This window comes from Lysobacter sp. HA18, from assembly GCF_054057595.1.
This window is the reverse complement of sequence record NZ_JBSRZL010000001.1, coordinates 470,172-689,219: the sequence shown is the minus strand read 5'-3', so window position 1 is coordinate 689,219 and position 219,048 is coordinate 470,172. Positions and strand designations below refer to the sequence as shown.

General features: G+C 66.8%; 234 protein-coding genes, 1 tRNA gene and 4 pseudogenes (2 of these 239 running past the window's edge). 127 read left to right on the top strand and 112 right to left on the bottom strand.

What is annotated here, in order from left to right:
* The 3 genes from ACVWWW_RS03435 to ACVWWW_RS03425 all read left to right on the top strand — a co-directional run.
* A protein-coding gene (locus tag ACVWWW_RS03435) for a PAS domain-containing protein (RefSeq protein ID WP_027083873.1) crosses the window boundary here: on the top strand, positions 1-273 show its 3' end. Its footprint begins 342 nt before the window's first position; 273 of the gene's 615 nt are visible here — the last part of the coding sequence; its start codon lies beyond the left edge, outside the window; the stop codon is at positions 271-273.
* A 195-nt stretch (positions 274-468) separates the two neighbouring features.
* A complete protein-coding gene (locus tag ACVWWW_RS03430) occupies positions 469-2,583 on the top strand; it encodes a sensor domain-containing diguanylate cyclase (RefSeq protein ID WP_027083874.1) in 2,115 nt (704 codons plus the stop codon).
* Between the two features lie 106 nt (positions 2,584-2,689).
* Positions 2,690-3,739 carry a GAF domain-containing protein gene (locus ACVWWW_RS03425; protein WP_027083875.1) on the top strand — a complete coding sequence of 350 codons (1,050 nt, stop codon included), beginning with the start codon at positions 2,690-2,692 and terminating at the stop codon, positions 3,737-3,739.
* 75 nt (positions 3,740-3,814) lie between these two features.
* Here ACVWWW_RS03425 and ACVWWW_RS03420 read toward each other — a convergent pair whose 3' ends face one another.
* Entirely contained in the window at positions 3,815-4,021 is a 207-nt protein-coding gene (locus ACVWWW_RS03420; protein WP_027083876.1) for a cold-shock protein, read from the bottom strand.
* 188 nt (positions 4,022-4,209) lie between these two features.
* Positions 4,210-4,641 carry a hypothetical protein gene (locus ACVWWW_RS03415; protein ID WP_027083877.1) on the bottom strand — a complete coding sequence of 144 codons (432 nt, stop codon included), beginning with the start codon at positions 4,639-4,641 and terminating at the stop codon, positions 4,210-4,212.
* Between the two features lie 98 nt (positions 4,642-4,739).
* Between ACVWWW_RS03415 and ACVWWW_RS03410 the strand changes: the two genes are divergently transcribed.
* From ACVWWW_RS03410 to ACVWWW_RS03400, 3 genes are all read left to right on the top strand, one after another.
* The gene (locus ACVWWW_RS03410; RefSeq protein WP_027083878.1) at positions 4,740-5,006 is read left to right on the top strand and encodes a DUF3297 family protein; all 267 of its coding nucleotides are present in this window, start codon (positions 4,740-4,742) and stop codon (positions 5,004-5,006) included.
* A gap of 111 nt (positions 5,007-5,117) precedes the next feature.
* On the top strand, positions 5,118-6,377 hold the full coding sequence (locus ACVWWW_RS03405) for a PilT/PilU family type 4a pilus ATPase (protein WP_036143206.1): 1,260 nt from the start codon (positions 5,118-5,120) through the stop codon (positions 6,375-6,377).
* Between the two features lie 43 nt (positions 6,378-6,420).
* Positions 6,421-7,218 carry an MOSC N-terminal beta barrel domain-containing protein gene (locus tag ACVWWW_RS03400; protein WP_027083879.1) on the top strand — a complete coding sequence of 266 codons (798 nt, stop codon included), beginning with the start codon at positions 6,421-6,423 and terminating at the stop codon, positions 7,216-7,218.
* A gap of 6 nt (positions 7,219-7,224) precedes the next feature.
* Here the strand turns inward: ACVWWW_RS03400 and ACVWWW_RS03395 are convergent, their stop codons facing one another.
* The 3 genes from ACVWWW_RS03395 to ACVWWW_RS03385 all read right to left on the bottom strand — a co-directional run bounded on the left by ACVWWW_RS03395 (position 7,225) and on the right by ACVWWW_RS03385 (position 10,675).
* A complete protein-coding gene (locus ACVWWW_RS03395; RefSeq protein ID WP_027083880.1) occupies positions 7,225-8,205 on the bottom strand; it encodes an NAD(P)H-quinone oxidoreductase in 981 nt (326 codons plus the stop codon).
* Between the two features lie 60 nt (positions 8,206-8,265).
* Complete coding sequence (locus ACVWWW_RS03390; protein WP_051235542.1) at positions 8,266-9,876, bottom strand: diguanylate cyclase domain-containing protein; 1,611 nt, start codon at positions 9,874-9,876, stop codon at positions 8,266-8,268.
* Positions 9,877-10,078: 202 nt separating this feature from the next.
* The gene (locus tag ACVWWW_RS03385) at positions 10,079-10,675 is read right to left on the bottom strand and encodes a YdeI/OmpD-associated family protein (RefSeq protein WP_027083881.1); all 597 of its coding nucleotides are present in this window, start codon (positions 10,673-10,675) and stop codon (positions 10,079-10,081) included.
* 207 nt (positions 10,676-10,882) lie between these two features.
* On the opposite strand from ACVWWW_RS03385, the gene ACVWWW_RS03380 reads away from it, so the two are divergent.
* On the top strand, positions 10,883-11,152 hold the full coding sequence (locus ACVWWW_RS03380) for a KGG domain-containing protein (protein WP_027083882.1): 270 nt from the start codon (positions 10,883-10,885) through the stop codon (positions 11,150-11,152).
* Between the two features lie 109 nt (positions 11,153-11,261).
* Here ACVWWW_RS03380 and ACVWWW_RS03375 read toward each other — a convergent pair whose 3' ends face one another.
* The gene (locus ACVWWW_RS03375; protein WP_027083883.1) at positions 11,262-12,152 is read right to left on the bottom strand and encodes an HAD family acid phosphatase; all 891 of its coding nucleotides are present in this window, start codon (positions 12,150-12,152) and stop codon (positions 11,262-11,264) included.
* Positions 12,153-12,267: 115 nt separating this feature from the next.
* Between ACVWWW_RS03375 and ACVWWW_RS03370 the strand changes: the two genes are divergently transcribed.
* The 4 genes from ACVWWW_RS03370 to ACVWWW_RS03355 are packed head-to-tail and all read left to right on the top strand — an operon-like array spanning position 12,268 to position 14,632.
* Positions 12,268-12,723 (top strand): hypothetical protein, encoded by a 456-nt coding sequence (locus ACVWWW_RS03370; protein ID WP_155914437.1) that lies wholly within the window; start codon positions 12,268-12,270, stop codon positions 12,721-12,723.
* Positions 12,724-12,726: 3 nt separating this feature from the next.
* Positions 12,727-13,962, top strand: a complete 1,236-nt coding sequence (locus tag ACVWWW_RS03365; RefSeq protein WP_027083885.1) for a divalent metal cation transporter — start codon at positions 12,727-12,729, stop codon at positions 13,960-13,962.
* Positions 13,959-14,339 (top strand): hypothetical protein, encoded by a 381-nt coding sequence (locus ACVWWW_RS03360; RefSeq protein ID WP_027083886.1) that lies wholly within the window; start codon positions 13,959-13,961, stop codon positions 14,337-14,339. The genes ACVWWW_RS03365 and ACVWWW_RS03360 overlap by 4 nt, the downstream gene beginning before the upstream one ends.
* The gene (locus tag ACVWWW_RS03355) at positions 14,336-14,632 is read left to right on the top strand and encodes a hypothetical protein (RefSeq protein WP_027083887.1); all 297 of its coding nucleotides are present in this window, start codon (positions 14,336-14,338) and stop codon (positions 14,630-14,632) included. Before ACVWWW_RS03360 ends, ACVWWW_RS03355 begins: the two co-directional genes overlap by 4 nt.
* A 35-nt stretch (positions 14,633-14,667) precedes the next feature.
* Here ACVWWW_RS03355 and ACVWWW_RS03350 read toward each other — a convergent pair whose 3' ends face one another.
* Positions 14,668-15,951 (bottom strand): L,D-transpeptidase family protein, encoded by a 1,284-nt coding sequence (locus ACVWWW_RS03350; RefSeq protein WP_196804419.1) that lies wholly within the window; start codon positions 15,949-15,951, stop codon positions 14,668-14,670.
* 153 nt (positions 15,952-16,104) lie between these two features.
* Between ACVWWW_RS03350 and ACVWWW_RS03345 the strand changes: the two genes are divergently transcribed.
* From ACVWWW_RS03345 to ACVWWW_RS03335, 3 genes are read left to right on the top strand one after another with little or no spacing between them, the layout of a single operon-like run.
* Complete coding sequence (locus tag ACVWWW_RS03345) at positions 16,105-17,034, top strand: GAF domain-containing protein (RefSeq protein ID WP_027083888.1); 930 nt, start codon at positions 16,105-16,107, stop codon at positions 17,032-17,034.
* A gap of 58 nt (positions 17,035-17,092) precedes the next feature.
* Positions 17,093-17,500 (top strand): hypothetical protein, encoded by a 408-nt coding sequence (locus ACVWWW_RS03340; RefSeq protein ID WP_027083889.1) that lies wholly within the window; start codon positions 17,093-17,095, stop codon positions 17,498-17,500.
* A complete protein-coding gene (locus ACVWWW_RS03335; protein ID WP_027083890.1) occupies positions 17,497-17,931 on the top strand; it encodes a VOC family protein in 435 nt (144 codons plus the stop codon). The genes ACVWWW_RS03340 and ACVWWW_RS03335 overlap by 4 nt, the downstream gene beginning before the upstream one ends.
* A gap of 37 nt (positions 17,932-17,968) precedes the next feature.
* On the opposite strand, the gene ACVWWW_RS03330 is transcribed toward ACVWWW_RS03335, so the two are convergent.
* The gene (locus tag ACVWWW_RS03330; RefSeq protein ID WP_036143417.1) at positions 17,969-18,835 is read right to left on the bottom strand and encodes a formate/nitrite transporter family protein; all 867 of its coding nucleotides are present in this window, start codon (positions 18,833-18,835) and stop codon (positions 17,969-17,971) included.
* 112 nt (positions 18,836-18,947) lie between these two features.
* On the opposite strand from ACVWWW_RS03330, the gene ACVWWW_RS03325 reads away from it, so the two are divergent.
* Complete coding sequence (locus ACVWWW_RS03325; RefSeq protein WP_155914438.1) at positions 18,948-19,292, top strand: hypothetical protein; 345 nt, start codon at positions 18,948-18,950, stop codon at positions 19,290-19,292.
* Between the two features lie 36 nt (positions 19,293-19,328).
* On the opposite strand, the gene ACVWWW_RS03320 is transcribed toward ACVWWW_RS03325, so the two are convergent.
* Positions 19,329-21,251 carry a M61 family metallopeptidase gene (locus ACVWWW_RS03320; RefSeq protein WP_036143210.1) on the bottom strand — a complete coding sequence of 641 codons (1,923 nt, stop codon included), beginning with the start codon at positions 21,249-21,251 and terminating at the stop codon, positions 19,329-19,331.
* Positions 21,252-21,422: 171 nt separating this feature from the next.
* Here ACVWWW_RS03320 and ACVWWW_RS03315 point away from each other — a divergent pair, with 171 nt between their 5' ends.
* The 4 genes from ACVWWW_RS03315 (at position 21,423) to ACVWWW_RS03300 (ending at position 24,879) form a co-directional block, all read left to right on the top strand.
* Positions 21,423-21,848, top strand: a complete 426-nt coding sequence (locus ACVWWW_RS03315) for a hypothetical protein (RefSeq protein ID WP_027083892.1) — start codon at positions 21,423-21,425, stop codon at positions 21,846-21,848.
* Positions 21,849-21,922: 74 nt separating this feature from the next.
* Positions 21,923-24,037, top strand: a complete 2,115-nt coding sequence (locus tag ACVWWW_RS03310; protein WP_027083893.1) for a M13 family metallopeptidase — start codon at positions 21,923-21,925, stop codon at positions 24,035-24,037.
* A 178-nt stretch (positions 24,038-24,215) separates the two neighbouring features.
* Complete coding sequence (locus tag ACVWWW_RS03305; RefSeq protein WP_027083894.1) at positions 24,216-24,512, top strand: hypothetical protein; 297 nt, start codon at positions 24,216-24,218, stop codon at positions 24,510-24,512.
* 16 nt (positions 24,513-24,528) lie between these two features.
* Complete coding sequence (locus ACVWWW_RS03300; RefSeq protein ID WP_155914439.1) at positions 24,529-24,879, top strand: hypothetical protein; 351 nt, start codon at positions 24,529-24,531, stop codon at positions 24,877-24,879.
* Here ACVWWW_RS03300 and ACVWWW_RS03295 read toward each other — a convergent pair whose 3' ends face one another.
* The 3 genes from ACVWWW_RS03295 to ACVWWW_RS03285 all read right to left on the bottom strand — a co-directional run bounded on the left by ACVWWW_RS03295 (position 24,880) and on the right by ACVWWW_RS03285 (position 28,515).
* Positions 24,880-26,505 (bottom strand): ATP-binding response regulator, encoded by a 1,626-nt coding sequence (locus tag ACVWWW_RS03295; RefSeq protein WP_081672289.1) that lies wholly within the window; start codon positions 26,503-26,505, stop codon positions 24,880-24,882. It lies immediately after the preceding gene.
* A complete protein-coding gene (locus tag ACVWWW_RS03290) occupies positions 26,505-27,992 on the bottom strand; it encodes an ATPase domain-containing protein (protein ID WP_036143212.1) in 1,488 nt (495 codons plus the stop codon). The genes ACVWWW_RS03295 and ACVWWW_RS03290 overlap by 1 nt, the downstream gene beginning before the upstream one ends.
* Positions 27,993-28,113: 121 nt before the next feature.
* A complete protein-coding gene (locus tag ACVWWW_RS03285) occupies positions 28,114-28,515 on the bottom strand; it encodes an ExbD/TolR family protein (RefSeq protein WP_027083897.1) in 402 nt (133 codons plus the stop codon).
* A gap of 128 nt (positions 28,516-28,643) precedes the next feature.
* Between ACVWWW_RS03285 and ACVWWW_RS03280 the strand changes: the two genes are divergently transcribed.
* The 5 genes from ACVWWW_RS03280 to ACVWWW_RS03260 all read left to right on the top strand — a co-directional run bounded on the left by ACVWWW_RS03280 (position 28,644) and on the right by ACVWWW_RS03260 (position 32,650).
* Positions 28,644-30,236, top strand: a complete 1,593-nt coding sequence (locus ACVWWW_RS03280) for a tetratricopeptide repeat-containing sulfotransferase family protein (RefSeq protein ID WP_051235550.1) — start codon at positions 28,644-28,646, stop codon at positions 30,234-30,236.
* Positions 30,233-30,628, top strand: a complete 396-nt coding sequence (locus ACVWWW_RS03275; protein ID WP_036143214.1) for a GFA family protein — start codon at positions 30,233-30,235, stop codon at positions 30,626-30,628. The genes ACVWWW_RS03280 and ACVWWW_RS03275 overlap by 4 nt, the downstream gene beginning before the upstream one ends.
* 105 nt (positions 30,629-30,733) lie before the next feature.
* Positions 30,734-31,120 carry a response regulator gene (locus tag ACVWWW_RS03270; protein ID WP_027083898.1) on the top strand — a complete coding sequence of 129 codons (387 nt, stop codon included), beginning with the start codon at positions 30,734-30,736 and terminating at the stop codon, positions 31,118-31,120.
* A gap of 102 nt (positions 31,121-31,222) precedes the next feature.
* Positions 31,223-31,870 (top strand): glutathione S-transferase family protein, encoded by a 648-nt coding sequence (locus ACVWWW_RS03265; protein WP_027083899.1) that lies wholly within the window; start codon positions 31,223-31,225, stop codon positions 31,868-31,870.
* Between the two features lie 36 nt (positions 31,871-31,906).
* Complete coding sequence (locus ACVWWW_RS03260; RefSeq protein WP_051235651.1) at positions 31,907-32,650, top strand: helix-turn-helix transcriptional regulator; 744 nt, start codon at positions 31,907-31,909, stop codon at positions 32,648-32,650.
* Here ACVWWW_RS03260 and ACVWWW_RS03255 read toward each other — a convergent pair whose 3' ends face one another.
* A complete protein-coding gene (locus tag ACVWWW_RS03255) occupies positions 32,651-32,929 on the bottom strand; it encodes a type II toxin-antitoxin system HicB family antitoxin (protein ID WP_027083900.1) in 279 nt (92 codons plus the stop codon).
* A gap of 128 nt (positions 32,930-33,057) precedes the next feature.
* On the opposite strand from ACVWWW_RS03255, the gene ACVWWW_RS03250 reads away from it, so the two are divergent.
* The 6 genes from ACVWWW_RS03250 to ACVWWW_RS03225 all read left to right on the top strand — a co-directional run bounded on the left by ACVWWW_RS03250 (position 33,058) and on the right by ACVWWW_RS03225 (position 37,971).
* On the top strand, positions 33,058-34,365 hold the full coding sequence (locus tag ACVWWW_RS03250) for a PQQ-dependent sugar dehydrogenase (RefSeq protein WP_027083901.1): 1,308 nt from the start codon (positions 33,058-33,060) through the stop codon (positions 34,363-34,365).
* A gap of 215 nt (positions 34,366-34,580) precedes the next feature.
* Positions 34,581-34,886, top strand: coding sequence for a hypothetical protein (locus ACVWWW_RS03245; protein ID WP_027083902.1), 306 nt, complete (start codon positions 34,581-34,583; stop codon positions 34,884-34,886).
* Between the two features lie 16 nt (positions 34,887-34,902).
* Positions 34,903-35,439 carry a GNAT family N-acetyltransferase gene (locus ACVWWW_RS03240; protein WP_027083903.1) on the top strand — a complete coding sequence of 179 codons (537 nt, stop codon included), beginning with the start codon at positions 34,903-34,905 and terminating at the stop codon, positions 35,437-35,439.
* Between the two features lie 135 nt (positions 35,440-35,574).
* Positions 35,575-36,828 (top strand): histidine kinase, encoded by a 1,254-nt coding sequence (locus ACVWWW_RS03235; RefSeq protein WP_027083904.1) that lies wholly within the window; start codon positions 35,575-35,577, stop codon positions 36,826-36,828.
* Positions 36,821-37,600 (top strand): LytR/AlgR family response regulator transcription factor, encoded by a 780-nt coding sequence (locus tag ACVWWW_RS03230; protein ID WP_027083905.1) that lies wholly within the window; start codon positions 36,821-36,823, stop codon positions 37,598-37,600. The genes ACVWWW_RS03235 and ACVWWW_RS03230 overlap by 8 nt, the downstream gene beginning before the upstream one ends.
* 14 nt (positions 37,601-37,614) lie before the next feature.
* Positions 37,615-37,971, top strand: a complete 357-nt coding sequence (locus ACVWWW_RS03225; RefSeq protein ID WP_051235551.1) for a hypothetical protein — start codon at positions 37,615-37,617, stop codon at positions 37,969-37,971.
* A gap of 71 nt (positions 37,972-38,042) precedes the next feature.
* On the opposite strand, the gene ACVWWW_RS03220 is transcribed toward ACVWWW_RS03225, so the two are convergent.
* Positions 38,043-38,438 (bottom strand): RcnB family protein, encoded by a 396-nt coding sequence (locus ACVWWW_RS03220; protein ID WP_027083906.1) that lies wholly within the window; start codon positions 38,436-38,438, stop codon positions 38,043-38,045.
* 208 nt (positions 38,439-38,646) lie between these two features.
* On the opposite strand from ACVWWW_RS03220, the gene ACVWWW_RS03215 reads away from it, so the two are divergent.
* Entirely contained in the window at positions 38,647-38,895 is a 249-nt protein-coding gene (locus ACVWWW_RS03215) for a hypothetical protein (RefSeq protein WP_027083907.1), read from the top strand.
* Positions 38,896-38,916: 21 nt separating this feature from the next.
* On the opposite strand, the gene ACVWWW_RS03210 is transcribed toward ACVWWW_RS03215, so the two are convergent.
* Both ACVWWW_RS03210 and ACVWWW_RS03205 read right to left on the bottom strand, forming a co-directional pair.
* Positions 38,917-40,257: an amidohydrolase family protein gene (locus ACVWWW_RS03210; protein ID WP_027083908.1), complete on the bottom strand. Its 1,341-nt coding sequence runs from the start codon at positions 40,255-40,257 to the stop codon at positions 38,917-38,919.
* 66 nt (positions 40,258-40,323) lie between these two features.
* On the bottom strand, positions 40,324-41,598 hold the full coding sequence (locus tag ACVWWW_RS03205; protein ID WP_027083909.1) for a hypothetical protein: 1,275 nt from the start codon (positions 41,596-41,598) through the stop codon (positions 40,324-40,326).
* Between the two features lie 112 nt (positions 41,599-41,710).
* Between ACVWWW_RS03205 and ACVWWW_RS03200 the strand changes: the two genes are divergently transcribed.
* The 3 genes from ACVWWW_RS03200 to ACVWWW_RS03190 are packed head-to-tail and all read left to right on the top strand — an operon-like array spanning position 41,711 to position 44,966.
* A complete protein-coding gene (locus tag ACVWWW_RS03200; protein ID WP_456954489.1) occupies positions 41,711-42,508 on the top strand; it encodes a lytic transglycosylase domain-containing protein in 798 nt (265 codons plus the stop codon).
* Positions 42,509-42,550: 42 nt separating this feature from the next.
* Positions 42,551-43,063 carry a hypothetical protein gene (locus ACVWWW_RS03195; protein ID WP_051235553.1) on the top strand — a complete coding sequence of 171 codons (513 nt, stop codon included), beginning with the start codon at positions 42,551-42,553 and terminating at the stop codon, positions 43,061-43,063.
* A 40-nt stretch (positions 43,064-43,103) separates the two neighbouring features.
* On the top strand, positions 43,104-44,966 hold the full coding sequence (locus tag ACVWWW_RS03190) for an ABC transporter ATP-binding protein (protein WP_027083910.1): 1,863 nt from the start codon (positions 43,104-43,106) through the stop codon (positions 44,964-44,966).
* Here the strand turns inward: ACVWWW_RS03190 and ACVWWW_RS03185 are convergent.
* Positions 44,957-45,550, bottom strand: a complete 594-nt coding sequence (locus ACVWWW_RS03185) for a hypothetical protein (RefSeq protein WP_027083911.1) — start codon at positions 45,548-45,550, stop codon at positions 44,957-44,959. The two genes, ACVWWW_RS03190 and ACVWWW_RS03185, sit on opposite strands and share 10 nt — an antisense overlap.
* A gap of 298 nt (positions 45,551-45,848) precedes the next feature.
* On the opposite strand from ACVWWW_RS03185, the gene ACVWWW_RS03180 reads away from it, so the two are divergent.
* Both ACVWWW_RS03180 and ACVWWW_RS03175 read left to right on the top strand, forming a co-directional pair.
* The gene (locus ACVWWW_RS03180; RefSeq protein ID WP_051235656.1) at positions 45,849-46,355 is read left to right on the top strand and encodes a fasciclin domain-containing protein; all 507 of its coding nucleotides are present in this window, start codon (positions 45,849-45,851) and stop codon (positions 46,353-46,355) included.
* Positions 46,356-46,491: 136 nt separating this feature from the next.
* Positions 46,492-47,019: a VOC family protein gene (locus tag ACVWWW_RS03175; RefSeq protein WP_456998634.1), complete on the top strand. Its 528-nt coding sequence runs from the start codon at positions 46,492-46,494 to the stop codon at positions 47,017-47,019.
* Here ACVWWW_RS03175 and ACVWWW_RS03170 read toward each other — a convergent pair.
* Complete coding sequence (locus tag ACVWWW_RS03170; protein WP_155914440.1) at positions 47,016-48,371, bottom strand: hypothetical protein; 1,356 nt, start codon at positions 48,369-48,371, stop codon at positions 47,016-47,018. The genes ACVWWW_RS03175 and ACVWWW_RS03170 overlap by 4 nt on opposite strands.
* A gap of 229 nt (positions 48,372-48,600) precedes the next feature.
* Here ACVWWW_RS03170 and acnD point away from each other — a divergent pair, with 229 nt between their 5' ends.
* From acnD to prpF, 4 genes are read left to right on the top strand one after another with little or no spacing between them, the layout of a single operon-like run.
* Entirely contained in the window at positions 48,601-51,216 is a 2,616-nt protein-coding gene (gene acnD, locus ACVWWW_RS03165) for a Fe/S-dependent 2-methylisocitrate dehydratase AcnD (RefSeq protein ID WP_027083915.1), read from the top strand.
* A 3-nt stretch (positions 51,217-51,219) separates the two neighbouring features.
* Positions 51,220-51,759, top strand: coding sequence for a 2'-5' RNA ligase family protein (locus ACVWWW_RS03160; RefSeq protein WP_027083916.1), 540 nt, complete (start codon positions 51,220-51,222; stop codon positions 51,757-51,759).
* A gap of 27 nt (positions 51,760-51,786) precedes the next feature.
* Positions 51,787-52,245, top strand: a complete 459-nt coding sequence (locus ACVWWW_RS03155) for an SRPBCC family protein (RefSeq protein WP_027083917.1) — start codon at positions 51,787-51,789, stop codon at positions 52,243-52,245.
* Positions 52,246-52,276: 31 nt separating this feature from the next.
* Complete coding sequence (gene prpF, locus ACVWWW_RS03150) at positions 52,277-53,470, top strand: 2-methylaconitate cis-trans isomerase PrpF (RefSeq protein WP_027083918.1); 1,194 nt, start codon at positions 52,277-52,279, stop codon at positions 53,468-53,470.
* A 15-nt stretch (positions 53,471-53,485) separates the two neighbouring features.
* On the opposite strand, the gene ACVWWW_RS03145 is transcribed toward prpF, so the two are convergent.
* Together ACVWWW_RS03145 and ACVWWW_RS03140 are read right to left on the bottom strand one after the other, a co-directional pair.
* Positions 53,486-53,836, bottom strand: coding sequence for a J domain-containing protein (locus tag ACVWWW_RS03145; RefSeq protein WP_051235555.1), 351 nt, complete (start codon positions 53,834-53,836; stop codon positions 53,486-53,488).
* Between the two features lie 120 nt (positions 53,837-53,956).
* Positions 53,957-55,069, bottom strand: a complete 1,113-nt coding sequence (locus tag ACVWWW_RS03140) for an alpha/beta fold hydrolase (protein WP_027083919.1) — start codon at positions 55,067-55,069, stop codon at positions 53,957-53,959.
* Positions 55,070-55,208: 139 nt separating this feature from the next.
* Here ACVWWW_RS03140 and ACVWWW_RS03135 point away from each other — a divergent pair, with 139 nt between their 5' ends.
* Complete coding sequence (locus ACVWWW_RS03135) at positions 55,209-55,802, top strand: ACP phosphodiesterase (RefSeq protein ID WP_027083920.1); 594 nt, start codon at positions 55,209-55,211, stop codon at positions 55,800-55,802.
* 143 nt (positions 55,803-55,945) lie between these two features.
* Here ACVWWW_RS03135 and ACVWWW_RS03130 read toward each other — a convergent pair whose 3' ends face one another.
* A complete protein-coding gene (locus tag ACVWWW_RS03130) occupies positions 55,946-56,176 on the bottom strand; it encodes a hypothetical protein (RefSeq protein WP_027083921.1) in 231 nt (76 codons plus the stop codon).
* Between the two features lie 200 nt (positions 56,177-56,376).
* Here ACVWWW_RS03130 and ACVWWW_RS03125 point away from each other — a divergent pair, with 200 nt between their 5' ends.
* Positions 56,377-57,306 (top strand): DUF72 domain-containing protein, encoded by a 930-nt coding sequence (locus ACVWWW_RS03125; RefSeq protein WP_036143230.1) that lies wholly within the window; start codon positions 56,377-56,379, stop codon positions 57,304-57,306.
* 263 nt (positions 57,307-57,569) lie between these two features.
* Positions 57,570-58,718 (top strand): amidohydrolase family protein, encoded by a 1,149-nt coding sequence (locus ACVWWW_RS03120; protein WP_196804421.1) that lies wholly within the window; start codon positions 57,570-57,572, stop codon positions 58,716-58,718.
* Between the two features lie 103 nt (positions 58,719-58,821).
* Here the strand turns inward: ACVWWW_RS03120 and ACVWWW_RS03115 are convergent, their stop codons facing one another.
* Positions 58,822-59,637: a helix-turn-helix domain-containing protein gene (locus tag ACVWWW_RS03115; protein WP_456998633.1), complete on the bottom strand. Its 816-nt coding sequence runs from the start codon at positions 59,635-59,637 to the stop codon at positions 58,822-58,824.
* Between the two features lie 212 nt (positions 59,638-59,849).
* Between ACVWWW_RS03115 and ACVWWW_RS03110 the strand changes: the two genes are divergently transcribed.
* A complete protein-coding gene (locus ACVWWW_RS03110) occupies positions 59,850-60,416 on the top strand; it encodes a DUF1579 family protein (RefSeq protein WP_196804422.1) in 567 nt (188 codons plus the stop codon).
* A 27-nt stretch (positions 60,417-60,443) separates the two neighbouring features.
* On the opposite strand, the gene ACVWWW_RS03105 is transcribed toward ACVWWW_RS03110, so the two are convergent.
* Positions 60,444-61,001, bottom strand: coding sequence for a YaeQ family protein (locus ACVWWW_RS03105; protein ID WP_027083925.1), 558 nt, complete (start codon positions 60,999-61,001; stop codon positions 60,444-60,446).
* A 191-nt stretch (positions 61,002-61,192) separates the two neighbouring features.
* Between ACVWWW_RS03105 and ACVWWW_RS03100 the strand changes: the two genes are divergently transcribed.
* Positions 61,193-62,887 (top strand): hypothetical protein, encoded by a 1,695-nt coding sequence (locus tag ACVWWW_RS03100; RefSeq protein ID WP_155914441.1) that lies wholly within the window; start codon positions 61,193-61,195, stop codon positions 62,885-62,887.
* A 252-nt stretch (positions 62,888-63,139) separates the two neighbouring features.
* Here ACVWWW_RS03100 and ACVWWW_RS03095 read toward each other — a convergent pair whose 3' ends face one another.
* The 3 genes from ACVWWW_RS03095 to ACVWWW_RS03085 form a co-directional block, all read right to left on the bottom strand.
* Positions 63,140-63,682 (bottom strand): DUF2058 domain-containing protein, encoded by a 543-nt coding sequence (locus ACVWWW_RS03095; protein WP_027083927.1) that lies wholly within the window; start codon positions 63,680-63,682, stop codon positions 63,140-63,142.
* A gap of 91 nt (positions 63,683-63,773) precedes the next feature.
* Entirely contained in the window at positions 63,774-64,445 is a 672-nt protein-coding gene (locus tag ACVWWW_RS03090; protein ID WP_027083928.1) for a DsbA family oxidoreductase, read from the bottom strand.
* A gap of 149 nt (positions 64,446-64,594) precedes the next feature.
* Positions 64,595-64,885 carry a hypothetical protein gene (locus ACVWWW_RS03085; protein ID WP_027083929.1) on the bottom strand — a complete coding sequence of 97 codons (291 nt, stop codon included), beginning with the start codon at positions 64,883-64,885 and terminating at the stop codon, positions 64,595-64,597.
* Positions 64,886-65,054: 169 nt separating this feature from the next.
* On the opposite strand from ACVWWW_RS03085, the gene ACVWWW_RS03080 reads away from it, so the two are divergent.
* The gene (locus ACVWWW_RS03080; protein WP_196804423.1) at positions 65,055-66,299 is read left to right on the top strand and encodes a family 1 glycosylhydrolase; all 1,245 of its coding nucleotides are present in this window, start codon (positions 65,055-65,057) and stop codon (positions 66,297-66,299) included.
* 21 nt (positions 66,300-66,320) lie between these two features.
* On the opposite strand, the gene ACVWWW_RS03075 is transcribed toward ACVWWW_RS03080, so the two are convergent.
* The 6 genes and pseudogenes from ACVWWW_RS03075 to ACVWWW_RS03050 form a co-directional block, all read right to left on the bottom strand.
* Positions 66,321-66,695: a GGDEF domain-containing protein gene (locus tag ACVWWW_RS03075; RefSeq protein ID WP_456998739.1), complete on the bottom strand. Its 375-nt coding sequence runs from the start codon at positions 66,693-66,695 to the stop codon at positions 66,321-66,323.
* A 43-nt stretch (positions 66,696-66,738) separates the two neighbouring features.
* Positions 66,739-68,010, bottom strand: a pseudogene (locus tag ACVWWW_RS03070) (diguanylate cyclase); the annotation flags it as partial.
* Positions 68,011-68,262: 252 nt separating this feature from the next.
* Complete coding sequence (locus tag ACVWWW_RS03065) at positions 68,263-68,532, bottom strand: hypothetical protein (protein ID WP_456998632.1); 270 nt, start codon at positions 68,530-68,532, stop codon at positions 68,263-68,265.
* 122 nt (positions 68,533-68,654) lie between these two features.
* Positions 68,655-69,353: an MAPEG family protein gene (locus tag ACVWWW_RS03060; protein WP_456998631.1), complete on the bottom strand. Its 699-nt coding sequence runs from the start codon at positions 69,351-69,353 to the stop codon at positions 68,655-68,657.
* A 117-nt stretch (positions 69,354-69,470) separates the two neighbouring features.
* On the bottom strand, positions 69,471-69,866 hold the full coding sequence (locus tag ACVWWW_RS03055) for a GFA family protein (RefSeq protein WP_027083933.1): 396 nt from the start codon (positions 69,864-69,866) through the stop codon (positions 69,471-69,473).
* Complete coding sequence (locus tag ACVWWW_RS03050) at positions 69,863-70,648, bottom strand: PhzF family phenazine biosynthesis protein (RefSeq protein WP_027083934.1); 786 nt, start codon at positions 70,646-70,648, stop codon at positions 69,863-69,865. Before ACVWWW_RS03050 ends, ACVWWW_RS03055 begins: the two co-directional genes overlap by 4 nt.
* A gap of 199 nt (positions 70,649-70,847) precedes the next feature.
* Here ACVWWW_RS03050 and ACVWWW_RS03045 point away from each other — a divergent pair, with 199 nt between their 5' ends.
* Together ACVWWW_RS03045 and ACVWWW_RS03040 are read left to right on the top strand one after the other, a co-directional pair.
* Positions 70,848-71,579: a hypothetical protein gene (locus tag ACVWWW_RS03045; RefSeq protein ID WP_027083935.1), complete on the top strand. Its 732-nt coding sequence runs from the start codon at positions 70,848-70,850 to the stop codon at positions 71,577-71,579.
* A 428-nt stretch (positions 71,580-72,007) separates the two neighbouring features.
* Positions 72,008-73,921, top strand: a complete 1,914-nt coding sequence (locus ACVWWW_RS03040; protein ID WP_051235559.1) for a M14 family zinc carboxypeptidase — start codon at positions 72,008-72,010, stop codon at positions 73,919-73,921.
* Between the two features lie 274 nt (positions 73,922-74,195).
* Here the strand turns inward: ACVWWW_RS03040 and ACVWWW_RS03035 are convergent, their stop codons facing one another.
* On the bottom strand, positions 74,196-75,530 hold the full coding sequence (locus ACVWWW_RS03035; RefSeq protein ID WP_051235561.1) for a peptidoglycan-binding domain-containing protein: 1,335 nt from the start codon (positions 75,528-75,530) through the stop codon (positions 74,196-74,198).
* Positions 75,531-75,551: 21 nt separating this feature from the next.
* The gene (locus ACVWWW_RS03030; RefSeq protein WP_081672296.1) at positions 75,552-76,061 is read right to left on the bottom strand and encodes a lysozyme inhibitor LprI family protein; all 510 of its coding nucleotides are present in this window, start codon (positions 76,059-76,061) and stop codon (positions 75,552-75,554) included.
* Between the two features lie 382 nt (positions 76,062-76,443).
* Between ACVWWW_RS03030 and ACVWWW_RS03025 the strand changes: the two genes are divergently transcribed.
* Positions 76,444-76,896, top strand: coding sequence for a hypothetical protein (locus ACVWWW_RS03025; protein WP_155914443.1), 453 nt, complete (start codon positions 76,444-76,446; stop codon positions 76,894-76,896).
* A 109-nt stretch (positions 76,897-77,005) separates the two neighbouring features.
* On the opposite strand, the gene ACVWWW_RS03020 is transcribed toward ACVWWW_RS03025, so the two are convergent.
* The 9 genes and pseudogenes from ACVWWW_RS03020 to aceE form a co-directional block, all read right to left on the bottom strand.
* Positions 77,006-77,998 (bottom strand): LLM class flavin-dependent oxidoreductase, encoded by a 993-nt coding sequence (locus tag ACVWWW_RS03020; RefSeq protein WP_027083938.1) that lies wholly within the window; start codon positions 77,996-77,998, stop codon positions 77,006-77,008.
* 199 nt (positions 77,999-78,197) lie between these two features.
* Entirely contained in the window at positions 78,198-78,992 is a 795-nt protein-coding gene (locus ACVWWW_RS03015) for an ankyrin repeat domain-containing protein (RefSeq protein WP_196804425.1), read from the bottom strand.
* A 245-nt stretch (positions 78,993-79,237) separates the two neighbouring features.
* Positions 79,238-82,024, bottom strand: coding sequence for a hypothetical protein (locus ACVWWW_RS03010; RefSeq protein WP_027083940.1), 2,787 nt, complete (start codon positions 82,022-82,024; stop codon positions 79,238-79,240).
* A complete protein-coding gene (locus ACVWWW_RS03005; RefSeq protein WP_456998630.1) occupies positions 82,017-82,199 on the bottom strand; it encodes a hypothetical protein in 183 nt (60 codons plus the stop codon). The genes ACVWWW_RS03010 and ACVWWW_RS03005 overlap by 8 nt, the downstream gene beginning before the upstream one ends.
* A gap of 10 nt (positions 82,200-82,209) precedes the next feature.
* Positions 82,210-82,932, bottom strand: coding sequence for an SIR2 family protein (locus tag ACVWWW_RS03000; protein WP_456998629.1), 723 nt, complete (start codon positions 82,930-82,932; stop codon positions 82,210-82,212).
* A gap of 135 nt (positions 82,933-83,067) precedes the next feature.
* A pseudogene (locus ACVWWW_RS02995) lies at positions 83,068-83,307 on the bottom strand (hypothetical protein); the annotation flags it as partial.
* 18 nt (positions 83,308-83,325) lie between these two features.
* Positions 83,326-84,675: an XVIPCD domain-containing protein gene (locus ACVWWW_RS02990; protein WP_051235566.1), complete on the bottom strand. Its 1,350-nt coding sequence runs from the start codon at positions 84,673-84,675 to the stop codon at positions 83,326-83,328.
* Complete coding sequence (locus ACVWWW_RS02985; protein WP_036143241.1) at positions 84,675-85,148, bottom strand: hypothetical protein; 474 nt, start codon at positions 85,146-85,148, stop codon at positions 84,675-84,677. The genes ACVWWW_RS02990 and ACVWWW_RS02985 overlap by 1 nt, the downstream gene beginning before the upstream one ends.
* A gap of 94 nt (positions 85,149-85,242) precedes the next feature.
* Positions 85,243-87,912 (bottom strand): pyruvate dehydrogenase (acetyl-transferring), homodimeric type, encoded by a 2,670-nt coding sequence (aceE, locus tag ACVWWW_RS02980; protein ID WP_081672348.1) that lies wholly within the window; start codon positions 87,910-87,912, stop codon positions 85,243-85,245.
* A 284-nt stretch (positions 87,913-88,196) separates the two neighbouring features.
* Here aceE and ACVWWW_RS02975 point away from each other — a divergent pair, with 284 nt between their 5' ends.
* The 3 genes from ACVWWW_RS02975 to ACVWWW_RS02965 all read left to right on the top strand — a co-directional run bounded on the left by ACVWWW_RS02975 (position 88,197) and on the right by ACVWWW_RS02965 (position 91,373).
* Positions 88,197-88,583: a BlaI/MecI/CopY family transcriptional regulator gene (locus ACVWWW_RS02975; protein WP_027083945.1), complete on the top strand. Its 387-nt coding sequence runs from the start codon at positions 88,197-88,199 to the stop codon at positions 88,581-88,583.
* On the top strand, positions 88,583-90,193 hold the full coding sequence (locus tag ACVWWW_RS02970) for a M56 family metallopeptidase (protein WP_027083946.1): 1,611 nt from the start codon (positions 88,583-88,585) through the stop codon (positions 90,191-90,193). Before ACVWWW_RS02975 ends, ACVWWW_RS02970 begins: the two co-directional genes overlap by 1 nt.
* An 82-nt stretch (positions 90,194-90,275) precedes the next feature.
* Complete coding sequence (locus ACVWWW_RS02965; protein WP_036143245.1) at positions 90,276-91,373, top strand: S41 family peptidase; 1,098 nt, start codon at positions 90,276-90,278, stop codon at positions 91,371-91,373.
* Between the two features lie 76 nt (positions 91,374-91,449).
* Here ACVWWW_RS02965 and ACVWWW_RS02960 read toward each other — a convergent pair whose 3' ends face one another.
* The 4 genes from ACVWWW_RS02960 to rsgA form a co-directional block, all read right to left on the bottom strand.
* On the bottom strand, positions 91,450-92,487 hold the full coding sequence (locus ACVWWW_RS02960; RefSeq protein ID WP_027083948.1) for a glycosyltransferase: 1,038 nt from the start codon (positions 92,485-92,487) through the stop codon (positions 91,450-91,452).
* 3 nt (positions 92,488-92,490) lie between these two features.
* A complete protein-coding gene (locus ACVWWW_RS02955; protein WP_036143248.1) occupies positions 92,491-94,788 on the bottom strand; it encodes an NADP-dependent malic enzyme in 2,298 nt (765 codons plus the stop codon).
* Positions 94,789-94,872: 84 nt separating this feature from the next.
* The gene (locus ACVWWW_RS02950) at positions 94,873-96,129 is read right to left on the bottom strand and encodes a flavohemoglobin expression-modulating QEGLA motif protein (RefSeq protein ID WP_456998628.1); all 1,257 of its coding nucleotides are present in this window, start codon (positions 96,127-96,129) and stop codon (positions 94,873-94,875) included.
* Between the two features lie 18 nt (positions 96,130-96,147).
* A complete protein-coding gene (gene rsgA, locus ACVWWW_RS02945) occupies positions 96,148-97,293 on the bottom strand; it encodes a ribosome small subunit-dependent GTPase A (RefSeq protein ID WP_081672298.1) in 1,146 nt (381 codons plus the stop codon).
* 96 nt (positions 97,294-97,389) lie between these two features.
* On the opposite strand from rsgA, the gene ACVWWW_RS02940 reads away from it, so the two are divergent.
* The 3 genes from ACVWWW_RS02940 to ACVWWW_RS02930 are packed head-to-tail and all read left to right on the top strand — an operon-like array spanning position 97,390 to position 99,941.
* Positions 97,390-98,634 carry an aminotransferase class I/II-fold pyridoxal phosphate-dependent enzyme gene (locus ACVWWW_RS02940; protein WP_027083952.1) on the top strand — a complete coding sequence of 415 codons (1,245 nt, stop codon included), beginning with the start codon at positions 97,390-97,392 and terminating at the stop codon, positions 98,632-98,634.
* A complete protein-coding gene (locus ACVWWW_RS02935) occupies positions 98,635-99,246 on the top strand; it encodes an SGNH/GDSL hydrolase family protein (RefSeq protein ID WP_027083953.1) in 612 nt (203 codons plus the stop codon).
* On the top strand, positions 99,243-99,941 hold the full coding sequence (locus tag ACVWWW_RS02930; protein WP_051235568.1) for a methyltransferase domain-containing protein: 699 nt from the start codon (positions 99,243-99,245) through the stop codon (positions 99,939-99,941). The genes ACVWWW_RS02935 and ACVWWW_RS02930 overlap by 4 nt, the downstream gene beginning before the upstream one ends.
* 12 nt (positions 99,942-99,953) lie before the next feature.
* Here the strand turns inward: ACVWWW_RS02930 and ACVWWW_RS02925 are convergent, their stop codons facing one another.
* Positions 99,954-100,748, bottom strand: coding sequence for a polysaccharide deacetylase family protein (locus ACVWWW_RS02925; protein ID WP_456998627.1), 795 nt, complete (start codon positions 100,746-100,748; stop codon positions 99,954-99,956).
* Positions 100,749-100,897: 149 nt separating this feature from the next.
* A complete protein-coding gene (locus ACVWWW_RS02920) occupies positions 100,898-103,975 on the bottom strand; it encodes a TonB-dependent receptor domain-containing protein (protein ID WP_027083955.1) in 3,078 nt (1,025 codons plus the stop codon).
* A 172-nt stretch (positions 103,976-104,147) separates the two neighbouring features.
* Here ACVWWW_RS02920 and grxD point away from each other — a divergent pair, with 172 nt between their 5' ends.
* Positions 104,148-105,074, top strand: a complete 927-nt coding sequence (gene grxD, locus ACVWWW_RS02915; RefSeq protein ID WP_027083956.1) for a Grx4 family monothiol glutaredoxin — start codon at positions 104,148-104,150, stop codon at positions 105,072-105,074.
* A gap of 60 nt (positions 105,075-105,134) precedes the next feature.
* Here the strand turns inward: grxD and ACVWWW_RS02910 are convergent, their stop codons facing one another.
* From ACVWWW_RS02910 to ACVWWW_RS02900, 3 genes are all read right to left on the bottom strand, one after another.
* A complete protein-coding gene (locus ACVWWW_RS02910) occupies positions 105,135-105,674 on the bottom strand; it encodes a DUF924 family protein (protein ID WP_027083957.1) in 540 nt (179 codons plus the stop codon).
* Positions 105,675-105,678: 4 nt separating this feature from the next.
* Positions 105,679-106,236: a lysozyme inhibitor LprI family protein gene (locus tag ACVWWW_RS02905; RefSeq protein ID WP_027083958.1), complete on the bottom strand. Its 558-nt coding sequence runs from the start codon at positions 106,234-106,236 to the stop codon at positions 105,679-105,681.
* An 85-nt stretch (positions 106,237-106,321) separates the two neighbouring features.
* Positions 106,322-107,098, bottom strand: a complete 777-nt coding sequence (locus ACVWWW_RS02900; RefSeq protein ID WP_027083959.1) for an AMP nucleosidase — start codon at positions 107,096-107,098, stop codon at positions 106,322-106,324.
* 166 nt (positions 107,099-107,264) lie between these two features.
* Here ACVWWW_RS02900 and ACVWWW_RS02895 point away from each other — a divergent pair, with 166 nt between their 5' ends.
* From ACVWWW_RS02895 to ACVWWW_RS02860, 8 genes are all read left to right on the top strand, one after another.
* Positions 107,265-108,689, top strand: coding sequence for an amidohydrolase (locus ACVWWW_RS02895; protein WP_027083960.1), 1,425 nt, complete (start codon positions 107,265-107,267; stop codon positions 108,687-108,689).
* Complete coding sequence (locus ACVWWW_RS02890) at positions 108,686-109,981, top strand: amidohydrolase family protein (protein ID WP_027083961.1); 1,296 nt, start codon at positions 108,686-108,688, stop codon at positions 109,979-109,981. The genes ACVWWW_RS02895 and ACVWWW_RS02890 overlap by 4 nt, the downstream gene beginning before the upstream one ends.
* Positions 109,982-110,118: 137 nt before the next feature.
* Positions 110,119-110,520 (top strand): DUF1761 domain-containing protein, encoded by a 402-nt coding sequence (locus ACVWWW_RS02885; protein ID WP_027083962.1) that lies wholly within the window; start codon positions 110,119-110,121, stop codon positions 110,518-110,520.
* Positions 110,511-111,170 carry a hypothetical protein gene (locus ACVWWW_RS02880; protein WP_036143255.1) on the top strand — a complete coding sequence of 220 codons (660 nt, stop codon included), beginning with the start codon at positions 110,511-110,513 and terminating at the stop codon, positions 111,168-111,170. Before ACVWWW_RS02885 ends, ACVWWW_RS02880 begins: the two co-directional genes overlap by 10 nt.
* Before the next feature lie 92 nt (positions 111,171-111,262).
* Positions 111,263-112,207 (top strand): DegV family protein, encoded by a 945-nt coding sequence (locus ACVWWW_RS02875; RefSeq protein ID WP_027083963.1) that lies wholly within the window; start codon positions 111,263-111,265, stop codon positions 112,205-112,207.
* Positions 112,208-112,299: 92 nt separating this feature from the next.
* Positions 112,300-115,698 (top strand): amidohydrolase family protein, encoded by a 3,399-nt coding sequence (locus ACVWWW_RS02870; protein WP_081672302.1) that lies wholly within the window; start codon positions 112,300-112,302, stop codon positions 115,696-115,698.
* 128 nt (positions 115,699-115,826) lie between these two features.
* Positions 115,827-116,171 (top strand): hypothetical protein, encoded by a 345-nt coding sequence (locus tag ACVWWW_RS02865; protein WP_027083965.1) that lies wholly within the window; start codon positions 115,827-115,829, stop codon positions 116,169-116,171.
* An 8-nt stretch (positions 116,172-116,179) separates the two neighbouring features.
* Positions 116,180-116,866 carry a diphthine--ammonia ligase family protein gene (locus tag ACVWWW_RS02860; RefSeq protein WP_155914446.1) on the top strand — a complete coding sequence of 229 codons (687 nt, stop codon included), beginning with the start codon at positions 116,180-116,182 and terminating at the stop codon, positions 116,864-116,866.
* A 3-nt stretch (positions 116,867-116,869) separates the two neighbouring features.
* On the opposite strand, the gene pyrC is transcribed toward ACVWWW_RS02860, so the two are convergent.
* The 6 genes from pyrC to ACVWWW_RS02830 form a co-directional block, all read right to left on the bottom strand.
* A complete protein-coding gene (gene pyrC / locus ACVWWW_RS02855; protein WP_027083967.1) occupies positions 116,870-117,907 on the bottom strand; it encodes a dihydroorotase in 1,038 nt (345 codons plus the stop codon).
* Complete coding sequence (locus tag ACVWWW_RS02850) at positions 117,904-118,905, bottom strand: L-threonylcarbamoyladenylate synthase (protein ID WP_027083968.1); 1,002 nt, start codon at positions 118,903-118,905, stop codon at positions 117,904-117,906. Before ACVWWW_RS02850 ends, pyrC begins: the two co-directional genes overlap by 4 nt.
* On the bottom strand, positions 118,902-119,588 hold the full coding sequence (gene bioD / locus ACVWWW_RS02845) for a dethiobiotin synthase (RefSeq protein WP_081672304.1): 687 nt from the start codon (positions 119,586-119,588) through the stop codon (positions 118,902-118,904). The genes ACVWWW_RS02850 and bioD overlap by 4 nt, the downstream gene beginning before the upstream one ends.
* A gap of 64 nt (positions 119,589-119,652) precedes the next feature.
* A complete protein-coding gene (locus ACVWWW_RS02840) occupies positions 119,653-121,716 on the bottom strand; it encodes a TonB-dependent receptor plug domain-containing protein (RefSeq protein ID WP_027083969.1) in 2,064 nt (687 codons plus the stop codon).
* A gap of 89 nt (positions 121,717-121,805) precedes the next feature.
* Entirely contained in the window at positions 121,806-122,132 is a 327-nt protein-coding gene (locus ACVWWW_RS02835) for a hypothetical protein (protein ID WP_027083970.1), read from the bottom strand.
* Entirely contained in the window at positions 122,129-123,412 is a 1,284-nt protein-coding gene (locus tag ACVWWW_RS02830; RefSeq protein WP_027083971.1) for a tryptophan--tRNA ligase, read from the bottom strand. The genes ACVWWW_RS02835 and ACVWWW_RS02830 overlap by 4 nt, the downstream gene beginning before the upstream one ends.
* 145 nt (positions 123,413-123,557) lie before the next feature.
* Between ACVWWW_RS02830 and ACVWWW_RS02825 the strand changes: the two genes are divergently transcribed.
* Positions 123,558-124,328: a hypothetical protein gene (locus ACVWWW_RS02825; protein WP_051235570.1), complete on the top strand. Its 771-nt coding sequence runs from the start codon at positions 123,558-123,560 to the stop codon at positions 124,326-124,328.
* Between the two features lie 83 nt (positions 124,329-124,411).
* Here the strand turns inward: ACVWWW_RS02825 and ACVWWW_RS02820 are convergent, their stop codons facing one another.
* The 8 genes from ACVWWW_RS02820 to birA form a co-directional block, all read right to left on the bottom strand.
* Positions 124,412-124,564, bottom strand: coding sequence for an entericidin A/B family lipoprotein (locus ACVWWW_RS02820; RefSeq protein WP_027083973.1), 153 nt, complete (start codon positions 124,562-124,564; stop codon positions 124,412-124,414).
* Positions 124,565-124,709: 145 nt separating this feature from the next.
* Entirely contained in the window at positions 124,710-125,633 is a 924-nt protein-coding gene (gene rocF / locus ACVWWW_RS02815; RefSeq protein ID WP_027083974.1) for an arginase, read from the bottom strand.
* 93 nt (positions 125,634-125,726) lie between these two features.
* Positions 125,727-125,978 carry a hypothetical protein gene (locus ACVWWW_RS02810; protein WP_027083975.1) on the bottom strand — a complete coding sequence of 84 codons (252 nt, stop codon included), beginning with the start codon at positions 125,976-125,978 and terminating at the stop codon, positions 125,727-125,729.
* A gap of 13 nt (positions 125,979-125,991) precedes the next feature.
* Positions 125,992-129,303, bottom strand: coding sequence for an EAL domain-containing protein (locus tag ACVWWW_RS02805; RefSeq protein WP_051235572.1), 3,312 nt, complete (start codon positions 129,301-129,303; stop codon positions 125,992-125,994).
* Between the two features lie 107 nt (positions 129,304-129,410).
* Positions 129,411-129,486 (bottom strand) — tRNA-Thr (locus tag ACVWWW_RS02800).
* Positions 129,477-130,148, bottom strand: coding sequence for a hypothetical protein (locus tag ACVWWW_RS02795; protein WP_027083976.1), 672 nt, complete (start codon positions 130,146-130,148; stop codon positions 129,477-129,479). Before ACVWWW_RS02795 ends, ACVWWW_RS02800 begins: the two co-directional genes overlap by 10 nt.
* Positions 130,149-130,203: 55 nt before the next feature.
* Positions 130,204-130,929, bottom strand: a complete 726-nt coding sequence (locus ACVWWW_RS02790) for a type III pantothenate kinase (RefSeq protein ID WP_027083977.1) — start codon at positions 130,927-130,929, stop codon at positions 130,204-130,206.
* Positions 130,926-131,903, bottom strand: a complete 978-nt coding sequence (gene birA, locus ACVWWW_RS02785; protein WP_027083978.1) for a bifunctional biotin--[acetyl-CoA-carboxylase] ligase/biotin operon repressor BirA — start codon at positions 131,901-131,903, stop codon at positions 130,926-130,928. The genes ACVWWW_RS02790 and birA overlap by 4 nt, the downstream gene beginning before the upstream one ends.
* 145 nt (positions 131,904-132,048) lie before the next feature.
* Here birA and ACVWWW_RS02780 point away from each other — a divergent pair, with 145 nt between their 5' ends.
* A complete protein-coding gene (locus tag ACVWWW_RS02780) occupies positions 132,049-132,306 on the top strand; it encodes a hypothetical protein (RefSeq protein ID WP_036143265.1) in 258 nt (85 codons plus the stop codon).
* Between the two features lie 3 nt (positions 132,307-132,309).
* Positions 132,310-133,071 carry a M90 family metallopeptidase gene (locus ACVWWW_RS02775; protein ID WP_456998626.1) on the top strand — a complete coding sequence of 254 codons (762 nt, stop codon included), beginning with the start codon at positions 132,310-132,312 and terminating at the stop codon, positions 133,069-133,071.
* A gap of 3 nt (positions 133,072-133,074) precedes the next feature.
* Here the strand turns inward: ACVWWW_RS02775 and ACVWWW_RS02770 are convergent, their stop codons facing one another.
* From ACVWWW_RS02770 to ACVWWW_RS02750, 5 genes are read right to left on the bottom strand one after another with little or no spacing between them, the layout of a single operon-like run.
* A complete protein-coding gene (locus ACVWWW_RS02770; protein ID WP_036143267.1) occupies positions 133,075-134,208 on the bottom strand; it encodes an AI-2E family transporter in 1,134 nt (377 codons plus the stop codon).
* A 3-nt stretch (positions 134,209-134,211) separates the two neighbouring features.
* Positions 134,212-134,577: a hypothetical protein gene (locus tag ACVWWW_RS02765; RefSeq protein WP_051235574.1), complete on the bottom strand. Its 366-nt coding sequence runs from the start codon at positions 134,575-134,577 to the stop codon at positions 134,212-134,214.
* 11 nt (positions 134,578-134,588) lie between these two features.
* Positions 134,589-135,173, bottom strand: a complete 585-nt coding sequence (locus ACVWWW_RS02760) for a hypothetical protein (protein ID WP_051235575.1) — start codon at positions 135,171-135,173, stop codon at positions 134,589-134,591.
* An 8-nt stretch (positions 135,174-135,181) separates the two neighbouring features.
* Positions 135,182-135,577, bottom strand: coding sequence for a hypothetical protein (locus ACVWWW_RS02755; RefSeq protein WP_051235578.1), 396 nt, complete (start codon positions 135,575-135,577; stop codon positions 135,182-135,184).
* A 37-nt stretch (positions 135,578-135,614) separates the two neighbouring features.
* Complete coding sequence (locus tag ACVWWW_RS02750; RefSeq protein WP_036143485.1) at positions 135,615-137,036, bottom strand: trypsin-like peptidase domain-containing protein; 1,422 nt, start codon at positions 137,034-137,036, stop codon at positions 135,615-135,617.
* A 454-nt stretch (positions 137,037-137,490) separates the two neighbouring features.
* Between ACVWWW_RS02750 and ACVWWW_RS02745 the strand changes: the two are divergent.
* The 4 genes and pseudogenes from ACVWWW_RS02745 (at position 137,491) to ACVWWW_RS02730 (ending at position 142,489) form a co-directional block, all read left to right on the top strand.
* Positions 137,491-139,655: pseudogene (locus ACVWWW_RS02745) on the top strand (adenosylcobalamin-dependent ribonucleoside-diphosphate reductase).
* Between the two features lie 216 nt (positions 139,656-139,871).
* Positions 139,872-140,759 carry a hypothetical protein gene (locus ACVWWW_RS02740; protein ID WP_155914447.1) on the top strand — a complete coding sequence of 296 codons (888 nt, stop codon included), beginning with the start codon at positions 139,872-139,874 and terminating at the stop codon, positions 140,757-140,759.
* A gap of 114 nt (positions 140,760-140,873) precedes the next feature.
* A complete protein-coding gene (locus tag ACVWWW_RS02735) occupies positions 140,874-141,599 on the top strand; it encodes a TSCPD domain-containing protein (RefSeq protein WP_027083984.1) in 726 nt (241 codons plus the stop codon).
* Positions 141,600-141,751: 152 nt separating this feature from the next.
* Positions 141,752-142,489, top strand: a complete 738-nt coding sequence (locus tag ACVWWW_RS02730) for an FRG domain-containing protein (protein WP_456998625.1) — start codon at positions 141,752-141,754, stop codon at positions 142,487-142,489.
* Between the two features lie 353 nt (positions 142,490-142,842).
* On the opposite strand, the gene ACVWWW_RS02725 is transcribed toward ACVWWW_RS02730, so the two are convergent.
* Positions 142,843-143,064: a hypothetical protein gene (locus ACVWWW_RS02725; protein ID WP_456998761.1), complete on the bottom strand. Its 222-nt coding sequence runs from the start codon at positions 143,062-143,064 to the stop codon at positions 142,843-142,845.
* Here ACVWWW_RS02725 and ACVWWW_RS02720 point away from each other — a divergent pair.
* A complete protein-coding gene (locus tag ACVWWW_RS02720) occupies positions 143,011-143,382 on the top strand; it encodes an REP-associated tyrosine transposase (protein ID WP_051235585.1) in 372 nt (123 codons plus the stop codon). The genes ACVWWW_RS02725 and ACVWWW_RS02720 overlap by 54 nt on opposite strands.
* Positions 143,383-143,443: 61 nt before the next feature.
* On the opposite strand, the gene ACVWWW_RS02715 is transcribed toward ACVWWW_RS02720, so the two are convergent.
* On the bottom strand, positions 143,444-144,052 hold the full coding sequence (locus ACVWWW_RS02715) for a hypothetical protein (RefSeq protein ID WP_027083985.1): 609 nt from the start codon (positions 144,050-144,052) through the stop codon (positions 143,444-143,446).
* 523 nt (positions 144,053-144,575) lie between these two features.
* On the opposite strand from ACVWWW_RS02715, the gene ACVWWW_RS02710 reads away from it, so the two are divergent.
* Positions 144,576-144,929 carry an FKBP-type peptidyl-prolyl cis-trans isomerase gene (locus ACVWWW_RS02710; protein ID WP_027083986.1) on the top strand — a complete coding sequence of 118 codons (354 nt, stop codon included), beginning with the start codon at positions 144,576-144,578 and terminating at the stop codon, positions 144,927-144,929.
* A gap of 389 nt (positions 144,930-145,318) precedes the next feature.
* Here the strand turns inward: ACVWWW_RS02710 and ACVWWW_RS02705 are convergent, their stop codons facing one another.
* Positions 145,319-145,774, bottom strand: coding sequence for an RDD family protein (locus ACVWWW_RS02705; protein ID WP_051235587.1), 456 nt, complete (start codon positions 145,772-145,774; stop codon positions 145,319-145,321).
* Between the two features lie 60 nt (positions 145,775-145,834).
* On the opposite strand from ACVWWW_RS02705, the gene ACVWWW_RS02700 reads away from it, so the two are divergent.
* The 4 genes from ACVWWW_RS02700 to ACVWWW_RS02685 all read left to right on the top strand — a co-directional run bounded on the left by ACVWWW_RS02700 (position 145,835) and on the right by ACVWWW_RS02685 (position 148,812).
* Positions 145,835-146,608 carry a hypothetical protein gene (locus ACVWWW_RS02700; RefSeq protein WP_155914448.1) on the top strand — a complete coding sequence of 258 codons (774 nt, stop codon included), beginning with the start codon at positions 145,835-145,837 and terminating at the stop codon, positions 146,606-146,608.
* Positions 146,609-146,907: 299 nt separating this feature from the next.
* Entirely contained in the window at positions 146,908-147,249 is a 342-nt protein-coding gene (locus tag ACVWWW_RS02695) for a YciI family protein (RefSeq protein WP_027083987.1), read from the top strand.
* Between the two features lie 117 nt (positions 147,250-147,366).
* Positions 147,367-147,897: an RDD family protein gene (locus ACVWWW_RS02690; RefSeq protein WP_051235591.1), complete on the top strand. Its 531-nt coding sequence runs from the start codon at positions 147,367-147,369 to the stop codon at positions 147,895-147,897.
* Positions 147,898-147,963: 66 nt separating this feature from the next.
* On the top strand, positions 147,964-148,812 hold the full coding sequence (locus ACVWWW_RS02685; protein WP_155914449.1) for a hypothetical protein: 849 nt from the start codon (positions 147,964-147,966) through the stop codon (positions 148,810-148,812).
* A 279-nt stretch (positions 148,813-149,091) separates the two neighbouring features.
* On the opposite strand, the gene ACVWWW_RS02680 is transcribed toward ACVWWW_RS02685, so the two are convergent.
* On the bottom strand, positions 149,092-149,364 hold the full coding sequence (locus ACVWWW_RS02680) for a hypothetical protein (RefSeq protein WP_027083989.1): 273 nt from the start codon (positions 149,362-149,364) through the stop codon (positions 149,092-149,094).
* Between the two features lie 204 nt (positions 149,365-149,568).
* On the opposite strand from ACVWWW_RS02680, the gene ACVWWW_RS02675 reads away from it, so the two are divergent.
* From ACVWWW_RS02675 to ACVWWW_RS02650, 6 genes are all read left to right on the top strand, one after another.
* Positions 149,569-150,411, top strand: coding sequence for an N-acyl homoserine lactonase family protein (locus ACVWWW_RS02675; protein ID WP_196804429.1), 843 nt, complete (start codon positions 149,569-149,571; stop codon positions 150,409-150,411).
* 52 nt (positions 150,412-150,463) lie between these two features.
* Complete coding sequence (locus tag ACVWWW_RS02670; RefSeq protein ID WP_027083991.1) at positions 150,464-150,658, top strand: CPXCG motif-containing cysteine-rich protein; 195 nt, start codon at positions 150,464-150,466, stop codon at positions 150,656-150,658.
* A gap of 321 nt (positions 150,659-150,979) precedes the next feature.
* Entirely contained in the window at positions 150,980-151,762 is a 783-nt protein-coding gene (gene ppk2, locus ACVWWW_RS02665; protein WP_027083992.1) for a polyphosphate kinase 2, read from the top strand.
* A gap of 105 nt (positions 151,763-151,867) precedes the next feature.
* On the top strand, positions 151,868-152,338 hold the full coding sequence (locus ACVWWW_RS02660; RefSeq protein WP_027083993.1) for a DUF1456 family protein: 471 nt from the start codon (positions 151,868-151,870) through the stop codon (positions 152,336-152,338).
* A gap of 49 nt (positions 152,339-152,387) precedes the next feature.
* Positions 152,388-152,699 (top strand): hypothetical protein, encoded by a 312-nt coding sequence (locus tag ACVWWW_RS02655; RefSeq protein ID WP_027083994.1) that lies wholly within the window; start codon positions 152,388-152,390, stop codon positions 152,697-152,699.
* Between the two features lie 107 nt (positions 152,700-152,806).
* Positions 152,807-153,217: a hypothetical protein gene (locus ACVWWW_RS02650; RefSeq protein ID WP_027083995.1), complete on the top strand. Its 411-nt coding sequence runs from the start codon at positions 152,807-152,809 to the stop codon at positions 153,215-153,217.
* A gap of 79 nt (positions 153,218-153,296) precedes the next feature.
* On the opposite strand, the pseudogene ACVWWW_RS02645 reads toward ACVWWW_RS02650, so the two are convergent.
* Positions 153,297-153,434, bottom strand: a pseudogene (locus tag ACVWWW_RS02645) (DJ-1/PfpI family protein); the annotation flags it as partial.
* 284 nt (positions 153,435-153,718) lie between these two features.
* On the opposite strand from ACVWWW_RS02645, the gene ACVWWW_RS02640 reads away from it, so the two are divergent.
* Complete coding sequence (locus ACVWWW_RS02640) at positions 153,719-154,111, top strand: hypothetical protein (protein WP_155914450.1); 393 nt, start codon at positions 153,719-153,721, stop codon at positions 154,109-154,111.
* Between the two features lie 134 nt (positions 154,112-154,245).
* A complete protein-coding gene (locus tag ACVWWW_RS02635; RefSeq protein WP_155914451.1) occupies positions 154,246-155,163 on the top strand; it encodes a hypothetical protein in 918 nt (305 codons plus the stop codon).
* A gap of 130 nt (positions 155,164-155,293) precedes the next feature.
* On the opposite strand, the gene ACVWWW_RS02630 is transcribed toward ACVWWW_RS02635, so the two are convergent.
* Positions 155,294-155,824 (bottom strand): type 1 glutamine amidotransferase domain-containing protein, encoded by a 531-nt coding sequence (locus ACVWWW_RS02630; protein ID WP_027083998.1) that lies wholly within the window; start codon positions 155,822-155,824, stop codon positions 155,294-155,296.
* 197 nt (positions 155,825-156,021) lie between these two features.
* Here ACVWWW_RS02630 and ACVWWW_RS02625 point away from each other — a divergent pair, with 197 nt between their 5' ends.
* Positions 156,022-156,813 carry an SDR family NAD(P)-dependent oxidoreductase gene (locus ACVWWW_RS02625; RefSeq protein ID WP_027083999.1) on the top strand — a complete coding sequence of 264 codons (792 nt, stop codon included), beginning with the start codon at positions 156,022-156,024 and terminating at the stop codon, positions 156,811-156,813.
* A gap of 6 nt (positions 156,814-156,819) precedes the next feature.
* On the opposite strand, the gene ACVWWW_RS02620 is transcribed toward ACVWWW_RS02625, so the two are convergent.
* Both ACVWWW_RS02620 and ACVWWW_RS02615 read right to left on the bottom strand, forming a co-directional pair.
* Entirely contained in the window at positions 156,820-158,157 is a 1,338-nt protein-coding gene (locus ACVWWW_RS02620; protein WP_036143499.1) for a dicarboxylate/amino acid:cation symporter, read from the bottom strand.
* Positions 158,158-158,693: 536 nt separating this feature from the next.
* On the bottom strand, positions 158,694-159,056 hold the full coding sequence (locus ACVWWW_RS02615) for a DUF1428 domain-containing protein (RefSeq protein WP_027084001.1): 363 nt from the start codon (positions 159,054-159,056) through the stop codon (positions 158,694-158,696).
* A gap of 428 nt (positions 159,057-159,484) precedes the next feature.
* Here ACVWWW_RS02615 and ACVWWW_RS02610 point away from each other — a divergent pair, with 428 nt between their 5' ends.
* The 6 genes from ACVWWW_RS02610 (at position 159,485) to ACVWWW_RS02585 (ending at position 163,614) form a co-directional block, all read left to right on the top strand.
* Positions 159,485-160,069, top strand: coding sequence for a hypothetical protein (locus tag ACVWWW_RS02610; RefSeq protein ID WP_027084002.1), 585 nt, complete (start codon positions 159,485-159,487; stop codon positions 160,067-160,069).
* 125 nt (positions 160,070-160,194) lie between these two features.
* Positions 160,195-160,635 carry a DMT family transporter gene (locus tag ACVWWW_RS02605; protein WP_456998738.1) on the top strand — a complete coding sequence of 147 codons (441 nt, stop codon included), beginning with the start codon at positions 160,195-160,197 and terminating at the stop codon, positions 160,633-160,635.
* A gap of 64 nt (positions 160,636-160,699) precedes the next feature.
* Positions 160,700-160,921 (top strand): hypothetical protein, encoded by a 222-nt coding sequence (locus ACVWWW_RS02600; RefSeq protein ID WP_027084004.1) that lies wholly within the window; start codon positions 160,700-160,702, stop codon positions 160,919-160,921.
* 73 nt (positions 160,922-160,994) lie between these two features.
* Positions 160,995-162,146 carry a serine hydrolase domain-containing protein gene (locus tag ACVWWW_RS02595; RefSeq protein WP_051235596.1) on the top strand — a complete coding sequence of 384 codons (1,152 nt, stop codon included), beginning with the start codon at positions 160,995-160,997 and terminating at the stop codon, positions 162,144-162,146.
* Positions 162,147-162,359: 213 nt separating this feature from the next.
* On the top strand, positions 162,360-162,938 hold the full coding sequence (locus ACVWWW_RS02590) for a histone H1-like repetitive region-containing protein (protein ID WP_027084005.1): 579 nt from the start codon (positions 162,360-162,362) through the stop codon (positions 162,936-162,938).
* Between the two features lie 133 nt (positions 162,939-163,071).
* Positions 163,072-163,614 (top strand): DUF6630 family protein, encoded by a 543-nt coding sequence (locus tag ACVWWW_RS02585; protein ID WP_027084006.1) that lies wholly within the window; start codon positions 163,072-163,074, stop codon positions 163,612-163,614.
* Between the two features lie 111 nt (positions 163,615-163,725).
* On the opposite strand, the gene ACVWWW_RS02580 is transcribed toward ACVWWW_RS02585, so the two are convergent.
* The 3 genes from ACVWWW_RS02580 to ACVWWW_RS02570 form a co-directional block, all read right to left on the bottom strand.
* Positions 163,726-163,884 (bottom strand): hypothetical protein, encoded by a 159-nt coding sequence (locus ACVWWW_RS02580; protein ID WP_196804430.1) that lies wholly within the window; start codon positions 163,882-163,884, stop codon positions 163,726-163,728.
* Positions 163,885-163,946: 62 nt separating this feature from the next.
* Entirely contained in the window at positions 163,947-164,150 is a 204-nt protein-coding gene (locus ACVWWW_RS02575; protein ID WP_027084007.1) for a hypothetical protein, read from the bottom strand.
* Positions 164,147-164,473 (bottom strand): YkgJ family cysteine cluster protein, encoded by a 327-nt coding sequence (locus ACVWWW_RS02570; RefSeq protein ID WP_027084008.1) that lies wholly within the window; start codon positions 164,471-164,473, stop codon positions 164,147-164,149. Before ACVWWW_RS02570 ends, ACVWWW_RS02575 begins: the two co-directional genes overlap by 4 nt.
* A 398-nt stretch (positions 164,474-164,871) precedes the next feature.
* Between ACVWWW_RS02570 and ACVWWW_RS02565 the strand changes: the two genes are divergently transcribed.
* Positions 164,872-165,414: a hypothetical protein gene (locus tag ACVWWW_RS02565; RefSeq protein ID WP_027084009.1), complete on the top strand. Its 543-nt coding sequence runs from the start codon at positions 164,872-164,874 to the stop codon at positions 165,412-165,414.
* Positions 165,415-165,422: 8 nt separating this feature from the next.
* On the opposite strand, the gene ACVWWW_RS02560 is transcribed toward ACVWWW_RS02565, so the two are convergent.
* On the bottom strand, positions 165,423-167,033 hold the full coding sequence (locus tag ACVWWW_RS02560) for an MFS transporter (protein WP_027084010.1): 1,611 nt from the start codon (positions 167,031-167,033) through the stop codon (positions 165,423-165,425).
* Between the two features lie 184 nt (positions 167,034-167,217).
* Between ACVWWW_RS02560 and ACVWWW_RS02555 the strand changes: the two genes are divergently transcribed.
* Complete coding sequence (locus ACVWWW_RS02555) at positions 167,218-168,063, top strand: hypothetical protein (protein ID WP_155914452.1); 846 nt, start codon at positions 167,218-167,220, stop codon at positions 168,061-168,063.
* Between the two features lie 73 nt (positions 168,064-168,136).
* Here the strand turns inward: ACVWWW_RS02555 and ACVWWW_RS02550 are convergent, their stop codons facing one another.
* From ACVWWW_RS02550 to ACVWWW_RS02540, 3 genes are all read right to left on the bottom strand, one after another.
* Complete coding sequence (locus ACVWWW_RS02550; protein WP_027084012.1) at positions 168,137-168,562, bottom strand: hypothetical protein; 426 nt, start codon at positions 168,560-168,562, stop codon at positions 168,137-168,139.
* Positions 168,563-168,608: 46 nt separating this feature from the next.
* Positions 168,609-168,860, bottom strand: a complete 252-nt coding sequence (locus tag ACVWWW_RS02545; protein WP_155914453.1) for a hypothetical protein — start codon at positions 168,858-168,860, stop codon at positions 168,609-168,611.
* 74 nt (positions 168,861-168,934) lie between these two features.
* On the bottom strand, positions 168,935-169,615 hold the full coding sequence (locus tag ACVWWW_RS02540) for an ion channel (protein WP_036143272.1): 681 nt from the start codon (positions 169,613-169,615) through the stop codon (positions 168,935-168,937).
* 121 nt (positions 169,616-169,736) lie between these two features.
* Here ACVWWW_RS02540 and ACVWWW_RS02535 point away from each other — a divergent pair, with 121 nt between their 5' ends.
* Positions 169,737-170,369 (top strand): CPBP family intramembrane glutamic endopeptidase, encoded by a 633-nt coding sequence (locus tag ACVWWW_RS02535; protein WP_027084015.1) that lies wholly within the window; start codon positions 169,737-169,739, stop codon positions 170,367-170,369.
* 4 nt (positions 170,370-170,373) lie between these two features.
* Here the strand turns inward: ACVWWW_RS02535 and ACVWWW_RS02530 are convergent, their stop codons facing one another.
* The 6 genes from ACVWWW_RS02530 to ACVWWW_RS02505 form a co-directional block, all read right to left on the bottom strand.
* A complete protein-coding gene (locus ACVWWW_RS02530) occupies positions 170,374-170,823 on the bottom strand; it encodes a response regulator (protein ID WP_155914455.1) in 450 nt (149 codons plus the stop codon).
* Positions 170,820-171,929 carry an L-dopachrome tautomerase-related protein gene (locus tag ACVWWW_RS02525; protein ID WP_081672314.1) on the bottom strand — a complete coding sequence of 370 codons (1,110 nt, stop codon included), beginning with the start codon at positions 171,927-171,929 and terminating at the stop codon, positions 170,820-170,822. Before ACVWWW_RS02525 ends, ACVWWW_RS02530 begins: the two co-directional genes overlap by 4 nt.
* A gap of 75 nt (positions 171,930-172,004) precedes the next feature.
* Positions 172,005-173,201, bottom strand: coding sequence for a GGDEF domain-containing protein (locus tag ACVWWW_RS02520; RefSeq protein WP_036143275.1), 1,197 nt, complete (start codon positions 173,199-173,201; stop codon positions 172,005-172,007).
* A gap of 168 nt (positions 173,202-173,369) precedes the next feature.
* Positions 173,370-173,897 (bottom strand): hypothetical protein, encoded by a 528-nt coding sequence (locus tag ACVWWW_RS02515; protein WP_155914456.1) that lies wholly within the window; start codon positions 173,895-173,897, stop codon positions 173,370-173,372.
* Between the two features lie 145 nt (positions 173,898-174,042).
* The gene (locus ACVWWW_RS02510) at positions 174,043-174,498 is read right to left on the bottom strand and encodes a LysM peptidoglycan-binding domain-containing protein (RefSeq protein ID WP_456998624.1); all 456 of its coding nucleotides are present in this window, start codon (positions 174,496-174,498) and stop codon (positions 174,043-174,045) included.
* Positions 174,499-174,659: 161 nt separating this feature from the next.
* Entirely contained in the window at positions 174,660-174,863 is a 204-nt protein-coding gene (locus tag ACVWWW_RS02505) for a hypothetical protein (protein ID WP_027084018.1), read from the bottom strand.
* Positions 174,864-175,060: 197 nt separating this feature from the next.
* Between ACVWWW_RS02505 and ACVWWW_RS02500 the strand changes: the two genes are divergently transcribed.
* On the top strand, positions 175,061-176,032 hold the full coding sequence (locus tag ACVWWW_RS02500; protein WP_027084019.1) for a cation diffusion facilitator family transporter: 972 nt from the start codon (positions 175,061-175,063) through the stop codon (positions 176,030-176,032).
* 30 nt (positions 176,033-176,062) lie between these two features.
* On the top strand, positions 176,063-176,506 hold the full coding sequence (locus tag ACVWWW_RS02495; RefSeq protein ID WP_027084020.1) for an EamA family transporter: 444 nt from the start codon (positions 176,063-176,065) through the stop codon (positions 176,504-176,506).
* Here ACVWWW_RS02495 and ACVWWW_RS02490 read toward each other — a convergent pair whose 3' ends face one another.
* Together ACVWWW_RS02490 and ACVWWW_RS02485 are read right to left on the bottom strand one after the other, a co-directional pair.
* Positions 176,507-178,141: an isovaleryl-CoA dehydrogenase gene (locus ACVWWW_RS02490; protein ID WP_027084021.1), complete on the bottom strand. Its 1,635-nt coding sequence runs from the start codon at positions 178,139-178,141 to the stop codon at positions 176,507-176,509.
* 56 nt (positions 178,142-178,197) lie between these two features.
* Positions 178,198-178,356 carry a hypothetical protein gene (locus ACVWWW_RS02485; protein ID WP_155914457.1) on the bottom strand — a complete coding sequence of 53 codons (159 nt, stop codon included), beginning with the start codon at positions 178,354-178,356 and terminating at the stop codon, positions 178,198-178,200.
* Positions 178,357-178,460: 104 nt separating this feature from the next.
* Between ACVWWW_RS02485 and ACVWWW_RS02480 the strand changes: the two genes are divergently transcribed.
* From ACVWWW_RS02480 to ACVWWW_RS02450, 7 genes are all read left to right on the top strand, one after another.
* Positions 178,461-178,691, top strand: a complete 231-nt coding sequence (locus ACVWWW_RS02480) for a hypothetical protein (RefSeq protein ID WP_027084022.1) — start codon at positions 178,461-178,463, stop codon at positions 178,689-178,691.
* Positions 178,688-179,152, top strand: a complete 465-nt coding sequence (locus tag ACVWWW_RS02475; RefSeq protein WP_027084023.1) for a DUF2243 domain-containing protein — start codon at positions 178,688-178,690, stop codon at positions 179,150-179,152. Before ACVWWW_RS02480 ends, ACVWWW_RS02475 begins: the two co-directional genes overlap by 4 nt.
* Before the next feature lie 69 nt (positions 179,153-179,221).
* A complete protein-coding gene (locus ACVWWW_RS02470) occupies positions 179,222-180,727 on the top strand; it encodes an MFS transporter (protein WP_081672317.1) in 1,506 nt (501 codons plus the stop codon).
* 111 nt (positions 180,728-180,838) lie between these two features.
* Positions 180,839-181,063: a hypothetical protein gene (locus ACVWWW_RS02465; RefSeq protein ID WP_027084024.1), complete on the top strand. Its 225-nt coding sequence runs from the start codon at positions 180,839-180,841 to the stop codon at positions 181,061-181,063.
* 62 nt (positions 181,064-181,125) lie between these two features.
* Entirely contained in the window at positions 181,126-181,512 is a 387-nt protein-coding gene (locus ACVWWW_RS02460; RefSeq protein WP_027084025.1) for a DUF488 family protein, N3 subclade, read from the top strand.
* 69 nt (positions 181,513-181,581) lie between these two features.
* Positions 181,582-182,832 (top strand): threonine synthase, encoded by a 1,251-nt coding sequence (locus ACVWWW_RS02455; RefSeq protein WP_027084026.1) that lies wholly within the window; start codon positions 181,582-181,584, stop codon positions 182,830-182,832.
* A 17-nt stretch (positions 182,833-182,849) separates the two neighbouring features.
* The gene (locus ACVWWW_RS02450) at positions 182,850-183,311 is read left to right on the top strand and encodes a hypothetical protein (protein WP_155914458.1); all 462 of its coding nucleotides are present in this window, start codon (positions 182,850-182,852) and stop codon (positions 183,309-183,311) included.
* Between the two features lie 3 nt (positions 183,312-183,314).
* Here ACVWWW_RS02450 and ACVWWW_RS02445 read toward each other — a convergent pair whose 3' ends face one another.
* The 5 genes from ACVWWW_RS02445 to ACVWWW_RS02425 form a co-directional block, all read right to left on the bottom strand.
* Complete coding sequence (locus tag ACVWWW_RS02445; protein ID WP_027084028.1) at positions 183,315-183,641, bottom strand: hypothetical protein; 327 nt, start codon at positions 183,639-183,641, stop codon at positions 183,315-183,317.
* 83 nt (positions 183,642-183,724) lie between these two features.
* On the bottom strand, positions 183,725-184,036 hold the full coding sequence (locus tag ACVWWW_RS02440) for a glycine zipper 2TM domain-containing protein (protein ID WP_051235605.1): 312 nt from the start codon (positions 184,034-184,036) through the stop codon (positions 183,725-183,727).
* A gap of 186 nt (positions 184,037-184,222) precedes the next feature.
* Positions 184,223-184,540: a thioredoxin family protein gene (locus tag ACVWWW_RS02435; protein ID WP_027084029.1), complete on the bottom strand. Its 318-nt coding sequence runs from the start codon at positions 184,538-184,540 to the stop codon at positions 184,223-184,225.
* 4 nt (positions 184,541-184,544) lie between these two features.
* Positions 184,545-184,733, bottom strand: a complete 189-nt coding sequence (locus tag ACVWWW_RS02430; protein ID WP_027084030.1) for a hypothetical protein — start codon at positions 184,731-184,733, stop codon at positions 184,545-184,547.
* A 10-nt stretch (positions 184,734-184,743) separates the two neighbouring features.
* Positions 184,744-184,953 (bottom strand): hypothetical protein, encoded by a 210-nt coding sequence (locus tag ACVWWW_RS02425; protein WP_027084031.1) that lies wholly within the window; start codon positions 184,951-184,953, stop codon positions 184,744-184,746.
* Positions 184,954-185,162: 209 nt separating this feature from the next.
* Here ACVWWW_RS02425 and ACVWWW_RS02420 point away from each other — a divergent pair, with 209 nt between their 5' ends.
* Positions 185,163-185,630: a hypothetical protein gene (locus ACVWWW_RS02420; protein WP_027084032.1), complete on the top strand. Its 468-nt coding sequence runs from the start codon at positions 185,163-185,165 to the stop codon at positions 185,628-185,630.
* Here the strand turns inward: ACVWWW_RS02420 and ACVWWW_RS02415 are convergent.
* The 3 genes from ACVWWW_RS02415 to ACVWWW_RS02405 all read right to left on the bottom strand — a co-directional run bounded on the left by ACVWWW_RS02415 (position 185,573) and on the right by ACVWWW_RS02405 (position 189,870).
* A complete protein-coding gene (locus ACVWWW_RS02415) occupies positions 185,573-188,482 on the bottom strand; it encodes an EAL domain-containing protein (RefSeq protein ID WP_051235608.1) in 2,910 nt (969 codons plus the stop codon). The genes ACVWWW_RS02420 and ACVWWW_RS02415 overlap by 58 nt on opposite strands.
* A gap of 134 nt (positions 188,483-188,616) precedes the next feature.
* Positions 188,617-189,222 carry a DNA-3-methyladenine glycosylase gene (locus tag ACVWWW_RS02410; RefSeq protein ID WP_051235664.1) on the bottom strand — a complete coding sequence of 202 codons (606 nt, stop codon included), beginning with the start codon at positions 189,220-189,222 and terminating at the stop codon, positions 188,617-188,619.
* Positions 189,223-189,369: 147 nt separating this feature from the next.
* Positions 189,370-189,870: a hypothetical protein gene (locus tag ACVWWW_RS02405; protein ID WP_027084033.1), complete on the bottom strand. Its 501-nt coding sequence runs from the start codon at positions 189,868-189,870 to the stop codon at positions 189,370-189,372.
* Between the two features lie 101 nt (positions 189,871-189,971).
* Between ACVWWW_RS02405 and ACVWWW_RS02400 the strand changes: the two genes are divergently transcribed.
* The 3 genes from ACVWWW_RS02400 (at position 189,972) to ACVWWW_RS02390 (ending at position 191,951) form a co-directional block, all read left to right on the top strand.
* Positions 189,972-190,697 carry an HAD family hydrolase gene (locus ACVWWW_RS02400; RefSeq protein WP_027084034.1) on the top strand — a complete coding sequence of 242 codons (726 nt, stop codon included), beginning with the start codon at positions 189,972-189,974 and terminating at the stop codon, positions 190,695-190,697.
* A gap of 103 nt (positions 190,698-190,800) precedes the next feature.
* Positions 190,801-191,268 (top strand): hypothetical protein, encoded by a 468-nt coding sequence (locus ACVWWW_RS02395; RefSeq protein WP_027084035.1) that lies wholly within the window; start codon positions 190,801-190,803, stop codon positions 191,266-191,268.
* Positions 191,269-191,387: 119 nt separating this feature from the next.
* A complete protein-coding gene (locus ACVWWW_RS02390) occupies positions 191,388-191,951 on the top strand; it encodes a hypothetical protein (protein ID WP_155914459.1) in 564 nt (187 codons plus the stop codon).
* A gap of 181 nt (positions 191,952-192,132) precedes the next feature.
* Here ACVWWW_RS02390 and rpsU read toward each other — a convergent pair whose 3' ends face one another.
* Positions 192,133-192,348 (bottom strand): 30S ribosomal protein S21, encoded by a 216-nt coding sequence (rpsU, locus tag ACVWWW_RS02385; protein WP_027084036.1) that lies wholly within the window; start codon positions 192,346-192,348, stop codon positions 192,133-192,135.
* A 153-nt stretch (positions 192,349-192,501) separates the two neighbouring features.
* Between rpsU and tsaD the strand changes: the two genes are divergently transcribed.
* Genes tsaD through folK form a run of 3 tightly spaced genes read left to right on the top strand, consistent with a single transcriptional unit; the run spans position 192,502 to position 194,453 of the window.
* Entirely contained in the window at positions 192,502-193,557 is a 1,056-nt protein-coding gene (tsaD, locus tag ACVWWW_RS02380; RefSeq protein WP_027084037.1) for a tRNA (adenosine(37)-N6)-threonylcarbamoyltransferase complex transferase subunit TsaD, read from the top strand.
* A gap of 54 nt (positions 193,558-193,611) precedes the next feature.
* Entirely contained in the window at positions 193,612-193,968 is a 357-nt protein-coding gene (folB, locus tag ACVWWW_RS02375) for a dihydroneopterin aldolase (protein WP_027084038.1), read from the top strand.
* Complete coding sequence (gene folK / locus ACVWWW_RS02370; RefSeq protein ID WP_027084039.1) at positions 193,965-194,453, top strand: 2-amino-4-hydroxy-6-hydroxymethyldihydropteridine diphosphokinase; 489 nt, start codon at positions 193,965-193,967, stop codon at positions 194,451-194,453. Before folB ends, folK begins: the two co-directional genes overlap by 4 nt.
* A 6-nt stretch (positions 194,454-194,459) precedes the next feature.
* Here the strand turns inward: folK and ACVWWW_RS02365 are convergent, their stop codons facing one another.
* Both ACVWWW_RS02365 and ACVWWW_RS02360 read right to left on the bottom strand, forming a co-directional pair.
* Positions 194,460-194,861 carry a hypothetical protein gene (locus ACVWWW_RS02365; RefSeq protein WP_027084040.1) on the bottom strand — a complete coding sequence of 134 codons (402 nt, stop codon included), beginning with the start codon at positions 194,859-194,861 and terminating at the stop codon, positions 194,460-194,462.
* A 60-nt stretch (positions 194,862-194,921) separates the two neighbouring features.
* Entirely contained in the window at positions 194,922-195,671 is a 750-nt protein-coding gene (locus ACVWWW_RS02360; protein ID WP_027084041.1) for a pteridine reductase, read from the bottom strand.
* Positions 195,672-195,725: 54 nt separating this feature from the next.
* Here ACVWWW_RS02360 and ACVWWW_RS02355 point away from each other — a divergent pair, with 54 nt between their 5' ends.
* The 11 genes from ACVWWW_RS02355 to ACVWWW_RS02305 all read left to right on the top strand — a co-directional run bounded on the left by ACVWWW_RS02355 (position 195,726) and on the right by ACVWWW_RS02305 (position 207,774).
* Positions 195,726-196,946, top strand: coding sequence for an SAM-dependent methyltransferase (locus ACVWWW_RS02355; RefSeq protein WP_027084042.1), 1,221 nt, complete (start codon positions 195,726-195,728; stop codon positions 196,944-196,946).
* Positions 196,943-197,302 (top strand): VanZ family protein, encoded by a 360-nt coding sequence (locus ACVWWW_RS02350; RefSeq protein WP_051235611.1) that lies wholly within the window; start codon positions 196,943-196,945, stop codon positions 197,300-197,302. The genes ACVWWW_RS02355 and ACVWWW_RS02350 overlap by 4 nt, the downstream gene beginning before the upstream one ends.
* Positions 197,303-197,353: 51 nt before the next feature.
* Complete coding sequence (gene mltB / locus ACVWWW_RS02345; RefSeq protein WP_051235613.1) at positions 197,354-198,487, top strand: lytic murein transglycosylase B; 1,134 nt, start codon at positions 197,354-197,356, stop codon at positions 198,485-198,487.
* Positions 198,484-199,767 (top strand): septal ring lytic transglycosylase RlpA family protein, encoded by a 1,284-nt coding sequence (locus ACVWWW_RS02340; RefSeq protein ID WP_027084043.1) that lies wholly within the window; start codon positions 198,484-198,486, stop codon positions 199,765-199,767. The genes mltB and ACVWWW_RS02340 overlap by 4 nt, the downstream gene beginning before the upstream one ends.
* Positions 199,768-199,861: 94 nt before the next feature.
* Positions 199,862-201,073 carry a D-alanyl-D-alanine carboxypeptidase family protein gene (locus tag ACVWWW_RS02335; RefSeq protein ID WP_036143288.1) on the top strand — a complete coding sequence of 404 codons (1,212 nt, stop codon included), beginning with the start codon at positions 199,862-199,864 and terminating at the stop codon, positions 201,071-201,073.
* A 157-nt stretch (positions 201,074-201,230) separates the two neighbouring features.
* Positions 201,231-202,166: a CsgG/HfaB family protein gene (locus ACVWWW_RS02330; protein WP_027084045.1), complete on the top strand. Its 936-nt coding sequence runs from the start codon at positions 201,231-201,233 to the stop codon at positions 202,164-202,166.
* Positions 202,167-202,254: 88 nt separating this feature from the next.
* A complete protein-coding gene (locus ACVWWW_RS02325; protein ID WP_027084046.1) occupies positions 202,255-202,533 on the top strand; it encodes a DUF493 family protein in 279 nt (92 codons plus the stop codon).
* 11 nt (positions 202,534-202,544) lie between these two features.
* On the top strand, positions 202,545-203,225 hold the full coding sequence (gene lipB, locus ACVWWW_RS02320; protein ID WP_027084047.1) for a lipoyl(octanoyl) transferase LipB: 681 nt from the start codon (positions 202,545-202,547) through the stop codon (positions 203,223-203,225).
* Positions 203,226-203,403: 178 nt separating this feature from the next.
* Positions 203,404-204,414, top strand: a complete 1,011-nt coding sequence (gene lipA, locus ACVWWW_RS02315; protein WP_027084048.1) for a lipoyl synthase — start codon at positions 203,404-203,406, stop codon at positions 204,412-204,414.
* 299 nt (positions 204,415-204,713) lie between these two features.
* Positions 204,714-206,891 (top strand): carboxy terminal-processing peptidase, encoded by a 2,178-nt coding sequence (locus ACVWWW_RS02310; RefSeq protein ID WP_027084049.1) that lies wholly within the window; start codon positions 204,714-204,716, stop codon positions 206,889-206,891.
* Positions 206,892-206,955: 64 nt separating this feature from the next.
* Complete coding sequence (locus ACVWWW_RS02305; RefSeq protein ID WP_051235615.1) at positions 206,956-207,774, top strand: methylated-DNA--[protein]-cysteine S-methyltransferase; 819 nt, start codon at positions 206,956-206,958, stop codon at positions 207,772-207,774.
* Positions 207,775-207,780: 6 nt separating this feature from the next.
* On the opposite strand, the gene ACVWWW_RS02300 is transcribed toward ACVWWW_RS02305, so the two are convergent.
* Positions 207,781-208,086, bottom strand: a complete 306-nt coding sequence (locus ACVWWW_RS02300; protein ID WP_027084050.1) for a hypothetical protein — start codon at positions 208,084-208,086, stop codon at positions 207,781-207,783.
* 267 nt (positions 208,087-208,353) lie between these two features.
* Between ACVWWW_RS02300 and ACVWWW_RS02295 the strand changes: the two genes are divergently transcribed.
* Both ACVWWW_RS02295 and yedA read left to right on the top strand, forming a co-directional pair.
* Entirely contained in the window at positions 208,354-209,658 is a 1,305-nt protein-coding gene (locus ACVWWW_RS02295; protein ID WP_027084051.1) for a tyrosine/phenylalanine carboxypeptidase domain-containing protein, read from the top strand.
* A gap of 107 nt (positions 209,659-209,765) precedes the next feature.
* Positions 209,766-210,674, top strand: a complete 909-nt coding sequence (gene yedA, locus ACVWWW_RS02290) for a drug/metabolite exporter YedA (protein ID WP_051235616.1) — start codon at positions 209,766-209,768, stop codon at positions 210,672-210,674.
* A 29-nt stretch (positions 210,675-210,703) separates the two neighbouring features.
* On the opposite strand, the gene ACVWWW_RS02285 is transcribed toward yedA, so the two are convergent.
* The 6 genes from ACVWWW_RS02285 to ACVWWW_RS02260 form a co-directional block, all read right to left on the bottom strand.
* On the bottom strand, positions 210,704-211,669 hold the full coding sequence (locus tag ACVWWW_RS02285; RefSeq protein WP_027084053.1) for a hypothetical protein: 966 nt from the start codon (positions 211,667-211,669) through the stop codon (positions 210,704-210,706).
* A 49-nt stretch (positions 211,670-211,718) separates the two neighbouring features.
* Entirely contained in the window at positions 211,719-213,050 is a 1,332-nt protein-coding gene (locus tag ACVWWW_RS02280; RefSeq protein ID WP_036143293.1) for an ABC transporter permease, read from the bottom strand.
* Between the two features lie 13 nt (positions 213,051-213,063).
* Complete coding sequence (locus tag ACVWWW_RS02275) at positions 213,064-214,224, bottom strand: ABC transporter permease (protein ID WP_027084055.1); 1,161 nt, start codon at positions 214,222-214,224, stop codon at positions 213,064-213,066.
* A 73-nt stretch (positions 214,225-214,297) separates the two neighbouring features.
* Positions 214,298-214,990 carry an ABC transporter ATP-binding protein gene (locus tag ACVWWW_RS02270; protein WP_027084056.1) on the bottom strand — a complete coding sequence of 231 codons (693 nt, stop codon included), beginning with the start codon at positions 214,988-214,990 and terminating at the stop codon, positions 214,298-214,300.
* A 35-nt stretch (positions 214,991-215,025) separates the two neighbouring features.
* On the bottom strand, positions 215,026-215,583 hold the full coding sequence (locus ACVWWW_RS02265) for a DUF7010 family protein (protein ID WP_027084057.1): 558 nt from the start codon (positions 215,581-215,583) through the stop codon (positions 215,026-215,028).
* A 30-nt stretch (positions 215,584-215,613) separates the two neighbouring features.
* Positions 215,614-216,876: an efflux RND transporter periplasmic adaptor subunit gene (locus tag ACVWWW_RS02260; protein WP_027084058.1), complete on the bottom strand. Its 1,263-nt coding sequence runs from the start codon at positions 216,874-216,876 to the stop codon at positions 215,614-215,616.
* A gap of 199 nt (positions 216,877-217,075) precedes the next feature.
* Here ACVWWW_RS02260 and ACVWWW_RS02255 point away from each other — a divergent pair, with 199 nt between their 5' ends.
* The 3 genes in view from ACVWWW_RS02255 to ACVWWW_RS02245 are tightly spaced (at most 44 nt apart) and all read left to right on the top strand, a layout consistent with a single transcriptional unit that may run on beyond the window.
* The gene (locus tag ACVWWW_RS02255) at positions 217,076-217,978 is read left to right on the top strand and encodes an ABC transporter ATP-binding protein (RefSeq protein WP_027084059.1); all 903 of its coding nucleotides are present in this window, start codon (positions 217,076-217,078) and stop codon (positions 217,976-217,978) included.
* Positions 217,975-218,739 (top strand): ABC transporter permease, encoded by a 765-nt coding sequence (locus ACVWWW_RS02250; RefSeq protein WP_027084060.1) that lies wholly within the window; start codon positions 217,975-217,977, stop codon positions 218,737-218,739. Before ACVWWW_RS02255 ends, ACVWWW_RS02250 begins: the two co-directional genes overlap by 4 nt.
* Positions 218,740-218,783: 44 nt before the next feature.
* Positions 218,784-219,048, top strand: the 5' end (the start) of a protein-coding gene (locus ACVWWW_RS02245) for a sensor histidine kinase (protein ID WP_051235618.1). 875 nt of this gene lie beyond the right edge of the window; the window shows 265 of its 1,140 coding nt (coding positions 1-265); the start codon lies at positions 218,784-218,786; the stop codon falls past the right edge of the window.

The following is a 219,048-nucleotide window of genomic DNA, read 5'->3' as shown; positions in this document are numbered from 1 at the left end:
GCGAGCCCGCTGATCGACGACCACGGTGACGTGACCGGCGGGCTCGACCTGCTGGTCGACGTCACCGAGCAGCACCGCGTCGCGCAGGCCGAGCGTCAGCGCGTGCGTGCGCAGGGCGAGCAGCTCGTCGCGCTGGCCTGCGAAATCCGCGCCAGCCTGACCCCGTTGCGTCGCCCCGATCGCGAGGTCGCGGCGCCTGCGTTCGACGACCAGCTGCGCCACATCACCCGCCTGGTCGACCGCGTGCTCAACCTCGAGGTCGACGCCGACTAAGGCGACGCGCTTGATTCTCCACCCGGTGCGGCCCACCCTTGGCGCCGCCCGGGCCGCCCGCCCGGAGATCCACTCCGGCCGACCCATGCGAACGACACCCCATCGCGGCGTCCGTGTCCTGCCTCGCGCCCGCGTCGCGCGCGGATCAGGCGCAACTGCGACGCCCGCACGTGTTGCCGCGCACCAATTCGCGCCATGAACAGCACCACCCTCGACCGTTCGCTCGATGCTGCCCTCGAGGGCACATTCGCCGACGCGCCGTTCGGCATCGGCTGCGTCGACACGGCCGCTCAGTGGCTGCATGCCAACACCGCGCTGCGCGCCATCCTCGGCGGCGACACGTTGCCGTCGCTGCGCCAGCTGGCCGGGGCGATGCATGCCACGGCGCTCGACGACCTGCTCGCCGGCCGTCGTGCACGGCTGCGGCTCGAACCAGAGCACGCCGCATCGCAGCCGGTGCTCGACGTTCTGCGCATGCTTGATGCGGACGGCCGCGTTGCCGGTTTCATCGTCCATGCCGAAGACCTGTCCGCGCAGCGCCGTGCCGCCGCCGAGCGCGATGCCTTCTTCGCGCTGACGCCCGACCTGCTCGCCTTCGTCGACGCACGCGATCGGCTCGTCGAAGTGAATCCCGCATGGGAAACCACGCTCGGCTGGCCGGCGCGCGAACTCGTCGGCCATCGCGTCGACGAATTCGTGCACGAGGACGATCGCGACCGCGTGCTCGCGCAGTTCGCCGACGTGCGCGGGGGCTTGGCCGATACGACGTTCCGCGGCCGCCTGCGTTCGCGTTACGGCGGTTATCGCTGGATCGAATGGCAGGTGCGCGAGTTCGACGTCGCGCGTCTTTACTGCACCGCGCGCGACGTCACCGACCAGGTGCGCGCACGCGATTCGCTGCTTCGCCATCGCGACGAACTCGAACGCCGCATCACGCAGCGCACGCACGAACTCGATCGCGCGCTGGCCCGCCTGCAGCTGCATGCGGACAACTCCCCGTTGGCGACCGTCGAATGGGATCGCCACCTGCGCGTCTCCCACTGGTCGCATCGCGCACGCGAAATGTTCGGTTGGCGCGAGGACGAGATCGTCGGCCGCGAACCGTCCACCGCACCGATGCTGCATCCCGATGACGTTGCGGTCGTCGACGCCGCGATGCAGCGCCTCGCCACGCGCGAAGCCTCGCGCAGCGTGCACACCGTGCGCATGGTCGCGCGCGACGGCCGCACGCGCGTCTGCGAATGGTTCGACTCGGCGCTGTTCGACGCGAGCGGACGCGTCACGTCGATCCTTTCGCTGGTGCAGGACGTCACCGAACGCGAAGCCGCGGCGACGGCATTGGCCGACAGCGAGGAACGGTTCCGCCTCGCGTTCGAGCAGACCGCGGTCGGCATGGCGCACGTCGCCCTCGATGGGCACTGGCTGCGGATCAACCGCCGACTTGCCGACCTGCTCGGTCGCGACCTCGACGAACTTGTCGGCACCACGCTGCGCGACATCGTGCATCCCGATGATCGCGATGCCGACGCCGCCGACATGGCACGCCTGCTCGCAGGTGATATCGATTCGCTCGACGTCGAAGCGCGCCTGCTCTGCATAGATGGCAAGGCGATCTGGACGCGACGCCAAGTGTCGATCCGTCGCGACGCGAGCGGCGCGCCGGTGCATCTCATCGTCGTCGTCGAGGACATCGACGCACGCAAGGCGACCGAAGCTGCATTGCAGCGCGCGCACGAAGAACTGGAAGCGAAGGTCGCCGAGCGCACGGTCGAACTCGAACGCCTGATGGCGGTACTGGAAGGCCAAGCGCGGCAGGACGCATTGACCGGCCTACCCAATCGTCGCGGCTTGATGGAGCGCCTGCCGCGCTCGATTGACCGCAGCGCGCGCCATGAAGGCGCGATCGTCGCGATGTTCGTCGATCTCGATCGTTTCAAGCACGTCAACGACACGCTCGGCCACGACGCGGGCGACGTGCTGCTGCGCGAATGCGCGCAACGCCTGGTGGCATCGGTACGCAAGACCGACATCGTCGCGCGACTCGGTGGCGACGAGTTCGTGATCGTGCTGGAAAACGTGCGCGATCCGGAAACGCATGCGCGCCGCGTCGCGGAGAAGATCCGCCATGCGCTGGCGTTGCCGGTCGATGTGGGCGTCGGACAGATCGCGGTGTCGGCGAGTGTCGGCGTCGTGGTGCAGACCTCGGGGCCGATCACCGCCGACGAGCTGATCGCGCATGCCGATCGCCGCATGTATGCGGCCAAGCACGCGGGCGGCAATGCGGTGCGCATCGAGGACGCGCCGCACTGAAGCGCGACGCGCGTCACCTTTATTCACACCGGCGCAGGTGATTTCCCCCGCTGTGGCGTAACGCACGCATCGCTAAGCTGGTTCGAATTCCGCCTCGCGATGCGCCATGTCCGCTGCCGCCCTGCCTGCCAATGAGCTGTCCCGCCAGTCGCTGCTCGAAGCGCTCGGCATCCTCGACACCGCGCCGGAAGACGACTACGACGACATCGTGCGCATCGCCGCGACGGTCTGTCGCGCGCCGACCGCGACCATTTCTCTGGTGGACGCCGACCGCCAGTGGTTCAAGGCGCGCGTCGGCATCGACGATTCGGAAACACCGCGCGAGATCTCGTTCTGCGCGCACGCCATCCTCGATCCGGACGATCCGCTGATCGTCGAGGACGCCGCAGCTGACCCGCGTTTTTCCGACAATCCGCTCGTCACCGAGAACGGCTACCGCTTTTATGCCGGCGCGCCGATCGAAGCCGGTGGCATGCCGATCGGCACCGTCTGCGTGCTCGATCGCGAGCCGCGCAGCCTGACGCAGCAACAGATCGAGGTGCTGCAGGCGCTGGCGCGGCAGGTCGCACGCATGATCGAACTGCGCCGCGCGAGCCGGCTGCTGAAGCTGCATCTGCGTGAGCGCGAATGGTTCGCTTCGCAGCTGGTCCGTCATGAAGCGCTGCTGCAGTCACATGCGCCGCAGGCGGCGACCCCGGGCGTGGTGGATCCGCTGACGCGCCTGCCCGGCCCGGTCGCGTTCGCCGAGGCGCTGGACGCCGAAATCGCGGCGCGCACCGACGGCGAACTGCAGGTCGCGCGCATCGAGATCGACGACCTCGACAACTTCGAGGAAATCCACGGTGGCGACGAAACCCGGCGCGTACTGCTCGAACTCGGCCGACTGCTGAGCGCTGGCGACGTCACCGAAGGTCGCGTGGCGCGCATCGGCCGCGGGTTCGCGCTGGCGATGCCGATGTCGCTGACCCAGGCGGTCGCGCAGTGCGTGCGGTTGTCGGATCACGCCGGCAATCCCGCTTCCGGCGTGCCGGTCACGCTGAGCATCGGGCTTGCGACGGTCGAACCCGGCGAACGCGCGAGCGATGCGCTCGAGTGCGCCGAGCATGCTCTCGCGCAGGCACGCGGCGCGGGCGGTGCGCGGGTCGAAGTGCGCTGACCCGCCCGAACGACAGGCAAAAAAAAGCCCGGCCGAAGCCGGGCTTTTAATTTGCGACCTGAAGGTCCGCGCGGATTACTCCGGCTGGACGGCTTCGGCCTGCAGGCCCTTCTGACCCTGGGTCACGGTGAAGGAGACCTTCTGGCCTTCCTTCAGCGACTTGAAGCCCTGGGTCTGGATCGCGCGGAAATGCACGAACACGTCTTCGCCATTCTCGCGGCTGATGAAACCGAAGCCCTTAGCGTCGTTGAACCACTTCACAGTGCCGACTTCACGGGACATGTGTAACTCCTTAGAACAATGGATGGTGCCGCGGGAGCGGCGGTAGCGCTGTTCACAAGGAGTGATCTAGCAACGATGGAGCGGATCATCGATCAACAGCATCGGGTCACAGGTCACGGTGACCCCTGGAGCAGCGGGGCTACCGTAGAGCGTGTAGCCACCAATTGCAACGTCCGTCTGTCGCTTCTTCAGGCGGGTCGCCGTAACGGCGCTGCCGGTGCGGCGTCCGCTTGGGCCAGCGCGAGGTCGGCCAGCAGCCAGCGCTCGGCCTCCTGTTCATTCCGGAAGACGCGGCCGACGAGCCCTGCGTCCAAGGCCCGCGCCTCGGCCGCGACCAGCAGCCCGGCGTTCTCGGTGGCGTCGACATAAGCGACCCGGATGTCCCGGAAACCCATGCCGATCAGGACTTCCACGACCTCGGCCATCTCCGCCGGCACCGCGTTTCCGAGCAGCGCCTCGACCACCATCAGCCGCTGGACGCCGCGCGCGCGGCACTCGGCCTCGATCTGCATCCAGTACGCGATCGACACCTCGAAAGTGTCTTCCGGGCCGTCGACGCGGGCCAGCAGGTAGTGCTCGCGCGGCTCGAACCGGAGCGTGAAGGGCGGCGTCTCGTTCATCCGCACAAGCCTAGCGGCAGGCGATTTGCGCGCGCACGGGCGGTTGGTCACGGTCGGCTGCGATAATGCGGCCCCGCTCCGCCCGACCCTGATCGACCATGACCGACACGTTCCCCGACCGCCTCGCCACCGACCCACGCAGCCCCTTCCACGACGCCGCCCTGCTCGAGCGCGGCATCGGCATCCGCTTCAACGGCAAGGAGCGCAATGACGTCGAGGAGTACTGCGTGAGCGAAGGCTGGATCCGCGTCGCCGCCGGCAAGGCTCGAGACCGCCGCGGCCAGCCGATGACGCTGAAGCTGCGCGGCGCTGTCGAGCCGTTCGCGCTGCTGCCGGACGCCGCGTCGGACGTCGAGGCCGACTGACGCACCCCGCGCCGCGCGCGATCTCCGGATCGCCACGCGGCGCACGCTTCGCGCGGTTCATCGTCGACGAACGCGGCCGATATCGCGGGGGTCTTCCCCCGATCGCCGCGCATGACCCAGCTCACCGACGACCAGGCTCGCGACTACATGCACAAGCTCCTGGCCGCCATGGCGAACGCCGGCGGCTCGGACCTGTTCATCGCGCACGACTTCCCGCCCAGCATGAAGTCGAACGGCCAGATGACGCCGCTGAGCCCGCAGAAGCTCACCGGCGCGGTGACGCAGCAGCTCGCGCGTTCGCTGATGAACGACAAGCAGCGCGCGGAGTTCGCCGAACAGTTCGAATGCAACTTCGCGATCGTCGTGCCCGGCGTGTCGCGCTTCCGCGTCAACGTGTTCATGCAGCAGGGCCATGTCGGCATGGTGCTGCGCACGATCGCCGCGGAAATACCGAACTTCGAGAAGCTGCGCCTGCCCGAGGTGCTGAAGGAGCTCGTGCTCGCCAAGCGCGGCCTGATCCTGCTCGTCGGCGGCACCGGGTCGGGCAAGTCGACCTCGCTCGCGGCGATGCTCGACCATCGCAATCGCACCACCGCTGGCCACATCATCACGGTCGAGGATCCGGTCGAGTACGCGCATTCGTCGCAGAAATCGCTGGTGACGCACCGCGAAGTCGGCGTCGACACGCACAGCTGGCATCACGCGCTGAAGAACACGTTGCGACAGGCGCCGGACGTGATCCTGATCGGCGAGATCCGCGATGCCGAGACGATGGAACACGCAATCGCGTTTTCCGAAACCGGGCATCTGTGCCTGTCCACCCTGCACGCCAACAGCGCGTCGCAGACGATGGAACGCATCATCAACTTTTTCCCGGAAGAGCGCCGCACGCAGCTGCTGATGGATCTGTCGGCGAACCTGCGCGCGATCGTCTCGCAGCGCCTGGTGCGCACCGAAGACGGCAAGGGGCGCGCCGCGGCGATCGAAATCCTGATCAATACGCCGACGATCGCCGAGAAGATCTTCAAGGGCGAGTTCAACGAGCTCAAGGGGATCATGAACAAGTCGCGCGAGCTCGGCATGCGCACGTTCGACTGGGCGCTGTTCGAGCTCTACAACGACGGCCTGATCTCGTACGACGAAGCGATCCGCAACGCGGATTCCGCGAACGAGTTGCGGCTGAACATCAAGCTCAAGAGTCGACGTGGCGAGCCTGCGAACGCGGCCGGGCTGTCGCTGTCGCTGCACGCGGCGCCGAGCGCGGACGAAGCCGAAGCGATCCGTCGCGAAGAGCTTCGCAAGCAACAGGAAAAGCGCGAACAGATCGAACTGGAACGCATGCAGCTAGAGAAAGCCGCTGCGCGCACCTGACGTTCCGCCGCGGCAATAATGGCGGCCCGACCGGAGTCGCCCGATGCACGTCGCCTCGCTGCACATCCACCCGCTCAAGTCCTGCGCGCAGCTCGACGTCGACACGCTCGACGTGACGCCACGCGGCCCGGTCGGGGATCGGCGCTGGCTGGCGGTCGATGCGGACGGGAACTTCCTGGCCGCCCGCAAGCATCCGCGGCTGGTCGGCATTCGCGCGTTGCCGGATGCGCAGGGCGTCGTGCTGTCGGCTAGTGGCGAAGCGCCGATCCATGTGCCCGTTCCTCGGCACGACGCACCGCGCAGACACGTCGTGATCTGGGACGACCGCGTCGAGGCGATCGATGCCGGCGACGCTGCAGCCGCGTGGCTGACGCGCTATCTCAACCTGCCCGCGCGACTCGTGCACATGGACGACAGCGTGCATCGCCCGGTCGACCCCGATTACGCGATCGACGGCGATGAAGTGAGCTTCGCCGACGGTTATCCGCTGCTGGTGATCTCGCAGGCCGCGCTCGACGACCTCAACGGGCGACTGGCGTCGCCGGTGCCGATGGTGCGCTTCCGTCCGAACATCGTCGTCGCCGGCACCGCACCGCATGCGGAAGACGACTGGCGACGCGTGCGCATCGGTGATGTCGAGTTCGATGCCGTCAAACTCTGCACGCGCTGCGTGTTCACCACGATCGATCCCGCGACGATGACGCGCGATCCCGACGGCGAGCCCTTGCGTACGCTGCTTACGTATCGCCGCACGCCGAAGGGCGTTGCGTTCGGCATGAACCTGATTCCGCGCGGCACCGGCCGCATCGCGATCGGCGACGCCGTCACGCCGATCGACTGAGCCGCATCAGGGCATCAGCACGATCTTGCCGGTGTGCCGGCCCGACTCCAGCCACGCATGCGCCTGCGCGGCCTCGGCGAGCGGAAAGGTGCGATCGACGACGACGCGGATGCGGCCATCCGCGATCCACGGCCAGACCACGCGCTCGACTTCCGTCGCGAGCCGCGCCTTTTCCGCAGCGTCGCGCGGGCGCAGCGTCGAACCGGTGAGCACCGCGCGCTTGCGCATCAGCATCCACACCGGCACTTCGAGCATGTCGCCGCCCTGCGAGGCGATGTAGACGACGCGACCGCCGGTGTTGAGCGCTTCCATCGTCTGTGCAAAGTACGGCGCGCCCACCATGTCGAGCGCGACGTCGACGCCGCCCGCATCTTTCGCGATCGCGCCGAACTCTTCGCGCGTGGTGTCGACCGCGATGTCGGCGCCGAGGTCGCGCGCCGCCTGTGCCTTCTCCGCACCGCGTGCCGTCGCGATCACGCGCGCGCCGTGCGCCTTCGCCATCTGGATGGCCATCACGCCGATGCCCGACGTCGCGCCGTGCACTAGCAACGTCTCGCCGGATTTCAGTCCGCCGTGCTCGAACACGTTGGCGTAGACGGTGAATGCGGTTTCCGGAATGGCCGCGGCCTGCAGCACGTCGAGGCCGCCTGGGATCGGCAGCGCATGACGCGCATCGACGACGGCGTATTCCGCATAACCACCGCCGCCGAGCAGTGCGCACACCAGATCGCCTTCATGCCAGCGCCCGGCCGCCCGCACGACTTCGCCCGCGACCTCGAGCCCGAGCGTGGCCGGCGCACCCGGCGGCGGCGGATAGCGGCCCTCTCGCTGGAGCAGGTCGGGACGATTCACGCCCGCGGCGAGCACGCGCAGCAGCAACTGGCCGGGCGCGGGTTCCGGACGATCGGCGATCACGGGATGCAGGGCGTCGGCGGGGCCGGCACCGTCGCGCACGGCGATCGCGGTCATGGTGGCGGGAAGGCTCATCGTCGGCTCGCGTCGAAGGACGCCGAACCCTAGCGCACGGCCGCGTTGCGCTGCGTCGACTCAGTGCGACGCGACGGTCGCGAGCTCCGGGGCCCACAACGTCGCCCGGCCCTTGCCGTTGCGCTTGGCGTTGTACATGGCCTGGTCGGCGCGGGCGAGCAGCGTGGTCGCGTCGATGCCGCTGCGCGGCTTGTACACGGCGACGCCGACGCTGGACGAGAGGTGGCGTTCGGTGTCGGCCACCACATAGGGCGCATCGGCGACGCGCAGCAGCTTGCCGGCGACGAGATCCGCCGTCGGCATCGGTTCGGCAAAGGCTTCGGCGACTACGACGAACTCGTCGCCTGCGAGCCGCGCGACCATGTCGACCGCGCGCACCGAATCGCGGATGCGGCAGGCGAACTCGCGCAGCACGTCGTCGCCGGCATCGTGGCCGTAGGTGTCGTTGATCTGCTTGAAGCCGTCGAGGTCGATGAAGTAGACGCCGAGCGCCGTGCCGTTGCGATCGGCGCGCTGCAGCGCGCGCGGCAGTGATTCGAGCAGCAGGCGACGATTCGGCAAGCCGGTCAGCGGATCATGCAGCGCCTGCATCGCCAGCGACACTTCGAGCTGCTTGCGCCCGGTGATGTCGCGCAGGAACGCGTCGAAATAGCGGCGATCACCGCGCCAGCGCGAGCGGATCGACAGTTCGGTGGGAATCTCGCGACCGTCGCGCGTCAACGCCTGCATCTCGGCACGACGACCGATCCATTGCGTCTCGCCGCCGGCAATGAAGGAACGCAGGTCGGCGTCGAAATCCTCGCGCTGCAGTTCGGGGAGCAGCAGCTCGGAGAAGCGCCGACCGTAGGCCTGGCTGCGCGACCAGCCGAAGATCGTGCGCGCGGCGCGGTTCCATTCGACGACCCGGCCGTCCTCGTCGAGCATCAGGAACGCATCGTTCGCCTGCTCGAGGATGGCGCGATGGTTGGCGGCGCTTTCGACGAGTTCGGCCGTGCGTTCCTCGACGCGCGCTTCCAGTTCCTCGTTGAGCCGCGCCAGCGCCTGGCCGCGTTCGGCGAGGGCGTCGAGCATGCCGTTGAACGAGTCGACCAGACGGCCGACCTCGTGCACGCGGCTCGGCGGTGCGCGCACATCATGGCGCCCTTCGCGCACGGCGTCGGCGACGTCGAGCAAGCGGTACAGGCGACGCGTGACCATGTGAGCGAGGCCGACCGCGAGCAGCGCACCGAGCGCAACGGCGACGAGCGCGAAGATCAGGCCGTCGCGCAACGTGTCGCTCAGCGCGCGCGCGATCGGTGCCGGATCGGAGACGACGCGCAGCGTGCCGACGCTGCGGCCGCCGGCGCGCAACGGGATACTCGCGCCGGCATGCGCGTCGCCGCGGCGCACCACCTCGCCACCGTTGGCGTCGACCACATCGAAGGCGATGAGCCCGGCGTCGTCGGCCAGTGTCGCGGCGATGGTGTTCGCCGACGCGACGTCGCCCCGCACCACCGCGGACGCAAGCCGGGTGGCGGCACGCGTGGACAGCTGGTGCACGTGGCGGGCTTCGGCATCGCGCAGGGACGACTGCTGGCGCAGCACCGCATGCGCGACGAATGCGGTCATCAGTACGGCCTGCACCAGCATCACGCCGGCGGCAAGCTGGCGTCGCAGCGACGCGCGACTCATCCGCGACTCCGGCGGAACGCACGCCCGTGACGCGCGCACAGGCGCGTCGGCGGCTCCGTTGGAGCGCCGGCACGCGATGCGATCGCGGCCGACGGCAGGTGGTCGTGCATCAATGGCCCCGCAAACGACGGCAGCGGGACGTCCCCGCAGTGGCGGGCCAGACGGTCCGCCTCAATCCTTAACGGCGGTCGGGGGCGAACCTTCAGCCGCCCAGATGCTTCCAATGGCGGGGTTTTCCCTCGGCCAGCCATTCGAGCGCCTGCGCCAGCCGGCGGGCGCGGGTGTCGTCGCGCTTGGCTTCGACGATCCATTCGATGTAGTCGCGGCGCTGGCTGGGCGAGAACGCGTCGAAATGGCGACGCGCGACCGGATGCGCGTCCAGCGCGTCGCGCATGACCTCGGGCATCTCCAGCGCGGGGCGCGGCGTGCGCGCACGCGTCGGTTTCGGTGCGTCGCTTTCGACCAGCGCGATCGCGCGGCGCACCTGTTCGGCGATGTCCGCGGTGGGCGGCAGGTCGTCGAGCGAACGCAACTGGCCGAACTGGCCCATGCCGTCGTTGCGCGCTTCGCCCACCACTTCGCCGCCGCGCCAGTACCCGAAACTCGCGTGCTGTTTGAACGCGCCCATGCCTGCGATAAGGCGGCCCTTGTGCATGAACACGGGACGCGCCCAGCGGATCGATTCGTCGAGCTCCGCACAGGCCGCATGCATGTCGCGACGCAAACGTTCGAGCAGCGGTCGCGCGAACGGCGCGGCGTTCGCGATGTAGGTGTCGACGCGTGGATCGCGGGTCGTCATCGTGTTCTCCAGTCGCTTGCCCCGTTCATGGTGCACGAATGCAGCCGCATCGCGCAGTCATCGTCGTGAGTGCATTTCTCATCGCGGTGAACGCCGTTAACCACTCTCGACATCCGCATGGCGTGGAACTTACGCCATCGCCACGACACTGGCCGCGGGCGTCAACCACGTCCCGCACGATCCACTTACTTACGAGAGGAATCGAACATGGCGAACAATCAGGGTGGTAACCAGGGCGGTAATCAGGGCGGTCAGGGCAGCGGACGCGGCTTCGCGTCGATGGATCGCGACGAGCAGCGCGAGATCGCGTCCGAAGGCGGTCGCGCGGCGCATCGCAGTGGCAACGCACACGAATTCACGTCGGAAGAAGCACGCGAAGCAGGGCGCAAGGGCGGCGAAGCCAGCCACGGTGGTGGCGGCAACCAGGGTGGAAATCAGGGCGGCAACCAGGGCGGGCGCGGCGGCAACAACCGCTGATCGATATACCGGTGCAACCAGGACGGCGCGGATCACTCCGCGCCGTCTGTTTCGTACGCAACAGCCTTGAACTGCGCTCGCGCGATGACGCGGGTGCAGTTCACGTGCATCAATGTGCGACGCGCAACGCCTCGCGCTTCGAGGCCCGGCGTGCATCGCGGGATGCCTTGTAGTCGTTGTCGAACAGCGCCGGTTCCCACGAGCCGTAGGTCGGGTTCGACAACACCCACCAGCGTTCGCCGAACCAGTCGCGATGCGCGTCGTAGATAGCGTCGCGATTGGCAGGCGTATTCGGCGCGACCTGCGCGAAATCGCCGAGCTGGTCGCCGAACTGCATCAGCACGCGGTACTTGCGGCCGATCAGCTGGCGACGACAGTTCTTGTCGCTTCCGTCCTGCTCGCAATCGGGCACGACGGTACCGAGGCCGAGGAACGAATCGTCCTTCACCGTGAGCCCGGCGCTGCGCAGGTTCGCGATCGTCGCGTCCTTCATGTCCGCGGCGCGATTGGAGATGAAGAACAACGTGACGCCGCGGGCCTGCGCGGCCTTCGCGAATTCGAGCACGCCGGGGACGGCCGTCGCCTTGCGTTCGTTCACCCATTCGCCCCACAGCGCTTCGTTGTACTCACCGCCCGACTGCACCAGTCGCGCCTGGTAGGGCGAGTTGTCGAGCACGGTTTCGTCGACGTCGAAGATCACCGCCGGCGGCAGGCCGCGCGCAGGATTGCCGCGTTCGGCGGGATCGAGCGCATCCCAGTTGCGATCCTCCAGCGCGCGATCGAGTTCGCGTGCGGCGGCGCGATACGTCTGTAGCGAGTTCGCGCGGTATTCGTCCGATGTCTGCATCCACAGCACGGCGTTGAGGTTGTCGTCGGCGGGGACGCCCGGCGCTGCGGCGACGGCCGCGGCCGGCGCGATGGGTCCATCGGCGCGCACGGCCTGTTGCTGGCAGCCGGCGAGAGCGAGGGCGAGGAACAACGGGGCGAACGATGGGCGCATGGGATCGGTCGGAAATACGCGGGCCGACAGTCTAGGCGGTCGGCGCGATGGCGGGATGCCGCCGCCCGACAGCCCCTTCACTGCCGCTTTTCTACGGTGGCGGCCGGAGGTGCCCGTGCAGCCTAAATCCCGACGCGCCGCGTGGTGGCAGGCGATCGTTCTGCTCGGCAGCGCGGCGGCGATCACGGCCGTGCTCGTGGTGCGGCTGCATCGGCCGTTCGACGCCGACACCTTGTCGATCAAGGTCGGTGACCTGCGCTCGAACGCCGCCGAAGCCGAGCTGCTGATGGAACAGGCGTCGAAGGATCACCTCGCGCCGGGATTCATCCGCCGCCACGCGCAGCAGATCCGTACGAATGTCGAACGCGTGCGTGACGACATCGACGGCAAGCCCGGCGACGCGTTGCGCGAACCGCAGCGACACGAAGCGCTCGGACTGGCGACGCTGCTGACGTCGAAGCTCGACGCACTCGCCCGCGATGCGGCCGCGCCCGACGCCGATGCGCAGGCGTTCGCGACGGTCGCGAACTCGCTGGACGCGCTCGACCACCGCATCAAGCCCGGAGGCTGAGCGATGGCGATGTTCCTCGAGCTGTTCCTCGGCGTGCTCACCGCGATGGGTGGCTTCGTCGAGATCGGCGAGCTCACCTTCATGCTCAACGCGGGCAGCCGATTCAGCTATTCGCTGCTGTGGATCGTCGCGCTTGGCACCGTCGGCATCATGGTCTACGGCGAGATCGCCGGGCGCATCGCAGCCGTCCGCGGCCAGGGCGTGTTCAACGTGATCCGCGAGCGTGCGGGCATCCGCCTCGGCCTGCTGACGCTGGTGTCGGCGACATTGGTCTGCCTGCTCACCACCGCGGCGGAAATCGGCGCAATCGCGCTGGTGTGGAACCTGCTCGCGGGCTGGCCCTACCGGCCGATGCTGCTGGTCGCGTTCGCGTTCCTCGTGCTCGTCGTGTGGTTCCTGAAGTTCGAAACCATCGAACGCGTGTTCGGCCTCTTCGGCCTGATGATGACGGTGTTCCTCGTCGCTGCGTGGAAGATGCATCCGGACTGGCACGCCGTCGCGCAGGGCCTGGTGCCGTCGATTCCCGCGCTGCCGCCCGATCGCAAGTTGCTCTACGCGTACTACGCGGTCTCGCTCTTCAGCTCGGTGATGCTGCCGTACGAAACGTATTTCTATGCGTCGGGCGTGGTCGAGGACCACTGGACGCCGAAGTACATCCGGCTCAACCGGTTCATCGTGATCGTCGGCTTCGCGCTGGGCTCACTGCTGTCGGCGTCGCTGCTGATCATCGGCAAGCTCTATCTCGCGCATGCACAGGTCGAGCCGGGATTGCCGGGCACCGCGGCCATGAGTGCGGCCAGCGTGTTCGGCCGCGCGGGGCTGTGGCTGGCGGTGGGCGGCATGTTCTTCGCGTTCGCCGGCGCGGGCATCGAGACTGCCATGTCGTCGGCGTACAACATCGCGCAGTTCTTCGGCTGGACCTGGGGCAAGTACCGCACACCGCGCGGCGCACCGCGCTTCGCGCTGGCATGGATCATCGTGTTCGCGGTGGCGACCGCGATCGTGCTGACGGGCGTCGATCCGATCCAGGTGGTCGAGTATTCGATCGTGTTCTCGGTGGTGATCCTGCCGCTCACCTACTTCCCGATGATGGCGATCTCGCGCGACCCCGACACCATGGGCGTGTATCGCAATGGCTGGCTGTCGAACGCGCTGGGCTGGGCCTACTTCGTGATCGTCTGCATCGCGGCGGTCGCGGCAATTCCACTGCTGGTCATGACGCATGGAGGCCAGGGATGAAGCATCACCTCGGGCGCGAGCCCTACATCGACGTTTACCGCCAGGTGCTCGACCACGCGGTGATCGATGCGGACGACTGGATGTGCGGCATCGTCGACGACATCGAAGTGGAAGGCGGATCCGGCGAACCGCTGCGCATCACCGCGCTGCTGATCGGGCCGGGTGCATGGATCCCGCGCACGCCATCGCTGTTCGCACGGCTGCTGCCGCATGTGTTCGGAACGCGTTGCGTGCGCGTGCCGTGGACGGAGGTTTCGCGCGTCGGCGAGCACATCCGCCTGAAATGTCGGCGTGCGCAGTACGGGCTGGCGACGATGGATCGCAAGCTCGGACTCAAGATCGGCAAGATTCCGGGCAGCGAACGGGGCGCGGCATGAGCACGTCGTTCAAGTTCACGAAGCTCACGCATCTGGAAGGCATCGCCGTGCGCGGCGAGGATGGCAGCCGCCTGGGTCACGTGTTCGAGATCCGCAGCAATGGCGCCGCGGAAACCGAGCCGACGTACGAAACGCGCGGCGTCGACTTCCTGCTGTGCGGGCGGCTCGGCCTGTTCGAACGCCTGGGCTGGCAGGAGCCCGACGCGCTGTTCGTGCCGTGGGATGCGGTGGTCGAAGTCGGCGCAAGACACATCGTCGTGCGCGGATCGAAGCAGGATTACAAACGCGCCTGACGCGGCCCGTCGCGAACGACGGGCCGCGCGTAACGTCACTCGCGCATCGTGACCTGCATGCCCTGCGAGACCACCTTCGACAGCGCCTGCACGCTCCAGTTGGTCATGCGGATGCAGCCGTTCGATTCGGTCTTGCCGATGCGATCCGGATGGGGCGTGCCGTGGATGCCGTAGTGCTCCTTGGTCAGGCCGACCCAGACGATCCCGACCGGATTGTTCGGGCCCGGCTTCACGTCCGCTTCCTTGTCGGTCTTCTTGCTGCCCGCGATCAGCTTCGGATCGAAATGCCAAACGGGGTTCTGCTGCACATTGGTGACCTTCCAGTCGCCGATCGGCAGCGGGAACTGGGCGCTACCGCTGGTGACCGGGAACTGGCCCAGCGTCTTGTCGCTGGCATCGACGAGCAGAAGCGCGGAGTCGGACTTGTCGACGACGATCTTCGCCGGCGCCGGGAACTGCTCGCCCGCGGAAACGTTCAACACGGTGATCGCCGTACCTGCGGTGGGCGCGGTCTTGCCGGTGGTCGCAGTCGATGACGTGGTCGACGCCGTCTTCGATGCGTCGGTCTTCGCGTCGGTCTTGGTGTCGGTCTTAGTGGTCGACGACGCATCGGCCTTGCCGGTGGTGTCGGACGTGGTGTCCAACGCCGCGAAGTCGACGTTCGGGTTGAGCTTCTTCAGCAACGCCGGCGCCATGTGGAACTTCTCGGCGACCTTCTCGAGCGCCGTTTCGTACGGCATGGCGTCCATCTTGGCCATGTCCATCGGCGACTTCGGCGTCTTCGCGAACGGGCCGGCGAGGTCGTCGGCGGTGAGCGTGTAGTCGATAAGGATCGGTGCGGTGTCCTTGTTGAGCAGATCCCACGTGGCCGTGTCGAGCGTGCCGCTGGCCTTGAGGTCGTGCGCACCCTGGTAGGCCTTGACCGCGCGCTGCATGTTCGAGCCCTTCGCGCCGTCGATTTCGCCGGGCGAGAAGAACGCGCGTTCCAGCAGCACCTGCGCGCGCAGCGGGTCGTCCTTCGCGAGCTTCGCGTCGGCGGCGGCGGGAACGATCTGCGGGGCGGCGGGTGCGGTGGTCGCGTCGGCGCCCGTGCCGGGAGCGACCGGCATGGTCGCGGTGGTCGGCGCGCCGGACTGTGCGTCCTGCATGCCCGGCGGCATGGCGGTACCCGGTGCAGCGGGTGCGGTGGTGGCAGCCGGTGCAGCCGGCGCGGCGGCGGGCTGCGTGTCGGTCGACGGCGCGGGCGATACCGAACACGCGGCGAGCAACGCAGCGGACAGCGCGGAGACGAGGGGGCGGAGGACGTGCATCGATCGCATGGCGGACTGCTGCGGCTTGGGGATTTCCATCCTTCGCGGTGGCGGTCGCTGGCACGTGAATCCAGACGGACGACCCGGGCGTTCGTTCATGCTCGCGACGACGGAGCGGCGCCGTTGTCGTAACGTGCAGGCCCCGCCGCAGCCACCGCCTCCATGCCGAACGAAGCCCAGCGCCAGCGCGAAGTCGACCTCTATCGCATCGTCGACAGCCTGCCGGACGCGGCATATGACGACATCGCGCGGCTCGCATCGATGCTCTGCGGTGCACCGATCGCATTGATCTCGCTGATCGACCGCGACCGCCAGTGGTTCAAGGCGCGCAAGGGCCTCGACACCATCGCGATGCCGCGCGACATCGCGTTCTGCGACCACGCGATCCGGCAGCCCGACCGCCTGATGGAAGTGCGCGACGCCGAGGCCGACCCGCGCTTCGCCAACAATCCGCTGGTCACCGGCGATCTGGGCCTGCGCTTCTACGCCGGCATGCCGCTGGTGACGCCGGGCGGCGCCGCGGTGGGCGCGGTGTGCGTGATCGACCACGAGCCGCGCGAACTCGACGACACGCAGCGTGCCGCGCTCGAATCGCTTGCGCGGCTGACCATGAACCTGATGGAAGGCACGCGCCGCGAACGCCAGCTCGAGCGCGCGGTACGGCTGGAACCCGCGGCACGAGTTGCGGCCGCGGCCTCCGCGTCGGACACCGTGCTGCGTCCCTACTCCATCGCGATCTTCCAGCTGCAGGACTTCGCGCATGTGGTCGCACTGCAGGGCGATCGCACCGTCGAACGCACACTGCAGGAAGCGGACCGCGTGCTGCATTCGGTGCTTGCACCCGAGGACAGCATCGATCGCGTGACCGGCAGCGGCGAATTCGTCGCGCTCCTGCACGGCGACACACCGGAGGCCGCGCTCAACGGGCTGCGCTCGCGCTTCGAGGTGATCGAGCGCGAGCTCGGCACGCGCGTACTGCTGGGCTTCGCGCGGGCCGCCTCGCCGGACGAATCGCCGGAAGCGGTCTACATGCGCGCCGACGCGGTGCTGACCGCCGCAAAGGACGCCGCGCCGGCCCGACGACCGGACTGACCGACCCGCCCGCGGCCGTGCGAGCATCCGCCGTCGACCGCAGGGTGAGGGACCCCCAATGGCCATGGTGTTCTGGGCGCACGTCGCGCGCAATGGCGCGCTGGACTGCGAAGGCGCCGACCGTCTCGCGCTGTACCGCCACCGTCATGCACTGGATGCGCTCGCGCACCGGCTCGGCCTGCCGCGTCTGGACGGGATGGTCGATACCACCGACCTGCGCTTCAACTTCGGCGAACTCGATCTGCCCGATGACGATTCGAACGCCGCGATGCTGGCGTCCGGCGTCTGGTGCGAAGCCGAGAGCGCATTGCTGCTGTTCGAAGGCCTCGACGCCGCGCTCGACAGCGAGGCGACGCTGGACCCGAAAGCGCGCATCGCGGTGCGCGAGGAACTGCAGGGCCTGCTCGACTTCCTGCGGCCGCGTGCCACCGACGGCGCGCGCTTCAACCTTGCGGTGGTGATGTGAGTAAGCGACGCCTGACGCCCTTCCATCTCGCAATTCCGGTGCACGACGTCACGGCCGCGCGTGCGTTCTACGGAGGCGTGCTCGGTTGCGCGGAAGGCCGCAGCGCCGACCGTTGGGTCGACTTCGATCTCTACGGGCATCAACTGGTCTGCCATCAGGTCGACGGCATGGCGCCGCGTGTCGCCGGCGGCAATGCGGTCGACGGGCATGACGTGCCGGTGCCGCATTTCGGCGTGGTGCTGGAGATGGACGACTGGACCGCGCTCGCCGACCGCCTGCGCGGTGCCGGCATCGACTTCGTGATCGAGCCGCATATCCGCTTCGTCGGCCAGCCCGGTGAGCAGGCGACGATGTTCTTCCTCGATCCGTCGGGCAATGCGGTCGAGTTCAAGGCGTTCGCTGACATCGACGGGCAGCTGTTCGCGACGTAGGAATTCGCTTCGAGAACCGCGGCGAATCGGAGCCGCCCTACTCCTTCGTATCGCTCCGCACCTGTGCGTGGCTGATCAGCGCGAAGATCAGGCTGCCGCCGACGACGTTGCCGGCGAGCGTCGGCAGCATGAAGCGCATCGCCACGTCGGTGAACGGCGTGATGTGCGCGAACACGAGATACAGCGCTTCCGCCGAGCCCGCGATGATGTGCGTCATGTCGGCGAAGCTGATCAGGCCGGTGATCAGCGCGATCAGCACCACCTTGGAATGCTCGGCCGCGGGCAGCAACCACACCAGGATCGCGATCAACCAGCCCGCGAAGATGCCGCGCGCGAACATCTGCCCCGGCGCCAGGCCCATCAGCTTCGCGCCCATCCGCACCATCGCGGTCTGGGTATCGACGTCGGTGATGTCCAGCCGTGCCAGCGCGAACGCGAACACGGCGACGCCGATCATGTTGCCGACGAACACCAGCCCCCATAGCCGCAGCAGGCGGCCGACGTTGCCGAGTTCCGGCTTCGTCATCACCGGCAGCACGGCGGTCAGCGTGTTCTCGGTGAACAGCTGCTGCTTGCCGAGGATGACGAGCATGAAGCCGATCGAGTAGGCGAAGGCGACCAGCAGCGGCGTCGCCGGCGTGTCGCCGATGCGTGCGTGCATCAGCGCCGGTGCGAGCAGCGAGAACCCCATCGACAGCCCGGCCGCGATCGACGACCACAGCAGTGCCGATGCATTGCGCTCGAGTTCGCGGTCGCCGGCGCGACGGATGGTTTCGTGCAGCACATGCGCCGTCGGCGACTGTTTCTTCTCGACGTCGCGCTCTTCCTTCTCGGTGAGCTGCGACGCCGCTTCGCCGGTGTCGGCCTCGCCTTCGTTCTTGCGTTCTTCGCTGGTGTCGTTCATGCGCTGATCGCCCGGGTCGCGATGCAGGCTACGGATGCAGCGTGAACTCCAGGCGATCCAGCGGCCTTCGCGCACGCGCTAGTCTTGCGACATTGCCGCCTGGATGATGCCGATGTCCCGATTGAATGTTGCAGTCGCCGCGGTTGCGGCGCTTTCGCTTGCGGCCTGCGCGCATGTCGCCACGCCCGCTTCGTCGCCGAATGCGATCGAAGGTCGCGTTACCGCGATCGACACGGCGCCTTGGGCTTACGACGGCAGCGGCACGCTCACCGTCGATGCGGGAACGCGCAGCGTGCGCGTGTCGCTTCCGGCGCGGTGGAACCTGTGCAAGGGCCGCGGGCTCGGCACGGCGGGCGAACTCAAGGTCGGCGACCGCGTGCGAATCACCGGCATTGCAGGCGACGACGGTTCGGTCGACGCCTGCAGCGATGCGAACGGATCGATCCAGCGCCTCTGACCGCGTGCGGCGAACCGCACGCGGCGAGGTTTTGCGTCAGCGTGCGGCGTAGATCGACGACAGCAGGTCGGGCTTGCCCTCGACGCGCTCGAGGTGCGGATAACGCAGGCCGCCGTGGTAGTCGACCGGAATCGTCTGGTACCGGTCGAACGACTTCACCATCAGGCGGATCGGCGCCTTGTCGTCCTTCGCCGCCTTCACCGCTTCACTGAGCGCATCCTTGCTGTATTCGCGATCGTTCACGGCGACGATGGTCATGCCGCTGCCGATGCCGGCATTGAACGCGGGGCTGTCCCAGCGCACCTCGGACACCTTGCCGTCCTTGCCGATCGAAAGGCCCAGCGAATACACGAAGTCGGCGCCGGCGTTCTTGTCCTTCGCGTACGACTTGGCGACGTCGTTCGGCTCGTCCTTGAACACCAGCTTCCAGCCCGCGGCTTCGAGGCCGCCGGTCAGCGGCACGCGGCCGTCGAGGCGATCGCGCAGGAAGGTCGCCCAGTCGTCATGCACCACGCCGTCGAGCGTCTTGACGACGTCGTCGAAGGTGTAGGTGTTCTCGACCTTCCACTCGCCGTCCTTCACGCCAAAGAACGCGCGCGCGAAATCGTCCAGCGACTTCTTGCCGCCGGTCTTGGCGCGGATGCGTGCGTCGGCTTCCAGCCACACCATCTGGCCGGCGGAGTAGTAATCCTCGGACAGCTGGTAGTTGCGATAAGACTTCGGACGACGCTGCGAAATGATCGGATCGTTCGTGGTGTCTTGCACCGCGCGCCAGCTCAGGCCGGGACGGTTTTCGGCGTACGTCGCCGCGGTGAGCGCGAGTGCATCGAACGCGGCCTGCTTGCTGCGAAGACCGGCACGACCGGTGAGCACGTTGCCCCAGTACTGCGTCTGGCCTTCATAGACCCACAGCAGCGAGTCCTGCATCGGCACGTTGTAGTTCGGCGTCCACAGGTCGGCGGGACGACGGTACTTGCCGTTCCACGAATGCGTGTACTCGTGCGCGAGCAGGTCGCTAAAGCCGGCCTTCGGGTCGTAGTCGGTGAAGTAGCCGGTGTCCTCGCCGTCCTCGCTGGAGCGGTGATGCTCAAGGCCATTGCCGCCCATCTGGTCCGACAGCGAGAACAGGAAATCGTAATGGTCGTAGTGCTGCGCGCCGTAGAGCTTCACGGCCTGCGTGACGAGGCGACGATGCGCATCGAGCTGCGCCGGCGTGGTTTCGAGGTACTTCGGTGCATCGGCGAATACGTTCAGACGCACCGGGACGTGCGCGCCCGGCGCAAGGTCGATCACCTTCGAGTAGCGACCCGCGTAGATCGGCGAGTCGATCAGGATGTCGAGCGGCACGTTGCGGTAGACGGTGGTGTCGCCGTTGCTGCTCGCGACATCGAGCGCGGTGGCCGCGGTGAAACCCGCCGGGTATTTCACGGTCGCCGACGTGTCGATGCGGCTCGCGTAGTGGCCGGCTGGATACAGCACCAGCGCATTCCACTGCAGGTTCATCATGTTCGGCGTCATCACGATCCGACCCTGCGCGTTGTCGGTCGGCGTGAGGTACTGGTATTCCGCGTTGACCGACGTCGCGCCCGCCGGCACGTCGATGTGGAACGCGTAGACGTCGAGCGGATCGCGCGACCACGTGAGCTTCTGGCCGTTCGCGGTGAAGTTGATGCCGGCGAGCTTGTCGATCGGGCCGGACGGGCTGTGGTTGCCGGGCAGCCACTGCGGATACAGCAGCGTGAGCGGGCCGGGCTGCGCGGGAATCGTTTCGCGCACGCGCACGATGCGGCGTGCGAGGTCGGTGGCATCGACCGCGATCGACACGGTGCCCGGATACGCAGTGTCGGCCGGGATCGGCACCTGCGCACTGGTCAGCGGAATGGTCTGGGCGAACGCGGGCGACGTGGCAAGTACTGCGGCGCACATCAGGGGGAGCAGACGACGGGCGGGTCGGGACATTCGGTCGATCCAGTGGCGTGAAGCCCCCGATCGTACGGTCACGAGCGGCTGCAGCGCGTGTGCCCGACGCAACGATCGGCAGTGCGTCACATCGTGCAGTGCAGCAAGAATGCGCGGCCTTCAGCGGTGTCGCGCAATACTCCGGGCTCCTTCCGATCGCGAACCCCTGCCATGAACGCACGAAGCCTGATCGTCGCCGCCGTCCTCTCGCTGGCCGCACTTCCTGCGTCGGCCGGCGAACTGTCGTGCAAGCTGAAGTTCTCGATGACGGGATGGAGTGCGATCTACAAGCACTCGGAAGGCTCGGGCACGGTTTCGTGCAACAACGGCAAGTCGATTCCGGTGAAGATCGAAGCCAAGGGCGGCGGGCTGACGTTCGGCAAGTCGAAGGTCACCGGCACCGGCAAGTTCGCCGGCGTCAACAACATCCGCGACACGCTCGGCGGCTACGCCACGGCCGAGGCCAATGCCGCGGCCGGCAAGGCGGGCAAGGCGCAGGTGGTGACCAAGGGCCCCGTGTCGCTCGCGCTTTCGGGCGCTGGCGAAGGCGTCGAACTCGGCGTGTCGTTCGGCAGCTTCATCATCAGCCAGCGCTGAACCCGGACGACCGGTACATGTAGCCGTCCGCGGGAAGCGGGTACGCTCGGGTGATCCCTCCACCGGATCACCCCATGCGAACGTTGCCCCGCAGCCTGCTCGCCGTCACCGTCTCCGCCGCGCTCGTTACCGGCCTCGCCGCCTGCAACAGGCAGGCGACGCCCGCACCCGCGGCCTCCGCACCGAAGGCCGCCACGGCGCCGACCAAACCCGTTCTCGGCACCTTCGGTTTCGACACCGCGGGCATGGACCGCTCCGTCGCGCCCGGTGACGACTTCTATGCCTACGCCAACGGCGGATGGATGAAGACGGTCGAAATCCCGGCCGACCGTTCGAGCTTCAACAGCTTCACGCAGATCTCGCTGGACACCGAAAAGCAGGTGCGCGACCTGATCGAAGGCGCGGCCAAGGACAAGTCCGCCAGCGGCGACCTGCGCCGCATCGGCGATTACTACACCGCGTTCATGGACGAGGCCGGCATCGAGGCCAAGGGCACCGCGCCGCTGAAGCCGGCGCTGGATGCGATCGCGGCGATCAACGACCGCACCACGCTGTCGCGCGAGTTCGGCTCGCTGCTGCGCGCCGACGTCGACCTGCTCAACAACACCGACTACTACACCGACCGCCCGTTCGGCGTCTGGATCAACCAGGACATCCACGATCCGTCGCGCAACGTGCCCTACTTCCTGCAGGGCGGCCTCGGCATGCCCGATCGCAGCTATTACCTCGACCCGAAGAGCGCGGCCACGAAGACGGCGTACCAGGCGCACGTGCAGAAGATGCTCGACCTCGCCGGCATCGCGGATTCGGCGGCGAAGGCGCAGCGCATCGTCGCGCTGGAAACGTCGATCGCGCGCGTGCAGGCCACGCAGGAGCAGACCAACGACGTGCAGCGCGGCTCGCAGAACGTCTGGACGCCCGATGACTTCGCGAAGAAGGCGCCCGGCATCGACTGGACGACCTTCATGCAGGCCGCGCAGCTCGGCAGCCAGAAGGACTTCATCGTCTGGCAGCCGGAAGCCATCACCGGCATCGCCAAGCTCGCGGGCAGCGAATCCATCGACACCTGGAAGGATTACCTGACCTTCCACGCGATCGATCGCGCGTCGTCCTACCTGCCCAAGGCGTTCGCCGACGAGTCGTTCGCGTTCTACGGCCACACGCTCAACGGCACGCCGCAGCAGCGCGATCGCTGGAAGCGCGCGGTGTCGACCACAAGCAACGTGCTCGGCGAAGCGGTCGGCCACGAATACGTCAAGCGCTACGTCGACCCGAAGACGAAGGAACGCGCCGAAACGATGGTCAAGAACATCGTCGCCGCGTTCGGCAAGCGCATCGACGCGCTCGCGTGGATGAGCCCGGAAACCAAGGCCGCGGCGAAGGACAAGGTCAATCGCCTGCAGGTGGCGGTGGCGTATCCGGATACGTGGCGCGATTACGGCGCGCTCACCGTGAAACCCGACGACGCCATCGGCAATGCCGAACGCGCCGAAGCGTTCGACTACCAGCGTGAGCTCGCCAAGCTGAGCGCGAAGGTCACGCACGACGAGTGGTACATGACGCCGCAGACGATCAACGCGGTGAACATCCCGCTGGAAAACCGCCTGATCTTCCCGGCGGCCATACTGCAGCCGCCGTTCTTCGATCCGAATGCCGACGACGCGGTGAACTACGGCGCGATCGGTTCGGTCATCGGCCACGAGATCAGCCACTCGTTCGACAACACCGGCGCGCTGTTCGACGCCGAGGGCAAGCTGCACAACTGGTGGACGCCGGCGGACTTCGCCAAGTTCGATGCCGCGGGCCAGGCGCTGGCCGCGCAGTTCAGCGCGTACAAGCCGTTCCCCGACCTCGCCATCAACGGCAAGCTCAACCTCGGTGAGAACATCGCCGACGTCGCCGGCCTCGCGACCGCGCTCGATGCGTACCACCTGTCGCTGCAGAGCAAGCAGCCGCAGACGCTCGAAGGCTTCACTGCCGACCAGCGCTTCTTCCTGGGTTTCGCGCAGGCCTGGCGTGGCAAGGCGCGCGACGAAGCGATGCGCAACGCAGTGCTGACCGACGTGCATTCGCCCGGCCGCTACCGCGCGCAGACGGTGCGCAACAACGACGACTGGTACACGGCGTTCGACGTCAAACCCGGGCAGGCGCTGTACCTGGCGCCCGAAAAACGGGTCAAGGTGTGGTGATACGAAACGCCCGGCGAAAGCCGGGCGTTTTCTTTGCGGCGTCACCGGGCGTGCACGTCGCTGACTTGTTCCGTTACGACGCGCGCGATGTACGAAACGATACGTTCGATTTCACGCGTGACGCCGGAAGCGGCCCCTACCCTCACCGCCATCGAAGCCGCCGTACCCGAGGTCTGCCATGCGCCGCATCCTGTCCGTTGCCCTCGTGGCTTTCATCGCCCCGATGTGCGTACATGCGCAGTCGACGACCGCCGCTGTCGCCTTGAGCAATGCGGATGCACCGGCGTCCGTCGCGAAGTCCAAGCCCAAGAGCCCGTTCGGTGCGGTTATGGCTGAACTCACCCGCGCCGCACAGGAACAGGCTGCGAACAGCCACAAGCCGACCGCCGCGCAGGCCAGCACGTCTGCCACGACCTTGCCCGCGCCGCCGCGCGCATCTGCAAAGGCCGCGCTCGCCGACTCCAGCGGCGGCTGATCGCTCCGAACCATCGTTGACCAACTCCGCCGCGGGCACCGTCACGGTCGCTCGCGGCATCGTCGTGTATCACCGCCGGACACAGCCGCGGATGAGCCGCGAGGAGACGACGATGGAACAGAACGAACTCGCCGGCGCAGTCGCGCAGGCCGTGGGTCAGGCGCTCGGCGAAATGTCGGTCGGCGTTGCGGTGGTCATCCTCGCGGCGACGGATGCGGTGTCCAAGCAGACCGGCATCGACCGCGCACGGCTGTTCGAAGACATGCTCGGCAATCTTCCGGATGTCGACGGCGCAGCGCGCAACGTGGTCGATGTCGTTCGCGAAGCGGTGCAGTCCGCGCTGAAGGACGCCCGCTCCGCGGGCTGATCAGGCGCGCGGCGATGCATGCACCGCGGCCGCGCGCGGTGCATGTGTGTAGGCGGCGGGCGCCGCATCGAGCAGTGCCTGCAGCGCACCGATGTCGACCGGCTTGCTGAGGTGATGGTCGATGCCCGCGGCGCGCGTGCGCTCGCGGTCCTGCGTCTGGCTCCATCCGGTGAGCGCGACGAGTTGCACGTCGTCGAACTCGCGCTGCGCGCGGATGCGCTGCGCCACCTCGCAGCCGTCCATTCCGGGCATGCCGATGTCGAGCAGCACCACGTCGGGATGGAACTCCGCCATCGAATCGATCGCGGACTGGCCGTCGAACACCACGCGATGCTCGAGGCCGAGCAGTTCCAGCACCATGCCCATCGATTCGGCCGCATCGACGTTGTCGTCGACCACAAGCACGCGCGCCACTGGGCGATCCTGATCGCGTGCGCGACGCAGCACCGGTGCGATCACGTGCGAGGCTTTGGCGGTCGCGACCGGCAACGTCACCACGAATTCCGCGCCGCGCCCGCGCCCTTCGCTGTGCGCTTCGACGGTGCCGCCATGCATTTCGACGAGATTGCGCACCAGCGTCAGGCCGATGCCCAGACCGTCGTGCGCGCGATGGCGTTCGCGACGGCCCTGCGTGAACAGTTCGAACACGTGCGGCAGCATTTCCGGCTCGATGCCGATGCCTCGATCACGCACGCGCACGCGCACGTTGGCCTGGTCGCGCTCGACGCTCACCGCGATGTGCCCACCCGGCTCCGCGTACTTCGCCGCGTTGTTGAGCAGGTTGCCGAACACCTGGGTGACGCGCACAGGGTCGGCGTCGATCTCGACGCGGTCGTCGCCCAGTGATGCTTCCAGGCGATGGCGCCCGGATTCCACGAGCGGACGGCTCTGGTCGATCGCGTGCTGCAGCACCGTCGCCAGATCCACGCGTTCGCGCTTGAGCGCGATGGTGCCGCGCGAGATGCGCGAGACGTCGATGAGATCGTCGACCAGCCGCACCATGTGGTCGACCTGACGCTTCATCATTCCGCACAGCGCGACGTCGTCGTCGGGCAGGCGCTCGTCCGCCATCAACAGGTGCACCGCATTGCGCACCGGCGCCAGCGGATTGCGCAGCTCGTGGCCGAGCATGGCGAGAAACTGGTCCTTGCGACGCGCGCTCTCGGTCAGCGCGTCGCGCGCAGCACCGATTTCCTCGAGGTGGCGGCGGATCTGGTACTGGCGTTCGCGCGCACGCAGCGCGGTGCGCACGTTGCTCGACAGCGCGGCCAAGCGCAGCGGGCGCTCGAGCAGCATCACGTTGCCGAGTTCGGCCAGCGCATCGGAGACATGGCGCGAATCGCTGCCGTCGCGCGCAAGGATCAGCACCGGAAGATCCGACCACGTCGGCTGGCGCTCGACCGCGCGCGCGATCACCGCGTGCGCGCCGGCGGCGAGCAGCTCTTCGCAGACGAACACACCGCCCGCGCCGCGCTGCAGCTCACGCTCGAGCTCGGATGGGGACGAACAGGCGTGCGTGCGGATGGCATCGCGCGCGAGCACCTCCGACGTCAGCACGCAGTCGCGCTGGGTCGGCAGCAACAGCAGCAACCGGGCGGCAAGCTCGTCGTCGATGGCCGAGGCCATCATCGCGTCGGTCCCGGTTCGTCTTCGCGTTCGTAGGGCACGCCGGTGAGCACGCCGCGGAATTGCCGCAGCGGGGGGCCGATCGAAATGCCGTCGTTGCTGATGGTCATGGGCCTTATGGTTCGTTCGTGCCCGCCGGTGCGCTTCTTGAGCACGGAGATCGCCTGTCGCACTTCGCCGCGCGTCTCGAAATAGCGCAGCAGGATGACGGCGTCGGCCAGGTAGCTGACGTCGAGTGCGTTCTGCATCTGGCCGATCAATCCCTGCTGCGCGCTGATGAGCAGCGTGACGACGCCATGGTGCGCGAGGAAGGCGAGAAGCTCGTGAAGCTGGACGAGCACGAAGCGCTCTTCCGGCATGGCGCTGAGATAGCCGTTCAGGCTGTCGATAATCACCGTGGTGACCTGACCGTGCACCACGGCGTCGCGAATGCGATGCGCGAACTCGCCGGGCGACAACTCCGCCGGATCGATCGAGTCGATCATCAGGCTGCCGTCTTGCATGGCGCTCTCGACGTCGAGGCCGATGCCGCGCGAACGCGTGAGGAAGGAACGCACGGTCTCGTCGAAGGTGAACACCGCCGCGCGTTCGCCACGCCGGGACGCCGCGAGCGCACAGGCCGTCGCCAGCGAGGATTTGCCGGTGCCAGCGGCGCCGATCACCAGCGTGCTGGTGCCGCGATGCAGGCCGTCGCCGAGCAACAGGTCGAGCTCGGCAGAACCGGTCGACACCGAATCCTGGTCGATGTCGCGACGATGCTGCGCGGCGATGATGCGCGGATACACGCGCAGGCCTCCGGTGGTGATCTGGTAGTCGTGGAAGCCACTGGCGAAGCGTCGGCCGCGGAACTTGGTGACGCGCAGGCGCCGGCGGTCCCCGCCGTATTCGGGATTCATCTGGTCCAGCGAGATCGTGCCGTGCACCAGCGTGTGCACGTGCAGGCCGTGCTCGGCGACTGCGCTGTCATCCAGCAACAGAACCGTGCAGTTCTGGCCGACGAAATACTGCTTGAGCGCGAGCACCTGGCGCCGGTAGCGCAACGGCGAGCCCGCCAGCAGGCGCAACTCGGCCAGCGAGTCGAACACCATGCGCGTCGGGCGCACGTCGCGTACGCGGTCGAGAATGCGCTGCGTGGTGTCGCCGAGCTCCACCTCGGACGGGTGGAACATCGTGTAGTGCGAGTCGGGGTCGAGGTTGTCGTGCGTGGGCGCGAGTTCGTGAATCGTCACGCCCTCCAGCGACCACCCGTGCGAGGCCGCGATCTCGCGCAGCTCCTGCTCGGTTTCCGACAGCGTGACGTAAAGCACGCGCTCGCCACGCCGCACGCCTTCCAGCAGGAACTGCATGGCGAGCGTGGTCTTGCCCGAGCCGGGCACACCTTCGATGAGGTACAGGCGGCTGGGCGTGAAGCCGCCGCCGAGAACGATGTCGAGCCCCGCGATTCCCGACTGGAGCGTGTCGGGCGCGACCGGTTCAATGGATGCCATCCGCAAATCCCACAAGTGCCGAGGCCGCGAAAGATAATTCGCGGCCCGGCATCATGGGAGCATGAAACGGTTAAATCCGCGTCAACTCCGCTTCAGGCAGACATGAGAAAGCCGATCGGATTCAGTTATCCAGCGCGACGTTCGCGAGGCCGCTGTCCTGCGCCGCCGCGAGCGCGGTCGCGAAGCCCTGGTACTCGCTGTCGGCCGCCGCGCTGACATGCAGCACCGTGTCCGGCGAGACGCGTGCAAGGCTGCCGAGCGCGGAGCGCAGTGACTTCGCATCGAGCGCGCGGCCGTCGAGCGTGTAGCCGCCGGAAGCATCGACGCGCAGGTCGGCGCGGGGCCGTGTCGAAGGCTGTTGCGGCGTCGAGATCGGAAGGTTCATTGGCAACGTATGCGTCAACGCCGGCGCCGTGATCATGAAGATCACCAGCAACACGAGCATGACGTCGACCAGCGGCGTCACGTTCATTTCGGCCATCGCGCCATCGGAAAGGCGGGGAGCGTAGGTGGATGCGGCCATCGTCGATCCTCCATGGGCGGCATGCCCGACTCGACCGTACGCCAGCGTCCGGCGACTCCGCAATCACCGTTCGTCGCCGACGAATGCGGTCACGATTCGCGTAGCCTTCATCGCCCGATGGAGCCCCGATGACACGTTCGCCCGACCTTGCGCAGAACCTTGCCCGTGCATTCGAATCGGGTGACTGGCCGGCCGCGTATCGGCTTGCCGGTATGGCCGCGCAATCGGCGCCGGAAGACCCGACCCTGCACATGATCGCCGGCATCGCCGCGCTTGAACTCGGCCACGCGAAGCTCGCCGTCGCTCATCTCGAGCGGAGTTGTCGCGCGTGGCCGGACCGCCTAAACCTGCGTGCGCAGCTGGCTCGCGCGCTGGTCGAAAGCCACCGCATGAACGACGCGGCGAAGGTCGCGGATGCGACGCTGGCGCGGGTCGGCGCCGATGCGGGAACGCTGTCGATGCTCGGCACGGTGTACAGCAAGGCGAACATCCACGACCGCGCGGAAGAGGCGTTCCGGCGTGCGGTCGACGCTGGCCCTCGCGATGCCAACGCGCGCTTTAACTTCGCGACGTCGCTCATGTATTTCGGCCGGCTCGACGAAGCCGAAACGCAATACGAGGCCTGCATCGAGGCCGATCGCACGTATTGGCGCGCTTGGCTCGCCTTGGCGCAATTGCGTACGCAGACGCGGGAGCGCAATCATCTGGCTCAGCTGCACGCGGCACTCGTCGGCCACGAGGGCGAGCCCGACGCCGTTCTGCACGTGAACCTCGCGATCGCGAAGGAACTCGAGGACCTCGGCGATTTCCCACCGGCGTTCGAGCATCTGGTACGCGGCAAGCGTGCAGTCGCGTCGCTCCGCGGCTCGTCGCGCATGGCCGATCATGCGGCGTTCGATGCCGCGCATGGAGGTCTGGTAGCTAATCCGCTGGACGCAGCGGGTGACGCCGGCGACGCGCCGATCTTCGTGCTCGGCATGCCGCGCTCGGGCACCACGCTGCTGGACCGCATGCTCTCGTCGCATCCCGATGTCGCGTCCGCCGGCGAACTCGGACACTTCGGCGCGGCACTACAGCGGGCATCCGCACCGGCACGATCACTCGACGAACTGCTGCGCAACGCCTCGCTAATCCGCGACTGGGCTGCCGTGGGTCGGGACTACCTCGCGACGACACGCGACCTAGCGCATGGTGCGCCGCGCTTCGTCGACAAGCTGCCGCACAACTTCCTGTACGTCGGGCTCATCGCACGCGCGCTGCCGAACGCGCGGATCGTGTGCACGCGGCGCAACCCGATGGACACCTGCCTCAGCAATTTCCGTCAGCTGTTCGCGCCGGAGTCGCCGTACCACGCGTACTCGTTCGACCTGATGGACACCGGTCATTACGTGGTGGAGTTCGAACGGCTGGTCGCGGCATGGGGTACGACGCTTCGCGGCCGCATCTTCGAGTTGTCGTACGAGGAGTTGGTCGCATCGCCCGAGCCGGTGCTACGTCGCCTGCTGGAGTTCTGCGGGCTGGCATGGACGCCGCGCTGCCTCGACTTCGTGGACAACGCGGCACCTGTCGCGACTGCCAGCGCCGTCCAGGTACGCTCGTCACTCAACAGCAAATCGGTCGACCGCTGGAAGCGTTACGGTCCGGCGCTCGAGCCCCTGCGCGCACTGCTGGTTGCGGGCGGCCTCGATGTCGACATCCCGTCACCCGACTCATCTCCATGACCGATCAACTCACCACCTACTCCGGCGGATGCCATTGCCGACGCGTGCGTTTCGAAGTCGATGCGCCGTCGCCTTTGCATGTGCTTGATTGCAATTGCTCGATCTGTCGCATGACGGGTTTCCTGCATGTCATCGTGACCGCCGGGCAGTTCCGTCTGCTGCAGGGCGACGACGCGATCGTCGACTACCGCTTCAACACCGGAACGGCACGGCACCTGTTCTGCGGGCACTGCGGCGTCAAGAGTTTCTACGTACCGCGCAGTCATCCCGACGGTTACAGCATCAACGCGCGATGCCTCGACGGCGTGTCGCTGGACGCGTTGAAGGCGACGCTGTTCGACGACACCGACCGCGATGCGGCGATGGCTGCGCTCGCCCGTCGGGATCCCTGAACGATTCGTCATTGCGCCGTGCGGCGACGGCGTTTTCGCATCGGCGCAACGCGCTGCGGCGCATGCTCCGTGTCGCGCCCGGGTGGGGCGGAGACGACGAAACGAATGGACGGTATCGAAGGCCTGCGGCTGCTACTCGTGGAGGATGAGTACGTCCTCGCGCTCGGGTTGGCGGATGCGCTCGGCGACATGGGCGCGGTGGTCCTCGGGCCGGTGACGACGGTGGAAGACGCGCTGGGGCTGGTCGAGCGCGTGCCGGAAATCGATGCCGCGGTGCTCGACGTCAATCTGGGCCAGCAGGTCGTCTATCCGGTGGCGGACGCGCTGATAGCGCGTGGCATTCCGTTCCTGTTCTCCACGGCCAACGAGCCGGGCGCATTGCCGGAGCGTTTCGCGCATATGCCGGTCTGCCGCAAGCCGTTCAAGGTCGATGATTTCCGCGACGCCGTGCTGCGCCTGCACCGGCCGCCACCGTCGCGACGCGTGGCCTGAACCGCTCCGCGCGACACTGCTGACACCACGCTGTCAGCAGGCCGGCCCGAGACTGGGATCACGACGCCGCCGGGCGTCGCCATCCCATCAAGGAGCCCCACCATGTCGCGACGGATCACGTTCTATTACGCCCCCCATTCGCGCGCGTCCTGCACGCTCGCCCTGCTGGAAACGCTGGGCGCCGACTACGACCTGCACATGCTCGACCTCGTCGAAGGCACTCAGCGCCAGCCCGAGTACCTGGCGATCAATCCGCTCGGCAAGGTGCCGGCGATACGCCATGGCGATGCAGTAGTGACCGAGCAGGTCGCGATCCTCATCTACCTGGCCGATCTCTATGCCGACAAGGGCCTCGCGCCCGCGCTCAATGATCCGCTGCGCGGGCCTTACCTGCGCTGGGTCGCGTTCTACGGCGCGAGCTTCGAGCCGGCGGTCATCGACCGTTCGCAGGAGCGCAGCCCGGGCGCTGCGATGAGTTCGCCCTACGGCGATTACGAGACGGTGATGCGCGCGCTCGCGACGCAGCTGTCGAAGGGTCCGTACATCCTCGGCGAACGTTTCACCGCGGCCGACGTGCTGTGGGGCACCGCGCTGCGCTGGACGCTCGCGTTCAAGCTGGTGCCCGACGAAGCGGTGTTCCGCGACTACGTCGAGCGTGTGACCTCGCTGCCCGGCCTGCAGCGCGCCACCGAGCTCGACGCGCGCTACGCGGCCGAGCAGGCCGAGCGCCACGAGACCGCGGCGGCCTGAGTCCGGGCGATGGCGGCGCATCGCTACAATCCGGCGATGCGCCGCGCCGACCGCCTCTTCCTGCTGGTGAACGCCATGCGCGGCCGACGCCGCGCCGTGCTGGCGCGCGATCTCGCCGAAACACTCGGCGTCTCGCTGCGCACCGTGTATCGCGACGTTGCCGACCTGCAGCGCTCCGGCGTGCCGATCGAAGGCGAAGCCGGCGTCGGCTACGTGTTGCGTCATGGCGCGGACATTCCGCCGTTGATGTTCGACGAAGGCGAAATCGAAGCGCTCGTCGTCGGCATCCGCTTCGCGCGTGCATTCGCCGGCAATCGCATCAGCGAAAGCGCGGCGCGCGCGATGGTGAAGATCGAAGCCGCGATTCCCGATCGCATCCGCGCATTCGGCGATCGCACCGCGATTCTCGCGCCCGATTGCCGCGGCGAATCCACGCGGGAGTTCGGATCACTGCTCGACACGCTTAACGATGCGATCGGTGCACGCCGCGTGCTGCGCCTGGACTATCGCAACGAGAACAGCGACGCCAGCGCACGTGAAGTCGAGCCGCTGTGCATCGTGTTCTGGGGTGGTTCGTGGACGCTCGGCGCGTGGTGCCGATTGCGCGCCGCGTTCCGTCAGTTCCGGCTCAATCGCATCGTCGCGATGACGGCGACCGGCGAAATCGCCGACGAAAATCCGTCGCGCGATCTCAATGCGTTGTTGCGCGAAGTACGTGGGCGCCCCGAACTGGCTGCGGCCGCCGCGGCGCGTGCGTCGCGCGAAAACGTTCCGGCCTGATTACCAGCCCACGCCGGGCGGATACGACGCGATCACCGGCGCCATGTCGACCAGCATCCAGTAGCCTTCGCGCGTTTCGAACGACGGCGGCAGCATCTCCGCGCGCATCGGCTTGCCGAGCGGCGTCACGCAATTGGCGAGGTGCACAGATACCGCCTGCTGCGCGGCGTCGGTGATCGCGCCGAGGCTGTTGGCCTCGGTCACGCAGCCGGGAAAGTCGGGCAGCGTGATCGAGTAGTGGCGGTTCGCGTCACGTTCGACGAAGGCGAAATATTGCATGGGCCGCACTATCCGGCGGCCATCGCGAAGCGGCTGTGACGACACGACGGACGGCGGTCGCAAAACCGTGTTCGCGACGCCGCGACATGCGCGACGCGAGGCTGTCATGAGCCCTCGGAGCGCCCGCCATGTTGTTGCGTCGACTCGTTGCAATTGCGCTCGCGGGGTCCTGCGGTATCGCCATCGCCGCGCCCCAGGAGGACGGCGTCGGCCCGTCGCCGACGCTGCCCGCGCCACAGCACGCACTGATTCCACACGTCGACATCGCGCCCGCGGTGCACTGGCCGGCCGGCGCGACGCCGACACCCGCACCGGGCCTGGCCGTGCTGCCGTTCGCGACGCAACTCGACCACCCGCGCTGGCTCTACGTGCTGCCCAACGGCGACGTGCTCGTCGCCGAAAGCAATGCACCACCGCGCAAGAGCGGCATCCGCGGCCTCAAGGGTTGGGCGATGAAGCTGGTGATGGCGCGCACTGGGGCCGGCGTACCGAGCCCCGATCGCATCGTGCTGTTGCGCGACTCCGACGGCGACGGCATCGCCGAAACACGCAGCGACTTCATGACCGGACTGCATTCGCCGTTCGGCATGGCGTTGGTCGGCGACACCTTGTATGTCGCGAACACCGATGCGTTGGTGCGCGTGCATTACACGGATGGCGCGACGCATGTCGACGCGACTCCGGAAACCGTGGTGCCGTTGCCGGGCGCCACCGGCAAGTTCAATCACCACTGGACCAAGAGCCTGATCGCATCGGCGGATGGCACGCGGCTCTACGTCGGCGTGGGCTCGAACAGCAACGCGGGCGAGAACGGGATGGCGGTCGAGGCATCGCGTGCGGCGATCCTCGAGATCGATCCGCAAGCACGTACGACGACGGTGTTCGCTGACGGCCTGCGCAACCCGGTCGGGCTCGCGTGGCAGCCCGGCACGTCCACGCTGTGGGCGGTGGTCAACGAACGCGACGAGCTCGGCGGCGAGCTGGTGCCCGACTACCTGACCCATGTCGAGCGCGGCGCGTTCTATGGATGGCCCTACAGCTACTGGGGCACGCATCCGGATCCGCGCGTGTCGCCGCAGAACCCCGAGCGCGTCGCCGCGGCGCGCGTTCCGGACTACGGCCTCGGCAACCACGTCGCGCCACTGGGTCTTGCATTCAATACGTCGACGACACTGCAGCCCATGTTCGGTGATGGCGCGTTCGTCGGCATGCACGGCTCGTGGAACCGCACGCCGCTGTCGGGCTACCGCGTCGCGTTCGTGCCTTTCGTGGACGGACGCCCGACCGGAACGCCGCGCGACGTGCTGACCGGCTTCGTCGATGCACGCGGCGACGCGCAAGGCCGTCCGGCCGGCGTCGCCATCGCGAAGGACGGCGCGCTGCTCGTCGCTGACGACGTCGGCAACGCGATCTGGCGGGTCGCGCCCGCGCGTTGATCCGCGCGCGTTCGCTGCAACCGCAGCACGACAGACGTCTCGCGCGGGCCCACGACGACCGCCCGTCCCCCGCCAGTAACCGCCCAGACACCGCGCTGACCGGTCACCGGCAACTGCGTGCGCGGCAACCGGCCGTCTGGCATAAACGCTACGGCCGACTTCACGTGGCCGAAACATCCCCCACCTACCGTTACGTCTCCGCGCAGGGAGCCGCCATGCTCATTTACGACCGTCGACGTTGCCGCCCGGTGCCGGGCCTCGAAGTTCGACGCCGGCTCCCGCTGGCGCAGCGCGCGAAACTGAGCTGGCTGGAATACCTGGGCTGGCGCCTGCTGTTCGTACGCGGGGAGTCCTCCGCGGTGTTCGTGGCGCACGACCAGAAGGGCTACGCGATGATTTCGCGCGAAGGCCGCGTGGTCGGCGTGCGCAGCCTGACGGCGCGTCCGGAAGATCGCAGCGACCCGGCGTATCACGTGCAGCCGCCCGCCGACGACATCGACAACGAAGTGCGCGCCGCCTGATCCCTAGGTCGCCCATATGACGGCCTCGTCCGTCGCCATCCGCCGAGCCGCGCCGCACGAAGCCGCGCGGCTCGCGTCGTTCATGCGCCAGCTGTTCGTCGAGGCCTACGCCGACTGCAGCACGCCGGCCAACGTCGACACCTACCTCGACCATGCCTTCGGCGCCGCGCAGCAGGCTGCCGAGCTCGTTGATCCCACGCATGTCACCTGGATCGCCGAGGACGGCGACGAGTGGCTCGGCTTCCTGCAGGTGCGGCTGCCGTCGAGCCCGCCGGCGGTCGTCGACCTCGAACGCCCGGCGCAGCTGCATCGCATCTATCTCGCCGAGGCCGCGATCGGTCGTGGGCTCGGCCTGCGACTGCTCGACACCGCGCTCGCTGCCGCACGCGACGGCGGCGCCGACGGCCTCTGGCTGAGCGTCTGGCAGCAGGCGCCGGGGCCTATCGCGTTCTACCAGCGCGCGGGCTTCCGCATCGTCGGTACGGCGCGCTTCCCCGTGGGCGACGATCCGCTGGTCGACTGGATCATGCAGCGGCGCATCGACGCCGCCTGAGTCCGCCATCGCCGCAGGTCCGATGCGGCCCGCGAAGGGTTCGTTCCGCCGATTCCGTGCTTCGTCGCACGGGCGTCGACGCGTCGATCGGCCTCACTATGCTCGCCGCAACGCCTGACCTGACCGGACCGACCCGTGTTCAAGAGCATCGCCTTCGTTCTGCGCATCACCATCGCCTGGGCGCTCGTCATGGCGCTCTGCACGGGCCTGTATTCCGGCATCCCGCTCATCGGGCGTTGGGAGTTCCCGATGGTGGCGGTCGGCATGACCGTGATGGCCTTCGTCGTCGCCGGTGCGTTCTCGCATCTGCGGCGCGTGCGGTTGATCGCCGGCCACATCCGCGAAGGCGCGCTCGGCAATCGTCATCGTCGTCAGGTCGAGATTCCGTTCGAAGCCGGCCAGGCCTTCGATCTGCTCGACGCCGCGGTGCGTGAGCTTCCCGGCATCCTGACCGTGTCGAGCACGCGCGACAGCCTGCAGATCCGCGCGCATGTGCGTCGCCCCGACACTTACGGGCAGACCGTGCTGGAACGGTGGAATCCGCTGACGGCGTTCGGCTCGCAGCACAACCAGATCCTCGCGACGGTGACGCCGACGCACGACACCGGCAGCGTCACCTTCGTCTGCGAACCGCAGATCGGTGCATGGAGCGACTGGTTCCTGGTCGACGACGGCACCAACCTCGAGAACGCCGAAGCGATCACGCGTGCGATCACGCGTCGCGTCGCCGACATGCGTCGCGGCGAACAGATGGCCGCCGCGCGCACCGCGACCGAGAAGGAACTGACCGTCGCCAAGCTCAACCTGCTGCATGCGCAGGTCGAGCCGCACTTCCTCTACAACACGCTGGCCAGCGCGCAGTTGCTGACGCGAAGCGATCCCGTGCGTGCCGAGGAAATGCTCGGCCATCTCATCCAGTACCTGCGCCATTCGCTGCCACGCGCGGAAGACACGCCGTCGACGCTGGGCGCGGAACTCGAACGCGCACTTGCCTACCTCGAAATCATGAAAGTGCGCATGGGCAACCGCCTCGACGTTCAGATCGACGTGCCGCAGACGCTGCGCACCACGCCGCTGCCCGCGATGATGCTGCAGACGCTTGTCGAGAACGCGGTCAAGCACGGGCTGGAACCGCGCACCGGTGGCGGCACCGTGTGGATCCGCGCGCGTCGCAACGATGACCATGTCGCGGTGACCGTTGCCGACGACGGCGAAGGCCTCGGCGGCACGAGCACCAGTGGCACAGGCATCGGCCTGAAGAACGTGCGCGAACGGCTGAAGCTGGCGTACGACGGCGCGGCATCGCTTGCAGTCGTCGCGAACTTCCCTGCCGGTGTTGCCGCCACGCTCAGCGTGCCGGCCGAACGCGAGGCGGTGCGTCATGGCTGAGCCGGTCGCCACCTGCGTCGTCGCGGAAGACGAAACGCTGCTGCGCGAGGCGCTCATCGCGCAACTCAAAGTCGCATGGCCGACGTTGCAGATCGTCGCCGAATGCGAGGACGGCGCGAGCGCGGTCGAGGCGATCGCCGAACATCATCCCGACGTCGCCTTCCTCGACATCCGCATGCCGGGACTCACCGGTCTCGAAGTCGCCGCGGCATCGACCGAAGCCAGTCCGCAGACGCAGATCGTGTTTGTCACCGCGTACGACCAGCATGCGATCGCCGCGTTCGAGCGTGGCGCGGTCGACTACCTGCTCAAGCCGGTGACCGCCGAACGACTCGACGCCACCGTGCAGCGCCTGCAGTTGCGACGCGGACAGGACCGTGACGAAGCGCTCATCGCGCTGCTGGCGAAACTCGGCCCCGTGCTGCCGCGCCAGGCGGGCTCCGCCGAACCGCTGACCTGGTTGACCGCAAGCGAAGGCCGCGAAACGCGACTGATCCTGATCGACGAGGTCGTCTACTTCCGCGCCGACCACAAGTACACGACGGTGGTGACCGCCGACGGCGAAGCGCTGCTGCGTACGTCATTGCGCGAATTGCTCGCCCGGCTCGATCCCAACACGTTCAAGCAGATCCATCGCTCGACCGTCGTCAACCTGAAAACCGTCGCCGGCGTGACCCGCGACGACACCGGCCGCGGCACGCTGCGCCTGCGCGGCCGCCCTGAAACGCTCAGCGTCAGCGCGCCGTTCATGGCGCTGTTCCGCCCGGCCTGACTGGAGATATCGCCATGGACAAGCTCTTCGCCCTGCTCGCTTTCGTCGCGTCGCTGCTGGGTTGGAACGGTGGCCGCGATACCGTCGTGCATCGCATCGTCGGCAGCGGTGCGGATGCGTTGTTCAGTCGCGCCAGCGTGCAGGACGGCGTCGCGCGTTTCGATTGCGTGCGCAGTGCAAGCGGTGCGTGTCACTACCTGGTGCTGCCGAGCGGTTGCGCGGCGGAACAGGACTGCACGACGCGAGTGCGTCGTTATGACGTTGCAGCCGGCGAATCCCGGCAGGTCACCGGCCTGCACAGCTTCCGGTTGTGCGTGAGCGGCGCGGCCGTCGGCACGGCGTGCAGCGCCAGCGACTCGCTCGGCAACTGATCCGTTTCGCCAAAAAGAAGAGCCCCGCGATGCGAGGCTCCTCGACCAACATTGCAGTCAGCTCGTTCGCATCAGATACCGAGGATGCGCTGGATCAGGCCCGTAGCCGCCTGCACCAGGTACACCTGCTGCGAGTCCTCGTACGGGCGCACCCAGACCATGCCCTGCGGCGGCGGCGCGAGGTGGTAGACGGTGTAGTTGCGCACGTAATAGCGCGGCGCCAGGTACGTGGCCGGCATGCGTTCACCGCGCGCCCAATGCTTGTACTGACCCAAGTGGCGGCCGTTGTCGTGATGCATCGGCATCGGGCCGTGCGGATTCGGCTCGCCAATGCGGATGCCTTCGTAGCGCTCATGCTTGTCGGAGCCGTGGCCCTTGTCATGGCCCTTGCCATGACCCGGATCGGCCAGTGCGGGACCGGCGAGCAACAGCGAAGCGATCAGCACGAGCGGAGAGATGCGGGTCATGGTGGTTCTCCTCATGGGTTGCAGCGAACGCTAGCGCCCTGCACCTGAACCGGTCATGCAACGCGTCGTATGTCGCGCGGGCGGGCTCAGCATCGTGAGGGCGGTGTGTATGCGCGGTCGCTTGAACATTGGCACGACGCCGCGCTCGCGCATGGGTTACGAGGCCACTGCAATCGTCGAGGTCGCTAGACCAATCGGAGCAACGACGATGGCGACTCAATCGAACGACACACGCAAGGGCGAAGCCAGCGGAAGCCGCGAGCCCTACAGCGGCCCCAGCGACGGCCAGACCACTGCGAACCGCCTGCACGACATCGACCCGCGCGACGGCGGCGAATCACTGGAAGACCATCAGCGCGACCGCTCCAGCCGGGGCACCGCCGATCACGACGACTCGCTGGCGACGCGCAAACACAACGACGATCGCGACCGGCTCGGCATCTCGCGCGGCGACTGACCGCGCGAGATCGTCACCGAGTTACTCGGTGCCGCGAACCACCTGCCCGTTCTTCATCACGAAGGACGGGTGTTCGGTCGCGCGGATGTCGCTGAGCACGTTGCCGGGCACCGCAACGACATCGGCGTACTTGCCGGTTTCGAGCGTGCCGGTGTCCTTGTCGACGCCCAGGAGCTTCGCCGCACCGATGCTGCTGGTCATGAGCGCGTTGGCCGGCGACATCCCGACGTCCACGTAGTCGCCGAACTCGCGGCCGTTGAGCCCGTGCGGGAATACCGCGGCGTCGGTGCCGAGCGCGATCGGCGTGCCGATGCGGATCGCGTTGCGCAGCATCGTCTCGTGCGCGGTGTACGCCGCATGCGCCTTGCCCGCGATCTTGGGCGGATAGCCGGCGAGCTTCGATTCGGTCCACAGCAGCGTCGTGCGCGTCGGCACCAGGTACACGCCCTTCTGCTTCATCAGCTGCAGCGTCTCGGCTTTCAGGAAGCTGCCGTGTTCGATGGAATCGACGCCGGCTTCGATCGCGAGCCGCGCGGCCGTGTCGCCATGCGCGTGCGCGGCGACTTTTCGGCCCCAGTTGTGCGCTTCGGAAATGATCGCCTTGAGTTCATCCGGCGTGAGCTGCGGCACGTCGACCGGATCGGATTCGCTGAGCACGCCACCGGATGCGCAGATCTTGATGACGTCGGCGCCGTACTTCATCTGCAGGCGCGTGGCTTCGCGGCACTGTTCCGCGCCGTTGCACACGCCCTCGAGCGGCGTCGACGGAATCACGCGAGTCGGCGGATAAGGCGCGCTGTCGCAGTGGCCGCCGGTCGAGCCGAGTGCGTGGCCCGCCACGATCATGCGTGGGCCGGTCGCATAGCCGTTGTTGATCGCGTTGCGCAGCGCGACGTCGATGAAGTCGCTGGCGCCGAGCACGCGGATGGTGGTGAAACCGGCATCGAGCGTGACCTTCGCGTTGCGCTGCGCATGGAAGGCTTGCTCGGCGGGAAACCGCATCATTCCGTTGTAGATGCCGGCCGCCCAGTCGTCGTCGTGGTCGTCGGCGATGTGCGTGTGCGCGTCGATGAAACCCGGCAGCAGCGTGGTTTCGCCCAGATCGATCACGCGTGCGCCATCCGGCACCGCGACGTTCGAGCCGACCCCGACGATGCGCTCGCCCTGCACCACCACCATGCCGGGCTCGACCATGCGGCCGCTGCGGCCGTCGAACATGTGCGCGGCCTTCAGCACGACGGGGCGGACTGCTGCACCTGCAGCAGGCGCCTGCGCGCGGCCGTTGAACGCGGCGAACATGCCGGTGACGAGGAGGCCCGCGGACAGCAGGCCGGCGGACAAGGGCGCGAGACGAAGCTTCATGCGAGGACCTGTCGGGCGGAAAGCCCGAGTGTAGGCACAAGCGGCGGTGTCCTGCCTGTGCCGCGGCTAGTTGCAGTGCTGCGTGGCGACACCGACGTACACGGCATGGATGAACTCGGGTAATGCGTTGATCTGCAACGTCTCGGCGTTGCACCCGACCTCGCGCGCAAGCGTGGCGCCGCGCGCACGCTGATCCGCGGCAAGGCGCTCGCGCGCCGACGCGTCAAGCGGCGACCACGGATCGTCGTAATAGCGGTCGAAGCTCTGCCATCGCCATCCGTACAACGCCTGGATGCGTGCACGGACGATGGCGAGGTCGGTGGCCTGCCCGACCGCGCGATCCAGCGCACCGGCCGGCCACGCCGCGGGGCGATCGACCATCACCCGGATCTCGTGTGCAAGGAACACGCTACGACGCGCGGCTTCGTCGCGCGCCGCTTCGATCTGCGCGACGCTGGCGTCGACGGGATCTTCCATATGGATGGGGCGGACATCCGGCACCGCGACCGGCATGTCGGGCAGGACCTGCGGTTCGAGTCGTTTGATCAGCGACGGCAAACGCCCATCGTGCGGCGCGAGCGTCATCAACGCGTGCAAGAGCAGCAGGCAGCTTTCCGGCCCGGTTCGCGTGCAGCCGTCGACGTACAGCTCGCCGGCGAGGCGGTCGGCGAGGAAGCGCTTCAACTCGGCGGCTTCCTCCGCGGTCGGGCGCGTCTCCTCGGCGAACGCGCCTTCAGGCGCGCATCGGCCGAATGCATCCCAGCCGGTGTAGTTGTCGAACTGGAAGGAGAACGGCTTGCGTAATGCTTCCACCATCGGTTCACCTTTTGACGACCAGACATCGCGCGGGAAGCAGGCGAACATGGTGGACATCGCGCGTGCCTGCGTGGACCACGTGGGGTCGGGCGTGTAACCGATCCCAGTGGACGCGTTCGGCGCGTTTCCGGGATCGGCACTTGCGTCACGGGGCCATACGCGCTCCCAGAGGCGCGCCGCGTCCGATGGACGCTGCCAACCGAGCAGATCCCACGTGGCAGCCTGGTTGAGCAGCACGCCGCGCGTCTCGTGCGGAATCTCCGCGAAGGACGGCATGTGCAGCAGCGCGAGCAGCGATTCCCGGTCGAGCGTCTTCCACTGCGCGGGCAGCGGCTTGACCCACGTGCTGATGCCGTCACGCGCATGCGAGGCTTCGTCGACGATCGCCGCGACGCGGTCGGGCGGCAGCGCATCGACGATCACCGGGCTGTCGCCGCTGAAGCGGGCCGGCGTGCCCGCCATCGCCGGTTGGAACACCGTCAGAAGCGCCGCGTATGCGAGCGGCATCAGGTATCGAATCGTCATGGATCGCACGGGCCCTCCCCGGCCGCGGCTGCTGGCGCAGTATCGCGCACGGCCCCTCACCATCAGGCCCCCTGACCACGGGCACATCCGGCGTTCATGCGTGGCGCCTACGATGCGCGCCATGCGTCGTGCCCTTCTCCTGCTGCTTCCCGCCCTGCTGCTCGCGCCGCAGGCCGAGGCGCGCACCGTGTATCGCTGCGTGCGCAATGCGACGGTCAGCCTCGCCACCGCGCCGGAGCCCGGGTCCAAGTGCGAGGCGAAGACCATCGCCGATGACGCGGTGAAAGTGCCCAACCTCTGGGGCGCACTCGGCGTGGTGAAGGGCAACCTCTACGAACGCCAGCAGGACGGCAAGACGGTCTACAGCACGCGCAACCTGCCCGGCTCGACCAAGGTTCTGTCGTTCACCGTCGAAACGCCACCAGGCGAGCCTGCGCATGTGGGTCTTGGCCAGGTCGGCAAGCCGCAGATCGATCGCTTCGCCAAGCAGTTCAAGGCGGCGTCGAAGAAGACCGGTGTGGACGATGCCTACCTGCGTGCGATCGCGCATGCCGAAAGCGGTTTCAACGCGGCCGCGGTGTCGCCGAAAGGCGCGGTCGGCGTGATGCAGTTGATGCCGGAGACCGCGCGCGAATTCGGTGCGGACCCGACGTCGCCCGACCAGTCCATCGACGCGGCCGCACGCATGATCCGCCAGCTCGCGACGCGCTATCGCGGCGACCTGCGCCTCGTCGCCGCGGCGTACAACGCGGGCTCCGGCGTGGTCGCGCGTTATGGCGGCGTGCCGCCGTATCGCGAAACGCAGCAGTACCTCGCGAAGGTGGAGACGCTGTACATGCGTTATCGCGCCGCGCTCGGCAAGACGCCGAAGTCGCTGAGCGGACAGGACATCCTGCGCGCCGCGGACTGACGCGTTCGCTTCGCGACGTCGCCCGATGCGCATACTTCGCGCGTGACGCTCGACATCCCCGCACTGCAGGACTCGCTCGCTTCCGTGCCGTTTACGGCATGGTGCGCTGTGGCCGCAGTGATGGTGCTGCAGCGCTTCGCGCGTCGTTTCGGCCTGTGGCTCTACGCCGCGTTCGCACTGCCGGGCACGGTTTCGCACGAACTCGCGCATTACGTCATCGCGTTGCTGCTGGGCGCGCATCCGCAGCTTCCGCGTTTGTGGCCCGAGCGAACCGCGACGGGCTGGCGCCTCGGTGCGGTGGTGTTCCGCGCAACGTGGTGGCGCGCGGGCCCGATCGCGCTCGCACCGCTGCTGCTGGTGCCCGCCGCGCTGGTGTGGATCGTCGTGTTCCTTGCCGATGCACACGGCGCGTGGATCGCGATGCACGCGTGGATCGCCGGCACGTTGCTGACCGCCGCAACGCCTTCGCGCGCGGACCTGCGCATCGCCGCCCCGACACTCGGCCTGCTCGCGTTCCTTGCGATCGCGGCCGTGGCCGTGCATCTGTTCGGCTGAACCTGCCGCCCGCTTCACGGCGCCTGTCGACAATGGCGCGATGCCGTCGCCGACCACTCCCCGTCGCGCGTCGATGCCGTTCCGCGAACGCGTCGACGCCCTGCGCAACCTGCGCCCGTTCCTGCGGCAGATCTGGGAAACCAGCCGCTCGCTGACGCTCGCCAGCCTCGTGCTGCGCCTCACCCAGGCGCTCACGCCGGTCGCGCTGCTCTACATCGGCAAGCTGATCATCGACGAGGCGATCCATCTCGTCGCCGTCGCCGGCCCCGGTGCAGACCTGCAGACGCTGTGGGCGAACGGTGCGCTGCATCGGCTCGCGATGCTGGTGATCGGCGAATTCGCACTCGCCGTGGTGTCGGACCTGATGGCGCGCGCGGCGAGTTACGTCGACGGCCTGCTGTCCGAGCTCTTCACCAACGCGACCAGCATCCGCCTGATGGAACACGCGGCGACGCTCGACCTCGAGGACTTCGAAGACCCCGACCTGCAGGATCGCCTCGACCGCGCGCGCCGCCAGACGATGGGCCGCATGAACCTGCTCAGCCAGTTGTTCGGGCAGGCGCAGGACACGATCACCGTGGTGAGTTTTGCGATCGGCCTGATCGCATACGCGCCGTGGCTGATCGTGCTGCTCGGCATCGCGCTTGTGCCGGCGTTCGTCGGCGAAGCGCACTTCAACGCGCTCGGCTATTCGCTCAATTTCCAGTGGACACCCGAGCGTCGCCAGCTCGAATACCTGCGCCAGACCGGTGCGAGCGCGGATACGGCCAAGGAGATCAAGATCTTCGGGCTGCACCGCTTCCTGATCGATCGCTTCCGCGTGCTGGCCGACAAGTTCTACGCCGCGAATCGCGCGCTTTCGCAGCGTCGCGCGATCTGGGGCACGGTGCTGGCCGCACTCGGCACGCTGGGCTATTACATCGCGTATGCGTACATCATCTGGCGCACGGTCAAGGGCGATTTCACGATCGGCGACCTCACGTTCCTCGCCGGCAGCTTCCGTCGCCTGCGCCAGTTGCTGGAAGGCCTGCTAATCGGGTTCTCGCAGGTGGCCGGCCAAGCGCTGTATCTCGACGACCTGTTCTCGTTCTTCGAGATCCAGCCGGAGATCACATCCAAGCCCGACGCATCACCGGTGCCGCGACCGATCGATCGCGGCTTCGTGTTCGAGAACGTCGGCTTCCGTTATCCCGATGCCGAGCGCTGGGCCTTGCGCGGGCTGGAGTTCGAACTGCGCGCGGGCGAAGTGCTGGCGCTGGTCGGCGAGAACGGCGCCGGCAAGACCACGCTGGTGAAGCTGCTCGCGCGCCTGTACGACCCCGACGAAGGCCGCATCCTGCTCGACGGCCGCGACCTACGCGACTACGACCTTGAAGACCTGCGCAACAACGTCGGCGTGATCTTCCAGGACTTCGTGCGCTATCACCTCACCGCGCGCGAGAACATCGGCGTCGGCCGGCTCGACGCGATGGGCGACGACGCACGTATCCGCGAAGCCGCACGCCGTTCGCTCGCCGATGAAGTCATCGAAGCGCTGCCGCTGCAGTACGACCAGATGATCGGACGCCGATTCAATACCGGCGTGGATCTGTCCGGCGGTCAGTGGCAGAAGATCGCGATCGCGCGCGCCTACATGCGCGATGCGCAGGTCATGATCCTCGACGAGCCCACCGCCGCGCTCGACGCACGCGCGGAATTTGAAGTGTTCCAGCGTTTCAAGGAACTGAGCGAAGGCCGCACGGCGATCCTGATCTCGCACCGCTTCTCCAGCGTGCGCATGGCCGATCGCATCCTCGTGCTCGGCGGCGGCAAGGTCGAAGCTTCGGGCACGCACGATGAACTGATGGCGCAGCACGGTCGCTACGCCGAACTGTTCGAGCTGCAGGCGGCCGGTTACCGCTGAGCCGGCGGTGCCTCGACTGCGTCCGGCGTGCGCAGGCGTAGCAGACGCTCGAACGCACCGGCGACGCCGACGAACTCGCGTGCGGTGTCCGCGGTGATCTTGGGATCGGCCGCATGCGCCGCGGCGTTGCGCAGTCGGCGCAGCTCCGAGAGCAGCCCCGCCTGGCTCGCACCCAGCAGCCCGCTGGTGATCAACGCATCGGCCAGTCGCGACGGCTGCTGCAGCTCCTGACGCGTCACCTTCGCGCCACGACGCTTGAGCGCGACGGCCGCCGCGCCTTCGAGCTCGATCCATGCCTCGAGGATGGCCGCGCGTGGCGAGATCTCGGCCAGCTGCAGACGATGGCTTTCGCCGTCGAGTGGTGCCGCGCCGGCGGCTTCGGTGTCGACCAGCGCCTGTCGCGTCTGCGTGGCGAGCTCGTGCACGCGCCGGCCGAAGCGGAAGCGGAAGTCCTTCCATTCGAGGCTTTCAAGATCGGGCAGCCGTGCGATCAACTGCCGGCGCACGAGAAGGAACACGACGATCAGCGCGATCGGCCACGCCAGCGCCTGGGTCATTGCCGCGATGAATTCGAGCCAGTTCATCCGAGCCTCCGTGCCGTTGGGCCCAGCCTAGCGGGCGCGACCTCGATCGTCGACGGATGTTGCGACCTGCTGCATCCGGCCGCCGTCTCGGCGCGTAGAGGCCCAGGTGTCCGCTAGACACGCCTTCCCCTTTCAGGAGCGCCTCGTGAATTACCGCATCCTCAGCCTCGCCCTCATCGCCGCGCTGCCGCTCGCCGCCTGCAGCAAGCCCGCCGACGAAACCGCCGCCGCACCGATGCCGGCCGAAAACGCCGCCATGCCGGCCGACACCGCACCTGCCGCCGCAGCGCCGGCCGATATGTCCGCCAACGCCATGCCGATGCAGAACCCGATGGTCGGCGGCGCGCCGATGTACGCCGAGAAGGACATCGTCGACAACGCCGTCAACTCGAAGGACCACACCACGCTCGTCGCCGCGGTCAAGGCCGCCGGCCTGGTCGACACGCTGAAGGGCGCCGGCCCGTTCACCGTGTTCGCGCCGACCAACGCCGCGTTCGACAAGCTGCCCAAGGGCACGGTCGATACGCTGCTCAAGCCGAACATGAAGGCCGACCTCACCAAGGTGCTGACCTACCACGTCGTGTCCGGCAAGCTCGACGCCGCCGCGCTCAAGCAGCAGATCGCCGCCGGCAACGGCAGCGCCATGCTCACCACCGTGCAGGGCGAGAAGCTCACCGCGAAGGACGACGGCGCAGGCGGCATCGTGCTAACCGACGCCAAGGGCGGCACCTCGCACGTCACCACCGCCGACGTGATGCAGAAGAACGGCGTGATCCACGTCGTCGACACCGTCCTGATGCCGTAACAGCGCTCCGCCGCCGGCTTCCCCTCGTCGCCGGCGGTCTCGCGGGGCGGAGCACACGCTCCGTCCCGCGTTCTTTTTCCGACGGCCGCTGTCCCATGCAAGCGAACGTCGATGTAACCGTCGGATGCGACACTGCATGCGCCGTCAGGAGAACGACCGCATGGGTCTCGTCAGCCGCATCACGCCCTGCCTCTGGTTTGCCGACGCCGCCGAAGAGGCCGCGACCGCGTACGCCGCCATCTTTCCGAACTCGCGCGTCACCCGCGTGCTGCGCTACGACGCCGCGTCCGCACGCGCCGCCAACCGGCCGAAGGGCAGCGTGCTCACGGTCGAATTCGATCTCGACGGACAGAGCTTCACCGCGCTCAACGGCGGCCCGCTGTTCCGCTTCAACGAATCGATCTCGTTCGTCGTGCGCTGCGACTCGCAGGCCGAGATCGACCACTACTGGGACGCGCTCTCGCAGGGAGGCGACCCGATGGCGCAGCAGTGCGGCTGGCTAAAGGATCGCTTCGGCGTGTCCTGGCAAGTGGTGCCCGCTCAACTGCCCGACTGGCTGACCGACGCCGATCCGTCCCGTGCGGCGCGCGTCATGCGCACCATGCTGACCATGCGCAAGCTCGACCTCGCACCACTGCAGGCGGCCTACGACGGCGACGCCTAGCGATCGGCGTTGCAGGTCGTGCCGGACTGTTTCGAAAGCGCGTTGTACGTGGTCCAGAAATCGACCGTGCCGGTAAACACGTCCCACTCGTCGCGTCCCTGTTCGAGGTAACGGCACGGCGCCGTACGCGCGAGTTCGACGGCCAACGCGCGCTGCGACCCCGCGATACGTCGCGCAACGTCCGGTTTGACGAGGTCGCGCAACCACGCGTCGTAGTCGATGCCGTAAACCTCACGGTTGCGCTGGCGTGACATCCGCGAGCGCGCATCGTTCAGAACCAAGCCCGCACGCGCGGCCTGCGCCAGCGTGCGGTCCAGCTCGCCGGCAGGCCAGTGCTCCGGCCGACGCAGCAGCTGTCGCGTCTTCAGTCGCAGATAGACGATGCGGCGCAGTGCTTCGCCCTCGGCAACTTCGAGGCGCGCGTCATTCGGGGACGGGCCGTCATCGTTCGACGGCGTGATATCGCGCACGTCGATTGGCGCGTCCAGCTGGAAGCCCGGTTCGATCCGACGGAACAGACCGGGCAGACGCGGATCGTTTCCGTCGAGCGACAGCAATGCGTCCAGCAGCACCAGGCAACCGTCTGGACCGGGGCGGCTGCATCCGTCGACCGCGATCTCCGCAGTGAACCGGTCCTTGAGCAACTCGACCACGGCTTTTTCGATGCCCGGCGGATCGTGCGGCGGCGTGTAGCCCTCATCAGATTCGAGAAAGCGCGCGGTGCGCTCCACGCAGCCGCGGAATGCATCGTCGCCTCGATCACTTTGCGCCCAGTGACGCCGATTGCGCTCGACCATCACGTCGGCATCGAGCTCCCACGCTTCGTTCGGCAGGCAGCCGAGGATCGACGCCATCGCGCGCGACCTCACCGACCACGTCGGATCGGGCATGTAACCGGTGCCGAAGATGAAGTGGCGGTCGTCCTCGACCGGGCGTTCCACCGACTCCGGCCACAGGTGCGCCCACAGGCGTGCGACGTCGGATGGCCGGCGGAAGTCGAGCAGGTCCCACGTGGCGGCCTGATCCAGCAGCACGCCGGCGCTGTCGTGGGTGTCGTCCTGCACCGGATTCTCGATCTGCGCCCACACCGGCATGCGGATCAATGCGGCCAGGGTCTCACGATCGAGCGTCTGCCATGCATCGGGCAACGGCGTTACCGGCGTGCCCGGATGGCGGACGGCCGCCACGCGCTGCGCTTCGGCGACGATGGCTGCAACGCGATCAGGCGGTAGCAGATCGGCATGCAGCGGGCTCTCGCCGGTCATGCGCGGCCACGGCGCCGCGGCGCTGGCCATCAACGGTAGACAGGCGAATGCGAGCGCCGCGATGCGGCGCGTCCAGCGGTGTGTCATGACGTTCCCCCGGACACATCGTAGCGGCCGTAGTGGCGTCGCGCACCGATGAATCCTGCCCGGCCCGAGGAGCATCACCGGCGAGCCCGACGACCTCATCTGCGGGATAATTACCGCAACGCCGCGAGCTTTTCCGGCGCCTCCCGTCCCGACCGCCCGGCCCGCCTGCGAGCCCGCCGCGCTCGGGCCCGCGCGCGGTCATCCGCGCAGCCAGGACGCCTACGCCACGATGAATACCGCCTACCGCAAGCCCCTTCCCGGCACGCCACTGCACTGGTTCGACGCCCGCGAGGCGGTCGACGCGATCAAGCCCGGTGCCTGGGCGACGCTGCCCTACACCTCTCGCGTGCACGCCGAGAACATCGTGCGCCGCGCCGATCCGTCGATGCTGTCGGCGTATCTCGAGCAGTTCATCGAACGCCGTCGCGACCTCGACTTCCCGTGGTTCCCGGCGCGCGTGGTCTGCCACGACATCCTCGGCCAGACCGCGCTGGTCGACCTCGCCGGTTTGCGCGATGCGATCGCCGAACGCGGTGGCGACCCGGCGCAGATCAATCCCGTGGTGCCGACGCAGCTCATCGTCGACCACTCGCTCGCCGTCGAATGCGGCGGTTTCGATCCCGATGCATTCACCAAGAATCGCGTGATCGAGGAGCGTCGCAACGAGGATCGTTTCCACTTCATCGAGTGGACGAAGCACGCGTTCAAGAACGTCGACGTGATCCCGCCGGGCAACGGGATCATGCATCAGATCAATCTGGAGAAGATGTCGCCGGTGATCTACGTCAAGGACGGCGTCGCGTTCCCGGATACGTGCGTCGGCACCGATTCGCATACGCCGCATGTCGATGCGCTGGGCGTGATCGCGGTCGGCGTCGGCGGGCTGGAAGCCGAGAGCGTGATGCTCGGCCGCGCGTCGTGGATGCGCCTGCCGGAGATCGTCGGCGTCGAGCTCACCGGTCGTCCGCAGCCGGGCATCACCGCGACCGACATCGTTCTCGCGCTTACCGAGTTCCTGCGCCAGGCCAAGGTCGTCGGTGCGTATCTCGAATTCCGTGGCGAAGGCGCTGCCGCGCTCACGCTCGGTGACCGCGCGACCATCTCCAACATGGCGCCCGAATACGGCGCGACCGCGGCGATGTTCTTCATCGACGACAACACGCTGGACTACCTGCGCCTCACCGGCCGCGAAGAGCAGCAGGTCGCGCTGGTCGAGAACTACGCGAAGACCGCGGGTCTGTGGGCTGATGCGCTGGTCGATGCGCAGTACGAACGCACGCTCACGTTCGACCTGTCGACGGTGACACGCAACATGGCGGGTCCGTCGAATCCGCATCGCCGCCTGCCGACCAGCGACCTCGCCGAGCGCGGCATCTCCGGCAACCTCGACGCCGCGCGCGCGCAGGAAGCCGCCGGCCTGATGCCCGACGGCGCAGTGATCATCGCCGCGATCACCAGCTGCACGAACACGTCGAACCCGCGCAACGTCATTGCTGCCGCACTGCTCGCGAAGAAAGCGAATGCGCTGGGCTTCGTGCGCAAGCCGTGGGTGAAGACCTCGCTCGCGCCAGGCTCGAAGGCCGTGCAGTTGTATCTGGAAGAAGCCGGGCTGTTGCCAGAGCTGGAGAAGCTGGGCTTCGGCATCGTCGGTTTCGCGTGCACCACCTGCAACGGCATGAGCGGCGCGCTGGACCCGGAGATCCAGCAGGAAATCATCGAGCGCGATCTGTACGCCGTCGCCGTGCTCAGCGGCAACCGCAACTTCGACGGCCGCATCCATCCGTACGCGAAGCAGGCGTTCCTTGCGTCGCCGCCGCTCGTTGTTGCGTATGCACTCGCGGGCACGATCCGCTTCGACATCGAGAAGGATGTGTTGGGCACGGATGCGTCCGGCAACGAAATCACGCTGAAGGATCTGTGGCCGAGCGACGAGGAGATCGACGCGATCGTGCGTGAGCACGTGAAGCCCGAGCAGTTCCGTCGCGTGTACGGTCCGATGTTCAACGTGCGCGTCGAGAACAGCGCGCCGGTGAAGGCGCTGTACGACTGGCGCCCGATGTCGACCTACATCCGCCGCCCGCCGTATTGGGAAGGCGCGCTCGCCGGTGCACGTTCGCTCACCGCGATGCGTCCGCTGGCGGTGCTCGGCGACAACATCACCACCGACCATCTCTCGCCGTCGAACGCGATCATGCTCGACAGCGCCGCGGGCGAATACCTCGAGAAGATGGGCGTGCCGGAAGAGGACTTCAATTCCTATGCAACGCATCGCGGCGACCACCTCACCGCGCAGCGAGCGACGTTCGCGAACCCGAAGCTGCTCAACGAAATGGTGGTCGACGAGAGCGGCACCGTGCGCCAGGGCTCGTACGCGCGCATCGAGCCGGAAGGCACAGTCACTCGCATGTGGGAAGCGATCGAGACCTACATGGAGCGTCGCCAGCCGCTGATCATCATCGCCGGCGCCGACTACGGCCAGGGCAGCTCGCGCGACTGGGCGGCGAAGGGCGTGCGACTTGCGGGTGTCGAAGCGATCGTCGCCGAAGGCTTCGAACGCATCCATCGCACCAACCTGATCGGCATGGGCGTGCTGCCGCTGGAGTTCGAGGCCGGCACCAACCGCAAGACGCTCGGCATCGACGGCACCGAAACCTTCGACGTCACCGGTGACCGCACGCCGGGCTCGACGTTGATGCTCGTCATCCACCGCGAGGACGGCAACACGCTGGAAGTGCCGGTGAAGTGTCGCTTGGATACGGCGGAAGAACTGTCGATCTACGAAGCCGGCGGCGTGCTGCAGCGGTTCGCCAATGATTTCCTGGAAGGCGCGCAGAGCGCGGCGTGAGGGATGGCGAACGCCGGGGACAAGTTCTTCATGCTTCGGCCGCCGGTGGCGTTCCGCGCCGCCGTGCTGGCAGAGCTTGAGCGTGTCGGCGTTCTCGATCAGCTCGGAAGCCGGCTATTCGCGCCGGAGAACTGGCACCAGTCGTTGTCCGACCTGTTGCTCGGCGATTCGCTCGATGTGTATCGCCGTGCCGGATCACGTGTCGCGGCCGAGCCGTTTGTGCTTCGCTTCGATCGCGTGAGCTTCAAGGGCGGTCGGGCATTTCTCGAGCCGTCCGCTGCATCGCCGGGTTTCTCAAGCCTGTTACGCAGCGTAAAAGCAGCGCTCGACCTCGAAGGCGAAAAGAGCGGACGTCACGCACCGCATCTCACATTGAGCTATCGCGCACCAGGATCGCTTGATTTGGTGTCAATCGAACCGATCGAATGGAACGTCGACAGCGTCGAGCTGGTCGAAGTCGTCACCTATCCCTACGGATATCGCACGCTAGACGCGTGGACGCTGGTGCCCGCCATCGACCCGCAACCCGCATTGCCGTTCTGATTTTCCCGCCATTACGAGGACACACGCATGACGACTGAAACCACCGGTACCGTCCGCCTTCATCGCGTGCTTCGCGCGCCGCCGTCAAAGGTGTATCGCGCCTTCCTCGAACCCGCCGCGATGTCCAAGTGGCTGCCGCCCTACGGCTTCGTCGCCGAGGTGCAGCAGATGGATGCGCGCGTCGGTGGCACGTTCCGCATGTCGTTCACCAACTTCGGTACCGGCAAGGTCGAATCGTTCGGTGGTGAATACCTCGAACTGGTTCCCGACCAGCTGATCCGCTACACCGACAGGTTCGACGACCCGAACCTGCCCGGTACGATCCACGTCACCGTCGCGCTGCGCCCCGTGATGTGCGGCACCGACGTGTCGATCGAGCAGAGCGGCCTGCCCGCGGCGATTCCGGTTGAGTTCTGCTATCTCGGCTGGCAGGAATCGCTGGAGCAGCTCGCGAAACTGGTCGAGCCGAACATTCCCGACGCCTGATCCGTTTCCACTTCTTCATCGAGTCCACGACATGACGCACGCCCCGCAACTCCGCATTCCCGCCACCTACATGCGTGGCGGCACCAGCAAGGGCGTGTTCTTCCGGCTCGACGATCTGCCCATCGCCGCGCGCGTTCCCGGCGCGGCGCGCGATGCGTTGTTGATGCGCGTGATCGGCTCGCCCGACCCGTACGGCAAGCACACCGACGGCATGGGCGGCGCGACGTCGAGCACCAGCAAGTGCGTGATCCTGTCGAAGTCCAACGTGCCGGATCACGATGTCGACTATCTGTATGGACAGGTGTCGATCGACACCGCCTTCGTCGACTGGAGCGGCAACTGCGGCAACCTGTCCTCGGCCGTCGGCCCGTTCGCGATCGCCAACGGGCTGATCGATGCCGCACGCATTCCGCGCGACGGCCACTGCATCGTGCGCATCTGGCAGGCCAACATCGGCAAGACCATCATCGCGCACGTGCCGATCACCAATGGCGAAGTGCAGGAAACCGGCGACTTCGAACTCGACGGCGTGACGTTCCCGGCTGCGGAGATTCCGCTGGAATTCGTCGACCCGTCAGACGACGGCGATACGGGCGCGATGTTTCCGACCGGCAATCTCGTCGACACGCTCGACGTGCCGGGTGTCGGTACGTTCGACGTCACGATGATCAGCGCCGGTATCCCGACCATCTTCATGCGCGCGGCCGATCTCGGCTTCGACGGCACGGAACTGCAGTCGGCCGTCAACGATGATCGTGCGCTGCTCGCGAAGCTCGAAACCATCCGCGCCTACGGTGCGCTGCGCATGGGCCTGATCGCCGATGTCGCCGATGCATCCAAGCGGCAGCACACGCCGAAGGTGGCATGGGTCGCGCCGCCAAAGGATTACGTGGCGTCCAGCGGCAAGACAGTGCGCAGGAGCGATGTCGACGTGCTCGCGCGCGCGATGTCGATGGGCAAGCTGCACCACGCGATGATGGGCACGGCGTCGGTCGCGATCGCGACGGCGGCGGCGGTGCCGGGCACGCTGGTCAACCAGGCGGCCGGCGGCGGCCAACGCGATGTGGTGCGCTTCGGGCACCCGTCGGGCACGTTGCGCGTCGGCGCGGCGGTGTCGCAGGTCGATGGCCAGTGGATCGTCACCAAGGCCGTGATGAGCCGCAGTGCGCGCGTCCTGATGGAAGGCACGGTGCGTGTTCCGGCGGACCCGGCTTACACCGGTTGAGCCCGCTGACGCCGCTTACAGGCGGCGTCCCAATCCCGCGAACTCGGCGTAGGTCGCCGCTGCGCGCTGGCGCAGCGTGATCGGTGCAGTCGCTGCGTAAAGCGGCTGCGCAAGCGTGATCGTCTCGTCGTCGTCCGCAGCACGCCGCTTCCATTCGCGGCGAAGCTCGCGGTCGTAGCGATTCCGCGACGCGGGATCGGACAGCACGCGCCATGCCTCGGTGACGGCCTGCATGCGCCGCAGCGCGTCGTCATCCCCATCGCAGCGGTCCGGATGATGGCGCGCCGCCAGCACGCGATACGCGGCGCGGATCACCTCGATCGGCGCGTCGGTGGCGACATTGAGCGCGGCGTAATGCGTGGACACGTGCGTCGTCGAAATGGCGGGGGTGCGAGTCTTATACGCCCGGTGTGATGGCCGCTGCACCGCCGCCCGGCGGCATTCAGGCAGCAGCCGGCGAACGGTAGTGCTCGCGCCGATGTCTGCTCAGCGCGGTGAGTAGACCGGCAGATCGGCGGCGGCCAGCGGACGCACGTCGTCGACCAGCGCCTTCAGCACGCGGCCGGGCTCCTCGATCATCGGCAGGTGCGCCGAGTGCTCGAACCAGTCGACGCGCTTGGACGGCGCCTGCAGCGCGTCCATCCACGACGCGGTGATCGACGAGGGCGTCGTGTAGTCCTGCCGGCCGAGCAGCATCACCACCGGTGTGTCGACGCGATGCACGTTCGCGAACGTGATGCCGGCGAGGTTCGGAAACATCGTGGTGATCGTAAAACCGCTGCCCTCGTCCCAGGCCTTGATGTCGGCCGGCGTGTACTCGGGCGACAGGCGAGGCGCGTGGAAGTAGAAGTCGGCGTTGTCGCGGCCGGCGGCGAGTCCACCGTAATGGATCGACCACTTGCGCTCGGTGCCGGTCTTCTCGACGTCGAACGGTCCATTCCCCGGATACGGCGCGATCGCCTCCAGTTCCTTGATCGCATCCGCATTGCCGTCGCGACGCGCGCGCTCCAGCGCCCATGCGTAACCTTGGCGTTCGTTCTCGCGGAAGTCGATTACCTGGCCCATGCCGATGTAGGCATACAGCAGGTCCGGCCGTTTCACCGCAACGCTGAGCCCGACGATGGAGCCCCAGCTGTGGCCGAGCACGAACACCTTGCGCTTGCCGTAGCGCTTGCGCAGCTCGTCGATCAGTTCGATCGCATCGTCGCGATAACGCTCCGGCTTGAGCGTGGACGCGAGCGCCTTCGGATCGTTCAGCGGATACGACCGCCCCGCGCCGCGCTGGTCCCACTGCACGACGGTGAAGAAGTCTTCCCAAGGCCGCTGGAACGACCACGCCACCGGCATCTCCACCGCACCGGGCCCGCCGTGGATGTAGATCAGGATCGGATTGTCGCGATCCGCACCGCGCACGTTCACCACCTGCCGCGCGCCACCGAGCGTGACCTCGAACGTGTCCTGCACACCGTGCGGAGTCACGATGTGGCCGATGTCCGCGACGACTTCACGGGCGGGGGCGTAGCGGTCTTCCGGCGGTTGTTGCGCGAAGGCCGACGTCGCGATGGCGAGGCTGGCGAAGACGAGCAGCGTACGAGTCATTACGCATGTCCCTGGAGATTTACCGTAACGATAGCCGCACTGGCGCGTGCTTGGCTGTGCCGAACGCTGGGTCGACGATGCGTTGCCGCGGGGCACGAACCGCGCGCAGACTGGTTCTTCGCGAACCCGGATGCAGCCCATGAACTGGCTCGCCCACATGCACCTCGCCCGTTACAACGATGCCGCGATGCTCGGCGCGCTACTGGGCGACTTCGCGTTCGGGTCTAGCGGGCTGGAACGGTACGGCGACGTCGAACGGCGTGAGATCCTGCTGCATCGGCGTGTCGATCGTTTTACCGACGCGCATCCCGCGGTGACCGAGCTACGCGCGCACTTTCCGAACGGGCGGCGACGCTATGCTGGCATCGTGCTCGACGTGTACTTCGATCACCTGCTCGCGCGTGGCTGGCCGAACTGGAGCGACGTTTCGCTCGACGCGTTTACTTCCCGTGCGTATTCGATGCTGCGCACGCGCTTCCACGACCTGCCACCCCGATTGCAGGCCATTGCGACACGGATGGCGGAGAACGACTGGCTCGGCAGTTACCGCGAGCGTGCAAGCGTCGACCGCGCGATCACGCGCATCGCGCATCGGCTTTCGCGCAACGGCGACCGACTCGTCGCGACGCTCGACGATTTCCTTGACGTCGAGCCGCAGGCGGAGGCGATGTTCGACGACTTCTATGCCGAGCTTCAGCGCTTCGTCGTCGACGAACGCGCGCGCATTGCGTAAATGCGTAACCGGCAGACCGGTGTCTGGCGTTTGTATGGCGACGCGATGAAAACGCAAAAAAAAGGGACAGCGGCTGCTGTCCCTTCAAGCTTCACTCGACCCTCTTCCCGGTGCTCGTTGCCGAGCACTACAACCTCACTTCGTCAACGGTTGGAGCCACCGTCGCGGGACGACGAGCTACCGCTCTGGCTGCCCGATCCCATGCTGTTCTTGCCCGAGCCTTGCTGGCTCACTCCCTGCTGCGAACCCTGTCGCGACGAACCCTGCTGCGAAACGCTACTGTCGTTGCGCCCTGACGCCTGGCGCGACTGCGAGCCGCTTTCGAGGTTCTGATTGCTGTTGCGATTCGACGTGTTCTGATCGTTACGGTTCATGCGACCTCCCGGATCGACATTTCGACATCGCCCGCACTGCGGACGATTTGCAGACTACACGGCGATGCCGTTGGCACAGGTGACCCCGGCATTAGGGTTGCGTTAGGCGGCCGCAGCGTTCAGCGGCCGGCCATCGTCGCGACGCGCCTGAAGCAGACTTGCCCAGTTCATCTACACGCCGCCCGCGCTACGCTTTCTCGATGGCCCATATTCGAGTCGGCACGGCGAGCTGGACGGATCCCACGCTGATCCAGTCGAAACTTTTCTATCCGCGCGGCTGCAACTCCGCCGAGGACCGCCTGCGCTTCTATGCGAGTCGCTTCCCGATGGTCGAGGTCGACTCCAGCTATTACGCGATGCCGAGCGAACGCAACGCGCAACTCTGGGTCGAACGCACGCCGGAGGACTTCACGTTCAACCTCAAGGCGTTCCGCCTGCTCACTGGCCACCAGACGCCGGCGAAAGCGCTTCCTCCCGACATTGCGACCGAACTTGCACCGCTGTTCGCGCAGAAGCGCAACGTCTACTACAAAGACGTGCCCGACAGCCTGCGCGACGAACTCTGGCGGCGTTTCGAACGTGCGGTGCGTCCTCTGCGCGACGCCGGCAAGCTCACGGCTTTGCACTTCCAGTTCGCTCCGTGGGTTACGCCGTCGCCCGACTGGAAACGGCATCTCGAGGAATGCGTCGGCCGCCTGCCCGATTACCTGCTCGCGTTCGAGTTCCGCAACCGCACCTGGTACGACGGGCGCCATGACGACGTCACGCTCGCGATGGAACGTGACTTGGGTGTCGCGCATGTGGTCGTCGACGAACCACAGGTCGGCGCGAAGTCGATTCCTCAGGTGTGGGACGTCGCCTCGCCGCAACTCGCCATCGTCCGCATGCACGGCCGCAACCACGCCACGTGGGACATCAAGGGTGCGACCGTCGCGAGTGATCGCTTCGATTACGACTATTCGGATGAGGAACTGACCGAAGTCGCGACACCGATCCGCGAGCTTGCGCAACGCGTCGCGGAGCTGCATGTCGTGTTCAACAACAACCAGGGCGATCAGGGGCAGCGCAATGGGTTGTCGTTGATGAAGGTTCTGGGCGGTGATGCACGGCCGGCGGCGGTGGACGCGTAACAGCCTCGGCGCGGCATGCCCGGCGGCGACGAATCGTCACGCCAACTTCCGGCCCATGAGAACGCGTCACGCCTGATGCCTACTGTGTGCCTGCGGAGCCAGCGTGCCGCCGCTACCCTTGGTCCAGTATCGCGGCTTCCGGAGTTTCCATGCGCTTGACGCTACTTGCCCTGTCGATGCTGTTGGTCTCCGCGACGACGGCGCACGCCGAATCCCTCGCTTTCGTTGATGCCAGGGTCTATCCGGCGCCGGATGCAAAGCCGATGGATCACGCGACCGTCCTCGTCCGCGATGGCGTGATCACAGCGGTCGGCAAGAAGGTATCCGTACCCAAGGACGCGACCGTCATCGACGCACGCGGCAAAGTCGTGGTCGCCGGCTTCTGGAACAGCCACGTGCATCTGCTCGGCGAGCCCTACCGCGGCGCTGCGTCGTTGCCGGCGGCGGGGCTGTCCAGCGCGCTCGAGTCGAACTTTACGCAGTGGGGTTTCACCACGGTGTTCGACATTTCGTCGTTGCCGGGAGATGCGCTCGCACTGCGCGGCCGCATCGAACGCGGCGAAGTCACGGGTCCGCAGATCCTGACGGTCGACGCACCGTTCTTTCCTGAGAACGGCACGCCGATCTACGTTAAAGGTCTACTCGAACAGCTCAAGGTCCCGACGTTCGAGGTCAAGAATGCGGCCGAAGCGTCGCAACGCGCGACGCGCGAACTCGATGCAGGCGCCGACGGCGTGAAGATTTTCGCGGGCGCGATGGTCGGTGGTGCCGTCGGCGTGTTGCCGATGAAGACGCCGATCGCGCGCGTGGTGGTTGACGAAGCGCATCGTCGCGGCAAGCCGGCGTTCGCGCATCCTTCGGATATCGCCGGGCTGCAGGTGTCGATCGACAGTGGTGTGGACGTGCTCGCGCATACGACGCCGAATATCGGGCCGTGGCCGGGGTCGCTCACGAAGACGCTCGTCGACCGCCGCATGGCGCTGATCCCGACGTTGACGCTGATCGAAGTGGAAGTCGGTCGCCAAGGCGCGCCGCCCGAGGCGCAGGATTCGATGCTCGCCGCGGCGTCACAGCAGACCAAGAGTTTCCTTGACGCGGGTGGCCAAGTGCTGTTCGGCACCGATTCGGGCTACACCGACGTGTACGACCCGCTGCGCGAATATCAGCTCATGGCCGCGGCCGGAATGGATTGGCGCGGCATCCTGGCCAGCCTCACTACCGAGCCGAGTAAGCGCTTCGGTCAGGCGGCGCACAAGGGTCGCGTCGCAAAAGGGATGGATGCGGATCTTGTCGTGTTGAACGGGGATCCGGCGGTGGATGTCACGGCGCTCGATCGTGTCGAGATGACTGTGCGAGCGGGGCGTGTGATCCACCGCGCGGCTGCAGCAAGCACTAATGCAGGTTCGCGCTAGGCGCGTTGCATCACCGATAGGGTTTCACACGCCTATCTCGACGACACAGTCCGTGTGCGCGGCGTCATATACGTGATGCCGCGTGCGCCGTTATCGCAAGCGATCAATTCCGCGCGAGTCGTCCTGACTCCGCCGCGATCTGCGCCGGCGTGACACCCAGCACGCGCCGCATGCATCGCGCCAGGTGGCTCGCATGCGCGAATCCGGTGAGCGCCGCGACGTCGCTGATGCTCGCGCTCTGCTGCATCAGGTGCAGGCGCGCACGTTCGACGCGACGTTCCATGACGAAGCGATGCGCCGTCATGCCGGTCGCATTCTTGAACAGCGGCTTGAAGTGGGAAACGCTGAAGCCGGCGACTGTCGCGAGTTCGGCGAGCGATAGGTCGCGGTCGAGATGCGCCTCGATGTATTCGATCACTCGCTGCAAGCGCCAAGCAGGTAACGCGCGGTTCGCGTCGGAGCACGATTGCGACATGACGCGTTGCAGCGCCAGAAGCCGCGTCGCCAGCGCCCAAGCCAGACCATCGGCGAACAGGCGCCCTGCGGGATAGCTATCGTTGGCTTCGGCCTGCATCAGCCAGCCGATACGCTCGATCTGCGGGTCGCGGATATGGATGGCGGGTGCGAGGTCCGCCGTTCCGTGTCCCACCGACTGCGCGGCGTCGCGCATTACCGTCGGCGCGAGTCGCAGCAGCAGCGATGTCGCCGGATTCGATAATTCCCATCGCGTGCTCGAGCCCGCTGGCACCACGCAGAACTGTCCGTGCAGGCGCGTGCCACGACGTTCATGGCTGCCGGCGCGATACGTCACCGGCACCGGCTCACCCAGATGCAGGCAGAGCACGTGGCGGTGGTCGACGGGCGAATCGAAGCGGCCGCTCGGTACCGGCGAGGCCAACACGTCGAGCGACGGCAACATTCCGCCCGGCGCACCGATGCACGCCGCTCCCGCAGGGGCCGGGTAACACGCGGGCCTGGCCGTATCGCTCATGACGCCACCTTCGAACCGGGGCGGCTAAGCGAGAAGTCCCACAAGTCATCCTCCCGTGCCCGCCAGCGGCCGATCGTGCGCGCATCGCTGGCCCTCGGCGGCCGAGCATGGCGGCTGTCACCCTGACGGAACCGCACACGATGACGCACCGACCTGTCGCAGTACTCGCATTGCTCCTGACCCTCATAGCGCCCCACGCGATCGCACGCGGCGTCGACAATGCGTCGCCACCTGCACCGACCAGCGGCGCGGCCGTCGATGCGCAACACCAGCAACTGGCCGAACTTGTCGGCCTGTGGACCGTGCGACAGTCGCTATGGCTGCACCCCGGCGCGCCGCAGATCGACCTCGGCACCGCGATGTTCAACATGGTGCTCGGTGGACGGCAGCTGCAGCAGGACCTGCGCGTCAGCTCGCGCGTGCCTTTCCAGGCGCTCGGCTACATCGGCTACGACCCGACCACGCGCATGTACGTCGCGACGTGGACCGACCTCAACCTCGACGAAGTGATGGTGCTGCGCGGCGACTACGACGCACGCGATCGCACCTACCGACTCGGCGGTGACATGTCGGACGGCGCCGGACACCGCATTCCGACGCGCGAGGAGTTGCAGCGCGTGGACGACGATCATTTCGTCGTGCGCTACTACGAAACGCGACAGGTCAAGGAAGCGCTGGTGGTCGAGCTTGCGTATTCGCGACGCTGAGCGTCCGCGTAGAGCCGATCGAACGCGTTACTCCGCGCCGAACGGCTTCCCCATGCGCACGGTCGGCCGCAGCGCGACAGTGCGCGTCGTATCCATCAACTGCAGTTCGCCGTCCTGGATCATCGCGGTCAGGCGCATGCCGCGATCGAACAGCGCAGTGACGGCTTCGACGCTCTCGGCATCGATGTCGACGACGGTGAGGTTCTTCAATCGCGACAGGGTCGGTGCGTTCTTCGTCCACCACACGTCGCCGGCGCGACCGCCGTAGTTCACGACGACCACCTGTTGCGCACGACCGCAGGCCTTGCGGATGCGCGACTCGTCCGGCTGGCCGAGTTCGATCCACTGCTCGATCTCGCCGGTGTAGTCGCGTCGCCACAGCGCAGGCTCGTCTTCATCGCTCAGGCCGCGACCAAACTCGAGGCGCTCGTCGGCGTACAGCGCGAACGCGAGCAGCCGCACCATCAGGCGCTCGTCGGTCTCCGAGGGATGCTGCGCCAGCGTGAGGTTGTGCGACGCGTAGTAGTGCCGGTCCATGTCGCTGACCTGCAACTCGGCTTTGACGACGGTGGCCTTGGGTGCCATGGAGTTCCTGGCTGCGAGGCCGGGTGGAGACGGGCAGGCATTCTAGGTCGTCACACGATCGGCATCGCGCTCCCGCTCATCGGCTACGGAAAAGTCCTACCGCGCGACGGCGCAAACGCCCACACCCGGTCGCTTCCAATGCGCCCAGCCTTGCCGGGCCGCACTTCGCGGCGTTCGACGAGGACTCCACCGTGCGCCCGTCACCGATGCGCCCTAGCGCGCTGTTTTCCACGCTGTCGCTGTTGGTCGGCAGCCTGCTTCTCGCCTCGCCCGTGCAGGCCTACTGGATGCGTGACTGCCACGCCCGGCCGTCGACGTGGAAAGGCACCACCGAGATGGTCGCCGACATCAACCCGGGCGCGGCGGGTTCGAGCCATCCCATCCTCGGCTTCTCCTCCATCAACTCGCTGATGACGGAGTTCAACAACACCCTGTATTTCCAGGCCGACGACGGCACGCACGGCTCCGAGCTCTGGCGCGTCGGCAACGGTGCGCCTTCGATGGTCGTGGATCTCGTGCCCGGCGCGTCCGGCTCCGCCCCCCATTCGTTCGCCCCGTACAACGGCGCCCTGTTCTTCGCGGCGCATAGCAGTGCGAATCACGATGCGCTGTACATGAGCAACGGAAGCGCGATCGCGATCGCGGTCGACCCGATGTCTGCGGCACAGAACGTCGAGATCACCGCACTCACGGTGTATGCCGGCAAGCTGTATTTCGTCCGCTACGCCGACGGCGTGCCGAGCTTGTGGCGATACGACGGCACGAGCGCGCAAGCGGTAGCAGCGGCGAACGCCGTGCCGGGCAGGATCGAGACCAGCGACCTCATCGCGCATCCGTTCGTGGTGTTCAAGAACCGCCTGTACTTCGTCAAGGCGACGGGTGCCGACTATCGGCTCTGGGCCTTCGACGGCTCGACGATGACGCTGGTGAAGCAGCTCGTGCCGACCGGCAACTTCACGACGTACGGATTCGACCTCGGCGTGTACGGCGATGCCCTGTATTTCGGCGTTCTGGTGCCCGCCGATCCGCTCTACGTCTCCGACGAGTTGTGGAAGTACAGCGGCAGCGGCGCACCGACCAAGGTCGCGTTCCTGCAGGCCAACGCGTGGTCCTTCAGCCAGCCGCTGGAGTTCACCGTCTTCAAGGGCAAGCTGTACTTCACCAGCGGCAGCGGGCTCCAGCGCTACGACGGCAGCACACTCCAGTCGCTGGGCGGTTCCGCCGGGGGCGCTCCTTGGGGCGCAGGCGGCCTGACGCCGTACACGGGCAGCTTCCTGTACCTCAGCGGCTTCTACGACGACTGGCAGAACAGCGAGCCCTACATCTTCAACGGCAGCACCACGTCGCTGCTGCGCGACATCATGCCGGCGACGGGCTTGCCCGAACCTGGATCGTTCCCGACGCGCGGCGTGCAGGTCGACGATATGCTGTTCTTCAGCGCTGCCGACGACACTCATGGTCGCGAACTCTGGCGCGTCAAACGCGATGAAGGCCCCGCCTTCCTCGACTGCGACATCGTGGTCATTCCGATCTGGGACGACTGGCGGCTCTGGGTCGTCGACGAACGCGAAGTCATCGTGGCCACGTGGCTGGCCGGGCCCGATCGGCAGCCGCAGCTGATCTCGCGCGAGCGCACGGTTGCACGACGCGACCAGCCCTTGCGCGTACAGGTGTTGAAGACGGACGCACGCCGCGATCGACTTCCCGACGGTGCGCGGCTGGTGACGCGTGTTTACGACGCCAAGACGGGTGCGGTGGTCGATCGTGGCGAGGGGTCGATCGGCGCGTCGACCGAATCCGTGGGCAGGCGCGAGCGCGCTGCGGCTACGCAGGTCGGCGAGCCTACGCTGCGTCAGGTCATGGGTGAGCGCGTTCGAGGACTTTAACGCGGCTGCACGTGCAGGCGACGGTGCCAGTTGCCGTCGCCTGTCGCTGCGGGAGCTGACACCGAATGGTCAACACGTGCCCGCGTGAAGCTCGAGCAATCTACGACGCACTGCCAGCGTGTTGATTGACGACAACGGCATGACTGTTGGCGTCGACGGATTCAGGTATCGACCTCAGGCGCAGCGCAACCGACATACCGCGCGATCTCATTCGTGCAACGCATGTGCCACGACGCGTTGCAACGAGTGCGTTCACCACATGAGATCGTCCGGCACCGTGAATTGCGCGTAGTACGCGTCGTCATCGCTGGCCGGTGCGGCGCTCGCCGCGGTCGCTGCGTGGTCGAGCACGATCATCGATGGATCGCGCGCCTGCACCTTCTCGGCGGCCGCACGCGGCAATAGCGCATAACCGTCGTCGAGACGTGCGATGACAAGCGCGCCGCTCGCGAGTTGTGCGCGTGCTGCGGCATCGACCTGTAACGAACGGATGACATCGCCGTCGGTGAAGCGGTAGTCGATTTCGCCGACGACGCGCACGCGCTGGGCCTCGACGATCTGTCGCGCCTGCGCACGCTGCTCATGCGCGCGTGCCTGCACATTGCGCTCGGCAGCGAGTGCACGGTCACGCTCGACGCGTTCGGCCCGCACGCGTTCGGCTTCGAGTTGCTGCTCGTTCGTGGGCGGCGGCGCCTTGCCGTGCCGCTGCTTGGCTTGCTCACGCGCGGCCTGGGCGACCTGCGACTTCTTGACCAGGCCGGCCTTGAGCAGTTGGTCCTGTAGGGGATTTCGCATGCGCGCAGTCTAGATCAGCGACGCACGGCGGCGCGGCCTCGACGGTTGCTGCCAGTAACGCGACGGAGAAGCGCTGGTCATACGACGCGGATTACGCCCCGCCGCGCCGCCCTGTCGCGACCTGTCTCAGCGCCTGCTCGAACACCTCGACCGGCTGCCCGCCCGAGATCAGGTATTCGCGGTCGAGAATGATCGCCGGGACCGAATTGATGCCGGCCTGCAGGAATGTCTGCTCGTCCGCCCGCACCTCGTCGGCATATTCGTCCGAGGCGAGAACGGCGTTCGCGCGCTCGGCCGACAGCCCGACCTCGGCAGCGATGCGCGCAAGCGTCGCGTGGTCGCTGACATCTTCGCCGTCGGTGAAGTAGGCGCGCAGCAACGCGTGCTTCAGCGGCAGCTGCCGGCCCTTACTGGCGGCCCAGTGCAGCAGCCGATGCGCGTCGAACGTGTTGTACGTGCGCGTTCTTGCGCCCATGCGGAAATCGACGCCAACCGTAGCGCCGCGTTCGCGAAGGCGCTCGCGGTTCTGCTCGAGCTGCGCCGACGTCATCCCGTACTTGCGGCCGAGATGTTCGTCGATGTCCTCGCCCTCGGGCGCCATGTCCGGATTCAACTCGAATGGCTGCACATGCAGCTCGACCGCGATCTCTTCACCGACCCGAGCGATCGCCTGCTCCAGCGACGCCAACCCGATCGCGCACCACGGGCAGACGATGTCCGACACGAAGTCGATGCGGATGGGGATCGGAGCTGGCGTGGTCATGGCTGCGGCTATGGGTACGTTGCCGGCAAGGAAAGCACACGGAGCGTTGGAGGGACGAGAAGTACGGCGCGTACGCGTTGCATACGCCGCCCACAAACAAAAGGCGCCGTCTCCGGCGCCCTTCGCGTGATGCGGTCAATACACGACGATCAGTGGATCGTCCCCTTCGCGACTTCGGCACCCTCTGCAACCGGCTTCAACGTCACCGCCAGCTCCTCGAGCTCGGCGATCTCGGCTTCCACGGCTTCATGCAGTTCGCCGGCGCGCACCATCAGGTCTTCGATGCGGTCGGCCTGCTTGAGCTTCTTCAGCTCGCTGTCGAACAGCAGCCACTGCGTGGTCAGCCGTTCGACGTTGTTCTTGGAGTAGTGACGCATCTCCTTGAGCTGCGTCAGCGTGTCGTTGACATGATCGAATGGCGTCTTGGCGTCGGTGGACATGGCGGACTCCTGTCTATCGGTGGTGGCGCGTCAGGAGTAACCCATGCGTCCTGTCTCTTCGCGGAACGGGGTCGATCATGTCGACGCCAAGTGAAAGGCGGACGCCGCGTTCGCCGCACGCGAATCCCGTCTGCGCTAGAACATCGCCAGCCCCCACCAGGCAATGCCGATGACGCAGCGACCCGGCCTGTTTCCCACGTTTTTTCTCTCCGGTTTCGAATGCTCGACGTTCGAATGGCGCGGGCGCGGGCGTCGTGACCTGGTCGACGAGACGCAACATCGCGAGCATGCGCACGAGGACTACCAGTTCCTGCGCGGCCTGGGCATTGCGGTCGCACGCGAGGGCATTGCGTGGCCGCTCGTGGATCGCGGTGGTGAGTACGACTTCAGCCACGTCGATCCGATGATCGAGGCCATGAACGCCGCGCAGGTGCTGCCGATCTGGGACCTCTGCCACTACGGTTATCCGGACGACGTCGATCCGTTCCGCTACGGTTTCGCCGAGCGCTTCGCGTCGTACTGTCGTGCAGCCGCGGCGTACGTGACCTCGCGCGTGCACGGCCCGCATTACTTCACGCCGATCAATGAGATCACGTTCTGGGGTTTCTGCGGCGGTGAATGGGGTTGGGTCGCGCCGTTCGGTGGCGATCGTGCGACGCGGCTGCGTTTTCGCCATGTGCTCTGCGAAGCGGCGATCGCCGGCGTGCGCGCGATCCGCGAGGTCGTGCCGGATGCGCGCGTGATCCATGTCGAGCCGGTGATCCAGGTGGTGCCACCGCGCGACCGCCCCGACCTTGCCGACGACGCCGAACGTGAGATGGTCGACGACGCGTGTTACGCGTGGGACGTGCTGTCGGGCCGCAAGCATCCCGAACTCGGCGGCACGCCGGACACTCTCGATATCGTCGGCGCCAACTGCTACTCGTTCGGGCAGATGGAATATCGCGAACACGGCCCGCACATGGCGCTGGATGCGCGCGACGATCGCGTGCAACCGCTGTGCACGATGCTCGAGCGCGTGTGGCATCGCTATCACCGCCCGATGCTGATCTCGGAAACGAGCGGCCTGCGCGATGGTCGCCCCGCGTGGCTGAAGGACGTGATGGAGGAATCGATGGCGGCCGTGAATCGCGGTATCGATCTGCACGGCATCTGCCTGTATCCCGCGGTCGACATGCCCGATTGGCATACCGGCGAATGGCTGCACAATGGCATCTGCGATGTGGAGGACGACGGCGGTCGCCTGCGTCGCGTGCCCTACCGGCCCTATGTCGACGAACTGCGTCGCTGGCAGCGCGAACTCAACCGCGTCACCGAACTCGACGAGGATCCTTTCAGCGATCCGGTGGAACTGCAGGACGTGATCGATGCGGCGAAGCGTTACCAGACGCAGCCGGACAAGGATTGGAACTAGCCGGCCCTTGTCCGCCTGACCTCAGACGGCGCAGTCGGCCGCTTCGACCCGCGAATCCGGCGACGATCCCGACAGCAGAACGGCGACGTTGTTTCGCACGAGCGTCTCCGCACCATCGGCGCATGCAGTCGCGAGCGACGCGAGGTCCTGGCCCACACCGGGACGCAGGACGGCCCAACTGTTGCGACCGTGATGCTTCACCCAGTACAGCGCCGCGTCGGCGACCTCGACGATCTGCTCCCACGTCACCGGCGTCTGCTGTTCCAGCAGATTCAGTTCGGCGAACCCGACGGAGCACGTCAGCTTGAACGGCGGGCTGCCCGTGGCGTGGAAGGCGTGCGCGGCGACGCTCTGGCAGATGCGCTCGCCAATCGTCGAAACGTGCTCGCTCGGCATCGGGCGCAACACGAGAAGGAATTCTTCGCCGCCCCCAACGGATGGCGTAATCGCTGCCGCGCACCAGGCCTGACAACAGGGATGAGAACTGCTGCAGCACCTCGTCGCCGGCGCGATGACCCAACGTGTCATTGATGTGCTTGAAGTGGTCGATGTCGACCAGCGCGAAGAACAGCGCGTGCGGCGGCGTGTGCGCTTCGGCCGCCTCGCGCGAGTAGAAGCCAAGGTCCGATGGCAACTGCTGTGCGATGTATCGCCGGTTGCGCAGGCCGGTGAGCGCGTCTGTCTGGCTCGCATGCTCGAGTTGCCGGTTCGCTTCGTCCAGCTGACGCGTGCGCTCGGCCACCAGGCGTTCGAGTTCGACCTGCTGCCGGGCTGCAGCATCCGCCGCCGCCAACAACGCTCGACGTGCATCGACGCGCTGCGCATGGATGGACACCATCAGCAGCAGCGGCAACGTCGCGAACAGGTTGAGGAAACCGAGTAGCAGGATGACGTCGAGCAGCGTGCGCGGCGCCTGGAACGCGGCGAGCCCGAGACCGGTCAATGAGGTGATGACGAATACGGAGCTGAGCGTCGCGATCGCGGTCCACAGCCGTTCGAAGCGGAACGCACTCCACAACAGCAGTGCCAGTGGCAACGCGACCATCCCGAGCGCATAGCTGCTGTTCTGCAGCCCCACCCAGTACACGAACGCGTACGACGCCGCGTACAGCACCGTCCAGATGACCTTCTCGCCTGACGCCGCGTAGTCGCGGCGATCCGGTGCGTCCGCCGCAAGCGCACGGCCCTGCGAAGCCAACATCACCGTCGGCGCGATGCACAGCACGCCCAGCAGGTCGCCCAGCGCCCACTTGGTGTACGCGCTCGCGACGGCTGCCGTCTTCACCATCCCGGTCAACGCAAGCCCGGACGTGCCGACCGCGGCCGCCACGACGGCCATCGTGATCGCACCCGACAGGAAGCGGAACAACGCGTTGGCGCTGTCGAAGTGTCGATATCGCGACGTGTTGCAGACCCACGCGGCCGCCAGCGCGCCGAGCAGGTTACTGGCGACCGAAAACGGCACAAATGCGACGGGCACGTGCGCGAATGTCGCGTGCGCGACCACGACAGCCACGGGAATGATGCCGGCCCAATACGCGCCACGGCCGACCACTGCGGCGAAGGCCACGCCGGCCGCCGGCCAGAACAGGGTGACGTACGACGGCCCGATGACGAAGACGTCCGAATACCAGATCCCCGCGACGTACAGGGCCGCCCAGAGCACGGCCTGCAGGGCGATCCGGGCGCGATGATGTGCGGCAGCTGACATGGTTCCCCCCGAGTCATGCCGGCAGTGCGCGCGCCGGCCAAGGGAGGCTTGCAAAAGGTGTGCCGATGCTGGTGGAGGTCGCTATCGGGTGCCGCCCGGCCGGCCATGGCGGTGCCGGCCTCGCGGTAGAACGCGTCGAACTAGTCGTTGAGGTCGACCGACCAGGCGACGATCGAGCATGGACTGATCACCGACGCAGCGGGCATGAGCGCTGACATGCCCGATCAACCACCCGGGCCAACATCCCCAAACTCATGCCTGTTCCGCCTGCGCATGTCGCAACGCGCGTTTGCCCATGTACGGCACGGCGAAGAGATAGAGGCCCGACAACAACTGCAGAAACAGCGGCGGCAGCGGTGCATATGTGATGAGCGCCGGCGGCTCCCCTGCTGCCACCGCGCGGTACGCGAAGTTCAGCGCAACCGTCGCGGTGAACACGATCGATAGCCAGCGATGGCTCTTTCGCGCGAGCGATGCCAGGCGCATCGCAAAGCCCATGTCGATGTTCGGATGCTGATTCATGGCGACTCCTTGAAGTAGGCGTTCTTTGTAGCAACGCCGGATCGCCTGTTCTTCTCCGAAACTGCGGTGTTCTCGAACGCAACCAGGGTCTTTCAAATACCCCGCAATACGCGCGCCGATGGTCAGGTCGCGGTATGTCCGCGTGTCGTGCGAAACAACACGGCTTCGAATGCCAAGAAGGCAGCCACGACCGCAACTGCCCCAGGCACGCCAGCGACGTCGCGCCCAATGCGCGCCGCGACGTACAGCAGCATGAGCAGGGCGAGGAACATGCCGGGCGCGCCCAAGCCTCGAAGCGCCGCGCTGCGGTGGTACCCGATCCAGAACGCGAGGCGTGCCGCAATCCAGACGACGACCGTCGCCAGGACGGTACGCATCGCGTCACCGCCGTCGCTGTAGTACGCGAGCCCGAACAATCCGGCGGTGAACACGACGAGCTGCTCCAACGTGTTCTGCAAGTAGCGCTGGTTCACCTGCAGGCGCCGCGTCTGTACGCCCGCAAGTGGGTCGAAGGCGGCTGACTGCAATCGTTCGTGGGCTACCGCTTCGATGCCGGTGACCAGGCAGAACAGCACTGCGAGGCACCAAGCCTTGAAAGCGAAGACGAGCCGCGCCTGCACCGAGTCCATGCCTGCAATCACGGGCGCGCCCCACCGCACCGCCGACCACATAAGCGCGGCCACCAGCATCGCCGCAGCGATCGCGCGGATCCCCGCCCGGCGTTGCGCTCGCCAGTCGGCTCCAGCCGTCGTCACTTCATGATCGGGAGTGCGAGTCTGCATGAGGCAAGCATAGCCCTCGGCCATCGACGAGCCGTGCATGGTCGTTGCCAACCGTCGGCCGGCGCGCGTCCGCCCAGTTCGCGCGCACAACCCGCTTTCGATCATCGACTGTGACGAACGAACCGACGCCTCCCCGGGCGACGGCTCGCATCGGGGTCAGCCAACACGTGGCCTCGGCCACTCGGCGCGCGCAAGCGGATCTTCGATCGTCATGCCAATGCCCTCCGTCGCACGCACCAGCACCGATGTGACGTCGAAACCATCGAGACAAAACACATTGACGCCAAAATGGTGCGGTGCGGCGCGTTTGCGATGGAAGACGTAGACGCCGCATCGGTCGCAGAAGTAGTGCTTCGCGCGGCGCGTGTTCCATTGGTACAGCGTGAGCCGTTCTTCGCCGGCGGTAATCGTCAGCGCGGCTTCCGGCACCTTCGCCATCAATGCGCCGCGCTTGCTGCACAGCGAGCAGTCGCAGGTTGTTAGCTCGGTGATGTCGGCGTCGATGTAGAAACGCACTGCGCCGCAGTGGCAGGTGCCGTCGTGGCGCGTCACAGCGTGACGCTGCCTTCGAGGTAGAACACGCAGCTGCCTTCGAGTTCGACGCGATCGCCGGCGACGCGACAGACGATCTCGCCGCCGCGTCGCGAGGCCTGCCAAGCGCGGAACTCGTGCTTGCCGAGTCGCGCCGCCCAGAACGGCGCGAGGCCGCAGTGCGCGCCGCCGGTGACGGGGTCTTCCGGCACGCCCTTGCGCGGTGCGAAGTAGCGACTGGTGAAGTCGTACGGCGCGTCGCCCTGCGCAGTGACGACCACGCCGCTGCGGTCGAGCGCGATCAATGCGGCGATGTCGGGCGCCAGATCACGCACGCGTTGCGCGCTGTCGAGCAGCACGAGGTAGTTGAAGGGATCGGCATGCACTTCGATGGGCTGGACGCCCAGCGCCTGCACCAGACCCGCCGGCGTGTCGACCGGCACCGCATGGCGCGCAGGAAAATCCATTCGATAGCCTGCAGCACTACGCACCACCTTCAATGCGCCGCTCGCGGTGTGGAAGGTAACCGCGTCGCGGCCGCGCTCCAGCCGTTCCATCACCACCGCCGCGCTCGCGAGCGTCGCATGTCCGCACAGCGGCACTTCGACCGCGGGCGTGAACCAGCGCAGGCGGTAGTCATCACCATGCCGCACGAGGAACGCGGTTTCCGACAGGTTGTTCTCGGCGGCGATCGCCTGCATCAACGCGTCGTCGAGGAAGCCGTCCAGCAGCATGACCGCCGCGGGATTGCCGGACAGGCGCTGTGTCGTGAATGCGTCGAGTTGATAGAGCGGGATGCGCATGGCCGCGTCCGCGAAGGGCACACGGAATGATGCCATCCGCGTTTGCGGTCGGCAGCTTGGACGAACGTCGCGGTCCCGTTGGACATGGAACGTGACCCGATTTCCGCAGACACGGCCGGCGACAGAAGGCACCGTGCGAGCGAGGCGCCGTGCTCTACTTCCGGTCGGCCGACGCAACGTCGGCGTCGGGGAGATCGCAATGCTCTACGTACTGCTTGCGGCCGCAGCCGCCATCGCTACGCCGTCGCAGGTGCCGGTCGTATCGTTCAACCACTCCGGGTTGATCGAGCGGTATTGCGCGTCGTCCGCCACCGATAAGCCTGACGATGCGGTGCTGGCCGAGATCGATGCGCGGCTGGGCGAGTTCCGGCAGGCGTGGGCGGCATCCGGCCCGAGCCTGATGGCCGCGAACGTCGAACTGACGGGTCAGCCGTATCGATTCCACGAGACGATGGCGACCCTGCACGGTTGCCGCGACATGCCGTCGTACTCCGCGCCACTGCTGATCTCGGTCGCGCAGTTCACACGTGCGGCGGCGTCGCTGCCCGCGGTCGGCGTCAAAGGTCTGCAACGCAATGGCACCGGTGCCGGCGGCGCCGTGGCCGGCGTGGTCGGGCCGATGTCCGGCTTCAATTACCTCGTCTGGCACGAGAGCACGCATCGCTACATCAACGACATCATCGACGCGAAACCGGGTGCGACGACGCCGTTGTTGCGCAAGTACGCGGCCGAGGACGGCGTAACGCTTTCGCACGTGCATCTGTTCGCGCTCGAGAAGCTCGTGTATCGCCGGCTTGGACTGGAGAGCGAGTACGACGCGCGCGTGGTGCGAGTGAAGGCGCGCGCATTCAAGAGCGCGGTGCGTGCACTGGAGATCGTCGATGCGGAAACGCCCGAGGCATTTGTCGCGGAATTGAAGGCGACGCCCTAGGGCGTCCAAGGCCGCAGGCTCGACGTAGCAGACGCAGCTGACGCGTTCTTCGCTCCGTCGGCCGCTCAGTGCCCCGTCGCCAACGCATACGACCGCAACCGTGCATCGGGACCGAAGATGCTCGCGGTCGCGGTCAGTTCGTCGAACCGATGACGTCCAACGAACGCGCGAATGCGACCGACCCATTCGTACGCGCCGAAGCGGCATAAGCCGCACCCACGTTCCAACCCCAACCAACTCCGACACCGTCGCACTCGCTCGACGCGCCGCACGGCCGTGCCCGCTTGCAGCGAAACCGCGCTCCAGCCGCTTGCCGCACATCACTGCAGAGCTCCCTCGCCGCCGAGCGGTCGGTCGGCGCGTCGCGTTGAGGGCAACACTGCGCGCAGAGCCCGGATTCGCTCGTTCGCCGCAAATGGAGATGCACGATGAAGCCGAATACACCCGCATTGCCCGCGCCGCCGCTGCGCATCCTCGCGATCGCGACGTGCACATTACTCGGGCTCGCCGCCGTCAACGGTTGCACGCCCGCGCCGACGCATTCCGCCGATACACCGGGCTCGACCGCATGGGGTGCGATCCCCATCGGCAACGGACAGTCGCTTCCCGGCACCGATCGCGACAAGGACGGCGTGCCCGACGATCGCGAACGCGATCTCGGCAGCAACGCGGAACAGGCGGACACGGACCAGGACGGTTATGCCGACGGCGTAGAAGATCGCCTGGCCGAATTCGGTTTCGATCCCACGAAGCCCAACACCGATCGCGACCACGACGGCCTCACCGACGCACGCGAAGCGGAGCTGGGCACCGATCCTACGTCGGCCGATACCGATGGCGACGGCTGGAGCGACTTCGACGAAGTCATCAATGCGTACTTCGGTTTCGACCCGCGCGAGAAAACCATCGACGCGGACTTCGACGGCCTAGGCGATGCGTTGGAAACAAAACTCGGTTCGTCGCCGCACAAGGTCGACAGCAACGGCGACGGCGTCAGCGACTTCCAGGCCTATTCGGCGGACCAGTCACCCGTCGGCAAGCCGCTGAAAGGCCCGCTCGCCGACCTGATGGGTACGACCTACAGCCCGGCGATGGGCGAAGCGCTCGTTCGCATCCGCAAGGGCAGTGACTTCCCCGCCGCGCTCGCGAAGCAGTTGCCGTATCCCGACGTCACCGCGCCGCTGGTGACGGCAACCACGCCGCGCATTCGGCCCTCCGCCGCGTTGATGCAGCGCGCGCTGTACAACCCGCACAACTCGCCCGGCATCTACAAGACATACACCGAGATCGAGCAGGAACTGTCCAAACTCGCGACGGCGTATCCGTCACTGGTGCGGCTGTTCCACTGGACCGGGCAGACCATCGACAGCTGCGACGGCAAGCGACGCGTCGGGCGCACGATCTACGCGGTGAAGGTGTCGGCCAATCCGCAACAGAACGATCCCGAGCCTGAAGTCGCATTTCTCGGCGTGCATCATGCGCGCGAGCTGATCACCGCCTACCAGACGATGCGACTGCTGCAAGCGTTGACCGACGGCTACGGCAGCAACAGCACGATCACGAAGCTGGTCGACTCGCGCGAGATCTGGGTGATCCCGGTGGTCAACCCGAACGGCTACGACCGCGCGGTCGCCAACCAGGTCGACTGGCGCAAGAACACGCGCCTGGTCGACGGGCAGAAGCGCTGCGGCATCGACCTCAACCGCAACTACGCGTTCGGACACCCGTCGACGTTCACGCAGGCGCAGCGCATGTCGCTGCCCGACATGGGCATGAGCGGCGTCGATGCAGCCGGCAATCTCGTACCCGACAACGACACCTACCCCGGGCCTTCGCCGTTCTCCGAAGTGGAAACGCAGGCCGTGCGTGGCCTCGCACACAGCCAGTTCCTGACGCGCAACAAGCGCGAGGTCGACGGCTTGGCCTGCATGCTGTCGTGGCACAGCTACGGCGGCGTGGTCGGGCACCCGATGGGCCACGTCGCGGTGCCGCCCGCGACCAACCTCAACCCGCCCGACGTCGCACCGTTCGACAAACTGACCAAGGCAATGGCAACCGCCGCCAGCTACACCGACGTGCAGGACGATTACGCCACGGTCGGCGTCGTCGACGGCTGCGCAACGCCGCACTACATGGTCTACGGCGATTCCAACGACTGGTTCTACAAGGACGGCCACACGTTCGGCACGCTGATCGAGGAGTTCTCGTCCCCGGAGCGCGGCAGCTGCCCGGTCGGGCCGATCCAGAACGACTTCAACCCGCAGACTGCGGCACTGCGCGACGCAGTGGCGGACACCGGCGTCAAGGCCGCGATCGCGATGTTGAAGACTTGCCCGCCGTGATGTGATCGGATCGGTTGTCGCGTAAGCAAAAGGCTCCGCCTTCGGGGCCTTTTGTTTGGTGCTTCAACGCTGCGATGCGAAAGGCCTTCGGGTTCGATGCGCTGTCGATATCAGACGCGAGATCGGTTCGGGTTTCGCCGATCAACGCGAACGCACGACGTTTGCTTCAAGCAGCCCCGGCTGCCGGATGCGGCTGCCACTGGGCAACGTTCGTGCCGCACCACGAAGCGGGGGATGGAACTGGACTCCGATTTGCATCGACGTTTCAGAACGCCTAGAGCACAGGGGCCCGCATCGGCGCATGTTCACGCGCAGAATGCTCGTGCGTCTGCGCTTGAGATGCCATGGCTGCGCGAGCATCGTCACTGCTGGCTTCCAGCGATTGGTGCAAGGCACTCGCGAGGTTGATTGGCGCGCTGGTGTGATTAGTCACCCAGACATCTGCGCCGTTGCGGAACTGCACGGCCTGCGCCAGCTTTCCGTCGCGCGATAGCTCGACCCGATCGACGTGCGTCATCCCCGCTCGCGCGGCTTCCGCGGCGACGACGCCTGCCAATGCGATGGAATGCGAACTGCCGCGCACGCCCAGCCGGCGGTCGAGCTCCGCGACTGCACTTAATGACTCGGCGTACAAACCGTGCGCCGGATGCGTGCTGCTGGCCATCGTACGGTCGTCGCGATCGAGGCGTGCTTGCGTCGCTTGATCGAGCCTGCCTGTTGCAGGGAGGTGGTGATCCCGTTGGTATTGCTCGATCGCGTGGTGCGTATTCCGACCGGCGTGGCCGTCCGCTCGGATAAGCCGACCATCGAGCCCTGTGTAACCCAGATGCGCGAGCTCCTGCTGGGCATGCGTAGCTGACGACGGACGGGGTGCTGCATGTGGCGGCGCGTGATGAGGTGCTGGTGCACCGTGGCCTGCGGACGATGGCTGGAGCGACGATGGGTCGATGGCTCTCGGCGCGAGCCGCTCCGCTTCCGCGAGGTTCAGCAAATCTGCGCGCTCATGCTCGGCACGCCGCCGCAGATTCGGCTGCCACTCGGGCGACTTCGAAAACAGGGTCGCGTTGTGCGCGATCTTGTAGTCCTGCACGGCGCCTACGATATCCGCGTCGCTGAGGGCTTTGACGTCGACACCCTTGCCGAAACGCTCGTGCAGCCCGCCCCGGAAGATGCCGGGTGTCATATTGCGGAACTGCACAGATGTACTCCAGACGCAATCCTGCACTGCCCGGCCGCGGCCGCTCATGTCGAAGCCGGCATCGTGCAATCGTTGCAGCTGCGCACCGTAGTGGGAGCGACCGATGAAGTCATGCTGGTCGGTGCCGAACGCGGGGTCGCGCGCGGCGACTTCCTTCCATTTCGCATCGAACGCGGGCGTCGCGGGCGCGAGACCGGCGAATTCCTTTCCGTATCGGGACTGGGCCAAGTACTCCTGCACGGTCCCTTCGCGGCTCGACAACTGATACGTACCGTAAGACGCCCCGCCGTGGTCGTGGTGCCCGCTGGACACGACGCCCGCCCCCAACCCCGACGATTCATAGCGTTGTGAAGTCTGGCCAAGGTGCCACGCCGCGACGATGTCGTTTGCTTCCTTGCTGCTCATGCTCATCGGAGTTCCTTTCGATGAAAGTTATCGGCTCAGCTCATCGGCGCGCGCCGCGATCGCTTTCAGGGAACACATGTTCGCCTCAATGCGCTGCTGCTGGCCTTCGGTGCTTTCGTCCCACGCACACTTTGCGTCGCTGTCCGCCTGCCACGCGGTCTGTTGGTACTGCAGTGCCGCAGCCTGTGCAGGCTGCGCGTGTTTCGCATCGGCCAAGGCGCGGTCCAGTCGCGCCTGCTGATAAGTGGCCTCTTCGTCGATGCAGGCCTGCGTCGCCGGTATCACGGCGTCCGCGCGCTCGATGCAGGTCTGGTACGAGGGGCGCAGTCCGCGCGACGCAACCGTCGCGCTAGGAAGTGGCGCGGATTGTGGCTTGGGCGGCGTGGCCTGCGGCCGCGCGTCGGCGGTCGATGTCGGATGCGGCGCCGAACACGCGGCAAGCGTTAGGCAGAACACGATAGCGGGGGTGCGAATCATTCGATCTCCTTGATCGGACGACCGCGCCCGAAAGGCCTTCGGGTTCGATGCGGCGTCCATGCCGGACGTGAGGTTAGTCGGCGACGCGCGTGGCGACAAGGACGCGCGACGTTCGCTTCAACAAGCGCGTGCTGCGCGACGCGCTGGCGCTCGACGCTATGCTACTCAGCGCCGGTCGTTAGTCGTATCGACGTCGCAAGCGTCGGCCGAAACGCGGGCGGGAGCACCACCACAGACAAGGAGCGTCACGATGATTCGAACCACGGCCATCATCGCCGCAGCACTGCTTCTGGCTTCGTGCAACGTCGCGGAGCCAACGGCCGCGGAGACCGCGTCGCCAGGCCGGCGGCCCAGCACGACGGTTCGGCCGCCCAATGCGCCCGCACCTCCCGCAAAGCCGCTCCCACTCGAGTCGCTTCAGGACTTCGCCAAGCGGATCAAGGTGGACTGCACACGGAACGGGCAGAACCTGGACTGCATCGGCGGCAAGCCCGAGAACGGCGATATCTACGACGTCGAGCTGATGCCGACCTGCGGTCCCGACGGATTCTTCGGCGGAGTCTCCGACGATAAGGGCACCGAGTTGCGCGATGCGCTGCCGCCCAAGGACGAAGCGACACCCGCCGTGCTCAGCGCAGGGCAACTGATCTGCATCCAGGCAATCGGCCGCGCAGGCCAAGACCCGTCGTACTTCTATGTCGCAGCGGTTCCCGTGGCGGATGTCCCGACTTGTCGCGGAAACCGTCTCTGCTCGACCTACGCGGATCGCTCGGCGACTGGCTGGCATCTCGACGCCACGAAGTGCCATATCGCATCGAACGGCCGCCCCACGGAGGACTGCCCGCAGGGCTGGGCGCGACGCGAGGACATCGAGGATTTCTCGAACGGCATGTAACAAGGCACGGCCACAGGGCTCTTGCAGGTGCGACACGAAACGTGGCACGTCCCGACCACGCGATCCGTTCACCAGCACCCGCGTCGGTCCGCTGACTGCGACGCCCGCCTCAACCCCTCAACGCCTCCATCGCCAACGCATACGACCGCAGCCGTGCATCGGGGTCATGGATGTTCGCGGTCACGATCAGTTCGTCGGGCTGATGGCGTGCGACGAACGCACGCACCCACGCGGCGACCGTCGCGGGTGAACCGACGGCCGAGCACGCGAGCGCCTGTGCGATGCCGGCCTTTTCCATCGGGCTGCAGAAGGTGTCGAGTTCTTCGGCCGACGCCAGCGGTGGTGGCACGAGTCCCGGTCGGCCGCGACGGAGGTTCACGAACGCCTGCTGCTGCGTGGTGAACAGGCGTCGCGCTTCGGCGTCGGTATCGGCGCAGACGATATTGATCGCCAGCATCACGTGCGGCGATACAAGCGTTGCCGACGGCTCGAAGCGCGCGCGGTAGACGTGCAATGCGTCCTCGAGCGCGGCGGGTGCGAAGTGCGAGGCGAAGGCGTAGCGCAGGCCGAGCCGTGCCGCGAGCTGCGCGCCGAACAGGCTCGACCCGAGGATCCACGGTTCGACCTCGACGCCGCTTCCGGGCACCGCCTGCACGAGTTGCCCCGGCTGCACCGGCTCGAAGTAGCCCAGCAACTCCGCGACGTCGGACGGGAACTCGTCCGCACCCGCGTAGTAGCGGCGCAGCGCGCGCGTCGCCGGCTGGTCTGTGCCCGGCGCGCGCCCCAGGCCGAGATCGATGCGGCCGGGGTAGAGCGTGGCGAGCGTGCCGAACTGCTCGGCGACCTGCAGCGGCGCATGGTTCGGCAGCATCACGCCGCCGGCACCCACGCGGATCGTCGACGTCGCGCCCGCCACGTGCCCGATCAGCACCGCGGTAGCCGCGCTGGCGATCCCCGGCATGTTGTGGTGTTCGGCGAGCCAGTAGCGGCGGTACCCGAGCTGCTCGGCATGTCGCGCCAGATCGCGCATGTGCGCGAAGGCTTGGGCGACGTCGCGGCCCTCACCGACTGGGGCGAGGTCGAGGACGGAGAGGGGAATCATGGACGCTCGACGATGTGACCTGCGGACAGTGTCCACATCGCGGCGAAGTGCGGGGTCAACGGCTTTGGGTTGGTGTGTTCGGGCTAGCCAACGCCGACGCGTCCAGGCGGCAGCGTGAGGTGAACCTCAGCCGTTTATTGGAGCGCGAAGTCGACTCTGACCCCTGCTAGCAGTCGAAGACCCATCTTTCGTCGGCGTACTAACTACGCCCGTTCCCCTTCGGCCCGTGTGTCCTGTCGTACTCGTGCTTGTTCAACATCGCTTCGATGTCTGCGGTGTCCTGCCTGAAGGATCCGACGAGATTCGTCGCCAGGCCGCTACGGCGGCGCTCGTGGATGATGTTGGCCGGGATGCGCCCTTCGCTGTCTTTCTTCTGCGTATCCGCTCCATTCTTCAGAAGCCACGCAACCAACGGCTTATCGCAGTTCCTGACCGCCCGGTGCAAAGCCGTCCCGTAGCGCTTCGGCTCGCCAATGGTTGCGTCGATGTCCTCACCCGCGGCAAGGAACATGTCGCCCAGCTCCTCCCAGCCCGGTAGATCGCTGCGCAGTGCGCGGATGCGCGACCAGCCCTGCCACTGTTCCGCGCTGTCGGTGGTCCTCACCTTCAAGCCTGACTCGAGCAAGGCTCGAACGGTGCCTACCCGGTCCTTGGCGCGCCCGTCATTGGCCGTCATGCGGACGAAGCACGTCTGGCCATCGCGGTCGGCCGCCTCGATATCGGCGCCGTGCTGTGCCAGCAAGCGCACCATGGCTCCCGAATGGGCGAGAGGGATGATTGCAGGCAAGTACGCGAACCCGCCTTCCTTCGACGACCAGAGCTCGCTCGCCAGAATCCGCGTAACGAGCCCCACGTCGTTGCGCTCCACGGCCTTCAGCAGGATTGTCGTGTGCGCCCTACCCCACACGTTCGGGTCACCCTTCTCGAGAAGGGGAGGCCAAGGCGCCGGCACGGATTCGCGACGCTTGGGAACTTCGTTGTCTCTGGTACTCATTGGTTTTCGTGCCTCTGTGAACTCGTTATTGCATCTACTTGCGGAAAGTCCACTGTGACGCTGCTTCGGTGACTCCGCGGTTTGCGTCGCAAGCGGACCACACTCCCGAAGCTTTGGGTGCGGCGTGAGGCGAAATGGAACCTGACCCCTTTTCCTCATTCCGTAAAAATGGAATCTGACCCCATTGGTGCGGTCGGCGAAACGCCCACTCTGACCCCTGCTTTCGGAACCTGCCCCGGTCCGCGCTACGCAGCAAACTCTCTATAGAGATCGTTCATCCCCTGCAAATGGCGCAGCAGATCCGCATAACGGGCCGCGTCAGAGCGACAGCCGTGCTGCGCTAACGCTCGCAGCAACCGTGCGATTCGACCCTGATAGTCGTAATCCGGAATTGCACCACCAAGTGCCAGCCCTAGAAGCTCGGACACTTCGTGGGGATAGGACGGAACAAACCGCTCCAAATCTTCCACGAACGCGTAGCCTCGGCGCCGACCGGCGTATGGCGCGGCCAACCTCATCAGATCGAGTTGACGTGCGTCGAGCGACGTCACGTAGCTGGACATCCCAGCGAGGGCTGCGCCCAACTCGCCCGATGCATCGTCGCCCTGCTCGAGAATGTCTCGGCACCTTTCCCAAAACGCTAAGACGCGCTCCACGACAATGGCATCCATAGCGGGATCCTTCATGTGGCCGAGCAATTTGGCGATCGTCGCAAGGTCGCTGACGCGCCCTTCCTCGAACAACCAAGCGAGCAACTCGCCATTGAGTAGCTCCTCGCCCCACAAATACCCCAATGCGACATGCTGCAGAAGATGTTCATGCGAGCGGTCGCGCGTTACGGGAAGCTCGAGCATTCGGCGGATCCGCCCTTGCTCGCGCACAAGTCTGTACAGTCTCTTATTGAGGCGGGCATAAGCAACTCCATCTTTCGCAGCAGCCAGTCGATCAGGTTCGACCGGAAAAACGTTTGCGATGTTTGCTTGCAGCCACGCTTCCGAGAGAAAAAGAAGATTTGCAAGGTACGCCGCGCAAAGCGTGACAGCCTCCAAGGAAGGGAGCGCCGCTGCGTGGAATTCGCGGTCCAAGGCGGTTTCAAATGAAACCCAGTCCAAAGCCGGACCCACTACATCTTTCTTCCGTTCTCGTGCATGCCGCAAAGCCAAAGCGAAGAATGCTTCTATAGCGCGACCCCGCTCCGAATTGATCGCAGCAGTCATCGCGTCATTCGTCGGTGGTGTCATCGGCTCAGAGCGCTCCAACAGCACCGTAACCACCCTAAGAACCGTCTCCCCAAACATCAGCCCCAACGTGCGTTCATCGTTAGCTGCCACCGCGCGTACAAAATCCGCGATCAGAGACGGCAGCCATCGGGCGGTCGGCGCCAGATCGTCGCGCTGTCGCGCGTTCCGATCCCAAACATCATCTGCATTGAGGGCTTCAACGCTGAAGTCGAGAAGTGCGCCCCAAATTGAGTGCCACAGCGGCGCGTCAAAGGGGCGTTCACTGTCGTCCCACGCCTTCTTAAAACCGTTGACTACCGCGTACTGATACGACCAATGCAGTTCGCGTGTACGCGCAATAATCGGAACGAAGTCAGCTGGTGCCATCGCCACAGCGTCGGCTATGCCATCGACTAGTCCGCGAAGCGTCGGCCCCCGCCAATCACCGTCGCCCGAAAAGTCGTTGACCCTTTGGATGAAGGACCCATTGGCGACGAATGCCAGTAGTTCCTGCGGCTGAAATGGGGAGTTCCCGTGCCCCCAAAATGACTCCGAATAGATATAGAAGTCTGGGTGCTCACCCGCGTCAACCGGGGCGCCACGCGCAATGAGTTCGGCGCGCCGTGCCTCAACGTCGTCGAAGCCCTGGCCCGCCAAGGCGTTCAAAAAATCGGCTTCGGACTTCGCTGCCGAGTCGGCGTCAGCATCACGCTCGGCGATAGATATGGCGATGGCCCTAAGGGTTGCAGCGCGTGCTGTCAGCTGGAGCTGGCCGAAATGATCCTTCAGAAGCCAGTAGAGCTCATGAAAGTTCTCAGCTGAGAACTTAATGTGCGGAAGAAAATCGTCATAGCTTGATCCCAGGTAATCCCAGCGCTGGTTAAGCGCGTAAATACCAATCCTCTGCGCCACGCCTATGTTCGACTGCAAGAGCTCCAGAACGAACAACTTTGCGCAATCGCTATCGACTTCAATCCACGAGAGAAGGGCATCGCGAAGCCCAACGACGAAGAGGTTGTCCAACGTCGACCAGTCATGATTTTGGCTGTGATCTTCGATCGCGGGCCGATAGAACGGGCTGGACATCCGACGGTCTTCAACTCCATACACCTCGGTGATTCGAGCGAGGAACAACGCGCATATCTGATTGCCGATTTTCCGTCCCAGGCTCACCGACGAATGAGTGACCAATTCGTTTACCCAGTAGTCCTCCGCACGCAGTGCCACCTTGCCGTCATCGTCTGCACCCGCGACGGTAAGGGCCGTGCATTCATCAATAAGGCCAAAGGCTAACTGCCAAGCACCCTGGCTCTCACTGGCACTCAGGTTTCTGACAAGCTTTGTCAACTCGACTACGACACCGCCGGTATCAAAGCGGCTTTCGAGCCACCTAGGCACCATCGCGAGCAATCGATCGTCGATCCAGCCCACGGGCATGTTTGCGACAATCTCAGCGAACTCTCGGTTGGTGTGGTAGTTGTCTACGGGCTCGGCATCCGCGGTAGTCACGCAGAAGATGGTGTCAAGGATCCGGCGGCCCAAGGCTTCGTCGCGTTGGTCAGCAGCGTGCTTCGCGCAGACCTCCAGGTATCCGAGAGCGGGCCAATACGGTATGTGGACAAACCCTTGCCGCGCCGAAGGAGTTGGCCCCTTGTTCTTGTTCGGGCTGAAGAACCCCCGGTCTGCGAGCGCCGCGAAGAACAGAGATGCATCAGGTCGTGCCGCTAAGATTCGAAAGCCGGTCTCTTCGTCCTCTTCGCTCTCGGCCATCCGATCTAGAAACGCGACCTGCTTTAGCGACAAATTAATCATCGAGCAGCTGCTCCATTTCCAGACGACGCTGGGTTGCGAGCGGGGCGGACACCGGGATTTCTGCGGCTAGGAACTCGATCACATTCGCCAAGTGATTCCAGCCGCCGTCGTCCATCGAGAACGGAATCAATTCGATGTTGAATTCCCGCGCATAGTACGAAGAGAAGAATTCCATCTGCTCTCGTTCATGCGAGTAAAACCCTTTTCAAGATGAAATGACGCGGCTCCTCATTGGCTCCACCATCGTCGTGAACTTCGTGGAACGACGCCTTCTGAATGACGTACTCCAATATCTCAAGTTCGTCGGCGCCGTAGCCAATGAACAAGACGCTTTTGGTGGCGAAGAGTGCCTCTAAGAATGAAAGGTATCGATTTTCCTGACGCTGGCCGCCGTGAAAGCCGTGACCCATGTATCGAGTCAGATAGTCCGCAGTCGTCAGAACCATGTCTTCCCGGTTTTCCAGCGATCCGTGTATGTGGAAGACATTATTTGGAAGACTCAGCGCAGCGATATCAAACTGGTCGCGCGAGTGACGAACATTCCTAAGCGTCGGCGGCAGATGACTCTCTTCCGACGAGGCGTCGTTGTTCGCGGGTTCAGCCGGAACGCGGTCAAGCCAAGTGTCGTAGTTCGTGGTGACGAAGGTCGATGCCAGTTTCGAGAGGTCGGCGTAAACACGCTCACCGAGCTCCCTTACGGCACCCGTTCCGCCAGCAAGAAGGCCAGAAAAGTCGATCGTCAGTTTGTGTTCGCGTTCCAGTCCCACAGCGATAGAGAGTTTCACCCTCGGCGACAAACGCAACATCTGGTCAAGCTGGGCGTGCGTAATCTTTCCTTTCGCGACGAACCAATTCAGCGCGTCGTTCGCCAGACCCTCCCAGCTTGGGCAGCCAGCCAGGCGTGACACGCCAGCTCCAATGAAGGGAATCAAAGCGCCGGTAGCCGCAGCCACGCGGAGCGACTCAGGAATTTCCGGATATCTGCCTAGGGACATTCGCACCTCGCCATAGCAAAAAGCCCCCGGTATCGGGGGCTTTGGCGTTCAGACCGTCAACGGATTCGGCTTATCCACATCCAACCTGTACTGCTTGATCGCCCTCGCCACATCCTTCTGCGTCATCTTCCCTTCCGCCGCCAGCGCAGCGATCGCCGCCTGCGCGATGTGGAAACGATCGACTTCGAAGTGGCGACGCAGGTTGTCGCGCGTATCGCTGCGGCCGAAGCCGTCGGTGCCGAGCACGGTGTAGCGCATCGGTACGTATTCGCGAACCGGGTTGGTGAACGCATGCATGGCCGAAGCCTACACCGTCATTCGATGCGAGGGCTGACGCGTCGCAGCATCCTGTACGAGGTGCTGGGTCTGCATCGTCTGTGCCGGCGCGGTGGCAGCAAGTTGCTGCAGTGATTGATGGACGGGCGCGGTGATGGCGTCTTGGGTCTTCATGTGGGCCACCCGATTGGTCGCGTCGGTAAGGCCGCCCTGGACGACGAAGACGTTCTCGCCCTTGCGAACGGAGCCGGCAGCGTCGCTCAGGACAACATGGTCGATGCGGTCGAAACCGTTTTCCTTCGCCAGGCAAGCCAGGCGCGCCGCCATGTTTTGACTGTGCCCGTCGAACGTCTTGCCCATCGAAGCGTCCAGACTCCTGACCGCAGCCTCGGCTTGCCGGTGCAACGGGTCCGGCGCGCCAGTTGGCGACCGATCCGGTGACCGGCTGTGCTGCGTGCCCTCGGGCGCGGAGGCAGGCGCTCTGCCCTCGGCCTGTGGCAAGACCGCTTCGGGGCCGATGGGTGGAATGGCGTTGCTAAGCGGTCGATCGCGTTGGGGGGTGGCGCGAGGCCGTTCCTCGGCGTGCCCCGGGTGTCCCTGTGCCGCCTGAGCACCGTTGGTCCGCATGGCGGGCCTTGGCTCGATCGCTTCGAGGAAGGCCAGCTCGTTGCGCGAACGCTCGGCGAACGCGGGGTCGCTTACTGCAGTGCGCAGTCGCGCGCGGAGCTGGTCTTCGTTGAGCTCACCGCGCCAGTAGTCGCCGATTGCATCAGCGGTGCGCTGCGCCTTGCCGCTGGCGCCCTGATAGACCATCGAGAAAATCGCAGCGCGCTGCTCTTCGGATAACGCTTCGGCTGGGCAATGTGCGCGGCGCAGTGTGTTCGTCAGGCGTCCCTCGTATTCGGGCGCGACGCGATTGAACAAGGCGATGGATTGCTCGTGCGTCAGCTGCACCTGCATGGGGCTGTCGGCGCTTGTCAGCACATCCCATGACCACGAACTTCCGCTTGGGCTGACGTGGCGCGTGTTGACCAATGTGCCAAAGATTTGCTGCGACGACTGGCCGAAATCGGACGCCAGGAAATCGCGGAGCGAGTTGTGGCGCTCGTCAATGTGCTGGTTCTGCACGGCCAAGTGGCTCTGCAACAGACCGGCGAGCTGTTGCCGCTGCGCGGCGTCGAGGTTGACGACGTCACCCAGAGCGGTGATGTGGTTGGCGTCCAGCGCCATCAGGCGATCCGCTTGACGCGCTGTCAGCGCGACGCCGATGCCGACGGTGGGAATGCCGAGCACGTCGAGATAGATGTTGCCGACGTTCGCCTCGTTGCGGTCGACCAGATCGGCGCGCAGCTGTTCGTAGCGTTGTTGATCGAAGGGCATCAGCGCGCACTCCCCTCACGCACCCACGTACCGTTCCAGCAGTACGCATCCTTGGCGTACGTGATGTTGTCGGGGTTGCGGTGTTCGACAGCGATACATCCGGGGCCCGTCTTGGTGACTTCGCCCTCGTTCTCGAAGACGTCGGCATCGAGGAAGTGGCCCGAGGCGACGTCATAGACGTAGATGGTTTCGCTGGTGAGCGCGCTAGCGCCCGCCGAGTGGCCCCGGGCCAGGATGTCGGGCTGGCCGTCGCCGGTGAAGTCGTCGAGCCGGACAAGGTCCGACGCGGTGTAGGGCGGCGTGCGGTCCGGCCCTTCGAGGACTTGGCGCTCGCGTCCGCTCGAGTCGGCAACGTGGATCTGATAGGTACCGCTATCGCCGGGCGATACAGAGAGTCGCCACGCCGTGGGCGTCGATGAACGCGTGTCCGCCGCCTGGTTAGCGGGATTCTGGAGCGCTGGCGTCGCCGACATTGCGCACCCTGCCGCGCAGAACACGAGGCAGGATGCGAGGACCGCTCTTGTCAGACCGGTGTGCAAATCCATTTGCATGACTTTTCCTTTCGTTTTAGACGGTGATGGGATTCGGCTTGTCCGTATCCAACCTGTACTGCTTGATCGCCCTCGCCACATCCTTCTGCGTCATCTTCCCTTCCGCCGCCAGCGCAGCAATCGCGGCCTGTGCGATATGGAAGCGGTCGACCTCGAAGTGGCGACGCAGGTTGTCGCGCGTATCGCTGCGGCCGAAGCCGTCGGTGCCGAGCACGGTGTAGCGCATCGGTACGTATTCGCGAACCTGGTTGGCGAAGTTGCGGACGTAGTCGGTCGCGGCGATCGCGGGGCCGGGGCGGCCCTGCAGTAGCGACGTGATGTACGGAACGCGCTGGGTGTCTTCGGGGTGCAGGCGGTTCCAGCGTTCGGCATCGACGCCGTCGCGGGCGAGTTCGGTGAAGCTGGGGCAGGACCAGATGTCGGCGGTCACGCCGAAATCCTTGTCGAGCAGTTCGGCTGCGGCGATGACTTCGCGCAGGATCGTGCCCGAGCCCATCAGCTGCACGCGGTTCTCGCCCTTCTTGGGCTTGGCGCCGCCCTGCAGCAGGTACATGCCCTTGATGATGCCGTCGGCCGCGCCTTCCGGCATGTCCGGGTGGGCGTAGTTCTCGTTCATCAGGGTGAGGTAGTAGTACTCGTCGTGCTGCTCGTTGAGCATGCGGTGCATGCCGTGCTGCAGGATGACGGCGACCTCGTAACCGAACGTGGGGTCGTAGCTGCGGCAGCTGGGGATCATCGACGAGATGAGGTGGCTGTTGCCGTCTTCGTGCTGCAGGCCTTCGCCGTTGAGCGTGGTGCGGCCGGCGGTTGCACCGAGCAAGAAGCCGCGCGCACGCATGTCCGCCGCCTGCCATGCGCTGTCGCCGATGCGCTGGAAGCCGAACATCGAATAGAAGATGTAGAACGGCAGCATCTGCAGGTCGTTCGTCGAATAGCTGGTGGCCGAGGCCATCCAGCTCGAGAACGCGCCCGCTTCGGTGATGCCTTCTTCCAGCACCTGGCCGGCCGCGTCTTCGCGGTAGTACATGAGCTGGTCGCGATCGACCGGCTTGTACTTCTGGCCCTGCGGCGCGTAGATGCCGAGCTGGCGGAACAGGCCTTCCATGCCGAAGGTGCGCGCTTCGTCGGCGACGATGGGCACGCAGCGCGGGCCGACCTGCTTGTCGCGCAGGATGATGTTGAGCGCCTGCACGAACGACATGGTGGTGGAGATCTCGCGATCGCCCGTGCTCTTGAGCAGGCGGTCGAACACTTCGAGCTTGGGCGCTTCGAGCGACTGCGTGGCCTTGGTGCGACGCTGCGGCAGGAAACCGCCGAGCGCGCGACGACGCTCGAGCATGTACTCGACTTCCGGCGAATCCTTGCCCGGGTGGTAGAACGGCACCGTGCCGCCTTCGAGCTGCTTGTCGGTGATCGGCACCTGGAAGCGGTCGCGGTAGGCGCGCACCGATTCGTCGTCGAGCTTCTTGGTGTTGTGCGTGGGGTTGAGCGCTTCGCCCGCCGCGCCCATGCCGTAGCCCTTCACCGTCTTGGCCAGGATGACGGTGGGCATGCCCTTGGTCTTCACCGCGAGGTCGTATGCGGCATAGACCTTGTGCGGATCGTGGCCACCACGGTTGAGGCGCCAGATGTCGTCGTCGGACATCGATGCGACGAGCTGCGCGGTCTCCGGATACTTGCCGAAGAAGTTGTCGCGCGTGTACTTGCCGCCGAACGCCTTGCAGTTCTGGTATTCGCCGTCGACGGTTTCCATCATCAGCTGGCGCAGCTTGCCGGTGGTGTCGCGTGCGAGAAGCGGATCCCAGTAGCTGCCCCAGACGAGCTTGACGACGTTCCAGCCGGCGCCGCGGAACTGGCCTTCCAGTTCCTGGATGATCTTGCCGTTGCCGCGCACCGGGCCGTCGAGGCGCTGCAGGTTGCAGTTGACGACGAAGACGAGGTTGTCGAGGCCTTCGCGGCCGGCGACGCTGATCGCGCCGAGGCTCTCGGGTTCGTCGGTTTCACCGTCGCCGAGGAAGCACCAGACCTTGCGGTCGGACTTCGGAATCAGCCCGCGGCCTTCGAGGTACTTCCAGTTGCGCGCCTGGTAGATGGCGGCGATGGGGCCGAGGCCCATCGACACGGTCGGCAGCTGCCAGTAATCGGGCATCAGCCACGGATGCGGATACGAGCTGACGCCGCGGCCGTCGACTTCCATGCGGAAGTTGTCGATCTGGTCTTCGGTGATGCGGCCTTCGAGGAAGCTGCGCGCGTACATGCCGGGCGAGCTGTGGCCCTGCACGGCGATGACGTCGCCCGGGTGATCGGCGCTTGGTGCGCGCCAGAAATGATTGAAGCCGACGTCGTACAGCGTTGCGCTGGATGCGAACGATGCGATGTGGCCGCCGAGCTCACCCGGCTTGCGGTTGGCGCGCACGACCATCGCCATCGCGTTCCAGCGCAGGATCGAGCGGATGCGCCATTCCATCGCGGAATCGCCGGGGCTCTTGGCCTCGAGGTGCGGCGGAATGGTGTTGATGTATTCGGTGGTGGGATTGAACGGCAGGTGCGCGCCGGCGCGGCGCGTGACCTCGACCATGCCTTCCAGCAGCTGGTGGGCGCGCTCGGGACCCGAGCGGTCGATGACGGCGGAAATCGACTCGAGCCATTCGCGGCTCTCGGCCGGGTCCGGATCGTCGTGCAGCATTTCGGAAATGGCGCTGGAAAGATTGCCGATCATTCGTCCACGGCCCCTTGGCCGTTCAAGTGTGTACAGGGGAAGGGTCGATTCTAGCAGTGGCGTTTAATGCGCTTATCAGCAGCAGTTCGGGCTGAAATCGAATGCTTGGGACGTACGGCGGCGCATGTTTTGAGGCGGCGTCGGGGTCGCCTGCGGTCGCTTCGAGTGGCTCGCGCGTCATCCCGACGAGTGGCGGTTGACGTCTACTAACGGTGTAGTACTAATAGCGCCGTACACACCGAGAGGCGCCGATGTCGATACCCAATCCCACCGAAGGCGAGCTGGCGATCCTGCGCGTGCTGTGGTCGCGCCGCGAGCCGATGACCGTGCGCGAGGTGCATGCCGAGCTGTCGAAAGGCAAGGACACCGCCTACACCACGGTGCTGAAGATGCTCACGATCATGGCCGACAAGGGCCTGGTGCGCCGCGACGAATCCGAGCGCAGCCACACCTATCTGTCGCTGATGGCGGAACCCGTGGTGCAGACCAACCTGCTGAAGGACCTGATGCGCCGCGCGTTCTCGGGCTCGGCGCTGACGCTGGTGCAACGCGCGATCGATGACGACGTCGCCACGCCCGAAGAGCTCGACGAAATCTCGCGGCTCATCGCGCAGGCCAAGGCGAAACGGAAAGGCTGATGCAATCGTTCGCCGCCCTGCAGTTCGGTATCGCACCTGCACTGGCATCGGCGCTGCTGCACGCGCTGTGGCAGGACGCACTGCTGGGTCTGATCGCATGGGCGGTGCTGGCGGCGATGTCGCGGTCGAGCGCATCGCTGCGGCATGCGGCGGCGATGGGTTTCCTGCTGGCGATGGTGATCGCGCCGGTGTCGAGCTTTCCGCATCTGTGGCAGGTGCCGGCGACGGTGACCGATAGCGGATCGCTGGCGGCGGTCGCGGCGCCGCAGGTCACCCGGGCGGGGCACGTGATCGAACATCAGTCGAGCCCGCTCGCGATCGTGCTGACGCTGCTGTGGTTGACCGGCGTGGCCGCGATGTTGCTGCGACACCTCGGCGGCTGGCGGTTGGTGGTCGCGCTGGAGAAGCAACCGTTCGAACGATTGCCGCCCGAGTGGCAGCGTCGCGTCGACAGCCTGTGCGCGGCGATGCGCATCGGTCGCGATGTGTCGGTGCGCCTGTCGAAGGATGTCGTCGGGCCATTCACCGCGCGGCTGTTCCGCCCGGTCATCTGGCTGCCGCTGTCGCTGATCACGCAGCTGCCGCGCGAGCAGGTGGAGGCGCTGCTGGCGCACGAGCTCGCGCATGTCGCGCGCATGGACTGGCTGTGGAACGGGCTGCAGTGCGTCGTCGAATCGCTGCTGTTCTTCCATCCCGCGGCGTGGTGGCTCGGCCGGCGCATCCGGATCGAGCGCGAACACGCCTGTGACGATCTCGCGGTGACGGCGTGCGGGGACGCCATCGCCCTGGCCGAAGCGCTCGCGCAACTCGAGCGCCAGCGGCAACTCGCCCCGCGCCTGGTACTCGCAGCCCATGGAGGCTCGCTCATGCAACGCATCACCCGACTGATCTCAGGCCCGCCCTCGCGCGGACGCTGGGGCACCCGCGCCGGCATTGCCGTGGTGCTCATCACCGGCACCGTGCTGGTGGCGCAGCTCGGCATCGCCGGCAACACACGACCCGGCGTGCGCATCCGTTCCACCACCGACGGCCCGCTGCATCCCGGCGACATGCGTGAGGTCTCCGCGCATGGCATCGATGGCGACCGCTATTACCGCGTCGACGTCGACGCGAACGGCCATGTGACCGAAGTGTTCAAGCGCGATGGAACGCCGCAGCCGGTGGACGCCGGTGTGCGTCGCTGGGCCGATGACATGGTCGCAGTGGGCGTGCCGCCTCCGCCCCCGCCGCCGCCGCTGCCACCCATGGCCGCGATGCCGCCGCTCCCGCCACCGCCACCTCCGCCGCCGGAGATTTCCGACAGCGCCGAGTTCCAGTCGCTGCTTCGTCTCGTCGCCGCCGACCCCGGCGTGATCGCTCGGCTCGGCACGCCCGTCGCGATGGCATCGAAGGCCGTGCAGGGACGCATCGATATCGATGCGCATGAGGCAACGACGTCGTCGTCGAACGGCCGCACCTTCGTCCACGCGGATCCAAAAGCCGATGGCGATGCCGACGTACGTTTCGACCTGGCCGGGCCCAAGGGTCGCGCCACCGTGCATGTCGACGCCGAACTCAAGCGCGGCACCTGGTCGACGAAGACGATCGACCTGCAGGGCCCTGCGCGCTGAGTTTTTTTGCCGGCATGTACTAAGTCGTTCGTATTAACCGCCTAGTAGTCAAGCGCAACACCAACAACAGGACGTTATCCCGATGAACCACCGAAATCGTTTGAGCCTCGCCGTGCTGCTCGTTGTCGCGCAGGCGCACGCCTTCGCACAGGAGCATCCGCCCGTGCCTGTCGACGCGAGCACGCAACACGCCGTCGTCGCGGAGCTCGCGCGCCAGCTGCAATCCAACTATGTGTTCCCCGATGTCGCGACCAAGGTCGCGAAGTCACTGCGCGAGAAGGACGCGGCCGGCGGCTACGCGAAGGCGACCGATGCCGACGCGTTTTCGAAGGCTTTGGGCGATGACCTGCGAACGATGGGCCATGACCTGCACTTCCAGGTCAAGTACGACCCCGAGTTCGGTCAGCACGCGGAGGACTCGCATGCGGTCCCGAGCCACGAGGACGCGGAGCGCATGCGCGGCGACATCGCGGCGCATGGCTACGGCATCGAAACAGTGCGTCGGTTTCCCGGCAACGTCGGCTACCTCGAGCTTCGCAACTTCCCGCCCACCGAATTTGTCGGCGACGCGATGACATCGGCGATGAAGCTGCTGTCGGGCACCGATGCGCTCATCCTCGACCTGCGTCGCAACGGCGGCGGCGAGCCCGACAGCGTCGCCTACCTGCTGAGCCACTTCTTCGCCGAGGGCGACAGCCGCCACCTCAACGACATCTACAGCCGCACCGACAACACCACGCGCCAGTACTGGACCAACCCGTCGGTGACCGTGCGCTACGGCAAGCCGATCTACGTGCTGACGTCGAAGCGCACGTTCTCCGGCGGCGAGGAAGCCGCGTACGACCTGCAGACGCAGAAACGCGCGACCCTGGTCGGCGAGGTCACGGGTGGTGGCGCCAATCCTGGCGAAGGCTACTCACTGACGCACGGGTTCGCGGCATTCATCCCGAACGGTCGATCGATCAATCCGATCACGAAGACCAATTGGGAACATACGGGCGTGACACCGGACATCGCGGTGCCGGCGGCCGATGCGCAGAAGGTCGCGCATGCCGCGATCCTAAAGACGCTGCTGGCCGCGTCGAAGGATCCGGATGAACAGGGCGAGCTGCGGGAGCTGATCGCCCAGGTGGAGGCCGACAAGCTGCCGCCGCCGATCTACGTGCCGCGGCAGCGGTGACGTAGCGGCGTCTGGGACATCGCGACGGTGGGGCGTCGCGGTGTCGCCCGATGGACGTCTCGACGCGTGTCGTCGCTCAGGAATGCGCCGGTTGGATCGCGACGTCGGCCGTGTGCAGCACCTCGGCCGCGAAGGCATCGACCGCCGAGCGCAAGCGATCGGGAAACGCGGCGTCGTTCTGCAGGAACCAGTCGCGTGCGGCGCTGCCGAGCACGTCCAGCTCGGCGTCCGACATCGCCAGCACGCGCATGATCGCGCCTTCGAGCGCGTCGCTGTCGACGAAATGCGTCGTCGACAACTGCTGCGTGCCGGTGCGGTTGCACGGCACACAGACGCCGCGCGATGCATCGACCAGTTCGTTCATCGGCGCGCCGTCGGTGGTGAGCACGACCGCACCGACGCTCATCGCTTCGGCGAGGTAATGCCCGAAGCCCTCGGTTTCAGAGCAGCACACATGGACGCGGCTGGCATTCTGCAGGCGACGCAGCTCGGCGTCATCGATGTAGTCGATGCGATGGGCGATGTTCGCGGCGGCGGGCTCGATGGGCTGCGCCGTGCGCGGGCTCTGCAGGATCACGAGCTGCGGCCATTCGGGATGGCGCTTCCACAGTTCGATCAGTACCGCCGTGCCCTTGTTGACGCTGCGACCGGCGAGATGGAAGAACGTGCCTTCGCGCGTCACCGATGCGTCGAAACGGTCTTCGCTGGTGAAGCCGATGTAGCGCGTCCACACGCCGAGCGATGAAAAAATCGCTTCGGCATGACGCGTCTTCGCCAGCACGCCCTGCACCCGCGGCAGACGCTCCATGTCGAGTGGCATGCACCACTCCGGATTCGGAATGAACAGCGTCGCGCTCGCGCTTCCTAGATCTTCGCTGCGGATGTGCTCGAGCATGATGTTGACGTCATACGCGGGGCGACGCATCACGAGCCTGCGCAGTCGTCCACGCCAGGTCATCACCAACGGCCGGAACCACTTGCGCAACTTGCCGCGACCGATCGCGGTGACGTGGACTGTGAATCCGCGCGACCGAAGCGCACCCGCCAATAGCGCAAGGTCGCGGCTCAAGCCGACCCCATTGTTCCAAGCGATGAGGTTCAGCCGCGGTGTCATGGGTCAACTCCGTTTGACGCCTTGCGAGGCCCTGATCTGCGCATCCACCGCCGCGATCGCCGTCATGTTGACGATGCGGCGCGGGGTCGATGCCGGCGTCAGGATGTGTGCGGGTTTGTCGAGGCCCATCAGGATCGGGCCGATGGCGACGCCGTCGGTCATGACGCGCACCATGTTGTAGACGATGTTGGCGGCGTCGAGGTTGGGCATGACGAACAGGTTGGCGCGGCCGCGCAGGCGGGAGTTCGGGAACATGCGCACGCGCAGTTCGTCGTCCCATGCGGTGTCGGCCTGCATCTCGCCTTCGATCTCGAGCTTGGGCGCGCGCTCGAGCAGGATCTCGCGCACCTTCGCCATCTTGTGCGCCGACGCGTTGTCGTGGCTGCCGAAGTTGCTGTGGGACAGCAAAGCGACCTTCGGTTCGATGCCGAACAGCTTCAGTCGATAAGTTGCCTGCAACGTCGCTTCGGCGATCTGCTCGGCGCAGGGGTCGAGCTGCACGTGCGTGTCGAGGAAGAACCACGTGCCAAGGTTGTTGATGACGGCCGTCATCGCCGCGGTGCCGGTGACGCCGCGGTCGAAGTTGAACACGCTGCGCAGGTAGCCGAGCTTCTTGTGGAAGCGACCGACCACGCCGCAGATCATCGCGTCGGCTTCGCCACGTTCGACCATCAGCGCGGAGATCAGCGTCGGACGCGAGCGCAGCAGGTTCTTCGCCGCGGCAGGCGTCACACCGCGACGCTCGGTAAGCGCGTGGTACTGCTGCCAGTAGCTGTCGAAGCGCGGGTCCGAATTGATGTTGGTCAGTTCGAAGTCGACACCGGGACGCATGCGCAGGCCGAGGCGTTCGATGCGCGTCTGGATGACGTCGGGACGGCCGATGAGGATCGGCTTCGCGAGTTCCTCGTCGATCACCGTCTGCACGGCACGCAGCACGTTCTCTTCTTCGCCTTCCGCATAGACGACGCGCTTGAGATCGCTTCGCGCGCGGTCGTACACCGGCTTCATGATCAGGCCGGTGCGATAGATGAACTGCCCGAGCTTTTCCTCGTAGGCGCGCATGTCGGTGATCGGGCGCTTGGCCATGCCCGAATCCATCGCGGCCTGCGCGACGGCCGGCGCGAGCATCACCAGAAGACGCGGATCGAACGGACGCGGGATCAGGTATTCGGCGCCAAACTTCGGCACGTCGCCGCCGTAGGCGCTGCCGAGGTCGGACGATTCCATGCGCGCAAGTTTCGCGATCGCGCGCACGCAGGCGAGCTTCATCGCCTCGTTGATCTCCGTGGCGCCGACATCGAGCGCGCCGCGGAAGATGTACGGGAAGCAGAGCGCGTTGTTGACCTGGTTCGGGTAGTCCGAACGACCGGTCGCGATGATGCAGTCGGGCCGCACCTTTTTCGCGTCTTCCGGCAGGATTTCCGGATACGGATTGGCGAGCGCGAGGATGACGGGGCGCTCGGCCATCGTCGCGACCATCTCCGGCTTGAGCACGCCCCCGGCCGACAGGCCAAGGAAGATGTCCGCGCCGACCATGATGTCGGCGAGCGTGCGCTTGTCCGTGTCGCGCGCGTAACGCGCCTTGTCCGGGTCGAGATGATCGCGGCCGGTGTACAACACGCCGTCGCGATCGACCGCGAGGATGTTCTCGGGCTTCATGCCGAGCGCGACCAGCATGTCGAGGCACGCAATACCTGCGGCGCCCGCACCGGCGGTGGCGAGCTTCACGTCCTCGATCTTCTTGCCGACGACTTCGAGCGCGTTGTAGATGGCCGCGCCGACGATAATCGCGGTGCCGTGCTGGTCGTCGTGGAAGACCGGGATGTTCATCCGCTCGCGCAGCTTGCGCTCGACGATGAAGCACTCCGGCGCCTTGATGTCCTCGAGGTTGATGCCACCGAAGGTCGGCTCGAGCGAGGCGATGATGTCGACCAGCTTGTCGGGATCGCGCTCGTCGACTTCGATGTCGAACACGTCGATGCCGGCGAACTTCTGGAACAGCACGCCCTTGCCTTCCATCACCGGCTTGCCGGCCAGCGGGCCGATGTCGCCGAGGCCGAGCACGGCAGTGCCGTTGGAGATGACCGCGACGAGATTGCCGCGCGCGGTGAGCTCGTCGGCGGCGTTCGGGTCGGCGACGATCGCCTCGCAGGCGTAGGCCACGCCGGGCGAGTACGCCAGCGCCAGGTCGCGCTGGGTGACGAGCGGCTTGGTCGGCGAGACCTTGATCTTCCCGGGCGGGTCGATGCGGTGGTACTCGAGGGCGGCCTGCTTCAGATCGTCGCTGGTGCTCTGGGTCATCGGGTCGCGGGACAGGGCGGGCTCTCGATTCTACCCGCCACGATCGGCCGCTTCGGCGACAGCCCGGTTCAGCCTGATCCGGCGTCAGAAATCGAGCATGAAGCCGCCTTCGTCGGCGATGCTGTCGAGACGGATGCGGTTGGCGAACAGCGAGAACGCGAGCATGCCGGCCAGGCCATTGATGCGCGTCAGCCACGGCGGCATCCAGTGCGGCGGCAGCAGCGCGCCGGACTCGAACAGCGGCTCGAAGCGCTGCACGTCGGCCAGCGTCATCTTTCCGGCGAACAGGTAGCGGCACAGCGGCAGCTTGCGGTTGCGCAGCGCCCAGCGGAAGAACGTGTGGACGCCGACCAGGCCGCGCACGTAGACGGTGTCCTTGGTGAACGCGTGGCCGCCCGTTGTCGGCACGCCACGGAAGATGCGCTGCGCCGACGCGAAGCTTTCCTGCTCCGTCTGCCCGGAGTCCAGGAAGAACCGGAAGATCTCGATGAAGTCGGCGCCGTCGAGCGCGCGTGCGACGGCTTCGATGCGCAGCGAGATGCGCTTCATGCGGCCGATGTCGATGCTGCCGGTGATCTGTTCCGCGAACGTCGCGAGGCCTTCCTGCGTCGCCGTGGTGCGCGGCGACGACAGCGACAGGCTTGGCAACACCGGTTGCTCGCGCCCGTTGAGCGCGGTGATCGAATGCACGAAGGCTTCGTGGTTGAGCAGCTGCTCGCGGTCGTACTGGCTGAAGTTAGCGCTGGCACGCAGCCGGATGCGCGTGGCACCGGCCGCGGCCTTGGCGATCAGGTCGGGATCGAGTTCGACTTCGATGACGCGGCGATTGAAGAAATCGTCGAGGTCGTTCTGCAACTGCAGACGAAGCGCGGTCGCCGAAATGCTGATGGTTTCCGACGGCGACAGCAGGCCTGCGTCGAGTTCGTCGGCGATGGAGATGAAGTGCTGAGCGGCTTCGCGCGCGGTCGGCCCGTTGCCAGGCAGCGCCTCGTTCGGCGTGCCGTACAACTCCTTGGAGTGCGCGAGCACATCGGCGGTGCCCAGTGACTCGCACATCAGCGCGGCGATCTTCCAGCTGCGTGCGGAGTCGATCAGGTACTGGCCGAGCGGATGCTGCGGATCGGCCTCGCGCACGATCGCTTCGAGTTCGGCACGCCCGGCGCGGAAATCGCTTTTCGGATACTCGATGACCGGCGGCTTCGCGGTGCCGGCGGCGTAGGCAGCGAGGAATTTGGCTTCCTCGTCTGCGGGCCAGCTGACCAGCGCGAGCACGCGGATGTCGCGGGCGACGCGCACCATGCGTGCGTCCAGCGCCGCGTGGTGCGCGATGTCGGGTGCCATCGGCTTGGTGACACCCATCTAGCGGCGACTGCCGCGCGTATCCGGGCGACGCCCCGACGGTCGGCCGCCGGGCTTGGAATCGGTCTTCTGCTGCTGTCGCGTCGCCAAGCGTTCGGCCGCGCCAGCGACTTCGCCCGCCAGCTTTCGATAGTGCGCGAGCCGCTGTGCGTCGAGTTCGCCCGATGCGATCGCGGCACGCACGGCGCAACCGGGCTCGGCTTCGTGCGAGCAGTCGCGGAACCGGCATTGCGCGGCCAGCGCTTCCACGTCGGCAAACGTATCGGCCACCGCCTCTTCGCCGGTCGGCTTGAGCTCGCGCATGCCGGGCGTATCGATCAGGCAGCCGCCCTGCGGCAGCGGGATCAGCGCGCGGTGCGTGGTCGTGTGGCGGCCGCGCGAGTCGTTCTCGCGCACGCTGGCCGTCTTCATGCGCTCGATGCCGAGCAGGGAGTTGGTCAACGTCGACTTGCCGGCGCCGGAGCTCCCGACCAGAACTGCGGTGCGCCCGGGCCCGACCCAGCGGTCGAGCTGCGCCACGCTGCCGGCGTCGCGCGCGTTCACCACCACGATCTCGACCTCGCCTTCGACGACGTCGGCCAAGGCCTCGCGTGCCTCCGCGATCGTCGCCGCGCCGGCCACGTCGGCCTTGGTCAGCACGATCACCGGCTCGACGCCGCCGCCATGCACAAGCAGCAGGTAGCGCTCGATCCGGCGCGGATTGAAATCGCCATCGAGCCCGGACACCACAAAGGCGACGTCGACATTGGCCGCGATCAGCTGCTGCTTGTAGTGCTCGCCAGCCGCGGCGCGCTTAATCGCACTGCGGCGCGGCAGCAGCGCGACCGCCTTCGCCGACGCGCCCTCGCCTTCGATCAGCAGCCAGTCGCCGACGCCGGGGCGGTCGGTGGGATCGGTGCGGCCCGCGCGGTAGCCGGCCGGGCGCGCCCAATCCGGCAGCGATTCGACGCCGTGGCCTTCCCCTTCGCCCGGCCCCGCGGCGACCACGTAACCGGTGCGGTGCTGTTCGACGACCCGCACCGGCCGTGCCTGCGGCTGCTCGGCGAGCATCGCGTTCCACTCGGGCGGGCGCTCGGCGTCGCCGGTCCAGCCGATGCGTGCAAGGACGTCGGTGTCGAACGGTGTGGCGGTCGGGGATGCGGGCATGCGCCGATTCTAGCCAGACCGGGCGCCCGTACCCGGCGGGCTCGTCCGGTTTTCCGGTAGGCTGGCCGCCATTTTCCGCGTCCTGCTACCGCTTCCATGTCCCACGTCCTCAAGACCCGCGACCGCCTTTCCGAAGTCCGCTACGAAATCCGGGGCGAACTGGCACGGCGAGCGCGCGAGCTGGAGGCCCAGGGCCGCAAACTCATCAAGCTCAACATCGGCAACCCGGGCGCCTTCGGTTTCCGGGCGCCGGAGCACCTGCAGCGCGCGATCGCCGACCGCATCGACCAGACCGATCCGTATACGCACCAGCAGGGCCTGCCGGCCGCGCGGGAAGCGCTGGCCGACTTCCACCGCGCCCGCGGCACGCCCAACGCGTCGCCCGAGCGCGTGTTCATCGGCAACGGCGTCAGTGAGCTGATCGACCTGTCGCTGCGTGCGCTGCTGAATCCCGGCGACGAAGTACTGGTGCCGTCGCCCGACTACCCGCTGTGGACCGCGGCGACCATCCTCAACGACGGCTGCGCGGTGCATTACACCTGCGCGCCGGACAACGGCTTCCTGCCCGATCCCGACGAGATCGAGCGACTGGTCACGCCGCGCACGCGCGCGATCGTCGTGATCAACCCGAACAACCCGACCGGCGCGGTGTATCCGCGCGAGCTGCTCGAACGCATCGTCGCGATCGCCGCGAAGCACAAGCTGCTGCTGATGTCGGACGAGATCTACGACGAAATTCTTTACGACGGGGCGACCTTCCAACCGCTCGCGCCGCTCGCTGGCGACGTGCCCTGCCTGTCGTTCGGCGGCCTGTCGAAGGTGTATCGCGCCTGCGGCTGGCGCATCGGCTGGGCCGTGCTGAGCGGCGATCCGCTCGCGGTCGGTGACTTCCACCATGCGATGGACCTGCTCGGCGCGCTGCGCCTGTGCGCGAACGTGCCGGGCCAGTTCGCGATCGAAGCCGCGCTGTCGGGCGCGTCGACCATCCACGCGCTCACCGCGCCGGGTGGACGCCTGTATGAAGCCCGACGTGCGGTGGTCGAAACCATTGCAGCAAGTCGGCATCTACGCATGAGCACGCCGGGTGGCGCGCTCTATGGTTTCCCGCAGGTCGTCGGCGATGCCGCGATCGGTTTCGACGACCAGGCATTCGCGCTCGAGATGCTGGAAACCGAAGGCGTGCTGATCGTGCCGGGCACCAGCTTCAACATGCGCGAGCGCGACCATTTCCGCGTGACGCTGCTGCCGGAACCGGACCAGTTGCGCGAAGTGTTCGTGCGCGTCGACCGCGTGCTCGAGCGCCGCGCGCAATCGGTGGCGTCGCGCGCGCAGGTCGCCTGAGTGCGCTACCTCGCGCTGGGCGACAGCTACACCTGCGGTGAAGGCGTCGATGCGAACGAGCGCTGGCCGGTGCAACTCGCGAACGCGCTTCGCGACGGTGGCATCGACCTCGACGAGCCGCGCGTCATCGCGACGACGGGCTGGACGACCGACGAGCTCGCCGCCGGCATCGCTGCGGCACAACCGCTCGGCACGTACGACTTCGTGACGCTCGGCATCGGCGTCAACGACCAGTACCGCAACCGAAGCGCGAGCGACTACCGCATCGAACTCGGTAGCCTGCTCGACACCGCGACCACGCTCGCCGGCGGTCGCGTCGAGCGCCTGATGATGCTGTCGATCCCCGATTGGGGCGCGACGCGTTTCGCACGCAACGAAGGCCGCGACAGCGCGACCGTCGCGCGCGAGATCGATGAGTTCAACGAAATCGCGCGCGCCTTGTGTGAATCACGAGGCATCGCCTTCGTCGATATCACGCCGATCAGCCGCGATGGCGGCGACCGCGACGAAATGCTGGTCGCCGACGGGCTGCATCCATCCGGTGCGATGTACGCGCGCTGGGTGGACGCGGCGTTGCCGGTTGCGCATCGCCTAGTCGGCGACGCCGCATGAGTGCGGTGGTCGAGGGTCGTCCGCTCGATGGCGCGCGCGCGCGTTCGATCGCGACGGCGTTCCTGCCTGAGCACGCGCTCGGCAATCGCTGGAACTACTACTACACGCGCACCAAGCTCGGCAGCGATCCGTTGTATCCGGCGGTGGCGAACGCCCTGCGCGGCACGACCGCGCCGCTGCTCGACCTCGGCTGCGGGCTCGGCCTGCTCGCACACACGCTGCGCGAGGACGGCGTGCATCTTCCGTATCGCGGTGTGGATATCGATGCGGGCAAGATCGCGCACGCGCGCCGCGTCGCCGAACGGGTCGGCCTTCGCGACGTCAGCTTCGATGCGGTCGACCTCGCCAACGTCATGCCGAAGCATTCGGGCAGCGTCGCGTTGCTCGACGTGCTCCAGTACATCGATACGCCGGCGCAGATCCGCGTGCTGGATGCCGCGTCGTCGATGATCGCACCGGGCGGTCGCCTGTTCATTCGCAGCGGCCTGGAAACGCCCGGCTGGCGTGCACGCGCGAGCAAGGCGTTCGACACGTTCGCCGCATTCGCGGGCTGGATGTATTCCGCGCCGCGACGCTATCCGAGCGAAGCGCTGCTGCGGGACCGACTCGATGCCGCGGGGCTTCGTTACGAGATCACGCCGCTCAACGGCAACACGCCGTTCAACAACTGGCAGATCGTCGCGTCGCGCGACTGATCGAGTAACGCGTCAGTCGACGAAGGTCGTCGACTCGGCAGCCGGCAACTTAGGGCCGCGCGTCGGAAACGCAGGCACCGGCAGCACGCAGCGATAACCGAGTTCGTCGAAACGACGCAACATCAGCGCCAGCGTCTCGACGTTGCGACCGTGCGGCGCGCCTTCATGCGCAAGCACGATCACGCCAGGGCCGAGTTGGCGTTCGACGCGTGACACCACGCGCTGCGGATCGGACACCGCACCGTCGAAGCCGCGCGCGGTCCACGCAACGCGCGCGAGTCGCAGCTTCTGCAGAGGCGCGAACACGAACGGATTCGCCATCCCGACCACCGCGCGAAACCACACCGGCGTGGTGCCGGTGATCTCTGTCAGAGTCGCCTGTGCGCGCTCGATTTCGTTGCGCATCTCGCGCGGACCCAGCGCCCAGAAGCGCGCGGTCGGATGCGAGTCGCTGTGATTGCCGACGTCGTGCCCGCGCCGCACGATCTCGCGCACCAGCTCCGGATGCTTCCGCGCGCGCTCGCCGACCAGGAAAAACGTCGCGCGCGCACGGTGCGCATCGAGCAGGTCGAGCACGGCTGGCGTCTCCTCGGACGGGCCGTCGTCGATCGTCAGCCAGAGCACGCGGTCATCGGTGTCCATCCGCGTGAGCGCCGGGCCGAACAGCCGCGAATCCGGCCGCAACGTGCCCCAGACCAGCGCCAGATGCGACGCGATCAGCAGCGGCAGCGCCACGTGCCAGCCGCGCTGCCAGCCGTAGTGCCACCACAGCGCGAATGCGAGCACATGCGCCGCAAGCAGCGTCATCCACCACACCTGCGGGTGGCGCGGCGGTTGGTGGGGGGCAACGGGGCCGGACGCGGTCATCGGGCGTGAGCCTACCCGAACCGGCCATAAAAAACGGCCCCTTGCGGGGCCGTGAGAGAAGTGAATGACGGATATTGTTTTTATGTCGATCAGAAGCGCTGCGTGTAGCGCATGTACCAGAAGCGGCCGATGTCGAAGCCGCCGTAGTACGAGACGTTCGCGCTCGGCTGCGTGTACATGACCGGGCCGATGTGGTTGAACACGTTGTTTGCGCCGACCGCAACGGTGGCCTTCCACGGCGCTTCCCAGCGCAGCTGGACGTCGTGGAACGTGTTCGAACCCACCACGTGGCGGCGCGAGATCGAACTCGCCGGCGTGGTCGTCGTGCCAACGTAGGCACCGGTCGGGGCGTACGTGATCTCCTCGCACTCGAGGTTCGGCGTGGTCGAACCCGGGATGACGTACGTGCACGTCTCCTTCATTGGCGAGTAGTAGCGCGCCGTCCACGTGGCGCCCCACGGACCCTTCTGCCAACCGAGGTTGAAGTTCGAGCGGATGCGGAAGGTGCTGGTGAAGCCTACACCTGAGGTCGGGTACGTCGGATCGTTGGTGCTGACGAAGTAGTCCTTCGCCGTGTAGGTGCTGTTGAGGTTCGCGTTGAACGTGCCCCATGCGTCTGTCGCCAGACGGTACGAGAAGTCGACGTCGTAGCCTTCCACCTTGCGGAAGCCGGCGTTCCGGTTGCCGTACGACATGAAGTTGATGTAGCCCAGCGACGGATCACGCGTGAACAATTGCGGCGAGCAACGGCTTGCGATGCCGCTGACGTAGCAGTCCGAGAGAATCTGCGACGGGCTGTCAGTGACGATGGTGTCGGCGATGCGGATCTTCCACCAGTCGATCGACATGTTGAAGCCGGTCAGGAACGGCGGGCTCCACACTGCACCAATCGTTTGTGACTTCGACAGCTCCGGAGTCAAGGTCGGATTCGAACCGCGGTTGAACGCGACCGGCGTCTGCGAGTTCGCCGAGCCGACTGCGTTGAAGCCTTGGCCCAGCTGGCGATAGCTGTCCGCGAGTGCACCCATGCCGTTCTGCCCTGACACACCGTTCTTGCAGTTGGCACGAGTGGTTGGGTTGCTGCGCGAGTCGCCGAAGTTCGTGTCACACGGATCGGTGAACGAATCGAACGTCTGCGAGCCGCCGCCGTAGAGGTCGGCGATCGTCGGCGCCCGGAAGCCGTCAGCATACGTCGCACGCAGAAGAAGCTGGTCGATCGGTCGCCACTTCAGGCCGAACTTGTTGTTCACCGTGTTGCCGAACGTGTTGTAGTCGGAATACCGAGTCGCAATGTCGAGCGTCAACTCCTTTGCGAACGCAACATCGGCGAGGATCGGCACTTGGATTTCGGCGTAGATCTCATCGAGGTCGTACCCACCGTGAGTCGGACCTGACGACAGGTTCGTGGAACCACCCGTCACCGCAAGCGCGTCAGGCACGTACGCACCCTTTTCATTTCGGTGCTCGTAACCCACCGCGAAGCCGAGGTCGCCAGCGGGCAGGGCGAAGATCGTGCCGCTAAGGTTGGCTGACATGACGGTCGTCTCGGTCCGACCGGTCGCATGCTCGTTCTGGAACAGGTAGTTCTGCAACGCTGGGTTGCCGCTGAGGCCGCCATTGCCAACAGTGCCGTACTGCACGAACGGGTTCCAGGTGACGCAGCCAGCAATGACATTGCGTTCATTGACCGCCGGCGTCGCCGGGTTATCGGGCGTGCCGCAGACGACTTGTCCGTTTTCGGCGAACGACGGACCGACCGCGTTACGCACGTTGGCAAGGTTGAGATTGCCGTAGGTGTCCTGCGTCTGCTTGTTGACGACGTTGACGTAGTCAACATCCCAGTCGAACAGATGATTGCCGATGTCGAAGCTGCCTTCGAGCGCGGCGGTGAGGCGGTAGTTGGTGGAGTCTGCAGTGGTTACGCGCGGCACTTCCCAAGCGCGGCGCCACCAGTTGCTGATCGTGGCACCGCTCGGGTTCCAGTAGCTCTGCGCCGACATCGGCGTGTTGAACGACGCGGCCTGCATCGGGTAGCCGGCGATGTGGCGCGAACTCTCGCGGTCACCCCATAGAATGTTGGTGCGGAGGCGCAGGTTGTCGGTGAAGTTGAGGACGCCGTCGATGTAGACCGACTTGGTTTCCAGTGGAGTGCGTAGGTCCGTTTGCTCGAGGGTATTGGTCTTGTGCAGCGTTGAGCCGGGCGTGCAGCCTGTCGACTCGGTCGCGCCGTTACACGTGCCAACGTTGATATCCTGGCGAATGTAGTCCGCGGGATTACGGGGGTTACCGCCTTCGCGCAAGATGAGACGCGAGCCCGCCGGATTGGGGTTCGTTGCGGTCGGAGCCGGGTAGGCCGCCTGCGGGAATGTCCCACGCTGCGAATAGAGCGGCTGGAATCCGCCGTATTGGCCAACGGTGGTCCACTGGTCGGTCGGGTGCCAGTTGCCGCGCGGATAGGCGCTGAACTCGCGGTCGGTTGCGTTGACCCCGTCTTCCTTGCCCCACTCGGCGCCCATGGTCAGCGAGCCGCGGTCGCCGCCGAAGCCCATGATCATGTCGCCCTTGGTGATGGCGCCATCGCCCTGGTCGTACTGGCCGTAGTAGATCGAGCCGGCCGCACCCTCGTAGTTCGAGCGCGTAATGATGTTGATGACGCCCGCGATCGCGTCGGAGCCGTAGATCGACGAGGCGCCGTCCTTCAGGACTTCGATGCGTTCGATCGAGACTGCGGGAATCTGCGACACGTCCGACAGGCCGCTCGTCGTGATGCCGAGGCGCTTGCCGTTGACGAGCACCAATGTGCGCTGCGCGCCGAGGTTGCGCAGACTGATGTAGGTGCCACCGACGTTCTCGCCCGACGATAGCGGCGCGGCGCGGCTGATCGGCGGCGTGCCAACGGCGCTGATGTTCTGCAGGATGTCGCCGACCGACTGGAAGCCCTGCTGCTCGATCTCCTTGCGGCTAATCGTGAGGACCGGCTGCGCCGTCTCCACATCGACCTGGCGGATGCGCGAGCCGGTGACCTGGACGCGATCAAGGGTCTGCGGGGTGGCGGTGGTGCCCGCGGCCGGCGCCGTCTGGGCGACGGCGGACGCCGCGCCGAACGCGGCGGTGGTGCCGAGCGCGAGGCAGATGGCGTCGCGGAGCTTGGAACGCTGTTGCATCAGGATCTCCCCAAATCGATGAATGCGGTGCAGGTGGGTGTCGTCACACGGGTTTAACTTATCCGTGTCGTCCCGATCGTAGACGGCCGCCCCGGCAAATTAAAGACTTGTTAAGAAAAACCGACGAACGGTGTATCTGCAATCGGTGAGATCGACGCGCCGGACAATTCCCGGCATGAATCTCGACCCTGCCCTCCGTTCCCGAATCGACTCCCTCCTGCAATCCAATCGCGTCGTCCTCTTCATGAAGGGCGATCCGCGCATGCCGCAGTGCGGTTTCTCGTCCAAGGCAGTCGGCGTGCTCGACGGGCTGGGCATCGACTACGCGCACGTGAACGTGCTCGCCGATCCGGAGATCCGCGAGGGCATCAAGGCGTACGGCGACTGGCCGACGATTCCGCAGCTCTACATCGACGGCGAACTCGTCGGCGGCAGCGACATCGTGGTGCAGATGGCGAACTCCGGTGAGCTGCACACGCTGCTCGGCGTCGAGGCGCCGGACCGCACGCCGCCGTCGATCGAGATCACGCCTGCCGCGGCCGAGATGCTACGCAGTGCGGTGGCCGATGCCGGCCCGGGTTACGCGCTGCAGATTTCGGTGGACGCCGATCATCGCGCGCAGTTGCAGCTCGGTCCGATCGATCCGCAGGCGATCGCGGCGGAAGTCGACGGCATCCGCGCGCAGTTCGACGTCGCGAGTGCGCAGCGCGCAAATGGCCTTCGCATCGATTGGGTCGACGACGAACGTGGCCGTGGCCTGGTGGTCGAGAACCCGAACGCGAAGACGGTGAAGTCGATCAGCGCGGCCGATGCGGCGCGCATGCTGGCGGACGGCGCGCTGACGCTGGTGGACGTGCGTCCGCCGGAAGAACGCACGATCGCCTCGGTGCGCGTGCCGTTCTCGGTGCTCGACGGCGATGCGGCGAGCGAAGTGGAAGGGATGCCGAAGGACACGCCGCTCGCGTTCCTCTGCCATCACGGCCGTCGCAGCGCGGCCGCGGCGGAGCAGTTCCGCCGGCTCGGCTTCACCAACGTGCACAACGTGGAAGGTGGGATCGACGCGTGGTCGCAGCAGGTCGACGCCGCGGTGCCGCGCTACTGATCGGTACGCATCGATCGTTCGCGAAAACGGCCGCAAACGCGGCCGTTTTCTTTTGCGTGGTCAGCCGGCGAATCCACCGCTGTCGAGGAACGCCTGCTCTTCCGGCGTGCTGACGCGACCGAGCGCGGCGTTGCGATGCGGGAACCGGCCGAAGCGCTGGATGATGTCGAGATGCAGCTTTGCCCACTGATCCGCATCGGGCGCGCTGAGACGTTCGCGATGCAGCGCCAGCGCACGATGCTGGTCGTCCAGCGATTCGGAATGCTCGAACGGCAGGTAGAAGAAGATGCGCAGCGCTTCGTCGGTGGCGAGGTCGAAGCCGGCATCGATGGCCTGCGTCGCGATCGATTTCGCGAGCGGATCGGTCGCATACGAATGCGCACTGCCGCGGAACGCATTGCGCGGGATCTGGTCGAGCAGGAGGACGAGCGCGAGCGCGCCGACCGCATCCGCACGCCACGCGTCGAGTTCGCGACGCGCGGCGGCGAAATGGAGATGCAGCAGGCCGCGACAGTGCGCGTCGAAGCTGTCGTCGCGCGTGAACCATTTCGACGGGCCGGCATCCCGCCAGAAGGCGATGACGTCGGCAGCGCTCGTGATCTCGTCATTCACCGAGTTGCGTCTCCAGTTCGGCGATCCATGCGGCGGTGAGGCTTTCCAGCGTCACCGCTTGGATCAGTGCGCGGATCGGACCCCGAGCATAGGACTGCGCGATGAAGAGCGCATGCCGCTCGCGGAACTGCAGCCACGCGGCATGCGTGCGATCGAACGCGGCCTGACCTTCCGCGTCGAGCTGCGCGCGCAGGCGTGCGACGACGCGATGCAGCTTGGCGTCGGCCAGCAGCAACTGCTCGCGCGCCTGCGCGGTGAACTCGTCGTCCTGCAGCACTTCGACGGCGCCGCGCTCGACGACTTCCTCGGCACGCGCGAGATAGCCGTCGGCGATTTCCACCGCGCTCTGCGCCTTGCCGACGAGCCCCGCTTCAAAACGCTGCAGATCGCCGAGGCTGGTTTTCGCGCCTTCGAGCCCCTGCTTGAGCGTCAACAGTTTCTGGCTGCGCTCGATCGCCTCGGTCGTGCGACGGCGTTCGACGTGGCGCTGGATGAAATAGAAAGTCCACGTCAGCGCCGCGCCGAGGACCACCAGGAAGGCCTGCTCCATGTCCCGCTCCTGTCTGGTGTGACAGTCTGCGAGCGGCACATCTCAAGGGTCGCGACGTAAAAAACCGTCCGTCGCGGCCATGCGGTCATTCATCGAAACGCAGGTGTTTCACGGACTTTCCGTGTCGCCGGATGAGACGCAATGCTTCGACGCCGACCTGGATGTGGTTGTCGACGAAATCGGCGGTGACGCGTGCATCGGACTCGGCGGTTTTCACGCCTTCCGGCGTCATCGGTGCATCGGAGACGAGAAGCAGCGCGCCGCAGGGAATACGGTTCGCGAAGCCGGCGGCGAACACCGTCGCGGTTTCCATGTCGATCGCCATGCAGCGCAGCTTGCGCAGGTATTCCTTGAACGCTTCATCGTGTTCCCAGACGCGGCGGTTGGTCGTGTAGACGGTGCCGGTCCAGTAGTCGTGGCCGAGGTCGCGGATCATCGTCGACACCGCGCGCTGCAGGGCGAACGCGGGCAGCGCGGGCACCTCGGGCGGCATGTAGTCGTTCGACGTACCTTCGCCGCGGATCGCCGCGATCGGCAGCACCAGGTCCCCCAGCACGGTCTTGCGCTTCAAACCGCCGCACTTGCCTAGGAACAGCACGGCCTTGGGATCGATCGCCGAGAGCAGGTCCATGAGCGTGGCCGCATTCGGGCTGCCCATGCCGAAGTTGATCATGGTGATGCCGTCGGCGGTCGCGCTGGGCATCGGCTTGTCGAGACCGACGATCTGCGCGCCCATCAGGCGGGCGAAGGTCTGCAGGTAGCCGCCGAAGTTGGTCAGCAGCACGTGCTGGCCGAAGTCCTCCAACGCGACGCCGGTGTAGCGCGGCAGCCAGTTGGCGACGATCTGGTCTTTGTCTTTCATCGAATTGCTTTCCTTTTTCTTTCGAATGTTCGCACGACGCGAGCCGCAGCCGGATCGAACCGCGTCGTCGAACCTGCACGCGCGTCGGCCCGGGCATGACGAAGGGCACGGTGACGATCGGCCTGCGCCCGCTACGGTCGTCGGCTGTCCTGCCCGCGGAACCACCATGCTCAGGTTGCTCGCCTCGTTCGTCTGTACGGTCGCACTGGCCGTCCCGCTTGCCGCCGGAGCCGCGAATTCGCCCTCGCGGTTCGTGCAGGATCCCTACCCCACCACGTATTCGCGGGTGGCCTCGTCGCCCGTGCTGATCCGCAATGCGACCGTGCTCACCGGTACCGGCGAGCGCCTCGAAGGCGCCGACGTGCTGATGCGCGACGGTGCGATCGTCGCGGTCGGGCGCGGCCTGGAAGCGCCGGCCGATGCCACCGTCGTCGACGGCACCGGCAAGTGGGTGACGCCGGGCCTGATTGACGTCCACTCGCACCTCGGCGTCTATGCCAGCCCCGCAGTCAGCGCGCAGGCCGACGGCAACGAGGCGACCAGCCCGGTGACGTCGAACGTCTGGGCCGAGCATTCGATCTGGCCGCAGGATCCCGGCTTCCTCACCGCACTCGCAGGCGGCATCACCTCGCTGCAGGTACTGCCGGGCTCCGCGAACCTGATCGGCGGACGCGGCGTCACGCTCAAGAACGTGCCGTCGACCACGTACCAGGGCATGAAGTTTCCGGGCGCGCCCTGGGGCCTGAAGATGGCCTGCGGCGAGAACCCCAAGCGCGTGTACGGCAAGAAGGGCGGCCCGTCGACCCGCATGGGCAACGTAGCGGGTTACCGCGCCGCGTTCATCGATGCCTCCGAATACCTGAAGAAGAACCGCCCGCAGCCGGCGAAGAAGGAGCACTGGTGGTCGAACGACCCGAAGCCGGACAGCGAGAACGCGACCGGTGGCAAGCGTGACCTGAAGATGGACACGCTCGCCGGCGCGATCAACGGCGACATCCGCGTGCACATCCACTGCTACCGCGCAGACGAGATGGCGACGATGCTCGACCTCGCCAAGGAATTCGGCTTCAAGGTCGCCGCGTTCCACCATGCGGTGGAGGCCTACAAGCTCGCCGACCGCCTCGGCGCCGAAGGCGTCTGCGGCGCGATGTGGGCCGACTGGTGGGGCTTCAAGATGGAGGCCTACGACGGCATCCAGGAAAACATCGCGCTGGTCGACCGCGCGAAGAACGGCTGCGCGATCGTGCATTCCGATTCCGAGGAAGGCATCCAGCGACTCAACCAGGAAGCCGCGAAGGTGATCGCGCACGCCAGGCTCGCCGGCATCGACATCACGCCCGAGCACGCGATCCTCTGGATCACACAGAACCCGGCAAAGGCGCTGGGCATCCTCGACAAGACGGGCACGCTGGAGGCAGGAAAGATGGCGGACGTGGTGGTCTGGAACGGCACGCCGTTCAGCAGCTACGCGCAGGCCGAACAGGTCTACATCGACGGTGCGCGCATCTACGACCGCAAGGATCCGTCGCGTCAGCCAGTCTCGGATTTCATGCTCGGCCAACGCGCCGCGCCGATGGGAGGCGTGCGATGAGCCGCCGCGTTTCGATACTCGCCAGTGCATTGCTGCTCGCGATCGCGGGTTCCGCGTCCGCGCAGGAGCTGCTGATCCGCAACGCGACCGTGCACACCGCGAGTTCGCGCGGCACGCTGCGCAATGCCGACGTGCTGGTGCACGCGGGGCGTATCGCAGCGGTCGGTGAACATCTCACCGCGCCGGCCAACGTGCCGACGGTCGACGCCAACGGCGCGCCGGTCACGCCCGCATTGTTCGGCGGCCTCACCCATCTGGGCGTCGAGGAAGTCTCGGGCGAGGATTCGACGGTCGATGCGTCGCTCGGCATGGGCGAGAACGCGCGCGACATCAACGTGCGACCCGAGTTCGACGTCACCCTTGCATTCAATCCGGACGCGACGGCGGTGCCGGTCAACCGCATCGAAGGCATCGGCGAAACCATGCTGATGCCGAGCCTCGGCGAAGGTGGCTCGATCATCCTCGGCCAGGGCGGCATGGTGCGGCTCGACGGCTCGCCCGATCCGGTCGGCGCGCGCGTGCTGTTCGTCGCGCTCGGCCACGAAGGCGCGGACGTCACCGGGCATTCGCGTGCCGGCGAATGGATGCTGCTGGAGCAGTGGCTGGACGAAGCGCGTGGCCGCATCCCGGCGACGACGAACGCGGCGAGCCTGACGCCGGCCGGCCGCGCCGTGCTCGCGAAGTTCGCGCGGGGCGAGGGCCTGGTGATGTTCCAGGTCGACCGCGCCGTCGACATCCATCAGCTGCTGAAGTTCGCGCAGCGCCAGCACCTGCGTGTCGGCATCGTCGGCGGCGTCGAGGCGTGGCGCGTTGCGCGCGAGATCGCGGCAGCCAAGGTGCCGGTGTTCGTCGACCCGCTCGCCGACCTGCCGGCGAACTTCGACGAGATCGGCGCACGCATGGACAACGCGGCGATCCTGCGCCAGGCCGGCGTCACCGTCGGCATCGTGCAGGGCGGCGAAAACCCGACCCACAACGCGCGCAACACGCGTCAGCTGGCGGGCAACGCCGTCGCCAACGGCCTGCCGTGGGACGACGGCCTCGCCGCGCTGACCCGCGTGCCGGCCGAGGTGTTCGGCCTGCGCGACGTCGGCCAGATCGCGGTCGGCCAGCGTGCGGACCTCGTGCTGTGGACGGGCGACCCGCTCGACGTCGCCAACGTCGCCAAGCAGGTCTGGCTCGACGGCCGCGCGATCACCATGCGCAGCCGACAGACCGACCTGCGCGATCGCTACATGGCGCCGCAGGGCCCGCTGCCGCGCGCGTATTCGGTGCCCGACCGGGCGCGTTGATCGTTTGATCGAAGCGGCATCGCCCCGTCGGGCGGTGCCACGTTGCGACCGCCGACACGCGGCAAGCGTGAACCCCGTCACTGGCGTACCCTGCCCGACGGACCGGCGCCGGGGGCGTCGGCGCGTCGGGGATCCGCATGCCAGTGTTCGCCACCATCAACCCGTGGGCCGTGCTGGTCGCGGCGGTATCCGCCTTCATGCTCGGCGGGCTCTGGTATGGCCCGTTGTTCCTCAAGGCCTGGGCGCGCGCGAGCGGTATCGACCCCGCCGCATCGCCGGGACATCCCGGCCGCACCTTCGGCACCGCGTTCGTCCTGAGCCTGGTGTCGGCCACGGCGATGGCGCTGGCCCTGCCGCGTGACATTGGCCCCGTGCACGGTGCGGGCATCGGTGCGGTGATCGGCCTGCTGTTCGTCGCGACCAGCTTCGGCATCAACTACGCGTTCGCGCGCAAGCCGATGACCCTGTGGCTGATCGATGGCGGCTACCACGTGGTCCAGTTCCTTCTCTACGGGGCGATCCTCGGCGCATGGCATTGATCGCGGTCGCACTCGCTGCGGCGTACGCGCTGCATCCGCTCGGCGTGCAGCACGACGGCGAATCCTTCGTGCGCGACGGCGAGCAATGGCTCGCGCTGCAGGTCACGCCCGCGCGCTCCGCACTCGTCACCACCAACGCGCGCGTGCAGCGTGTGCGCGATGTGCTGGTCGACGATGACGGCACCCGGAGCGCGCATGACGTCAGCAGCCGCGTGCACGACACGCAGATGCTGCTTCGCGGCCCCGGCCTGCACTCGGGCCCGGTGGCGACCGCATGGACGGGCGTCGCACCAGCGCCGCTGTCGAGCGGGCCGCTGCTGCTGAAGCTGCGCGGTGCGACGTATCGCCTGCAACTCGATTGCATCGCCAACGCACCGACGTGCAGCGTCGTACTGCAGGGAGGCGCGGGGCGGCAGGTGCTGTTCGAACTGCCGGCCGGCCGTTACGACGACGGCACCGTGATGCTCGGTGACGACGCGACGCCTTCACTGCTGTTCGCAGGCGACCTCGATCACGACGGCCGCCTCGATCTCATCCTAGACACCACCGATCACTACAACGTCAGCGAGCCGACGCTGTACTTGTCGTCCGGCGCAGAACCACACGCACTCGTACGGAAAGTCGCATCGCACAGCAGCACGGGTTGCTGAACGACGACTCCGCTTTCCTCATCAAGATTCCGACGACGGGACCGATAATCCTGTCTGCCAAAGAACAATCAGAAGCCAAAGGGGCCTGACCCATGCGTATCGGACTCGTCGTCGATTCGGCCTGCGATCTTCCGCTGGACTATTTCTCGCAGCACGACATCACGCTGCTTCCGATCACCGTGAAGATCGGCAATGCCGTGCTCGCCGACCAGCGTAACGAGCAGGCCACGCTCGAGTTCCTCGACGCACAGTCGGCCGAACGCATCGCCGAAGCCGAGACGCAGCCCTTCACCGTGCAGCAGGTGCAGGACCTGTTCCTGCGCAAGCTCGTCATCGATTACGACTACGTCTTCTGCATGACGATCACCAAGACGCGCAGCCCGATCTACGACAACACGTCGCAGGCGAGCTTCGCGATCCTCAACGAGTACAAGGGCCCGCGCACCGCGGCCGGCATCACCACGCCGTTCTCGCTGCGCGTGATCGATACGCAGAGCGTGTTCTCCGGCCAGGCGATCGCCGCGGTTGAAGCGGTGCGCCTGCGCGACAGCGAGGAAGGCGCGCCGAAGATGCGCGCGCGCATCGAGCAGGTCGCACTCGCGACGCAGGCCTACATGGTGCCGCGCGACCTCAACTACCTGCGCGCGCGTACGCGCCATCGCGGCGACCGCAGCGTCAGCTTCCTCAGCGCGACGCTCGGCAGCGCGCTCGACATCAAGCCGATCCTGCATTGCAACCGCGGCGAAACCGGCCCGGTCGCCAAGGTCAAAGGCTTCGACACCGCGGCCGAGAAGCTGTTCACCTTCGCCGCGCGCCGGGTGCGCGACGGCAAGCTGCTCACGCCGACCATGGCGATCAGCTACGGCGGCCCGATCGAGGAGCTGCATCGCCTGTCGGGCTACAACGAACTCGTCGAAACCTGCCGCACGCATCGCGTCGAGATGTTCGAAAGCCTGATGAGCCTCACCGGCATGGTCAACGTGGGCCGCGGTTCGCTGACGCTGGCGTTCGCATCCGACTCCCCCGCCTGGGAGTGATGGCGACGCGCGTCACGCGCACCTGACTTCCGGCCCGGTCCGCGACCGCGCCGCTCCGGTACCGTCGAAGGGTTATCACGCCCTTCGACGCCATGACTCCCAATCGTTCGCTGCTGTCCGCCGCACTCGCCGGCGCGCTTTCGCTCGCCACCGCTCCCACCTTCGCGCAGGCGAGCAAGGGCGATACGCCGCCCCCGCCACCTGATACGCAACTCGAGCAGGACGCGCTGAATCCCGCCGGCGTGCCGAAAGCGCAGGACCCGGGCCAGGCCCAGCGTGGCCCGAGCAAGCCCGGCGCGACCGACGACAAGAAGTGGGACGTTAGCGCGCCACACGGCCCGACCAAGACAATCCGCTTCAGCACCGACGAAGGCACGTGGCTGGACGTCGACGTGTCGCCCGACGGCCGCCAGCTCGCGTTCTCGATGATGGGCGACATCTATGTGCTGCCGATCGGTGGCGGCAAGGCGACGCGCATCAGCAGCGGTCCCGCTTGGGACGTGCAGCCGCGCTTCTCGCCGGACGGCGCGCAGGTCGCGTTCACCAGCGATCGCGGCGGCGGCAACAACCTCTGGCGCATGCGCACGGACGGCAGCAACGCGGTGCAGGTGACCAAGGAAGACTTCCGCCTGCTCAACAACCCCGCGTGGACGCCCGACGGCCAGTACCTGATCGGCCGCAAGCATTTCACCGGCGAGCGTTCGCTCGGCGCGGGCGAGCTGTGGATGTACCACGTCGCCGGCGGCGGCACGGGCCTGCAGCTGACCAAGCAGAAGAACGACCAGCAGGACCTCGGCGAACCCGCGGTGTCGCCGGATGGCCGCTACGTCTACTTCAGCGAGGACGTCAGCCCCGGCCCGACGTTCCAGTACAACAAGGATCCGCACGGCGTCATCTACGCGATCAAGCGTCTCGACCGGAAGACCGGAAAGATCGAGACGATCATCGACACACCCGGCGGCGCGATGCGACCGCAGCCCTCCCCGGACGGCAAGTACCTCGCGTTCGTGAAGCGCGTGCGCGAGAAGTCGGTGCTGCACGTGATGGATCTGAAGAGCGGCGAAGTGCGTCCCGTGTGGGACGGGCTGTCGCATGACCAGCAGGAAGCCTGGGCGATCTTCGGCCCGTACAGCGATTTCGATTGGACGCCCGACTCGAAGAACGTCGTCATCTGGGCGCAGGGCAAGCTGTGGCGCGTCGACATGGCGAGCGGCAAGCCGTCGAACATTCCGTTCAGCGCCGACATCGAACAGACCGTTGCCGGACCGCTGCGCTTCACGCATGACATCGAGACAGGCACGTTCGCGCCGAAGATGATCCGCGACGTCGCGACCAGCGCGGACGGCAAGACGCTGATCTTCAACGCGGTCGGCCAGCTCTGGCGCAAGACGCTGCCGAACGGCACCCCCGAACGCCTCACCAGCAACACCGGCGTCTACGAATACCAGCCGAGCTTCAGCGCGAACGGCAGCAAGCTGCTCTACACGACGTGGTCCGACAACGACCTGTCGGCGATCTGGCTGCGCGATGCGAATGGCAGCGGCGCGGGCCGCAAGCTGACGACCGAGAAGGGCTACTACTACGCACCGCGCTTCTCGCCGGACGGCCGTCGCATCGTCTATGCAAAGAGCGGCGGCAGCGGCCTGACCGGTTCGGCATGGACGCGCGACCAAGGCATCTACGTCATGAACGCCGACGGCAGCGGCGCGCACCGCATCGCCGACGAAGGCGACACGCCGCAGTTCAGCGCCGATGGCACGCGCGTGTACTACTTCACCGGCGGCGGCCTGAAGAAGAAGCTGATGTCCGTCGGCTTGAACAGTGAAGAACCGCGCGAGGTGTATTCGCTGAAGTATCCGGACACCGTGAGCATCAGCCCCGACGGCAAGTGGGTCGCGTTCACCGAACTGTTCAATGCCTACGTGACGCCGCTGGTGGAGATCGGCCAGTCGGTCGAACTGTCGAAGGACAGCAAGGCGGTGCCGGTCACGCAGGTCACCGCCGACGTCGGCAGCTACCTGCACTGGGCCGCGGATTCGAAGTCGCTGCACTGGATGATGGGCGACCGCTACTACTCGCGCGACCTGCGCGACACGTTCGCGTTCGTGCCGGGCGCACCGAAGGAGATTCCGAAGCCGAGCAACGATGGCGGCGTCGAGGTCGGCCTGACGCAGACGGTGTATGCACCGGAAGGCACAGTCGCGTTCACGCATGCACGCGTGGTCACCATGCGCGATGCCGAGCACACGCAGGACGTGATCGACGACGGCACCGTCGTCGTGCAGGGCGATCACATCACCGCGGTCGGTCCCGCCTCGCAGGTCGCGGTCCCCGGTGGCGCACGCGTGATCGACGCGCACGGCAAGACCATCGTGCCGGGCTACATCGACGTGCATTCGCATTCGGCGAACTTCGGTTCCGGCGTGGTGCCGCAGCAGAACTGGGCGTACTACACCAACCTCGCGTTCGGCATCACCACGATGCACGACCCGTCGGCGAGCACGGAGTTCGTGTTCTCGCAGTCGGAACTGCTGAAGGCCGGGAAGATGGTCGGCCCGCGCCTGTTCTCCACCGGCACGATCCTCTACGGCGCGGACGGCGACTTCAAGGCGGTGGTGAACTCGATCGACGATGCACGCAGTCATCTGCGTCGCATGAAGGCGGTCGGCGCGTTCTCGGTGAAGAGCTACAACCAGCCGCGTCGCGAGCAGCACCAGCAGATCAACCAGGCCGCGCGCGAGCTCGGCATGCTGGTCGTCGAGGAAGGCGGCTCCACATTCAACCACAACATGCCGATGATGCTCGACGGCGTCACCGGCATCGAGCACAACATCCCGGTCGCGCCGCTGTATAAGGACGTGCTCGGCGTGTGGTCGCAGACCGACGTGCGCAATACGCCGACGCTGGTCGTCACCTATGGCGGCCTGTCGGGCGAATACTGGTGGTACGCGCACGACAACGTCTGGGAAGACAAGAAGCTCGCACGCTTCTTCCCGCGCGAAACGCTCGACGCGCGCAGCATCCGACGTGAGGTTGCACCGGACTGGGATTACTGGCACGTCGAGATCGCGAAGTCGGCGAAGAAGATGCGCGACGCCGGCATCCACATCCAGGTCGGCGGACATGGCCAGCTGCAAGGCCTGTCGGCGAACTGGGAAACGTGGATGCTCGCGCAGGCGATGGGCAACTTCGAAGCGCTGCGCGCCGCGACCATCGACGGCGCCGACTACCTCGGCCTGTCGAAGCAGACCGGTTCGCTGGAAGTCGGCAAGAAGGCCGATCTCGTCGTGCTCAATTCGAACCCGCTGGAGAACATCCGCAGCACGATCGATACGCGCTACGTGATGGTCGATGGGCGGCTGTTCGACGTCGATGCGGACATGCAGGAAATCGGCGGCCGCAATACACCGGCGCCCGTTTTCTTCTGGCAGCGCGGACAGGACGGCCGCAGCTTCGGACAGGAAGCCACCGCCGGCGCGGATCGCGACTGATTGCATCGCATCCGCACCATGACGTGGCCCGCTTCGGCGGGCCGCTGTCGTTCAGCGCCCTGTCGCGTTTTCACAAAGCGACCGTGGCATGCTGAATACACTGAACGCGACCCGTTGAGGAATTGTCCATGCCGACGCGCTACTACATCCGCCTGCCCGATGGCGCCGCCGCCCGCGGCGAAGACGCCGCCACGTCGTTCTCCGCGCACGGGGCGGACGGTTTCGCCGAGCAGCTCCAGCAGGCGATGCGCACGTCGCAGGTGTTCGACCGCTGGCGCGATGCGCAGGGCGATCCGGAAGACGTCGATCCCGCACTCGGGGCGACCGATCCGGCCGCCACCGCGACCGGCGAACAGCGCGACCTGCACATCGACCTCGTGCTGACAACGCGCCTGCCCGGCGACGTGGTGCGCCATCGCCTTCGCCTGCTCGCCGGTACCCATTGGCAGCTGCGCGACGTCACCGCCGCCTGAGCACAACTGTGAGACGTCCGGTGCTGCTCTCGTGGAGCGGCGGCAAGGATGCCGCGTGGACACTGCACGTGCTGCGCCAGCGCGATGACGTCGAAGTCGTCGCGCTTCTCACCACCGTCAACAGCGGCTACGACCGCATCGCGATGCACGGCATCCGTCGCGACGTGCTGCATGCACAGGCACGCGCGACCGGCCTTCCGCTGATTGAAGCCACGATCGAACCGCAGTGCGACAACGCGCGCTACGAAGCGGCGATCGCGAACGCATTGAACGAGGCGAAACAGCGCTGGTCGACGCTCGACACCGTCGCCTTCGGCGATCTTTTCCTGGAAGACGTACGCAGCTGGCGCGAAGCCTCGTGTGCGGCGCTCGGTTGGCGCATCGAGACGCCGCTGTTCGGCAGGGACACATCGCGCCTCGCGCGCGAAATGATCGCCGGCGGGCTGCGCGCGAACCTGTGCTGCGTCGATACGCAGCAACTCGATTCGACATTCTCCGGCCGCGCCTTCGACGACACGCTGCTCGCAGCGCTGCCCGGCGACTGCGACCCCTGCGGCGAGAACGGCGAATTCCACACGCTCGTCGTCGGGGGGCCGATGTTCGACGTCGCGATCGACGTGCGCTCCGGGGAGCACGTACTGCGCGACGACCGCTTCTACTACACGGACTTCGCGCTCGCGGAAGTCACGCCGTAAGGTTTACGCCTCGAGACGCCAGCCCACCGTCGCGCCCGCGCGGAACGGCACGAGCTCCTGCCCGCCGACCTGCACGGTGTCCGGCACCGCGACATCCTCGCGGACCAGCGTGATGCGATCAGCGTTGCGCGGCAGGCCGTAGAAATCCGCACCGTTGAAGCTCGCGAACGCTTCGAGTTTGTCGAGCGCGCCGGCGGCGTCGAACACTTCCGCGTACAGCTCGATCGCCGCATGCGAGGTGTAGATGCCCGCACAGCCGCAGCCCGATTCCTTCGCATGCTTGGGATGCGGCGCGCTATCGGTGCCGAGGAAGAACTTCGGCGAGTCGGAAATGGCAGCCCTAACCAGCGCCTGGCGATGCAGCTCCCGCTTGAGCACGGGCAGGCAGTAGTGATGCGGACGCAGGCCACCGGCGAAGATCGCATTGCGGTTGAGCAGCAGGTGGTGGACGGTGATCGTCGCACCGACGTTATCGGGCGCTGCGTGCACGAAGTCCGCGGCGGCGGTCGTGGTGATGTGCTCGAGCACGATCCTGAGCTGCGGAAAGTCGCGCACCAGCGGCGTCAGCACACGATCGATGAACACCGCTTCGCGATCGAACACATCGACGTCGGGATCGGTGACTTCGCCGTGCACCAGCAACGGCATGCCAACGCGCTGCATCGCCTCGAGCGTGGACGCGCAACGGCGCAGGTCCGTCACACCGTGGCTCGAATTGGTCGTCGCATGTGCGGGGTAGAGCTTCACGCCGTGGACGTACCCGCTGCCTTTCGCGCGCTCGATCTCGTCGGGCGTCGTGCCTTCGGTGAGATACAGCGTCATCAGCGGGTCGAACGTCATCTCGGCCGGCAATGCCGCGAAGATGCGCTCGCGGTATGCCGCGGCGTCGGCGGTGGTCACCACCGGCGGTACGAGGTTCGGCATCACGATCGCGCGGCCGAAACGGCGCGCGGTGTCGGGCAGCACGTCGCGCAGCATCGCGCCATCGCGCAGGTGCACGTGCCAGTCGTCAGGACGGGTGATCGTGAGGCGGTCGGTCATGCGTGCAAGTCTGACGCATCGGGCGTTCCGTCGCCGAGACCGGCTGCGCGGCGCAGCCGATCGTGCAGCGCCTCGCCGATGCCGTCGCGCAGGGGCGGCAGCACGGCGACGACGATGTCGAGGCCGAGCGCATCGGCGTCGCGCAGCCGCTGGTAGAGCTCGCGTGCCTGTGCGTCGTGATCGGACGGCATGCCCAGCCAGTCGATGCCCGCCTCCATCGGTGCGACCGTGGACAGCAGGCCGACGCGCGCGCCGCCGGAGTGGAAGCAGCGCGCGAGGCTCACCGCTTCGGCATCGCTCGCGAGCAGCACCTTTGCGCGCGGCGCGTAATGAGATGGCTTGCGGCCGGGCGACGGCGTCGCGCCCTGGCCTGCGTGACGCACCGATGTACCGAGCGCGCGTTCGAGCATCTCGATCGTCACGGCGCCGGGTCGCAGCAACACCGGCTTGTCGCCGGAGAGATCGACGATGGTCGATTCGATGCCGACCTCGCAGGCGCCGCCGTCGAGCACCATGTCGACGCGCTCGCCCAACTCCTCGCGCACATGTGCGGCACGCGTGGGGCTGACGCGGCCGTAGCGATTCGCCGACGGCGCAGCGAGGCCGCCGTCGAACGCACGCAGCAACGCGAGCGCGACAGGATGACGAGGAACGCGCAGCGCGACGGTGTCGAGTCCGCCGGTCACCGCGTCCGGAACACCCGCTGCGCGCGAAAGCACCATCGCGAGCGGGCCAGGCCAGAACGCGGCAGCAAGTTTCATCGCGGCATCCGGCACCTGCGACGCCCAGCGCGGCAACGCCTGCGCCGACGCGATGTGCACGATCAACGGATGATCGGCGGGTCGCCCCTTTGCGGCGAAGATCTTCGACACCGCTTCGGCGTCGCGCGCATTCGCGCCCAAGCCGTAAACGGTTTCGGTGGGGAACGCGACGAGCCCACCCGCGCGCAGCACCTCGACGGCGCGTTCGATATCGGCTTCGCGCACGTTCGGATTCATCGCTTCACTCGCAGCAGGTCAACGAGCGGCACGAGCGCATTGGCTTCGTGCGACCAGGCATTGTGACCGGGCGCATCACCATGTCGAAACGCAATGACGGGAATGTCGAGGCGACGACGGAGGTCGGCCGCGTTGTCCATTCCGGCGTCCACGTCGGCGCTCACACGATTGAGCACGATCGCCGTGACATCGAGTCCGCGACGTTGCACCGCTTCCACCGTCAGCAACACGTGGTTGAGCGCACCGAGACGATCGGATGCGACGATCAGCACGGGCAGTCCCAACGCGACGGCGAGATCCGCGTTCAACGCGTTATCGGCGATCGGCGAATAGAAGCCGCCCGCGCCTTCCACCAGCACGAAACCGTCGTCACGAACGTCGCGCGTCGAGGCGTCGACCAGCATCGCAAGCGGCAGTTCGACGCCCTGCAGGGCCGCCGCGCGCTCCGGCGACAGCGCTGCGCGCAGCGTCAACGCGCATACGACGTCGATGGGTTCGTGCGCACGGGCCGCTTCGCGCAGCGCCTGCGCGTCGGCGGGCGCGGTGCGTGCGTCGACACCCGATTCCACCGGCTTGCGTGCGTGCACCTGCACGCCGGCACGCGTCAGCGCATACGCAAGCGCGGTGGCGACGCGGGTCTTGCCCACGCCGGTGTCGGTGCCGGTGACGAAAAGTCCGTGCATGCGCGCATTGTCCGCGCGGGCGACGCCAAGGTCGACCGCGCGGGCGGAACACGGAGTGCGCCGATCAGAACGTACCGGTGATCGCGAGCGACAGGATCGGGCCGATGCGGCGGTCGCGGACTTCGTGGAAATCCAGCGGGCCCGTGCGACGGTCGGCGTAGACGTACCGGTCGCGGTAGCTGCCGGCGCCGAACACGTTGGTCAGCGTGGCATGCACGGTCAGGCCGAAGAAGGCCTTGCGCTCGATGAACACCGAGCCCCAGACCGGGCCTTCCCAGGTGTGGTTGATCTCGGTGAGGCGCACGTCGCGCGAATCGAGTTCGTGGTTGACCTCGAAACCCCAGGCCCATGACGTGCCGGGCACGTCGTCGCGCAGCGCGATGTCCCAGAAATGGATGAGGCTGTTGCTGGTGCGACGCTGTTCGCCGGTCAGCGGATCCTTGACGTCGCTCTGCTGCACCCACCAGCGCGTATCGAGCTTCGCGCCGTGCCAGCCGAGCGGGTCGAACTTCCACGTGCCCTTCCACTCGAAGCCGTACTCGCGCGCGCTGTCGATGTTGCCCGGGCTTTCGCCGTGGTCACCGATCGGAATGGTGTCGATCAGGTCGTCGATGCGGTGGTCGTACACGCGCAACGTGGTGGTGCCCCACTGACCAAGCGTGCGCGTGGTCTCGACCTCGAACTCCCAGCTCTGCTGCGGAATCAGGTCAGGATTGCCGGCGTTCTGGCTGCCGTCGTTGAGATTCACCGACGCGAGGAAGTCGTAGAAGTTGAGCTGCCCGACCTTGCGCTGCAGTTTGAAGTTCACGTCGAGCGTGTCACTTGCCTTCCACGCGAGCGACATCGAGCCCTTCGGGCGGATGAACTCGCGCGTCAGACCGCCATCGCCCGCCTGCTGCAGCTTCGAATATTCGCCGCCGGCCGACATCTGGAATTTCGCGCTGTCGCCGAACGGATGGCCCCAGCTGCCGATCACTTCGTAGCGGTCCTCGGTCACCGTCGCGTTCGCGCCCGGAAGCGGCACGCCGATAAAGTTTCCGCTGCCATCCAGCACCGCGATGCTCGACGCGCTATCAAGCGAATTGAAAGCGCCTTCGGCGGAAATGCGCCAGTCGCTCTTGCCGGTCACCCAGCGATATTCGGCGCGCGCGATGTGTTCGACTTCCTCGCTGTCGCGCGCGAAGCGGCTGCCGTCGTCCGGTGACGAGCCGTCGACGAAGTGCGTCACCACCGTCTGGTCGTAGGGCTGGTGCTGGTAACGATCGAGGCCGATCAGCTTGAGCTTGCCGATGCCGAGCCCGAATTCGTAATCGCCGCCGATTTCGTACGAATGCCCGCCCTCGTTCTCGCGGACCGCGCGCGTGCGATCGGGCAGGCCCGGGCCGCTGCGCGTGCCGTCTTCGCGGTAGTGATAGAACTCTTTCGTCAGCGACGCATTGAGGTTGGCGATGTCGCCATCGGCCGCGGTGTAGGTGAGCCGCGTGCTGAGCGTCGGGTTGTCGGATTCGCCGGTCCATGCGTCGTCGCGCACGTCGCGCACGCTGCCGTCCGCGTTGTAGATGACGGTGCCGCCACCGGCGCCGCTGTGGTTACCGTTGTTGCTCAGGCCGACGTTGTACTGCAGCGCACCCTTCGAACCGCTCACCGAGACGTCGCCGCGGGTGATCTGCGGCCGCGTGTAGTACTTGCGGATGTCGGGCTTCCACGACCACTGCCCGCTCATGCCGCCGGCTTTGGTGACGACGTTCGCAACGAGGCCGCTGAGGCCCGGAATCGCGAGCTTCGCGCCGTCGACGATCTCGATGCGCACTACGTTCGCCGCCGGCACGCGCGTGAGCTCGGTCAGCACGTCGTTCGACTTGCCGGAGATGCGCTGGCCGTTGACGACGACGTTGCCCGTCGCCTCGCCAAGGCCACGCTCCTGCTCGGCTTCACGGATCACGAAACCCGGCACCTGCTTGAGCATGTCGAGCGCGTTGTGCGGGTTGTAGCGCGCGAAATCCGCGGGCAGGTAGGTGTTCACCGCGGGCGCTGTGGCGGCCAGCGCGGTGGATTCCTGCGCATGCAGCGACGCAGCGGCGAGCAGCAGCGCGACGCACAGCGCCGTGCGGTTGAGACGATCGGACATGGACGAGCCTTCGATGAGCGGGGCGTCGGGACGTGGCGTCGTCGACAGCTCTATCGATGCGCGAAGGATCGCGAAGGTTTAAACGCCGTTTATCGGTTCGACGACGTGCCGCGCAGCCAGCGACGTCGCAGGAACCACGCGACCGCCATCACACCGAGGAACACCGCGTAACCCGCCGTGGTGGCGAGCACCTGTCGCCAGATGTTGCCCGCCGTGCCGGTCGGCACCGCATAGCCATGCGCCCAACGGATCATCAGCACGAACGCGACCAGTGCGACCGCGATCGATGCGAGATCGAACAGGCGGCGCGCGGCATTGCGCGGCTGCTTCGGATAGAACCAGAACAGCCCGACCAGGATCGCGAACCACGGCAGGAACAGGATCAGCGCCAGCATCTGCTGCACCGACATGCTCATGCGGCGGCCTCCGCCATCTGCGCGAGCGCTGCCTCCACTTCATCGCGGGTCGCGCCATCGGCAAGCAGTGCATCGTCGTCGAGCTTTGCGGCCTGCTTGAGTGCGGCAACACGCTGACCCGCATCGCGCGGCGCATCGAAACCGGCGCTCTGCAGCAGCACGCGATCGCCGCGCACGAGCTTGAAGTAGAACTTGCCGTCGTTCTCGCGGTACTGCTTGAACATTGCCGGCGCGGCGCGCTCGTCGACATCAGATGTCGTCACGCTGACCTTGGAGAGATCGCGCAGGCCGACTGCATCGCGCAGCGCGGCGAGAGCCGGCGTCGCATAACGCGCGCGCAGTCGCGACGCGCCGTCACGCAGCACTGCTTCGATGTCCGCGGGCTTCGCGATCAGCGCTTCGTATTTCTCGCGCATCGGCGAGATGTCAGCATCGATGCGCTCGAACAGCGCCTGCTTGGCTTCGCCCCACGCAATACCGCTCTCGAACGCACGACGCATCTCCGCGGTCTGTTCCGCCGTCGAGAACGCCTGGTAAAGCTGGAACACGTTCGAGGCGTCGGCGTCCTTGGGTTCGCCCGGTGCGCGCGAATCCGTGACGATCGAATAGATCAGCTTCTTCAGCTGCTCGCGCGGGGCGAACAGCGGGATCACGTTGTCGTAGCTCTTGCTCATCTTGCGGCCGTCGAGCCCGGGCAGCGTCGCCACGTTCTCGGCGATCGTCACTTCGGGCAGCGTGAAATGTTCGCCGTAAAGATGATTGAAGCGCTGACCGAAATCGCGCGCCATCTCGATGTGCTGGATCTGGTCGCGGCCGACCGGCACCTTGTCCGCGTTGAAGATCAGGATGTCCGCGGCCATCAGCACCGGGTACATGAAGAGGCCGGCGGTGATGCCGGCATCGTCGTCCTCGCCCGCTTCGCGGTTGCGGTCGACCGCCGCCTTGTAGGCATGCGCGCGGTTGAGGATGCCCTTGCCTGCGACGCAGGTGAGCAGCCAGGTGAGTTCGGGAATCTCCGGGATGTCGCTCTGCCGGTAGAACCAGACGGTCGACGGATCCAAACCTGCGGCGAGCCAGCTCGCGGCGATCTCCAGCGTCGAGCGCTGCACGCGCGCCGGGTCCTGCACCTTGATCAGCGCGTGGTAGTCGGCGAGGAAATAGAAGCTCTCGACCGACGGGTCGCGGCTGGCCTCGAGCGCCGGCCGGATCGCGCCGGCGTAATTGCCCAGGTGCGGCGTGCCCGAGGTGGTAATGCCGGTAAGGACGCGAGTGCGGGTCATCGTGGTGCGCGAAACGGTGTGGCCGGCGAGTTTACCGCGCGCGGTCCGGCCGCCCGGGGCAACTGCGCGTGAATGCAGGCGGCGCGCGCAACCCTGTCCACCCGGGTCGCGCGTTGACCACTGCACTCCACCACCGAGCGTCGCCATGTCCCGCCGATCCCGTGCCGCCCTCGCCTTCGCCGCCCTGTTCGCCCTCGCGGGTGCCGCCCAAGCACGCGCTTGGAACGATGGCCGCGTCGATCTGTCCATCGTCGACCGCGATGCCTACGGCGCGCTGCCTGAATACGCCTACCGCGGCCAGGCCTGGGTGCCGGGCACACCCGGCCATCGCTACGCGGTGCGTCTGGCCAACCACAGCGGCCAGCGCGTGCTGGTGGTGCTCAGCGTCGACGGCGTCAACGCGGTGACAGGGCAGACGGCAAGTGCAGGCCAGGCCGGTTACGTGCTCGAACCGTATGCGACCACCGAGATCACCGGCTGGCGCAAGTCGCTGGACAACGTCGCGCAGTTCTATTTCTCCGACGTGCGTGACAGCTACGCCGCGCGTACCGGCCGCGCGCGCAATGTCGGCGTCATCGGCATCGCGGTGTTCGATGAGGCGCGGCCGATGCCGCCGCCTCCGCCGGTCTACATGCCCGAGCGTCGCGCCGAGGACGCGAGCGGCGCACGCGCTGCTGCGCCGGCCGCGAAGGCGCAGTCGATCGGCACCGGCCATGGCGACGCCGAATACTCGCCCGTCTCACGTACCGGATTCGTGCGCGCGAGTCGCACGCCGGTGCAGGTCAGCGAGGTCCGTTACGACGACCGCTACGCGCTCGCGCAGCGCGGGATCATTCCGTATCGCGACCGCGACCCGCGCGAACCGCGTGCGTTTCCGGGCAGCGGATTTGTGCCGGATCCGCCGCCGGGCTGGTGATGCGATATCGCATCGCGCAAATACATCGCGCAAAAGAAAAGGGCCGGATCGCTCCGGCCCTTTTTCATTTCACGACGCGCGTATCAGCAATGCGCGTCCTTGCAATCCTGGGCCTTGTCTTCGACCTTTTCGCCAACCTTCTGGACGTCCTTACCGGCGCCGGCCATCGTGTTGCAGGCGGTGAGAGCGCTCATCGAAAACATGGCAAGGAGCAGCAGGGCAGTCAGACGCTTCATGGTGTCATCTCCAGGGTCGCCGCAAACGCGGCATGGGAAATCCGTGGCCGCATGACACAGGCAAGCGTGTGAAACCGGCGTCGACCGTCGCTTCGTGAAGACGTTCGTCGTCATGATGCGTTCATGCCGACGACGCGATCACGCATCAATCACGCAACAACGTGGACTTGCCGAACAGGCTTTCGACGAGATCGACCGCCAGGATCGCGGTGCGGTTGTGATCATCGATCAGCGGATTGAGCTCCATGATGTCGAGCGAGCCGAGTCGACCGGTGTCGCAAATCATTTCCATGACCAGCGATGCTTCGCGATACGTCGGCCCGCCGAGCACCGTGGTGCCGACACCGGGCGCGATCGACGGGTCGAGGAAGTCGACGTCGAAACTCACGTGCAGGTGCGTGTCGTCGTCGAGGCCATCGAGCGCCTCGAGCATCGCCGCGCGCATGCCGATCTCATCGATGTAGCGCATGTCGTAGACATCGAGGCCGTGCTGGCGGATCAGGCGCCGCTCGCCTTCGTCGACCGAACGGATGCCAATCTGGCGGATGTCTTCGGCACGTACCGCGGGCGCCGTGCCGGAGAGATGCGTCAACGGCATCGGGCCGATGCCGCACAGGCACGCGACCGGCATGCCGTGGATGTTGCCGGACGGCGTGACGTCACTCGTATTGAAGTCGGCATGCGCGTCGAGCCAGAGCACGCGCAGTTTCTTGCCCTGCTCGCGACACCAGCGCGCGACGCCGGTGATCGATCCGAGGCCCAGGCAGTGATCGCCGCCGAGCAGGATCGGCATGCGCCCGCCGGCGAGTTCGGCGTACATCGCCTCCATCACGAGGCGGTTCCACTCGGTGACCTCGGCGATGTGGCGGTAACCGTCGACCGCGTCGAGCCACGGGTTGCGCGGGCCGTCGATGTTGCCGCGATCGAGCACATCGACGCCGCGTGCGAGCAGTGCTTCACCGAGACCGGCGATGCGCAGCGCTTCGGGGCCGAGCCGCGCGCCGCGGTGGCCGGCGCCGACGTCGGTCGGCGCCCCGATCAGGGTGACGGGGAGAAGGGAACGGGACATGCGTGTCTCCACGCCCGGGCGCCGCGACAACCCCGCCCCAGCAGGCCCGGCCGGTGCCGCATTGTATCGGCCGGCCCGGCGGGCTCCGTTGCGTCAGCGCGGCTCGCCGTTCGGCACGCCGTGGTCGTCGCTGCGCACGTCGGCGGCAGACGGCGTGCTGCGCGCGCCCTGTCGCCACGCTTCGGCTTCGCTGCCTGCGGCGAGGTCGTCGTCCTCGCGGCCTTCGATCGCCTGGCGATCGTCGATCTGGGTGTCGATGCGGTCACCGCCGCGCGCGGTCGGGTCGTCGCCACTCTGGCGGCCGATGCCGCTGACCGGCGCACCGCCGGGGAAGTTGCGTGCCATGTCGTGCTCCTCGTTACCGGGACGGTGCGAGGGTGACGCGCTCCGGGTGAGGCGACGGCGAAAGCGGCGCGATCGGGCCGGTACGCAGGCGCTGCTCCATATCGCTCGTCGGAATCGGTCGACCGAGCAGGAAGCCCTGCATCTCGTGGCAGCCGAGTGCGAGCAGCGCGTTCGCCTGCTCGTCGGTCTCTACACCTTCGCCGACGACGCGGTAATCCAGCGCACGCGCCATGCCGAGAATCGCTTCGACCACCGCCTTCTGCCCGGCCTCGCCCGGCAGGCCCTGCACGAAGGAGCGGTCGATCTTGATGGTGTCGAAGCGATGCCGCGTGAGATAGCCGAGGCTCGAATATCCGGTACCGAAATCGTCGACCGACACGCGTACGCCCAGCTTGCGGATGCCCTGGATGAGTTGCGACGCACGCTCGCTGTGGTCGAGCATCTGGCTTTCGGTGAGCTCAACCTCAAGCAGCCACGGCGCGAGCCCGCTGTCGCTCAACGCACGCGCGATGCCGCCGACGATGCGCTCGGGATCGAAGCGCGCGAGCGACAGGTTCACCGCGACCGGCAATTCCGGCAGGCCGGCATCGATCCATGCGCGGTTCTGTCGGCAGGCTTCGCGCAGCACCCATTCGTCGATCGACACGATCAGCCCGGTTTCTTCCGCGACCGGAATGAAATCGCCGGGCGGCACGACATGGCCATCGCGATGTCGCCAGCGCACCAGTGCTTCCATGCCGGAGATCGTGCGACCCGGCAGGCGGATCTTCGGCTGGTAGACGAGGAACAGCTGGTCGTCGCTGACGGCCGTGCGCAGTTCGCTTTCCATGCGCAGTCGCTGGTCGGCGCGTTCGCTCATCACCGCGGTGAAGTAGCTGTAACGCCCGCGCCCGCTCTGTTTGGCGTGATAAAGCGCGGTGTCGGCCTGCTTGGTCAGCGCGCGGATGTCCTGCCCGTCTTCCGGGAACAGGGCGATGCCGACGCTCGCCGATACATGCAGCGCGCGGCCGTCGATATCGATCGGCGCTTCGATCGCGGCGATCAGTCGTTCGGCGACGCGCGCGGCGTCGCTCGGATCCGACAGTCGCGTGAGCAGCAGCACGAACTCGTCGCCACCCTGACGGCTCACCGTGTCTTCGGTATCGACGACGCCCGCGAGGCGACGCGCGACTTCCTGCAGCACGCGATCGCCGGCCTGGTGTCCAAGCGAATCGTTGATGGTCTTGAAGAAGTCGAGGTCGACGAACAGCACCGCACCGTGGGCACCGTGGCCGATCTGGTGGATCGCCTGCGACAGGCGATCCTGCAGCAGCACGCGGTTTGGCAGGCCGGTGAGGTAGTCGTGCTGCGCGAGGTGCGACATGCGCTCGGCCATCGCGCGCACTTCGCTGACATCGCGCAATACGGTCACGCCGCCAACGACGCGTCCCTCGCCATCGCTGATCGGCGAATGCGCGTATTCGACGTGCAGTTCCTGGCCGTCGTGCCGATGCAGCAGCGCGGCGCCTTCGCGCGATTCGGGCCGGCCATCCGCGTGATGCAGTCGAACGATCTCGTGCAGCGGCTGTCCGATCGCACGTTCGCGCGCGAGCCCCGTCATCGCTTCGGCAATCGGATTGAGCGAGGTAACCGTGCGCGCGATGTCGTAGGTCACCACCGCGTCGCCGATCGAATTGAGCGTGACCTGCGCGCGTTCGCGCTCTTCGTGTAGCGCGCGCTCGGTGCGGCGACGCGCCGAAACGTCGCGGATCGCAGCGACCAGTTGCACGCTGTCGCCGGCGCGCAGCTCACTCAGCACGACTTCCACCGGGAATTGCGCGCCGCTCGCGTCAAAGGCCTGCAACTCGAGAACATCGCCCTGCGTACGCGATGCGCGTGCGTCGAGGTGGCCGCGGATCGCATCGGTATCGAGACGGTCGAAGCCTTCGACGAACTCGGCGACGCGATGATCGAGCAGGTCCGCACGCGGACGGCCGAACATGAGCTCGGCCTGGTGATTGACCAGCAGGATGTGCCGCGTCGCGGGGTCGAACAACACCATCGCATCGGGCGCGGATTCAAGCAGATGACGGAAGCGACGTTCGGCTTCGTAGCGCCAGGTCACGTCGTGCGCCAGCAGCACGAAACCGCCGGAATGCGGCAGCGGTTCGTAGAAGACGTCGAGGCGTTGCCCCGCGAGTTCGAACTCGAAGCGCTGCGGCTCGCCGGCAAGCACGCGCTCCATGTACGGAAGCACGCCGCGCGCCGCCGCTTCGCCCAACGCATCGGCCGGCGTCTTGCCGATCAGCGTTGCAGGCGTCTTGCCCTGCCAGGTGAAGTACTTCTGGTTGGCGAAGCGATAGCGCAGGTCGGGCCCGAGTTCGGCAACGTATGCGGGCAGGTTGTCGGCGATCACCTGCAGGCGTTCTGCGGTCTGCGCCGCGCGCGCGCGTTCACGATCGCGATCGGCGGTGAGCACGGCGACGAACAACGGGCCGATCGCGCTGACACAGGCCTGGAACCAGGCGAACTGAAGCGCAGGATCGCCCGCGGAGGCCGGCGACGCGAGGTCGCCGTGCTGCTGCAGCGAAGTCACCGTCACCACCGTCGCGATCACCACGACGTTGCAGATCGCGGTGGCGAGTACGCCGCGCGTGGCCACCGCAAGCAACGGCAGCGCGATGATCGCGTAGGGATGGCGCAGCTGCGTAACCGCGACGAACGACACCGCGGCCGCCGCAACGATGCAGGCCGCGAGTTCCGCGCCGCGAAGGCCTTGCGTCAGCTCGCGTCGCTCGGCATGCGAATACGACCATGCGAACGGCAGCACCACGAACATGCCGAACGCGTCGGCGAAGAACCAGCGCAGGAACAGCTCGCTCCACGATGTCGTCGGGCCCGGCACCGACGCGCCCAGCAACGCGCCGACCGCCGGTGCGAGAGCAACGGCAATCGCGAGACCGGTGAGCACGCGTGCGCCGTCGGGTTTGTCATCCAAGCCCAGGCGCATACGGCGGAACACCGCCAGCACGATGCCGACTTCGATCGCATTGGCGATACCAGCGGCGATCACCGCCTGCCAGTACTGCCACGGGAAACCTGCCGACAGCAGCGTGCCGACGAACGTGATCGCGACCATGGGCGCGACGCGCGCGTCCGAGCGACGCACCGTGTAACCGACCACCAGCGCGTTCGCGATCCACAACGAAGCGGTGCCGCCGGTCACGCGTCCGAGCGCGAGTGCGAGCATCGCGGCGAACGCGAACAGCACCGAGCCGACGACCACCTGAGGAAGCGTCGTGCGCAGTTCGAGTGCTTCCCAGCGCGATGCAGCCCGTGCGGACACGGGTGTCCTCCCTCGCGATGCCCCCCGGCCGCGACGGGGCCACGGTACAACACCGCGCGCACTTCGTCCGTCGGGCTGGACCCGACCGGGCGCGTGTGTGGGCGAGATGGTGCCGGCTGTCGGAATCGAACCGACGACCTACTGATTACAAATCAGTTGCTCTACCGACTGAGCTAAGCCGGCCCGGGGATAGTGTAGCGCCCGTCGCGGACGACTCCGGCGCAATCGATGGGCGCACCGTCGAGGCCCAGCGTCGTCGAACGCGCCGCAAACGTCGGGGGTGCGGCGACGTCGAGCCATTGCACCACGCGTGCGCCGACCGGTTCGGCCTGCGCGGGGAAACCCGCCTTGGCCAGTGTCGCTACACGTTCGCGCGCCGATGCCTCGTTCCGGTAGCGGCCGAGCGCGATGCTGTTCGGGTCCGCGCCCGTCTCCGGCATGACCAGGAAATCGCTGAAACCGGCGGCGCCGATGCGGGCGGCCGTCGCGGTCGCGGTCGCGCGATCGGGTTGCGGCAGGACGACGCGCCAGGCGCGCGGGGTACCGGCGATCTGCTCGGCGGTCGCGGTCCATGCCACCTGGTTCGCGATCGCGGTGCGCGCCGCGGCGAAGGCCGCGGCGTTCGAGAACGGGCCGTAGCGATAGCAGTGCAGCGAGGTCGGAACGTTCGTCGCGGTGCCGGCAACGCGAACCGGCGCGGCGGCCTCGCCGACCAGTTGCAGCGTCGGCACGTCCCCCGGGAGCGTGGGCAGCGACCTCTCCGTCGCAGGCGCGTGCAGCGCCCACCACGCGGCGACGCCCGCGTTGAGCACCAGCAACAGCACGAGTAGCGCACGCATCAGCATCGGTCGATTCTATCGAGCGCGGTTTGCATAACGTGGCGACGCGACGTGACGCCCCTCACGTCGTGGCCCAGCACGCGAGGCCGTCGAGCACCAGCGCGGGCGCGAATCGCGCGCCCGGCAGCCGCTCGTGCAGTGCTTGGGCGCCACCGCCGTGCAGTAGCAGGGTCGGTTCGGCGCCGAGCATGGCCGTCGCGGAGTCGTGGGCATCGCGGATCAGCGCGAGCGCGGCGCCGTTGCAGCCGGACGCGAGCGCGTCCGTGGTGTCGTCCGCCCACTCGACCCAGTCACCGCCGGCCACCGGCAGTTGCGATGCGCGCTGGTGCAGCGCCTCGCGCATGAGTTCGGGCGACGGCGCGATGCGGCCGCCGCGATGCTGGCCATCGGCGTCTACGAGATCGATCGTGAGCGCGGTGCCGACGCCGCAGACCAGCGACGCGCCGGTGATGTGGCGTCGTGCGCCGAGCATGGCGAGGAAGCGATCGACACCGAGGCGCGCGGGCACCGGATATGCGATGCGGAGCCCGGCAAACTGCGACTGCGTCCGTGCGAGTTCGATGCGGGAGCAGCGCGTGACCAGCGCGTCCAGCAATTCGACTCGCAAGGCTTCACCGGCGACGCTCGCGACATACGCGACGTCGAAGCGCGACGGCAACACCGCATCGAGCGCAGCCGCGAGCCCGCCCGCGGCATGCGGCACTGCGTGGACATCGCCGACCACGCCGTCGACAAGCGGCGCGCACTTGAGCCGCGTATTGCCCAGATCGAACAGCCACGCCGTCATGCGGCGACCCGCAGGCTGACTTCGCCGGCATGCACGCTGCGTTCGCCGCCGTCGGTACGCACGCGCAGCGCCCCATCGTCGGCGAGGCCGAGTACACGCGCGGGTTCGGTGCGGTCCGGCAGATGCAGCACGACGTCGCGATCGCGCAGCACGTCGAACTCGTTCCAGCGCGCGGCGAACGGTGCGAAGCCGTCGCGATCGAACGCATCGAGCGCCGGCAGCAGATGCGCGAGCAGCATCGACGCCAGCGCGTTGCGCGAGGGCGCATCGCCGAGCGTCGCGACGTCGATCCAAGGCTGGTCGATCGCAGCGGCCGCGGTGTCCGGTAGGCGCACGTTGAGGCCGATGCCGATCACCGCGCGCGCCGGGCCGCCGTGCTCGCCGCCGCCTTCGACCAGAAGGCCGCCGAGCTTGCGCAGTGTGCCGCCCTCTTCGACCACAACGTCGTTCGGCCACTTGAGGCCGACGGCTTCGAAACTCGCCGCACGCAACGCGGATGCGGTCGCGATGCCCGCGACCAGGCTCAGTCCGCCCAGGCGCGCGAGCCCGCCATCGAACGCACGCGAGACGGACACGAGCAGGCTTGCGCCCAGCGGCGACTGCCACGTGCGCCCGCGTCGCCCGCGTCCGCCGGTCTGGCGCTCGGCGAACAGCACGCGCGCGCCGTGTGCGGGCGCCGGCTCACGCAGCAGTGCGGTATTGGTGGAATCGATCGACCAAGCGACGTCGAGCCTGGTGAGCCCGGCAGCGACGTCAGGCGGCAGGGCGGCGCGGATCGCGTCGGCGTCGAGCAGGTCCAGCGGCATCGCCAGCCGGTAACCCTTGCCCGCGGCCGCCTCGACCGGCACGCCGGCTTCGCGAAGGGCTTCGATGCGTTTCCACACCGCGGCGCGGGTCGTGCCGGCGGTGCGGGCCAGCGCATCGCCCGAGACCGGGCCACCGGCCAGCGCCCGCAGCAGGGCGCGGTCGTCCATCGGTCGGGGCGTTCGGTCGGGGCTGGCGGGGGGCATCGAGCCATTATGGCGGCCCTGAACGGGTGCCGACGTCCGGCAGGGCCCGGCCCGGGGATTCGCGTTATTCTCACGGGGTTCCGGCACACGGCCGGACCGGGGGTTGTCCATGCACCGTACCGTCCTGTGCCTGCTGTTGCTTCTCGCCTGCGCCGATGTCGCGGCGCGCGAAGTGCGCCTGAGCAGCCCGGACAGCGGTGCAGCCAGCGACACCATGCCGGCCGCCAAGGCCGAGCCCCGCAAGCCCGCCGCACCGATCCGCGACGTCGCGCCGCCGCAGTCGCATGTGCGCCCGAGCGTGCACGGCGATGTCGGCAACGCACCGCGCGCGCGCTGGCACAGCTTCCTGCCGGGCATGTTCCGCTGACGCGTGATCGGCTGGCTTCGTCGCCTCGCGCGGCCTGATCGACCCGACACTCCGCTTCCCGACGAACTCGACGCCCATGTCGTCGCGCATCTGCCGTGGGCGGCTGCGCTCGATGCACCGCGTCGCGAGCGCCTGTCGTGCCTTGCCGCGTGGTTCCTGCGCAATCGCGCGATCACGCCAGTGGGCGATCTCGAACTCGACGATCGCGACCGCGCATTGCTCGCCGCCGCGTGTTGCCTGCCCGTGCTCGAGATCGGCGTCGCCGGCCTGCGTGGCTGGTCCCAACTGATCGTCTATCCCGACGCGTTCCGCGTGAATCGAAGTCATGTCGACGCCGCCGGGGTGCTGCACGAAGGCGAGGACGAGCTGATCGGCGAAGCCTGGGAAGCCGGCCCACTGATCCTGTCGTGGGCCGACGTGCAGGCAGACTGCGCATCACCGAACGAAGGCTTCTGCGTTGCGGTGCACGAGATCGCGCACAAGATCGATCTGCTCGACGGCGAACTCGACGGCACGCCGCCGTTGCCATCCGACTGGCATGCGCAGTGGAGTCGCGATTTCCAGCAGGCGTTCGATGCACTGACCGCGTGGCTCGAGCGCGGCCGACGCGCGCCGATCGACGAATACGCCGCGGAAGCGCCGGACGAATTCTTCGCGGTCGTCAGCGAATACCACTTCAGCGCGCCGGACGTTTTGCGTCGCGCGTATCCCGCGGTGGCCGATCATCTCGCGCGCTTCTACGGGCCGTCGCCGTTCGCACGCTGAGCCTTACTCCAGGAGTCGCGCCCAGCCTTCCATACCCTCGATGCGCGACAGCACGAGCTTGACGCACACGAGCAGCGGCACCGCGAGCAGCAGGCCGATCATGCTCCACACCCAGCCGAACACCATCAGCGCGAGGATGAGGATGAGCGGCGACAGACGCATGCTGCGTCCGAGCAGGATGGGCGTGAGCAGCTGGCCTTCGAGCGTGTGCACGAGCAGGTAGACGCCTGCGGGTGCCAGCGCCATCCAGCCTTCGAAGCGCAGGAAGCCCATGAGCAGCAGCGTCAGGATGCCGATCAGCGGGCCGACATAGGGCGCGAAGTTCAGCAGGAATGCCATCGTGCCCCACAGCAATGCTTCCTGTGGCGGCACGCCCATCCAGTTGAGCGCGCCCGCGATCACCACGCCGACCACGAAGTTGATGACGCTGATCGTCAACACGTAACGCGAGATCTCGCGTTCGATCGACGACAGGATCTCGACGGTGATGCGTTGCTGCTGCCGTGTCGGCAACAGCGCGAGCGCGTGCTGCTGCAGGTTCTCGCCGTAGACCATGAAGAAGAACGTGAGCAGCACGACCGCGAGCAACGAACTCACGATCTTCGGCGTGCTCATCAGCCAGCGATACGGATCGCTGGCTTCGGTGCGCACCACCTGCACGTTGCGCGTTTCGCCGCCGGCGCCCGCCGTGGCTGCGCGTGCGATGCGTTGCGCGGCCTGGTTCGCTTCGTGCACGGGCTTGATCAGCTCGCGCACTTTCGGTGCGAGCGAGCGGATGCCGCTGGGCGCGTCGTGTACCCATTGCGTCGCCGGTTGCACCAGTTGTTCGACCAGTACCACCGCACCCGCGAAGCCCAGCGTGATCACCAGCAACGCGCTGAGAAAACGCGGCACGTAGATGCGCTTGAGCACGCGGATGATCGGATTGCCGACCAGCGCGAAGAACATCGCGAGCAGCACCGGCAGGATCAGGCCCTGCGCGGCCCACATCGTGAATCCGGCGGCGAGCACGGCGAGCACGACAATCGGCAGCGACGCGCGCGGCCGCGCATGCATGGCGTGTGTCAAGTCGTCGGGCGGTGGGGCGATCGGATCGCCCGGTTCAACCACGGTGTGCTGCGGGGTCGTGCTCGTCATTCGTCAGGTGCCGAGGGGCACGGCGTCGGGAACCGCGGCCTGCACGGTGTCGGCCACGTCACCGACATCGTCGGCGACGTTGTCCATGTGGGTGGCCGCGTGCTGGGCGGTCGCGCTGGCGAAGAGGCCGGACAGCGCGGTGATCATCTGCATGATGGAACTGCCCTTGGCGACACTTTTCGCCGGCTCGATGCGGCCGACGACGAAGCCAGACACCAGGCCCGCGAGCACGATGCGCCCCGGCGTCCATCCCGACTTCCATGACGACTTGAGCTGGCGCCAGTCGGCCGCGACCTGGCGCTCCCGCGCTTCTAGCGCGAGTTCGGCGCTCTCGACCTTCTCGATGAGCTGCTTGAATGACGTGCCCATGGACTCGTCTCTCAGGGCGGCGTGACGGGCACGCCGACCTTGTCCTTGACCGGCTCGCCCGACGCGGTTTCGAGATTCGCATCGGCGACGTCCTTCGCCGAACGCGCGGAACCCGGCGTCGGCGTGAAGTCGGCGAGCTCGCCGAAGCCCAGACGCGCGAGCTGACGACGCGAGGCCTGCATGCGCGTGTGTTCGAAGTAGCGCATCGCCAGCCACGACGCGAGCGCGCAGGCGACGATGCTCACCGCCGCGCAGACCAGCGAGGCGGTGGTCCACGACATGCCGGCGCGGCCGACCATCATCGTGATCGTGCCGGCCATCAATAGCAGCCACGCGCTCGCGCCGAACGCGATAGCGAGGCCGACGAACGCCATCGACCGACCCGCCGCGCTGCGCGCCAGCGAGATGTCCGCAGCGATCAGCGCGCGGAAGGCTTTGGACGCATCGTTCGCTGCGGTCATGCTCGACCGGCCGGCAGCCATCACCTGTCGCAGCGATTCCTCGAGATCCGGCGGCAACGAGGCGCCGTCATGCGAAACGCCCGGATCCTTGGGATGCGGGCGCTGCGTATCGTTTGCGCTTTCCGCGCCGGTCACGGCTCGACTCAGCGGTCGTTGCCGCCGCCGCGCGCCAGCTTCGCGATCAGCCAGCCCGCAGCGAAGGCGACGCCGAAGCTCGCCAGCGGACGTTCGCGGATCAGTTCCGCAGCGCTGTCGACGAGGTCGCGGCCCTTGTCCATCAACTGGTCCATCTGCTCGCGCGCGGCGCCACCGGCGACTTCTGCGGCAGCGATGCCCGCGAGGGCGGTGTCGGCGAGATCCGCCTTGAGGTTGGCCTTGCCCACGCGCAGTTCCTCTCCGGCCGCGACGGCCGCGTTCTTGAGTGCATCACCGGTGTCGACCGCCGCCTGCTTCAGGCTGGTGCCGGCTTCGCCGATGTTGGAGCGGAAGGTACCGGTCGTCGCCACTTCGCTCGACGAACCGTTGTTGTTGGTGGCCATTGACGCTGTCTCCTGGGATCCGTGGAAATCGGGCGGGTCACCGCATGGGCAGGACGCCCTGCTGATTGCCGCGCAGCACTCGCAGCGCCAAATCTGCCGGTCGCTGCGTGAAGCCGGCGCGGAAGGCCGGTAGATCGTCGAAGGAACCGGTGGACGATGCGAGCACTACATCCCCGGTTTGCAGGCCATTCTGCGCTGCGCGCGAGCCGCGTGCGACGGATTCGACCAGCACGCCCGAAACCCCCGCATTGCGCAAAGTGGCCGGCAATTCCGCGAACGAAGCGCCGGCGAGGCGCGGATCGATGTCCGCGCCGGGCACCGCGCGCGGTTGTTCCTGCAGGCCGATCTGCACCTGCACCGGCTTGCCTGCGCGCAGCACCTGCAGCGTCACGCGGCTGGTCAGGCTCTGCAGGCCTTCGAAGTTACGCAGCGCATCGCGACCGGTGATGCGCTGGCCGTTCGCGGTGGTGATGACGTCGCCCGCGCGAAGTCCCGCCTGCGCCGCGGCGGAGCCCGCGAACACGCGCGTCACCACCGCGCCGCCGTCGGCATTGATGCCGAGCCCGCGTGCGATCTGGTCGGTGAGGTCCTGCGTTTCCAGCCCGAACGTGCCGCGCCGGATGACTTTGTTCGTGAGCAATTGCTCGGCGATGCTGTGCGCGAGATTCGCCGGAATCGCGAAGCCCAGGCCGATGTTGCCGGCGATCGCGCCGCGCGGATTGAAGCTCGCGGTATTGATGCCGACCAGCTCGCCGTTGAGGTTCACCAGCGCGCCGCCGGAATTGCCCGGATTGATCGACGCATCGGTCTGGATGAAGTTCTGGTAGCCCAGGCCCGGCAGGCCGCTGCGGCCGACCGCGGACACGATGCCGCTGGTCACCGTCTGGCCGATGCCGAACGGGTTGCCAACCGCGACGACGAAATCACCGACGCGCAACTGATCCGAATTGGCGAAGTTGATCGCCTGCAGGTTGGTCGCCTTGACCTTCATCACCGCGATGTCGGTGTCCGGGTCGCTGCCGAGGAATTCGGCAGGCAGCGTGCGTCCGTCGGCGAGCGTGATCGACACCTGCTCCGCGCCTTCGATCACGTGGTGGTTGGTGAGGATCAGCCCGCGCGCGGCGTCGACGATCACGCCCGAACCCAGCGATTCGCTGATGCGCTCCTGGGTGAGCCCCGGAAACATCTGCGCGAATACCGGGTCGTTGAACGGGCTGACGCGCACGCGTTGCTTGGAATGCACGCTCACCACCGCGGGCGTGACGCGCGCCAGCATCGGCGCGAGCGAAGGCATCGGCGTCGAGCCGACCGCGGCCGGAAGCGCGGCTGCGGTGGGAATGGCGAGCGCGGGCGCGGCCTGCGCTTCGTGGTCGATCGCCTCGCGGCATGCGGTGGCGACGAAACCGCCGAACGCGGCGGCGAGGGACAGGGTGAGCAAGGTGCTGCGGGGGGAAGCCATCACGGTCCTCGTCAGGCAGGGCGGCGGTCGCGTGACGGATGTCGCGGCGCCGCGGATTCGATTCAAGTGCATCACCGACCGCTGCCGCTTGGCGCAGTTCCCGCCACCGCTCGTCGGGCCGCCGCATCGCAGCATGGAAACGTCGCGAAAAGTGACATGTGAATGTCGTCAAGTCGTTGACGTGTGCGGGGCCGTGAGCGTAGCGTGACGTCTTCGCGCGGACCACAAGACTTAGTGGTTCACGACGGCTCGACGGGGAATAGGTTGAGGTAGCAGGCGTCGGAGCGGAGGCTCCGGCCCACAGATCCCGACGCCCTTTCGAGTGGTTTCACGGCCGCTTCGACGGACTGTCGCCCCGTGGAACACAACCCCAATTACGACCGGCGCGAAGACGGCGGTCGAGCCCAGATTATTCGGCCGCCTCGGCGCGGCCTTGACCGGAGATGACGCAGGAATGAGCACGGTGCGCCTGGAGGTAGTTGGCATGGCCAAGACCCCGAAATCCGATGGGGACATCCCGCTTCAACCGGCCTCGCTGGACATCTGGGACAAGAAGTACCGGCTCAAGGCCAAGACCGGCGCGCCGATCGACGCCGACATCGACGGCACCTACCAGCGCGTCGCCAAGGCGCTGGCGGAGGCCGAGCCGACCGGCGAGAAGCAGAAGTACTGGAACGAGCGTTTCCTGTGGGCGCTGCGCCGCGGTGCGATCCCCGCCGGCCGCATCACCTCCAACGCCGGCGCGCTGGAGCACAAGCCCGCCACGTCGACGATCAACTGCACCGTGTCGGGCACGATCGAAGACTCGATGGACGGCATCCTCGAGAAGGTCCACGAAGCGGGCCTGACGCTGAAGGCCGGCTGCGGCATCGGCTACGAGTTCTCGACGCTGCGCCCGAAGGGTGCGTTCGTTGCCGGCGCCGGCGCGTACACGTCGGGCCCGATGTCCTTCATGGATATCTACGACAAGATGTGTTTCACCGTGTCATCCGCTGGCGGCCGCCGCGGCGCGCAGATGGGCACGTTCGACGTCAGCCATCCCGACGTGCGCGACTTCATCCGCGCCAAGCGCGAAGACGGCCGCCTGCGCCAGTTCAACCTCTCGCTGCTGATCACCGACGGCTTCATGGAAGCGGTCGAGCACGACGCCGAGTGGCCGCTGGTGTTCCCGGTGCACGTCAAGGAACAGAACGACGCCTCGACCTGACGAACGAAGAGCAGGTGGTCTGGCGCGAGTGGCCGACGCACCGCAACTACGTCACGCGCGACGACGGCCTGGTCGCCTGCCGCATCTACGGCCACATCCGTGCGCGGCACCTGTGGGACATGATCATGGTCTCGACGTACGACTACGCCGAGCCGGGTTTCATCCTGATCGACCGCGTCAACGAGATGAACAACAACTGGTGGTGCGAAACCATTCGCGCGACCAACCCGTGCGGTGAGCAGCCGCTGCCGCCGTACGGCGCCTGCCTGCTGGGCTCGGTGAACCTCACCAAGTTCGTGCGCAACGCATTCACCGACCAGGCCACGTTCGACTGGGACGAATACCGCGAAGTCGTGCGCGTGTTCACCCGCATGCTCGACAACGTGGTCGAAGTGAATGGCTTGCCGCTGCAGCAGCAGCGCGACGAGATCATGCGCAAGCGTCGCCACGGCATGGGGTTCCTCGGCCTCGGCAGCACGGTCACCATGCTGCGGATGAAGTACGGCTCGAAGGAGTCGTGCGAATTCACCGAGCAGATCGCGCGCGAAATGGCCGTCGCCGGCTGGGAAATGGGCCTCGAACTCGCCAAGGAGAAGGGCCCGGCCCCGATCATGGACGAGAGCTTCGCGGTCACCGCCGAGATGCTGCGCAAGCGCCCGGAAATGGCGAAGGACGGCTTCAAGGTCGGCGATTCGATCACCGGCAAGGTGCTGCACGCCAAGTACTCGCGCTACATGCAGCGCGTGGCCGAGGCCGCTCCGGAGCTGGTCGAAGCGCTGGCCGAAACCGGTGCGCGCTTCACCCACCACAGCTCGATCGCGCCCACCGGCACCATCTCGCTGTCGCTGGCGAACAACGCGTCGAACGGCATCGAGCCGTCGTTCGCGCACCACTACAGCCGCAACGTGATCCGCGAAGGCAAGAAGTCGAAGGAAAAGGTCGACGTCTGGTCGTTCGAGCTGCTCGCCTACCGCGAGCTGATCAACGACAAGGCGATGCCGTTCGCCGAAGACCCCGAAGCCGCCCTGCCCGACTACTTCATCTCGGCCGACGACATCTCGCCGAAGGAGCACGTCGACGTGCAGGCCGCCGCGCAGAAGTGGGTGGACAGCTCGATCTCCAAGACCGCGAACGTCCCGACGGATTACCCGTACGAGGATTTCAAGGACATCTACCGCTACGCCCACCAGCAGGGCCTGAAGGGCTGCACCACGTTCCGCTTCAACCCGGCCGCCTTCCAGGGCGTGCTGGTCAAGGAAAAGGACCTGGAAAACACCACCTACCGCTTCGAGCTGGAAGACGGTTCGGTGGTGGAAGTGCGCGGCAACGAGGAGATCGAATACGACGGCGAGAAGCACACCGCCGCCAACCTGTTCGATGCGCTGAAGGAAGGCTATTACGGCAAGTTCTGACCCGCATTCCGCGACGCGCCGGGCCACGTACCCGGCGCGCGAGGAGCGCAGCGTTCCGTCGCTTCGTCAGGAACGCATCGGTCCCGTCAAAAACCCCGATGCAGTACGCGTAGTTTTCACACCGTGTTGTGCGCAGCGACGGTATAGGTCGCCGCGATAACGCTACATCCCCGTTATCCCGATTCCGCATAACAAAGCCCCGAGGAGGGCGTTCCCATGAGCAATGGAAATGGAGTGACCGCCACGCTGTCGAACGCGGCCAGCACCGTCGCCGAGACCGCCACCAACATCGGCAGCGCGATCGCCGATACCGCCAGCACCGCAGTCGACCGCGTCAGCGAGACCGCCAGCAGCGCAGCCGGCGCTGTCGGTCGCGCCGTCAAGACCGCGAAGAAGAGCCTTGCACGCACCAGCGCCGCCGCGCGCAAGGAAGCCCGCGCCGCCACCAAGAAGACCGGTGCGCGCAAGTCGGCCGCCAAGAAGGCGACCAAGAAGGCCGGTGCACGCAAGTCGGCAGGCACCGCCGCCGCCGCGTCGCGTGGCACCGCCAAGAAGGCGGGCGCGCGCAAGTCGGCCGCGAAGAAGGCCGGCGCGAAGAAGGCGACGGGTGCCCGCAAGGCCACCGCGAAGAAGGCCGGTGCACGCAAGAGCACGGCGAAGAAGGCGACGGGCGCCCGCAAGGCCGCCGGTTCGCGCAGCACGACGGGTCGCAAGTCGAGCACGCGCGTCGCCGCCGGCAAGAAGGCCGCGACGACCCGCAAGGTCGGCGCTGCGAAGAAGGCCGCCAAGAAGGCCGTGACACGTGCCGGTCGTGCAGTGAAGAAGGCTGCGACCAGCGCACGTCGCTCGGCCGCCGCGAAGAAGGGCGCTGCGACGCGCAAGACGGGCGCCCGCAAGGCCGCCGGCACGCGCACAGCTGCGAAGAAGTCGTCGGGTCGCACGTCGACGGCGCGCAAGTCCGCCACCAAGAAGTCGGCGGGCACGCGCGGCGCCAAGACGGCCGGTCGCAAGACCGCGGCCAAGAAGGGCGGCGCGCGCAAGGGCGCGTCGCGCGGTGGTTCCACCCGCGGCCGCGGCACCAGCGACAGCCGCGCCAACGCGTAACACGCAGTAACCCGGAGCCGGCGGTTCGCCGCCGGCTCCTTCGATTCCGCGACACGGCGCACCGCGCGACGCGTCCATCAATCAACAACAGAAAGCAGCACGGGGAACGGGCCGATGGCCGTCAAGATCGAAAAGAAAATCAAGGGCTACACCGTGATCAGCGCCGAAGACCGCGCGCGCGACGCCCAGGCCACGAGCCCCGCCCCGGTGGAACCCAAGACCGCCGACGTCATCCAGATGCACGAGCGCCTCGAGCGCCCCGAAGTGCTGATCGGCTCGACGTACAAGATCAAGACGCCGCTGGTCGAGCACGCCATGTACGTGACGATCAACGACATCGTGCTCAATGCCGGCACCGAGCACGAGCAGCGTCGCCCGTTCGAGGTCTTCATCAATTCGAAGTCGATGGACCACTTCCAGTGGATCGTCGGCCTCACCCGCATCATGTCCGCCGTGTTCCGCAAGGGCGGCGACGTCACGTTCCTGGTCGACGAAATGAAGGCCGTGTTCGACCCGCGCGGCGGCTACTTCAAGGCCGGCGGCGTCTACATGCCGAGCCTGGTCGCCGAGATCGGCGCCGTGGTCGAAGACCACCTCAAGTCGATCGGCATGATCCACGACCCCGAGATGAGCGAGCACCAGCGCGCCCACATCGCCGAAAAGCGCGCCGCCTACGAACGCGCCAGCCAGCCCGCATCGAACGAAAGCGTCTCCGTCACCGGCGACGGCACCAGCTTCCCGCCGAGCGCGACGATGTGCCACAAGTGCAGCACGAAGGCGCTGGTGCTGATGGATGGGTGTGCTACTTGCTTGAATTGTGGGTATAGCAAGTGCGGGTGAGCGGCTCCCGCTGAGTTACAGAGAGGGCTCCCCAGCGGAGCCCTTTTTCATTCGAGATATTGCATCACTTCCAGTTGCCGAAAACCTCGTGACCAAATGACATGCAGGATGTTCCTTCAAAGGAAGTCGACAGCCTTACGAGCTATCTCTCAGTGTTGACGCAGCTGCAGCGCCTTTCCGGGGGCGGACTTTGGTTTCGCGGCGTACGAGACAAGAGCTTTCAGCTTGTCCCGGGCCTATATCGCCCGGACGTAATCGCCGAAGAATGCTCGTTTGTCCATGCATTCCTCGTTGGCTACAAGGCACACGTGGTTGACACGCCCGACAACCCTTGGGATTTGTACAGCTTGATGCAACATCACGGGTTGCCGACTCGCCTTCTCGACTGGACTAAGTCTCCTCTGCACGCGCTTTACTTCGCCCTGCAGGGGACCAATGGCGAGAATGATTGCGCCGTTTGGGCGATGCTCCCTTACGAGCTTAATTTGCTTACGCTGGGAGTTGACGCAACATTTTGTCCAGGGGGCTTGGCGAGCCGAGTAGTTCAGACTCCAAACGGACACTTCAACCTCGACTCCTATTTGCCTGAAGCCCTCGACGCTCTGGATCACTTCGAACTCCCGCGACTTCCGGTTGCTGTAGAGGCGCGTTACACAAATGCACGCATTCGCAGTCAACTGGGATGCTTCACTCTGCATGGCTCCGATACAGCGCCATTAGAGTCCTGGTTTCCCGAAGACTCACGCCACTTGTTTCGTGTCGTTATTGCCCACCAACGTCGCCGGGAGCTTCTTGACGATCTACACGCGCTTGGGGTGAACGAGGAAACGATCTTCCAGGATCTTGACTCGCTCGTTGCTCGAATTCGCCGCGAACTAAGCCGCGGTTGAGCCAGCGTAGCCCGGGTAAGCGCAGCACACCCGGGTGCTTGCCCACCCGTTCGCACACTTCAACGCACGCCGGGTTTTTCTGACGCCACGAGGCGGTACGTCCCGGGTGCGGCCTGCGGCCTTCCCGGGCTACATGTCGCCGGATAGGCGGAGGCGGCGGATGGTGAGGTATCGGCGGATGCGCGTGCGCGACGGCACGTTCTTTTCACGGTGACGCTGCGGGATCCGCGTAGCCCAGGTAAGCGCAGCGCACCCGGGTGCTTCTCCACCCGTTCGCACACTTCAACGCACGCCGGGTTTTTCTGACGCCACGAGGCGGTACGTCCCGGGTACGGCCTGCGGCCTTACCCGGGCTACATGTCGCTGGATAGACGGAGGCGGCGAATAGTGCGGTATCGGCGGATGCGCGTGCGCGATGGCACGTTCTTTTTCACGGTGACGCTGCGGGATCGGCGCAGCACCTTGCTGGTCGACGAGATCGCGGCGCTGGGTTCGGCGTGGCGGTCGGCGCGGATGCGCGGATGCGCGTACCGCACGACATTGTCGCGGCGGTCGTCCTGCCCGATCACCTGCATGCGGTGTTGCGCATGCGCGACGGTGCGGGGGACTACTCGCGACTGTGGCAGGACATCAAGAAGGGATTCACCCGCCGCGTGTGCGCGCCGGGGCAGCCGTCACCTTGGCAATCGCGGTTCTGGGAACACACGCCGCGCGACGACGACGCCGTGGCGGCCTGCGTCGACTACGTGCATATCAATCCGTTGAAGCATGGCCATGTCAGCCGTGTGCGCGACTGGCGGCACTCGACATTCCATCGGTATGTGCGCGACGGGCGGTTGCCGGTGGATTGGGGTGATGCGCCGGACTCGGTCGCGGGCGGTTTGACGCGATGAGCGGTGCGGTGCGTCCCGGGTACGCTGCGCTTACCCGGGCTACGCGTGCTGGAAGTACGCCTCAGGTCGCCGGCCGCGCCAGCGGGTTGGGGTCGAACGCCGGATCGAACGCGACCGTGTTCTCGATGCGGGTGTCATCGTCGATGCCTTGGTTGGCGTGGAACGCCTCGGGCAGGTAAGGCGGCACACCGGAGGTATAGGCGGTGATCTCACCGGTAAACACGTCGAGCCAGTCGTCGCCCCATGCGATCGCGCGCTCCACCATGTCGGCCGCGCTTTCGGGACTATCGACCGCGAGCAGCCCGCCGATGTCGAGCGTGAGATACGGCAGCCGCAACGCGGCAAGCCCGTCGAGCGCATGGCGATGCCATGCACGTGCGGCGGGCGAACCCTCGGCCAGCTGCTCGAACAGTGGCGCCGCGGCTTCGAGCCGCTCGCGTGCAGTGGCGACGTCGACGCAGGGCAAGGCGACTTCGGCGACGCCGTCCTCGAGAAGGATCGCGCCTGGCGACAGGTCTTCCGTGCGGAAACATGCGAGCCACGGCAGCGGGAGGCCGTACACACACTCCCCCACTTCCAGCACTTCGCCGCCTTTGGCGATCGCGTCGCTCAGGGCGCGTGGATCGCTGGACTTCACCGAGGTATTCAACAGGTAGTTCGACAAGCGCATGCTCCGGCCGATCCGCGTAGTGCGGGCGCGGCGATTCAAGCAAAGCGCAGCAGCGCTGCATAGTACTGTTGGGCGTCGGCCCTCGACGTTGGTTCGCACGTGCACGCACAAACTGGACATCGGGGTCGGGTGCCCTTTCCTGGAACGAGAAGGGACGGGCAGAGTCGGCTTTCCTCGATTTCGTTAACCACGTCGCTACGAGAGACCCCAAGGGCGGCCGACAGGACGTCGGCCGTCGCCACCCGAGGCAGGATGCCGAGTGTGGCGATCGCGACAGACCGCAAGTCGCGAGCTGTAGATCCGTCGGGGAAGGTGCTTTCTTTTGGTTACCTTTTCTTTGCACCAGCAAAGAAAAGTAACTCGGGCGCGTAGCGCACGAAACGCCTCTACTCGCCCGACGAGAAACACGTGTCAGAGCGCCGCTTCTCTCATCGTGGCGAGAAAGCCGACTCCGACCCAACTGATGTTGGCTTGAGCCAAAATGCTCGCTGACCCGTTGTCATCACCCCACGAGGAACGTCCCATGCCTTTCACCACCACCGCCTCCGGCCTGCAATTCGAAGACATCGTCGTCGGCACCGGCGCAGAAGCCAAGCCCGGTCGTAACGTGGTCGTGCACTACACCGGCTGGCTGTACGAGAACGGCCAGCAGGGCGAGAAGTTCGATTCCAGCAAGGACCACGGCGAGCCCTTCATCTTTCCGCTGGGCGGCGGCATGGTCATCAAGGGATGGGACGAAGGCGTGCAGGGCATGAAGGAAGGCGGCAAGCGCACGCTGATCATCCCGCCCGCACTCGGCTACGGCGCGCGCGGCGCCGGTGGCGTGATCCCGCCCAACGCCACGCTGAAGTTCGAGGTCGAACTGCTGGGCGCGTAGTCCGCGCTAACGGCGTCGAGTTCAACTTGGCTTCTTGCGGACTCGAACATCCGAGTCGTAACGAAAGACCCGAAGGGCGGCGCGCAGGACGCGCGCCGTCGCCACTTGGCGATCCGGCGCAGCTTGCGAACCGCAGGTTCGCGCGTCGGTGAGCACCCGCCGCTGCGGCGGGCCGAAGGATGGCGAGTGTGGCGATCGCGGCAGAGCTACACGTCGCGAGCTGTAGACCTGATCGGGGAAGGTGCATTTCTTTTGGTTACTTTTCTTTGCACCAGCAGAGAAAAGTAACTCGGGCGCGTCGGCGCACGAAACGCTCTGCAAACGGAGCGGCCGGGTTCATCCCGTAAGGAAACGAACTCGCCCCCTTCTCTCACGTCACGACGTGACGCTCAGCGCGCGAGCACGACCTTGGTCTTCGCGATCGAATCGTGCCAGCCGGTGGCATCCTCGCTGAAGAGCACCGAGAACGCCTCGAAAGGAATCATGCGCGAAAGCGTGCGCCCCAGCGCCTGCCCGAAGGACGGCCCAGTGCCCGCCTCCGTAACCACACGCGTGCCGCAGATGAATTTGCCAACCGTGCGTCCGAAGAGTGCTTCGAACAGCGTCCAGTAGAGAACGAAGACCGGGATGCTCACCGCGTAGGCGCGTCCACCTTGGACAGCGTCTTGGCCACCGACGACCATCACGGGGATCATGACCAGCATGACCATCACGTAGTAGACGACGTAGTCGATCAGCATCGTCAGGAAGCGTCGACCTTTGCCTGCGTTCTCGGCGGTGTAGACGCGTTGCGATCCTGCAGCGATCACGGCATCGCCAGCGCTGTACGGGTTCTGCATTTCCATCGGTTTCCCCTGGTGTGTGGTGCTGCGTGTTGTGGGCGCCGCTGCCCCCGCAGCGACCGGGTGAGCTTATCGCTTCCGCCTTTCGGCGTCCGCCGCCTGCTCGTCCTTGGTGCCACGATCCGCGTCGGCGTCCCGGCTTCTCCGCGCCGCGTTGCTCAGGACGAGAACTCAAACGTCGCGAGCTGCATCTCTGATCGAGGAAGTTGCTTTCTTGGTTACTTTTTTTGCAGCCAGCAAAGAGCCCGGGCGCGCAAGCGCACGAAACGCATCGCTTTTTTCCCAAGTCGAACACAGCCACCTTCCCGCCCCGCTCACGCAGCGAAGGCGCTAATCGAAGTCATGCACCGTCTGCTCCCCGTTGTCTTTGCGACCGCACTGATCGCCCACGCGATGCCCGCTGCCGCCGATCCCCTCTCCATGTTCGAGGGCGAATCGCAGGGCACAGGCAGGTTGAAGATCGGCTTCGGACGCGCCACCCCATACACGGTCGACAACCGCGGCCATCGCGACGCCGACGGGACACTCCACGTCGCGCAGTGGGTGCACATGCAGGGCGAACCCGATCGTTCGCGCGAGTGGCTGGTGCGCCCGGTCGGAGACGGCCGTTACACGTTCACCCTCAGCGATGCGACTGGCCCCGGCGTCGCCACCGTGGAAGGCGAGCGGCTCTCGGTTCGCTACGCGCCCCGCCACGGCCTACGCATGCATCAGGTGCTCGAGTTATCGCCCGACGGCACGACGCTCTCGAACCATGGGCGCATCACATTCCTCGGCATCCCCGTCGGGCACCTCGATGAAACCATCGCCCGCACGAGCGGGTCAGTGACGCCGTAAGGCGGATCCCGAGTCGCGGTGGTGTCGCCCCACTTCCGCTGTCCTGAACATCAACCGCTGCGCAGCTGCGTAAGACCCGAAGGGCGGCGCGCAGGACGCGCGCCGTCCGCACCCGAGCCAGGATGGCGAGTGTGCGGATCGTATGGAGCCACAACCTGCGTGCTGTAGATCTGGTCGGGGAAGGTGCTTTCTTTTGGTTACCTTTTCTTTGCACCAGCAAAGAAAAGTAACTCGGGCGCGTCAGCGCACGAAACGCTCTTCAGCACGCCCGCAATAGCGCGCGACACCGGAAAAGCGATATGTCCAAATACCTGATCTCCTTCCCCGCCCCCGCAATGATCGTCCCCGACGGCGAATGGGATGACGTCGTACGCGACTCGCACGCCGTGATCGAACAGGCCAAGGTCGCGGGCGTCTACCTCTTCGGCGGCGGCATCGACGAAGGCGTGCCGGTCGCGCTCGTCTCCGCGGACGGCACGACAGTCGATAACGGATACCCCGATGGGCCGAAGCTCAATGGCGGCTTCACCATCCTCGAACTGCCCTCGCGCGACGCCGCCATCGAATGGGCCGCCCGACTCGCCAAAGCGTGCCGCTGCGCACAGGAACTGCGCGTCTTCCATTACGACCCGGCGTCGTAATACGGAGTCCCTGCGGCGGCGCGCGCCCGATCGCCGGCCGTAGGTCCAACAGGCAAGGTGCCCGCTTTTGGTTATCGTTCGTTCGCGCTCGGGCGCGTAACCAAACCAGGGGACCTCATGACGAACAAAGAACCAGACCGCAGCCCACCACTTCCGGTCGCCGCGATCGCCGCCGGATACGACGCCTCCATCGTCGTACGCCGTTGGCTCGGCGCGTGGATCGATTTCATCGTGCTGGCGTCGTTCCTGCTCATCCCCGACTACGTGCTCGGCAACGAGCGATACCAGGCGACGCTCGTCGTGTGGATCGCGTTGCTCGTGGCGTATTTCCCCGCGATGGAGATGCTGTTCGGCAAGACGGTCGGGAAGTTCGCCACCGGCACGCGCGTCGTCAATGCAGCGGGCGGACGTCCTTCGCTGGGGCAGGCCCTCGTGCGCACGCTGTTCCGCCTGATCGAAGTGAACCCGTTGCTCGCCGGCGGCATTCCGGCCGGCATCGCCGTGGTCGCATCGCGACACAAGCAGCGCCTGGGCGACATGGTCGCGACGACGTACGTCGTGCTGGATCGTGACCTGCGTATGGGCGCGCTCAACGCGACCGCGAACGTCTCGATGACGGCGCCGCCGCCACTTCCCGATGTTTCCTGACCGGCGAAGCGACCTGCGATCGCCGCCGTGTTACAACGCCCGCGCCGCCACTATCAAGGAAGACCCATGGTCAGTCGTTGCTCGCCACGCAGCGTGTTGTTCGTGATCGCACTCTCGATCATCGCCATGCCGGCGTTTGCGCAGTCAGCCACCACCGTCATAACGAATGACGTCGCATCCGGACAGGGTATGCCAGGAACGTATTCGTACAACGCTGTCACAGCGTTTGGCGGCTACCCTGCCGGCTCCGCATTTTCATTTTCGGGGCGTACTTCGACGTCATCGTTCTCAGTGAGGCTATCCGCGCCCTCAGGACAAGTGCTGCACCTTGGGACATATGAGGGTGCGATTCAGCCCTGGATCGATGCGACCAAGCCGCAGCTCGACGTCGCGCTCAACAACACCAGCTGCAACGAGGGCAGCGGCCGCTTTGAACTGACCGACCTTTCGACGACAGCAGCCGGATACGTCGAACATGCCAAGGGCCATCTCGACTACTTCTGCTACGGAAACGCGACGGGACTGCACGCGGACTTCGATCTCACATATCCGCCCGCACCACCTCCGATGCAGGTCCGCATCGAGGCTTTGGATCGCGGATATCAGGACCGGTACGGCAACTTCACGGCTTATGTCGCGGTGACCTGCTCGCGCGCGGCTACCGCCCTGGTGTTCGGGACAGTGACGCAGGATCGGCCCCGTGAAGTCAGCGAAGAGGTCATGGATTACGTCGATTGCACGCCGACACCAACACGTTTCCCGGTCCATAGCGGCGTCGGGAATGGTCCGTTCGCGCTGACAACGGCACGGTTCGACATGCACGCACTGGCCAATGACGGCGTGGGGCGAGTTCAAGTCCTTGCGAGCGATAGCGCACGCGGACCGATTCTGCCTGACCGGACTGCGCATCCCTGATCGGCGTGTGTGTGACGCGACGGATGCAACGTCGCGCTTTGGTGCACGGAACGCGGCCGACAGAATGTCGGCCATCGTCGTGTGATGAGACGTTCTGACACCGACGACTGCTGCGCCGGGTACCCCGTCGAGTGTTTGCCGATCGCGCGCTATTTATCGGCGCGCTGACTCGCTTGCTCGTCTTTGCACTGGCATAGAAAAATAACGACGACTCGCAGCCCGCGAACAGGGTTCCATGGCCGCACGCCGCAACAAGCGCGAGAGCGTGAAGATGCCCACCTACTCCGCGTCGTTCGCCGCCCGCGCCGCATCCTCCAGCGACTTGCGCAGGATGAGCTTGTAGTTCTCCAGCGTCCCCTGGAAGCCGTCGCGCATCGGATGACTTTCGGGCAGCGCGCCGAGCGTCTCCATGGTCGCCTGCTCCAGCGACTCGATGACCGACAGCAGCGCCTGCGGCTGCGAACTGAAGGGCAGCATCACGCCCACCACGGCCTTCAATGCGGCCATCTCTCCGTAGAGGCGGTACAGCGGTTCGGCGGAGGCGTCGGTCATCTCGAAATTCCGGTCATGCGTGAGGTCACGCTGTAGCGGTCACGATGCGGGAAGCGCGTGATCGCTGCAAACCTCGATCGTGAATCCGCGCCGACACGATGCCGGCCGTCGGCGAAGCGGCCGGTGGTACGCGCAGCAGCGTCCGTCGTAGCGATGCCGGGCCACAATCGCGTCCAGTCCTGATCCGCCACTACGGAGCCAACGATGCGCATGCCCCGCCCCATCGCCCACGCGTCGTGCGTGATCGCCGTCGTCGCCCTGTGCGGTGCCGCCTTCACCGCGAACGCCGCCGACGTCGCACTCGCGCGTCTCGACTGCGGCAACGAGCCGGCACCGGTCAGCGTCGCGTCGTTCTCCGACACCTTCGAGCACGAGCAGCTGAAGCTGCCGCTCACCTACAGCTGCTACCTGATCCGCCACGGCAAGGACTACCTGCTCTGGGACACGGGCAACGCGATCGATGGCGCGCCGGAAGCGCCGAAGGTGTCGATCGTGCAGCAGCTAGCGCGCATCGGCCTGCGCCCGGACGACATCGCCAACGTCGGCATCAGCCACTACCACGGAGACCACACCGGCCAGCTCGCCGACTTCCCGAAGGCGAAGTTGCTCATCGGCCAAGGCGACTGGGCGGTGAGCGCGGCCAACCCGCCGGCCGGCATGGACGCGAAGGACTTCGGCGCGCGACGTGCACGCTTCGCGCCGTGGATCGCAGGCGGCACGGTCGAGCCCGTCACCGGCGACCGCCACGACGTGTTCGGCGACGGCACGGTCGTGATGATCGACCTGCCCGGCCACACGCCGGGCCACCACGGCCTGCTCGTGCGCCTGGAAAAGATGGGCAACGTGCTGCTGACCGGCGACGTGACCCACTTCCGCGAGAACTACCGCAGCGACGGCGTACCGACGTGGAACACCGACCGCGCGCAATCGCTGGCGTCCCTCGACCGCTTCCGCAAGATGGCGACGAACCTGTCCGCGACGGTGATCATCCAGCACGACCCGCGCGACATCACCAAGCTGCCGACGTTCCCGGCATTCGCGCGCTGACGGCACCACACGGCGCACGCTCGGCCGCCCTCTCCCGCGCATCGAGAACCCCATGCTGTCCACCCGCGAAGTCGAATGCCCCTACTGCGGCGAACCCATCGACCTCGTCGTCGACAGCAGCGGCGGATCGCAGCGCTACATCGAAGACTGCCAGGTCTGCTGCCGACCGATCACCGTGATTCTGGAAGTCGACGGCGATAGCGACGACGACGTGCAGGTCTACGTGCAGTCGGAATCGGATACCTGACGGCAGCACGACGCACTGCCAGCGCCATACGAGTAGCGAACATCCACGAGAGACCCGAAGGGCGGCGCATAGGACGTGCGCCGTCCGCACCCGAGCCAGGATGGCGAGTGTGCGGATCGTATGGACGCACAAGCCGCGAGCGGTAGATCCGTCGGGGAAGGTGCTTTCTTTTGGTTACTTTTCTTTGCACCAGCAAAGAAAAGTGACTCGGGCGCGACAGCGCACGAAACGCCTCCGCTCCAACGTCGCATACGAGCGCAAACAGCACGTGCACTGCATCCGAGCGACAGTCCTACACCGACGCCGCGCGAGAAAACGCCCATGAGCCACCTGAAAAAGAAGGCCTACCGCGCCCTCCTCGAGCCCCTGCAGCTCGAACTCATTGCCCTCTCCCAATCCCTCGCGCACACCGGCGGCCGCGTCCTCGTGCTGATGGAAGGCCGCGACAGCGCCGGCAAGGGCGGCGCGATCCAGGCCATCGCCGAACACCTCAACCCGCGCCAGTGCCGCGTCGTCGCGCTGCCCAAGCCCACCGATCGCGAAGCCGCGCAGTGGTATTTCGAGCGTCACGTCGCGCACCTGCCCGCGGCCGGCGAGATCGTGCTGATGGATCGCAGCTGGTACAACCGCGCCGGCGTCGAACGGGTGATGGGCTACTGCACCGATGCGCAATACGACGCCTTCCTGCGGCAGGCGCCGCTGTTCGAGCGCCTGCTCGTCGATGACGGCATCCACCTGTTCAAGTACTGGCTCTGCGTCGACCAGAAACTGCAGGAAGAACGCTTCCAGGAACGTCGCACCGATCCGCTGAAAGGCTGGAAGCTGTCGCCGATCGACCTGCAGGCGCGCACGCATTACGACGCCTACACCGAGGCACGCGAGGCCATCCTGCGTGCGACGCATACCGAGCAGGCGCCGTGGACGCTGGTCGATTTCAACGACCAGAAACGCGGCCGGCTGACGCTGATCCGCGACCTGCTCGATCGCATGCCGGATGCGCGGCTCACCGAACCGGTGATGGACCTGCCGCCGCTGGAGGGCAAGCCGTCGAAGGAAAGCTACGACGTGGTGAAGCCGATTCCGTCGTTCCCGCTGCACGATTGAACGCGCTGCGGACGGTCGCGCCCGGTCGTGCGTCGGCACGATTACGGGCCTGACCGCGCCAGTCCTTTATCCTGCGCGGGTCTTCCCGCCGTGCCGCGCAAACCCATGATCACCAACGACGTCCTGCGCAGCGTGCGCTACATGCTGGACCTGAGCGACGCGCACGTCGCCAACCTCGTCCAGATGGCCGACCCGGCCGTGGTGCTCGACAAGGCCGATGTGCAGGCCTATCTGCGCAAGGAGGACGAGCCCGGCTTCCAGGATTTCGACGACCGCCTGCTCGGCCTGTTCCTCGACGGGCTGGTCATCCATTGCCGTGGACCGCGCGAGGATGCAACGCCGCGCCCGCCCGAGAAGCGCGTCAACAACAATGCCGTGCTGAAGAAGCTGCGCGTTGCGTTCGAGCTGAAGGACGTCGACATGCACGCGGTGTTCGCGGCCGCGGGGCATCCGATCTCCAAGCCGGAGCTGTCCGCGCTGTTCCGCCAGCCGGGCCACAAGAACTTCCGCCTGTGCGGCGACCAGCTGCTGCGGTACTTCCTGCGTGGGCTGACGTTGCGGGTGCGCGGCGGCTGAACGCTGCGTCTCGACCTTCCGCTACATACGCCACGCCTAGAATCGCGCCATGGACTATCAGCTGGTCATCAAGCTCTGGCGCAAGTCGTTGACGGACGAAGCGTTCCTGGCGACGGTCGAGAACGAACTGAAGGCGGCGCTGGGCAATGCCGTCGAGCTGGAAGGGCACGACGTGAGCGCGAAGGAGATCAACTTCTTCATGCTCACCGCCGACCCGCGCCCCACCTTCCGGCGTGCGAAGGATGTGCTGGAAAAGCTCGGCGTTGAGGCCGGCCTATCCGCGGCCTACCGCCTCAACGGCGGCGCGCAGTTCACCTCGGTTTGGCCCACGCGGCCGATGCGGAAGTTCACGCTGCCGTAGAGCCGTGCTGCGCCGGCTTGCATGCGGCGCCCGCGCCCGGCACTTTGATGGCGTGGCCGCAACGGCCGCGTCCAACCTCTGCATGACCCGACTGGGGAGCCGTCGTCATGAAATCGATCGTCAGTGCGGCGTTTGCCGCCGCCCTCCTGCTGTGCGCCTTCGACTGCGCGGCGTCCGAACGCTGGTACTGGGCCACCGCCCAGTGCAGCGACGAGTCCGAGGAAAACGTCTACATGTTCGCGGCGGTGGTGAGCGTCGACGCGGATGACGATGATGCCGACGCGCCACAGCACAGCCAGGACTCGGCGCGCTTCGGCTTCGGCAACCATGCCGAATCGACGTACGCGGACGACTACTGCGCCGCGGGCGGCATCAGCGCGCAGAACATGGCCGCGAGAGGCAGCTACGACAGTCGCGACGAAGCTGCTGCCGCACTCGATGCCTATGTCGAAAGCAAGGAAGCCGACGACAGCCCGTGGCTGACCATCGTTCGCGTCGACGATTACACGGCCGACTAGACGGCAGCCGCCTCCGCAGAGACACGCGAGGTCTCAACATGCGCTTGCAGTGACAACGCCGTCGCTGCGCGTACCAAGGTCAGCGCAGCGCCTCGATCACCGCATCCGCGAACTGCGGAATGTCGTCGGGCTTGCGGCTGGTGATGAGGTGGCCGTCGCGCACCACGGCTTCGTCCTTCCACGTCGCGCCGGCGTTGTGCAGGTCAGTGCGGGCCGCCCTTCGCTCGGGACATTGCGGAAGCACCGGCAGCGATGCGAGACGCGCTCCGGATGCGTCGCGAAGCGCTCCACTTCGGGGCCGAGCAACCCCGCTCGCGCGTCCCGTGCGTTGGATGTCCCCGCGACCGCACGCGAGCCGGGCATGAATCGCGGCGTCCGTCAGGACGCCAGGCAGTGCCCGTTCCTTGCAGTGCGCCCGCCCGCCGCGTCGCGACCTTGCCGCGCGAGGAGGCCCGCCACAGAATCGACCCGGTCCACAGCGTCTTCAAACAGGGGGAAACAATGAAGAACCAACACGCACGACGTCGCGTAATGGCGGTACTCGTCGCAGCCGGCCTTGCGCTTGCGGGCAGCAATGCAGTCGCGTCCGGCTGGATCGACGAGCTCGAACAAAGCTGCAACGCGGGTGATGGCGGCGACTGCGGCACGCTGGGCAGTCAGCTCATGCTGGGCGCGGTGGTACCGAAGGACGCGGTGCGCGCCCGCGCGGCGTTCGAGAAGGGCTGCGGGCTCGACGACCGGATGGCGTGCGTCGGCGTCTACCAAGCGCTGGCACTGGGCGAAGGCGGTCCGCAGGAGCAGGCGCGCGCGAAGCAGCTCGAGCCGAAGGTCTGCAAGACCGGGATCGTTTCTGTCGACGTGCACTTGAAGGCCAAGGGGCTCTGCCGCGACTGACTACTGCGCAGTCGGTGCAATCCAAGCATCGAGGCACAAAGCCGTGCCGCGCCACGGGTGCACACGCGCATGTTTCGCCATGCCGGCCGCCGAGCGCCGCAGGGCCGACCAGGACAACTACCAGGGGACACGCCATGGCATCACGCTTCCTATCAAAAGCCGCACTCGCACTCGCCTTCTCCTGCGCGATGAGCGCGCACGCCGAGCAGTGGACGCTCTGTACCGCGCTGTCGCACGACGGCAATCCGGCGGTCGGTGTCGTCACCGTGTCGCAGGTGTTTCCCGTGTCAGCTGCGGGCGACTACCTGACCGAGTGGCGCACGTACATCGCGCAGAAATACCTGGGCATGTCCGAGCACATCGCGCTGTGCTCGGAGTCCGTGGACTCCGCTGCGCAGGCCGCCACCGGGCGCGACAACTTCATCTACAAATACAGCGGCGCGTATGTGGTGGACGAACCGGATTGGCGCCCGCGCGGCGCGATGGCGGCGCCGACACCGGCACAGAACGCCGCGACACGGCGCGGTGACACCAATGTGGCGCAGCCGGCGACGAACGACGCATCCGACACTGCGTCGTCCGACGATGACGATGCACAGGCCGCACGCGCGCAGGAAGAAGCACAGGCACGTGAGCGCACGCGACGCGACGCCGAGGCCAAGGCCAAGGTGGCCGACGCTGCGAAGGTGGAGCAGCAGCGCAAGGCCGACGCCGCAGCGAAGGCGACGCGCGACGCGGAAGCCAAGCGTCGCGAGCAGACGGAGAAGCTGAAGGCGTCGACCGACACCGATGCGAACCGCTGCGTCACCACGCCCGAAGTGAAGACCGACGCGACCTTCAAGGGCAACACCGCCGCAAGCGTCATGAACGGCTGCGGCGTACCGGTCGACGTGCGCGTCTGCCTGATGACCGACGGCGGCTGGAACTGCGGCATGACCTACGGCCTGCAGCCGCAGCAGCGCTGGAGCTATTCGTCGTTCAAGGCGACAGGCCGCGTCTTCATGGACGCACGCACGTCCACGAGCAGCCGCAAGATGGCGTCGCCGGACTGAGGTTCGCTGTAACACCGACGATCGAAGCGGGCGGTGCTGCACTCGCCCGCTTCGATCCGGTTCGCACGCGCGGGTGGCCGATGCTTGGTGGACGCACGGCAGACGTCGGTGCGCGACGCGGTCGGGTCGATCAACGCAACGCCTCGATCACCGCATCCGCGAACTGCGGAATGTCGTCGGGCTTGCGGCTGGTGATGAGGTGGCCGTCGCGCACCACGGCTTCGTCCTTCCATGTCGCGCCGGCATTCTGCAGGTCGGTGCGCACCGACGGCCACGACGTGACGCTGCGGCCCTTCGCGGCACCGGCCTCGACCAGCAGCCACGGGCCGTGGCAGATCGCCGCAAGCGTCTTGCCGGCGCGATCGAATGCACGAACGAACTCGACCGCCGCGTCCTGCGTGCGCAGCTGGTCGGGATTGATGACGCCACCCGGCAGCACCAGCGCGTCGTAGTCGTCGGCGCGGGCCTGCGACAGCTCGACATCGACCGGCACGGTGTCGCCCCAGTTCTTTTCCGACCAGCCGCGGATCTCGCCCGGCTTCGGCGAAATCACGTCGACCTGGAAGCCGGCGTCCTTGAGCAACTGGCGCGGCTTCATCAGCTCGGACTGCTCGTACCCGTCGGTGGCGAGAATGGCGATGCGTTTGCCGTTGGCGGCCATGGTCGATCTCCTTGAAAGACGCGCACCGTAGGCGCGGCGCGGTGGCGTCGTCGTGATCGAGCGGCCGTTCGTGTGTCGGCAATGTCGATGCGACGTGCCGCATACGTCGCGCGGTGGGTTGATGCACGCTCGGGTCGCCGACATTCGTTTAACCGTCCACGGCCTAGAAGCTGCAGTCCCGACCCCGGAGCCCGTCGATGAATCCCTCTCCCCGCGCACTCGTCACCGGCGCATCCGCCGGCATCGGTCGGTCCTATGCACAGCACCTCGCACGCACCGGCCATGCGCTGGTGCTGGTGGCGCGACGTGCCGACCGGCTCAACGCATTGGCGGACGAGTTGCGACAGGCACATGGCATCGAGGTCGAAGTGCTCCCGGCGGATCTCGAATCCGATGACGGCGTGCAGCGCGTGGTCGAACGGCTCGCTGCGGAGCCGGCCGTCGACCTGCTGGTGAACAACGCGGGCTACGCCGCGCGCGGCCGCGTGGCCGAACTCGATGCCGACGCGACCGCCGCGATGCTGCGCGTCAACGTGCTCGCACTGACGCGGCTGTCGATCGCGGCGATGTCGCGCATGATGGCCGCCGGTCGCGGGCGCATCATCAACGTCGCGTCGGGCACCGTCTTCATGCAGATGCCCGGCAATGCGGGGTACGGCGCGTCGAAGAACTACGTGATGGCGTTCACCCGCACCATGCAGGCCGAGGCCGCAGGCACCGGCGTGCACGTGCAGCTGTTGATTCCCGGCGTGATCGCGACGGATTTCCACGAAGTCGCCGGCAATGCGATCTCGAACTTCCCGCCCGACCGCGTGATGTCGGCCGACGACCTGGTCGTGGCATCGCTGCGTGCGCTCGAGATGGAGGAAGCGATCTGTATTCCGTCGCTGCCCGACGTGGCGGACTGGGACGCGTACGTCGCCGCCGAACAGAAGCTGGTGCACAACGTGTCGCGGGATCGGCCGGCGGCGCGATATCACGCGTCGTAACGGCTCTCAGTCGACCGCCGCCTCGCCGGCTGCAGCGATCACACGTGGCCGGCCATCCAGTGCGGCACGCAGCGCATCGCGATCCAGCGCATTCTCCCAACGCGCCACCACCACCGTCGCCACCGCGTTGCCGATGAAGTTGGTCAGCGAGCGGCATTCGCTCATGAACCGGTCGACGCCGAGGATCAATGCCATGCCGGCCACGGGCACTTCCGGCACCACGGCGAGTGTCGCCGCGAGCGTGATAAAACCCGCGCCGGTGACGCCTGCCGCGCCCTTCGAGCTGAGCATCGCGACCAGCAGCAAGGCGATCTGGTGACCGAGCGTGAGGGGCGTGTCCGTTGCCTGCGCGATGAACAACGCGGCGAGCGTCATGTAGATGTTGGTGCCGTCGAGATTGAACGAATAGCCGGTCGGTACGACCAGGCCGACGACCGATTTCGCGCAACCCGCGTTCTGCATTTTCTCCATCAGCGACGGCAGTGCGGACTCGGACGACGACGTGCCGAGCACCAGCAGCAGCTCGGCCTTGAGATAGCGGATCAGCTTGAGGATCGAGAAGCCGCAGAGCCGCGCGACGATGCCGAGGATGACCAGCACGAACAGCAGCGACGTCAGGTAGAACGAACCGACCAGCCACGCGAGGTTCGCCAGCACCGCGAGCCCGTACTTGCCGATGGTGAAGGCCATCGCGCCGAATGCACCGATGGGCGCCAGCCGCATCAGCATGTGCACCATGCGGAATACCGGCGCGAGCAGTGCGTCGAGCAACGCCACCACCGGCCGCGCGCGTTCACCGGTCAGCATCAGCGCGATGCCGAACAACACGGCAACGAACAGCACCTGCAGGATGTTGTCGCCGACGAGCGGGCTGATCAGCGTGGTCGGAACGATTTCGAGCAGGAAACCGGTGAGCGTGAGTTCGTGCGAGCGCGCGACGTAATCCTTTACCGCCGATGGATCGAGCGCCGCGATGTTGACGTGCAGGCCGGCGCCCGGCTGCACCACGTGCGCGACCACCAGCCCGACGATGAGCGCCAGCGTCGAGAAAAACAGGAAGTACGCCATCGCCTTGGCGAACACGCGACCGACGCCGCGCAGCTGCTGCATGCCCGTGATGCCGGTGACGATGGTCAGGAAGATCACCGGCCCGATGATCATCTTCACCAGCTTGATGAAGGCATCGCCGAGCGGCTTCATCGATGCGCCGAGCGCCGGGTCGAAATGCCCGAGCAGCACGCCCGCGACGATCGCGACCAGCACCTGGAAGTAGAGGTGCCGGTAGAACGGCCGTGGCGCGACGGGGCGCTGCGGGCCGGCGTCGGGATTCGCGAGCGGATCGATCACGCGTGTGCTCCGGAGGTGTGCGTTCGTCGGGCGGCGGCTACGCAGTGAGCATATCGGCCGGCGTGCGCAGGCGGTGCAATGCCGCGAGCTCGGCAGGCCGTCGGTCGTCGGCGGGTCCGTTCGTACGCTCGACCGCCGACGGAGTTTGCGTCGTGCGCACCGCCGCCGTGCCATGCTCCACCCGACCCCGCAATGCCCTGCGGACGTGGAGTGCGTCATGAGTAAGGGAATGGACCGCAAGAAGGAAACGAAGAAAAAGCCGGCGAAGACGCCAGAGGAAAAGCGCGCCGCGAAGAACGAGAAGAAGGCCAACAAGCCGTTTACGCCGACCTGAGCCGCCGCGGACGTACACACGCCGCCGGGCGATCGCCCGTGTGAGGCGATGTGCGTCCGGATGCGGTGTCGGATGGCGCGGCGATCCCGCGCCTGCGACGTGCAACCGAACGTCGCGCCCGATCCGCATGCACGAAAGGCCGCACCATCGTGCGGCCTTTGCTTTGTCGGGAACTCGCTGCGCGTGATCGCCTACTCGGTCAACGCAGGCCCAGCGTGTTGATGATCGGCTTGAAGCCGCCCCAGAACATGCGCTTGCCATCGAACGGCATCGGCTCAGGGCCCGGCTGCATGTCGGGGTCGGACATGATCTTTTCCCACGCGGCGTCACGCGTGGCCTTGTCGGGCCAGATGACGAAGGAGAACAGCACGTTCTCGCCGTCCTTGGCCTGCACGGCGCGATAGAAGTCGGTGGTGTGGCCGTGCTCGAGCCCGTCACCGACCGCCTCGACGGTACCAATGGCGCCGTGCGACTTGGCCTTGCGTGCGAACGTTTCGGCCATGGTGGTGTAGGCGCCGAGGTTCTTTTCGTCCAGCGGGACGACGAATCCGTCGATGTACATGCGGAAGCTCCTGCGGGTGGGAAGGCAGGTTGGGCGTGATCGATACGCGCGTGGAGGCCGTTTGTCGGATCGAATGTGTTGATCGCAGCGAGCGATGGCTCGCCGACACCTGCAAGATGTGTCGACCTGCGTGTCACCGCGGCGGATGTGACGCGACACCGCAACGCCGTGCGATGCACCGCATTTCGTAAGTTCGCCGGCCGCGACAACGAGGCACCACGACGAACGAATTTCTTACGCGAATCACGATATTTCGAGAGCTACGACACGTCGTTCGTCAGCATTCCGTTATTCGTGATGCGCGGCATTCGTCGCTAACTGAATAAGCGGCAACACGACCGGAACCGGCCGTGTACTTCGTGTGTCCGTCATCCGCGATCCACGGTGGATCGCCCCGCGTATAGCGGGTTCTTGCACGAAGGAATCTCATGAAGAGTGTGCTTGTCCTCGCCACCGTCCTGGTGGCTGTACTGCCGTGCGCGGCGTTTGCGCAGGAGCTGTCCCATAACTACGTCGAATTCGGCGTGGCCCGCCAACACCAGGATCTACCGTCTTGGGTGGGGCACGACGAGAATTTCGATGGCGGTTACCTACGCGCATCAGCCGCGTTCGGAGATAGCGGTCTGTACGGCTTCGGTGGTTATCGCCAAGGCACCGTGGCGCACGACCAGTACTACAGCTACGACTCGTCGACGGCGCAGCTCGGCTTGGGCTACGGCTATCGCATCGCGCCGCGCGTGGAATTGATCGGCGAAGGCAGCTACCTGCGCGACGACTTCGGAGGTTTCGTTTCGGAACAATGGCGTGGAAGCGCCGGCGTGCGCGGCGCGATGGGCGATCACGTCGAAGGCTGGGCGAAAGCGCACTACACCGATCGTGCCTACGGCGACAGCCGTTTTTCCGCGGAAGTCGGCGGGCAGTACAAGCTCAACGATACGTGGGGCGTGACCGGCGACGTCGAAGTCGGCGACAACACGAACGTCTACACGGTCGGCATGCGCGCCAGCTTCTGACCGGCATGACGACGACGGCCGGGCCTGTTCGATCGAATGGGCCCGGCCGCTGTTTGCGGCGAGAATGGCGGCACGTCCGCGATGCGGGCGGTCGCCATCTCGACCGGGGAACCTTCGTGAATCCAATGATGCTGCTGCCGATCCTGCTCGTCGTATTCGCCGGCGCGATGATCGCGTTGCAGGCGCCGACCAACGTGATGCTCGCGCGTGCCGGCGGTTCACCGTTGCTCGCGGCGCTGATCTCGTTCGCGGTCGGCACCACGGCCTTGTTCGTCGCGTGGCTGGCAAGCGGCAACCGCCCTGCACTCGCCTCGTTCGGCCCGCTGCCGTGGTACGCGTGGATCGGTGGCGTGTACGGCGCGACGTATGTCGCCATCGCTGCCTATGCCGCGCCGCGCATCGGGCTGGCGTCGCTGATCACCATCGGCATCGCCGGGCAGATCGCAATGGCGCTGTGGCTCGACCACCACGGCGCGCTCGGCCTGCCGCGTGCGCCGATCAGCCTGATGCGCGTCGGCGGTGCGTTGCTGGTGATCGCCGGCGTGGCGATGGTGCGCAAGGGCTGACGCGCCAAGCCCGCGTCGCGAGAGGCTTCTCAGCCTGTGAGATGCGCAGGGCGAGACTGGCGGCATGCCCGCCATCCGATCGACCCGCCCTCCGCAGGACTTCGTGTCCATCACCGCGCCGAACTGGGCGCTGCTCTGCGAGCTGCTCGGCGAGAGCCCGAAGCAGCTCACGCTGCGTCTGGACGGCCGATGCGTCGGCTGGCGCGCGCCGCAGATGTGGTACGTCGACCCCGACAGCTATCGCGCCGTGATGCAGCGCTGGCCGGACGGGTACTGGCCGGGTTGACGCACGCGCCGGCAGGCGACCGCGGCAACGCTTCGCGTGCAGAATCGCCGCTTCGTCGAACCGAGCGCGGCCCGTGACCCATTCGTCGTTCCGCGCGCACCGCTTCGCGTTGCTCTGCATCGTGCTGGCGCTCGCCGCGTGGTTCGTCTGGTGGCGACCGGTCGATGCACGCACGGGTCCTGCACCGCTCGAACTCGATGACGGTTGGACGGTCTCGACGCCCGCATCTGAAGGGTTCGACGACGCGACACTGACCGCCGCGATCACGCACGTGCTCGACGGCCCGTACAACGTGCATTCGGTGCTGGTCGAACGGCATGGCCGACTCGTCGCCGAGTACTACCAGGGCGGTCGGGACCGCTCGGTCTATGCGCTCGTCTCGGTGCGCCGCAGCTTCGATGCATCGACACTGCACGACGTGCGCTCGATCGGAAAGAGCGTGACGTCGCTGCTGTACGGCATCGCCCTCGCCGACGGCAAGGTGCCTGCGCCCGACACCTATCTGTCGATGGCGTATCCGCGCCTGCAGGACGTCGCCGCCGAGAACGCGAGCCACATCCGCGTACGCGACCTGCTCGACATGACGACGGGCCTGGAATGGACCGAAGGCTCGCCCGGCATCAACGACGAGCTGCGCCTGTTTTCGCGCAAGGACCTGCCCGTCTACGTACTCAAGCGCCCGATGGCGACCGCGCCGGGCGACACGTTCAACTACAACGGCGGCGCGACCGCGTTGCTCGCCGACCTGATCGCGCGCGGCACCGGCGAGGACGTCGAGCAGTACGCGGCGCGCCGATTATTCGTGCCGCTCGGCATCCGTCACTGGGAATGGGTGAAGGACCTGCACGGCCGACCGATGCCCTTCAACGGGCTGCGCCTTCGACCACGCGACCTGCTGAAGATCGGGCACCTCGCGCAGGACCATGGGCGATGGCGCGGCGCGCGCATCGTGCCCGCCGCGTGGATCAAGGATTCGTGGGCACCGGGTCGCGAAACGGGCGTCGCCGACTTCACCTATCGCGGCCAATGGTGGGCCGGCACGCTCGAGTGGCACGGGCGCACGCTGCCCTGGCATGCGGGTTTCGGCAATGGCGGGCAGCGCGTTTTCATCGTGCCCGCGCTGGATCTCGTGATGGTGACTACGGCCGGTGCGTACGACGAAGACCCGACCGCGATCGCCGTGAATCGCCTAGTGCGTGGGGTCGCGGCGTCGGTGAATCGGTAGCGGTTCGACACGGCACGTTGTGCATCGTTCGACGCATGCACGCCCATCTCGAAGTTCGATCTACGTGGTCCGTCGAAGCCATCGAACCGACTGTGTCGGCGTGCATCGATGGCGCAACCGATGCATCGCGATCGCGCGTCTTGTCATCGTCTCGACAAGCGCGTTGTTATTCCGGCCGCGGCGCAACCCCGAGCGCCTCATAAGGAGATCGACATGCCACGTGGTGACAAGTCGTCGTATTCGAGCAAGCAGAAGCGCAAGGCCGAGCACATCGAGGACAGCGAGCGCGAACGCGGCGCATCCGAAGGCACGGCCGAGCGCATCGCCTGGGCCACCGTCAACAAACAGGACGGCGGTGCGAAGAAGTCCGGCGGTCGCAAGTCGGCCAAGAAGGCGACCAAGAAAGCTACGAAGAAGTCGGCCGCCAAGAAGGGCGGCGCGCGCAAGAGCACCGCGAAGAAGGCCGGCGCACGCAAGAGCGCAACCAAGAAGAGCACCGCACGCAAGACCGCCGCGAAGAAGGGTGGTGCGCGCAAGACGGCCGCAAAGAAGGGTGGTGCACGCAAGACCGCCGCGAAGAAACGCGGTGCACGCAAGAGCGCGTCCAAGAAGTCGACGGCGCGCAAGTCGACGTCCACCGCCCGCAAGGCGGCGGCGAAGAAGGGCGGTCGCGCGACCGCTGCCAAGAAGACCGCGCGCAAGTCCGCCGCGAAGAAGGCCGGGCGCGCGAGCGCGGCGAAGAAGAGCGGCGGCCGCAAGACGTCCGCACGCAAGAGCGCAAGCCGCGCCTGACGCGGCATTCCGGGCCGGGTGTCGTCGTTCGCGGCGATGCCCGGCCTGTCGCATTTCAGGCAACGGTCGCTTCGATGTTTGCCCTGCACGCATTCGGCGCGATGATGGCCGCCCGCCCCAGCCGGCCACCGCGATGCATTCCGAATTCGACCCCGACGACAACTTCGCGCACTCATTCGAAACGCAGGCCGACCTCGACGACGAGGCCGCGCTGGAAGCGGTGATCTGGCAGCTGCTGCTGCTCATCAATCCGGACGACGTCGATGCCGCGCAGGCGCAGTTCGCGGCGTGGCAGGAGGCAACGGGCGGCACGGAAGACGTGGATGCGGGCGTGGAAGCGCTACGCGAGGCGATCGACTGGAAGTCGGGCTTCCACGTCGCCGAGGGCGATACGCGCGGCGTGGTCGAAAGCCTGGACGAGCTCGCCGCGCGCTTCGACCTGCATATCGAGTGGGGCGTGGAAGATCCGACCGACGACGAGTTCCTCGACGGCACCGACGTGCCGGAGCTGCTCGACACCGCGTTCGATCGGCTGCGCGAGCATCACTACACGCTGTGGGTGCGCGACATCGGCCCGGACATGCATGCGGGCTGGATGACGCACAGCCGCGACGACGAAGCCATGCGCGAGATCGCCGCGGCGCTCGGAATGAACGTCCGGCCTGCGGCGGCGTAAGGGAATGGGGCGGAGGCGACGCGGAACGCGTCGCTCGCGTGCGGCGCGCAGATCGCGCGTCGCAGATGACACTGCACCGGACGGGCGCGGGCCCGTCGGCGCATCACACGACTAGCGCGGCGCGTCGGCCGGCGGAGCGTCGTTCGGCGCGTCGGTGCCGTCGGGCTTCACGCCCTTTGCGTCGCGCTTGCGCGCGTCCTTCTCGTCTTTCTGCTTCTTCTTCGCGAGCTCGCGCTGGCGCTTTTCGAACGCGTAATTGGGCTTCGGCAAGTGGAATGCTCCTGTGGGAACGGATGGATCGAAGGATCGTGACGGATCGCGGTAGCGCTACGTTACTCCGACGGCGTGACCGGCGGCGCATCGTCCTTGCGCTTGCGCGTCGGCGTATTGCCGAGCACTTCGACGTGGCCACCGGCGGCTTCGAACGCGGCCAGGTGCTCGTTGATGTGCTCACTGGTGATCTGGCGCGAAAGGTCGACGCGGCGCGCATACGGCACGGCGGTGACGAGCGGGCGGATCGGGGGTTTGACGGTCATGTGGGTTCTCCGACGAGCATGGATTCGATGAGGCGTGAGCCGTGGACCGCGTAGTCCTCGCGCACCGCATCGCAGTACGGGCCGCCCATGCTGAAGCGGCGGCAGACCTCGGGACGGGCGTCGTAGATCGAGCAGCACATGCGTGCGCTGTCGACGGCGACGCACCAGCCTTCGGCATCGCGTGCCATCACCCGCAGGCCGTCGAGATCGGTCGTCAGGTGTTCGGCGATGCCGTCTTCCGGTTGCACGACCACGGTGAGCCGGCAGCACACGGCATCGCAGCGACCGCAATCGGCGGGCGCGACGACGGGCAGCGCGCTCACCTGACGAGGCCGGGCGGGGACGACGGCGGGCCGCAGGCGACGCGCGGGTCGAAGGCGGCAAACGAGGCGAAAAGGGAAATACAGGACATGGCGCTGCTCCCGAAGGGGCGTCCGCAGAGGCGGTATCGCGTGGAGGGAGCGAAACGGGCGGCCGATCGGCCGGGCGCAGCGCGCGAATGAAGCAAAGACCCGGCCCATCCTACGCTCATTCCCCCGACGGGACCGTCCGCTCCGCCGGGCGGCGCGGGCGCGGTTCATGAGTCGGCGAGGCGGTTTTCGCCTGCTGCGGCTTCGTTCTCGCTTCACACAGCGGCCATCGTGAGGCCACGGGCGGGCGGCATTCTGACCCCGTGGCGCGACGCCAATGGCGCGCAAGTCCATCGACCGGAGAGTCCCGAATGGCCGCGATCCACCCTGCTCCGCGCAACCGCCTGCGCGCATTGGTCTGGGGCGCCGCGACCGCGCTGCTGTTGCTGCCCGCCATCGCGATGCGCTTCGACACCGGCGTCGACTGGACACTGCTCGACTTCGTGGTGATGGGCGCAATGCTCTACGGCGCGTGCGGCCTGTACGAGGTCGCGACGCGCATGTCGCGCGACCGCTGGTATCGCGCCGGCGCAGGCATGGCGGTGGTGACCGGCTTCCTGCTGACGTGGGTGACGCTCGCGGTCGGCATCATCGACAGCGAACGCGATATCGCGAACCTCGTGTTTGCCGGCGTGCTGCTGGTCGGTGTGATCGGCGCGGTGCTGGGGCGCTTGCGTGCGCAGGGCATGGCGACCGCAATGATCGCGACCGCGGCTGCGCAGTCGATCGCCGCGGTATTCGCGATGTTCGCGGCCCACGACGGCAAGGGTGGCTACGCGGCGGCCGTATTCGTGCCGCTGTGGCTCGCATCGGCCTGGTTGTTCAAGCGCGCATCGAACGCGCCACGTGCCTAGCGCACCTATCAGTGCTCCAGCGACGCCTGGATGTCCTCGAGGCGGACACCGCGCGTCTCGATCCCGCTGAGCAGCAGCATCACCATTGATACCGCCATCGGGATGGCGATGAGGAAGGCGGACATCGCGAAGTTCTGGAAGAAGCCGTACACGCCGAGGCCCGCGCCGAGAATGCCGCCGAGTTTCGAACTCGCCGCCACCGCACCGGAACCGGTGCCACGCAGGTGCACCGGATAGATCTCCGCGGCGTACGGAATCAGCATTGCGATGACGCCGCTCACGCTGATCAGCAGCGCGACTACCGTCGCAATTACCAGCTCCTGCGAGCGCAGGGCCATCAGCCCGATCGCACCGAGCGCGATCAGCGACAGCACCGTGAGCCCGATGAAGAGCACCAGCGCGCGGTAACTGCTCCAGCGGTGATACAGCCACACCACGACCGCGATGCCCGGCAATGCGTAGATCGCCGATTTCGCGAGCAGTCCGCTGGTCGCCTTCGCATCGACGCCGAGCGCGGTCAGATTCACCGGCAGCCACAGCAGCACGCCGAAGTTCACAAGTCCCCATGCGACGCCGCAGACGACGAGACCCGCGGTGATGCGCGCATGCCGGCCGCGCATCAGCATGCGCATGCCCGATGCCGCGTGTTGTTCGTCAATGATCGGCGGGCCGGGATGCGCGCTGTCTTCGCGTTCGATGCCACCTTCGACGTCGCCGGTGAACTTGCGAAGCACCGCGCGCGCGACATGTTCGAGCCCTGCGCTGGATAAAAAGCGCGGCGATTCGGGAATGAAACGGTTGAGGAAGATGATCGCGGCGCCGGTCGGCAGGCCGAGCAGCCACAGCACGCGCCAACTGAACATCGGTGCCAGCGTCGCCGCCGCGCCTGCGGCGAGCAGGTAGCCCGCCGACGTGCCGACGCCGCCGAGTGCGACCAGCAACCAGCCGCGATGCGCGGCGGGAATCGTCTCCGCCATCAGCGTGAACGTGATCGGCAGCAGGCCGCCGGCGGATGCGCCCATCAGGAAGCACATCGCGAGGTTCCAGCCGAACGACGGCATCGCGCCGCAGATCGCGGTGCCGATGAACATCAGCGCCGACAGCAGGATCGCCGCACGACGCCCGGAGATGTCGGCGATGCGACCCCAGACCACCGAACCGACCGTGGTGCCGGTGAGCGCGCACAGTGCGAGCAGGCTCGCCGTGGGTTTGGCGATCTGGTACTCGGCGCTCATGCCGGGCACGACGAAGCCCAGCGTCGCTGGTTTCATGACGTCGATGGCGAGCGTCACGGTCAGCACCGTCACCAGCTTCCAGTGCTCGATGTTGAGCGGCACGCCGTCGGCGATGTGGAACTGCAACGGCGCCGACGACACACCACCGGCCGCGCGCATGCGCTCCATGCGCGGCATCAGCCCGTAGCAGGAGAACGCGAGGCCGACGGGAATCGCGAGCATCCCCAGGATCATGCCCGTGGTCATCGGCATGCCGACCATCTGCCAGTGCGTGTACTGGCCCATCATGAACATCGGCACGTGTGCGCAGACACCTGCAGTGATGAGCGCGCAGCCGAGCCAGAACGCCCAGGAATGGTGGAAGGAAATGCCGCTGGCTTTCATGTGATCCCCTGTCTGGCTGGCGAGTGTAGTTCGCGCCACGGCGGCCGTGCGCGGCACGCGACCGCCGGCATCGCACAAGCGGGCCGTCGTGCATCGCGAAATGCACCATCGTGCAAGGCCGACGGACGGCGCCGTCATTTCCGAACCGGGCGGGACGATGGATGCCCCGACCGAGGACGTCGCCATGCAAACGACCCATTCCACCCTGCCCGGTCGCCCGCTGCTGCTCGCGTCGTTCCTGATGCTCGCGTCGGTGCCGATGGCGGCGCAGGCGGTGACGCCACTCGACACCTTCAGCGCGCGCTTCGGCGGCTACATCAAGCAGTTCGACACGCAGGTGCGCGCGGACAACGCCACGGTGCAGGGCAGCGAGGTCGATCTCGATCGTGATCTCGACCTCGGCCAGGGCAACGCGATCGCCTACATCAACATGAGCTGGCGCCCGCTCGACAACCACGAGTTCGGCATCGGCTACTACCAGGACGACACCAGCGCGTCACGACAGCTCAGTCGCACCATCGAGTTCGACGGCAACACCTATCAGGCCAATGCCGTCGTGCATGCCGAGAACGCGATCGACGCGTACGAGGCGTACTACGTGTGGTGGGCGGCGAACAATCCGAACTGGTCGCTGGGCCCACGCCTGGGCCTGACCTGGTATGGCATCGACCTCTCGCTGGAACTCGAGCGCGATGCCAACGGCGCGCCGGTGACGAACCACTCGCGCGGCGAGGTCTCGGCCGACCTTCCGGTGCCGACGCTCGGCGGCGCATGGCGCTGGGTGCCGGGCGGCAATTCAAACTGGCGTTTCGGTGCCGACGGCGGCTGGTTCTCGCTCAATTCGAGCGGGCTGGATGGCGATGTGTACTTCGCGCGCGTCGGCGTCGAATGGTTCCCATGGGAACGCTGGGGTTTCTCGGCGGATTACACGTCGCGCCGGGTCAAGATCGACGCCGACAAGAACAGCTTCACCGGCAACCTCAACTTCCGCGACAGCGGCGTGCGCATCGGCGTGGTGTACCGCTTCTAGGGTCGCGGCACTGAGTTGACCGTTGCGATCGCAGCGTCGTCAGACCGACGCGTTGCGAATCGCGCGTCGAACCTCAGCTGCCCTGCAGCACGAGGTCGTCGATGTCGACGCTGCGGAACATCTTCTGTCGCTTGAGCCACGTCATCGCTTCGTCGGCGCAGCTGAAGACGTCCGCGTTGAGGCCGAGCTGCGTGGCGACGATCATGCCGATGCGGTCCTCGTCGAGGAAATCCGCATGCGCGACGAACGCGACCGATAGGCCGGGCACCGCGACGCTCGCCCATTCGCGCACCGTGTCCATGCGTTCGATGACGCCCGGATAGCCGAGCCCGGTGGCGGCGCGCACGTCGATGACGATACGTCGGTGCCCGCGCGTCTGCGCGTCGATCAGTGCCGCGCGAACCGCGCGTCGCGCCGCGGCGACGCTTCCATCGCCGGTGACGGCGAGTACCGCGATGCCGCCATCCAGCGTGCTGATGTCGAGATTGGCCACGTCCATGGCCGGCATCTTACGTGGCGGACGCAGCCGTGGTGCGCCGTGCGGCTCAGGGCCGGCAGCAGGCCTCGACGATGCGCACCTGGGCGTCGGCGACCGTGGCCGGGCGGCCGTCGCGGTCGAACAGGTCGTAGCCGTTGGGCCGGCACAGGTCGCTGGCGCGCTCGAAACAGGCGATGTCGCCGCCGGGGCCGCAGACCAGGGCCATGCTTTTCGGCGTGGTGCGGGCAACGGGGGTGCCGGTCGCGCAGGCGGCGAGCGCGGCCAACAGCGGGACGAACATGACGCGATGGACGGACATGGCGGCCTCCGGCGATGACATGCGACGACGGTACGCCTTCGCGCGCGATGTGCGCGCATCGGTGCCGGCGCGTGTCATGAGCGCCCGCGCATGATCGACAGGCCGATCAGCCGCGACACCACAACCGTGATGTAACCGATGCCGGCCATCTGCTCGAACATCACCAGCACGCGCGCCTGCGGGCCGATCGGCACCACGTCGCCGTTGCCCACGCCCGACAGCGTCGACATGCTGACGAACAGCAGCTCCAGCCAGGTGCGCGTGCGCTCGGGTTGTACGAGGCCGATGAAGCTGTGCGGATACCAGGCCTGGCAGACGACATACGCATAGGCGAACGCCCACGCGACCAGGGTGAACGTGGCGCCGGCGGCGAACAGCTCGTCGGTGGTGACGTCGTGGTCGCGCAGCATGTAGCCGATCAGGCTCACCGCGGCGTAGAAGTACAGCGCCGATTCGATCAGCGACGACCAGATCACCAGCCCGGGACGATCGAACGCGATCGCTGCGATCGACAGCAGCATCGCCGGGATCGCCAGCGCCCACGCGACGGAATTGGCCGACGGGCTGCGTCGCACCACCCACACCGCGAGCGGCACCACGACCAGCGTCGCGGCACTGAACAGCGCGCGCCCGGCTTCGGACTCGGTGCCGCCCAGTGGCGCGTACAGCACGAGGCTGAGCAGTTGCACGCCCAGCAGGTAGGCGGACGGATGACGCCGCGGGTGCAGGAACGACGGGACGGCGAACGCGCGCATAAGGGCTCCGGCAGTCGGCGCATCTAAGCACGACGATGTTCGCGGCCGCGTGCGCGCGCGTCGTCGTCCGCCGGTATGCTTCGCCGCGTTCGAATCGGGGGTGATGAAGATGGTGCGGGCCATGTCGCAGCGGACGGAGTTCGTGCTCGTCGTGCTGGTCGCGTTCGCGCTGCCGGTGCTGTCGAGCATGGCGTCGCTGTTCGCGCCGTCGACACAGCCGGCGATCACCGAAGACGGCCTGCGCGGCCTCGTCGTCTACGAAGCGATCGTACTCGCGGGCCTGCTCGGCCTGCTGCGCATGCGCGGCTGGCAGCGCGGCCACCTCGGCATCGTGTGGAGCGGTTGGGACGCGCCGGCGGCGATGCTGCTGACGCTGGTCACCGCGTTCGCATGCAATGCGGTCGACCTCGCGACGCGCAGCCTGGTGAAACTGCCGCCGCAATCGACCGACGCGCTCGTCGCGCATGGCATTCCGCTGGCCACCGTCGCGCTGGTGTCGATGGTGAATCCGCTGTTCGAGGAGCTGGTGCTCTGCGGCTACGTGGTCGGCGTGCTCAAACCACTGCGCGGTGCGGCGTTCGCGATCAACGTGAGCACGGCGCTGCGACTGTCGTACCACCTCTACCAGGGCGCGCCGGCGCTGCAGATCATTCCGGTCGGCCTGCTGTTCGCGGGCTGGTATGCACGCACCGGGCGGTTGTGGCCGGTGGTGCTGGCGCATGCCGCGTTCGACGCGATGGCGCTGCTGCAGTAACGGCTCAGAGCGCGCGAAGCGCGTCGAGCAGCGGTTCGATCGGCCCGGTCTTCGAAAGCACGCGGCAGCCGATGTCCTCGGCCAGGTTGTCGAGATCGACCTGGTCACCCACCGCGGTCATCACCAGGATGGGGATGTTCGAATGGATGGTGCTGCGAATCGTTTTCAGGAACCGCAGGCCGTCCATCACGGGCATGACCAGGTCGAGCACGATCGCGTCGGGCCGCAGGCCGGCGCGCAGCAGGCTCAATGACACCTGCCCGTTCTCGGCACGGCTGACGCTGAAGCCTTCGAGCTCCAGGAGGCCCGCGAGCCCGTCGCGGGTGGTGGCGTCGTCTTCGACGATCAGAACGTGCGTCATCGCCCCGGCCGGGGAAGGGATAACGGCATTAACGGCCGCTTCCGGCAGACCTTGAGGCCCGCTGTATCGCGGGCCGTCGTCGTGCGCGCTCAATGCGCGCGGCCGGGTTCGTCGCTGTCGACGGAGAAGCGGAACAGCGTGGTCGAGATGGCGGGATCGGCGTCGGGGTTATGCCAGGCGTTGTCCATGATCCGGGACGCGGTGACGTACATCGTGCCGTCCGGGCCCTGCGAGAACGTGTCGGGCCAGCGCAGGCGATCGTCCTGCAGCAGCGTGGTGACGCGATCGCCTTCGCGCAGCTTGATCGCATCCTCCTCCAGTGCCGAGATGTACATGCGGCCCTGCGGATCGATCCACAGGCCATCGCTGACGCCGTTCTCGCCGACGCGCTGCACGGCATTGGCGACGTCGTCGTCCGACACGTTCGCGTCGATGAGTACACGGGTAGGAATGCTGTAGAGCGTGCGGCCGGTCAGCGCCTGCCAGTACAGCGTCTCGCCGTCGCGCGACAACGCAAGGCTGTCGGCCGAGAACTCCACCCCGCGACCGTCAGGCCGCCGGATCTCGCGGCCGTGATGTTTCACGACGACGTCCTTCTCCGGCTGCGTGCTCGGGTGGCCGTCGAGCAGGCGACGCGCATTGCCGGATTCAAGATCGACGACGACGATCGCGCCGCGCGCACCGGAATCGGTGATGTAGGCATGTCGACCGTCGAGGCTGAAGCGCACGTCATTGAGGTAAGAGCCTTCGCGCGCGATGTCCTCGTCGAATGCATACGTGCGCGACACCTCGTTGCTCGCGAGGTCGATGCGCACCAGCTTGGGCCCGCCCTTCACCAGTTGCGCCGACGCAGGCGCCGCCGGATCGAGCACCCACACGGCACCGCGCCAGTCGGCGACGACGCTCTGCACGCAGACCCAACGATCCTCCGGCGACAACTCGTTCTTGCGCGCATTGCGCCATTCGTTCCAGCGCTCGTCGGGATAGGCACGCAGCGCGCCGTCGAGCATCAGCTCGGCGACGGAGATCGGCGCGTCCTCGGTCCAGCGCGGGAAGTTGACGAAGATGCGGCCGTCCTCGGTGACGGTGACGCCGGTGACTTCATGATCGAAACGCGCGACTTCGATCAGCTCGGGCGTGGTCGACGCGCCGTGCGATGTCGCGTTGCGGGTTTCATTGCGGGGCGTGGACTGCTGCATGACAACTCCACGGCCGGTCGATCGGCCGATAGCGAACGAGTCGGCAATGTCAGCCCACCTGCGATCAAGCGCGGATCAAAGCGGCGGCGTCACCGCAATGCGCGATGCGGCGCCATCGACATGCACGCCATTGCGACCCGCCTGTTTCGCGGCATAAAGCGCAGCGTCGGCCGCTTCCATCAGCCGTTGCGGTGAACCCGACGGCGTCGCGACGACGCAGGCGATGCCGACGCTCGCGGTGAGCACGCCGCCGTCGGTATCCACGTGCGGAATGCGCAGTGCTTCGACCTCGCCACGCAGGCGTTCGCCGAGCACGTCGAGTTCGCCGTCGGCGGGTCGATACCAGACCACCATGAATTCCTCGCCGCCGTAGCGCGCCGCAAGATCCAGCGGACGCCGCGCCTGCGCGCCGACCACGCCCGCCACCGCCTGCAGCGCGACATCGCCTTCGGCGTGGCCGTAGCGATCGTTGTAGCGCTTGAAGTGGTCGACATCGACCATCGCGATCGCGACCGATGCACGCTCGCGCACTGCCTGTCGCCACACGCGCGACAGGTGCTCGTCGAGCGCGACGCGATTCGCAAGCCCGGTCAGCCCGTCGTGCGATGCGCGCTCGTTGAGCAGGCGTTGCACGAGAAATACCGAGCGCGTGGAATGTTCGAGGAAGTACGCGCCGGTCGCGCCGACGATGTTCGCCGCCAGCATGAAGACGATCTGGTACAGCCGTGCCTGCGGATCGGACTGCCAGGCGAGTTCGGCGCCGACCAGCGCCGCCAGCGTCGCGATGTTGACGATCAATGCGCGCCACCAGCCCAGGCTCGCGAGCAGGTAGATGAACATCGCGACCAGCAGGATGCCTTCGTACGGCAACGGATGCCGCGCGCGCAGGCCAATCGCGATCAGCACGACGGTGCCGAGCCCGGCCATCGTGGCGGCGACAGTGATCGGGCCCTGCATGCGTGGCTGCCATGCCTCGCGATGCGTCGCCGCGATCACCCACAGGAAGGCCGGCATGATCGCGAACAGGCGGATCGGCGCGGTCCAGCGATGCACGTCGGCCGGCAACGTCAGCACGTCGATGGCGATGAACACGCCGTACAACCCGAACGCCAGCCACGCCGACCAGCGCACGCGCGCCAGGTTCACGCGGCTGTGGAAGCGCTGGAACTCGCGCTCGAGCAACGGCTCGAAGCGCAGCTTGGGAAAGCCGCGGTCGAGTGCACGCTGGTAGGGCGAAGCGGCGGCAGGTGCCGGCGCCGGCGGAGGACTCATCGGATATCCGTGCGGTCGCCGGGCGCGGCGACTCGAATCGGCTATCGGCCGCGTCGCCGGGTTCTTGATGCGACGACCCGCAGCGGCTGTCGCGTTCAGCAACGCTGGCGGTGTCCCGCAAAGAAAAGGCCGGCACGAGGCCGGCCTTTTCGACTGCGGTGCGGCCGCTTACGGCTGCGGTTCGACGCCCAGATACGCACCGGCCATCCGCATCGAAGCCCATGTGCTCTTGGGATCACGTGCGATCGCCTGGCGGAAGTAGTTCTCGCCGGCGGCGCGGTCACCGTTGAGCATGTAGAACGCGCCGATCTCCGACAGCTCCTTCTCGTCGTAGTCGCCCATCGCGAGGAACTGGTCGAACAGCGGCTTGGCCTTCGCCCAGTCGTGCGCTTCGGCGTAGACGCGCGCGACACGGTAGACGTCGCCGGCATCGTGCTTGCCGGCCAGCACCTGGTCGAAGATCGCCTGCGCGTCGGCCTTCTGGCCGCCGAGGTAGAGCACGCGGCCGACGCCGATGCGTTCCCAGCTGCCGCCTTCGGTCTGCGACATCGCCGCATCGAGCAGCGCCTTCGCGGCCGCCTTCTGATCCTTGCCTTCGTACATCGCCGTTTCGGTCTTGGCGACGGCGCCCTTCGCCTGTGCCGCGCCGGCGACGAGCAGCAGTGCGGCCGCGACGGCCACGAATCCGTTCTTCATCGAGTTCATCCCCTGGTGAGGCCGCATCGCGGCCGTTGCACCGGCTCCCCGGCCGGCGCGGGGATGCTAACAGCCGCTTGCGCGCGACGCCCGGATGCGAAGAAGCCGGGCACTGCCCGGCTTCGTCGTGATGCGCATCGGTCGATCAATGCACGGAAGGCGCGTCCGGCAGCATCAACACCTGGCCGGGATAGATTCGATCCGGATCGCTCACGTGTTCGCGGTTCGCGTTGTAGATCAGTTGCCAGCGGTTGGCGTCGCCATAGATGTGCTTGGCGATCTTCGACAGCGAATCGCCCTGCTGCACGGTGTAGGTGCGCTGCGTGGCGGTCGGTGTCGGCGACACGGTGGCTGACGGCGTCGGATGCGGTGTCGGCGGCGCCATCGTCTGCGTGTTCGCCCGCGGTTGCGTTGCGGCGTGCTGCTGCACGGTCGGTGCCGGTGCGGCCGCGACGCGTGGCGTCACCTGCTGCGTGTTCTGTGTCGGATGCGGCGTGGCGCCAGGCTGCGATGCCGCCGCGTGTTCGTCGTCGTGATGGAAGATGCGCGAGAACGCGCGCGAAATCGGATTGGACGACTTGTCGTTGCCGGTCGTACTCATGATGTCTCCTCGTGCCGGGACAGGCGACCGTTGCATCGCGCGTGTTACGTGCGCATCGCGACGGTGTCGTCCGAATGCAAACACATTCATGCGGTCGCGCATCGCCTGCATGACGCCGAGCGCGCGACCGTGCGCACGCCCGACGTCCGTGTCGGTACCGCTCAGTGCATGTTGCGGCTGAAGCCGGCGCCCTTGCCGTGCATGGCGGTCGGCTGGCCTTCGGCCTTCGCACCTTCGGACTGGTCGGCCTGGTTGTCCTTGTGCGCAAGCTGCGCTTCGCGCTGGGCCTGCGTGTCGATCTGGCCCTTGTTGGTGGCGCGGATCATGTGCGGGTTCTCGGACGCGGGTTTCTTCGGCGCGCTCATCGTTCTCTCCTGTTGGCGGGGATCGCACATGCGATCGGAAACACAGCCTGTGCGTCGTCGTGTGAGCGTGCCGACGACAAACGGCTGTGAACCCGTCTGCGCGCTGACCGCGGGGAAAACGGCTTTCAGTGAGCAGCACGACGACCGGTTCACGGCCCGGCACCCAGCATCGGCCGCCCGACCTCCGCGATGCTTCGATGGCGTCTTCCGGCCACAAGGTCGTCATCGCCGCGTTGCTCGGCAACGTCGCGGTGGCGGTCACCAAGTTCGTCGCCGCGGCCATCACCGGCAGTTCGGCGATGCTCAGCGAGGGCGTGCATTCGCTGGTCGACTGCGCGAACGAAGTGCTGATGCTGCACGGCATGCGACGCGCGAATCGCGCACCGGACGAAGCGCATCCGTTCGGCCATGGGCGTGAGCTCTACTTCTGGGCATTCATCGTTGCGCTGCTCGTGTTCGCGCTCGGCGCCGGCGTGTCGGTGTACGAGGGCGTGCGCCACCTGCGCGATCCCGAGCCGATGGTGCGGCCGCTGGTGAATTACCTGGTGCTCGGTGCGTCGATCCTTTTCGAAGGTTATTCGTGGATGGTCGCCATCCGGCAGTTCCGCCGCGACAAGGGCGCGCTCGGCTGGTTCCAGGCCTTCCGGCAGAGCAAGGACCCGACCTTCTTCACCGTGCTGTTCGAGGACACCGCTGCGCTTGCCGGCTTGGCCGTCGCACTTGCCGGCATCGCACTCGCCCAGCTCACCGGCGATCCGCGCTTCGATGGCGGCGCATCCATCGTGATCGGCCTGATCCTCGCCGTGACCGCCGGCCTGCTCGCACGCGAGACCAAGGCACTGCTGCTCGGCGAGAGCGCGGGACGCGCCGTGCGCGAGGACATCCTTCGCATCGCGAAGCACGACCCGGACGTGCGCTGCGCGAACGGCGTCATCACCCAGCAGTTCGGGCCGGACACGGTGATCGCTGCGCTGAGCGCCGACTTCCACGACCACCTCGACACGCCGCGTATCGAGCAGTGCATCCGGCGCATCGAATCGGGCGTGCAGGCCGCGCACCCGGAAGTCGTTGCGCTGTTCGTCAAACCGCAGACGGCCGAGGTCTGGCGCGAGCGCATGACGCGCGTGCGCGACGGCGCCGACACGCCGCCGCCCGCTGCGGCCGGCTAGTCTGCGAACGCCTTCTTTGGGATGACGAACATGCCGACCACTTCCGGATGGCTGCTCTGGGCCCTGCTTTCCGCCACGTTCGCGGCGATGACCGCGATCTGCGCCAAGATCGGCCTGCAGGGCGTGGACTCGGACTTCGCGACGCTGCTGCGCACGTTCGTGATCGTCGCGGTGCTGGCCGCCTTCGTCGCGTTCACTGGCAAATGGAGCGACCCGCGCGCCCTGCCGCCGCGCACGCTGCTGTTCCTCACGCTGTCGGCGCTGGCCACCGGCGCGTCGTGGGTCTGCTATTTCCGCGCGCTGCAACTCGGCCACGCCTCGCAGGTGGCGCCGGTCGACAAGCTCAGCGTCGTGCTGGTCGCGCTGTTCGCGACGGCGGTGCTCGGCGAGCGGCCGTCGCTGCGCGAGTGGATCGCGATCGCGATGATCGCCGGCGGCGCGGTGCTGATGGCCTGGGCGCCGCGAACGAACTGATCAGGCGGGCAGCACGCGATCGATCGCGATGCCGAGGTCGATACGCGTGTCGTCGATCGTGCCGAACGCGAGCCGATGCGGTTCGGCGAGGCGCGTCGCGACGAATGCCTGGGCAACCGGCGAGCTCGCGCGCAGCAATACGCTGGCTTGCAATGCGAGCGCGAGCGATTCGACGATGCGGCGCGCCTGCGATTCGGCGGGCGGTTCGTTGCGCAGCGTCTGCAGCAGCGCCTCGACCGCAGCGTCGTAGCCATCGTCGTGACCGCGCGCGGCGTCGAGTTCCGCGAACAGTGCATCGCGCGCCGCCGGCTCGCGTGACAACGCACGCAGCACGTCGAGGCACTGGATGTTGCCGCTGCCTTCCCAGATCGAATTGAGCGGCGCCTGCCGGTACAGCCGCGGAAGGATCGACTCCTCGATGTAGCCCGCGCCGCCCAGGCATTCCTGCGCTTCGTTCACCGCGACCGGCGCGCGCTTGCACAGCCAGAACTTGCCGACGGCGGTAGCGATGCGTGCGAACGCCGCCTCCCCTGTGTCGTTCGCCGCATTGTCGACCGCACGCGCGACACGCATCGACAACGCGATCGCTGCCTCCACTTCCAATGCGAGGTCCGCGAGCACGTTGCGCATCAGCGGTTGTTCGACCAGCTGCGCGCCGAACGCGACGCGATGCCGCGCGTGATGCATCGCCTGCGCCAGCGCCATGCGCATTTCCGCCGCGGCGCCGAGCATGCAGTCCAGCCGCGTGAGCATCACCATCTCGAGGATGGTCGCCACGCCGCGGCCTTCCGCACCGACGCGCCATGCCAGCGCGCCGGTGAACTCCACTTCCGACGACGCGTTGCTCCAGTCGCCCAGCTTGTCCTTCAGGCGCATCAGCCGGAACGCGTTCTTGTCGCCGTCGTCGAGCCGGCGCGGCATCAGGAAGCAGCTCAGCCCGCCCGGCGCCTGCGCGAGCACGAGGAATCCGTCGGACATCGGCGCGGAGAAGAACCACTTGTGACCGACCAATGCATAGCGGCCGTCGGCCTGCGGCGTCGCGACCGTCGCGTTCGTGCGCACGTCGCTGCCGCCCTGCTTCTCGGTCATGCCCATGCCGAGGGTGACGCCGCGCTTGTCGGCGATCGGCACTTCGCGCGGGTCGTAATGCGGCGCGGCGGCCTTGTCCGCCCATTCGCGCAATGCGGGCTCGCGACGCAGCACCGGCACCGCCGCGTGGGTCATCGTCAGCGGACAGCTGGTGCCGGCGTCGGCCTGATGGTGGAGGTAGCTCAGCGCCGCGCGTGCGACCTGTGCGCCCGGACGACCGTTATGCCAGGACAGCCCGGCGACGCCGTGACCGATCGCGGCGTCCATCAGCCCGTGATACGCGGGATGGAAGTCGACGCGATCGATGCGTCGGCCGCGCGCGTCGTGCGTGCGCAGGCGCGGGCGATCGCGGTTGGCGTCGAAGCCGAGCGTGTAGAGCGTGTCGCCGGCGAGCGCGCCGTAAGCCGCGATGTCGGCATCGAACGCGGACGCGCCTTCGCGATGCAGGGCCTCGCGCAGGGCGATGTCGTCCGCATGCAGGTCGCGCGGTGCGAACTCGGGAGGCTGGTTGGCGACTTCGTGCGTTTCGAAGGCGGGCGTCGACATCGCAGGCACCGGCGGGAGGATCGGCCGATGCTAGTCCGTCCGCAGGCCCTCGTGCGCTAGCGGATGACGCAGGCCGCGGTCAGTAGCGTCGTCGCCATCAACACCGCGAGGCGCTGGAAGCGCGTGCGCATGCGCCGCAACTGGCGAGCGGTGAGGTGCAGCGAGGGGCTGCCGTCGGGGCGTTGGGCGGCGATATAGCGCGGTCTCATCGACATAGGAAAACCCGACCGGCCGTCGCGTGCGGATGAAGACGTGCCGCTGTCACGCAGCGTCCGCGGTCGCGCCCCTAGCGTTCCGTGCAGTTTCGACGAGCGTTCGCATGCGTCCGCACCCCGCCACCCTCGCGTGTTTGCTGATGTTTTCGGGCTTCGTATTTCCGGCCGACGCCTGCACGCTGTGCCACAGCCCGACCGCGCGCCTGGTGCGCGACCACGTGCTGCATCACGGCCTTGCTGCGCATGCCGCGGCGGTCGCGCTTCCCTTGCCGTTGCTCGCAGCAGTCATCGCGCTTGCCGCACGTGATCGGCGACGTCAGGAGCCGTCGCAATGACGCAGCGTTCCCCCGCTCCCGTGCGCGCCGCGGGTCTTGCGATCGGCATGGGCATGGGCGGCTTCGTCGATGGCATCGTCTTCCACCAGATCCTGCAGCTGCACAACATGCTGTCGGCGCGCATCCCGAACGACGTGCTCGTTGGCGCCAAGATCAACATGGTCTGGGACGGGTTCTTCCACGCCGGTGTGTGGTTGCTCACCGCGGCGGGCATCGCGTTGTTGTGGCGAGCCTGTCGGCGGCGCGATGCGCTGCTGTCCACGCGCCTGTTCGTCGGCGCATTGCTCGCGGGCTGGGGTGTGTTCAACCTGGTCGAAGGCGTGATCGATCACCTGCTGCTACAGATCCACCACGTGGTCCAAGTGCTGGGCCTGTCGATCTGGGACTACGTGTTCCTCGCTTGGGGCGCGGCGATGCTGCTGGTCGGCATCGCGTTGATGCGTCGCGCGCAGACGACGTGACGCAAGCGGCCGATCACACCATCACGCCCCGCCTGTTCCGCTAGCGGCACCGCGACCGCCGACGCGACGATGCCCGGACTGTCCCCGTCCACCGAGATGCCCCGAAGCCAGCTGCGCGAAGGCGGCCGGCGGCTGATGTTCGACGCGGCGTTCGCGACCATCGTCGGCACGCTCAACAGCGGCGTGGTGCTGGTTGCCTATGCGCTGATGCTGGGCGCGTCGTCGACGGTGATCGGCGTGCTCGCCGCGATTCCGTTCCTCACCCAGCTGCTGCAGGCGCCGGCGGTCGCGCTGCTGGAGCGCGTGCGCTCACGGCGTCGCGTCGCGATCACCGGGCTGTTCGTCGCGCGGCTGGCACTGCCGCTGATGGCGATGCTCGGCTTCCTGCCGAATCGCAATGTCGCGCTGGTGCTGCTCGTACTCGGCGAGACAGTGCACTGTGCGTTCAATGCAGTCGCCGGTTGCGCATGGAATTCGTGGATTCGCGATCTCATTCCCGACTCCAAGCTCGGCGTGTTCTTCGCGCGCCGCACGATCTGGGCGACCGCGCTCGGCATCGCGGGTACCGCTGCTGCAGCGGGTGCGTTGCAGTTCGGCGACCCCAGCGGCCGCGGCGGTGGTAGCCCGCTCGCGTTTGCCGCGCTGTACGGCATCGGCTTCCTGTCGAGCCTGGTGAGCACGTGGCATCTGTCGCGTGTGCCCGAACCGCCGATGCCGGCACCGGTGCCCGGTCGGGGCCTCGCTCGCATGTTGATGGAGCCGCTGCATGACGCCGGCTTTCGTCGGCTGATTCGCTTCTTCGCGTCGTGGCAGTTCGCGGTCAACCTCGCCGCGCCTTTTTTTAGCGTCTACATGATCCGCCAGCTCGGGCTGTCGGCCGGCTTTGTGCTGCTCATGAGCATCGTCAGCCAGGTCGCGAACATCATCGTGCTGCGCGCATGGGGCCGGTTGTCGGATCGCTTCGCGAACAAGACCGTGCTCGGCGTCGCCGCCCCTGCGTTCATCGCCTGCATCGGCGCGATGGCGCTGGCCGGGCAGATCGCTCCGCCGGGCTGGACCATCGCCTACCTCACCACGCTGCACGTGCTGATGGGCATGACGTCCGCGGGCGTCGCGCTCGCATCCAGCGCCATCGGGCTCAAGCTCGCGCCGCGCGGGCGTGCAACGGCGTACATCGCGACGAATGCGCTGGTCACCGCGCTCGCCGCCGGCATCGCACCGCTGCTCGGCGGCCTGTTCGCGAGCTTCTTCGAAAAGCGCCAGCTGCGCTTCTCCGTCAATTGGCGTTCGCCCGATGGCGCACTCGACCTTGTAACGCTGTCGATCGGCTGGTGGCAGTTCTTCTTCCTGATTTCCGCGATCGTCGGACTGTATTCGTTGCACCGTCTTTCGCTGGTGCGCGAGGAAGGCGAAGTGCCGCGACGCGAGATGTTGCAGCACGTCCTCAATGTCGCGCGACGCGGCGTACGCAACGCATCCACCGTCGCCGGCTTGCGCGCGGCCGTCGCGTTCCCGGGCGGTCGCGTGCTGCAGGAGCGCAGCCGGCAACGCGATTCGCCGCGTCGAGCGGCCTGACTAGCGTCGCTTGCATGACTGATGACCTAGTCGCCCGATTCATTGCAACTTTTCGCGCTTCTCGCGCATCGGAATAAGGGTGCCGACCCGGCACGCATCCGTTCCATCGCCATGTCCGCCTTCATGCTGCTCGGCACCGTGCTGACGATCGCGCTGGTGCTTGCTCTTTCGCTGCTCACCGGCGATGCGCTGCATCGCGAACACCTCGACGACGACGCGCGCATGCGTCGACGTGCACGCGTGTTCCGCATGCCCACCGTCATCACCCGCAACTACGTCGGCATCGACCGCCGCCGTGCCCCGCGTCCCACGCGCGAACTGCGTCGCGCCGCCTGACGCCCGCTTGCGCCTCCGGGACGCGACGCGCGAGCATCGTGCATCACGTTCCGGAGCGCGCCATGGCTGTCCACATCGTCCGCCTCGGTACACCGCGACTGCCGAACGAAGGCACGCGCTTGGGCACCGTGCGTCGCCCGCCGCGCGGCGTTCGCAAGGAAGACTTCGCATCGCGCGATTTCTATGACGTCTGGCTCCCGACGCTCGCACCGCAGCCCGAGACCGTCGCGCTCGCACTCTCGGCGACCACGCGGGCCGAATTGACGCGGTTCGCACGCCGCTACCGCAGCGAGATGTCGAAGGGTGAAGCACGCCATGTGCTCGACACGCTCGCGGCGCTGTCGCACACCACGGACTTCTCGGTGGGCTGCTATTGCGCGGACGAGTCGCGCTGCCATCGTTCGTTGTTGCGCGAACTGCTAGCCGAACGCGGCGCTGTCATCGCCTGAGCGCCCGCTGCGGTTGAAATCCGCGCGCCGTCCTGCGATACGGACGCATCGGTCCCTGAGCGTCCATCCATGAGCTACGTGCGTTGCGTCCGCGGCATCGCGTCCGGCGTGGAGTATTCCGCCGACGTGCCGATGAACCTCGATCCGGTGGATGGTCGGCCGGTCGAAATGGTGCTGGATCTCGAACGCCTCGCCGCCGAACAACCGGATGCGGCGTGGTATCGGCCGCAGCGTCGCGACATGTGGCGCTTCGGTGCGCTGATGGCGCTAGATGCGAATGATCCCGCCGACGCCGCGCATCTCGTACCGCTCGGCGAAGGCGCGACGCCATTGCTCGATTACGCATCGCATCCCGTTGCAGCCGCCGCGGGCGTGCAGCTGCAGCTCAAGGACGAAGGCAAGGCGCACGCGGGCTACGGCGCGAACCCGACGCAGAGCTTCAAGGACCGCGGCATGGCGATGGTCGCGGCGCAGGCGCGTCGTCTAGGCCTCACGAAACTCGCAGTGCCGACGCAGGGCAATGCCGGCGACTCGCTGGTGCGTTATGCGCTCGCCGGCGGGCTGACGGTGGTGGTCGCGATGCCCGACGACACGCCGATGCCGATTCTCGGCAGCGTCGCCGCGGCCGCGCGTCGCTGGCCTGATCGCGTCACGCTCGAGCTGGTCGGCCCGACCATCCGCGAAGCCGGTGCGTTCCTCAAAGAGCACTACATCCCGCAGGGCTACTTCTCAGTCGCGACGTTCCAGGAACCGGGTTGGCGCATCGAAGGGAAGAAATCGTTGGGGCTCGAACTCGCGGAACCGGCGCCGGGTGACACGCACTGGTCGTTGCCCGACGCGGTGATCTATCCCACCGGCGGCGGCACCGGCGTGCTCGGCATGTGGAAGGCCTGGGACGAACTCGAGGCGCTCGGGCTCATCGATTCGAGACGCCCGCGCATGCTGTGCGTGCAGAGCTCGGTGACCGCGCCACTCGTGCGTGCGTTCGACGCGGGTGCGGACGACACGACCGTCGTCGATGCGGGCCAGACGCTCGCGACCGGCCTCAATGTGCCCGGCGGCGTCGGCCATTTCCGCGTGCTGCAGATCATCCGCGCGAGCGATGGTGCTGCGATCGCCGTCGACGAAGCGGACATCGCGAACGAGCTGTCGGCCACGTGGCGACGCACGCACGACTGGATCAGCCCCGAAGGTGCTGCGTGTCTCGCGGCGTTGCCGCAGCTGCTCGATCGCGACCTGGTGCGCCGCGGCGAACGCGTGGTCGCAGTGAATACCGGATCGAGCGAGAAGTACCTGCCCGCGTTGCGACACCTGCTTTGACGCGCAAGGCGCTCGCGATGGCACCAATGACCTACCGCAATGGGACCGCCGCGTTCATGTGGGTCATGACCGTCGTATGGAACGCGATGCTGCTGGTGATGACGTGGGTGCTGCTGCGCGACGGATCGCCGTCGCTGCGGTCACCACTCGTGATCGCCGCGATCTTCACCGCGTTCTGGATCGCGGGCATGGCGCTTGCGATCGTTGCGTCGCGGCAGGCCTGCACGCGCGTGCAGTTGTTCGACGACGGCAGACTGTCGGTGCGCCAGCGATTTCCGTTCCGCGCGGTCGAACATCGTTTCGCGGCGCGCGATCGGCCGCGAGCGGAAGTGGTCGAAGGTAAGAACAGCGACGGCGATCCCTACTTCACCTGCGAGCTGCACGTCGGCGAACTGTTTCCGGCACCGGTGCGCGTGGTCGAAGGCCGACGCGACCGCTGCGAGACGGCCTGCAGGCGCATCAACGACGCGTCGCGCTGAGCCTCAACCGGGCCCGCCCTCGCGCAGTTCCTTGGCGTTCCACAGGTCGAAGCGTCGCTGGCCACGTGCAGTGTCGACGATGAACTCGATGATCCCGTCCGGGATATGCACGAACACACCGGCCACGCGCAGCGTCGCGGCCTTGATTGCCTTGAAGAAGGCACGGTCCGCGCGCGGATCGATATGGGAGACGGCGAGCACGCGGATCGCGTGCACATGCTCGGCGACGGACGCTTCGAACGCAGCCTCGTCGAGGCGGCGCGCATCGAGGCGTGCGATCGCATCGGCATGGTCGACGATGGCGTCGGCGATCTCGGAATAGGCGCTCATCGGCAGCAGGTCGTGCGTGGGCCGGGCAGTTTACGCACGCGCGGCGACGGCATCACGCCGTCGCCGCGGACACAACGTATCGGTCAATCGCAGACGCGCACGACTTCCTTGTAGGTGCGGTCCTGGCGATGGCGCTGGATCTTGTGACCCGCCACGCCGCCGGCAACCGCGCCACCGACCGTCGCGAGATCCTTGCCGGTGCCGCCACCGATCTGATGGCCGACCAGGCCACCAAGCGCGGCGCCGAGCACGGTGCCGGTCACGCGATGCGGATCCTGCACGGGCTTCTTGTGATAGACGACGCGATCGTGGCAGCGCGGCTGGGCCTGCACGGCGGGCGCGGCAACGGCGGCGGAAAGAAGGGCGGTGACGGCGAGGGAACGGATGAGGTTCATGGCGAACTCGTTCGGGGAAAGACGACCCGAATCTAGGCAACGCCACCCCGCTGGAAACTGACTCGGGGTATCCCGAGTCAGGCGGCGGTAATGGACGCGACGACCGCGCATGTGCTGCGTGTTCGAAGTGTCGATGCCACGCGGCGCACGGTGGTCGGGCCGTCGATGATGTTTCGCCGGATCCGGTCACTCGTCGAACAGCGCTTCGACATCGCGCGATGATCGCGGCCGTACGGCGCGCGCGTACTCCACGCCGTCGCGCATCAGCACGAACGTCGGCCAAAGCTTCACCCGGAAGGATCGGCCCAGTGGACGACCGCGGCCGTCCTCGATGCGCAGGTGGGCGACGTCGTCGTGGGTTGACAGCACATGCTCCACCAGCGGTTCGGCGGCGAGGCAGTGCGGGCACCACGGCGCGCCGAATTCCAGAAGCACGTCGCCGCGCATGGCGTCTACCGCATCACGCGTGGGTTCCTGCGCCACGTAGGCGCGGCTCATCGCCATGCGGTCAGTGGTGGCCGCGGCCGAAGCCGGGATCGCGCGAGCGGGTGCGGTCGATCGCCGAAGCGTCGTCCTCAGCCTGCGTCTCGGGCTGGTTCGCGGGCGAAACCTTCTGGCCGTGGCGATCGAGATCGCGCGCCTCGTCCTTGCGGCCGGATTCCTGGGTGGCGCGGCGTTCTGCCGGGTCGGTTCGCATGCTCGTCTCCTCAGCTCGGGTTGCTGTCGCTGCCGTCGCGGCGGTCGTCGCGGCCGGCATCGCGCGTCGGCGATTCGTGGGGCTGCACGGACTTGCGCTGGGTCGGGCCGTCCTTGCCGGCGCGCAGCGCATGCGTGCGACCGCCCAGATCGTCCGGACCCGGCGGCGGATTGGCGCGACCGGCGTCGCGCAGGTGCTTCTCGTGGGTGTTTTTGCTCATGGCGACCTCCTCGTGTGTCCACGATCCTGTCGCCCCGCGCGTTAGCCAGGGGCCATGGGGCGGTGAGCCCCGCATAACGCCGCCGGTCGGAAATCCGCGCGCCATGCACGCGCTGCCCACGGCCGGACGGTAGGTTAGCAACGCTAATGAGACGTCCGTCACATTCCAGTGCTCGACCCATTCGACTGGCCTTCGCGCTGGCGGCGTTCGTGTGCGCCTTCGCGGCGTTTGCGAGCCCGCCTGCCTCGCAGACGGTCGGGCATTGGCAGGCGCGCGGCGATGGCGTCGGCGCGCAGGCCGCCTGGCGGATCCCGCCCGGGGATTCGGGCATCACCCTGCAATGCGACCACGGCGATCCGCGCGTGCTGCTGCGCATCGATGGCTCGGTGCTGCCGTCCGACCTGCAACAGGTCAGCCTGATCGCCGACGGCATCGGCATGGAATATCCGCTGGAGCGCTCGGCTGCCGGCGGCTATCGGTCGAAGATCGCGCTCGACGCGCCCATCCTCGACCGCATGCTGGTCGCGAAGTCGTTCACGCTATTCGGCGGCGGCCGCGCGGTGCGCACCGGCGTTCCGGGCGATGCGCTGGCCCGCGTGGTGCGGGCCTGTCGCGAACTTCACTGGCCGCGCGACGCCAGGATGGATCCCAGCGACGCCGGCTTCGCGAAGAAGTAGCCCTGGCCGAGTTCGCAGCCGAGCACCATCAGCGCCTGTCGCTGCGCTTCGGTCTCGATGCCCTCGGCCACCACTTCAAGGCGCTGTGCGCGCGACAACGCGAGGATCGCGCGGACGACGGCGGTGCTGCCGCCTTCTTCCTCGATCTGCAGGTCGCTGATGAACGAGCGATCGATCTTCACCGTGTGCAGCTTGAAGCGGTGCAGGTAGCTCAGCGACGAATAGCCGGTGCCGAAGTCGTCGAGCGCGATCAGCACGCCCTTCTCGCGAAGGCGATTGAAGACGAGGCCAATCTGCTCGGGATTCTCGAGCAGCGCGCCCTCGGTGACTTCGATGCGCACCTGCGACGGCGACACCCCCTTGTCGTCGACGAGCTGCAGGAAGCGCTGGTCGAGTTCCTGCGAACGGAAGTGGCGCGGTGAGAAGTTGAGGTTGACGTACTGACCGGGCTTGAGCAGCTGCGGGATGCGATCCAGCGTGCGCTCGAACATCTGCCAGTCGATCGCTTCCATGCTGCCGCTCGCATCGGCGACGTGCAGGAAGGCCGCCGGGGCGAGCACGCCACGATCCGGATGGTTCCAGCGGATCAGCGCTTCGTAACCGACCACTGCGCCATCGACGAGGCGCACGATCGGCTGGAAATACGGCTCGAATTCCTGACGCGTGATCGCGCGACGCAGGTCGCTTTCGACTTCGAGCAGCTGCAGCGCCTGTTCGTGCAGCTGTTCGTCGAAGACCTCGATGCGATGACGGCCGCCGGCCTTCGCGCGATACATCGCGATGTCGGCGTCGCGCAGAAGATCTTCCGGCGACGTGTAGTGCGGGCTGCTCAGCGTGATGCCCACGCTCACGCCGGAAAACAACTCCTTGCCTTCGACCCGCACCGGCTCCTTCAGCGCATCGATCACGCGCTGGCCCATGCGCATCGCCGTTTCCGGCGAATCGACTTCCATCAGGATCGCGAACTCGTCACCGCCCAGGCGCGCGACCATGTCGCGGCCGCCGCGCACGCACTTGCTGAAGCGGCGCGCGACTTCCTTGAGCAACGCGTCGCCGACCAGATGGCCGACCGAATCGTTGATGACCTTGAAGCGGTCGAGGTCCATGAACAGAACAGCGAAGCGGTAGTGCGGATCACGCTCGCGGTGCGCGAGTGCGCGAACCAGCTGGTCACGCAGGTAGGCGCGGTTGGGCAGTCCCGTCAGCGAGTCGTGCAGCACTTCGTGCTTGAGGCGCTGTTCGATCTGTTCGCGTACCTCGATCTGTTCGGACAGCTCGACGGTGCGCTCGGCAACGCGGCGCTCCAGGTCGGCGTATGCGTTCTTGAGCTCGGCCGCGGCACGCTGACGCTCCAGGCCGTTCGCGATCTGGTAGCTGATGAAAGTCAGCAGTTCGCGATCGCGATCGGTGTAGCCCACGCCCGGCGTATAGCTCTGCACCGCGAGCAGGCCCATGACGCGATCGCCAAGCACCAGCGGCACGCCCAGCCACGCGACCGACTCCTTGCCGATGACATTGAGCTCGCCGCGACGCTGCAGGTCGCGGATGTGTTCGATCGTCTCCGGCTCGGTCATGTCGAGCAGCAGCGGCTTGCCGTAGCGCATCGCGTATTCGGATACCCCGCGTCCTACCGGCCGGCTCTCGGCCTTGTTGCCGTACTGGTCGACGAAATACGGGAAGTGCAGCGTGCCGCCGTCGTCGGAAATCAGCGCGATGTAGAAGTTACGCGCGTCCAGGAACTCGCCGACGATGCGGTGCACCGCCGCGTGGAACTCGTCGAGGTTGGTCGCGGTATGCGACAGCTCGGCGATGCGGTACAGCGTTTCCTGGATACGCACGCTGCGCTGGCGTTCGTGCACTTCGAGGGTGAGTTCGTGCGTGCGCTCTTCGACGCGACGCTCGAGCTCTTCCTGCTGCAGCTTGCGATCCAGCGCGGTGAGGATGTGGCTGCCGACGTACGCCAGCAGTGCCTGGTCGGCCTGCGTGTAGCGCGGACGCTCGATGTAGCTCTGCACGACGAGCACGCCGCGCACGCTGTTGCCCACCAGGATCGGCACGCCCAGCCAGTCGTAGGCGTCCATGCCGATGTCGCGCATCGGCCCTGAGATCTGCTTGCGCATCGCATCCATCGAGCCCATCAACGGATGCCTGTCGCGGATCACGTACCAGGTCAGGCCGCGCTCCAGCACGTCCATCGAGATGAACTCGTTGGGCGGGCGCGTGATCGTGTCTTCGGTGTCGACCAGGTAGATGAAGCGGATGGCGTCGCGCGTGTCGTCGTACAGCGCGATGTAGAAGTTCTCGGCGTACATGAAACGGCCGACGATCGCATGCAGCTCGCGCAGCATGTCCTCGAGGTCCATTTCCGAACTCGCCATGTCGGCGATCTGGAACAGCGCCGACTGCAGCTGCTCGGAGCGCTCGAGCGCCCGCATCGATTCGGTGAGCCGATTCTTCTCGAACACCGCGCGTGCAACCGGCGCCAGCAGTTCGCACTGCTCGCGCACCTGCGCGCGCATGTGCGGCTGGCCGTCGAGCACCACGCCGATCGCGTCGCCGCTGTCCTGCACTTCGATGCAGGCGGCAATGCGACTGCGCGTCGGGTCGACCGCCCAGTCGTCGCTGCTACGCGCCGAGCGTGCGAGTTCGAGATCGCCGTCCAGCAGGCAGGCTTCCGACGTGCCGCGCAGATCGCTGCCCGCGGTGCGCCAGACGACGGCGACGCGCTCGAAGCCTTCGTCGGCGAGATACGACTGGACGCGCTCGGCGAAATCCGCGATGTCGGACGCATCGAGCAGACCGCCGAGCGCGCGCCCGATGCGCTGCCGCTCTGCCGCCGGTGCTCGTTCCATCCTCATCGCGTTCAATGCCGTTCCCATCGAGTCCATCTCCGGCCGCCTCCGGCCATGCCTAGCGGGAGGTGGTCCTCCCTAACGTTCTATCGGCCGGGCGCGTTCCTGACTTGAACGGTCGGCCGTGACGGGTTTCAGGCTTTCGAGACGAACGGGGTGCAAGGAACGTACCACCGCCACGGTGCATCCACGGCGTGACGGATGCCGATCCGGCCGCCGTTTACGGGCTGTTCGGGCGGAGGTGTGCCGTCGTCCACGATTCTCAGTCCGCCAACGCCGGTGATGAGGTCGATGCCGTCCTGCGCTCCGGTAATGTCGAACGCAGCGCACAGGCGCGCCGGCCCGCGACAGAGATCGACGTCACGTTTCGCCGCAGGTCGCGCGGCACGCATCAGCTCCAGGCCATCGAGCGGCTCGAGCGCGCGAATCAGCACCGCGACGCCTTCGCCGTCCTCGCCGCAGACCGGGTTGCAGCACCAGTGCATGCCGTAGGTGAAGTAGACATACAGCCGCCCCGGCGGGCCGAACATGGTGCGGGTGCGCGGCGTCGGGCCGCGATAGCTGTGCGCCGCCGGATCCTCCGCGCCGCAGTAGGCTTCGGTTTCGACGATGCGACCGCGACGGCCGTCGTCGCGCACCAGCACTTTGTTGAGCAGCTCGACCGCGACGATGCGCGGATCGCGCCGGTAGAACGCACGCGTAAGCGTTCGCCCGCGCCGCCGGTGCGACGACGCATTCACCACGCGCGCCGGAGCATCGCGGCCCGCCCATCGCCAGGGTCATGCATGCCCGCCCGCGTCCGTCTTGTCGGCTGCCTGCCGAGCCTCATCATCTCCGTCGTGCTGACCATCCTGGTCAACGTTCTATTGCGCGCCTGCAGCGTCTGATCAGCGCAGCGTGCTGGTCGACTGCTCGAACGGCAGCAGCGTCGCGCCGGTGGCTTCGATCGCCGGTCGCGCGGCTTGGTGGGTCGGCAGGTCGCTGTCGGTGACCAAGAGGATGCGCCCCGCGGCGATTTCGTCGTGGAATTTTTGACGCACCGGATCCGGCAGGCCCGAACCGAACAGCGCCGACGAGAAACCGCCGATGCCCGCCCCCGCCAGCGCAGCGATGCCCGCGCCTGCCAGCGTGATGCCGACCGGTGGAAACACCATCGCAGCGAGCCCGAGCAGCAGGCCGGTGGCGCCGCCGGCGACCATGCCCTTGATAGCACCGGGTATGGCGTCGCTGTCGGCTTCCTTGTGATCGTTCGAGATCGCGTCGAGCTCGATGTCCGAGCGCGCGACGAGCATCAGGCATTCCTCGCCGATACCCGCGTTGCGCGCAGCGTTCATCGCGGCGCGCGTCATGTCGAGGTCGGTGGTGCTGTAGACGTGGCGGGTCTTCATCGCGACTCCTCATGTGCACGCGTTGCGGACGTGCCGGATCGCGGCAGCGTGGCGCGCGCCGGGTACACGAGGCGTGAGGGGCTGTCTGCGATAATCCGCGCATGACACTGAAGATGATCGGCTTCGACGGCGACGACACGCTGTGGCGAAGCGAAGACTATTTCGCGCAGGCGCAGGCGACGTTCGAATCGATCGTCGCGCCGTATGTCGAACTGCGTGGCGAGGCGTTGCACCAGCGCTTGTACGCGGTCGAGAAGCGCAACATCGCTGTGTTCGGCTACGGCGTGAAAGGCATGGCGCTGTCGATGATCGAAACCGCCATCGAGATCACCGACGCGCGGATCGCGGCCGCCGACATCCATCGCATCGTGCAGCTCGCGCAGACCATGCTGCGGCATCCGGTCGAGTTGCTGCCGGGCATTCGCGAAGCGGTCGAACGCATTGCATCGCGATGGCCGGTCGTGCTGATCACCAAGGGCGATCTGTTCCACCAGGAAGCGAAGGTGCGTGACTCCGGTCTCGCGGACCTGTTCCATCGCATCGAGATCGTCAGCGAGAAGGATGTCGGCACGTACGCGCGTCTGCTCGACGAATTCGGCATCGACGCGCGCGACTTCGTGATGGTCGGCAACGCGATGCGTTCGGACATCGCGCCGGTCGTCGAACTGGGCGGCCACGGCGTGCACATCCCGTATCACCTCACGTGGGTGCACGAGCGGGAAGCGCATGTCGCCGATGCATCGCGCGTGCGGTCACTCGACAACGCCGCTGGCCTCTTCGACGTGCTCGACGAGATCGAACGCGCGATGACCGCAAAGACAACGTGAGCTGAGCCGATCCGCACCCTGCGGCGAAATTAAATAGGGATTCATTCCGGGGGGCGCATGGTCGACCCATGTCCCGCACGGTGCGGGGCGACTGGAGGATTCCATGGCTCTTACCCGCTGGGTCGCACCTGCCGTCCTCGCCGCCACGCTTGGCGTCGCATCGCTCGCGCCGGCCCCGGCCAAGGCGCAGTCGATGGATCAGCTCACGCAGATGATCGTCAACATCGCCGACGTCGCGTTCCGTGGTGGCCAGCCGTATTACAGCGGCGGCAACTACAGCGCCGACGACCGTCTGATCGTGCGCCAGGATGCCTACGGACGCCCGGTGTACTACCGCGTCGTCAATAACAACGCGTACAACAACGGCTACAACAGCAACTACTACAACAACGGCAACTACAACAATTCGTACTACAACACAGGCTATCGCACTGCACAGCCGTATGGCCGTGCCAATGGCTACTACCGCCAGACGCAACAGGCGCAGCGCGTGAAGTGCAAAAAGAACGGCAAGTGCAAGGCCGAGTACTACGACCCGCGCTATGACCAGAAGGGTTATTACGGTCGCTGATCCGTTCCTGCAGATGTGCTCCGGAAGCCACGGCCTCACGGCCGTGGCTTTTTCGCATGTCGCTGGCACTGCGACACCACCGCGCGCATGATCGACGCCGCCTGCACCGAGCCCACGCCATGACCCGTCTTCGCACCGCCACACTGCTGATCGCCGGTCTGCTCGCTTCCGGCGGGGCGTTCGCGCAGGCGGCATCCGCCGGTGATCGTCATACCGGCGACGCATGGATCGATGCGCGCCTGGTCGACATCGACAGCTACGCAGCGACGTACCACGACGCCTTCGTCGACGAGATGGCCCGCTATCACCGCGCGCCGCGCGAACTCGTGCAGGAACTGCTCGCGCGCCCGGGTTGGACGCCGGGCGACGTCTACTACGCCTGCAGCCTCGCGCAGCAATCGGGCCAGCCCTGCCGAAGCGTCGCCGACCTGCGCGCCAAGGATCCGCCGCCGGGCTGGGATGCGCTTGCGAAGCAGCTGGGCCTGACGTCCGGATCGCCCGGCCTGCATGCGCTCAAGCGCGACATCGTCGCGACCTACGACCGCTGGGCACGGCCGGTTCGGATGGATGCCGAGCTCGCGGCGGATTTCCCTCAGCACCCGCGTGAGGCGGCGAGGCCGGGCAAGCCCGATGCGGCCTCAGCCAAGCCGGCGCCGGCATCGTCGAGCCCAAACCACCACTAGCGGTTACGCATTCGCGGTGACTACCTCAGCGCGTCCGACGGGAGCGGTCGGTGGTTTAGTAGCGCACGCAACTCAACCGGCCTCGTCCCGCTGACATCCGAACGCAGAAAAGCCGGCCACGCGGGGCGTGGTCGGCTTTCTTGTGCTGCATCAACGCGCGCCGGCGAACCGGCGTCGCGGATCAGTACATGCGCTGGCGCTTGGTCACGTCGCGCGACGAACGGCGCGACTGACGCTTCACGGCCGCAGCCGCCTTGCGCTTGCGCTCCTGCGTCGGCTTTTCGTAGAACTCGCGCTTGCGGGTTTCAGCGAGCACGCCAGCCTTCTCGCAGGTGCGCTTGAAACGGCGCAGGGCAAATTCGAAAGGCTCGTTTTCGCGGACTTTGACGCTCGGCATAGGAATCTCGGTGTATAGGAACCGCCGGCCACGAGGCAGGCGAGCCGCCTATGATATCGGCCTGCCTAGCGGCATCGCAAGCCGCTGCTCTCACTTTTTCGTCATGCCGCCCCTGCCGGGGCCGGGGATGACCGCCGGACCGAGGCCAAGTCTTTGAAAATCCTGGGGATCGAGACCAGCTGCGACGAGACCGGGATCGCCGTGTACGACACGACGGACGGCCTTCTGGCGCATGCCGTCTACAGCCAGATTGCGCTGCACGCCGAGTATGGCGGCGTGGTGCCCGAGCTCGCCAGCCGCGACCACGTGCGCAAGACGCTGCCGCTGATCCGGCAGACGCTGGCCGAGGCCGGCGTCGCCACCACCGACCTCGACGGCGTCGCCTACACGGCCGGACCGGGACTGGTCGGCGCGCTGCTCGTGGGCGCCGGTGTGGCGCGCGCTCTGGCTTGGTCGCTGGATGTGCCGGCGGTCGCCGTCCACCACATGGAAGGCCATCTGCTGGCGCCGCTGATGGACGATGCGGACCAGCGGAACGCGCTGCACGCCGGACTCGCGCCCGAACCCTTCGTCGCGCTGCTGGTGTCCGGCGGGCACACGCAGCTGGTCGGTGTCGACGCCATCGGCCGCTACCGCCTGCTCGGCGAAACGCTGGACGACGCGGCCGGCGAGGCCTTCGACAAGACCGCGAAACTGATGGGCCTGCCGTATCCCGGCGGCCCACAGCTCGCCGCGATCGCCGAGCACGGCCGCCCCGGCGCATTCAAGTTCTCGCGCCCGATGACCGATCGTCCCGGCCTCGATTTCAGCTTCAGCGGGCTCAAGACGCAGGTACTGCTGGCGTGGCGCGCGTCCGACCAGAGCGACGCGACCCGCGCGGATATCGCGCGCGCATTCGAGGACGCCGTGGTCGACACGCTCGCGATCAAATGCGCACGTGCGCTCGACGAAACCGGCTTCCGTCGGCTCGTCGTATCCGGTGGCGTCGGTGCGAACCGCCGGCTGCGCGCGAAGCTGCAGGACCTGGCGGCCAAGCGCGACGCGATCGTCGGCTTCCCGCCGCCCGTGCTGTGCACCGACAACGGCGCGATGATCGCGTTCGCCGGCGCGCTGCGGCTGCAGGCCGGCCAGCACGCGGATCTCGGCGTGCACGTCACGCCGCGCTGGGACATGTCGACGCTGCCTGCGGTGGACCTCGTGCCGGCGTGAGTGGACATCGGGGCCGGCGTCCGTAGCATCGCCGCACCGCAACGGGATGCCGCCATGGACCACGTCTTCATCGAAGGCCTCGAGATCGAGGCGCTGATCGGCATCTACGACTGGGAGCGCCGCGTGCGCCAGCGGCTGGTGTTCGACCTCGAGATGGCCTTCGACAACCGCATCCCGGCTGCGAGCGACGACATCGCGCACACGCTCAACTACAAGGACGTGAGCACGCGCATTCGCGATTATGTCGCCGCATCGGGTTTCGGGCTGGTGGAAACACTGGCCGAACGCGTGGCTGAGCTCGTCTTGACCGAATTTCCCGTGCAGCACCTGCGCTTGAAGCTGAGCAAACCCGGCGCCGTTCGCGGGGCACGCGCCGTCGGCGTGATGATCGAACGCTCGCGCGCGGCATGAGCGGCCGCGCGTACCTGAGCCTCGGCAGTAACGTCGAGCCGGAGCGTCATTTGCGTGCGGCGATCGACGCACTGCGCGCACGCTTCGGTGATGTCGTCACATCGCCGGCCTATCGCACGCCCGCGGTCGGTTTCGACGGTCCTGCGTTCCTCAACTCGGCAGCGATCATCGACAGCGACCTCGAGCCGCAGGCACTCAACGACTGGCTGCATGCGCTCGAGGATGCGCACGGTCGCGACCGCAGCGGCCCGCGTTTTTCCGACCGCACGCTCGACATCGACATCGTGCTGTTCGACGACCGCGTGCTCGATGGCGCGGGCAACCTGCGCATTCCGCGCCCCGAGCTGAAGCACGCGTTCGTGCTGCGTCCGCTCGCCGACATCGCACCGGATGTGATCGTGCCGGGTGCTGATCGCACGCTTTCGCAGCTGTGGCGGGCGCACGCGGACTACGGAATGCCGGGCGAGGTCGTGTCGCTCGACTGAGCGCGCCTAGCGATCGTTCGGCATCGCCGGCAACGACAAGGCTTCGGCCTCGATCCACGCGATCGCCTCGTCGACGTCGCCGAATACATCGAAGTTGAAACCGATGCGTCGGCCGATGATGAAGCCGATGCGCCCCGGATCGACCAGATGTGGCGGCATCACCAGCGCCATGACGAAACCCGGCGCGGACTCGGCGGCGGTCGCCCATTCGAAGACGCTGTCGATGCGCAGCGAGAGCGACGGGTTTTCGTTGCCGCGCCAGTTCACGAAGTCGACGAGGAGCTTGCGACCGCCGGCCTCGCACGTCTCGCGGATCGCCGTCGTCACTGCGGCACGTGCGGCATGCAGCGGCAGATCGTTGCCGGGTGCGATGCGCACCAGATCGCCGGGCATCACGGAGTCGGCCATGGCGCTGCTTCTTCGACGGGTCGAGCCGACTTTAGGCCTGCGGCCACGGGCGGTCGAGGCCTAGCCGCCGGCGATGGTGCGGCCGCCGTCGATCGCGATGACCTGGCCGGTGCAGTAGGCGGCATCGAACAGCAGCCAGCGCACGGCATCGGCGATGTCCTCGGGCGTACCCGTGCGACCGAGCGGCGTGCGCGCGAGCATTGCGTCGCGCGCGGCGGTGTCGCCGTCGTTTTCCGGCCACAGGATCGCGCCCGGTGCGATCGCGTTGACGCGCACGTCCGGGCCGAGTTCAAGCGCGAGCGACTTGGTCGCCATCACCAGCGCGGCCTTGGCCATGCAATAGATCGAATGCTGCGGCAGCGGCCGGTCGGCGTAGATATCGGCGATGTTGACGATGGCGCCGCGTGTCGCGCGCAGGTGCGGCGCGGCCGCCTGTGCGAGGAAGAACGGTGCGCGCGCGTTCGATGCGAACAGGTCGTCCCATTGCGCAGGCGTAACGCTGCCGAGCGGTGTCGCGCGGAACGTCGATGCGTTGTTGACGAGCCCGTCGAGACGGCCGAATCGGCCCACGGTTTTCGCGACGAGTTCGGCAAGACGATCGAACTCGGCGAGGTCCGCCTGCAGCGGCAACGTCGACCCCGGCCGCACGCGCTCGAGTTCGCTGCACAGCGCGAGCGCCTCGTCGGCCGAGCCGCGGTAGTGCAGCGCAATGTCGCAGCCGGCGGCGTGCAGCCGTCGGACGATCGCAGCGGCAATGCGTCGCGCCGCGCCCGTCACCAGCACCACCGGGCGTGCATCGCCCGTCGCCATCGCCTGCATCACCGCTCCTTTCGACACGCGTCCCGTATCCTGCGCGAGTCTCCCATGTCCCGTGTCCCGATGCCGATCGATCCTGCCGCGCGCGCTGCGTCCGAGCTTCCGATGCCCGACGAGGCGGCGCAGGCGCACAGCCGCAAACTCGCCGCGCATATCGACGCGGAGATCGCCGCGTCGGGCGGCGCGATTCCGTTCTCGCGCTTCATGGAACTCGCGCTCTACGCGCCGGGCCTCGGCTACTACAGCGCGGGTGCGACGAAGTTCGGCGAAGCCGGCGATTTCGTGACCGCACCCGAACTCGGCCCTGTATTCGCCGCATGCGTCGCCGACGCGGTCGCGCCGGTGCTGCAGCAATTGGGACCGGGCGCGCTGATGCTGGAACTTGGCGGTGGCACCGGTGCGTTCGCGCAGGTCGCGTTGATGCGCCTGCTGGAACTCGACGCGCTGCCGTCGCGCTATCTCATCCTCGAACCGTCGGCGCAGCTGCGCGAACGCCAGCGCGCGCGGCTGTTCGAACGCCTGCATCCGATGCTGTTCGAACTGGTCGAATGGGTCGACGGCCCGGTGCCGCACGACTGGAACGGCGTGCTGTTCGCGAACGAAGTGATCGATGCGCTGCCGACGCCGCGTTTCGCGATCCGCAACAGCGAGGTGATGGAGCAGTACGTCGCCAGCGACGGCGAGCGCTTCGTGACTCAGTGGCGCCCCGGCGATTCGATGCTTGTGCAATCCGTACGCCATATCGAACGCCGCATCGGCCGCGCACTGCCTGACGGTTACGTCTCTGAAGTGCTGCCGCAACTGCCGTACTGGATCCAGGCGGTGTCCGGCGGCATGAAGCGCGGCGCGATGCTGTTCGTCGACTACGGCTATGCGCGCGACGAGTTCTACGCGGACGATCGAAGCAACGGCACGCTGCGCGCGTTCTATCGGCACCGCATGCACGACGACGTGTTCGCATGGCCGGGCCTGCAGGACGTGACTGCATCGGTCGATTTCACTGCCCTCGGCGAAGCCGGGCTGGCGGCAGGTTTCGATTTTGCCGGCTACTGTTCGCAGGCAAGCTTCCTGCTCGGCAACGGGCTGGCCGGCGTGCTGTCGCGCATCGAGCAGATCGGTGACGAGGCCGAACGCATGCGTCGCACCAACGAGGTCAAGCACCTCACGCTGCCCAGCGAAATGGGCGAGCGCTTCCAGGCGATGGGCTTTTCCAAGGATGTCGAATTCGGCGCGGCTTTCCTCGTCGGCGACCTGAGCCATCGGCTGTGACATCGCGTCCGGCATGGGCACTGCCGCTGTGGATCGCGATGTATGTCGCGATCACGATCGGTTCGCTGCTGCCCGCGCACGACCTCCCGTCGCCGGTGTTCGAGGGCATGGACAAGGTCGAGCATGCGCTGGGCTACGCGGTGCTCGCGGCGTACGGCACGTGGCTGTATCCGACGCGCTGGTTGCGCGTGCTCGTCACGGTGATCGTGTTCGGCATCGCGATCGAGATCGCGCAGGGCCTGTTCACGACATCGCGCTCGGCCGATCCACTCGATGCACTCGCCGATGCGATCGGCGCCGCGCTCGCGCAAGCGGCCTGGCGCGCCTCGCGTCACCGCGCTGAACCGTCGCCGTAGCGGCCGTAAAACGTGTGATTCGCGCGAAAATCGCGTGATAACCTCGCGACGATGACGACGATCCGACGCCCCCTTCTGCGCGCGCTCACCTGCGCGATCGCACTCGCCGCCGCGTCCTGCGCGGTGCCGCCGCCGACCGTGCCGACCACGCCACCGCCGGTGGTGACGCCGCCTCCGCCGCCTCCGGTTCCGGCGCGCGTTCCGTTCGAAGCCGCGCGCGCGAAGTTCGTGCAGGACACCGCGAAGCAGTACGGCATCGATTCGGCGTACATCCAGTCGGTGCTGGCGAAGGCACAGATCCGCGATTCGATCGTCACCGCAATGTCGCGGCCGGCCGAAGCCAAGCCGTGGCGCGACTACCGGCCGATCTTCCTGACCGATGCGCGCATCAACGCCGGTCGCCAGTTCTACGCCGACAACCGCAGCGACCTCGCCAGCGCCGAAGCGCGCTACGGCGTGCCGGCCGAGATCATCACCGCGATCATCGGCGTCGAAACCAGTTACGGCGCGAACAAGGGCAGCTATCCGGTCGTCGATGCGCTGTACACGCTCGCCTTCGCGTACCCGCGCAGCGGCGATCCGGCGAAGGCGGCGCGCGAGGAGCAGCGCGAGCAGTTCTTCCGTGGCGAGCTGGGCCAACTGTTCGCGCTCGGCAAGGAAACCGGTTTCGACATCACCCAGCTCAAGGGCAGCTATGCCGGCGCGATGGGCTGGGGGCAGTTCATGCCGTCGAGCTATCGCGAGTTCGCGGTCGACGGCGACGGCGACGGGCGTCGCGACCTGTTCGACAACAAGGCCGACGTGTTCGCGTCGATCGCCAACTACTTCGCGAAGAAGGGCGGCTGGGTACGCGGCGGGCCGATCGCGGTGCGCGTGACCCATGATCCGTCGGCACAGACCTTCGAGCCCGAAGCGCTCGATCCGATCTACACGATGAGCGAGTTGCAGGCACGCGGTTATCGGCCGCTTGCATCGGTGCCGCCGGGCGTGAGCGCGGTGCCGCTGCGTTTCGACGGCGCCAACGGTGTCGAATACTGGCTCGGCTTCCGCAATTTCTACGCGATCACCCGCTATAACATCTCGAAGCATTACGCGATGGCGGTGTACCAGCTGGCCGAATCGATCGCCGGCCGCGATGTACCGCCGCTTCCTGCCGCCGCAACCGGAACTGCTCCGGCCCCATGAAGAAGCTCGTCGTCGTGCTGGTCTGCGCGGGCCTTGCCGCCTGCGCAAGCGCTCCACGCCCGTCATCGGCACCGCCGTCGTCGACCGCATCGGTCGTGCGGCCGTCGCCGTCGCCTGCGGGCCATGACTGCAGCTGGTACCAGCCGGCCGAGGAAGACCTGAGCAAGCGCGGCGATTACGTCGCCGGCGGGCTGTACCGGCCCGACGAGAACGATCGCGTGCCGACCGCGATTCCGGATGTCGCGTGTATTCCGGAACCGCAGGTCGTGTCGCTGCCGCGTTCCAAGCTCGGCAACAAGCCGGTCTATACGGTGCTCGACAAGGAATACCGCGTACTCGACGACACGCATGGCTTCGTCGAGGAAGGCCTGGCGTCGTACTACGGCGAGAAATTCCACGGCCGCCGCACGTCGAACTGGGAGGTGTACGACATGTACGCCTTCAGCGCGGCGCACAAGACGCTGCCGCTGCCGAGCTTCGCGCGCGTCACCAATCTCGGCAACGGCAAGTCGGTGGTGGTGCGCATCAACGATCGCGGGCCGTTCCACGACGGCCGTGTCATGGACCTGAGTCTTGCGGCCGCGGTGAAGCTCGGCATCTATCCGGCCGGCACGGGGCGGGTGCGCGTCGAAGCGCTGCAGCCGGGCGACCCGGCGACCGGCACGACATTCGCGTCGACGACGCCGGCGCCTGCGACACAACCGAAGCCGACACCGACTGCGCTCGACGTCGCCACGCGCGACTACCGTTATGCGGTGCGCCCGGCCGACGGCAGCACGCAAACGCAGGGCTTCGAGGACTGGATGGCGCAGCGCGGCGTGCATGTCGCGACGGGCAAGCCGGCGACGATCGTGCCGTCGACCACGCAGGTCGCGACGGCCGAGCGCACGACGGTGACGATGCCGAGCGCGACGCAGACGGTCGTGACGTCCGCATCGCTCGCCGCGCCGACAACGTCCGTCGCCGTAACGCCACTGCCCCCAACTGCGAGCGCGCCTGTCGTCAGCGCACCTACGTTCACTACACCCGCCGCCACCGCATCGATCGACGACGCGATCACCCTGCAGGTCGCGAGCTTCTCCGCGCGCGACAACGCCGATCGCGCGCTCGCCACGCTGCGCGATGCCGGCATCGCCGGCGCGCAACTCTTTGATGCCGTCGCCAAGGGCCAGCCGATCTGGCGCCTGCGCATCGGCCCGCTTCCCGCCGCTGGCGAGGCGGAACTCGCCGCGCGTGTCCGCGGTCTAGGCTTCGCCACGCCGCAACGCGTGCACGATTGAGTCGCCGCGCGGGTTTGCCCGCGGCGTCCGTGCGTCCAGAATGTCCATCCGCATCCGTTCGACCGCCGCCCTGCCGGCCCGGAGTCCCGTCCCGATGAAGTCCCCCGCCCGTCTCGCCGGCCTGCTTGCCGCCGGTCTCACCCTGTCGCTCGGCCTGGCCGTCGCCCAGACCGGCCCGGTGCCGAACAACACGCCGCCGCCGGCCGCGATCGACGAGCTGCCCGTTCCGCCGCCGCCGGCCGTGAACGCCAAGGCCTGGATCCTGATGGACTACGCGAGCGGCAACGTGCTCGCGGGCCAGAACTACGACGCGCAGGTCGAGCCGGCGAGCATCACCAAGGTGATGACGAGCTACGTGGTCGCCGCCGAGCTCAAGGCTGGCAAGGTCAAGCGCGAGGATCAGGTCATGATGACCGAGAACGCGTGGCGCAAAGGCGGCGCCGGCACCGAGGGTTCGTACTCGGGCTTCGAGGTCAACAAGACCGCACCGCTGATCGAGATGGAAAAGGGCATGGTGGTGCAGTCGGGTAACGACGCCGCCATCGCGCTCGCCGAGCACATCGCCGGCAGCGAGGACGCGTTCGCGTCGCTGATGAACGCCTACGCCGCGCGCATCGGCCTCAAGCACACGCACTGGGCGAACCCGGATGGCCTGCCGGCCGAAGGCCACTACACGACGGCGCACGATCTGGCGCTGCTCGGGCGCGCGCTGATCCACGACTACCCGGAGTCGTACTCGCTCAACAAGATCAAGGAATACACGGTCGGCCCGATCACGCAGAGCAACCGCAACCGCCTGCTGTGGCGCGACCCGTCGGTCGATGGCATCAAGACCGGCCACACCGCGACCGCCGGCTACTGCCTTATGGGCTCGGCGCAGCGCGGCGACCAGCGCCTGATCTCGGTGGTGATGGGCGAGCCCAGCGAACCCAATCGTGTCGACGACAGCCAGGCGCTGCTCAACTGGGGCTTCCGCTTCTTCGAGACGCACAAGCTCTACGACGCCGGCAAGCAGGTCGCGGTGCAGAAGGTCTGGAAGGGCAAGGAAGACCAGGTCCGCCTCGGCCTGTCCGAGCCGATGATGGTCACCCTGCCGCGCGGCCGCTACCAGCAGCTCAAGCCGGTGATGGACGTCCCGAAGCAGCTCGTCGGCCCGATCGCGAAGGGCCAGAAGATCGGCAGCGTGCGCGTGATGCTCGGCAACCAGGTACTCGCGCAGCGCCCGCTGATCGCGCTCGACGCGGTCGAGGAAGCCGGTTTCTTCAAGCGGCTCTGGCATGAGCTGCTGATGTGGTGGAACTCGTAAGCGCCACGCCTCGGATCCACGGACAAGCCGGCCTCGCGCCGGCTTTTTCGTCTTAGCGAATCCTTAGCGGGACGAGCCGATCGGCGGCGTCTTTACTGCCGCTATGCTGGCGGCCGGCGCGCCGCGCCGACCACCCAGCAGCCAGGAAGCTCGACGCATGACCGTTCGGAACACCGCACTTATCGCCCTCGCCTTCATCGCCCTGCCGGCGGCCGCCGCGAGCATCGACGAGACGCGCCAGCAGCAGACCGGGCAGATTCCGACCTGCGCGCGCCCGCTCGGCACGCTGTCGGTGATCGAGCCCGAGCACGGCACCAACTGGTGGTCCGGCCAGCAGCTCGAAGCGCCCAGCAAGCTCATCAAGCTCTTCGTCGCGAAGTCGCATTGCTTCACGCTGGTCGACCGTGGCATGGGCATGGACGCAGCGATGCGCGAGCGCGAACTCGCGTCCAGCGGCGAGCTGCGCAATCGCTCAAACATCGGCAAGGGCCAGATCAAGGCTGCGGACTACGTGATGGTCCCGGACCTCGTGAACGCCAACAACAATGCGAGTGGCAACAACATCGGCGGGTTGCTCGGCGGCTTGGTCGGTGGACGCGCGGGCGCCGCGATCGGCGGCCTGAACTTCAAGAGCAAGACGGCGAACGTCGTCCTGACCGTCACCGACGTGCGCTCGTCCGAGCAGGTCGCGATGGCCGAAGGCAACGCCAAGAAGACCGACCTCGGCTGGTCCGGCAGCGGCGTGCTGTTTGGCAGTTCGGGGCTCGGTGGTCTGGGTGCAGGGGGCTACGCCAACACCGAAGTCGGCCAAGTCGTCACGCTCGCCTATCTACAGGCCTACACCGACGTGATCGCCCAGCTCGGCGGCTTGCCGGCCAACGCCAGCGCCGCCAACTCGACTCAGGCCGTCACGGTCGCCAAGCCCGCGCGCTTGTTCAGCGACGCCGCCGGCAAGGGCAAGGTCGTCCGCGCGCTCGACGTCGGCATGATGCTGTACCCCACCGGCCAGAAGCAGGGCGCGATGTGGGAAGTCGAGGACGAATTCGGCAACAAGGGCTGGGTGTCGTCGATGCTGCTACAGATGTCGAAGTAAGGCACGCCTCGCGCACTGCGGTCGCCCGGCGCGACCGCAATGCCTCGATGCATTGGGTCATGACGCTCTCGTCCCCATAATCGGGCCCATGGACATCCATTCCGACAACCCTGCGCACGGGTTCCAGTTCCCGGGCGAATTCGAACTGTCTGCGATGGGGCCGGCCGAGGCCGGGCTCGAAGTCACGCTGCCGCGCCTGTTGACCGAAGGCGGCGTCGACGTGGTGCACGAGGACGTGACGTGGAAGCCGTCGTCGAACGGCAAATACGTGTCGGTGCGCATCCGGTTCCGCGCGAACAATCGCGAGGATCACGATCGCGCGCACCGCATCCTGCGTGACCACCCGGAAGTGAAGTGGACGATCTGACCGCCTGCGCGGTGGCCGTTGCCGAGCCGGAATCCACGGCCCTCGACATCCCCGCTGCGCGCGTTCGCGATCTCGGTCGCCAGCCCTACGAGCCGGTGTGGCGCGCGATGCAGGCGTTCACCGATACCCGTGACGACACCACGCCCGACGAGCTGTGGATCGTCGAACACGATCCGGTGTTCACTCTCGGCCAGGCCGGTAAGCCCGAGCACGTGCTGATGGCGGGCGACATCCCGGTGATCCACGTCGATCGCGGCGGCCAGGTGACGTACCACGGCCCCGGCCAGATCGTGCTGTATCCGCTGCTCGATCTGCGCCGGCTCAAGGTCGGCGTCAAGGAATACGTCTGCCGGATCGAGCAGTCCATGATCGACACGCTGGCCGACTGGAACATCCACGCGGTACGCCGCGACGGCGCGCCCGGGGTCTACGTCAACGACGCGAAGATCGGCGCGCTGGGCATCCGCGTTCGGCGCGGCTGCACCTTCCACGGGCTGGCCTTCAACATCGCGATGGACCTGGAGCCGTTCCGCCGCATCAATCCGTGCGGCTACGCCGGCCTGCAGGTGACGAGCATGGCGGATCTCGGCGGGCCGTCCGGGCTGGACGCCGTCAAGCCGCGGCTGGTCGCTCACATCGCCCGCCAGTTTGGGCTTTCGACGGTCGACGCGGCGCCGTCGCTTCCGGCCTGATCCAGCGGCCCACGCAGCCCCGCCGCGAACCATTTCGCGGCCGCTGCCGACGTCTCGCCTCGATCGTCGTTTCCATAACCCCGCCCCACCGTTTCCCGCACGTTTTGGCGTTCACCGCCCCAGCGCGGGACAATGCAGGCCCGGCCATCGCCGGATCGCTTCCTCCACGGCCGCCGCCATGACCGAGTCCGCTCCGCGCACCATTCCCCTCGCCGTCGTCGACAGCGCGCCCGCGCCGCTGGTCGAGGGCGCGAAGCAGCTCGGCGGCGACAAGATCGGCCGCAGCCCGGTGAAGTTCGAGGACGCCCCGGTGTTGCGCAAGCCGTCGTGGATCCGCGTGCGCATTCCGTCGGGCAACGCGGTCGCCAACCTCAAGGCCAAGCTGCGCGAGAACCGCCTCGTCACCGTCTGCGAGGAAGCCAGCTGCCCGAACATCCACGAGTGTTTCGGCCACGGCACCGCCACCTTCATGATCCTCGGTGAGGTCTGCACGCGACGCTGCAGCTTCTGCGATGTCGCGCATGGCCGGCCGAAGCCGCCCGATGCCGGCGAACCGTTGAAGCTCGCGCAAACCGTCGCCGACATGGGCCTGCGCTACGTCGTGGTCACCAGCGTCGACCGTGACGATCTCCGCGACGGCGGCGCGCAGCACTTCGTCGACTGCATCCGTGAGATCCGCGCGCATTCGCCGCGCACCAAGATCGAGGTGCTGACGCCCGATTTCCGCGGCAAGGGCCGCATGGACCGCGCGCTGGATATCCTCGCGACCAATCCGCCCGATGTGTTCAACCACAACATCGAGACGGTGCCCGACCTGTATCCGAACGTGCGTCCCGGCGCCGACTACCAGTGGTCACTGACGCTGCTGCAGCGCTTCAAGGCGCAGCATCCTGACATCGCGACAAAGTCCGGCGTGATGCTCGGCCTCGGCGAAACGATGGAACAGGTGCAGGACACGTTGCGCGACCTGCGCGCGCACGACGTCGACATGGTCACCATCGGCCAGTACCTGCAGCCGACGCCGCACCATCATCCGGTGATGCGTTACTGGACGCCCGACGAGTTCAAGCAACTCGAAGACTTCGGTTACGCGCTCGGCTTCCACCACGTCGCGTCCGGTCCGCTGGTGCGTTCGTCGTATCACGCCGATCGCTCCGCCGCGGAAGCCGGCGTGGTCGAGACCGCCTGAGCGCGTTCAAAGCGCACATCGCGACACGCACTGTCGCGCGTCTCCACGCCGCATTCCCCTGTGCGCGGCGCATAGTCGACGACGTCGTCGTGAAGACGACGGCCGCTGGGTGACGGCGCCCGCATTTGGGCCTGAACGTACGGCGACGAATGCGGAATCCGGGTTGCACCGGGCCCTGCATCGCGTTCATATGCAACGAGCCCGTGCAACTTTCGGCACTGGGCTGCGGTCTGAATCGACTCCACCGTGGTATCCCGGCGATCCGCCGGACCTGATCGGCGTCCCCACGCCCGGTTCCGATGAAGCTAAAAACTCCCCTGCTCGCCCTTCTTCTCACCGCACCGCTCGCGTTGCTCGCGGGCCCGGACGGCGGGTCCAAGACCATCCCGAACGCGCCGACGCCCGACCAGGCCACCGCGGCCAAGCTGGTCTACGGCCTGTTGTCGGATAGTCGCTACGCGTATCGCCCGCGTGCGCTCGACGATTCGCTGTCGGCCGACATCTACAAGCGCTATCTCGAGTCGCTCGATCCGAACAAGCAGTTCTTCACCGCGCAGGACATCGCCAAGTTCGACGTCTACAAGACGCAGCTCGACGATGCGATCAAGAGCGGTGACCTGAGCCCGGCGTACGCGATCTTCGCGTCGTACCGCCAGCACGCCGCGGCGCGTGCGCAGTACGCACGCGATCTGCTCAAGCAGAACATCTTCGACTTCACGCGCAAGGACGACTTCCAGTTCGACCGCAAGGACGTGCCGTGGGCCGCCGACGACGCTGCGCTCGACACGCTGTGGAAGGAGTCGGTGCGCAACGACTGGCTGCGCCTGAAGCTCGCGGGCAAGCAGCCCGACGACATCCGCAAGACGCTCGACAAGCGTTACGCGAACCTCGCGCAGAACATCGGCGAGCTGAAGGGCGAGGACGTGTTCCAGTCCTTCCTCAACAGCTATGCGAATGCGGTCGATCCGCATACCGATTACTTCACCCCGCGCAGCGCCGACAACTTCAACCTCACGATGTCGAACACGCTGGAAGGCATCGGCGCGGTTCTGCAGAAGCAGGACGACGTCGTTGCGATCCGCGAGATCGTCGCCGGTGGTCCCGCGTCGAAGACCGGCAAGGTCAAGCCGGGCGATCGCGTGATGGCGGTCGGCCAGGGCACCAGCGGTGCGATGGAAGACGTGGTCGGCTGGCGCATCGACGATGTCGTCGCCAAGATCCGCGGTACCAAGGGCACGACCGTGCGACTCGACGTCGTGCCCGCGGAATCGCCGCTGGACGCCAAGCCGATGCGCGTGAACATCGTGCGCGATCGCGTGCGCCTCGAGGACCAGGCCGCGAAGGCCGAAACCATCGACGTGCCCGCGAGCAACGGCAAGCCGGCGCAGAAGATCGGCGTCATCAAGCTGCCGGCGTTCTATCAGGACTTCGACGCGCGCCGTCGTGGCGACAAGGACTTCGCGTCCGCCACGCGTGACGTGGCGAAGCTTCTGCAGACGCTGCAGGGCCAGCATGTCGATGGCGTCGTGCTCGACCTTCGCAACAACGGCGGCGGCTCGCTCGACGAAGCCATCGAACTCACCGGTCTCTTCATCGACCAGGGTCCGGTGGTGCAGGTGCGCGAGTCCGGCGGCCGCGTGACGGTCAATGGCGATGACGACAAGCAGATCGCGTGGGAGGGCCCGCTCGCGGTGCTCGTCAACCGCGGTTCGGCGTCGGCATCCGAGATCTTCGCGGGCGCAATCCAGGACTACGGTCGCGGCCTGATCATCGGCGAAGGCACGTTCGGCAAGGGCACCGTGCAGACGTTGCTCGACCTCGATCGTTGGCCGGCCAACGAACAGGCGCGCTTCGGCCAGGTCAAGCTCACCGTGCAGCAGTTCTTCCGCGTGAGCGGCAGCTCGACGCAGCACAAGGGCGTGGTGCCCGACATCGCGTTCCCGGCGTCGGTCGATGCCAGCGAGTTCGGTGAGAGCACCTACGACAACGCGCTGCCGTGGGCACGCATCGCCGCGGTGCCGCACACCGAGTACGGCGACTTCCGCCCGATCCTGCCGACGCTGCAGCAGCATCACGACCAGCGCATCGCCGCCGATCCCGAGTTTCAGTGGTGGAGCCAGGACGTCGAGCAGTTCCGTAAGGAACGCGCCGAGAAGACGGTGTCGCTCAACGAGGCCGATCGCCGCGCCGAACGCGACAAGGAAGAAGCCAAGCGCAAGACGCGCCAGGCCGAGCGCGCGAAGCTGGGCATCGCACTCGATCCGCTCGCGGATGACGATGACGACGGGCTGCAGGCGAACGAGCGCGACATCGCGAAGGATGCGCAGCGCGACAAGCTCGCCGAGAAGCGTCCGGATCCGCTGCTGCGCGAGGCCGCAACCATCCTCGGTGACGCGGTTGGCGTGCTGAACTCCGATCGCCAGCTGTCGGCCAAGGTGCTGCCGACCGCGCGCAGCCCCGGCCACTGGGCGGACTGACGCACGGCGCACATCGCAACAAACGGATAGCGGGCGCCTTCGGGCGCCCGTTATCGTTTGAGCCATGACCACCGCGACCGCAAAACTCGACCGCGCACGCGACCTGCTCGACGCCGGCGAGCCGTCGTTGCAGCAGCTCGCCGATGCGATCGGCTGGAGCCCCGCGCACCTGCAGCGCCGCTTCACCGCGCGTTTCGGCCTGAGCCCGGCGGACTACCTCGCGCAACGCAAGCTCGGGCGCCTCAAGCAGGCCTTGCGCGACGGCGCCGACGTCACCACGGCGCTGTACGACGCCGGCTACGGCTCGCCCTCGCGCGTGTACGAAGCCGGCGCGGCGCGACTGGGCATGGCGCCCTCGCGCTATCGACGCGGCGGTGCGGGCGAGTCCGTCCGTTGGAGCCTGATCGATACCGCGTTGGGTCGTGCGCTGGTCGCCGCAACCGAGCGCGGCATCTGTTCGATCGAACTCGGCGACGACGATGCAGCACTCGAAGCGAAGCTGCGTCGCGAATTTCCGCGGGCGACTTTGGAGCGCGTCGACGACGGCCTCGACGATTACCTCGCGCCGCGGCTGCAGGCTGTCGCGAATGCATTGGCCGGATTGCAGGCCGACGTGCAACTCGACCTCATCGGCACCGCGTTCCAGAAGAAGGTCTGGGACGCGCTCATGCGCATTCCGAAGGGTGAGACGCGCAGCTACGCCGAACTCGCCGAATCACTCGGTGCGCCACGCGGCGCGCGTGCGGTGGCGCGCGCATGCGCCGGCAACCGGCTGGCGATCGTGGTGCCTTGTCATCGCGTCGTGCGCGGTGACGGCTCGCTCGGCGGCTATCGCTGGGGGCTGCCGCTCAAGCAGCGCGTGCTGGAACGCGAACGGGCGTAAGCGGCTTCAAGCGTCGTTGCGACGTTCGCCATCGTTGTGGCTGCGCTCGCCCTGCGCCGGCGGCAGTTCGCCGGACAGCGTTTCGCTGTCGCTGCGCACGTGATCGCCACCGTTCGCCAGCAGGTGGCGACATTCGTGCAACGCACGCTCGGCTTCGCCCAGCAGCTCGAGCGCGGAATCGACGTCGTCGCGCAGCAGCGTACGGCCGACGCTTGCAGCGACGCTTGCCGTGCTCACCAGGTTGCGCAGGTCGTGCAACCAGCGGGCGTGCGACGGCACCTCGTCGAACGGGGGAATCGCCTGAAACATCATCAGAGGCTGGGCTCCACGCAGCGTCGAACCGCGCTTTTCACAGGTCGTTGACGCCACCTTATCGATCGACCCGCCTGCCGCTCAATGGACGCTTGCGTCCTGCAGTCGCTTAAGTAGCTGACCCGCGACACAACGCACGCTCGCCAAAACGCTCGATGTGCTGTGTTTTTGTGTGCGCTACGGCCGCTGCACCTTGGGTCAATAGAAAACCGCTCGCGCAACGCCTGTAATCGAAGGCCATGCATCGGGTTGCGGAGTGCGAATAGCGTGGCCACCGTCGTCGAAAACGACACGCGACTCGAAACACTCTTCGAATGCGACCGCGCGCTGTGCCGCGTGGGCAGCAAGATCCGCGTGCTCAATGCGATCGGCTGGCCCGCCGCGATGGAGGCGCAGTTCCTCGACGGCTGGAATGCCGGGCGACCGCAGCTTCCGCAACCGCCGACGGTGCCCGTCCAACTCGACGCGGAACTCGAAGCGCTCGACGCGATCATGCATCGGCTCGACCGCGGCCATCCCATCGGCAACTGGCTGTTCAAGACCGCGTGGAGCTATCGCGTTGCCGCGCGCATGTTGGAACAGATCGGGCATCCGGGTTTTACGCGGTGCTCGGTGTTGCTCTACGGACGGCCCGACGTGAAATACCGCAGCCAGCATGCGACGGCCGCGGACGGCGCGCGGGAGGTGCTGGCGATCACCGACGACCTGGTCGACCGTCAACTGCTTCCGCCGGTCGAATGCTCGATGACGGCCGAGCAGTTCGCGGCGCGACTGGGCGAGCGCATCGGCGAATACTTCACGCACGACCGCGTCGACGTTGTACTCGACCCGACGCTGTCGTCGAAGGCGACCGCGAGCAGCAGCAAGGTGAAGCTGCGATCCACCGCGATGTTTTCCGATGCGGATCTCGACCAGTTGCTCGAGCACGAAGCTTTCATCCACACGGCGACGCTGCTCAACGGCAAGCACCAACCGCACTTCAAGGCGTTGGGTCTCGGTGCCCCACGTACGACGCGCACGCAGGAAGGACTTGCGACGTTCGCCGAATGCGTGACCGGCGCGATGGACATCGTGCGGCTGCGTCGCATCGCGTTGCGCGTGATCATGGTGCAGAAGGCGCTGGACGGCGCCGACTTCATCGAGGTGTTCAAGGGCTTTCTCGACGCCGGCCAGAGCGACGTCGAAAGCTATCGCAGTGCGTCGCGCATCTTCCGCGGCGGCAATGTGCGCGGGCGCGTTTGCTTCACCAAGGACGGCGCGTATCTCGAAGGCCTCTTCATCACCCACCTGTTCGTACGCAAAGCACTGCAGGAAGGCCGCGCCGAACTGCTGCGCATGCTGTTCGTCGGCCGCCTGACCACCGGCGATGTCGTCGCGCTCGCGCCCTACCTGCAGTCGCACCTCATCGCGCCGGCGGTGTATGTGCCGCCGTGGGCGCGCGAGCCGCAGCGCATCCTGTCGCTGATGGCGTTCTCCGCCGCCGCGCAGCAGTTCCGCCTGGAGGGTGTCGAACTGCAGCGGTTCGCCGAGTACGAGGACGAGGTGATCGACGACGCCGGCAGCGGTTACTGACGCGCCTGCGCAACACGGTGATCCACGCTCCGGCACGGACGGCGACGCGTCGCAGGCGCTAGGCTGTCGAGGTCGCCGCGACCGCGGCCGCCTTCCGGATTCCATCGATGCACGCCCCGTCCGCGCGCACCGCGACGCCGCTCGCCATCGGCATCGCTCTCGCCTCGCTCTACGTGCTGTGGGGCTCGACCTACCTTGCGATCCGATTCGCATTGCACGGCTATCCGCCGTTCCTGCTCGGCGCCTGCCGCATGTTCATCGCCGGCCTGCTGATGTTCGTCGTGCTGCGTCTGCGCGGCACGCCGGGGCCGACCGCGAAGCAGTGGCGCACGCTCACCGTGTTGTCGATCTTCATGGTGCTGCTGTCGAACGGCTTCGTGAACCTCGCGGAGACACAGGTGAGTTCCGGGCTCGCCGCGATCGCAGTCGCATCGATGCCGTTGTTCGCCGGCCTGTTCGCGATGCTGCGCGGTCGGCATCCGTCGAAAGTCGAATGGATCGGCCTGGTGGTCGGCTTCCTCGGCGTCGTCTGGCTCAACGCCGGCAGCGCGCTGCGCGGTTCGACGCTGGGCCTCGTGTGCCTGACGATCGCGCCGATCGCATGGGCCTGGGGCTCGATCTGGAGCCGCGACCAGGACCTGCCCGAACCCTTCATGGCCGCGAGCGCGCAGATGATCGCCGGCAGCGGCTGGATGCTCGTCGCCGCGCTGATCCACGGCGAACGTTTCACCGCCATGCCGAGTACGTCATCGACGCTGGCGATGCTCTACCTCGTCGTCGCCGGCAGCATCTTCGGCTTCACCGCCTACATCTGGCTGCTGCACCACGTGCGCCCGGCACTTGCGACCAGCTACGCCTACGTCAACCCGCCGCTCGCGGTGGTGTTCGGTGCTTTGATTGGCGGCGAGACATTCACCGCCGGCGATGTCGGCGCGATGGCGGTGATTCTCGTCGGCGTGGTGATCATCACGCTGTCGAAGGCGCGGGCGACGAAGCCCACCGCAACCCCAGAATAAACACGACGTCGACCTAACGCTCCGATGCGTCAGCGTATGAACTGAACGACTCCGAAGACTAGAAGCCCGAGCAACATCGCGATGATGGTGAGTTTGGCCCGTCGCCCAGCGCGCTCAATGCGCTGCACACGGGCGGCGCCTGCTGCGCGAATCACCTGCGGAGCACGCGACAGCAGATCCATTGCACGGGGCGGGATGTTGCCATTCGCATTGAGCGCGGGCTCGATCGCCTCCAGCTCCACGAGTAGGCTTTCTTCATCGAGATCCGCATGGATCTCTGCGCCCGTCATGTCCGCCCCCCAAGACTCGACGAACGGCGACCGCTCGCGCCGGCGTGCGGCGAGGATGGCCGCTTCGATGGCGACAGGACTGACGCTGGCGAACCGGAGCGGGACGGCCACGATCCCGAACCCGTCGCGCCCGGGGGCACGAACGCTGGTCGATAGGTCGTAACGATCAGGGCGTCGAATGCACAGGTCGAGATACATCCGTGTCGCGTAGCGCGTGCGAACCTCGCGCAATGCAACGCCCACCAGATCGCCCCATTCAATGCGGCCGACGTCACCGATGAATAGACCGAATGCGGTCGTTTCGATCAACGCCGGGGCGGTGGCGCGTCGCCAACCAAGCCACCCGAGGCGCAGCACTGGCAACGCGAACATCACCGCGACCGGTCCGAGTGCGGGATCGTGCTCGACATAGTCGCGATACGCGCCCCAGCCGAACAGCACCGTGAATATCAACGCGAAGATCGCGCGTCCCCAATAGTGTTCGTAGACGGCCAGTGTCGATGTCGACGCAGCCTCTAAACGCTCCACGTTTTCGGCTTGAGCGGCAGCACGTGACGCCCAAATCCAGAACACGAATGCAACCGCCGCGACAGTAAGCGCGCCGAGCATGAAATGCGTCGTCTTCCAGCGGTCCGGTGCCGTGTGCATCCACGCTTTGGCGGTGGCGTAGCACGCAAGCAACGCCAGCGCAGCGGCCAACCCCATGACTTTTTCGAACAACTTACCAACAGCCCTCAGGCTACTCACGGCTACCTCACTGCGCGCGAAGCGCGTCCGTCACTTCCATCCGCGCCGCACGCAGCGCCGGGAAGAGGCCGCCGACGAGACCGATACCAAGCGCCCACTTCAAGCCCGTCCAAAGCAGGTCGGGCGACACGCGGAACTTGAAGACGACTTGGCTGAAGTTGTTGCCGAGCGTCGACACCGAGTGGCCGTTGAACATCAGCCATGCGATCAGCGCGCCGATGACGCCGCCTGCGAAGGCGAGCAGCATGGTTTCGAGCATCACTGCAGTCACCACCGGCACCGCTCGGAAGCCGAGCGCGCGCATCGTCGCAATCTCGCGTGCACGGCCCGACACCGCGGCGTACATCGAGTTGAGCGCGCCGAACACCGCGCCCAGCGCCATGATCACGCCGATCACCTTGCCGAGGATGTTGATCAGCTTGGTGAGATTCTCCGACTGCTTGGCGTAGTAGTCGTGCGTAGTCATGACGTCGAGCTTGAGGCGCGGGTCGCCAGCGAGCGCGGCTTTCAGGCGCTTGATGCCGGTCGCGCCGTCGAGCTTGGCCGTCACCGACTGGAACGCCTGGCGCTGGTACGCCGGGCCGAGCACGTCGACGTCCGCCCATAGCTCGGACTCGTGCGAATCGCCCGATTCGAACGCGCCGACGACCGTCCACTCCTGCTGCGCGAGCTTGAGCTTGTTGCCGACCTTCAGACCGCGGAACTGGGCCTGCGCACCGCGACCGACGACGATCTCGCGCAGGCCCGGATTGAACTTGCGGCCCTCGACGATCTTCACCTTCGGCCGCACCAGCCATGCGGACGGGCCGACGCCGCGGAACTGCACGTTCGAGTCGGTGCCGTCCGCCATCGACGGCATGTTGACCACCTGCGACAGCTCCGGCGAGATCAATGCACGCGCATCGGTGCCGCGCTGGATGCCGTCCAGCGATTCGATCAGCGGAACCTGGTCGCGCGTGATCACCGAGTTCGTCTCGGCCTGCGAACCGCCCCGCAGGATGATCGCGGTGTCGTTGCCGCCGGTGCTCGCGAGCGTCGCGCGGAACCCTTCGCCCATTGCCAGCATCGCGACCAGCACGCCGACCACGCCGGCAATGCCGACCACGATCACCGACGATGCGCCGAGCCGTTGCGGAAGGCCCGCAATACCGACCTGCGCCGCGGCGAGCGTGAGCCGGCCGCTGCGGGTAAGGAACAACCAGAGCGCGACGAGCACGGCGAGCCCGGCGACCGCAGGCCACGGCAGCATCGTCCACACGATGAGTGCAGCGACGAGCAGCAGGAACACCGCGGCATTGCCGAGGAAACGCTTCAGACGGCGGAATCGATTGTTGCGCATGACGATGTCCTCCTCAGCGCCCGGCCAGGGCGTCGACGATGTTGAGGCGCATGGCGCGCAGGGCCGGCAATACGCCGGAGAGCACACCGAACAGCACCATCAGCACGAGTCCGGTTGCCCAGCTTTCCGGCGGCAGGTTGTCGGGCAGCGCGATGAAGCCGCCGCTGTTGCGGCTCACGATCTGCATCGCCAGCGGCGCGCAGACCAGGCCGAGAATCGCGCCGAGCGCGACGAGGAAGATCGACTCGAACAACACCAGCCCGAGCACCGTACGGTCCTGGAAGCCGATCGTCTTCAACACCGCGAGTTCGGGAATGCGTTCGCGCACGGCCTGCGCCATCGTGTTGCCGGTGAGCAGCAGCAGAGTGAAGAACACCGCGCCCATGATCGCGGTGACGATCAAGCCGATGTCGCCGATCTGCTTGGCAAACGACTGGTTGAACGCTTCCTCGGTCTGCGTTTTCGTCTCGTGGTCGGAGTTCGCGCTCAGTGCATCGATCGCTTTCGAAACGCGATTGGACACACCGGCGTTGTCGACCTGGATGATGTACCAGCCGACGCGACCCTTGACGTAGTCGTTGGCCTCGTCGAAGTAGTTCCAGTGGAACAGCAGGATCTGCTCCTGGCCTTTACGCTTGACGTCGGCGATGTGGAAGATGCCGTCGAGCTTGAATTGCCAGTCGTTGCTGCCCTTGGTCGGAAAGATCGTGGCCTGCATTGGAATGATGTCGCCGACCTTCCAGCCGTACTTCTTCGCCAGCGCTTCGCCGACGATCGCGCCCTGGCGATCGCTCTCCCAGGCCTTGCGCTGCGCGGGCGCCATCTGGAACTCCGGATAGAGATCAAGATATTTGTCGCCTACCGAGAAGTTCGGGAAGAAGTTCTTCGGGTCCTGATAGATGCCGCCGAACCACGCCGCGTAGCTCGACTTGCGCACGCCGGGAATCGACGCGATCTGCGGGTCGAGGCGATACGGCAGCATCTGCGTGATCGAAAGCCGCGAGGCCACGACCATGCGATTCGCACCGGTGACGTCACCGCCCGAATTGAAGGCGACACGCACCGAGTCGAGCATGCCGAACAGGAAGAACGCGACGAACACCGACAGCAACGTCAGCAGCGTGCGTGTGCGGCTTCGGAACAGCGAAGCCCAGATGAGATGCAGGTATTTCATGTCCGCCTCTTCGAATCGTCGAAAGGCTCCGCTGCGGCGGAGACGGCGACGCGGCCCGCGCGTCGCGACGGGATCAGTGTGCGTAAGCCGGCTGGTCGACCAGCACGCCCTTGTCGAGATGCACGGTGCGACGCGCGTGGTCCGCGGCCTTGGGATCGTGCGTCACCATCACGATCGTCTTGCCGTGGTCGCGATTAAGCGTCTGCAGCAGCCCGAGGATTTCCTCGGCGGACTGACGATCGAGATCGCCGGTCGGTTCGTCGCAGATCAGCAGCGTGGGATCGGAGACGATCGCGCGTGCGATCGCGACGCGCTGCTGCTGGCCGCCGGACAGCTCGTTCGGCTTGTGCTTCGCGCGATCGGCCAGACCGACCAGCTGCAGCGCGATCGCTGCATTGCGCGTGCGCTGCGCGCCGTTGAGCTTGGTCAGCAGCAACGGCAGTTCGACGTTCTTCTGCGCGTTAAGTGTGGGCATCAGGTTGTAGAACTGGAACACGAAGCCGACGTTGTCGCTGCGCCACTGCGCGAGCTGACCGGCACGCAGCGTGTCGATGCGGCGACCGCCGACGTCGATCTCGCCACCCGTGGGCGTGTCGAGCCCGCCGATGAGGTTGAGCAGCGTCGACTTGCCGGAGCCCGACGGGCCCATGAGCGCGACGAAATCGCCCTCGGGAATCTCCAGGTCGATGCCGTGGAGCACTTCGACGCGTTCGGCGCCACGCTGGTAGGTCTTGCGCAGGCCTCGGATGCTGACGAGCGACGACATGGCGATCTCCTGCTACGTGAAAACGGTCGGATGGATCAGGCGGCGCTCAGCACGCGCGATGCGCGCTGCTCGCGAAGGGCGATGGCGATGGCGAATGCGAACTCGATGCCACCGCCGACGAATGCGGCGAGCGCGGGTGTTGCAAACATGCGTCCAAGCGCGAAACCGGCCGCGGCGAGTACTAGACCGCACGGCCAGTACAACGATTCGCCGTACAGCGTGTCGAACGTGAGGTAACGGCCGCCGATGACGAGCAGCATCGCCGGGAAGAACCATTCGATGTGCAGGCGCGACGCCGCGTACGCGAGCGGCAGGCTGAAGATCAGCCAGAACGTGCTGGCGCCGGCGAGTCGACTGAGCGGATTGCCTTTCGCATGCGTGCCGGAGCGACCGATCACGCGCGACAGCAGCATCGCCGCGGGATGGATGAACATGCCGGCGATCAGCAGCGTCCACACCGCCGTCGTCGGCGCACCGCGCCATGCAACGCAGCCCGCCGCGAGCCACGCGGTCGCCGAAGCGATCATGCCGGTCGCGCCGCCGTAGTACGCCCGGCGCATGTCCGCCTGGGCCTGTTGCAGATCGAACGTCATGACACCTCTCCCTGTGAGCGTTGCGATGCGTTATTCCGACGCGGTGTCGCTTTCGTCCTTGGCGATGCGCACGTGCGCACCGTCGGCGAGTTTTTCGGGCGGATCGAGCACGACGCGCTCACCGCCGGTGAGTCCCGACAGCACTTCGCGGTCGTCGCCGAGTGTGCGGCCGACTCTGAGTTCATGGCGCGATACGGTCGCCTTGCCTTCGTCGCCTTCGACCACGTACGCGACCTGCTTGCCATCGCGATCGACGATGGCCGCAGCCGGCACGAGCGCCGCCGGTGCGCGCTTGGCCTGCGTCGGCTGTTCGCGCTCGAGGAAGCTCACGCGCACGCCCATGTCCGGCACGATGCGTGCGTCCTTCTGCTTGAGCGCGATGCGCACCTTCACCGTCGCCTTGCTGCGATCGGCAGTCGGAATGATCGCGATCACTTCGGCCGGAATCTTCCAGTCCGGATAGGCATTGAGCACGGCTTCGACCGGCATGCCGGGCTGTACGCGGCCGATGTAAGCCTCGCCGACGTCGACTTCGACTTCCAGCGAATCCATGTCGACGATGGTGCCGATGCCGGTGCGGGTGAAGCCGCCGCCGGCCGACAGCGGCGACACGATCTCGCCCGGCTGCGCGGCCTTGGCGATCACCACGCCGGAGAACGGCGCGCGCACCACGGTGTTGTCGACGCCGTTCTCGGCGATGCGCAGGTTCGCGCTCGACACCTGCGTGCTGCGCTGCGCGGTGGCGAGCTGCGCGCGCAATGCGTCGCGCTGCGCGACCGCCTGGTCGTACTGCGCTTTCGACACGAGCTGCTGGCTCACCAGCGACGACAGGCGTCGTGCATTCGCTTCCGCATCGCGCAGTTGCGCCTGCACCGATGCGATCTGCGTGCGGGAGGCTTCGACCTGCGCACCGGCGAGTGTGCGCGTGGCAGCGGCATCGACGGGATCGAGCGTCGCCATGATGTCGCCGGCGTTGACGTGCTGGCCTTCCTCGATGCGCACGTCGCGCACCTTGCCGGTGATCTTGGCCGACACCGTGGCCATGCGACGCGCGACGACATAACCCGTCGCATCCAGCACCGATGCATTGCCGCCCGCGCCGACCGCGGTGACATCGGCGACATGCACTTCCGGCCCGCCGCCACCGCGCGTCAGCGCGTACGCCGCGCCACCGAGCACGACCACGGCGCCCGCGATGGCAAGACCGATCCACAGCCCGCGACGATTCGTCGGCGGCGGCGCCGCGTTGCGGTCGATGCGGAGTTCCTTCAGCAGATCGGCGGACGTGTTCATCGCGTTCCATTACGACAGTGGGATGTCGCCTGCATGACCGGCGCGGTGGCCGGCCGCCCCTGATCGGCGATGGGCGCAGGTTACGGTGCGCCCCGCCCCGCGTCACCTGACGAGTGTCATGTGGAATGCCTGACACCCGCGACTGCCGTCGCGGCGAACCGCAGCGCATCGTGGCCCCACTTTCCACCGGAGATGCGTCATGGGATCCACGGTTACGCTCTCGCCACTCGCTCGCCTGGCCGGCGTGCGCAAGCGCTACGGCAACGTCGTCGCCCTCGATGGCCTCGATCTCGAGGTTCGCGGCGGCGAACTGCTCACCCTGCTCGGCCCGAACGGCGCGGGCAAATCCACGTCCATCGCACTGATGCTCGGCCTGACCTCGGCCGACGACGGCCGCGTGCAGCTGTTCGATCGCGACCCGCACGAGATCGATGCGCGTCGGCAGGTCGGCGTGATGCTGCAGTCGGCCGGCATTCCCGACACGCTGAAAGTGCGCGAGCTGATCGAAGTGACGCGCAGTTATTACGCGAACCCGCGCAGCATCGCCGACTGCGTGGCGCTGGCCGGGCTCGACGGCCTGCTCGAGCGTCGCTACGGCCGCCTGTCCGGTGGGCAACAGCGCCGCGTGCAGTTCGCGATGGCGATCTGCGGCCGCCCGAAGCTGCTGTTCCTCGACGAACCGACCACCGGCCTCGACATCGATGCACGCCAGAAGCTGTGGACTGCGATCCGCGAGCTGGTCGCCGACGGTGCGGGCGTTGTGCTCACCACGCATTACCTCGAGGAGGCCGAAGCGCTGGCCGACCGCGTCGTCGTGATCAACGGCGGACGCGTGGTCGCGCAGGGCAGCGTCGCGCAGATCCGTTCGCGGGTGTCGCAGCGCCGCGTGCGCTGCGTGTCGTCGTTGGATGCAACGGTGGTCGCATCGTGGCCGAACGTGCTGGCAGCGACGCACGACGGCGAACGACTCGAAGTCATCGCCGACGCGATCGAAGCTGTCGTCTACCGCTTGCTCACCGACGACCCGACGTTGTCGGACCTCGAAGTCACGCGCGCCGGCCTGGCCGACGCCTTTGTCGAAATCACCAAGGAGGCCGCATGAACGCCCTCGGTCGCGTGCTACGCCCGAACCCGATGCGCGCGTACTGGCTCGAAGCCCGCAACGAATTCCTGCGCCTGCTGCGTTCGCCCTCGTTCGCGGTGCCCACGCTCATCTTCCCGCCAATGTTCTACGTGCTGTTCGCGATCCTGCTCAACCACAAGGGCGGGCCGCAGGTGTCGACGTATCTGCTTGCGACTTACGGCGTGTTCGGCGTGATGGCGCCCGGCCTGTTCGGCTTCGGTGTGGCGATCGCGATGGACCGCGAGCGCGGCTTCCTCACCCTCAAGCGCGCGCAACCGGTGCCCGCGGGCGCGGTGCTGCTGTCGCGCATGGCGATGGCGATGGTGTTCGCGACGGTGATCTCGCTGATCCTGCTGACTATCGGACTCACCGCAGGCGGTGTGTCGATCAGCGCATCGCAGGCGGTGTCGCTGGTGCTGGTCGACATGCTCGGAGTGCTGCCGTTCTGCGCGATCGGCCTGTTCATCGGCAGCCTCGTCTCCGGTCAGGGCGCGCCGGCGGTGGTCAACATGACCTACCTGCCGATGGCCTTCCTCGCCGGATTGTGGATGCCGCTGTCGATGCTGCCCACGTTCATCGGCAAGATCGCGCCGCTGTGGCCGGCGTATCACCTGTCGCAGATCGCATTGGCGACGGTGGGCTCCGAGCACGTCGGCACGGTGGGCGGCCACGCACTGGTGCTCGCGGGCTACGCCGCGGTGTTCTTCTTCGCCGCGCGTCGCCGCCTCGCGCGGGCTTGAGGCCGGGCACGGCACCGCCGAAGATGCAGCATCAGGAGACCCTCATGCGCCGATCCGTCGCGCTGCCCAAGCCGCACTGCCAACCGGGCACCGGTTGGTATTCCTGGCTCAACCTCGTGTGGTCGATGTGGATCTTCCTGGTGCCGCTCACCGAAGCGCCCGGCGTGTTCCCGCACTGGCTGGTGCCGACGCTCGCGAGCTACACGATCTTCCTGCTGCTGTTCCTGCATGTGCATTTCAGCGAACGCCCACAGGTACTGGGCGCATCGCTTGCGATCGCAGCGCTGGGCTTCATCGTGACGCCGTGGA

Bases quoted from the DNA above. Each gene is read 5' to 3' on its own strand.
- ACVWWW_RS03430 (WP_027083874.1), top strand. From the start codon at position 469: ATGAACAGCACCACCCTCGACCGTTCGCTCGATGCTGCCCTCGAGGGC.
- ACVWWW_RS03425 (WP_027083875.1), top strand. From the start codon at position 2,690: ATGTCCGCTGCCGCCCTGCCTGCCAATGAGCTGTCCCGCCAGTCGCTG.
- ACVWWW_RS03420 (WP_027083876.1), bottom strand. From the start codon at position 4,021: ATGTCCCGTGAAGTCGGCACTGTGAAGTGGTTCAACGACGCTAAGGGC.
- ACVWWW_RS03415 (WP_027083877.1), bottom strand. From the start codon at position 4,641: ATGAACGAGACGCCGCCCTTCACGCTCCGGTTCGAGCCGCGCGAGCAC.
- ACVWWW_RS03410 (WP_027083878.1), top strand. From the start codon at position 4,740: ATGACCGACACGTTCCCCGACCGCCTCGCCACCGACCCACGCAGCCCC.
- ACVWWW_RS03405 (WP_036143206.1), top strand. From the start codon at position 5,118: ATGACCCAGCTCACCGACGACCAGGCTCGCGACTACATGCACAAGCTC.
- ACVWWW_RS03400 (WP_027083879.1), top strand. From the start codon at position 6,421: ATGCACGTCGCCTCGCTGCACATCCACCCGCTCAAGTCCTGCGCGCAG.
- ACVWWW_RS03395 (WP_027083880.1), bottom strand. From the start codon at position 8,205: ATGAGCCTTCCCGCCACCATGACCGCGATCGCCGTGCGCGACGGTGCC.
- ACVWWW_RS03390 (WP_051235542.1), bottom strand. From the start codon at position 9,876: ATGAGTCGCGCGTCGCTGCGACGCCAGCTTGCCGCCGGCGTGATGCTG.
- ACVWWW_RS03385 (WP_027083881.1), bottom strand. From the start codon at position 10,675: ATGACGACCCGCGATCCACGCGTCGACACCTACATCGCGAACGCCGCG.
- ACVWWW_RS03380 (WP_027083882.1), top strand. From the start codon at position 10,883: ATGGCGAACAATCAGGGTGGTAACCAGGGCGGTAATCAGGGCGGTCAG.
- ACVWWW_RS03375 (WP_027083883.1), bottom strand. From the start codon at position 12,152: ATGCGCCCATCGTTCGCCCCGTTGTTCCTCGCCCTCGCTCTCGCCGGC.
- ACVWWW_RS03365 (WP_027083885.1), top strand. From the start codon at position 12,727: ATGGCGATGTTCCTCGAGCTGTTCCTCGGCGTGCTCACCGCGATGGGT.
- ACVWWW_RS03360 (WP_027083886.1), top strand. From the start codon at position 13,959: ATGAAGCATCACCTCGGGCGCGAGCCCTACATCGACGTTTACCGCCAG.
- ACVWWW_RS03355 (WP_027083887.1), top strand. From the start codon at position 14,336: ATGAGCACGTCGTTCAAGTTCACGAAGCTCACGCATCTGGAAGGCATC.
- ACVWWW_RS03350 (WP_196804419.1), bottom strand. From the start codon at position 15,951: ATGCGATCGATGCACGTCCTCCGCCCCCTCGTCTCCGCGCTGTCCGCT.
- ACVWWW_RS03345 (WP_027083888.1), top strand. From the start codon at position 16,105: ATGCCGAACGAAGCCCAGCGCCAGCGCGAAGTCGACCTCTATCGCATC.
- ACVWWW_RS03340 (WP_027083889.1), top strand. From the start codon at position 17,093: ATGGCCATGGTGTTCTGGGCGCACGTCGCGCGCAATGGCGCGCTGGAC.
- ACVWWW_RS03330 (WP_036143417.1), bottom strand. From the start codon at position 18,835: ATGAACGACACCAGCGAAGAACGCAAGAACGAAGGCGAGGCCGACACC.
- ACVWWW_RS03325 (WP_155914438.1), top strand. From the start codon at position 18,948: ATGTCCCGATTGAATGTTGCAGTCGCCGCGGTTGCGGCGCTTTCGCTT.
- ACVWWW_RS03320 (WP_036143210.1), bottom strand. From the start codon at position 21,251: ATGTCCCGACCCGCCCGTCGTCTGCTCCCCCTGATGTGCGCCGCAGTA.
- ACVWWW_RS03315 (WP_027083892.1), top strand. From the start codon at position 21,423: ATGAACGCACGAAGCCTGATCGTCGCCGCCGTCCTCTCGCTGGCCGCA.
- ACVWWW_RS03310 (WP_027083893.1), top strand. From the start codon at position 21,923: ATGCGAACGTTGCCCCGCAGCCTGCTCGCCGTCACCGTCTCCGCCGCG.
- ACVWWW_RS03305 (WP_027083894.1), top strand. From the start codon at position 24,216: ATGCGCCGCATCCTGTCCGTTGCCCTCGTGGCTTTCATCGCCCCGATG.
- ACVWWW_RS03295 (WP_081672289.1), bottom strand. From the start codon at position 26,505: ATGGCCTCGGCCATCGACGACGAGCTTGCCGCCCGGTTGCTGCTGTTG.
- ACVWWW_RS03290 (WP_036143212.1), bottom strand. From the start codon at position 27,992: ATGGCATCCATTGAACCGGTCGCGCCCGACACGCTCCAGTCGGGAATC.
- ACVWWW_RS03285 (WP_027083897.1), bottom strand. From the start codon at position 28,515: ATGGCCGCATCCACCTACGCTCCCCGCCTTTCCGATGGCGCGATGGCC.
- ACVWWW_RS03280 (WP_051235550.1), top strand. From the start codon at position 28,644: ATGACACGTTCGCCCGACCTTGCGCAGAACCTTGCCCGTGCATTCGAA.
- ACVWWW_RS03275 (WP_036143214.1), top strand. From the start codon at position 30,233: ATGACCGATCAACTCACCACCTACTCCGGCGGATGCCATTGCCGACGC.
- ACVWWW_RS03270 (WP_027083898.1), top strand. From the start codon at position 30,734: ATGGACGGTATCGAAGGCCTGCGGCTGCTACTCGTGGAGGATGAGTAC.
- ACVWWW_RS03265 (WP_027083899.1), top strand. From the start codon at position 31,223: ATGTCGCGACGGATCACGTTCTATTACGCCCCCCATTCGCGCGCGTCC.
- ACVWWW_RS03260 (WP_051235651.1), top strand. From the start codon at position 31,907: ATGCGCCGCGCCGACCGCCTCTTCCTGCTGGTGAACGCCATGCGCGGC.
- ACVWWW_RS03255 (WP_027083900.1), bottom strand. From the start codon at position 32,929: ATGCAATATTTCGCCTTCGTCGAACGTGACGCGAACCGCCACTACTCG.
- ACVWWW_RS03250 (WP_027083901.1), top strand. From the start codon at position 33,058: ATGTTGTTGCGTCGACTCGTTGCAATTGCGCTCGCGGGGTCCTGCGGT.
- ACVWWW_RS03245 (WP_027083902.1), top strand. From the start codon at position 34,581: ATGCTCATTTACGACCGTCGACGTTGCCGCCCGGTGCCGGGCCTCGAA.
- ACVWWW_RS03240 (WP_027083903.1), top strand. From the start codon at position 34,903: ATGACGGCCTCGTCCGTCGCCATCCGCCGAGCCGCGCCGCACGAAGCC.
- ACVWWW_RS03230 (WP_027083905.1), top strand. From the start codon at position 36,821: ATGGCTGAGCCGGTCGCCACCTGCGTCGTCGCGGAAGACGAAACGCTG.
- ACVWWW_RS03225 (WP_051235551.1), top strand. From the start codon at position 37,615: ATGGACAAGCTCTTCGCCCTGCTCGCTTTCGTCGCGTCGCTGCTGGGT.
- ACVWWW_RS03220 (WP_027083906.1), bottom strand. From the start codon at position 38,438: ATGACCCGCATCTCTCCGCTCGTGCTGATCGCTTCGCTGTTGCTCGCC.
- ACVWWW_RS03215 (WP_027083907.1), top strand. From the start codon at position 38,647: ATGGCGACTCAATCGAACGACACACGCAAGGGCGAAGCCAGCGGAAGC.
- ACVWWW_RS03210 (WP_027083908.1), bottom strand. From the start codon at position 40,257: ATGAAGCTTCGTCTCGCGCCCTTGTCCGCCGGCCTGCTGTCCGCGGGC.
- ACVWWW_RS03205 (WP_027083909.1), bottom strand. From the start codon at position 41,598: ATGACGATTCGATACCTGATGCCGCTCGCATACGCGGCGCTTCTGACG.
- ACVWWW_RS03200 (WP_456954489.1), top strand. From the start codon at position 41,711: ATGCGCGCCATGCGTCGTGCCCTTCTCCTGCTGCTTCCCGCCCTGCTG.
- ACVWWW_RS03190 (WP_027083910.1), top strand. From the start codon at position 43,104: ATGCCGTCGCCGACCACTCCCCGTCGCGCGTCGATGCCGTTCCGCGAA.
- ACVWWW_RS03185 (WP_027083911.1), bottom strand. From the start codon at position 45,550: ATGAACTGGCTCGAATTCATCGCGGCAATGACCCAGGCGCTGGCGTGG.
- ACVWWW_RS03180 (WP_051235656.1), top strand. From the start codon at position 45,849: ATGTCCGCCAACGCCATGCCGATGCAGAACCCGATGGTCGGCGGCGCG.
- ACVWWW_RS03175 (WP_456998634.1), top strand. From the start codon at position 46,492: ATGCGCCGTCAGGAGAACGACCGCATGGGTCTCGTCAGCCGCATCACG.
- ACVWWW_RS03170 (WP_155914440.1), bottom strand. From the start codon at position 48,371: ATGACACACCGCTGGACGCGCCGCATCGCGGCGCTCGCATTCGCCTGT.
- acnD (WP_027083915.1), top strand. From the start codon at position 48,601: ATGAATACCGCCTACCGCAAGCCCCTTCCCGGCACGCCACTGCACTGG.
- ACVWWW_RS03160 (WP_027083916.1), top strand. From the start codon at position 51,220: ATGGCGAACGCCGGGGACAAGTTCTTCATGCTTCGGCCGCCGGTGGCG.
- ACVWWW_RS03155 (WP_027083917.1), top strand. From the start codon at position 51,787: ATGACGACTGAAACCACCGGTACCGTCCGCCTTCATCGCGTGCTTCGC.
- prpF (WP_027083918.1), top strand. From the start codon at position 52,277: ATGACGCACGCCCCGCAACTCCGCATTCCCGCCACCTACATGCGTGGC.
- ACVWWW_RS03140 (WP_027083919.1), bottom strand. From the start codon at position 55,069: ATGACTCGTACGCTGCTCGTCTTCGCCAGCCTCGCCATCGCGACGTCG.
- ACVWWW_RS03135 (WP_027083920.1), top strand. From the start codon at position 55,209: ATGAACTGGCTCGCCCACATGCACCTCGCCCGTTACAACGATGCCGCG.
- ACVWWW_RS03130 (WP_027083921.1), bottom strand. From the start codon at position 56,176: ATGAACCGTAACGATCAGAACACGTCGAATCGCAACAGCAATCAGAAC.
- ACVWWW_RS03125 (WP_036143230.1), top strand. From the start codon at position 56,377: ATGGCCCATATTCGAGTCGGCACGGCGAGCTGGACGGATCCCACGCTG.
- ACVWWW_RS03120 (WP_196804421.1), top strand. From the start codon at position 57,570: ATGGATCACGCGACCGTCCTCGTCCGCGATGGCGTGATCACAGCGGTC.
- ACVWWW_RS03115 (WP_456998633.1), bottom strand. From the start codon at position 59,637: ATGTTGCCGTCGCTCGACGTGTTGGCCTCGCCGGTACCGAGCGGCCGC.
- ACVWWW_RS03110 (WP_196804422.1), top strand. From the start codon at position 59,850: ATGACGCACCGACCTGTCGCAGTACTCGCATTGCTCCTGACCCTCATA.
- ACVWWW_RS03105 (WP_027083925.1), bottom strand. From the start codon at position 61,001: ATGGCACCCAAGGCCACCGTCGTCAAAGCCGAGTTGCAGGTCAGCGAC.
- ACVWWW_RS03095 (WP_027083927.1), bottom strand. From the start codon at position 63,682: ATGCGAAATCCCCTACAGGACCAACTGCTCAAGGCCGGCCTGGTCAAG.
- ACVWWW_RS03090 (WP_027083928.1), bottom strand. From the start codon at position 64,445: ATGACCACGCCAGCTCCGATCCCCATCCGCATCGACTTCGTGTCGGAC.
- ACVWWW_RS03085 (WP_027083929.1), bottom strand. From the start codon at position 64,885: ATGTCCACCGACGCCAAGACGCCATTCGATCATGTCAACGACACGCTG.
- ACVWWW_RS03080 (WP_196804423.1), top strand. From the start codon at position 65,055: ATGACGCAGCGACCCGGCCTGTTTCCCACGTTTTTTCTCTCCGGTTTC.
- ACVWWW_RS03075 (WP_456998739.1), bottom strand. From the start codon at position 66,695: ATGCCGAGCGAGCACGTTTCGACGATTGGCGAGCGCATCTGCCAGAGC.
- ACVWWW_RS03065 (WP_456998632.1), bottom strand. From the start codon at position 68,532: ATGAATCAGCATCCGAACATCGACATGGGCTTTGCGATGCGCCTGGCA.
- ACVWWW_RS03060 (WP_456998631.1), bottom strand. From the start codon at position 69,353: ATGCACGGCTCGTCGATGGCCGAGGGCTATGCTTGCCTCATGCAGACT.
- ACVWWW_RS03050 (WP_027083934.1), bottom strand. From the start codon at position 70,648: ATGCGCATCCCGCTCTATCAACTCGACGCATTCACGACACAGCGCCTG.
- ACVWWW_RS03045 (WP_027083935.1), top strand. From the start codon at position 70,848: ATGCTCTACGTACTGCTTGCGGCCGCAGCCGCCATCGCTACGCCGTCG.
- ACVWWW_RS03040 (WP_051235559.1), top strand. From the start codon at position 72,008: ATGAAGCCGAATACACCCGCATTGCCCGCGCCGCCGCTGCGCATCCTC.
- ACVWWW_RS03035 (WP_051235561.1), bottom strand. From the start codon at position 75,530: ATGAGCATGAGCAGCAAGGAAGCAAACGACATCGTCGCGGCGTGGCAC.
- ACVWWW_RS03030 (WP_081672296.1), bottom strand. From the start codon at position 76,061: ATGGACGCCGCATCGAACCCGAAGGCCTTTCGGGCGCGGTCGTCCGAT.
- ACVWWW_RS03020 (WP_027083938.1), bottom strand. From the start codon at position 77,998: ATGATTCCCCTCTCCGTCCTCGACCTCGCCCCAGTCGGTGAGGGCCGC.
- ACVWWW_RS03015 (WP_196804425.1), bottom strand. From the start codon at position 78,992: ATGAGTACCAGAGACAACGAAGTTCCCAAGCGTCGCGAATCCGTGCCG.
- ACVWWW_RS03010 (WP_027083940.1), bottom strand. From the start codon at position 82,024: ATGATTAATTTGTCGCTAAAGCAGGTCGCGTTTCTAGATCGGATGGCC.
- ACVWWW_RS03005 (WP_456998630.1), bottom strand. From the start codon at position 82,199: ATGGAATTCTTCTCTTCGTACTATGCGCGGGAATTCAACATCGAATTG.
- ACVWWW_RS02990 (WP_051235566.1), bottom strand. From the start codon at position 84,675: ATGCCCTTCGATCAACAACGCTACGAACAGCTGCGCGCCGATCTGGTC.
- ACVWWW_RS02985 (WP_036143241.1), bottom strand. From the start codon at position 85,148: ATGTCGGCGACGCCAGCGCTCCAGAATCCCGCTAACCAGGCGGCGGAC.
- aceE (WP_081672348.1), bottom strand. From the start codon at position 87,912: ATGCTGCACGACGATCCGGACCCGGCCGAGAGCCGCGAATGGCTCGAG.
- ACVWWW_RS02975 (WP_027083945.1), top strand. From the start codon at position 88,197: ATGTCGATACCCAATCCCACCGAAGGCGAGCTGGCGATCCTGCGCGTG.
- ACVWWW_RS02970 (WP_027083946.1), top strand. From the start codon at position 88,583: ATGCAATCGTTCGCCGCCCTGCAGTTCGGTATCGCACCTGCACTGGCA.
- ACVWWW_RS02965 (WP_036143245.1), top strand. From the start codon at position 90,276: ATGAACCACCGAAATCGTTTGAGCCTCGCCGTGCTGCTCGTTGTCGCG.
- ACVWWW_RS02960 (WP_027083948.1), bottom strand. From the start codon at position 92,487: ATGACACCGCGGCTGAACCTCATCGCTTGGAACAATGGGGTCGGCTTG.
- ACVWWW_RS02955 (WP_036143248.1), bottom strand. From the start codon at position 94,788: ATGACCCAGAGCACCAGCGACGATCTGAAGCAGGCCGCCCTCGAGTAC.
- ACVWWW_RS02950 (WP_456998628.1), bottom strand. From the start codon at position 96,129: ATGGCACCCGACATCGCGCACCACGCGGCGCTGGACGCACGCATGGTG.
- rsgA (WP_081672298.1), bottom strand. From the start codon at position 97,293: ATGCCCGCATCCCCGACCGCCACACCGTTCGACACCGACGTCCTTGCA.
- ACVWWW_RS02940 (WP_027083952.1), top strand. From the start codon at position 97,390: ATGTCCCACGTCCTCAAGACCCGCGACCGCCTTTCCGAAGTCCGCTAC.
- ACVWWW_RS02930 (WP_051235568.1), top strand. From the start codon at position 99,243: ATGAGTGCGGTGGTCGAGGGTCGTCCGCTCGATGGCGCGCGCGCGCGT.
- ACVWWW_RS02925 (WP_456998627.1), bottom strand. From the start codon at position 100,748: ATGACGCTGCTTGCGGCGCATGTGCTCGCATTCGCGCTGTGGTGGCAC.
- grxD (WP_027083956.1), top strand. From the start codon at position 104,148: ATGAATCTCGACCCTGCCCTCCGTTCCCGAATCGACTCCCTCCTGCAA.
- ACVWWW_RS02905 (WP_027083958.1), bottom strand. From the start codon at position 106,236: ATGGAGCAGGCCTTCCTGGTGGTCCTCGGCGCGGCGCTGACGTGGACT.
- ACVWWW_RS02900 (WP_027083959.1), bottom strand. From the start codon at position 107,098: ATGAAAGACAAAGACCAGATCGTCGCCAACTGGCTGCCGCGCTACACC.
- ACVWWW_RS02895 (WP_027083960.1), top strand. From the start codon at position 107,265: ATGCTCAGGTTGCTCGCCTCGTTCGTCTGTACGGTCGCACTGGCCGTC.
- ACVWWW_RS02890 (WP_027083961.1), top strand. From the start codon at position 108,686: ATGAGCCGCCGCGTTTCGATACTCGCCAGTGCATTGCTGCTCGCGATC.
- ACVWWW_RS02885 (WP_027083962.1), top strand. From the start codon at position 110,119: ATGCCAGTGTTCGCCACCATCAACCCGTGGGCCGTGCTGGTCGCGGCG.
- ACVWWW_RS02880 (WP_036143255.1), top strand. From the start codon at position 110,511: ATGGCATTGATCGCGGTCGCACTCGCTGCGGCGTACGCGCTGCATCCG.
- ACVWWW_RS02875 (WP_027083963.1), top strand. From the start codon at position 111,263: ATGCGTATCGGACTCGTCGTCGATTCGGCCTGCGATCTTCCGCTGGAC.
- ACVWWW_RS02870 (WP_081672302.1), top strand. From the start codon at position 112,300: ATGACTCCCAATCGTTCGCTGCTGTCCGCCGCACTCGCCGGCGCGCTT.
- ACVWWW_RS02865 (WP_027083965.1), top strand. From the start codon at position 115,827: ATGCCGACGCGCTACTACATCCGCCTGCCCGATGGCGCCGCCGCCCGC.
- pyrC (WP_027083967.1), bottom strand. From the start codon at position 117,907: ATGACCGACCGCCTCACGATCACCCGTCCTGACGACTGGCACGTGCAC.
- ACVWWW_RS02850 (WP_027083968.1), bottom strand. From the start codon at position 118,905: ATGAATCCGAACGTGCGCGAAGCCGATATCGAACGCGCCGTCGAGGTG.
- bioD (WP_081672304.1), bottom strand. From the start codon at position 119,588: ATGCACGGACTTTTCGTCACCGGCACCGACACCGGCGTGGGCAAGACC.
- ACVWWW_RS02840 (WP_027083969.1), bottom strand. From the start codon at position 121,716: ATGTCCGATCGTCTCAACCGCACGGCGCTGTGCGTCGCGCTGCTGCTC.
- ACVWWW_RS02835 (WP_027083970.1), bottom strand. From the start codon at position 122,132: ATGAGCATGTCGGTGCAGCAGATGCTGGCGCTGATCCTGTTCCTGCCG.
- ACVWWW_RS02830 (WP_027083971.1), bottom strand. From the start codon at position 123,412: ATGACCCGCACTCGCGTCCTTACCGGCATTACCACCTCGGGCACGCCG.
- ACVWWW_RS02825 (WP_051235570.1), top strand. From the start codon at position 123,558: ATGTCCCGCCGATCCCGTGCCGCCCTCGCCTTCGCCGCCCTGTTCGCC.
- ACVWWW_RS02820 (WP_027083973.1), bottom strand. From the start codon at position 124,564: ATGAAGCGTCTGACTGCCCTGCTGCTCCTTGCCATGTTTTCGATGAGC.
- rocF (WP_027083974.1), bottom strand. From the start codon at position 125,633: ATGTCCCGTTCCCTTCTCCCCGTCACCCTGATCGGGGCGCCGACCGAC.
- ACVWWW_RS02810 (WP_027083975.1), bottom strand. From the start codon at position 125,978: ATGGCACGCAACTTCCCCGGCGGTGCGCCGGTCAGCGGCATCGGCCGC.
- ACVWWW_RS02795 (WP_027083976.1), bottom strand. From the start codon at position 130,148: ATGCTGATGCGTGCGCTACTCGTGCTGTTGCTGGTGCTCAACGCGGGC.
- ACVWWW_RS02790 (WP_027083977.1), bottom strand. From the start codon at position 130,929: ATGACGGCGTGGCTGTTCGATCTGGGCAATACGCGGCTCAAGTGCGCG.
- birA (WP_027083978.1), bottom strand. From the start codon at position 131,903: ATGGACGACCGCGCCCTGCTGCGGGCGCTGGCCGGTGGCCCGGTCTCG.
- ACVWWW_RS02780 (WP_036143265.1), top strand. From the start codon at position 132,049: ATGCACCGTACCGTCCTGTGCCTGCTGTTGCTTCTCGCCTGCGCCGAT.
- ACVWWW_RS02770 (WP_036143267.1), bottom strand. From the start codon at position 134,208: ATGACGAGCACGACCCCGCAGCACACCGTGGTTGAACCGGGCGATCCG.
- ACVWWW_RS02765 (WP_051235574.1), bottom strand. From the start codon at position 134,577: ATGGGCACGTCATTCAAGCAGCTCATCGAGAAGGTCGAGAGCGCCGAA.
- ACVWWW_RS02755 (WP_051235578.1), bottom strand. From the start codon at position 135,577: ATGGCCACCAACAACAACGGTTCGTCGAGCGAAGTGGCGACGACCGGT.
- ACVWWW_RS02750 (WP_036143485.1), bottom strand. From the start codon at position 137,036: ATGGCTTCCCCCCGCAGCACCTTGCTCACCCTGTCCCTCGCCGCCGCG.
- ACVWWW_RS02740 (WP_155914447.1), top strand. From the start codon at position 139,872: ATGAGCAATGGAAATGGAGTGACCGCCACGCTGTCGAACGCGGCCAGC.
- ACVWWW_RS02735 (WP_027083984.1), top strand. From the start codon at position 140,874: ATGGCCGTCAAGATCGAAAAGAAAATCAAGGGCTACACCGTGATCAGC.
- ACVWWW_RS02720 (WP_051235585.1), top strand. From the start codon at position 143,011: ATGCGCGTACCGCACGACATTGTCGCGGCGGTCGTCCTGCCCGATCAC.
- ACVWWW_RS02725 (WP_456998761.1), bottom strand. From the start codon at position 143,064: ATGCAGGTGATCGGGCAGGACGACCGCCGCGACAATGTCGTGCGGTAC.
- ACVWWW_RS02715 (WP_027083985.1), bottom strand. From the start codon at position 144,052: ATGCGCTTGTCGAACTACCTGTTGAATACCTCGGTGAAGTCCAGCGAT.
- ACVWWW_RS02710 (WP_027083986.1), top strand. From the start codon at position 144,576: ATGCCTTTCACCACCACCGCCTCCGGCCTGCAATTCGAAGACATCGTC.
- ACVWWW_RS02705 (WP_051235587.1), bottom strand. From the start codon at position 145,774: ATGGAAATGCAGAACCCGTACAGCGCTGGCGATGCCGTGATCGCTGCA.
- ACVWWW_RS02695 (WP_027083987.1), top strand. From the start codon at position 146,908: ATGTCCAAATACCTGATCTCCTTCCCCGCCCCCGCAATGATCGTCCCC.
- ACVWWW_RS02690 (WP_051235591.1), top strand. From the start codon at position 147,367: ATGACGAACAAAGAACCAGACCGCAGCCCACCACTTCCGGTCGCCGCG.
- ACVWWW_RS02685 (WP_155914449.1), top strand. From the start codon at position 147,964: ATGGTCAGTCGTTGCTCGCCACGCAGCGTGTTGTTCGTGATCGCACTC.
- ACVWWW_RS02680 (WP_027083989.1), bottom strand. From the start codon at position 149,364: ATGACCGACGCCTCCGCCGAACCGCTGTACCGCCTCTACGGAGAGATG.
- ACVWWW_RS02675 (WP_196804429.1), top strand. From the start codon at position 149,569: ATGCGCATGCCCCGCCCCATCGCCCACGCGTCGTGCGTGATCGCCGTC.
- ACVWWW_RS02670 (WP_027083991.1), top strand. From the start codon at position 150,464: ATGCTGTCCACCCGCGAAGTCGAATGCCCCTACTGCGGCGAACCCATC.
- ppk2 (WP_027083992.1), top strand. From the start codon at position 150,980: ATGAGCCACCTGAAAAAGAAGGCCTACCGCGCCCTCCTCGAGCCCCTG.
- ACVWWW_RS02660 (WP_027083993.1), top strand. From the start codon at position 151,868: ATGATCACCAACGACGTCCTGCGCAGCGTGCGCTACATGCTGGACCTG.
- ACVWWW_RS02655 (WP_027083994.1), top strand. From the start codon at position 152,388: ATGGACTATCAGCTGGTCATCAAGCTCTGGCGCAAGTCGTTGACGGAC.
- ACVWWW_RS02650 (WP_027083995.1), top strand. From the start codon at position 152,807: ATGAAATCGATCGTCAGTGCGGCGTTTGCCGCCGCCCTCCTGCTGTGC.
- ACVWWW_RS02640 (WP_155914450.1), top strand. From the start codon at position 153,719: ATGAAGAACCAACACGCACGACGTCGCGTAATGGCGGTACTCGTCGCA.
- ACVWWW_RS02635 (WP_155914451.1), top strand. From the start codon at position 154,246: ATGGCATCACGCTTCCTATCAAAAGCCGCACTCGCACTCGCCTTCTCC.
- ACVWWW_RS02630 (WP_027083998.1), bottom strand. From the start codon at position 155,824: ATGGCCGCCAACGGCAAACGCATCGCCATTCTCGCCACCGACGGGTAC.
- ACVWWW_RS02625 (WP_027083999.1), top strand. From the start codon at position 156,022: ATGAATCCCTCTCCCCGCGCACTCGTCACCGGCGCATCCGCCGGCATC.
- ACVWWW_RS02615 (WP_027084001.1), bottom strand. From the start codon at position 159,056: ATGTACATCGACGGATTCGTCGTCCCGCTGGACGAAAAGAACCTCGGC.
- ACVWWW_RS02610 (WP_027084002.1), top strand. From the start codon at position 159,485: ATGAAGAGTGTGCTTGTCCTCGCCACCGTCCTGGTGGCTGTACTGCCG.
- ACVWWW_RS02605 (WP_456998738.1), top strand. From the start codon at position 160,195: ATGATGCTGCTGCCGATCCTGCTCGTCGTATTCGCCGGCGCGATGATC.
- ACVWWW_RS02600 (WP_027084004.1), top strand. From the start codon at position 160,700: ATGCCCGCCATCCGATCGACCCGCCCTCCGCAGGACTTCGTGTCCATC.
- ACVWWW_RS02590 (WP_027084005.1), top strand. From the start codon at position 162,360: ATGCCACGTGGTGACAAGTCGTCGTATTCGAGCAAGCAGAAGCGCAAG.
- ACVWWW_RS02585 (WP_027084006.1), top strand. From the start codon at position 163,072: ATGCATTCCGAATTCGACCCCGACGACAACTTCGCGCACTCATTCGAA.
- ACVWWW_RS02575 (WP_027084007.1), bottom strand. From the start codon at position 164,150: ATGACCGTCAAACCCCCGATCCGCCCGCTCGTCACCGCCGTGCCGTAT.
- ACVWWW_RS02565 (WP_027084009.1), top strand. From the start codon at position 164,872: ATGGCCGCGATCCACCCTGCTCCGCGCAACCGCCTGCGCGCATTGGTC.
- ACVWWW_RS02560 (WP_027084010.1), bottom strand. From the start codon at position 167,033: ATGAAAGCCAGCGGCATTTCCTTCCACCATTCCTGGGCGTTCTGGCTC.
- ACVWWW_RS02555 (WP_155914452.1), top strand. From the start codon at position 167,218: ATGCAAACGACCCATTCCACCCTGCCCGGTCGCCCGCTGCTGCTCGCG.
- ACVWWW_RS02550 (WP_027084012.1), bottom strand. From the start codon at position 168,562: ATGGACGTGGCCAATCTCGACATCAGCACGCTGGATGGCGGCATCGCG.
- ACVWWW_RS02545 (WP_155914453.1), bottom strand. From the start codon at position 168,860: ATGTCCGTCCATCGCGTCATGTTCGTCCCGCTGTTGGCCGCGCTCGCC.
- ACVWWW_RS02540 (WP_036143272.1), bottom strand. From the start codon at position 169,615: ATGCGCGCGTTCGCCGTCCCGTCGTTCCTGCACCCGCGGCGTCATCCG.
- ACVWWW_RS02535 (WP_027084015.1), top strand. From the start codon at position 169,737: ATGTCGCAGCGGACGGAGTTCGTGCTCGTCGTGCTGGTCGCGTTCGCG.
- ACVWWW_RS02525 (WP_081672314.1), bottom strand. From the start codon at position 171,929: ATGCAGCAGTCCACGCCCCGCAATGAAACCCGCAACGCGACATCGCAC.
- ACVWWW_RS02520 (WP_036143275.1), bottom strand. From the start codon at position 173,201: ATGAGTCCTCCGCCGGCGCCGGCACCTGCCGCCGCTTCGCCCTACCAG.
- ACVWWW_RS02515 (WP_155914456.1), bottom strand. From the start codon at position 173,897: ATGAAGAACGGATTCGTGGCCGTCGCGGCCGCACTGCTGCTCGTCGCC.
- ACVWWW_RS02510 (WP_456998624.1), bottom strand. From the start codon at position 174,498: ATGAGTACGACCGGCAACGACAAGTCGTCCAATCCGATTTCGCGCGCG.
- ACVWWW_RS02505 (WP_027084018.1), bottom strand. From the start codon at position 174,863: ATGAGCGCGCCGAAGAAACCCGCGTCCGAGAACCCGCACATGATCCGC.
- ACVWWW_RS02500 (WP_027084019.1), top strand. From the start codon at position 175,061: ATGGCGTCTTCCGGCCACAAGGTCGTCATCGCCGCGTTGCTCGGCAAC.
- ACVWWW_RS02495 (WP_027084020.1), top strand. From the start codon at position 176,063: ATGCCGACCACTTCCGGATGGCTGCTCTGGGCCCTGCTTTCCGCCACG.
- ACVWWW_RS02490 (WP_027084021.1), bottom strand. From the start codon at position 178,141: ATGTCGACGCCCGCCTTCGAAACGCACGAAGTCGCCAACCAGCCTCCC.
- ACVWWW_RS02485 (WP_155914457.1), bottom strand. From the start codon at position 178,356: ATGTCGATGAGACCGCGCTATATCGCCGCCCAACGCCCCGACGGCAGC.
- ACVWWW_RS02480 (WP_027084022.1), top strand. From the start codon at position 178,461: ATGCGTCCGCACCCCGCCACCCTCGCGTGTTTGCTGATGTTTTCGGGC.
- ACVWWW_RS02475 (WP_027084023.1), top strand. From the start codon at position 178,688: ATGACGCAGCGTTCCCCCGCTCCCGTGCGCGCCGCGGGTCTTGCGATC.
- ACVWWW_RS02470 (WP_081672317.1), top strand. From the start codon at position 179,222: ATGCCCGGACTGTCCCCGTCCACCGAGATGCCCCGAAGCCAGCTGCGC.
- ACVWWW_RS02465 (WP_027084024.1), top strand. From the start codon at position 180,839: ATGTCCGCCTTCATGCTGCTCGGCACCGTGCTGACGATCGCGCTGGTG.
- ACVWWW_RS02460 (WP_027084025.1), top strand. From the start codon at position 181,126: ATGGCTGTCCACATCGTCCGCCTCGGTACACCGCGACTGCCGAACGAA.
- ACVWWW_RS02455 (WP_027084026.1), top strand. From the start codon at position 181,582: ATGAGCTACGTGCGTTGCGTCCGCGGCATCGCGTCCGGCGTGGAGTAT.
- ACVWWW_RS02450 (WP_155914458.1), top strand. From the start codon at position 182,850: ATGGCACCAATGACCTACCGCAATGGGACCGCCGCGTTCATGTGGGTC.
- ACVWWW_RS02445 (WP_027084028.1), bottom strand. From the start codon at position 183,641: ATGAGCGCCTATTCCGAGATCGCCGACGCCATCGTCGACCATGCCGAT.
- ACVWWW_RS02440 (WP_051235605.1), bottom strand. From the start codon at position 184,036: ATGAACCTCATCCGTTCCCTCGCCGTCACCGCCCTTCTTTCCGCCGCC.
- ACVWWW_RS02435 (WP_027084029.1), bottom strand. From the start codon at position 184,540: ATGGCGATGAGCCGCGCCTACGTGGCGCAGGAACCCACGCGTGATGCG.
- ACVWWW_RS02430 (WP_027084030.1), bottom strand. From the start codon at position 184,733: ATGCGAACCGACCCGGCAGAACGCCGCGCCACCCAGGAATCCGGCCGC.
- ACVWWW_RS02425 (WP_027084031.1), bottom strand. From the start codon at position 184,953: ATGAGCAAAAACACCCACGAGAAGCACCTGCGCGACGCCGGTCGCGCC.
- ACVWWW_RS02415 (WP_051235608.1), bottom strand. From the start codon at position 188,482: ATGGAACGAGCACCGGCGGCAGAGCGGCAGCGCATCGGGCGCGCGCTC.
- ACVWWW_RS02405 (WP_027084033.1), bottom strand. From the start codon at position 189,870: ATGAAGACCCGCCACGTCTACAGCACCACCGACCTCGACATGACGCGC.
- ACVWWW_RS02400 (WP_027084034.1), top strand. From the start codon at position 189,972: ATGACACTGAAGATGATCGGCTTCGACGGCGACGACACGCTGTGGCGA.
- ACVWWW_RS02395 (WP_027084035.1), top strand. From the start codon at position 190,801: ATGGCTCTTACCCGCTGGGTCGCACCTGCCGTCCTCGCCGCCACGCTT.
- ACVWWW_RS02390 (WP_155914459.1), top strand. From the start codon at position 191,388: ATGACCCGTCTTCGCACCGCCACACTGCTGATCGCCGGTCTGCTCGCT.
- rpsU (WP_027084036.1), bottom strand. From the start codon at position 192,348: ATGCCGAGCGTCAAAGTCCGCGAAAACGAGCCTTTCGAATTTGCCCTG.
- folB (WP_027084038.1), top strand. From the start codon at position 193,612: ATGGACCACGTCTTCATCGAAGGCCTCGAGATCGAGGCGCTGATCGGC.
- folK (WP_027084039.1), top strand. From the start codon at position 193,965: ATGAGCGGCCGCGCGTACCTGAGCCTCGGCAGTAACGTCGAGCCGGAG.
- ACVWWW_RS02365 (WP_027084040.1), bottom strand. From the start codon at position 194,861: ATGGCCGACTCCGTGATGCCCGGCGATCTGGTGCGCATCGCACCCGGC.
- ACVWWW_RS02360 (WP_027084041.1), bottom strand. From the start codon at position 195,671: ATGGCGACGGGCGATGCACGCCCGGTGGTGCTGGTGACGGGCGCGGCG.
- ACVWWW_RS02355 (WP_027084042.1), top strand. From the start codon at position 195,726: ATGTCCCGTGTCCCGATGCCGATCGATCCTGCCGCGCGCGCTGCGTCC.
- mltB (WP_051235613.1), top strand. From the start codon at position 197,354: ATGACGACGATCCGACGCCCCCTTCTGCGCGCGCTCACCTGCGCGATC.
- ACVWWW_RS02340 (WP_027084043.1), top strand. From the start codon at position 198,484: ATGAAGAAGCTCGTCGTCGTGCTGGTCTGCGCGGGCCTTGCCGCCTGC.
- ACVWWW_RS02335 (WP_036143288.1), top strand. From the start codon at position 199,862: ATGAAGTCCCCCGCCCGTCTCGCCGGCCTGCTTGCCGCCGGTCTCACC.
- ACVWWW_RS02330 (WP_027084045.1), top strand. From the start codon at position 201,231: ATGACCGTTCGGAACACCGCACTTATCGCCCTCGCCTTCATCGCCCTG.
- ACVWWW_RS02325 (WP_027084046.1), top strand. From the start codon at position 202,255: ATGGACATCCATTCCGACAACCCTGCGCACGGGTTCCAGTTCCCGGGC.
- lipA (WP_027084048.1), top strand. From the start codon at position 203,404: ATGACCGAGTCCGCTCCGCGCACCATTCCCCTCGCCGTCGTCGACAGC.
- ACVWWW_RS02310 (WP_027084049.1), top strand. From the start codon at position 204,714: ATGAAGCTAAAAACTCCCCTGCTCGCCCTTCTTCTCACCGCACCGCTC.
- ACVWWW_RS02305 (WP_051235615.1), top strand. From the start codon at position 206,956: ATGACCACCGCGACCGCAAAACTCGACCGCGCACGCGACCTGCTCGAC.
- ACVWWW_RS02300 (WP_027084050.1), bottom strand. From the start codon at position 208,086: ATGATGTTTCAGGCGATTCCCCCGTTCGACGAGGTGCCGTCGCACGCC.
- yedA (WP_051235616.1), top strand. From the start codon at position 209,766: ATGCACGCCCCGTCCGCGCGCACCGCGACGCCGCTCGCCATCGGCATC.
- ACVWWW_RS02285 (WP_027084053.1), bottom strand. From the start codon at position 211,669: ATGGGGTTGGCCGCTGCGCTGGCGTTGCTTGCGTGCTACGCCACCGCC.
- ACVWWW_RS02280 (WP_036143293.1), bottom strand. From the start codon at position 213,050: ATGCGCAACAATCGATTCCGCCGTCTGAAGCGTTTCCTCGGCAATGCC.
- ACVWWW_RS02275 (WP_027084055.1), bottom strand. From the start codon at position 214,224: ATGAAATACCTGCATCTCATCTGGGCTTCGCTGTTCCGAAGCCGCACA.
- ACVWWW_RS02270 (WP_027084056.1), bottom strand. From the start codon at position 214,990: ATGTCGTCGCTCGTCAGCATCCGAGGCCTGCGCAAGACCTACCAGCGT.
- ACVWWW_RS02265 (WP_027084057.1), bottom strand. From the start codon at position 215,583: ATGACGTTCGATCTGCAACAGGCCCAGGCGGACATGCGCCGGGCGTAC.
- ACVWWW_RS02260 (WP_027084058.1), bottom strand. From the start codon at position 216,876: ATGAACACGTCCGCCGATCTGCTGAAGGAACTCCGCATCGACCGCAAC.
- ACVWWW_RS02255 (WP_027084059.1), top strand. From the start codon at position 217,076: ATGGGATCCACGGTTACGCTCTCGCCACTCGCTCGCCTGGCCGGCGTG.
- ACVWWW_RS02250 (WP_027084060.1), top strand. From the start codon at position 217,975: ATGAACGCCCTCGGTCGCGTGCTACGCCCGAACCCGATGCGCGCGTAC.